The 163604-nt window shown below is 63.6% G+C and carries 151 protein-coding genes, 1 tRNA gene and 1 riboswitch; of the genes, 79 read left to right on the plus strand and 73 right to left on the minus strand.

Annotated features, from left to right (window positions below):
- Window positions 1-362: 362 nt before the first annotated feature.
- From trxC to ACN0YF_RS03010, 7 genes are all read right to left on the minus strand, one after another.
- Window positions 363-803 carry a thioredoxin TrxC gene (trxC, locus tag ACN0YF_RS02980; protein ID WP_417493290.1) on the minus strand — a complete coding sequence of 147 codons (441 nt, stop codon included), beginning with the start codon at window positions 801-803 and terminating at the stop codon, window positions 363-365.
- Between the two features lie 119 nt (window positions 804-922).
- Entirely contained in the window at window positions 923-1369 is a 447-nt protein-coding gene (locus ACN0YF_RS02985) for a hypothetical protein (RefSeq protein ID WP_417493291.1), read from the minus strand.
- 117 nt (window positions 1370-1486) lie between these two features.
- The gene (locus tag ACN0YF_RS02990) at window positions 1487-2212 is read right to left on the minus strand and encodes a M48 family metallopeptidase (protein ID WP_417493292.1); all 726 of its coding nucleotides are present in this window, start codon (window positions 2210-2212) and stop codon (window positions 1487-1489) included.
- A complete protein-coding gene (locus tag ACN0YF_RS02995; RefSeq protein ID WP_417483493.1) occupies window positions 2209-2856 on the minus strand; it encodes a TetR/AcrR family transcriptional regulator in 648 nt (215 codons plus the stop codon). Before ACN0YF_RS02995 ends, ACN0YF_RS02990 begins: the two co-directional genes overlap by 4 nt.
- Before the next feature lie 275 nt (window positions 2857-3131).
- On the minus strand, window positions 3132-3602 hold the full coding sequence (locus tag ACN0YF_RS03000) for a GAF domain-containing protein (RefSeq protein WP_417493293.1): 471 nt from the start codon (window positions 3600-3602) through the stop codon (window positions 3132-3134).
- A 79-nt stretch (window positions 3603-3681) separates the two neighbouring features.
- Window positions 3682-4662: an SDH family Clp fold serine proteinase gene (locus ACN0YF_RS03005; RefSeq protein ID WP_417483491.1), complete on the minus strand. Its 981-nt coding sequence runs from the start codon at window positions 4660-4662 to the stop codon at window positions 3682-3684.
- Window positions 4663-4828: 166 nt separating this feature from the next.
- A complete protein-coding gene (locus tag ACN0YF_RS03010; RefSeq protein WP_417483490.1) occupies window positions 4829-5728 on the minus strand; it encodes a S1/P1 nuclease in 900 nt (299 codons plus the stop codon).
- Between the two features lie 224 nt (window positions 5729-5952).
- Between ACN0YF_RS03010 and ACN0YF_RS03015 the strand changes: the two genes are divergently transcribed.
- Both ACN0YF_RS03015 and ACN0YF_RS03020 read left to right on the plus strand, forming a co-directional pair.
- Window positions 5953-7101: an alpha-hydroxy acid oxidase gene (locus tag ACN0YF_RS03015; protein ID WP_417493294.1), complete on the plus strand. Its 1149-nt coding sequence runs from the start codon at window positions 5953-5955 to the stop codon at window positions 7099-7101.
- 26 nt (window positions 7102-7127) lie between these two features.
- Window positions 7128-8678 (plus strand): acetolactate synthase large subunit, encoded by a 1551-nt coding sequence (locus ACN0YF_RS03020; protein ID WP_417493295.1) that lies wholly within the window; start codon window positions 7128-7130, stop codon window positions 8676-8678.
- 6 nt (window positions 8679-8684) lie between these two features.
- Here the strand turns inward: ACN0YF_RS03020 and ACN0YF_RS03025 are convergent, their stop codons facing one another.
- Complete coding sequence (locus ACN0YF_RS03025; protein ID WP_417493296.1) at window positions 8685-10469, minus strand: ATP-binding protein; 1785 nt, start codon at window positions 10467-10469, stop codon at window positions 8685-8687.
- 251 nt (window positions 10470-10720) lie between these two features.
- On the opposite strand from ACN0YF_RS03025, the gene ACN0YF_RS03030 reads away from it, so the two are divergent.
- From ACN0YF_RS03030 to ACN0YF_RS03050, 5 genes are all read left to right on the plus strand, one after another.
- Window positions 10721-12010: an MFS transporter gene (locus ACN0YF_RS03030; RefSeq protein ID WP_417493297.1), complete on the plus strand. Its 1290-nt coding sequence runs from the start codon at window positions 10721-10723 to the stop codon at window positions 12008-12010.
- Between the two features lie 302 nt (window positions 12011-12312).
- Window positions 12313-12834 carry a hypothetical protein gene (locus ACN0YF_RS03035; protein WP_417483485.1) on the plus strand — a complete coding sequence of 174 codons (522 nt, stop codon included), beginning with the start codon at window positions 12313-12315 and terminating at the stop codon, window positions 12832-12834.
- Window positions 12835-13089: 255 nt separating this feature from the next.
- Complete coding sequence (locus tag ACN0YF_RS03040) at window positions 13090-14241, plus strand: PepSY-associated TM helix domain-containing protein (protein WP_417493298.1); 1152 nt, start codon at window positions 13090-13092, stop codon at window positions 14239-14241.
- A 73-nt stretch (window positions 14242-14314) separates the two neighbouring features.
- Complete coding sequence (locus ACN0YF_RS03045; protein ID WP_417483483.1) at window positions 14315-14473, plus strand: YqaE/Pmp3 family membrane protein; 159 nt, start codon at window positions 14315-14317, stop codon at window positions 14471-14473.
- A gap of 15 nt (window positions 14474-14488) precedes the next feature.
- Entirely contained in the window at window positions 14489-14881 is a 393-nt protein-coding gene (locus ACN0YF_RS03050) for a DUF4112 domain-containing protein (RefSeq protein ID WP_417483482.1), read from the plus strand.
- Between the two features lie 500 nt (window positions 14882-15381).
- Here ACN0YF_RS03050 and ACN0YF_RS03055 read toward each other — a convergent pair.
- Window positions 15382-15458: transfer RNA gene (locus ACN0YF_RS03055), tRNA-Ile, on the minus strand.
- A 69-nt stretch (window positions 15459-15527) separates the two neighbouring features.
- Entirely contained in the window at window positions 15528-17285 is a 1758-nt protein-coding gene (locus ACN0YF_RS03060) for a DUF2334 domain-containing protein (RefSeq protein ID WP_417493299.1), read from the minus strand.
- 231 nt (window positions 17286-17516) lie between these two features.
- Here ACN0YF_RS03060 and ACN0YF_RS03065 point away from each other — a divergent pair, with 231 nt between their 5' ends.
- Complete coding sequence (locus ACN0YF_RS03065; protein ID WP_417493300.1) at window positions 17517-18206, plus strand: SIMPL domain-containing protein; 690 nt, start codon at window positions 17517-17519, stop codon at window positions 18204-18206.
- Here ACN0YF_RS03065 and panD read toward each other — a convergent pair whose 3' ends face one another.
- The gene (gene panD / locus ACN0YF_RS03070) at window positions 18207-18572 is read right to left on the minus strand and encodes an aspartate 1-decarboxylase (RefSeq protein WP_417493301.1); all 366 of its coding nucleotides are present in this window, start codon (window positions 18570-18572) and stop codon (window positions 18207-18209) included.
- A 198-nt stretch (window positions 18573-18770) separates the two neighbouring features.
- On the opposite strand from panD, the gene ACN0YF_RS03075 reads away from it, so the two are divergent.
- The 3 genes from ACN0YF_RS03075 to ACN0YF_RS03085 all read left to right on the plus strand — a co-directional run bounded on the left by ACN0YF_RS03075 (window position 18771) and on the right by ACN0YF_RS03085 (window position 21378).
- Entirely contained in the window at window positions 18771-19466 is a 696-nt protein-coding gene (locus ACN0YF_RS03075) for a hypothetical protein (protein WP_417493302.1), read from the plus strand.
- A gap of 2 nt (window positions 19467-19468) precedes the next feature.
- Window positions 19469-20362 (plus strand): M23 family metallopeptidase, encoded by an 894-nt coding sequence (locus ACN0YF_RS03080; RefSeq protein WP_417493303.1) that lies wholly within the window; start codon window positions 19469-19471, stop codon window positions 20360-20362.
- 86 nt (window positions 20363-20448) lie between these two features.
- Entirely contained in the window at window positions 20449-21378 is a 930-nt protein-coding gene (locus ACN0YF_RS03085; protein ID WP_417493304.1) for a DUF4349 domain-containing protein, read from the plus strand.
- Between the two features lie 36 nt (window positions 21379-21414).
- On the opposite strand, the gene ACN0YF_RS03090 is transcribed toward ACN0YF_RS03085, so the two are convergent.
- The 4 genes from ACN0YF_RS03090 to ACN0YF_RS03105 all read right to left on the minus strand — a co-directional run bounded on the left by ACN0YF_RS03090 (window position 21415) and on the right by ACN0YF_RS03105 (window position 26600).
- Window positions 21415-21837, minus strand: a complete 423-nt coding sequence (locus ACN0YF_RS03090; RefSeq protein WP_417493305.1) for a secondary thiamine-phosphate synthase enzyme YjbQ — start codon at window positions 21835-21837, stop codon at window positions 21415-21417.
- A 107-nt stretch (window positions 21838-21944) separates the two neighbouring features.
- Window positions 21945-24086: an RNA polymerase sigma factor RpoD gene (gene rpoD, locus ACN0YF_RS03095; RefSeq protein WP_417493306.1), complete on the minus strand. Its 2142-nt coding sequence runs from the start codon at window positions 24084-24086 to the stop codon at window positions 21945-21947.
- A gap of 51 nt (window positions 24087-24137) precedes the next feature.
- A complete protein-coding gene (gene dnaG / locus ACN0YF_RS03100; protein WP_417493307.1) occupies window positions 24138-25964 on the minus strand; it encodes a DNA primase in 1827 nt (608 codons plus the stop codon).
- 168 nt (window positions 25965-26132) lie between these two features.
- Window positions 26133-26600: a GatB/YqeY domain-containing protein gene (locus tag ACN0YF_RS03105; RefSeq protein ID WP_417482767.1), complete on the minus strand. Its 468-nt coding sequence runs from the start codon at window positions 26598-26600 to the stop codon at window positions 26133-26135.
- A gap of 331 nt (window positions 26601-26931) precedes the next feature.
- On the opposite strand from ACN0YF_RS03105, the gene carA reads away from it, so the two are divergent.
- From carA to greA, 4 genes are all read left to right on the plus strand, one after another.
- A complete protein-coding gene (gene carA, locus ACN0YF_RS03110; RefSeq protein WP_417493308.1) occupies window positions 26932-28104 on the plus strand; it encodes a glutamine-hydrolyzing carbamoyl-phosphate synthase small subunit in 1173 nt (390 codons plus the stop codon).
- A 39-nt stretch (window positions 28105-28143) separates the two neighbouring features.
- Window positions 28144-29673: a peptide ABC transporter substrate-binding protein gene (locus ACN0YF_RS03115; RefSeq protein WP_417493309.1), complete on the plus strand. Its 1530-nt coding sequence runs from the start codon at window positions 28144-28146 to the stop codon at window positions 29671-29673.
- Window positions 29674-29837: 164 nt separating this feature from the next.
- Window positions 29838-33095: a carbamoyl-phosphate synthase large subunit gene (gene carB / locus ACN0YF_RS03120; protein ID WP_417493310.1), complete on the plus strand. Its 3258-nt coding sequence runs from the start codon at window positions 29838-29840 to the stop codon at window positions 33093-33095.
- A gap of 54 nt (window positions 33096-33149) precedes the next feature.
- Window positions 33150-33623: a transcription elongation factor GreA gene (gene greA, locus ACN0YF_RS03125; RefSeq protein ID WP_417482771.1), complete on the plus strand. Its 474-nt coding sequence runs from the start codon at window positions 33150-33152 to the stop codon at window positions 33621-33623.
- 82 nt (window positions 33624-33705) lie between these two features.
- On the opposite strand, the gene ACN0YF_RS03130 is transcribed toward greA, so the two are convergent.
- From ACN0YF_RS03130 to ACN0YF_RS03140, 3 genes are all read right to left on the minus strand, one after another.
- Window positions 33706-34293 (minus strand): M23 family metallopeptidase, encoded by a 588-nt coding sequence (locus tag ACN0YF_RS03130; RefSeq protein WP_417482772.1) that lies wholly within the window; start codon window positions 34291-34293, stop codon window positions 33706-33708.
- A 63-nt stretch (window positions 34294-34356) separates the two neighbouring features.
- Window positions 34357-36204 (minus strand): peptidoglycan DD-metalloendopeptidase family protein, encoded by a 1848-nt coding sequence (locus ACN0YF_RS03135; protein ID WP_417493311.1) that lies wholly within the window; start codon window positions 36202-36204, stop codon window positions 34357-34359.
- The gene (locus ACN0YF_RS03140) at window positions 36201-36602 is read right to left on the minus strand and encodes a BlaI/MecI/CopY family transcriptional regulator (RefSeq protein ID WP_417482774.1); all 402 of its coding nucleotides are present in this window, start codon (window positions 36600-36602) and stop codon (window positions 36201-36203) included. Before ACN0YF_RS03140 ends, ACN0YF_RS03135 begins: the two co-directional genes overlap by 4 nt.
- Before the next feature lie 115 nt (window positions 36603-36717).
- Here ACN0YF_RS03140 and ACN0YF_RS03145 point away from each other — a divergent pair, with 115 nt between their 5' ends.
- The 6 genes from ACN0YF_RS03145 (at window position 36718) to ACN0YF_RS03170 (ending at window position 42554) form a co-directional block, all read left to right on the plus strand.
- On the plus strand, window positions 36718-37698 hold the full coding sequence (locus ACN0YF_RS03145; RefSeq protein ID WP_417493312.1) for a mitochondrial fission ELM1 family protein: 981 nt from the start codon (window positions 36718-36720) through the stop codon (window positions 37696-37698).
- Window positions 37695-38186: a beta-lactamase hydrolase domain-containing protein gene (locus tag ACN0YF_RS03150; RefSeq protein WP_417482776.1), complete on the plus strand. Its 492-nt coding sequence runs from the start codon at window positions 37695-37697 to the stop codon at window positions 38184-38186. Before ACN0YF_RS03145 ends, ACN0YF_RS03150 begins: the two co-directional genes overlap by 4 nt.
- 97 nt (window positions 38187-38283) lie before the next feature.
- Complete coding sequence (trxB, locus tag ACN0YF_RS03155) at window positions 38284-39228, plus strand: thioredoxin-disulfide reductase (RefSeq protein ID WP_417482777.1); 945 nt, start codon at window positions 38284-38286, stop codon at window positions 39226-39228.
- A 108-nt stretch (window positions 39229-39336) separates the two neighbouring features.
- Window positions 39337-40521 (plus strand): DUF547 domain-containing protein, encoded by a 1185-nt coding sequence (locus tag ACN0YF_RS03160; RefSeq protein WP_417493313.1) that lies wholly within the window; start codon window positions 39337-39339, stop codon window positions 40519-40521.
- A gap of 37 nt (window positions 40522-40558) precedes the next feature.
- Window positions 40559-41548: an aldo/keto reductase gene (locus ACN0YF_RS03165; protein ID WP_417493314.1), complete on the plus strand. Its 990-nt coding sequence runs from the start codon at window positions 40559-40561 to the stop codon at window positions 41546-41548.
- 112 nt (window positions 41549-41660) lie between these two features.
- Complete coding sequence (locus ACN0YF_RS03170; protein WP_417493315.1) at window positions 41661-42554, plus strand: LysR family transcriptional regulator; 894 nt, start codon at window positions 41661-41663, stop codon at window positions 42552-42554.
- A 320-nt stretch (window positions 42555-42874) separates the two neighbouring features.
- Here the strand turns inward: ACN0YF_RS03170 and ACN0YF_RS03175 are convergent, their stop codons facing one another.
- Together ACN0YF_RS03175 and ACN0YF_RS03180 are read right to left on the minus strand one after the other, a co-directional pair.
- Window positions 42875-43342, minus strand: coding sequence for a Dps family protein (locus ACN0YF_RS03175; RefSeq protein WP_417482781.1), 468 nt, complete (start codon window positions 43340-43342; stop codon window positions 42875-42877).
- Between the two features lie 111 nt (window positions 43343-43453).
- The gene (locus tag ACN0YF_RS03180) at window positions 43454-44665 is read right to left on the minus strand and encodes a pyridoxal phosphate-dependent aminotransferase (RefSeq protein ID WP_417493316.1); all 1212 of its coding nucleotides are present in this window, start codon (window positions 44663-44665) and stop codon (window positions 43454-43456) included.
- A gap of 306 nt (window positions 44666-44971) precedes the next feature.
- Between ACN0YF_RS03180 and ACN0YF_RS03185 the strand changes: the two genes are divergently transcribed.
- From ACN0YF_RS03185 to ACN0YF_RS03220, 8 genes are all read left to right on the plus strand, one after another.
- Complete coding sequence (locus tag ACN0YF_RS03185) at window positions 44972-47209, plus strand: marine proteobacterial sortase target protein (RefSeq protein ID WP_417493317.1); 2238 nt, start codon at window positions 44972-44974, stop codon at window positions 47207-47209.
- The gene (locus ACN0YF_RS03190; protein WP_417493318.1) at window positions 47206-47787 is read left to right on the plus strand and encodes a class GN sortase; all 582 of its coding nucleotides are present in this window, start codon (window positions 47206-47208) and stop codon (window positions 47785-47787) included. Before ACN0YF_RS03185 ends, ACN0YF_RS03190 begins: the two co-directional genes overlap by 4 nt.
- Window positions 47788-47968: 181 nt before the next feature.
- Complete coding sequence (locus ACN0YF_RS03195) at window positions 47969-48595, plus strand: MotA/TolQ/ExbB proton channel family protein (RefSeq protein WP_417493319.1); 627 nt, start codon at window positions 47969-47971, stop codon at window positions 48593-48595.
- Between the two features lie 10 nt (window positions 48596-48605).
- Window positions 48606-49004, plus strand: coding sequence for an ExbD/TolR family protein (locus ACN0YF_RS03200; RefSeq protein ID WP_417493321.1), 399 nt, complete (start codon window positions 48606-48608; stop codon window positions 49002-49004).
- Window positions 49001-49417, plus strand: coding sequence for an ExbD/TolR family protein (locus tag ACN0YF_RS03205; RefSeq protein ID WP_417493322.1), 417 nt, complete (start codon window positions 49001-49003; stop codon window positions 49415-49417). Before ACN0YF_RS03200 ends, ACN0YF_RS03205 begins: the two co-directional genes overlap by 4 nt.
- Window positions 49410-50255, plus strand: coding sequence for an energy transducer TonB (locus tag ACN0YF_RS03210; RefSeq protein WP_417493323.1), 846 nt, complete (start codon window positions 49410-49412; stop codon window positions 50253-50255). The genes ACN0YF_RS03205 and ACN0YF_RS03210 overlap by 8 nt, the downstream gene beginning before the upstream one ends.
- Before the next feature lie 15 nt (window positions 50256-50270).
- On the plus strand, window positions 50271-52598 hold the full coding sequence (locus ACN0YF_RS03215) for a TonB-dependent receptor (protein ID WP_417493324.1): 2328 nt from the start codon (window positions 50271-50273) through the stop codon (window positions 52596-52598).
- Between the two features lie 110 nt (window positions 52599-52708).
- Window positions 52709-53392, plus strand: a complete 684-nt coding sequence (locus tag ACN0YF_RS03220) for a Fe2+-dependent dioxygenase (protein ID WP_417493325.1) — start codon at window positions 52709-52711, stop codon at window positions 53390-53392.
- Between the two features lie 24 nt (window positions 53393-53416).
- On the opposite strand, the gene ACN0YF_RS03225 is transcribed toward ACN0YF_RS03220, so the two are convergent.
- Complete coding sequence (locus tag ACN0YF_RS03225; protein ID WP_417493326.1) at window positions 53417-53857, minus strand: hypothetical protein; 441 nt, start codon at window positions 53855-53857, stop codon at window positions 53417-53419.
- Window positions 53858-54075: 218 nt separating this feature from the next.
- On the opposite strand from ACN0YF_RS03225, the gene ACN0YF_RS03230 reads away from it, so the two are divergent.
- From ACN0YF_RS03230 to ACN0YF_RS03240, 3 genes are read left to right on the plus strand one after another with little or no spacing between them, the layout of a single operon-like run.
- Entirely contained in the window at window positions 54076-54822 is a 747-nt protein-coding gene (locus tag ACN0YF_RS03230) for a hypothetical protein (RefSeq protein WP_417493327.1), read from the plus strand.
- A 33-nt stretch (window positions 54823-54855) separates the two neighbouring features.
- Window positions 54856-55887 carry a threonine aldolase family protein gene (locus ACN0YF_RS03235; RefSeq protein WP_417493328.1) on the plus strand — a complete coding sequence of 344 codons (1032 nt, stop codon included), beginning with the start codon at window positions 54856-54858 and terminating at the stop codon, window positions 55885-55887.
- A 51-nt stretch (window positions 55888-55938) separates the two neighbouring features.
- Window positions 55939-56259, plus strand: a complete 321-nt coding sequence (locus tag ACN0YF_RS03240) for a hypothetical protein (protein ID WP_417482794.1) — start codon at window positions 55939-55941, stop codon at window positions 56257-56259.
- A gap of 27 nt (window positions 56260-56286) precedes the next feature.
- Here ACN0YF_RS03240 and ACN0YF_RS03245 read toward each other — a convergent pair whose 3' ends face one another.
- The gene (locus tag ACN0YF_RS03245; protein ID WP_417482795.1) at window positions 56287-56796 is read right to left on the minus strand and encodes a response regulator; all 510 of its coding nucleotides are present in this window, start codon (window positions 56794-56796) and stop codon (window positions 56287-56289) included.
- A gap of 50 nt (window positions 56797-56846) precedes the next feature.
- Between ACN0YF_RS03245 and ACN0YF_RS03250 the strand changes: the two genes are divergently transcribed.
- Window positions 56847-57440 carry a DUF3775 domain-containing protein gene (locus ACN0YF_RS03250; RefSeq protein ID WP_417493329.1) on the plus strand — a complete coding sequence of 198 codons (594 nt, stop codon included), beginning with the start codon at window positions 56847-56849 and terminating at the stop codon, window positions 57438-57440.
- Between the two features lie 23 nt (window positions 57441-57463).
- Here the strand turns inward: ACN0YF_RS03250 and ACN0YF_RS03255 are convergent, their stop codons facing one another.
- Together ACN0YF_RS03255 and ACN0YF_RS03260 are read right to left on the minus strand one after the other, a co-directional pair.
- Window positions 57464-57919, minus strand: coding sequence for a response regulator (locus tag ACN0YF_RS03255; protein ID WP_417482797.1), 456 nt, complete (start codon window positions 57917-57919; stop codon window positions 57464-57466).
- 55 nt (window positions 57920-57974) lie between these two features.
- Window positions 57975-58409, minus strand: a complete 435-nt coding sequence (locus ACN0YF_RS03260; protein WP_417493330.1) for a response regulator — start codon at window positions 58407-58409, stop codon at window positions 57975-57977.
- Between the two features lie 154 nt (window positions 58410-58563).
- Here ACN0YF_RS03260 and uvrB point away from each other — a divergent pair, with 154 nt between their 5' ends.
- The gene (uvrB, locus tag ACN0YF_RS03265) at window positions 58564-60732 is read left to right on the plus strand and encodes an excinuclease ABC subunit UvrB (RefSeq protein ID WP_417493331.1); all 2169 of its coding nucleotides are present in this window, start codon (window positions 58564-58566) and stop codon (window positions 60730-60732) included.
- Window positions 60733-61398: 666 nt separating this feature from the next.
- On the opposite strand, the gene ACN0YF_RS03270 is transcribed toward uvrB, so the two are convergent.
- Both ACN0YF_RS03270 and ACN0YF_RS03275 read right to left on the minus strand, forming a co-directional pair.
- The gene (locus tag ACN0YF_RS03270; protein WP_417493332.1) at window positions 61399-62526 is read right to left on the minus strand and encodes an ImmA/IrrE family metallo-endopeptidase; all 1128 of its coding nucleotides are present in this window, start codon (window positions 62524-62526) and stop codon (window positions 61399-61401) included.
- A complete protein-coding gene (locus ACN0YF_RS03275; protein ID WP_417493333.1) occupies window positions 62526-62996 on the minus strand; it encodes a hypothetical protein in 471 nt (156 codons plus the stop codon). The genes ACN0YF_RS03270 and ACN0YF_RS03275 overlap by 1 nt, the downstream gene beginning before the upstream one ends.
- Before the next feature lie 1723 nt (window positions 62997-64719).
- On the opposite strand from ACN0YF_RS03275, the gene ACN0YF_RS03280 reads away from it, so the two are divergent.
- The 4 genes from ACN0YF_RS03280 to ACN0YF_RS03295 all read left to right on the plus strand — a co-directional run bounded on the left by ACN0YF_RS03280 (window position 64720) and on the right by ACN0YF_RS03295 (window position 67543).
- Window positions 64720-65682, plus strand: a complete 963-nt coding sequence (locus ACN0YF_RS03280) for an MrcB family domain-containing protein (RefSeq protein ID WP_417493334.1) — start codon at window positions 64720-64722, stop codon at window positions 65680-65682.
- Between the two features lie 105 nt (window positions 65683-65787).
- Window positions 65788-66231 (plus strand): hypothetical protein, encoded by a 444-nt coding sequence (locus ACN0YF_RS03285; RefSeq protein ID WP_417493335.1) that lies wholly within the window; start codon window positions 65788-65790, stop codon window positions 66229-66231.
- Between the two features lie 146 nt (window positions 66232-66377).
- Complete coding sequence (locus ACN0YF_RS03290) at window positions 66378-66947, plus strand: terminase gpP N-terminus-related DNA-binding protein (RefSeq protein WP_417493336.1); 570 nt, start codon at window positions 66378-66380, stop codon at window positions 66945-66947.
- Between the two features lie 209 nt (window positions 66948-67156).
- The gene (locus ACN0YF_RS03295; RefSeq protein WP_417493337.1) at window positions 67157-67543 is read left to right on the plus strand and encodes a hypothetical protein; all 387 of its coding nucleotides are present in this window, start codon (window positions 67157-67159) and stop codon (window positions 67541-67543) included.
- Window positions 67544-67546: 3 nt separating this feature from the next.
- Here ACN0YF_RS03295 and ACN0YF_RS03300 read toward each other — a convergent pair whose 3' ends face one another.
- The 13 genes from ACN0YF_RS03300 to ACN0YF_RS03360 form a co-directional block, all read right to left on the minus strand.
- Complete coding sequence (locus ACN0YF_RS03300) at window positions 67547-68182, minus strand: LON peptidase substrate-binding domain-containing protein (RefSeq protein ID WP_417482804.1); 636 nt, start codon at window positions 68180-68182, stop codon at window positions 67547-67549.
- A 124-nt stretch (window positions 68183-68306) separates the two neighbouring features.
- Window positions 68307-68819: a DUF1993 family protein gene (locus ACN0YF_RS03305; RefSeq protein WP_417493339.1), complete on the minus strand. Its 513-nt coding sequence runs from the start codon at window positions 68817-68819 to the stop codon at window positions 68307-68309.
- A gap of 131 nt (window positions 68820-68950) precedes the next feature.
- On the minus strand, window positions 68951-69340 hold the full coding sequence (csgH, locus tag ACN0YF_RS03310; RefSeq protein WP_417482806.1) for a curli-like amyloid fiber formation chaperone CsgH: 390 nt from the start codon (window positions 69338-69340) through the stop codon (window positions 68951-68953).
- A 97-nt stretch (window positions 69341-69437) separates the two neighbouring features.
- Window positions 69438-69950 carry a curlin-associated protein gene (locus ACN0YF_RS03315; RefSeq protein ID WP_417482807.1) on the minus strand — a complete coding sequence of 171 codons (513 nt, stop codon included), beginning with the start codon at window positions 69948-69950 and terminating at the stop codon, window positions 69438-69440.
- Between the two features lie 365 nt (window positions 69951-70315).
- Window positions 70316-71197: a hypothetical protein gene (locus ACN0YF_RS03320; protein WP_417493340.1), complete on the minus strand. Its 882-nt coding sequence runs from the start codon at window positions 71195-71197 to the stop codon at window positions 70316-70318.
- 159 nt (window positions 71198-71356) lie between these two features.
- The gene (locus ACN0YF_RS03325; RefSeq protein ID WP_417482809.1) at window positions 71357-72124 is read right to left on the minus strand and encodes a cell wall hydrolase; all 768 of its coding nucleotides are present in this window, start codon (window positions 72122-72124) and stop codon (window positions 71357-71359) included.
- Between the two features lie 200 nt (window positions 72125-72324).
- Complete coding sequence (gene ppdK, locus ACN0YF_RS03330) at window positions 72325-75000, minus strand: pyruvate, phosphate dikinase (RefSeq protein ID WP_417482810.1); 2676 nt, start codon at window positions 74998-75000, stop codon at window positions 72325-72327.
- Window positions 75001-75028: 28 nt separating this feature from the next.
- On the minus strand, window positions 75029-77230 hold the full coding sequence (glyS, locus tag ACN0YF_RS03335; protein ID WP_417493341.1) for a glycine--tRNA ligase subunit beta: 2202 nt from the start codon (window positions 77228-77230) through the stop codon (window positions 75029-75031).
- Between the two features lie 21 nt (window positions 77231-77251).
- Window positions 77252-78484 carry a sodium/glutamate symporter gene (gene gltS, locus ACN0YF_RS03340; RefSeq protein ID WP_417493342.1) on the minus strand — a complete coding sequence of 411 codons (1233 nt, stop codon included), beginning with the start codon at window positions 78482-78484 and terminating at the stop codon, window positions 77252-77254.
- Entirely contained in the window at window positions 78484-78942 is a 459-nt protein-coding gene (locus ACN0YF_RS03345; protein ID WP_417482813.1) for a GFA family protein, read from the minus strand. The genes gltS and ACN0YF_RS03345 overlap by 1 nt, the downstream gene beginning before the upstream one ends.
- Window positions 78942-79829 (minus strand): glycine--tRNA ligase subunit alpha, encoded by an 888-nt coding sequence (locus tag ACN0YF_RS03350; protein WP_417493343.1) that lies wholly within the window; start codon window positions 79827-79829, stop codon window positions 78942-78944. Before ACN0YF_RS03350 ends, ACN0YF_RS03345 begins: the two co-directional genes overlap by 1 nt.
- Before the next feature lie 121 nt (window positions 79830-79950).
- Window positions 79951-80688 carry a tRNA1(Val) (adenine(37)-N6)-methyltransferase gene (locus ACN0YF_RS03355; protein WP_417493344.1) on the minus strand — a complete coding sequence of 246 codons (738 nt, stop codon included), beginning with the start codon at window positions 80686-80688 and terminating at the stop codon, window positions 79951-79953.
- On the minus strand, window positions 80685-80900 hold the full coding sequence (locus tag ACN0YF_RS03360; protein WP_417493345.1) for a DUF2007 domain-containing protein: 216 nt from the start codon (window positions 80898-80900) through the stop codon (window positions 80685-80687). The genes ACN0YF_RS03355 and ACN0YF_RS03360 overlap by 4 nt, the downstream gene beginning before the upstream one ends.
- A 145-nt stretch (window positions 80901-81045) precedes the next feature.
- On the opposite strand from ACN0YF_RS03360, the gene ACN0YF_RS03365 reads away from it, so the two are divergent.
- Window positions 81046-82041: a polyprenyl synthetase family protein gene (locus ACN0YF_RS03365; RefSeq protein ID WP_417482816.1), complete on the plus strand. Its 996-nt coding sequence runs from the start codon at window positions 81046-81048 to the stop codon at window positions 82039-82041.
- A gap of 18 nt (window positions 82042-82059) precedes the next feature.
- On the opposite strand, the gene ACN0YF_RS03370 is transcribed toward ACN0YF_RS03365, so the two are convergent.
- The 4 genes from ACN0YF_RS03370 to ACN0YF_RS03385 are packed head-to-tail and all read right to left on the minus strand — an operon-like array spanning window position 82060 to window position 87353.
- Window positions 82060-83070: a hypothetical protein gene (locus ACN0YF_RS03370; protein ID WP_417493346.1), complete on the minus strand. Its 1011-nt coding sequence runs from the start codon at window positions 83068-83070 to the stop codon at window positions 82060-82062.
- Window positions 83063-83935, minus strand: a complete 873-nt coding sequence (locus tag ACN0YF_RS03375) for a 4-(cytidine 5'-diphospho)-2-C-methyl-D-erythritol kinase (protein ID WP_417493347.1) — start codon at window positions 83933-83935, stop codon at window positions 83063-83065. The genes ACN0YF_RS03370 and ACN0YF_RS03375 overlap by 8 nt, the downstream gene beginning before the upstream one ends.
- Complete coding sequence (locus ACN0YF_RS03380; RefSeq protein WP_417493348.1) at window positions 83932-85626, minus strand: tetratricopeptide repeat protein; 1695 nt, start codon at window positions 85624-85626, stop codon at window positions 83932-83934. The genes ACN0YF_RS03375 and ACN0YF_RS03380 overlap by 4 nt, the downstream gene beginning before the upstream one ends.
- Before the next feature lie 53 nt (window positions 85627-85679).
- Window positions 85680-87353, minus strand: a complete 1674-nt coding sequence (locus ACN0YF_RS03385; protein ID WP_417493349.1) for an electron transfer flavoprotein-ubiquinone oxidoreductase — start codon at window positions 87351-87353, stop codon at window positions 85680-85682.
- A 192-nt stretch (window positions 87354-87545) separates the two neighbouring features.
- On the opposite strand from ACN0YF_RS03385, the gene ACN0YF_RS03390 reads away from it, so the two are divergent.
- The 4 genes from ACN0YF_RS03390 (at window position 87546) to ACN0YF_RS03405 (ending at window position 92087) form a co-directional block, all read left to right on the plus strand.
- Window positions 87546-88361 carry a uracil-DNA glycosylase gene (locus ACN0YF_RS03390; protein WP_417493350.1) on the plus strand — a complete coding sequence of 272 codons (816 nt, stop codon included), beginning with the start codon at window positions 87546-87548 and terminating at the stop codon, window positions 88359-88361.
- A gap of 364 nt (window positions 88362-88725) precedes the next feature.
- Window positions 88726-89304: a PAS domain-containing protein gene (locus tag ACN0YF_RS03395; RefSeq protein WP_417482822.1), complete on the plus strand. Its 579-nt coding sequence runs from the start codon at window positions 88726-88728 to the stop codon at window positions 89302-89304.
- A 47-nt stretch (window positions 89305-89351) separates the two neighbouring features.
- A complete protein-coding gene (locus tag ACN0YF_RS03400) occupies window positions 89352-90512 on the plus strand; it encodes a methyl-accepting chemotaxis protein (protein ID WP_417493351.1) in 1161 nt (386 codons plus the stop codon).
- Window positions 90513-90902: 390 nt separating this feature from the next.
- Window positions 90903-92087, plus strand: coding sequence for an NnrS family protein (locus ACN0YF_RS03405; RefSeq protein WP_417493352.1), 1185 nt, complete (start codon window positions 90903-90905; stop codon window positions 92085-92087).
- A gap of 46 nt (window positions 92088-92133) precedes the next feature.
- Here the strand turns inward: ACN0YF_RS03405 and mobA are convergent, their stop codons facing one another.
- Both mobA and ACN0YF_RS03415 read right to left on the minus strand, forming a co-directional pair.
- A complete protein-coding gene (mobA, locus tag ACN0YF_RS03410; protein ID WP_417493353.1) occupies window positions 92134-92685 on the minus strand; it encodes a molybdenum cofactor guanylyltransferase in 552 nt (183 codons plus the stop codon).
- The gene (locus ACN0YF_RS03415) at window positions 92669-93367 is read right to left on the minus strand and encodes a helix-turn-helix domain-containing protein (RefSeq protein ID WP_417493354.1); all 699 of its coding nucleotides are present in this window, start codon (window positions 93365-93367) and stop codon (window positions 92669-92671) included. The genes mobA and ACN0YF_RS03415 overlap by 17 nt, the downstream gene beginning before the upstream one ends.
- Window positions 93368-93612: 245 nt before the next feature.
- Between ACN0YF_RS03415 and ACN0YF_RS03420 the strand changes: the two genes are divergently transcribed.
- The 11 genes from ACN0YF_RS03420 to ACN0YF_RS03470 all read left to right on the plus strand — a co-directional run bounded on the left by ACN0YF_RS03420 (window position 93613) and on the right by ACN0YF_RS03470 (window position 108273).
- Window positions 93613-94938: an MFS transporter gene (locus ACN0YF_RS03420; protein ID WP_417493355.1), complete on the plus strand. Its 1326-nt coding sequence runs from the start codon at window positions 93613-93615 to the stop codon at window positions 94936-94938.
- Window positions 94939-95030: 92 nt separating this feature from the next.
- Complete coding sequence (locus tag ACN0YF_RS03425) at window positions 95031-96638, plus strand: antiporter (RefSeq protein ID WP_417493356.1); 1608 nt, start codon at window positions 95031-95033, stop codon at window positions 96636-96638.
- 9 nt (window positions 96639-96647) lie between these two features.
- Entirely contained in the window at window positions 96648-100385 is a 3738-nt protein-coding gene (locus ACN0YF_RS03430) for a nitrate reductase subunit alpha (protein ID WP_417493357.1), read from the plus strand.
- A complete protein-coding gene (gene narH, locus ACN0YF_RS03435) occupies window positions 100382-101908 on the plus strand; it encodes a nitrate reductase subunit beta (protein WP_417493358.1) in 1527 nt (508 codons plus the stop codon). The genes ACN0YF_RS03430 and narH overlap by 4 nt, the downstream gene beginning before the upstream one ends.
- Window positions 101908-102615: a nitrate reductase molybdenum cofactor assembly chaperone gene (gene narJ / locus ACN0YF_RS03440; RefSeq protein ID WP_417482831.1), complete on the plus strand. Its 708-nt coding sequence runs from the start codon at window positions 101908-101910 to the stop codon at window positions 102613-102615. Before narH ends, narJ begins: the two co-directional genes overlap by 1 nt.
- Entirely contained in the window at window positions 102612-103316 is a 705-nt protein-coding gene (narI, locus tag ACN0YF_RS03445) for a respiratory nitrate reductase subunit gamma (protein WP_417493359.1), read from the plus strand. The genes narJ and narI overlap by 4 nt, the downstream gene beginning before the upstream one ends.
- Complete coding sequence (locus tag ACN0YF_RS03450) at window positions 103313-104143, plus strand: peptidylprolyl isomerase (RefSeq protein WP_417493360.1); 831 nt, start codon at window positions 103313-103315, stop codon at window positions 104141-104143. Before narI ends, ACN0YF_RS03450 begins: the two co-directional genes overlap by 4 nt.
- 50 nt (window positions 104144-104193) lie before the next feature.
- Window positions 104194-105402 (plus strand): hypothetical protein, encoded by a 1209-nt coding sequence (locus tag ACN0YF_RS03455; RefSeq protein WP_417493361.1) that lies wholly within the window; start codon window positions 104194-104196, stop codon window positions 105400-105402.
- Window positions 105403-105527: 125 nt separating this feature from the next.
- On the plus strand, window positions 105528-106391 hold the full coding sequence (locus tag ACN0YF_RS03460) for a hypothetical protein (protein ID WP_417493362.1): 864 nt from the start codon (window positions 105528-105530) through the stop codon (window positions 106389-106391).
- A 93-nt stretch (window positions 106392-106484) separates the two neighbouring features.
- On the plus strand, window positions 106485-107069 hold the full coding sequence (locus ACN0YF_RS03465; protein WP_417482836.1) for a ribonuclease HII: 585 nt from the start codon (window positions 106485-106487) through the stop codon (window positions 107067-107069).
- Window positions 107070-107193: 124 nt separating this feature from the next.
- On the plus strand, window positions 107194-108273 hold the full coding sequence (locus ACN0YF_RS03470) for a site-specific DNA-methyltransferase (RefSeq protein WP_417482837.1): 1080 nt from the start codon (window positions 107194-107196) through the stop codon (window positions 108271-108273).
- On the opposite strand, the gene mutY is transcribed toward ACN0YF_RS03470, so the two are convergent.
- On the minus strand, window positions 108270-109334 hold the full coding sequence (mutY, locus tag ACN0YF_RS03475; protein ID WP_417493363.1) for an A/G-specific adenine glycosylase: 1065 nt from the start codon (window positions 109332-109334) through the stop codon (window positions 108270-108272). The genes ACN0YF_RS03470 and mutY overlap by 4 nt on opposite strands.
- A 47-nt stretch (window positions 109335-109381) precedes the next feature.
- Here mutY and ACN0YF_RS03480 point away from each other — a divergent pair, with 47 nt between their 5' ends.
- The 9 genes from ACN0YF_RS03480 (at window position 109382) to ACN0YF_RS03520 (ending at window position 117665) form a co-directional block, all read left to right on the plus strand.
- Window positions 109382-109915 carry a DUF721 domain-containing protein gene (locus tag ACN0YF_RS03480; protein ID WP_417482839.1) on the plus strand — a complete coding sequence of 178 codons (534 nt, stop codon included), beginning with the start codon at window positions 109382-109384 and terminating at the stop codon, window positions 109913-109915.
- Window positions 109916-109933: 18 nt separating this feature from the next.
- The gene (locus ACN0YF_RS03485) at window positions 109934-110695 is read left to right on the plus strand and encodes a thioredoxin domain-containing protein (RefSeq protein ID WP_417482840.1); all 762 of its coding nucleotides are present in this window, start codon (window positions 109934-109936) and stop codon (window positions 110693-110695) included.
- 4 nt (window positions 110696-110699) lie between these two features.
- A complete protein-coding gene (locus ACN0YF_RS03490) occupies window positions 110700-111449 on the plus strand; it encodes a thioredoxin domain-containing protein (protein ID WP_417493364.1) in 750 nt (249 codons plus the stop codon).
- A 68-nt stretch (window positions 111450-111517) separates the two neighbouring features.
- A complete protein-coding gene (gene smc / locus ACN0YF_RS03495; protein ID WP_417493365.1) occupies window positions 111518-114964 on the plus strand; it encodes a chromosome segregation protein SMC in 3447 nt (1148 codons plus the stop codon).
- A gap of 117 nt (window positions 114965-115081) precedes the next feature.
- On the plus strand, window positions 115082-115471 hold the full coding sequence (locus ACN0YF_RS03500) for an AtpZ/AtpI family protein (protein ID WP_417493366.1): 390 nt from the start codon (window positions 115082-115084) through the stop codon (window positions 115469-115471).
- Window positions 115472-116233, plus strand: a complete 762-nt coding sequence (locus tag ACN0YF_RS03505; RefSeq protein WP_417493367.1) for a F0F1 ATP synthase subunit A — start codon at window positions 115472-115474, stop codon at window positions 116231-116233.
- Between the two features lie 48 nt (window positions 116234-116281).
- Window positions 116282-116506 (plus strand): F0F1 ATP synthase subunit C, encoded by a 225-nt coding sequence (locus tag ACN0YF_RS03510; protein ID WP_339739028.1) that lies wholly within the window; start codon window positions 116282-116284, stop codon window positions 116504-116506.
- A 43-nt stretch (window positions 116507-116549) separates the two neighbouring features.
- Window positions 116550-117149, plus strand: a complete 600-nt coding sequence (locus ACN0YF_RS03515; protein ID WP_417493368.1) for a hypothetical protein — start codon at window positions 116550-116552, stop codon at window positions 117147-117149.
- Between the two features lie 12 nt (window positions 117150-117161).
- On the plus strand, window positions 117162-117665 hold the full coding sequence (locus ACN0YF_RS03520; protein WP_417483229.1) for a F0F1 ATP synthase subunit B: 504 nt from the start codon (window positions 117162-117164) through the stop codon (window positions 117663-117665).
- Window positions 117666-117752: 87 nt separating this feature from the next.
- Here ACN0YF_RS03520 and ACN0YF_RS03525 read toward each other — a convergent pair whose 3' ends face one another.
- The 9 genes from ACN0YF_RS03525 to ACN0YF_RS03565 form a co-directional block, all read right to left on the minus strand.
- Complete coding sequence (locus ACN0YF_RS03525) at window positions 117753-118058, minus strand: hypothetical protein (protein ID WP_417483230.1); 306 nt, start codon at window positions 118056-118058, stop codon at window positions 117753-117755.
- A gap of 415 nt (window positions 118059-118473) precedes the next feature.
- A complete protein-coding gene (locus ACN0YF_RS03530; RefSeq protein WP_417493369.1) occupies window positions 118474-119175 on the minus strand; it encodes an alpha/beta hydrolase in 702 nt (233 codons plus the stop codon).
- A gap of 311 nt (window positions 119176-119486) precedes the next feature.
- On the minus strand, window positions 119487-121076 hold the full coding sequence (gcvPB, locus tag ACN0YF_RS03535) for an aminomethyl-transferring glycine dehydrogenase subunit GcvPB (RefSeq protein ID WP_417493370.1): 1590 nt from the start codon (window positions 121074-121076) through the stop codon (window positions 119487-119489).
- Window positions 121076-122419, minus strand: coding sequence for an aminomethyl-transferring glycine dehydrogenase subunit GcvPA (gcvPA, locus tag ACN0YF_RS03540; RefSeq protein WP_417493371.1), 1344 nt, complete (start codon window positions 122417-122419; stop codon window positions 121076-121078). The genes gcvPB and gcvPA overlap by 1 nt, the downstream gene beginning before the upstream one ends.
- A gap of 10 nt (window positions 122420-122429) precedes the next feature.
- Entirely contained in the window at window positions 122430-122795 is a 366-nt protein-coding gene (gene gcvH / locus ACN0YF_RS03545) for a glycine cleavage system protein GcvH (protein WP_417483234.1), read from the minus strand.
- A gap of 38 nt (window positions 122796-122833) precedes the next feature.
- Window positions 122834-123931 (minus strand): glycine cleavage system aminomethyltransferase GcvT, encoded by a 1098-nt coding sequence (gcvT, locus tag ACN0YF_RS03550; RefSeq protein ID WP_417493372.1) that lies wholly within the window; start codon window positions 123929-123931, stop codon window positions 122834-122836.
- 168 nt (window positions 123932-124099) lie between these two features.
- Window positions 124100-124189, minus strand: a riboswitch (glycine riboswitch).
- A gap of 176 nt (window positions 124190-124365) precedes the next feature.
- Window positions 124366-124752, minus strand: coding sequence for a hypothetical protein (locus ACN0YF_RS03555; protein WP_417493373.1), 387 nt, complete (start codon window positions 124750-124752; stop codon window positions 124366-124368).
- Between the two features lie 75 nt (window positions 124753-124827).
- Entirely contained in the window at window positions 124828-126591 is a 1764-nt protein-coding gene (gene argS / locus ACN0YF_RS03560) for an arginine--tRNA ligase (RefSeq protein WP_417493374.1), read from the minus strand.
- A gap of 4 nt (window positions 126592-126595) precedes the next feature.
- On the minus strand, window positions 126596-127159 hold the full coding sequence (locus ACN0YF_RS03565) for a hypothetical protein (RefSeq protein ID WP_417483238.1): 564 nt from the start codon (window positions 127157-127159) through the stop codon (window positions 126596-126598).
- Window positions 127160-127281: 122 nt separating this feature from the next.
- Here ACN0YF_RS03565 and ispH point away from each other — a divergent pair, with 122 nt between their 5' ends.
- From ispH to rnhA, 3 genes are read left to right on the plus strand one after another with little or no spacing between them, the layout of a single operon-like run.
- Window positions 127282-128229, plus strand: coding sequence for a 4-hydroxy-3-methylbut-2-enyl diphosphate reductase (ispH, locus tag ACN0YF_RS03570; protein ID WP_417483239.1), 948 nt, complete (start codon window positions 127282-127284; stop codon window positions 128227-128229).
- 4 nt (window positions 128230-128233) lie between these two features.
- Window positions 128234-128659: a DUF1801 domain-containing protein gene (locus ACN0YF_RS03575; RefSeq protein ID WP_417493375.1), complete on the plus strand. Its 426-nt coding sequence runs from the start codon at window positions 128234-128236 to the stop codon at window positions 128657-128659.
- Window positions 128656-129105, plus strand: a complete 450-nt coding sequence (gene rnhA / locus ACN0YF_RS03580; protein ID WP_417483241.1) for a ribonuclease HI — start codon at window positions 128656-128658, stop codon at window positions 129103-129105. The genes ACN0YF_RS03575 and rnhA overlap by 4 nt, the downstream gene beginning before the upstream one ends.
- Before the next feature lie 12 nt (window positions 129106-129117).
- Here rnhA and ACN0YF_RS03585 read toward each other — a convergent pair whose 3' ends face one another.
- From ACN0YF_RS03585 to ACN0YF_RS03600, 4 genes are all read right to left on the minus strand, one after another.
- Window positions 129118-132420, minus strand: coding sequence for a PAS domain-containing protein (locus ACN0YF_RS03585; RefSeq protein WP_417493376.1), 3303 nt, complete (start codon window positions 132418-132420; stop codon window positions 129118-129120).
- 101 nt (window positions 132421-132521) lie between these two features.
- Window positions 132522-132992 carry an NfeD family protein gene (locus ACN0YF_RS03590; protein ID WP_417493377.1) on the minus strand — a complete coding sequence of 157 codons (471 nt, stop codon included), beginning with the start codon at window positions 132990-132992 and terminating at the stop codon, window positions 132522-132524.
- 30 nt (window positions 132993-133022) lie between these two features.
- Complete coding sequence (locus ACN0YF_RS03595; protein ID WP_417483244.1) at window positions 133023-133955, minus strand: SPFH domain-containing protein; 933 nt, start codon at window positions 133953-133955, stop codon at window positions 133023-133025.
- A 61-nt stretch (window positions 133956-134016) separates the two neighbouring features.
- The gene (locus ACN0YF_RS03600) at window positions 134017-134499 is read right to left on the minus strand and encodes a peroxiredoxin (protein ID WP_417493378.1); all 483 of its coding nucleotides are present in this window, start codon (window positions 134497-134499) and stop codon (window positions 134017-134019) included.
- Between the two features lie 99 nt (window positions 134500-134598).
- On the opposite strand from ACN0YF_RS03600, the gene ACN0YF_RS03605 reads away from it, so the two are divergent.
- On the plus strand, window positions 134599-135186 hold the full coding sequence (locus ACN0YF_RS03605) for a YqgE/AlgH family protein (RefSeq protein ID WP_417483246.1): 588 nt from the start codon (window positions 134599-134601) through the stop codon (window positions 135184-135186).
- A gap of 4 nt (window positions 135187-135190) precedes the next feature.
- Here ACN0YF_RS03605 and ACN0YF_RS03610 read toward each other — a convergent pair whose 3' ends face one another.
- The 10 genes from ACN0YF_RS03610 to coxB all read right to left on the minus strand — a co-directional run bounded on the left by ACN0YF_RS03610 (window position 135191) and on the right by coxB (window position 143211).
- A complete protein-coding gene (locus tag ACN0YF_RS03610; protein WP_417493379.1) occupies window positions 135191-136327 on the minus strand; it encodes an EAL domain-containing protein in 1137 nt (378 codons plus the stop codon).
- A complete protein-coding gene (locus ACN0YF_RS03615) occupies window positions 136324-136863 on the minus strand; it encodes a GNAT family N-acetyltransferase (protein ID WP_417493380.1) in 540 nt (179 codons plus the stop codon). The genes ACN0YF_RS03610 and ACN0YF_RS03615 overlap by 4 nt, the downstream gene beginning before the upstream one ends.
- Before the next feature lie 98 nt (window positions 136864-136961).
- Complete coding sequence (locus tag ACN0YF_RS03620) at window positions 136962-137636, minus strand: SURF1 family protein (RefSeq protein WP_417483249.1); 675 nt, start codon at window positions 137634-137636, stop codon at window positions 136962-136964.
- A gap of 32 nt (window positions 137637-137668) precedes the next feature.
- Window positions 137669-137965: a DUF983 domain-containing protein gene (locus ACN0YF_RS03625; RefSeq protein ID WP_417483250.1), complete on the minus strand. Its 297-nt coding sequence runs from the start codon at window positions 137963-137965 to the stop codon at window positions 137669-137671.
- Window positions 137966-138042: 77 nt separating this feature from the next.
- Window positions 138043-138882 (minus strand): cytochrome c oxidase subunit 3, encoded by an 840-nt coding sequence (locus ACN0YF_RS03630; RefSeq protein WP_417493381.1) that lies wholly within the window; start codon window positions 138880-138882, stop codon window positions 138043-138045.
- A gap of 70 nt (window positions 138883-138952) precedes the next feature.
- Window positions 138953-139516, minus strand: coding sequence for a cytochrome c oxidase assembly protein (locus ACN0YF_RS03635; protein ID WP_417483252.1), 564 nt, complete (start codon window positions 139514-139516; stop codon window positions 138953-138955).
- Entirely contained in the window at window positions 139513-139734 is a 222-nt protein-coding gene (locus ACN0YF_RS03640; protein ID WP_417493382.1) for a protoheme IX farnesyltransferase, read from the minus strand. Before ACN0YF_RS03640 ends, ACN0YF_RS03635 begins: the two co-directional genes overlap by 4 nt.
- The gene (locus ACN0YF_RS03645) at window positions 139731-140726 is read right to left on the minus strand and encodes a heme o synthase (protein WP_417483254.1); all 996 of its coding nucleotides are present in this window, start codon (window positions 140724-140726) and stop codon (window positions 139731-139733) included. Before ACN0YF_RS03645 ends, ACN0YF_RS03640 begins: the two co-directional genes overlap by 4 nt.
- 5 nt (window positions 140727-140731) lie before the next feature.
- Window positions 140732-142360 carry a cytochrome c oxidase subunit I gene (gene ctaD, locus ACN0YF_RS03650; protein ID WP_417483255.1) on the minus strand — a complete coding sequence of 543 codons (1629 nt, stop codon included), beginning with the start codon at window positions 142358-142360 and terminating at the stop codon, window positions 140732-140734.
- Window positions 142361-142374: 14 nt separating this feature from the next.
- On the minus strand, window positions 142375-143211 hold the full coding sequence (gene coxB / locus ACN0YF_RS03655) for a cytochrome c oxidase subunit II (protein WP_417493383.1): 837 nt from the start codon (window positions 143209-143211) through the stop codon (window positions 142375-142377).
- Between the two features lie 410 nt (window positions 143212-143621).
- On the opposite strand from coxB, the gene tldD reads away from it, so the two are divergent.
- The 3 genes from tldD to ACN0YF_RS03670 all read left to right on the plus strand — a co-directional run bounded on the left by tldD (window position 143622) and on the right by ACN0YF_RS03670 (window position 148476).
- The gene (tldD, locus tag ACN0YF_RS03660) at window positions 143622-145034 is read left to right on the plus strand and encodes a metalloprotease TldD (protein WP_417493384.1); all 1413 of its coding nucleotides are present in this window, start codon (window positions 143622-143624) and stop codon (window positions 145032-145034) included.
- A gap of 169 nt (window positions 145035-145203) precedes the next feature.
- Window positions 145204-147315 (plus strand): TonB-dependent receptor plug domain-containing protein, encoded by a 2112-nt coding sequence (locus ACN0YF_RS03665; RefSeq protein WP_417493385.1) that lies wholly within the window; start codon window positions 145204-145206, stop codon window positions 147313-147315.
- A 162-nt stretch (window positions 147316-147477) separates the two neighbouring features.
- Window positions 147478-148476, plus strand: coding sequence for an aspartyl protease family protein (locus tag ACN0YF_RS03670; RefSeq protein WP_417493386.1), 999 nt, complete (start codon window positions 147478-147480; stop codon window positions 148474-148476).
- A 75-nt stretch (window positions 148477-148551) separates the two neighbouring features.
- Here ACN0YF_RS03670 and ACN0YF_RS03675 read toward each other — a convergent pair whose 3' ends face one another.
- The 3 genes from ACN0YF_RS03675 to ACN0YF_RS03685 all read right to left on the minus strand — a co-directional run bounded on the left by ACN0YF_RS03675 (window position 148552) and on the right by ACN0YF_RS03685 (window position 152734).
- Window positions 148552-150267 carry a peptide MFS transporter gene (locus tag ACN0YF_RS03675; RefSeq protein WP_417493397.1) on the minus strand — a complete coding sequence of 572 codons (1716 nt, stop codon included), beginning with the start codon at window positions 150265-150267 and terminating at the stop codon, window positions 148552-148554.
- Window positions 150268-150496: 229 nt separating this feature from the next.
- Window positions 150497-151873: a glutamate--cysteine ligase gene (locus ACN0YF_RS03680; RefSeq protein WP_417493387.1), complete on the minus strand. Its 1377-nt coding sequence runs from the start codon at window positions 151871-151873 to the stop codon at window positions 150497-150499.
- 96 nt (window positions 151874-151969) lie between these two features.
- On the minus strand, window positions 151970-152734 hold the full coding sequence (locus ACN0YF_RS03685; protein WP_417493388.1) for a 16S rRNA (uracil(1498)-N(3))-methyltransferase: 765 nt from the start codon (window positions 152732-152734) through the stop codon (window positions 151970-151972).
- Between the two features lie 79 nt (window positions 152735-152813).
- On the opposite strand from ACN0YF_RS03685, the gene ubiA reads away from it, so the two are divergent.
- From ubiA to ACN0YF_RS03720, 7 genes are all read left to right on the plus strand, one after another.
- Window positions 152814-153740, plus strand: coding sequence for a 4-hydroxybenzoate octaprenyltransferase (gene ubiA / locus ACN0YF_RS03690; protein WP_417493389.1), 927 nt, complete (start codon window positions 152814-152816; stop codon window positions 153738-153740).
- 114 nt (window positions 153741-153854) lie between these two features.
- Window positions 153855-155279, plus strand: a complete 1425-nt coding sequence (locus ACN0YF_RS03695; protein WP_417493390.1) for a M16 family metallopeptidase — start codon at window positions 153855-153857, stop codon at window positions 155277-155279.
- Window positions 155280-155304: 25 nt separating this feature from the next.
- Entirely contained in the window at window positions 155305-156723 is a 1419-nt protein-coding gene (locus tag ACN0YF_RS03700; RefSeq protein ID WP_417493391.1) for a M16 family metallopeptidase, read from the plus strand.
- 65 nt (window positions 156724-156788) lie between these two features.
- Entirely contained in the window at window positions 156789-157439 is a 651-nt protein-coding gene (locus tag ACN0YF_RS03705; protein ID WP_417493392.1) for a class I SAM-dependent methyltransferase, read from the plus strand.
- Between the two features lie 42 nt (window positions 157440-157481).
- Window positions 157482-157913 (plus strand): MarR family winged helix-turn-helix transcriptional regulator, encoded by a 432-nt coding sequence (locus tag ACN0YF_RS03710; protein ID WP_417483266.1) that lies wholly within the window; start codon window positions 157482-157484, stop codon window positions 157911-157913.
- Window positions 157914-158021: 108 nt separating this feature from the next.
- Window positions 158022-158792 carry an enoyl-CoA hydratase gene (locus tag ACN0YF_RS03715; protein WP_417493393.1) on the plus strand — a complete coding sequence of 257 codons (771 nt, stop codon included), beginning with the start codon at window positions 158022-158024 and terminating at the stop codon, window positions 158790-158792.
- 27 nt (window positions 158793-158819) lie between these two features.
- Window positions 158820-160223, plus strand: coding sequence for a serine hydrolase domain-containing protein (locus ACN0YF_RS03720; protein WP_417493394.1), 1404 nt, complete (start codon window positions 158820-158822; stop codon window positions 160221-160223).
- Here ACN0YF_RS03720 and ACN0YF_RS03725 read toward each other — a convergent pair.
- Window positions 160220-160645, minus strand: a complete 426-nt coding sequence (locus tag ACN0YF_RS03725) for a BLUF domain-containing protein (protein WP_417493398.1) — start codon at window positions 160643-160645, stop codon at window positions 160220-160222. The two genes, ACN0YF_RS03720 and ACN0YF_RS03725, sit on opposite strands and share 4 nt — an antisense overlap.
- A gap of 280 nt (window positions 160646-160925) precedes the next feature.
- Between ACN0YF_RS03725 and ACN0YF_RS03730 the strand changes: the two genes are divergently transcribed.
- On the plus strand, window positions 160926-162425 hold the full coding sequence (locus ACN0YF_RS03730) for a UbiD family decarboxylase (RefSeq protein WP_417493395.1): 1500 nt from the start codon (window positions 160926-160928) through the stop codon (window positions 162423-162425).
- Window positions 162426-162428: 3 nt separating this feature from the next.
- Complete coding sequence (locus tag ACN0YF_RS03735) at window positions 162429-163091, plus strand: hypothetical protein (protein ID WP_417493396.1); 663 nt, start codon at window positions 162429-162431, stop codon at window positions 163089-163091.
- Window positions 163092-163604: the final 513 nt, after the last annotated feature.

Raw genomic sequence — 163604 nt, forward strand, 5'->3', positions numbered from 1 at the left:
GGGTGGATTTACCCGAACCATTGACGCCGACGACACCGATCTTGGCGTCGGGCAGGAAGTGGAGCGAGATATTCTCGAACACGGGCTTGGAGGCACCGGGATAGGTCTTGGACAGCTTGTCCATATGGAAGACGTATTGATAGGCGGACATGGGCGGACGGTCTCTTCGGCAAAGGGGGTAAAAGCTGGGCTCCCTTTAGCTGACCCGCAGGCATTGGGCAACGCGGCTGCAGCGCATGGGGCAGATGGGGGAGTATCCGGCGGATCGGGTGTTGGTCTGTAGGTGGGGACGGCCGCAGGCGATTGCCATGGGGGCGGGCCAATTATCCCGCGGATTTCAAACAGACCGCTCCGATGGCCCCCTAACCCTTCAGGTTCTGCCGCACCCAGCTGACGATCTGGTCGGCATTGATGGCGCCGGCATGGCGGGCGACTTCCTTGCCCTTGTTAAACAGGATGATCAGCGGAATGCCGCGGATCTGGAAGCGGCTGCCAACGCTTTGGTGCTGCTCGGTATCGAGCTTGGCAAAACGCACCTTTGGCGACATCTGGCGGGATGCCTCCGCGAACATCGGCCCCATCATCTTGCAGGGGCCGCACCAGGGCGCCCAGAAATCCACCAGCAGCGGCACTTCGTCATTGCGCAGATGCTTGTTGAGCCGGGCTTCATCGAGCTCGAATGGTGCATCGGGAAACAGCGACGCCTTGCACTTGCCGCAGCTGGGGCTGGCGGCAAGCTTTGCCGCCGGGATGCGGTTTGTGGCCTGGCAGGCCGGACAGGTGATGTGGAGGGTGTCGGTCATGGCAAGTTCACAGCAAATGGGCGGGCATCGAAGGGCGCAGCTGCCCGGGATGTTTTCTGCCCTCATATGGGCACGCCGCGGCGGAAATGCCATGGTCGCGGCCGGAAAATCCGCCCCGGCTAGCTGGCTGAACCCAGGCCGGCGCTCGACTGGCCCGCCCCGCCAGCGGGCGGCATGACGCGCGGAACAAGCTGGGCTTCAAGCCAGCTCATGGCCATATCCGCCGACTCGAAGGCGCGGCTCGGCCGGCTGGTCTCTTCAAGCCGCCGGGTCATGTAGATCGCCCGCCCGACCTGGTTTTCCCGATAGACAAAGGCAACGGGGAATTTTTCGGGAAATTCGGTGCAATACGCGTCGGCGAGCTTCGAGAACTCGTCCATTTCAAAGGTCAGCTCATACTTGCTGTAGTCCATCAACAGGCCTTCGATCGGATTTTTCGCCAGCGTGTCGGCAAGAGCCTGAAGCGAAACCAGGCTCGCCTCGATATCGCAGCCCCCATGCAGCTGGATCGACAAGGCCTTGTCGTCGAGAACCATGCTGAGTGTGTATGCAAAACTGTCCGGCATCGACTCCCCCTTTGTGCTCGTTGTAGTTTTGTCACCTAACCATTTGACCGGCCAAAACGCCAGTCTGTTCATGAACATGAACGCAGGCCGGCCTGCCAACCTGCATCGCCGCCTGCCCTATACCCATGTCCACAGATCCGCTTCGCTGCGCATCTGTGCCCGGTGCTGCTTCCAGTCGGGCATCAGCCGTTCAACCGTCTTCCAGAAGGCAGCGGAATGATTGGGTTCGACCAGATGCGCCGCCTCATGGGCACAGACATAATCGATCAGAACCTCAGGAAACCCCATCAGGCGCCAGTTGAGCCGGATGGTGCCGTCTGCGGCGCACGAGCCCCAGCGGCGCTTCTGGTCTCGGATCACGACCTTGCGCACCGGCCGGTCGAGCCGCGCGGCGAATTGTGCCACCCGCGGCGCCATGAACTGCTCGCCCTCACGCTTGTAGTGGCGCGCCAGGGCACCGGCGATGGCACGCCTGCGCAATTCGCCGCTGGCTTCGGGGTCGACGGTCACGAGAACCCGGTCACCCTCGCGGCGCAGCGTGGTGCGGACACCGCGCGGTTCGATCTGGAGCCTGAGTTCACCGCCCAGCCAGGGCAGGGTCTCGCCGGTTTCATAGGCCAGTTCGCGCTGCCGCGGACGCTCGGCCCAGGCCGCGAGCTTGCTCAATATCCAGTGGGATTTCTGCTGCAGCGCGCCCTCGATCTCCCGAAGGCTGACACGCTGCGGTGCCGTCACGGTCAACCCGTCGCGGCCAATGGTGAAACCGATCGTCCGGCGGCTGCTGCGCTGGAGCACATAGTCGATCTCATGCTGGTCCAGGCGGATTCGGGCGGGCTGCGTCATCGGGTCATGCTGCCTCTCGCGGTGGCGGGCGGCAAGTCGTCGCCGCCAGTCACCAGCGGCATCGCGCCCTCAATGCCAAGCCGCCGGACACTGCAGAGCTGGTCGACCAGCTGCGCCGGTGTGAACCGGTCCGGATTGTCGATCCACCAGTCGAGCAGATGGAAAACCGCGCCGACTTCACAACGCGCTGCCGCCTCGGGATCGAGATCGGCACGCGCCCAGCCCTCGGCCTGGCCCTCGATCAGCTCTGCGACGCGCATGGCGGTTATGGCATCGACCACATCGCGCTGGATCGGGTCGCCGGCACCACGGCTGAGCATCAGGCGGAACAGGGGGCCATAGACCTGGGCAAAGGCGACCACGCCTTCCATCGCCGCACGATCACGCCCCTCGCGGGTGTTTGATGACTCACGCGCGAGCTCCAGCCCCTCCAGCACGCTCTGCTTGCCGGCCTGCATGACCTCGAGGAACAGCGCCTCCTTGTCGGCGAAATGGGTATAGAGCGTGCCCATCGCGACACCGGCCTCGCGCGCGATGTCGGCGATTCGCGCGCCCTGCACGCCATCGGCGGCAAAGATGGCCGCGCCGGCGCTGACGAGGCGTTCGCGAGTCGCATCCTTCTGATCCTTGCGGCTTAGGGCCACCCGATTTCTCCGACTGGTTCAAACTGACAAACTGAAACTCTATTCATTGAATTATTTTTCAGTGAATATATTCTCGAACATGCCGCTGGCCCGACCCGAGGTCGGGCCGGGTGGCATGGATCCGGTGCGATTGTGGCCGGATCTACGGTTCGCGAACCCCGCCGCCCCAATGGCGGGGCGGGTGGCAGCGCCCTTGCCCCAAGCTCCAAGCGCTGCCACCCAACGCGTCTGCACCGGGGTCTCGCACGCGCCGCATGTAGTGCCGGCTGGAAAGGTCAGGCCGTCAGCAGGTCACGGCAAATCGCCTCGAGACCGGCCTGGTCTTCAAGGTCAAAGGCGCCGAATTCCGTTGAATCAATATCCAGCACCGCCGCCAACGCACTGTCCGGACCAAAGACCGGCACGACGATTTCCGAGTTTGTGCGGCTGTCGCAGGCGATATGGCCGGCAAAGGCGTGCACATCAGTCACCAGCTGGGTCTCGCCCGTCGCCGCGGCCGCACCGCAGACACCGCGCCCGAAGGGAATGCGCAGACAGCCCAGCGTGCCCTGGTAGGGGCCGACGACCAGTTCATCCGGCTTGAGCGGATCAACGACATAGAAGCCGGTCCAGAAGAAGCGCGACCCGAAGGCCTCGCGCAACAGGCAGGCGGCGCTGGCATAGCGCGCCGTCGCGCTGGTCTCGCCGGCAATCACCGAAGCGATCTGCTTGCGGACATCAGCGTAAAGCTCCGGTTTCTCACTCATGATGGCATCCTTCATTGTCAGCCCTGTAATTGGGGCTGACCGAAGCCGGTTCAAGCGGCGAGTGCAGCACCGCCCGCCCTCAGATCCGGATGCCGCCGCCCAGGCTCTCACGGATGACGCGTTGCATGGTCTTGTCGGCATCCTCGCCTTCGGGGCTGCCACCGTCCGGATTGGCGGCATGGCGCTCCTCATATTCCAGCCGCGTATGGATCATGCGGATGCGGGCATCGACAAGACCATAGATCTCGGGCGGGATCTTGGTCGTGACATTGACGCCCAGTTCCTTCGCGCCGGCCGGCGAGATGGCCTCGCTGTGCGAGAGTTTGCCGGAGGACAGATAGTCGGCCAGGAAATCGGGATCCTTGTCCTCGGCCTTGTGATTGTCATGAATGATCTCGCGCGCGATGCGGTCGGCATAGCGGTCGTATTTCTCCGCCTCATGGGCGAGCATCACCAGCACGTCCTGGGTTGCCAACGGCCCCTTCTGTTCGAGCAGATCGCGATAGGTCTCGGTCGGGAAGCCGCCATAGATCGTGTCGATCGGGCCGAGTGAAGCGGTGGCGTCCATCGCCACCTTCTCGGCAGCCAGCGCGATCATGGCGCCGCCGGACATGGCGACATAAGGCACATAGGCGACCACATGCGGATCGCGTTTCGAATTGTGCTTCGTCTTTCGCAGATGCTCCTTGATCGCCAGCGCGATCATGTGCGCCGGGCGGGCATAGCCGCCAAGCGTATGCAGCACGATGACGATCTTCGAGCGTGGATTGGCCTGCCGGATCAGTGCAATGGCCTCGAAGGCCTCGTCGAACACGATCTGTTGCGGGGCGCTGTCACGCCCGATGAAACCATCGCCGAGATCATGGATGAACTCGATCAGCAGCGTGTTGGATTTCTCGAATTTCGAGCGATAGCGGCGATAGGCGGCCTTCGCCTCCTGATAGGCGACGGCGCGCTGACGGCGCAGCTTGGCGACCTGCTCCTCGTCAGACGCGTGCTGGCGGCGCGAGGCCACCATCGCAAGGATGACTGCCAGCAGCACCAGGATAAGCGCTGCCATGGCGGCGCCAATCAGAACCGTCTGGTCCGCAAAATCCAACACATCTCCCCCCGGAGTCTGCAACGCCCCGTCAGGGGCTCGCTCGGGGGCATGTTAACCATTTGGAAGGCATTGCGACAAGCTCGAAACGGGCGGCCCGGTCGCCAGTTCGCGGCTTCGCCCTTGCCTAGTCGTCCAGCGCTGACAGCGGCGAGGCACCACCCAGCGCCGCGACGCGACGCTCCGCGACGAGCTCGTTGAGCAGGCCAGCAAGGCGGACCCCGCCCAGCTTCAATTCCTGGCGGGTGATACGCAGGCCGCGCTCATAATAGGCATCGCCGGGCGCGATCGGCTGGTCGGCCCGCGCCCAGTAATAGGCAAAATCGCGCGAGCGGACGATGTCATGGCTCTCCTGCGCCCAGGCAATCGGATCGAGCGGGGTAAAGACCTCGACGCCACCGAGGGGGATCTCCGAGGCCAGTTCGTCTGCGAAATACGACCAGCGTTCGGCTTCCGGCGCCCAGCCCCACTCTTCGCCCATATAGTCGAGAATGATCTCGCTATCCCAGACGCGGTGAAGATTGGTGTGACGTTCGCCGCGCCAGAGCACTTCGATATCATTGCCGCCGCGATCACCCTCGATCGAGACATGCATCGGCTGGTGAACATCGCCCATCCAGTGGGCGAGGAATTTCAGCGCCTCAAGGCGCTCGGCATCGGTGCGGGCGCGGTCGAGAAAGACCCCGGCATGCAGATCGATCGCTTCCGTGATGCAGCCGTCCTCGGCGCAGTCCTCGGCATCGATATGCGGGTCATCGCGACGCTGGTTGATATAGTGCCAGGTGCGCGTGAATTCATGCGTCGAGCGCGAGGCCGCATCGGCCCAGGAGCAAATATCGCGGAAATTCTCGAACTCCGCATCGAGCGCCACCAGCCGGTCGACCTCGGTGCGGGCCTCCTCACTGAGATAGCGATAGGCGAGATCGCAGACGATACGATGGCCGTCGCGGCCATAGGCAGAAGCCGGGGAAACGCTGAGCAGGGCTGCCGCAAGGCCAGCCACCACGAAAACACGCAGAAAAGACATCGGATACCGCCCTGAAAATAGCGCGGCCGCCCGCCGCCTGGATCGGGCAAGTGTCTAGGTCACACGCCCGCCCGGCTCTACTAGTTGCAACGGGCAATCAGCGCCAATAAAACCGGTGATTTCAGATGTGTTTTCGGGAGGCAGTGGTGAAACGCCGGATATCAGGCTGCGCTGCGTCACCCCGTCGCTTGACCGGACGCCCCGCGCGGGCAAGGCTCACCCCCATGTCCAAGCTCGACTCCGCCCACAATATCGATGACTTGCGCGCGCTCGCGAAGAAGCGCCTGCCGCGCATGGTGTTCGACTATATCGATGGCGGGGCCGATGACGAGGTGACGCTGCGGGCCAATTGCTCGCGCTATGATGCCTATGCGCTCAACTGGAAGGCGCTGGTCGATATCTCCAGGGTCGACATGAGCACAACGGTGATGGGCTCGCCCTGTGCCGCCCCGATCGTCGTGACGCCGACAGCGGCCCAGCGCCTCTTCCATCCGCGCGGCGGCGAGACAGCGGTAGCGCGCGCGACAGCAGCGCACGGTCTGATCTATTCCCTCTCCACCCTCGGCTCGACCTCGATCGAGGCTATCGCGGCGGAGACGACCGGGCCGAAATGGTTCCAGATGTATGTCTGGAAGGACCGCGCCATTGTCGAGGCTTCCCTCGAGCGCGCCAAGGCCGCCGGCTATACCGGCCTGATCCTCACCGTCGATGTGCCCGTCGCCGGCAATCGCGAGCGCGATCTGCGCAATGCCTTCACCGTCCCGCCGAAGATCAATCCGAAAACAATCGCCCAGGTGCTGGCCCGCCCCGGCTATCTGTTCGACATGCTGACCACACCGAAGATTACGCCGGCCAATTTCGCCGATGACAATCCGGAAGGCGACGGCATCATGGGTTATATCAATCGCCAGTTTGATCGCACCGTCACCTGGGAGGATGCCCGCTGGATGAAGCAGGTCTGGGGCGGCCCCTTCGCGATCAAGGGGATTGTCCGACCCGATGATGCGCGCCGCTGCGTTGATATCGGCGCCGATGCGGTCTGGATCTCCAATCATGGCGGCCGCCAGCTCGACGGATCGACGGCCACCATCGATGCCCTGCCCGACATCGTGCACGCCGTCGATGGCCAGGCCGAGATCATTCTCGATGGCGGCATCCGCCGCGGCACCGATATCATCAAGGCGCTGGCCCTCGGGGCGCGCGCCGTGGCGATCGGCCGTCCCTATCTCTACGGGCTTGGCGCCGCCGGCGAAGCGGGCGTGAACCGCGCCCTGGAATTTCTCACCACCAGCCTGAAACGTGATCTGGCCCTGACCGGCGTCACCCGCCTGCGGGATCTTGGCCCCGATTTCGTCCGCCGCCCGCCCCTCTGATTCTTCGTAAACGAAGGAATTACATCATGTTCGCAGCTGAAAGCCTGGTCCGGACCCTGATCAATCAGGGTGTCGAGCTCTGTTTCACCAATCCGGGCACCTCGGAAATGCACATGGTGGCCGCCCTCGACCGGGTCGAGGGCATGAAATCGGTGCTGTGCCTGTTTGAAGGCGTCGCGACCGGGGCCGCCGACGGCTATGCCCGCATGGCCGGCAAGCCGGCCTGCACCCTGCTTCATCTCGGCCCGGGCGTCGGCAATGGCCTTGCCAATCTGCACAATGCCAGGCGTGCCTTCGCGCCGGTGGTCAATATTGTCGGCGATCACGCCGTCGCCCATGCGGCGCTTGATGCGCCGCTGAACAGCGATGTCGCCGGCGTCTGCGCGCCGGTTTCGCGCTGGGTCGGCAAAGTAAAGCTCGCATCCGAAGTATCAACCATGGCCGTCGAGGCCGTGCGCCAGGCCTACGGGCCGGAACGCGGTGTTGCCAGCCTGATCCTGCCGGCCGACTGCGCCTGGTCGGACCAGGAACCCGATGTGATCGAGCCTGTGGCGGCACCGCCCCTGCGGCCCGTCGGCGATGCGGCCATTGATGCCGCCGCCGAAGCCCTGAAGGCTGCCAGCTCACCCATCCTCTTCCTCGGCAATGAGGCCTGCCTGGAAGCCGGCCTCGACGCGGCGGCACATATCGCGGCAGCCAGCGGCGCGCGCCTGTTCATGGACACGTTCGTGCCGCGCATCGCCCGCGGCCATGGCCGCATCGCGCCGAAACGGCTGAGCTATCTTGGCGAGGAAGCGATCAAGGAACTGGCCGATTGCGACCTGCTCCTGATTGCGGGCAGCAAGGCGCCTGTCGCCTTCTTCGCCTATCCCGGCGAGCCGGGTGAATTCGCCCCGGAGGGCGCACAGGTCCTGACCCTGGGCGGGCCGGCCGACGACATCATCACCGCCATGGAGGCCCTCGCCGACCGCCTTGGACCGGCCGAGCCGCTCCCGAAGCCGGCCCGATCCCAGATGCCGAAACTCTTCCCCGACGAGGCGCTCAATCCCGGTTATGCCGGCATCTCGCTGGCCCGGCACATGCCGGAGCATTCCATCCTGTGTGATGATGCGACGACCTCGGGCATGGGCGTCTTCCCCTGGACCGGCAGCGGTCCCAAGCATGACTGGCTCTGCCTCACCGGCGGGGCGATCGGATCAGGCATGCCGCAAGCGGTCGGCGCGGCCCTCGCCTGCCCGGACCGCCAGGTCTTCGCCCTGTGCGGCGACGGTGCCGCCGCCTACACCCTGCAGGCCCTGTGGACGCAGGCGCGCGAGAAGCTGAACATCATCAACATCGTCTTCGCCAACCATTCCTATCTGGTTCTGAATTTCGAACTGGCCCGCGTCGGTGCCGGCGAACCGGGCCCGGCGGCGCAGCAAATGCTCTCTCTCGACCACCCGAAGATGGACTGGGTCAAGCTGGCAGAAGGTTTTGGCGTTCCCGGACATCGCGCACGCACGGCCGGTGAGTTTGACACCGCACTGCAGGCCGCCATCAAGGCCGGCGGGCCGCAATTGATCGTCGCGGAAATCTGACAGGCATCAGCCGGCGCGGGCGATCCGCCGCGGCTGCTGGTCCTGCCGGTCGGCGACCAGCACCTGCGTCAGCAATTGGCGCAATTCGGAAATATTGACCGGCTTGTCGAGGCAGGCGAGGAAACCCGCTTCGGCGAGTTCCCGCCGCGCATGACCGGAGGCCAGCGCAGTGACCGCGACGACCGGGACAGCGGCGGTCGCCGGGTCTGCCTGCAGCAGGCGGTGGGCCATATAGCCGTCCATGCCCGGCATCTGGATATCCATCAGGATCAGGTCATAGGGCCTGGCGGCCGCGGCAGTGATCGCCTCGGCCCCGCTTGCCACGCAATCAATGCGGATCTGCTCGCCGACCAGGGATTGTCCCAGCATCGCCGCGATGACCAGCCGGTTGGTGGCCACATCGTCAACCGCGAGGATCGAAACCGGCTCATCGAGATGAAGCGGTGCCGGCACCGCCCTGTCCGCTGGCGCCTTCAGGCTGCCGGCGCGGCGCGTGCGGACCGAGAAGGAAAATTGCGAACCGATCCCGGCATGGCTCTCGACATCGATGCGGCCGCCCATGCGCTCGGCCAGCTTGCGGCAGATCGCCAGCCCCAGACCGGTCCCGCCATACTTGCGGGTCGTCGAACTGTCGGCCTGGCTGAAGGCGTCGAAGATTGTCTCCAGCTTCTCGCTGGCAATGCCCTCGCCGCTGTCGCTGACGCTGACCACCGTCTCGATCAGGCCCTCGGCATCGGCCGGCTCCTGATGCACATCGACGCAGATGCGGCCGCTATTGGTGAACTTCACCGCATTGCCCAGAAGGTTGTTGAGGACCTGACGGATACGCAGCGGATCGCCGCACAGATTGGGCTCCGCGACGTCATGGGTGCCAAAGACCAGCTCGACGCCCTTGCTCTCGGCCTGCAGGCGCCAGTGCGCCGTGGCGCTCCCGGCCAGCGCGACAATATCCAGATCGACCGTCTCGAGCGCCACGGCGCCCGCCTCGATCTTGGACAGGTCAAGAATGTCATTGAGCAATTCCAGCAGGTTCTCACCCGACTCATTGATCACCGCAAGCCGGTCCGCCTGCTGGGCCGTCAGGGATTCATCGTCGAGCAGGACCCGGCTCATCCCGAGCACACCGTTCAGGGGTGTGCGGATTTCATGGCTCATCATGGCCAGGAATTCCGATTTGGAACGATTGGCCGCCTCGGCCGCCGCCAGCGCGCGCTGCAGACGCTCATTGGCCTCGGCCAGCTCGACATTGGCGGCATGGGTGGCCGAACGGAAGGTGGACGCAAAAAAGCTCACCCACAGACAGGTAAATCCGGCCACGAGCGCAAGCACGGCGACAAGGCTCGAGGGCATCGTCGCCAGCTCGGTTCCGGCCAGGCGCTGGCTGACGAGAACAACGGTCGACAGCAGGCCGATGACGGCCACGCCGGCGGCCATGGCAGCGCGCGCGCCCCAGGCGATATAGACGCCCAGCGCAATGACCGGCAGGTAGATCATGGCCGGCGGGAAGCCGCCCCGATTGCCCCAGACCGCCCCGGCCAGGGTCGCAGAGGTCACCGCCAGCACCAGCACGATGGTCAGATTCGGACGGTGCAGCCGCAAGCCCACCAGGCCCGACAGCGCAATCGCCAGCATGGCCGCGAGACTGAGCGCAGCCATGCCGGGCCGCCCCTCGCCCGAGAGGGTCAGCACCAGCACATTGATCAAGGCCGTCGCGACCATGGTCACGGTGAAGGCGAGTGCGACGCGGTACTGGATTCTCCGGTCGAAGCCGGTATCGGCCTTGACCCTCATCAACCCGTCGAGGCGTTTCCAGAATATGGCTGAATCTCCCAAGTTACGGGTCGATACAGGCCTGTTACGCGTTAAATTTCCATGAGCTGAATTAATCATGACTCGCGCAGCTGTATTGCGCGCACGTCCGGGCCATGTTGCGGGGTGGATCGGCGCCCCCGATTGTGATTGGCACCCGTATCGTGCCAAACCGACGGGAACGGCCGGGAAGGTTTGGCAACAGCCCGCGACAGACGAAGGGAATATCGACAATGACGGCACCCGGCGACGACAGCAAGCTGATCGACGAATACCGCAATATCGCCGCCGTCGTGACCGCGCTGGCCCTGCTGCAGGCCGCCACCGGAGCCATCTCGGTCGTCGGGCCACTGACACTGATCGCCCAGGGCGCCTCGACGCTGACCATTGGTGCCATCGCCTCAAGCTATGCCCTCGGCTTCATGCTCGGTGCCCGGCTGGCACCGGCAGAAATCCGCCAGATCGGCCATATCCGCGCCTTCGCCGCCTTCGCCGCGATCGGCTCGCTGGCTGCGGGCGGACTCTATCTCAGCGCCCACACGGCCTGGTGGATGCTGATGCAGGCCCTGATCGGCCTGAGTGTCGCGGGCCTGTTTGCCTCGGGCGAAAGCTGGATCGCCGGCGCCGCACCGGCCGCGCGGCGCGGTGCCGTGCTCGGCTTCTACCTCGTGACCTCCAAGCTGGGCTTCATGATCGGCCCCTTCCTCGCCGCCTACACCACTCCGGGCGGTGCGGCCGGTTTCCTGCTCGTCAGCGCCCTGTTCACCGCTAGCCTGATCCCCGTCTCGGCGACACGCCGCGCCGAACCGCCGGCGCCCAGCGCTGAGCCCTTCGGCCCGATCCGGCTGTGGCAAACGGCGCCCTCGGCCGTGATCGCGGCCTTCATCGCCGGCGTCGTCAATGGCGCCGTCTTGCAGCTCTACGCCCTCTTCATCACCGACCTCTCTCCCGATTCCGTCGCCAGCATGGCGGCTGTATTCAATGCGGCGATGATGGCCGGCACGGTCCTGGCGCAATGGCCGGCGGGCATGATTTCCGACCATTTCGACCGCCGCATCGTCATCGCTGTGCTGGCCGTCATCAGCGGACTGGCGGCCGGGCTGCTGGCCCTGTTTGCGATGCAATTGCCCATGCCCATGGTCTTCGTCCTGGCGGCGCTCTGGGGGGCTGGATCGCTGTCCTTCTACGGTATTGCGGTCGCCCATGCGGCGGACCGGGCCGAACCGGGCCAGTCGGCCAACATGATGTCGGGGATACTGATCCTGTGGGCGACCGGCTCGATGCTTGGCCCGGCCATGGCCGGCGGCGTGATGAGCCTGACCGGCGGTGGCGGCCTGTTCCTGTTTGCGGCAGGGGGCCTGTTTGTCCTGGCAGCCGCCATGCTCTACCGGCGCGCCGGCGTGCGGCAGGTGGCCGAAAGCGACAAGGGCGAATTCGCCCCGAGTACCGCGACCAGTGTTTCGGCGGCGGACCTCAACCCGATGACCGACGGGGATGAGGAGGAGGCCGGGCCGGAGGGCTGAACCTGCCGGAAAGCCGGAAATGGCCGGCGGGTATGCTATGGCCTGTGCGCAGCAATCGCGAGTACACTCGCAAACTCGATTTATGGAGCCTTTAGTAGTTGCAAATTCAGACACCGGACTTCGGACTAATATATCGAAATAGTCGCTGATTTTCCCGGCAATATTTCCTGACGCCCGGACGAAGATTAATTTAATCGCACCTGCATCTCTTGCTTTTTCCTGCAATTTCTCTATTCCATCGCGCTCTATTCCCAATCAATCCACCCACCGGACTCAATCGTCACGAGGAGACGCCTCCCCCTATGAATCATGGCCAACGCCCCAACCGCATCGCCGCTTTCGCCGCCGAAAAAGTCAATATCCAGCAATTGCAGGACGCATCCGAAACCTTTGGCCGCCAGAACCGGCGCCTGACCCTGGTTTCCGATCAGCAGGCCGCATTGCGCGGCTATAACGGCCCGTCCGAACTCAATTTCGCGATCACCGAAACGACGGCTGAACTGGATGCAGGCGAGTATGAGGCCCTGGTTCTGCTTGAGGGCGCCCCGCTGCTCGACGCCAGTGCACACGCGCTGATCAAACTCTTCCTCGCCGCCGACAAGCCCGTGATTGCCCTCACGGGTAGCGCAGCCCTGCTCGCCGATCACACCACGACCGCGATCGACGCGCCGGAATCGGCCGCGGCCATCCTGGGCGGCAATCTCTACGTCAATACCGACGAGGATTGCGATCTCAAGATCGTCGAGGCCATTGCCAAGCATTTGCTGGCGACCAATGGCGGTGCCGCGCCCGAAACCAAGCGCCGCGCCGGCGGCCGCTACTAGGCTTCGCATAACGCCTGACCGAACCGGAAGACCCGCCTGCCCTGCTCCCGCAACCGGGAGGGGGCGGGCCGGCTCCCGGCTCATGCCTGCCGCCGGATGACCGGCGCGATACCAGCCGCCACAGCCGCCCGATGCGTCAAACCCCGGGCCCGTTTGACCGCCCGCTGCGAAATCACGGCCCTGCCCGGCAAACTTGCGACGGATTCACGCTTGCTGCACGTATAGATTCCTGCCGCGCCAACGCTGGAGTCCGCATTGTCCTTTCGCCGCATCATTTTCTGGTCCCATCTCAGCGTCGGCGTCACCGTCGGACTGATTGTCTTCCTGCTGTCGGCCACCGGCGTCTTGCTGACCTATGAGCGGCAGATGCTCGACAGCGCCGGGGTGCGGCTCAGCCAGGACACGATGGCGGGCGCCCCCCTGACCGCCGACGAGCTTGCCGTGATCGCCGCCCGTGATGGCAGCCAGGCCCAGCGCTCGCTGGTGTTTCACCGCGATGCCGACCGGCCTGTCGAGATCAGTGCCGGGCGCGGACGCACCAGCCTGGTCCATCCCTATACCGGCGAGCCGCTGGAAAGCGGAGCCGGGCCGATGCAGGATTTCTTCCGCTCCGTCACCAGCCTGCACCGCTATCTGGCGATGAGCGGCGAGGCGCGCGAAACCGGTGCGGCCATCACCGGCGCAGCCAATCTCGCCTTTCTCTTCATTCTGGTCAGCGGTTTTTACCTGTGGTGGCCCAAGGCCTGGCGCTGGTCCTTCATCAAGCTCAACCTGCTGTTCCGCAAAAACCTGCCCAGCGCGAAAGCCCGCGATTACAACTGGCACCACGTGTTCGGCATCTGGGCCCTGGTGCCCCTGCTTGCCGTGGTGATTTCCGGAGTGGTGATTTCCTATCCCTGGGCGGGCAATCTGCTGGCGCGCGCCTATGGCGAAGCGCCCTCGGCCCAGCGCGGACCGCCAGGCAGCGGCGGCGGCGACGCGGATGCCGGGCAGGAACTGGCACCGCTGCAACACAGCGCCGCCCTGCAGGACATGCTCGAGACCGCCCGCGCGTCCGACAGCCGCTGGCGCACCATCTCGATCGCCCTGCCGGCGAGCCCGTCGGCACCTTCAGTCGAACTGACCGTCGATACCGGCAATGGCGCCCAATATGACCGCAAACGCCTGCTGACCTTCGACCGCAGCGATGGCAGCCTGCTGACCGATGTTGTCGTGGCCCAGACCCAGTCACCCTATCGCCGGGCGCGCATCTATCTGCGTTTCCTGCATACCGGTGAAGTCTATGGCTGGTGGGGACAGACCCTGGCCGGGCTCGGATCCCTCGCCGCGCTCTTCCTGGTGTGGACCGGCCTGGCGCTGGCCTGGCGGCGCCTGATCCTGCCACTCTGGCGCAAACGCAGGGCCTAGCGGCCAGCGGCGAAGTTTCGCCCAATTTCGCGGGCAGTTTCGGCCCGAACACAAACCGGCCGGAGCTGCCCGCATGGACGTCCTACGCATCATTCTCTCTATCCTGCTGCCGCCGCTCGGCGTCTTCCTGAAAGAGGGATTCGGACTGCAATTCTGGATCAATATCCTTCTGACCCTGCTGGGCTATGTCCCGGGCGTGCTGCATGCCGTCTGGATTATCGCCAGACGATGACGCGGAGACGGTCCGATGCATGATGATGAACGCCCTGATGCGGCTGACGAGGATGCAGGCAATCGCGAACTGGCCCGGCTGGAGAGCCTGGCCGACTGGCTCGATACCCGGTTTCGCATCCCCGGCACCTCGATCCGTTTCGGGCTCGACGGCCTGATCGGCCTGGTTCCCGGCCTCGGCGATCTCGCCATGCTGGCGCCCGCCTTCTATCTCATCGCCCGCGCCGCCGCCCTCGGCGCCCCGCTGCATGTGCTGGCGCGGATGCTGGTCAATACCTCGCTCGATCTGGTGATCGGCGCCATTCCCGTCGTCGGCGATATTTTCGACGTCGCCTTCAAGGCCAATCGCCGCAACACCGCCCTGCTGGCCCGCTTTCTGGAGCGCAAGAAGGCAAAGCGGATCCGCTAGCGGAGTTATCCCCGCCCTCCTGCGATGATCCGACGTCATCCTGGCGCAAGTCAGGACCTAGACGTGACAAGCGCGGAGCCCGGTCTATCGAGGTCCCGTCTTGCGTCGGGATGACGATAAATTGGCGATGTTATCCCCGCCCCCTCCGCCAGCGCGTATGCTTCCAGCGTTCCGGTTGCACGGGAGGCGTGAGCTCAGTCACTTGCGGCGATCGGGAGCGTGGAGCCCATCCGCACAAAGGCGTGACAGCCCGAGTTCCGGTGGGGCCATGATCGGGGAAGTGAGGCATTAGGGCTCGACCAATCTTCCACGGTCATTTCGAGGCAGGACCCGTGAGGGGCCTGAGTAAATCTCCACGTGCGGGACGTCTCGGATGCCCCCAAAACTTACTCAAGAACCGGCATTCGCCGGCGTCCCGCACACCTCCCAATCCGGGGAGGAACCCTCAAACCTCCAGCGGCGAGCCGCGTGGAGATTTCGGTGCGTCGAAAATGAGAGAGTGGTAGGCCCGGAGGGACTCGAACCCCCAACCAAGCGGTTATGAGCCGCCGGCTCTAACCAGTTGAGCTACAGGCCCGCTCGACAAGCGAGGACGCCATCGATACTGCGTCTTGCCGCGCAGGCCAAGGCATTGCGGCAGACGATATCAGCCGGCCCGCGCGCGGCGGTGTTTCGGGCCGATGCTGAACACCATGAGATGCGCCAGCAGCACCAGCGCCAGAATGATGAGCTCGATCTGGTCCCGCAGCCAGAAGGCCGGACTGCCGACCTCGGTCCAATAGGCCCGCGACGCCTGCGTCGCATCGGAATAGGCGCCCGGTTGCGGTCGCGCCGGCACGACCGCGGCGGCAACTTGCGGCGAGACGAATTCATAGCCCATCGCCTGCAGAGCGGTGGTCAGTTCGGTCAGCCGGGCCGGGTCGAGATACCAGTGGAAGAAGAAACTGGCATAGCTGTCGCGAAGCACCAGATTGCGCCGCGCCGTTTCCAGCATCGCATCCATGGAACGTCCATGAACACTGCCCGCAGGGGCCCAGTTGCCGAGGGTCTCAGGCAGGATCAGATCGCCGCGGATATCGCGCACCGGATAGGGGAAGAATTGTTCGCTGAACAGGGACGGATCAACATCGGGATCACCCGAGGCCTCGCCGCCGAAATACAGGACCCGTTCGAGCCGGGCCGGAAAGCGCTGGCCCATGGAGCGATAGGCCGATGGCGATGCGGCATAATGCGGCGAGGTGAAGATCCAGGGCCGTGGCAGGCCGGCGGTTTCCCAGTTGGCGAAGGCCAGGTCGAGCCTGTCATCCCACATCGCGCTGTCATCATCAGCCAGGGGGCCGAGCAGGTCGAACCCGCCCTCGGCATCGAGGCCAACGCGGAAGAATTCATAATCACTGCCGCTGACACCGAAATTCGGATTGGGGATATCGCCATGCTGGTGCGTCTGCCCATGCATGATGAGCGTGCCGCCGGCGCGGGCCATGTCCCGCAGGGCACTGGCCAGATAGGGGCGCGCGTTCAGGCTGAAGCGGCGCTCGCGTCCGTTGGAATAGTGTCCGGCCGGATCGGCGAAGGTGTCATAGACGGTCGCGGAGAAGGGCACATCAAGCGCCTCGATCGCCGCCAGCAGGATCTGGATCTGCTCGGGATCGGCATTGGGGCCGATATCCTCGATCCGCATCAGGGCCTGGCGGACATCCGGGGCGTCCGGGGCCAGGGTGCGCGACAGGATGTCGGCAAACACCAGATAGCGGTCATCCTCGCTGGCATAGGCCATCGGGCTTTCGCTGATCCAGGTCAGGTCTCCGGAGCGCAGGGCCCAGGGGGCGAGTTCGCCATCGGCGGCCTGCATCTGTGCCAGGACCTCGACACGTTCGGGATCGGTAATGCGCACTTCGGCAACGCGGTCAGTGCTCAGCGGATTGCGCGTGAAATGTTCACCGCGATAGACGACATCGGGGAAGACCTTGGTGGTGGCCGCCTCGGCGAGCCAGCCGACCTGCGCGGCCAGACCCGGCGCTGCCGCCTGCAGGCTGGCCGGATCAGGCTGGATCCACATCGTGGTGCCTTCGCCATTCATGGCGTCGTCAAGCAGGGCTGCGGGCAGGCTCTGACCATAGGTCGAATTGACCACGATCAGGGCGTCATGGCCGTCACGGTCATGGGGTTGATACTCGGAGATCGCCGCCAGTGCTGCCTCGGCATGACGCCCGGCCAGATTGGCAATATTGACCGCATGCAGCTCGCCCAGGGCGTGATCCTCGCCCTCATCGGGATAGAGGACCAGAACGCTGGAGCGCTGCGGCACAGCTGTCGCTTCTGTTTCCGCATTGATCTCCCCGTGCAGCGGGTAGATCAGTGCGCCCCAGAGCGCGGTCAGCAATATGGTCAGGCGAATAATCATTCTCGGGCGTGCTCCCCAGCATCAGAAGCCCCCTTTCTCGCGTCAGGCTGCGTCCAAAGCTGGGTCCAAATGCGCCAAGATTGCGGCAGGCAGCGGTCATTCCGCGGCGGGTTCGTTCAGGTTTCAGACAGCTTGGCTATGTCTCACTCGACTCGAAATGCTTACCCAACGGGCGATATCGGCGTAACCTGCTGATGCTGCACGCCCACCCATCACCCAGGAGCTCTGCCCATGATCCGCGCCCTTCTTGCCTCCACTGCCCTGCTGGCCATCGCCGCACCGGCCATGGCCGAGGATGTCAATCCGACCCTGTCGCTTTCGGCCTCCGCCGACGTCCAGGTCGATCCGGATTTCGCCACGGTCCAGTCCGGCGTCGTCACCCGCGCCGCCACAGCGCAGCAGGCCGTCCAGGACAATGGCCGCGCCATGAACGCCGTGTTCGACGCACTGCGCCGTGCCGGTGTGACCGGCAATGATGTCCAGACCTCGCAATTGAGCGTCTCGCCGATCTATGCTGATCGTACCGAAGCCAACCAGAACCAGTATGAGATCATCGCCTATGAGACCCGCAACACGGTCTCGGCCAAGGTGCGCGACACGACCCGCGTCGGCAATGTAATCGATGCCATGGTCTCGGCCGGGGCCAATAATATCCAGAGCGTCAGCTTCGGCGCCGAGGACACATCCGCCGCGATGGACGAGGCCCGCCGCGACGCGATTGCCAGCCTGCTGGCCCGTGCCGAATTGTTTGCCGACGCCGCCGGATTTGAATTGTGCGGCATCACCCGCATGAGCGAGGATTTCGCGCGGCCGGCCGCACCGATGATGATGGCGCGGATGGACTCGGCTTCAACGCCGGTGGCCGCCGGTCAGCTCTCGCTCACCGCCACCGTCAACGCCGATTTCTGCATTGCCGATTGATCAGGCGGCGTCCGGCTTGGCCATGACCCGATTGTGTTCATCCAGCAGGATGACGACCGGGTCATAGGCTTCCGCCTCGGCGGCTTCCATTCCGGCATAGGCGACCACGATGATACGGTCACCGATCTGGGCCAGACGGGCCGCAGCACCATTGATGCCGAACATGCGGCTGCCGCGCGGGGCCTCGATGGCATAGGTGGTGAACCGCTCGCCATTATTGATGTTGAGCACATCGACCTGTTCGAATGGCAGGATCCCCGCCGCGTCGAGATAATCGCGATCGATCGAGATCGAGCCTTCATAATGCAGGTCTGCCTGGGTCACGGTGGCCCGGTGAAGTTTGCATTTCATCATGGTGAGGCGCATCGCACTCAACTCCGTACCGGCTAATGCTGCACTGCACATACGTGTCCCTGCATCCGATTTCAACGCCTGGGCACGGCAAATCTTCCGGGGTGGTCAGCGAGAAGATGAACACGGGCCAACTCCCGGTTTCAATCAAGGTTCATGCAGGCCGGCCAAAATAGTGTATCCTGAAGCTCTCGAAATTGCGGAGTGCCCGACATGCGCAAGTTTTTGACCCCTCTGGCCCTGGCCCTGCTCGCGAGCAGCGGTACGCAGGCACAGACCTCGGCTCCGCCGCGCAACATGACATTCCAGCCGGTCGCACAGCTCAGCCAGGCGAGCTTGCAGCGCCAGCCCACGGCCGAACCGGCCTCGCCCGGCTCGCCGCGCACCATGCCGATCGACTGGGACCAGGCCCGCGCCGATGCCCGGCGTCAGGCCAATATCGGTGCCGAGATCGCCGCCACCCGTCTGGCACCGGCATTGCCGCGGCCAAGCAATCGCCAAGCCGCCCAGGTCGCCAATACCCGCCTGCCGGTCCTGGTGCCCAATATGGCGAGCCTGAGCTCATCGCCCGAGCCGACCGTCCTGCTTTTCCCGCAATCGGATTTCTACACCCTTTCCATCATGGGCGACGGGCTGGTGATCGAGGTCTTTGGCACCCGCCTCGCCCACGCCGTTGCCCCTGATGCCCTCACCGCCCGGCAATTGCGCGCCACTGATCCCGATGCCCTGCGGATCTCGGCGACGGAATACGGCCAGGTGGCCGACTTCAATCGCTATGGCGCCGCCTATACCGTGACGCTGGAATGCGACAATCCGCAGAGCGATCCGCGCTGCGCCGATGACGTGCTGGTGCGCCGCCTGGCCCACTCACTGGTTATCGCTGCCGGATCGCCCGGCGAGGGAGGCTGACCATGTCGACCCGCGAGACTGAACGAGCCCTTGCCGCCGCCGTCGCCGCGGCCGGCATCGCCGCCATGATCTGGTGGCCCGCCACCGGCGAAGCCCCGGCCGAACCGGAGCCTGAGACAGAGGAAGTGGTCGTCGAAGAGGTGGCGGACCCGGATCCCGAACCGGTGGCCGAGGACGAGCCGATTGTCGAGGAAGAGCCCGAGCCGGAACCCGGGGAGGAGCCGGCCGGGGAACCGCCCGCCCCGCCCATCCTTGACGATGCCGGTATCGAATTCACCTGGATGCCGGCCGGCGATCTGATCGAGGAGTCCGGCACCGGCCAGATCCTGCAGATCAATTATGCCCCCGACATGCGCTTCCCGATCGAGGCCGGCCAGGCCTATGCCAATAGCCAGGTTTATGGTTATGGCGGCTATCTCGGCCCGGCCGGCGGCCAGTGCAACGCCGCCAATTACGCCTATTCCTGGCGCGACAATTTCTGCGAAACACGCGGCTATGGTACGCCGATGTGCCCGACCGGCCACGGCCACCAGGGCCAGGATATCCGCCCGGCGAGCTGCACCGACGGCGTTCACCAGGCCGTCGCCGCCGCCGACGGCACCATCACCTCGATCGGCAGTTATTCAGTGCGGCTGATGAGCGATGACGGTGTGCGCTACACCTATCTCCACCTCGACAAGCCAAGCCTGCTGGTCGCCCCCGGCGATCACGTCACGCGCGGCCAGGTGATCGGCATGGTCTCGAATGAATTCGGCGACACCTCGACCACCATCCACCTGCATTTCGAAATCCGCATGGCGGTCGATACCGGTGGCAGCATCGAGAACACCAATGTGCCGCCCTATCTGGCGCTGGTCGACAGCTATCAACGCCTGCTTGAAGGCGAGGACAGCTAATTTCGGGCTTGCAGGCAAGCCATTAAACCGCAACAGTTTTTCACGACGCGCCGGCTTGAGGCGCGCTGCCCGAGGGGATGACTGGCATGAGAATACGGATCTGGCTGACCGCGAGCCTGGCTGCGCTGGCCCTGAGCGCCTGCGAGGATGGCTCGCGCAATTCGAACGGCTATGTCGCCACCAATGACGCTGCCGCCGGCATGAGGGAAGATTATGCGCTTGGCCGCGCCATGGCCCCGTCGCCTTCACCGCCGCCCTCACCCTCCCTGGATGCACAGGCGCCCGAAAGCATCGAACGGCTGATCGCCTACCGCTATGATTACCGGTTCGAGACGCCCGCCGCAGCCACGGTTGGCCTGGTGGAGAGCCACCAGAGCGCCTGCACCGCTGCCGGTGCCGATCAGTGCCAGATCGTCGCCTCGAATATCTATGATGATGGCCGCGGCGCTGTCTCCGCCAATGTCCAATTGCGCGCCAGCCCGGCCTGGGTGGAAAGCTTCCAGGGCGGGCTCGAAGCCGATCTCGAAACAGCCGGCGGGCGGATCCAGAACCAGTCGCAATCGGCCGAGGATCTCACCTCGGCGATCTATGACATCGAAGCCCGTCTCGAGGCCAAGCGGGTCTTGCGCACGCGCCTGATTTCTCTGCTGGAGCGGGAGAATGCCAGCGTCGAGGAACTGGTCCAGGTCGAGCGCGAACTGGCCAATGTCCAGGGCGAGATCGAGGGATCGGAAGCCCAGATTCGTGTCATGCGCGGCCGCGTCTCTATGTCGGCCCTGGCCCTGAACTACGCCTCGCGCGTCGAACCCGTCAGCCCGGGCGCCTTCGATCCGCTGACCTCGGCCCTGACCAATGTCTTCCGCGAACTGGCCGCAGGCCTCGCCAATGTGATCACCTTTGCCGCCGGTTTCGCGCCCTGGCTGCTGATCATCATTCCGCTGTTCTGGGGGCTGTCCCGCTGGCTTAGCGGCCTGCTGCGGGCCCGCCGTGAGGCGAAGGCAGCAAAGACCGAATAGGTTGAGCCCTGGCCGGCACCCCGGTGCCGGCCAGCCTCACCCGCCCAGATGCAGCACCACCTCGCGCCGCTGTGGCCGGTCGCGGTGTTCAAACAGATAGAGCCCCTGCCAGGTGCCGAGCAGCATTTCGCCATGGGCGACAGGAATGCCGATCGAGGTCTGGGTCAGCGCCGCCTTGATATGCGCCGGCATGTCATCCGGCCCCTCCGCTGTATGCGCCAGCCACGCCATCGACGGATCATCACCATCGGGCACCAGCCGGCGGAAAAACGCGTTGAGGTCGCGCTGCACGTCGGGATCGGCATTTTCCTGGATGGTCAGTGAGCAGGAGGTGTGGCGCACGAAGACTGTAAGCAGGCCCTCGGCGGGATTTAGCTCGGAAACGAAGCTTTGCGCGGAGCGGGTGAAGTCGTAGAGGCCGGGGCCGGTGGTGGAGAGGGTGAGAGTCGTAAGTGGCATAGCCATCAACCTATTAGTCGTACACCAGAAATCAAATCCTGCCGACACAACGAAAAAGGCGCCCCGGTTTCCCGGAGCGCCCTTCGATTCTTGATCGCTCTCTGGACCTAGTTATCCAGGAAGCTCCGCAGCTTGCGAGACCGGCTCGGGTGCTTCAGCTTGCGCAGCGCCTTGGCTTCGATCTGACGAATACGTTCCCGGGTGACCGAGAATTGCTGGCCGACTTCTTCCAGGGTGTGGTCGGTATTCATGCCGATGCCGAAGCGCATGCGCAGGACGCGTTCTTCACGCGGCGTGAGCGATGCCAGCACCCGCGTGGTGGTCTCGCGCAGATTGGCCTGGATGGCGGCGTCGATCGGCAGGATGGCATTCTTGTCTTCGATGAAATCGCCGAGATGGCTGTCTTCCTCGTCGCCGATCGGCGTTTCCAGGGAGATGGGCTCCTTGGCGATCTTCATCACCTTGCGCACTTTTTCCAGCGGCATGGCGAGCTTTTCCGACAGCTCTTCCGGGGTCGGCTCGCGGCCGATCTCGTGCAGCATCTGGCGCGAGGTGCGGACGATCTTGTTGATGGTCTCGATCATGTGCACCGGAATACGGATGGTGCGCGCCTGGTCGGCGATCGAGCGGGTGATCGCCTGGCGGATCCACCAGGTGGCATAGGTCGAGAACTTGTAGCCGCGGCGATATTCGAACTTATCGACCGCCTTCATCAAGCCGATATTGCCTTCCTGGATCAGATCGAGGAATTGCAGGCCGCGATTGGTGTATTTCTTGGCGATGGAGATCACCAGGCGCAGATTGGCTTCGACCATTTCCTTCTTGGCGACCCGTGCTTCGCGCTCGCCCTTCTGGACGGTACGGACAATGCGGCGCAGGTCTTCGATCGGCACGCCGGCGCGCTGGGTCAGCTCGGCGAGATCATCGCGGATCTTGGAGGCATCTTCGCCTTCGCGCTCGATAAAGCGCGTCCAGGCCTTCGAGGTCTTCGCCATCGAACCCGGCCAGTCCGGATTCAGCTCATTGCCGAAATAGCTGTCCATGAACTGGGCCCGCGGCACGCCATGAGCGTCGGCCATGCGCAGCAGCTTGCCCTCGAGCGACATGCGCTCCTTGTTGATCGCGTAGAGCTGCTCGACCAGGGCCTCGATGCGGGCATTGTTCAGGTGCATCGTGTTGAGATTGGTGACGATCGAGTTCTGCAACGCCTCGTACTTCTCGCGGCTCTGCTTGGTCAGGTCCTTGCCTTCGATACGCGCGGCAACGAGCTTGTCCTGCAGTTTGCGGAAGGCGATGAAGTCGGTCGAGATCAGGTCCAGCGTCTCCATGACGCCTTCGCGCAATTCCGCTTCCATCGCCGAGAGCGAGAGCGAAACGCCTTCATCATCATCGTCATCATCGTCGTCGTCGGACTTGGACGTACCTTCGCCGTCCTCATCATCCTCGTCGTCATCCTTGGCCTTGGCGTCGTCATCGCCGGACTCGTCGTCCTCGTCCGCATCATCGGACTTGGCTTCGCCATCAGCCGTCTTGGCGGCACCGGGCCCTTGCGGGGTCGGCATCTCGCCATCTTCGGCCGGGGAGGTCTCGTCGTCCTCGTCCTGGTTGGCTTCAGCCTGCTGGCTGCCATAGGTGGCGTCGAGATCGATAATGTCGCGCAGGAGGACTTCGCCTTCGTGCAATTCCTCGCGCCAGACCATGATGGCCTCAAAGGTCAGCGGGCTTTCGCACAGACCGCGGATCATCGCGTTGCGGCCGGCCTCGATACGCTTGGCGATGGCGATTTCGCCTTCGCGGGAGAGAAGCTCGACCGAACCCATTTCGCGCAGATACATCCGCACCGGATCATCGGTACGGTCAGCGGAAGTCGGGGTGTTCAGACCGGTGATGGCGCTCTTGGAGGCACCGGCGACCGCACGGGTCTCGCCTTCTTCACCATCGTCATCATCATCGTCATCATCGGAATCGCCGTCGCTGCCCTTGGCGGCGCCGGTCGTTTCCTTGTCGTCATCAGCTTCACTGTCATTATCAACGACATTGATGCCCATTTCGGACAATTGACCCAACACGTCCTCGATCTGCTCGGACGAGAATTCCTCGCTCGGCAACACCGCATTCAACTCGTCATGAGTCACATAGCCGCGCTTTTTGGCGACCTTGATCATGTTCTTGACGGACTGATCCGTCAGGTCCAGGAGAGGGCCGTCATGGTTTTCTGATGCGTCACCGGCTTCGGCGGGTTTGGTCATGTATTCGTCCCTGGTCGCGCCGCTGACAGGCGCCAATCGACAATATCCGTATCAGGAAGGTTCCGAACGGCTGGTTTCGCGTCGATAGGCTTCCACCAGCCGACGCACACCCTCCGAATCATCCCTGCCAATCTCCTCGACCAGCCGCGCGCGAATTTCTTCACGGCGATCAGTCGCTTCATTTCTTTCCATATAGGCAGCCGCGAGCTTAATCCAAGCCTCACTGCGCTGTTCATCGGAAGCTTGTTCCCCGCCAATTGCCGCCCGCATCGGTCCCCGTTCAACGTCCAACCGCCTGAGCTCCGCCGCAAAGCCCGCTTCAACAAGCTTCGCGCGTAGCCAATCCGATTGCACAGACTGCCCAGAAGAGCAGGCGTCTAGAACGGTGTCGCGTAGAGAGTCAAGCGAACCGACGTTCAAATGCGCCAGGGTTTCGACCTGTTCCATCGCCAGTTCGGGCCATTCGATCACGGCCAGCAACAGCATTCGGGCATCGGCGGCGCCGGGAGAGCCCTTGGCTGCGCGACGCAGTTCAGCACTCGGCCCGAGCCGCGGCAGGCCCTTTGCCCCGCGCGGCACCCACGGCGTGCGCTTCGGCGCGCTGCCGAAAGCGGCCTCGATCCGGTTGTCGAATTCGCGCTTGTACTCGGCCCGGATGTCCGGCTCGGCGATCTGGGCCAGCAGGCCGCGGATCCGGCGGCGGAAACTGGCGCGGCGATCGGGATCGTCGAGCGGCTCGACTCCGATCTCGCGCTCCCACAACAGATCAGCGAGCGAACGCGTCTTCGAGAGCATTTCGCGCAGCGCCCCGGCACCCTGCTCGCGCAGGATATCGTCGGGGTCCTTGCCATCGGGCATGAAGGCAAAGCGCAGCGTGTGGCCGGCCTGAAGCAATGGCAGGGCGCGGTCGGCCGCCTTCAGGGCCGCAGCGCGTCCGGCGCTGTCGCCATCAAGACACATCACCGGCTCGCCTCCGGCGCGCCAGAGCAGTTGCAATTGCTCCTCGGTGATCGCCGTCCCCAGCGGGGCGACGCCATGCTCAAGCCCGGCCCGCGCCAGGGCGATGACATCGAGATAGCCTTCCGCGACGATCAGGCCACGAATATCGGCCTTGGGATCGGAGGCCGCCTTGCGCGCTTCGGGGAAGCGATAAAGCATCGAGCCCTTGTGGAAGATCGGCGTCTCCGGCGAGTTGAGATATTTCGCCTTGGCCTCGCTCGACAGGGCCCGGCCGCCAAAGGCGACCAGCCGGCCGCGCGGGTCCTGGATCGGAAACATGATGCGGTGGCGGAAGCGGTCATAGGGCGAACCGTTATCGGGCTCGATCAGCAGGCCGCACTCGATCAGGTCGCCGACCGGCGCGCCGGCGGTAACCAGCTCGTCCTTGAGGGCGGTGCGGCTCTCCGGGGCGTAGCCAATGCCGAAGCGGACGCAATCCTCGCCGGAAAGCCCACGCGATTTGAGATAACGGCGCGCATCCTCGGCCGCTGGCGTACGCAGGGCGCGCAAATAGAAGGCCTGGGCAGCCTCCATCCATTCGACGAGAGATTTGCGGTGGCGGGTGGTCTCTTGCGCCTGGGGGTCCGGTGCCGGCAGTGAGAGCCCGGCCTCCCCGGCCAGACGCTCGGCCGCCTCCATGAAGGAGAGGCCTTCCATCTCTTCGAGCCAGGTGAAGACATCGCCATGCTTGCCCGAGGCGAAGCAGTGATAGAAGCGCTTCTCGTCATTGACGAAGAAGGACGGGCTGCGCTCCTTCTTGAAGGGCGAGAGGCCGACGAATTCGCGGCCCTGACGCTTCAGGCTCACCGTGCGGCCGATGAGGTCCGACGGGCGCACGCGCGCCTTGATTTCGTCGATGAAGTCCTCGCCCAGACGCATGGTGGTTCGGCAATCCCTCAAAGGCGCGGACAGGATCGCGAACGCCCGCCCGGGCTGCCCGCATTCCCGGTCGGCATGATCATTACAGACAGGAGGGCATGTTGCGCCGGAAAACCGCGCGCGTCACGCTTCAATCGCAAGCCGGTATGAAGCCCGGCCCGGCCGGACTCAGACCGCGCCGGAGAGCAGGTCCTTCACCTTGGCGCCGGCCTTGCCGAAATCCATCCGTCCGGCATAGCGGGTTTTCAGCTCGCCCATGCAGCGGCCCATATCCTTCAGGCCGGCAGCATCGAGTTCGGTCACGACGTCAGCGGCGGCGTCGGCGATCTCGGCTTCGTCCATCGGCGTGGGCAGGTATTCGCGCACGATTTCCGCCTCGGCCCGTTCGGCCTCGGCCAGGTCGAGCCGGCCGGCCTTCTCATAGGTCTCGGCGCTTTCCTCGCGCTGCTTCAACAGCTTTTGCACGATGGTGAGGATTTCTGTTTCTTCGCAGCCGCAGCAACGATCTTCGGCGCGGGCCGCAATATCGCGGTCTTTCACGGCAGCAGAGATCAGCCGCAGCGTCGACAGGCGCAGCTTGTCCTGTGCTTTCAGGGCCGATTTCATATCGGTGGCGATTCGATCACGAAGGGACATGGTTCAGGTTACCGTTTCTGGCGCAGCAAAGCGCCCATTTCGTCAATGATTTGATTTTGAAGTGGATTTTCTCAACGCCGCCAGGCTCTCGCCTCGGCTCGGGTCCATTGTCTTCCAGGCTCATCCTCGGAGCCGATTCTTGCGGTGCGATTATACGCCCGTTTCAAGCTGGGCGGAGATATGCTGTCTTTGCGAAAGAATCAAGACCAAACAGATATCGGCGTTTCGGGATTGACCGGACCTGTCTGGCTGACTACCTACGCGACCGTTTGGCCGCCCGCGCGTCACGGCGCGATTTCCCGCACGGCAGACCGGCTTCAGGAGCACAGCCATGTCCCAGACCACGCAGCCCAACCCGACCGGAGCCCTCGCGCTCGCCGATGGCAGCGTCTTCGTCGGTCAGGGGTGTGGCGCCTCGGGGATCGCGATCGGCGAATTATGTTTTAATACCGCGATGACCGGACACCAGGAGATCCTCTCCGATCCCTCCTATTCCGGCCAGGTCGTGTGCTTCACCTTTCCGCATGTCGGCAATGTCGGCGCCAATAGCGAAGACGACGAAGCGGCAAGCGCGCCGGCCCGCCACGCCGCGGTCGGCATGGTCAGCCGCGCACCACTGACACCGCCGGCCAATTACCGCGCCACGGAAAGCTTCGGCGAATGGCTGCGGACGCGCGGCATTATCTCGCTGACCGGCGTCGATACCCGCGCCCTCACCCGCCGCATCCGCGATCATGGCATGCCGATGTGTGCGGTTGCCCATGACCCGGCCGGCAATATCGATATCGAAGCCCTCAAGGCCAGCGCCAAAGCCGCTGCCTCGATGGAGGGCCTCGAACTGGCCGCCGCCGTGACGCGGGAATCAGAAGGTGAATGGAGCGAGGGCGCCTGGGGCTGGGGAACCGGCTTCTCCGAAGCGCCCGCCGACGGCCCGCGCGTCGTGGTGCTCGATTATGGCGTGAAGGCCAATATCCTGCGTCTGCTGGTCTCGGCCGGTGCCCGCGTTGCGGTCCTGCCCGGAAATGCCTCGGCCGAGGATGTGCTCAAGCTCTCGCCCGATGGGATCGTCATCTCGAATGGCCCCGGCGACCCGGCTGCGACCGGCGAGTATGCCCTGCCGACCCTGCGCACGCTGATCGACAGCAATATCCCGATCCTCGGCATCTGCCTGGGACACCAGATGCTCGCCCTCGCCCTGGGTGGCCGCACCGTGAAAATGCCGCAAGGCCATCACGGCGCCAATCACCCGGTCAAGAATCACGAGACCGGCCAGGTCGAGATCGTGTCGATGAATCACGGCTTTGCCGTCGATGGCGCCAGCCTGCCCAAGGATGCGGTCGAGACCCATGTCTCGCTGTTTGACGGGTCCAATTGCGGCTTCCGCCTCACCGGTAAACCGGTCCAGGCCGTGCAGCACCACCCGGAAGCCTCCCCGGGTCCGCAGGACAGTTTCGGGGTGTTCGATCGTTTTGTCGGTTCACTCAAGGTCGGCGAGCCGGCCTGAGCCCCTTCCCTCGAGCCCAAATCACGGCAAGATGGCGCGATGTTGAACCGTCGCGCCCTTCTCGCTGCCTCTGCCGCTACCGGACTTGCTGCCTGTGCCCGCACTGAGGCGCCGGACGGCATGTTGCGCGTCGCGATCGAGACCCTGCCGGACAGTCTCGACCCGGCCCTGGGTGAATTTGCCTCCGCCGCCCTGGTCTACAAACAAATCCATGCCGGGCTGACCGACTATGCCGCCGATGGCTCGGTGGCGCCCGGAATTGCGACCCGCTGGCGTGTCGCACCGGACGGGCTGAGCTGGGTCTTCACCCTGCGCGAGGATGCGCGCTGGTCGGACGGCCACCCGCTGACGGCGGACGATGTGGTCTGGTCCGCCCGTCGCCTGGTCGACCCTGAGCAAAGCTTTGCCAATCTGGGCGACTTCTTCGCCGTCGCAAATGCCCGTGCCATCCTGGCCGGCGAAATGCCGCCCGAGGCGATGGGCTTCACCGCCCTTGACGACCACACCATCGAGGTCCGGCTCGACACGCCGCTCGGCCTGTTGCCGACGCTGATGCGCGAATTCTACCCCTTTCCGCGCCATGCCATCGAGGCGCATGGCCGCGACTGGATCCGTCCGGAGAACATCGTCACCGCCGGCGCCTATACCGTCACGGCGGCCAGCCAGATGAGCATGGATCTGGCGAAGAACCCGCATTATGCCGGCGCGGCTGGCGTGAACATCGAGCGCATCCGCATCAACGCCGTGCGCGATGCCGGCACCCGTACCCGCATGTTCCGGGCCGGTGAATGTGATCTCGCCGAGAAGCCGCCAGGCAATCAGATCGGATATTGGCGCGAGCGCCTGGGGGAGCGGTTCCGAAGCTTCGACGCGCCGATCCTGCGCTATCTCAAGGTCAATCACGCCCGATCCGGGCTCGACACACCGGCCGCGCGGCGGGCCCTTTCGGTGGCGATTGATCGCGGCTTCATCGCGACGAACTTCTTCGACGATACGGCGCGGATCACCCATCGCATCATCCCGGAGCCCAGCGAGGGACTTGATCCGGTCGATCTGCACGGCTCGCGCCTGCGCCCGACCATCGATCCGGATCTGCCCGAACGCATCGAGATCCGCACCGTGCCCGGTGTCAGCGAACAGATCGCCATTGCCATCGCCGATGACTGGCGGCGCGTTGGCGTCGAGGCCGAGCTGCTGGTCAGCTATCCGACCGATCTTTACCAGGCGATCGACAGCGGCGATTTCGATATCGCGGTGGCCAGCTTCAATCGCGGACTGAAGTCCGATCCCTTCTTCATGCTCGATCCGTTCGCGCCGGACGGGTTCGCGGCGAATTTCAACTGGGTCAATCCGGACTTCGCCGCCGAGATGAATCTGGCACGCCGCGAGACCGACCCCGTCGTCCGCGCCATCGCCTATCGCGAAGCCGAACGCCTGCTCCTCGCTGACCAGGCCGTCATCCCGCTATTGCACGAGCGCGCCCACTGGCTGGTCAGCGACCGCGTCACGGGCACACGATCCGATATTCAGCCCATGTTGTGGCGCGATTTGGGGCTGGCGAGCGCCTGACCACCATCCGCCGTGAACGGATTACATGCAAAGCTTCATATAAAGTCTCGCCATGGCGGCGATTCCCGGTTAGGAACCCGCTTCAGCACTAAATCATTCCGTTCGCCCGACGCTGCCCCTCGCAGCGGCAGGTCGAACGCGCGCGCACGTGAGACTGGAACCCCATGCCCAAACGCACCGACATCAAGTCCATCCTGATCATTGGCGCCGGTCCGATCGTGATCGGCCAGGCCTGCGAATTCGATTATTCCGGGGTGCAAGCGGTGAAGGCGCTCAAGGCCGAGGGCTACCGGGTGATCCTCGTCAATTCCAACCCGGCCACGATCATGACCGATCCAGAACTGGCCGACGCGACCTATATCGAACCGATCACGCCGGAAATGGTCGCCAAGGTGATCGAGATCGAACGCCCCGACGCCCTGCTGCCGACCATGGGTGGTCAGACGGCGCTCAATTGCGCCCTCGAACTCGACAAGCGCGGCGTGCTGAACCTGTTCAATGTCGAGATGATCGGTGCCAAGGCCGATGTCATCGACAAGGCGGAAAACCGCCAGCGCTTCCGCACCGCGATGGAAAAGATCGGCCTGGAAAGCCCGCGCTCGGCCGTCGTCCACTCGATGGAAGAAGCCGAAGCCGCGATGATCGAGATCGGCCTGCCGACCATTATCCGCCCCTCCTTCACGCTCGGCGGCACCGGCGGCGGCATTGCCTATAATGTCGAGGAATACCGCCTCATCTGCCAGAGCGGGCTCGACGCCTCGCCTGTCGATGAAATCCTGGTCGAGGAAAGCATTGTCGGCTGGAAGGAATACGAGATGGAGGTCGTCCGCGACAAGGCGGACAATTGCATCATCATCTGCTCGATCGAGAATATCGACCCGATGGGCGTGCATACCGGCGATTCGATCACCGTCGCCCCGGCGATGACGCTGACCGACAAGGAATACCAGATCATGCGCTCGGCCTCGATCGCCGTGCTGCGCGAGATCGGCGTCGAGACCGGCGGGTCCAACGTCCAGTTCGCGGTCAATCCGGCCGACGGACGCATGGTCGTCATCGAGATGAATCCGCGCGTCTCGCGCTCCTCGGCCCTGGCCTCGAAGGCAACCGGCTTCCCGATCGCCAAGGTCGCCGCCAAGCTGGCCGTCGGCTATACGCTCGACGAAATCGACAATGACATCACCAAGGGTGCGACGCCGGCCAGTTTCGAGCCGACGATCGATTATGTCGTCACCAAGATCCCGCGCTTTGCCTTCGAGAAATATCCCGGCGCCGAAGCGACGCTGTCGACCTCGATGAAATCGGTCGGCGAAGTGATGGCCATCGGCCGCACCTTCCAGGAAAGCATGCAAAAGGCGCTGCGTTCGCTGGAGACCGGCCTGTCCGGCTTCGACGACATGGATCTGCCCGGCGTCGAGGAAGCGGTTGACGAGACCGCCCGCAAGCAGGCCGTTCGCGCGGCGCTGGCCATCCCGAGCCCGGACCGCTTGCTGGTGATCGCCCAGGCCTTCCGTGAGGGGCTTTCGCTTGAGGAAGTGCGCGCGGCATCACTGTATGAACCCTGGTTCCTGCGTCAGATCGAGGAAATTGTGCTCACCGAGGGCGATGTCGCCACGCTCGGCCTGCCTACGGATGCAGCAGCGTTCCGTGCCCTCAAGGCGATGGGCTTTTCCGATGCGCGCCTTGCCTATCTGACCAAACAGGAAGAAAGCGCCGTCCGCCACGCCCGCCGGGCGCTGGGCGTGCGCCCCGTCTTCAAACGCGTCGACACCTGCGCCGCCGAGTTCGCCTCGCCGACGCCCTATATGTATTCCTGCTATGAAACGCCCGCCTTCGACGGCACGGCCGAGTGCGAATCCGAACCGACCAACCGCCGCAAGGCGATCATTCTCGGTGGCGGACCCAACCGGATCGGCCAGGGCATCGAGTTCGACTATTGCTGCTGCCACGCCGCCTTTGCCTTCGCCGACATGGATATCGAGTCCATCATGGTGAACTGCAATCCGGAAACCGTCTCGACCGATTACGACACCGCCGACCGTCTCTATTTCGAGCCGCTGACCATCGAGGACACGCTCGAACTGATCGAGACGGAACGCTCCAACGGCACCCTGCTCGGCGTGGTCGTCCAGTATGGCGGCCAGACCCCGCTCAAGCTGGCCAGCGAACTGGAAGCGGAAGGCGTGCCGATCCTCGGCACCGCGCCGGACGCGATCGACCTGGCCGAAGACCGCGAGCGCTTCAAGGAATTGCTCAACCGGCTCGATCTGCGCCAGCCGCCCAATGTGATCGTCCATTCCGAGGACGAGGCGCGTGCCGCGGCCGAGAAGCTCGGCTTCCCGCTCGTGCTGCGCCCCTCCTATGTGCTCGGCGGCCGCGCGATGGAAATCATCCGCGAGACCGACAGCCTGGAGCGCTATCTGCGCGATGCCGTCAATGTATCCGGCAAGTCGCCGCTCCTGCTCGACCGTTATCTCACCGATGCCGACGAAGTCGATGTCGATGCGATCTGCGATGGCGAGACGGTCTGGGTTGCCGGCGTGATGCAGCATATCGAAGAAGCCGGCGTCCATTCCGGCGACAGCGCCTGCTCGCTGCCGCCCTACTCCCTGTCGGCCGAGATGATCGCCGAACTCAAGCGCCAGACCGTCGCCATGGCGATGGCGATCGGCGTCAAGGGGCTGATGAACGTCCAGTTCGCGGTCAAGGACGGCGATATCTTCGTGCTGGAAGTCAATCCACGCGCCTCGCGCACCGTGCCCTTCGTCGCCAAGGCGATCGGCCAGCCCGTCGCCAAGCTCGCCGCCAAGGTGATGGCCGGCGCCCGCCTGGCCGATTTCAAGCTCAAGGATCCGGCGCCGAAACATGTCTCGGTCAAGGAAGCCGTGATGCCCTTCGCCCGCTTCCCCGGCGTTGATCCGGTGCTCGGGCCTGAAATGCGCTCGACCGGTGAGGTCATGGGCATCGACACCTCCTTCGAGGCCGCCTTTGCCAAGGCCGAACTCGGTGCCGGCATCCACCTGCCGCGCAAGGGCAGTGTCTTCATCTCGCTGCGCGAGGGTGACAAGGCCGCGATGATCGAACCGGCACGTGTGCTGGCCATGCTCGGCTTCACCATCCTGGCCACAGGCGGAACGGCGAAAACCTTTGCCGATGCGGGTGTTCCTGTGACGCGAGTCAACAAGGTGTTCGAAGGCCGGCCTCATATTGTCGACCTGATGAAGAATGGCGAAGTCCAGCTGATCTTCAACACCACCGAAGGCCGCCAATCGCATCTCGACAGCTATTCGATCCGCCGCAGCGCGCTGGAAGCAAAAATTCCTTGCTACACAACCGCTTCGGCGGCCCGGGCAGCCATCATGTCGATGCGGCGCATTGAAGAAGGCGCACTTGAACCGCGGGCTTTGCAGACCTACTCTTGATGGTATGCAGCTCTGGCGCTAGCCTATTTTTATTTCCCGTAGTTAAGTGGTCGCATGAACAAGATCCCTATGACCGTCGCTGGGCAAAAAGCCCTCGACGAAGAACTGAGACGTCTCAAAAGTGAAGAACGCCCGGCGGTGATCGCGGCGATTTCCGAGGCACGTGAGCATGGCGACCTCTCCGAGAACGCTGAATATCATGCGGCCAAGGAACGCCAGGGCTATATCGAAGGCCGGGTGCAGGAGCTTGAGGACAAGCTCGCGCGCGCCCAGGTGATCGATGTCACCAAGATGGGCGGCACCACGGTCAAATTCGGCGCCACCGTCACCGTGCTCGATGAGGACACGGAAGAAGAGGCGACCTACCAGATCGTCGGCGAGGACGAGGCCGATGTGCATGCGGGGAAGATCTCGATCTCCTCGCCGATCGCGCGCTCGATGATCAACAAGGAAGTCGGCGACGTCGCCGAGGTCAATGCGCCCGGCGGACTGAAATCCTATGAGATCATGAAAGTCGAGTGGGGCTGAGACCCGCTTCCGTTAAAACCAACTAAAACGGCCGGAGCGATGCTCCGGCCGTTTTGATATGTCTGCCTTGTCCTTGCTGGCCCTATTCAAGCCCCGGTACATGCCCGCGCGGATCCAGACGTTCGCCCGCATGGCGCAGCTCGAAGTGAACATGGGGACCGGTCGCATTGCCAGTCGTACCGATCTGGCCGAGCTCTGCGCCGGCATTGACCGGGTCCCCGGCGACGACGTCAATGTCGGAGAGATGGGCATAAAGCGTCACCCAACCCTCACCATGATCGATCGCGACAAGCAGGCCCCAATCCTGTGAACCCTCATAATTCCAGCCTGCATAGGTCACCATGCCAGGCCCTGCGGCATGAACAGGCGTTCCCTGCGGCGCTGCGAGATCAATGCCGGTGTGCCTGCCGGTACGCCCGCCGGAGCGGCGGCGCACCTCGCCGAACGGGCTGTAGATCGCGGCGTCCGCGACGGCCGCGGTAAACCGCGCATTCGAGGGGGACGAGGACATGAACTCCCCGGGCAGGCTCACGCAGGCGACCAGCGAACTCCCCAGCCCGAGCGTGACCAGCAGGGCGGCGAGCAGGACGCGGCCGGTTCGAACGCGAACCCGCGGGCCGTCCGGGCCGGGCTGAAGTTCGGAGAATGCAATGGCTAGGCGTTCAGGCATGGTCATTTTCCCAGCCTAGCATCGACTCCCCAACCCCGGGTGAACAAGGCGAAACAATCCTGCTCAGCGCAAGCCGGGAATGACTCCAGCCGGATCCACGCGCTCGCCATCATGGTGCAGCTCGACATGCACATGCGGTCCCGTCGAATTGCCGGTTGTCCCGACACGGCCGATCTGCTGGCCGGCAGCAACCTGGTCGCCGGCCACGACATCAAACCCGTCGAGATGGGCATAGATCGTCTCCCAGCCATCGCCATGATCGATGGCGATCGTATTGCCCCAGGCATCCGAGCCATTATAGCCCATCCCGGCCTGGGTCACGGTTCCGGAACCAGGCGCCACGACCACTGTTCCGCTCGGAGCGGCGATATCCGTGCCGCCATGAAAGACCGGTGCACCTGCTGGCCGTGCCGGGCGTGGGCCATAGGCACTGGTGATCCGCCCACTCAGGATCGAGTGCGGCAGCTCCGGTGCGGCGGCCGGCGTGCTCAGCTGGCGTTTCCCGCCATTGTGCGTGACAGCCTCCGGCGCCTCGACAGTGACGTTCAAGGTCGTGGGCATCTCCGGGTCTGCTTCAGCCGTGACGATGAATTCAAGCGCGCCCGACGGATCCGTACCGGTATTCGAGGCCGTCACCTCCACGCGCCGGTTGCCCTGGGGCTGCGTCGTAACGGAGCGTGCACCCACCGCACCGTTACGCCCCGCAGAATCCAGTTCTCCGGCGGGCGAGACAACGGTCACAATATATTGCCCATCCGCGTCAGGATCGGCCGCGACATGAACATCGAGATTACGCATCGCGCTTTCGCTCACCCCTTCGCTGGGTGTCACGTCGACAACCAGATTTCCCAGATCATCCCGACGAACATTGCTGTTCAGGACGAGCACACGGTCGGGCGCGGCCTGGAGCGGGACGGCGGGATTGGCTGCCGCCCGCTCGGTGACCGCAGTCTGTGCGCAGGCCACCGGAAGGAATGCGGCAACAAGGGCAAGCGTCAGAAGGCTTGCAGACGGGCGCGTGCCGGCCCCGCGCTTGAGTATGGCTTTGATACGCATTTCTCGATGCCTCCTGTCTTCGGTTCCGAAAGCGGAGACAGGCTGGGCCGTACTCCGCATCATATTGATCAAGGCCGCCGCATAGGACTTGCGGTCGGCGTCGCCGAGAGACTCCAGGCTCTCGGCATCGCACGCGATTTCACGGGCCTGGTTCAGCCCCTTCTCAATCCAGCGCAGGGGCAGGTTGAACCAGAACACGGATACCAGCCCCTCGCCGAGCAACCGGTCGCGCTCGTCGCCACGGCGCAGATGGGTCAGCTCGTGTGTCAGCGCAAAGCGGGTCGCATCCGGGTCGGCAAACAGGCTTTCCGGCGCCACGATGCGCGGCACCCAGCCCGTCAGGAAGGGTGATGTGGTACGAGGCGTGATCCGGAACTCGGGCGCCCGCACATTGAGGCGACGGACAAGCCGGTCGAAGATTCCGCGCTCGGATGGCGATGCGGGGCGCGTTTCCCGCAAATAGCGCTCCATCCACCGGCCCCGGGCGACCGCTCCGGAGAGGGCGACACCCAATCCGATGCAGTACGCGACTGCCGCGAAAAGCTTGAGATGGATTCCCTCCAGCAACCGGACTTCCAGAGGCGTGACCGCCTGCCGCTCCCCGGCAGGCTGGGCCGCATATTGAAGGTCGAAACCGGCATCCGTCCCTCCGGCGGCCGGGGCGATTTCAGGTAGAAAATAGATGGCTGGCGCAAGCAAGACCGGCAGGATGGCGACCAGCCGCGCGACCCGCCAGACACCGGCCGGAAGCGGCTGGTTGCGCAGTTCAAATCCTCGGCAAAGGGCATAGGCCACGCCTCCGGAGAACACCGAGAGGACCGCGCCCACCAAAAGAGCCGTCAGTAAACCGCTCATTGTTCGCCCTCCCCGTCCTTCGTCTCCGCCTCGAGCAGACGCGTCAGCGCCTCGGCCTCATCCTCGGAGAAGAGCCGGCTATTGACGAAAGCCGTCGCCGGCAGCGGGCCATCGAGATCGAGCACATTGGCGGCGAAATCACGGATCATCTGTCCCATCAGCGCGACCTTGCCGACCTTCGCCTTGAACACCGACAGCCCGTGGACATCGGCCCGTTCGACCAGGCCCTTCTCGGTCATCCGCGAAATCAGGGTGCGGGTGGTCGAATAGGACCAGCCCGTCTCGCTCTCGACCTGCGTATGAACCTCCCGCGCGCTCTGTGGCCCGGCAGCCCATAGATGCTTGAGAATGGCCAGTTCGGCCGGGGAAGGAGCAGATTGGGTCGCGGATCGGGTCATGATGTCTTCCGTCACAGTTGCGCTACACTTGTAACGCATGTGACATCTGTAGCGCGCGCCTGTCAAGGGGCTTGCGGCGCTTGACCCGGACCGGGCCGCACCGTTTAACTCCCGCATGGTTGAAACGCTGGCCCAATCCCCTGCCCCGATCTGCTGGGTCGTCTCCGATGGACGCCGCGGCATCGAAAACCAGGCCCTCGGCCTGGCCGAGGCTGTGCAGGCGCAACTGGCGGCACGCGGCAGCAAGCTGCGGATCGGCCGCGTCGTCGCGCACAAGGACAGCTCTGTCGCCCTGCCCGATTGCGGACCGCCGGACCTGTGGATCGGGTGCGGCCGCGCCGCGATCCCGCTGGCGGCCCGGCACCGGCGTACTTTCGCCAACGGCTTCTTCGCCTATGTGCAGGACCCGCGCGGCCACTACCGCAATTTCGACCTGATCCTCGCGCCCGCGCATGACCGGCTGGTCCGGCCCAATGCTGTGGCCATGATCGGCTCACCCAACCGGATTTCGCAAACGCTGCTGGATGAGGGGCGCGCGAGTTTTGCGGCGCAGGTCGACGCCCTGCCGGGCCCGCGCGCAGCGGTCCTGATCGGCGGCGATTCAAAGCGCTTCCGGCTGACCCCGCGTATCGCGGACTACCTCATTGCCCGCCTCAAGGACCTGCTGGCACAGGATCTGAGCCTGATGATCACGGTCTCGCGGCGAACACCGAAAGCACTGTGTGAGCGGCTGGCCGAAACATTCGGCACGCACGACCGGGTCTGGCTGTTCGATGGCGAGGGCGAAAATCCCTATTTCGCCTTCCTCGCCGCAGCTGACTGGATTTTCGTCACCGAGGAATCGACCAATATGCTGGTCGAGGCCAGCGCTACGGGCACACCCGTCTACGCCCTGCCGATGGACGGTTCGGCCGGCAAGTTCACCCGGCTGCATGCTGCGCTGGAAGGCCGGGGTGCGATGCGTCCCTGGCTCGGCAAGCTGGCGACATGGACCTATACTCCTCTGGCGGAAACGCAGCGGGCCGCCAGCGTGCTGATTGATCGCTGGCAGGCGGAGACAGCGTCCCCTGCCCTGAATGATGGAGAAGCCGCATGACCAATTTGCTCGTATCCTTCCTGTCCCTGTTCGGAGTCGCCATGTCGGAGCCCAATTCAGATTCAATCGTCAGCCGTCATGGCGATGTCGCCCTCGCCAGCCAGCCGAGCGAGGCTGATCTCGACGCCTGGGCGGCAGCCGGCACGGTACTCGTGGTCAATTCGCGCACGCCGGAAGAGACGGCCGGCCTGCCCTTCGACCTGCGCAGCGCTGTCGAGAGCCGCGGCATGCGCTATGCCGAACTGCCGATTGGCGGATCCTCGGGCGCCAGCCCGGCCCTGACCGGCGAGCTCACCGAGCTTCTGGCTGGCTCCGATGGTCCGGTGGTGATGCATTGCCGTTCGGGCACCCGCTCGGCCCACCTCTACGCCGCCTATCTGATCAGCCAGAACCCGGCCACCTCGGCCCCGTTCGATACCATGAACTGGCCCGGCGGCCGCGATATGGGCATGGTCCGCGCCATGACGCCGGCACCGCTCAACCGCTAGCGCTGCCAAACGCGGCGGCAAGCAGCAAAAGAATCCCTATATAGGGGCCGCGCCTGAAGCGGCGACTGCCCCCTGTCTGCAAGATTGAGGAATTCACATGTCCGAGACGCGCCATTCCCGCCTGATCATCATCGGTTCCGGTGCAGCCGGCTATACCGCCGCCATCTATGCCGCGCGCGCCATGCTCGAGCCGGTCCTGATCTCGGGCCTGCAGCCGGGTGGCCAGCTGACCATCACCTCGGATGTCGAGAACTATCCCGGCTTCGCCGATGTGGTCCAGGGCCCCTGGCTGATGGAACAGATGCGGGAACAGGCCGAGAAAATGGGCACGGAGATGGTGTCCGACCTTATTGTCGAGGCCGACCTGAAAACGCGCCCCTTCGTGCTCAAGGGCGATAGCGGCACCATCTACACCGCTGACGCCGTCATCATCGCCACCGGTGCCCAGGCCAAATGGCTGGGTCTGGAGAGCGAGCAAAAATTCCAGGGCTTCGGCGTCTCGGCCTGTGCGACCTGCGACGGCTTCTTCTATCGTGGCAAGGAAATCGTCGTGGTCGGCGGCGGCAATACCGCCGTCGAGGAAGCGCTCTTCCTGACCAATTTTGCCTCCAAGGTCACGCTGGTGCACCGCCGCGACAGCCTGCGGGCCGAGAAGATCATGCAGGACCGCCTGTTCAAGCACCCGAAAATCGAGGTGATCTGGGATTCTGAAGTCCAGGAAGTGCTTGGGGATATGGACCCGCCGGGCGTCACCGGGGTGCGCATCCGCAATCTCAAGACCGGAGATGTCAGTGACATCCCTGCGCACGGTTTCTTTGTCGCCATCGGGCATGCGCCCGCGACCGAGCTCTTCCTCGATCAGCTGGAAACCAAACAGGGCGGCTATCTCGTCACCGAGCCCGGCACCCCGAAAACCTCCATCCCCGGCGTGTTCGCCGCTGGCGACGTGACCGATGACATCTACCGTCAGGCGGTCACCGCTGCGGGAATGGGCTGCATGGCTGCGCTCGAAGCCGAGCGTTATCTCGCGAGCCAGGAATAGAAACCAGGCTCACAACCCGCAATATGTCCAATTAGACATTGGAGTTTGCGGTTGCTTGCTGCTAGGAGCCTTCCCTTGTCCAGACAACCGCTACGGGTCCGATCCATCATGTTGCGTTTCCTTTCCTGCCTTCTCGTCCCGGCCATGCTGGTCGGCACAGTGTCCGCCCAGGAGACACAATCCGCGGACGGTCTCGACCAGTTCCGCCAGTTCAATCCGGATTCGACCCAGACGATCGACTTCGAAGCCTGGTCCGAAATTCTCAATGACATTATCCTGCGGGTTCCACGCTCGCGCCGCGTACCGGCCATCGGGCGTCCCGAGACTACGGGTTCGCTGATCTATCGGGGCAATAGCACCCGCTACCGTTACGAAGCCAATCGGGTGATCTATCACCTGATCGACGATGATTATGAAACCGCTATCCGCGAGTTCCGCATCGCGATGGAAAGCCTGCCCGCACGGCTCGATTTCAGCAATCTCAACAGCGACGAACAGCTCGCCTACTGGCTCAATCTCTACAATGTCGCCGTGATCGAACACATCATGGGCCGTTACCCCGAGACCCGTATCAACCGCACCCGCGCTCTCGGAACGGGCGAGTCCCTGTTCGAAGCCAAGATCCTGACAGTCGCCGGCGTCCCCCTCAGCCTTGATGATATCCGTCTGCGCATCGTCTATCCGCAATGGGATGATCCACGCGTCATGTACGGATTTCACAATGGTTCGATCGGTGGTCCCAACATCCGCCGCGACGCCTATAGCGGTTCCGACGTCTGGAACCAGCTCGACAGCAATGCCCGCGACTTCATCAACTCCCTGCGCGGCGTCGAGAACAGCAGCAACCGGCTGCGCGTGTCGCACATTTATGAAGACGCGCAGATGCTCTTCCCTGATTTCGAAACGGACCTGCGGGCCCATCTGACGCATTATGCCAATGAGTCGACAGCGCTGCAGCTCGAGGGCGACCGCCCGCTCGCAACCGACGTGGTCGAATGGCATATCGCCGACATGACCAACGGTGTCATCGGTTGCACCGGAAGCGGCAGCCCGATGACGACGACGGGCACCAACAATCCCAATGTGTTCAACCTGTCGTCACTCAATTGCAACGTGATCCCCCAGACCGGTCTCTTCCTCATGCAATACCTGTTCGAGGAACGCATGCGCCTGATCCGCGAGAATCGCCTGGGCACCGTCGACACGATTGATATCGAGACCCCCTCCGAGGAGCCCGTCATCAACCTGACGCCAAGCTTTGGCGGCAACCGGCAGGACAATCCCGAAGGCTGACGGCCTGCTCTTCCATCCCGCCCGTGAAGGACGCCTCATGATCAGCCGCCAGATCGGTCAAACCGGAATTTTCGTCAACGCCATCGGCCTGGGCTGCATGGGATTGTCGGAATTCTACGGGCCGGCCACAGAGACGGCCGACGCCATTGCCCTGCTGCAGGGCGCGGTTGAAGCCGGGGTCAATCATTTCGACACGGCCCAGCTGTATGGCATGGGCGCCAATGAGCGCCTGCTCGGGGAGGCCTTCAAGGACCGGCGCGACAAGGTCGTTATCGCGACCAAGTTCGGTCCGACCCGTGATCGCACCACCGGGGCCTTCACCGGCGTCGATGCCTCCGAGGCGAACATGCGGGCCGCGATCGAGGAGTCCTTGCGCTTCCTGCAGACCGATCATGTCGATCTCTACTACCTGCACCGTATGGACCAGAGCCGGCCGATCGAGGATACGGTCGGCGCCATGGCCCGGCTGGTCGATGAGGGCAAGGTGCGCGCACTCGGCCTGTCCGAAGCATCAGCGGAAACGCTGAGGCGCGGCAACGCCGTCCACCCGATCAGCGCGCTGCAATCGGAGTATTCCCTGTTCAGCCGCGATATCGAGGACGGCCCGCTGCCGGCCGTTGAGGAGATCGGCGCGACCCTGGTCGCCTATTCCCCGCTCGGACGCGGTTTCCTGACCGGCCGTTTCACACGCAAGAACCGCCCGACAAACGACTATCGTTCCGGGGCCTATCAGCCGCGCTATGCTGATGATGCCTTCGAGGCCAATCTCGCGTTGGTCGAAGAGGTCAAGTCCGTCGCTGGCGCCATCAAGGCTGAGCCGTCCCAGGTCGCCCTGGCCTGGGTCCTGTCCCGCAGCGACCAGGTCGTCACCATTCCGGGCACAACCAGAATGGCCAATCTCAGACTCAATCTCGGGGCCGCAGACCTGACCCTGTCCGCCGAACAGACCGCCCGGCTCGACCGGCTGGCCGAACAGGTCAGTGGAGAGCGTTATCCCGAACAGGGCATGCGCAATATCAATGTCTGAACCAGGCCAAAGGCGCGTGCTCACACAGGCTCGTACAACACCGGCTTCTGCAATACCCACCCTGCCTGTAGAGTGGCTCCGGACCCGATAGCCAACTGGGAGGCTGCAGCGCATGGACTGGGACAAGCTGAAGACTTTTCATGCCGCGGCACAGGCCGGCTCGCTGACCCGGGCTGCCGAGATGCTGGGCATGTCACAATCGGCCGTCAGCCGCCAGATCGCAGCCCTTGAGGAGGATCTCGGCGCCTCGCTCTTCCACCGTCACGCGCGTGGACTGATCCGCACGGAGCCGGGCAATCTCCTGTTCGAGGCCGCCCGCGAGATTGCAGCCAAGGCCGCCATCGCCGAGGCCCGCGTACAGGATGCCCGCGACGAGCCTTGCGGCGAACTCAAGGTCACCGCACCGACAGCCCTGGGGGCCATCTGGCTCGCCCCCCGTCTGGCGGAATTCCACACTGAGTTCCCGCAGATCCGGATCCGCCTCATGCTCAACGACTTTGAGCTTGATCTGGCAGGACTGGAGGCCGAGGTCGGCATCCGTCCATGGCCCTCGACGCAGAACGACCTGGTCCAGCGCAAGCTGCTGAGCGTTCACCAGCATCTCTATGCCAGCCATGACTATGTCGAGCGCAAGGGCATGCCGGATACCGCGGCCGATCTCGACCATCACCCGATCATTCACTACGGGCCACCGCAACTGGCCCCCATTCCCGGCCTGGACTGGGCTGCCAAGGTCGGCCGCGAGGCCGGACAGGCGCCGCGACCGGCTGTGATCGAGGTCAACACGATCTACGGGGTGATGAAGGCGGTCGAGGCGGGCATGGGTATCGGCGCCCTGCCCGACTACGTCGCGCGGGAGAACAGCAAGCTCCAGCGAATCCTGCCCGAGCTTGATGGTCCGGATTTTGAGGTCTTCTTCGTTTACCCCAGCGAATTGCGGGGATCGCGGCGCATTGTGGCCTTCCGGGACTTCCTGATCGAGCAGGCCCGGCGTTGGGAAAGCTGAATCCGGCGGCCAACGTGCAAATGCATGGCTAAAATGTGGCGTCGTCCCGTTTCTGCATGGGAATTATGTAGAATCGTCTCTGGTGCTGCGCTGCAGCACGGCGCATATAGCTCCCACAGACGCGGTGGCGACACCGCCTCCTTCCCTTCGATGGGATTCGCATACCCCTCCTCCCCGTGAGGTATGCAAATTGCGCCGGGCCCTCCCCCTCCCCCTTGGGTCCGGCGCCCTCATTTCAGGCTTCCCCAAGCCCAGACACGAAACTGCCCCGGCCAACAGGCCGGGGCTTCTTCGTTTCAGGGCCAGATTTGCCAGCTAGATCAGCCAAGTGTCGAGCGCAGCATCCAGGCGTATTTCTCGTGCGCCGTCAGACGCGGGCTGAGGACGTCGGCGGTGGCATCATCGCCCGTGGAATTCGCCAGCTCCAGCGCCTTGCGGATCGTGGCGACCACAGCTTCATGGCCACGCAGGAGATCGGCGATCATCACGTCGGCCTTCTGGGCCTTGCCCTCGGCGGAAACGGTCGCGGCGGCAGCCATGGCCGCATAGGAGGCCGGCGCCTTGAAATCGAGAGCGCGGACGCGTTCGGCAATCTCGTCGGTGGCGAGCCACAATTCATTGTATTGCTGTTCGAACAGAAGATGCAGATCGTGGAACCGCGGGCCGGTGACGTTCCAGTGGTAGACATGTGTCTTGAAATACAATGCATAGGTATCCGCCAGCACGGCGGTCACGGCGTTGGCCATTGCGGTGCGTTGGTCGTCTGTCAGGCCCATATTGATGCTCATGATCAGTCTCCTCTTGCCAGATGCGGCGGGGGCCGCATCGCTCGATACCTATATGGGTGCGCCTGTCACATAATTCCAATCAGGATTTATTGGCGCATCCATAGATTTTTCTTATTTCGCCACCAGTGATGCGCAGAAGCGCTGGATGCGGACCCCGGCCTCCTTGAGCAGCTCATCCGAGGTCGCATAGGAAATGCGAAAACCCGGCTCGAGCCCGAAAGCGACCCCGGGCACGACAGCGACGGCTTCGGCATCCAGCAAGGCGGAGCAGAAATCATTATCGTTCTTGATCTCCGTCCCGTCCGGCGCGGTCTTGCCGATCGTCCCGGCGCAGTCGGCAAAGACGTAGAACGCGCCCTCGGGCGTCGGCGCCACAAGCCCCTGGGAATGATTGACCCAGTCGAGCACCATATCACGCCGGCGCAGGAAGGCGGCATTGCGCGCTTCCAGAAAAGAGTGATCGCCATTGAGTGCGGCGACCGAAGCCCATTGGCTGATCGAGCAGGCGTTGGAGGTGGTCTGCGAGATCACCTTGCGCATGCCGTTGATCAGCTCGACCGGACCGGCGGCATAGCCAATGCGCCATCCGGTCATGGAATAGGCCTTGGAGACGCCATTCATGGTCAGTGTGCGGTCCAGGAGTTTCGGCTCGACCTCGGCGATAGTGGCGAATTTGAAATCGCCATAGACGATGTGCTCATACATGTCGTCGGTCATGATCCAGACCTGCGGATGCTTGAGCAACACGTCAGCCAGCGCACGCAGATCGTCAGCGCTATAGCCCATGCCGGTCGGGTTGGACGGCGAGTTGAGGATCAGCCAGCGCGTTTTCGGCGTGATCGCGGCGGCGAGTTCGTCGGCCGTGATCTTGTAGCCATTGCCGATATCCGTCTTCACGCACACCGCTTCGCCGCCCAGCAGACGCACCACTTCCGGATAGGTCACCCAATAGGGGGCCGGAATGATGACTTCGTCACCCGGATTGAGGGACGCGGCAAATGCGTTGAAGATCACCGGCTTGCCGCCGGGCGCGACGTGAACCTGCGCCGCGGTGTATTCCAGCGAATTGTCGCGGCGGAATTTCTTGACGATCGCGTCCTTGAGTTCGGGGATGCCATCGACGGCCGTATAGCGCGTCTCATTGCGGCGGATCGCATCGATTGCCGCTTCCTTGATGTGATCGGGCGTGTCGAAATCCGGCTCGCCGGCTCCGAGCGAAATGACATCAATACCCTTGGCCTTCAGATCGCGCGCCTTCTGGGTCACGGCGAGGGTCGCAGACGGTTTGACGCGCTGAAGCGCGGCGGAAGGCACGAATGTCATCGGGAATGTCCTGAATCGGGCGGTTGATGTTGCGCAAACCTAATCCCCGCATTTGCACCCGCCAATCCCCGCAACCGAGGGAAATGCGCAAAACGCGACTTCTGCCGCAAAAACTTGCAGGAAATTGCTGCGATGCAACACCCGGTAGCACGCCCCGAGATCGCCCCAATTCTCCCCGCAATGGCCGCAAACCCGCCCCGTGACGCGCAAACTCGCGGCCCAGCCTGACCATGGACAGGGTGATCGGCCATCCGTTTCAAACACGCGCAGCGGGTGGCCGGTCAAAACACACAGGGGTAGACGCACATGACTTCCGGACACTCACGCAAACCCGCTGGCGGACAGGCCTGGCTGGGACTGGTCACCGCGATCGCCGTGCTGGGCGCCAGCATTTTCTTCTGCTCAGGAGCGCGTGCGGACACACCGCCCGCCGCGCAGCTGACCACCGAGGCCGGCCTGGTCCGTCTCAGCGAGATCAATGAGGGCGCGCTTCTGCTCAAGACCGTAGAAGGCGGGCTCTACGTCCCCGCACCTCTGGTTGCGACCGATATCGAGCTCGACATTGCCGGCCCAATCGTGCGTGCCACCATCACCCAGCGCTTCGAGAACCCGTCCGAGGCCTGGGTCGAGGGCACCTATGTCTTCCCGATGCCGGAGGATAGCGGTGTCGACCGGCTGCGCATGCAGATCGGCGACCGTTTTATCGAAGGCGAAATCCATGAGCGCCAGCAGGCCCGCCGGATCTACGAGACGGCGCGTGCCAATGGCCAGCGCGCCAGCCTGGTCGAACAGGAACGCCCCAACATGTTCACCACCTCGGTGGCGAATATCGGGCCCGGTGAGACCATCATCGTCCAGATCGAATACCAGGATGTCGCCCGCCTCGTCGACGGCACGTTCGAGCTTCGCGTGCCGCTGGCCATCACGCCGCGTTATATCCCGCAGCCCGAGGGCTTCGTCTTCGCCTCCGACGGTGGTGATCGCATGGCGACCCTCGCTGACGCGATGCGGGTCACCCCGCCACTCATGCATCCGTCTGCCGAACCGGGCGTTTTCCTGCGCCTTCCGGTTACCATCCATGCCGACCTCCAGCCCGGCTTCGCACTCGGCCCGGTCGCCAGCCGCTATCACGCGACCCTGGTCGACCGTTCCGAACCCGACCATGCCGTCATCTCGCTGGCAGACGGCCCCATCCCCGCCAGCCGCGATTTCGTGCTCACCTGGCGGCCCGCCGACGAGACCGCCCCCAGCGCCGCCCTCTTCACCGAGGAGCTGAATGGTCAGACCTATCTTCTCGCCCAGGTCCTGCCGCCGGCGACGCTTGGTGCCGACACGCCGCGGCGGCCGCGCGAGACGATTTTCGTAATCGACAATTCCGGCTCCATGGCCGGGGCCTCGATGCGCCAGGCACGGCAGGCTCTGGTCGCTGCCCTCGACCGGCTCGAGCCCGGCGACCGCTTCAACCTGATCCGCTTCGACAATACGATGGAGCGTGTCTTCCCCACCGCCGTCGACGCCACTCCGGCCAATATCGCCCGGGCCCGCAGCTTCGCCTCACGGCTGGAGGCGCAGGGCGGAACGGTGATGCTGCCGGCGCTGCGGGCGGCCCTCGCCGACGACACGCCGGAGGACACGACGCGGGTGCGCCAGGTGGTCTTCCTCACCGACGGAGCGATCGGCAATGAGGCCGAGCTCTTCACCGCGATTGATCAGGAGCTGGGCCGGTCGCGCCTCTTCCCGGTCGGGATCGGTTCGGCGCCCAACGCCTATTTCATGAGCCGCGCCGCCCGGCTTGGCCGCGGCACATTCACCCATATCGGTGATGTCAATGAAGTCGCCGGCGAGATGGAGCGCCTGTTCACGGCGCTGGAACGCCCGGTCATGACGCAGCTGGACGCCCTCTTCCCCGCCGGCGCCCTGAGCGAGATCTGGCCCGCACCGCTGCCCGATCTCTATTATGGCGAGCCCGTTCTGCTGACCGCCCGTCTCGCCGGGCCGGAGGGCATGATGCGGCTGGAGGGCCAGCTTGCCGGATCGGCCTGGCAGCAGGATATCGCCCTCGCCGAGGCGCGCGCCGCCCATGGCGTCGCCACCCTCTGGGCCCGCAATCGGATCCGTGCGCTGGAGGAAACGCGCTTCCAGGGCGCCACGCCCGCGTCCATCGACGCCTCGGTGCTGGAAACAGCCCTCGATTTCCACCTCGTCACCCGGCTGACCAGCCTTGTGGCGGTCGATGCGACCCCGGCCCGCCCGGTCGGTGATCAACTGGTGCAGCGCGACGTGCCACTGATGGCCCCGCAGGGCTGGGATTTCGAAGCGGTGATGGATGACCGCATCGAACCGGTGCAGCACGCCGCCCTTGATGCCGGGCTGCTCGCCCGCCTGCGTCCCGGCCAGGATCCGGACGCAGCACCGGTCGACGCCGATGGCATCCCGCTGCCGGCCACCGCAACTCCGCGCGAATTCATGATGGGGCTCGGAGGCCTGCTGATGCTGATCGCCCTGATCTGGCTCATCGCCAATCGCGAGCGGCGCCTGTGGTGAGGTTCAAAACCATCATCGCGGCGCTGGTCTTGATCACCGGTGCCGCGATCTTCGGCCAGGGGCTTTTCCTGACCGCGAAAGCAGAGTTCGCACAAATCCTGCTCGCAAGGGCCTGGACGCGTGCGATCGACGGAGAGATCGCGGCCACACCATGGCCCTGGGCCGATACCTGGCCCGTGGCCCGGCTCTCCGTCCCTTCCCTGGGCGAGCACGCCATCGTGCTCGCCGAGGCCGGCGGCGAGGCCCTCGCCTTCGGTCCCGCCCTGCTGACCGTCTCAGCCACGCCCGGCGAGCCCGGCACCACCATCATCGCCGCCCACCGCGACACCCATTTCGAATTCCTCAGGGAGCTCAGTGTCGGCGACTTGGTCATGCTGGAGACACCGAGCGGCGCGCTGATCGAGTACCGCGTCACCGGCATGCAGATCGTCGATGCCGCCCGCTCCGGCATCGAGCCGGAAAGCGGCCCCTCGCGGCTGGCGCTGGTGACATGCTGGCCGTTCGGTGCGCTCACGCCCGGACCCCAGCGCTATATGGTGTGGGCTGAGCCGGTCACCGGGCCCGCCTCGACTTCCTAGGCACCGGTTCGCGCTGCCGCCGCCCCCGCCGCGGCTGTCGGGCCCCTGTGTCGCCAGCACCCCGCCTGATGCATTCCCGTCTCCAATTGCCGTTCCAGGCTGAAGACGCCCCTTGACCTCAGTTTGGTAATGCGACTTATTCGCATTCACAAAGTTGGCTCGCTCTGGGGGAATATGTGTGATGATGGATCTGGTTCCGGTTTGGCTGGTGCAAGGTGGTTGGGTGATCTGGATTCTGGCCGTCGGGTCAGTCGTTTCCATCGCCGCCATCATCTATGTTTTTACGCGCCATGCAGCCGCGCGACTGGCCCTGTCGCCTCGCCGGACCGAGGCGCTGCTGGAGACCGTGCTCGGTCCCGAAGGCGGGATTGCCCGGACGCCCTATGAGATCCTCGCCGCAACGGCGGGCAAGCTTCGCCGCGCCGGAACTCCGCGCCAGGAAATTCTCGACGAACTGACCATCCTGGCCACCGAACAATTGAACGATCTTCGCACCGGGATGCGGCTGTTGGAAGTCATCGCCGGCGCCGCTCCGCTGATGGGGCTGCTCGGCACCGTGCTCGGCATGATCGAGGCCTTCAAACAGCTTGAGATGGGCGGCAGCCAGATTGATCCCTCGGTGCTCTCCGGCGGCATCTGGCAGGCCCTGCTGACCACGGCGGCCGGTCTGATCGTGGCCCTGCCGGCCCTGATCGCCTGGCACCATTTCGACCGCGGCCTGGAAAACGCCCGCATCGCCATGAACGCGCTTCTGGCCCGGATTTCCAACGCGCTGCGGGCGGCGGACCGTGCGGGTTCCGGCAGCTAGGGCTTGCGCGATGATTCCCGAACCCAGTTCCAGGCGCAAACCCGCCGCCGGCCTGACGCCGCTGATTGATGTCGTCTTCATCCTGCTGATCTTTTTCATGCTGGTGGTGCAGTTCAGCGAGTATCAGCAAGTGCCGCTGACCGTTGTGACCACGACCTCGGCGCCGGTCGCGGACAATCAGGACAACTGGATCGTGACCGTCAATGGCGGCGGCAATTGCCGGCTGCGCCAGGCCGAGATGAGCTGCGAAGCGGCCCTCGCCGCCCTGCCCGAAATCCTGGCGAATCCCGTCGTGATCCGCTTTGCCGACACCGCCACCCTGGGTGAGGCCATCGACCTGCAGACGCGGCTGATCGAGCGCGGCTATGCCGTCAGTTTCGGCCTCACCAGCGCGGAGGATGCGCCATGAGCGGACAGGCCGACCTTATCGCGCGCCAGGAAACCCGCCGCCCACCGGTCGAGGCGGCCTTGCCCCTTATCAATATCGTCTTCCTGCTTTTGACCTTCTTCCTGATGGCCGGCAGCCTGCAATCGCCGATCGAGAAATCCATCATGGCACCGACCCAGGCGGTCGAGTTCGACGATGTCGAATTCTCACCCGGCGACTGGCTCTATCTCGCCGCCGATGGCCGGCTGGTCTTTCGCGGCGAAGAGATCGCGCTCACCGATATCGCCGCCACACTGATCCAGGATCGCGGCGTGTTGTTCGCCGATGCGCAGACCCCCGGCGGCACCGTCAACGCCATGCTGCGCGCCTATGAGGACGCCGGTTCGCAGGGCATTTTGCTGATCACCGCGCGGGAGACCCCCGCCGATGGATAAGCTCTCCGCCCTGGTCGCGGCGGCCTTGCTGCATGTGGCCGGCCTGACCGCGGTCCTTCTCATGTCGGCCCCGCAAGGCCAGCCTGTGCCGGAAGGTGGCGCCGAGGTGGCAGCGCCCGCAGCAATGCGCCAGGTCAGCCTGGTGCGCTTCGCCCCGCCGCCTGCGCCCGCCCCGCCCGCGCCGCAACCGGTCGAGACGGAGACCATCCCGCTCGACGCTGTCTCCGACACGGTCCTGCCCGAAGCAGTCGAACCACGCCCCGAGCCCGTCCGGCCCGCCCCCATACCTCAGGAACCCGAGCTTCAACCCGAGCCGGAGGCCGAGCCCGAAATCGAGCCGGAACCCGCCCCCATGGATCCGGTCGAACCTGAAGCCCTGCCCGAAACCGACACCCCGCCCGATCCATCCGCCACGCCGGTCGACGGCACCACAGAGCCCGGCCCGCTGCAACAGACCGGTCCCGCCACCACCGAAGCGGCCACGGACCAGCCCGCCGCAACGCGTGGCGCCCGCTCCGGCCGCGAAGGCCGCCGCGCGGCGCGCGAGCAACGTGATTATGTCCGCGCCCTGATGGCAGCCCTGGTCGAGCATCGCGTCTATCCGCCCGAACTGATGCGCGCCCATGTCGAAGGTGTTGTGCGCGTCCGTTTCACGATCGATCGCAACGGCAATGTCCTCTCCGCCAGCCTGGCGGAAACCTCCGGCCATGACGGGCTCGACCAAGCGGCGCTGGCCGTGCTCGAGCGCGCCAGCCCGCTACCCCCCATTCCCGATTCCATGGGCCTGGAGCGGCTCACCATCACGCTTCCAATCGAATTTTCTCTCATCACCGACTGACACCAGGAGACTGAAATGACTCGCCAATCCCCCGCCATCCGCCGCCCGGCCAGCCTGCGCCCTGCAACCAGCCGCAAGACCGGCAGCCAGAAAGCCATGCTGGCGCTGGGTGCCTCGGCACTCCTGCTCGGCGGCCAGGCCATGGCCCAGGATGCGTCCGAAGAAGGCACGCTCGAACTTGATACATTGCGGATCGAGGAGCGCACGCTCGACACCAACCCCTATGCCGAGGACGGCGTGCCCTACAAGGCGCGCATCTCCGGTGACAGCCGCCGCACCGAGACCATCGCCGAGACCCCGGCGACAATCAGCGTTGTGACCCAGACGGCGATGCAGGAGGCGGGAACCACAGATCTGCGCGAAACCCTCGACCGGCAGCCGGGCATCACGCTGGGCACGGGCGAGAACGGCAATGCCTTCGGCGACCGCTATGTCATTCGCGGCCATGAGGCCCGGAGCGATGTCTTCGTCGACGGCCTGCGCGATCCGGGCATGACGATCCGCGAAAGCTTTGCGGTCGAGCAGATCGAGATCACCAAGGGCCCAAGCTCGACCTTCGCCGGGCGCGGCTCGACCGGCGGTGCGATCAACTCCATCACCAAACAAGCCGGCCTGGAATATGATTTCAACAATTTCGAGCTCGGCATCGGCACCGACGGCTATCGCCGCTTCACGCTCGATTCCAACATGCCACTCAGCGACACGGTCGCCCTGCGGGCCAATCTCCTGCACGCCTATGAGGAAGTGCCCGATCGCGGCCCGGCCGAGCGTGAGCGCAATGGTGCGGCCCTGTCACTGGCCATCGAGGCCAGCGATACGCTGAGCTTTGTTGCGGATTATTACTTCCTCGATGCTTCGGGCGATACCGATCTGGGAACCTATATCCTCCCCGGTGGCGGTGCGCCGGTCGATGATATCCCGGTCTATCTGCAAAGCGAGGACTTCCTCGAATCCACCGTCAATGTCTTCACCTTCCGCACAAGCTGGGAGCCGACCGCCAATCTGCGTATCGAAAACGCCCTGCGCTACGGCACCACGGACAATGGCTATGTCGTCACCGGCGCACGCGGCACCGATCGCGACGCCTCCGATCCCGATGCGCCTGGCGCACCGACCATCGGCCTGAGCACCCACCAGGGCTGGCAGGAAGTCGAGTATTTCGTCGACCAGGCCAATGCCTTCTGGGATACCGAGCTGGCCGGCCTCTCACACAGCTTCGTGTTCGGTCTGGAATATTCCGATCTCAGCGTCACCAATGGCGTCTATGATGTCACCAATACCGGCGCGACCAATTGCGTCACGTCAGGCCGTGGTGGCGCGGCGCCCAATTACTGCATCCTCGACGCCAATGGCGATACGGTCGCCAATCTCAACACGCTGATGGGCCGCGATATCAGCCGGGGCGCCCAGGATTCCGACTATAATGTCGATACGCTCTCGCTCTATGTGATGGACACGGTCGATCTGACCGATCAGCTCTCCCTTTTCGCCGGCGTGCGTCTCGACAGTTTCGATTACACCAATGGCGTGACCCGGGGCGGAACAACGACGCCCTATGATTACTCCGACGAGCTGTGGAATGGCCATATCGGCCTGGTCTATGACGTCACCGAGGCCGGCAATATCTATCTGAGCCTCTCGACGTCGAGCAATATCAATGGCGGCGAGTCCGATGTCGGCGGCAGCTGTGGTTATGGCGGGCTGTGCGGCACGCCGGACCAGGTTGTGCTCAGCGAACCGGAAGACACGCTCAATATCGAACTGGGCAGCAAGTGGGATCTCTTCGACGACCAGCTCCTCTTCTCGGTCGCCGTCTTCCAGATCACCAAAAGCAATGTGATGGAAAGCGTCGGCAGCGACTATGAAACCCTCGGCACGCTCAATACCGGCGAAAACCAGGTCACCGGGATTGAATTCGGCCTCGTCGGCAATGTCACCGACGAGCTCTCGGTCCAGTTCGGCGCGGCCTTCATGTCGTCGGAAGTGACAGAATCGGTCAACACCGCCCAGATCGGCGGCACGCTGAGCAATTTCGCCGACAACAGCGCCTATCTGCAGCTGCGCTACCAGGCGACACCGCAACTCTCCTTCGGCGGTGCCGTCACCTATTCCAGCGAAATGTATTCGGGTCAGCCCGACTCCGCTGGCGGCAGCTATGAAATTCCCGCCTATACGGTGCTCGACGCCTTCGCGACCTGGGAATTCAACGACCGCACGAGCCTGCGCCTGAATATCGGCAATCTCACCGACGAGGACTACTACACGGCGGCTTACCGCAGCGGCGCCTTCACCTATATCGGTGATGCCCGCAATACCCGCCTCACCCTCGTCTCCTCCTTCTAGCCCCAGTTCCAGCCCCTCGCGGGTGTCGGCCGGTGCCTTCGGCATTGGTTGACACCCGCGGCCGGCTTGCCGATGACAGCACTCATCGCAGGCCGCACCGGATTTTTGCCATGCTGATCATCATCGAAAACGTGCTCGACAAGGCCGGCGTCCAGGCCCTGCGCGAGCGGCTCGACCAGGCCGAGTGGATCGACGGCAAGGCCTCGGCCGGCTCCGTCTCCCATGCGGTGAAGCGCAATCGCCAGCTCGACCAGAACAGCGAGACCGCTATCGCGCTGGGCAATCACATCTTGGGAATTCTCGGCCGTAATCCGACCTTCATCTCTGCCGCCCTGCCGCAGAAAATCTACCCGCCCATGTTCAATAATTACGAAGGCGGCGGCAATTATGGCGCCCATATCGACAGCGCCATCATGCATGTCGATCGCGCCAATATGACCGTACGCACGGACCTGTCTGCCACCCTCTTCCTGACCGACCCGGAAGATTATGACGGCGGCGAACTGGTGATCGAAACCAGCTATGGCGCCCAGCCCGTCAAGCTCGCCGCCGGCGATCTCGTCCTCTACCCCGCGACCAGCCTGCACCAGGTCACCCCGGTCACCCGCGGCGCCCGCATCAGCGCATTCTTCTGGATCCAGAGCATGGTCCAGGACGGTGCCCAGCGCGAGATGCTCTACGATCTCGACCGCACCATCCAGGAACTCCGCCAGGACCATGACGACAATGATCCACGGCTCAACAGCCTGACCGGGATCTATCATAATCTGATGCGCCAATGGGCGGTGGTCTAGGCAGGAGTGAAAGCCGTTACCGGTTCAGCCACGCGCCAACAGTGCCTCAATCTTTCCCGTCAACGCCTCGCGCGCCTTCGCGGCCAGGAGGGCGTTCGGCAAGCGCATCAACCGCGTCGCGTAGGGGCTGTCCCGGCGCACGGCATCACGGTCTGCCCCGGCAGCAAGATAGGCGAGTATATCCACCATCATTGCCCGGTCGAAGGCCCACAGGATCTCGCCGCGATACCCGACCTGGTAGAAAGCCTCGCGCGGCCAGTCGACCTCATGGGTACGATTGACGCCACAGGCGAGGCAGCTCAGCCGCCCGGCCCAGGAGAGCCGGGTCCCCGTCTTGCCGTCCGCGAGCATGACCGGCAGCGGCAGATCACCGTATAGGCCCTCAAATCGGGCTGGCTGTCCGCATCGCGGGCAGGCGAGCACAAGCTTCGGGGCAATGCCCTTGCGATCATAGAGTCCGGTCATGGCAGGTCACACCTCGACCAAAGTCTGGACCGAGCGGCTGCGGTCCGCAAGCAGATCACGCCCTCACCGAGAGCTGCGAATTGCCGGGTGGCGGCAGAAACTTACGGGATTGTTAGAGTTGAAGACTCGCCTCTGCCAGCCGTCTCGGCTACCGAGGAGGGACGGCGGGGGCTGTTGGGAGTTTGTGATTGGGCCAGGCCGCCGTCCGACCCGAGTTTTTGACCGCACGCCGCGCCCTTGCATGGGCGCTGGCGCTGCTGGCCAATGGCGCACTGATCGGTCTTGTGCTTCTTGCGCCGCGTCCGCGAACCGCCCCCCCCACACTTCAGACCATCGACCTCGTTCTCGTCGCTGCCACCCTGCCCGAAACGGAGGCTGTGCCGGATGAACCGCCCGTCGCCCCCGATCCCGAACCCGTGCCCGACCCTGACCCTGACCCAGCGCCCGATCCACGCCCCGAGCCCGGGGAGCGGCCGGAATTCCAAACCTCAGACGCACCCGAGACGCCGGCCATATCCGGCGGCGAAGGGGAGACGGATGAAGGCGAAATCGACAGCAGCCAGCCGGGCCTTGGTGCCGACGGCCTGCCCGATTATGGCATCGCTGCCCTGCCGGAAACCGCCGCGCTGACCGGAACGCCCTTTGTCATCCGCGAGGTCTTTTGCCTGACCTCATCGGATGCGACGCGCGAGGCCGGGCATTGCCCTGATGGTCCCGACCCTGAGGGGCTGTCCATGTTGCGTTACGCCAGCGATGCCAATATCGAGGCCGGAATGCGGGCCGCGATCGCGAGCGGGCTGAGCGCCGCGGAAATCCGCGCGCTGTTCGAGGACGAAGGCCTGCCCCTGGCGGACCTTTCGGGCCAGCCGACCATGGCTGACCCAGGCGCGCGCGCGACCTCGTCAGCCGACCAGATGCGCGACAGCCTGCCGCCGCGGCATCCCGACCCGGCGTTTGGCAATTGACGAGCGGTCGCAAGCCGGTTTCTTCTGCACGCCATGAACTTCCTCTCCGACACCACCGCCCCCGCCCATCCGAAATTGATCGAGGCGATCGCGGCCGCCAATACCGGCTTCGAGCCGAGCTATGGCAGTGACGCCATCTCGGCCCGCGTCGAAGCCCGGTTGCGTGATATCTTCGAGTGCGAGCTCAAGGTCTTGTTCGCGGTGTCGGGAACGGCATCGAACGCGCTGGCGCTGTCGGTCCTGTGTCCGCCTGATGGTGCCATCCTGTGCCATGACGAAGCCCACATTCACCGCGACGAGCGCGGCGCTCCGGAATTCTATACCGGGGGCGGCAAGCTCATTCCCCTGCGCGGGGCCCATGCGAAAATCGAACTGTCCGAGCTCGACCGCACCCTGGCGGAAATTCCGGAGGGATTCGTGCATGCCAGCCCGGTGCGGGTGCTGTCCCTGTCCAACCTGACCGAGAGCGGCACCGCCTATTCCGCCGCCGAAGTGAGCGAGCGCACGGCCCGCCTCAAGGGTCGCCCGGCCTTCGTCCATATGGACGGGGCGCGTTTCGCCAATGCCCTGGTTTCGCTGGGCTGCACGCCGGCGGAGCTGACATGGAAGGCCGGCGTCGATGTGCTGTGTTTCGGGGCGACCAAGAATGGCGCTCTCGGCGCTGAGGCGGTGGTGTTGTTCCCGTCCGTCGCCGACCGGTTCGAAAGCCTGCAGGCTCGCCAGAAGCGCGGCGGACACATGGCCCCGAAAATGCGCTTCATGGCGGCCCAGTTCGAAGCTTGGCTGGCGGATGATCTCTGGCTCGACCTCGCCCGGACAGCCAATGCGCACGCCCAGGCACTGGCGAACGGGCTCGCCGCCCTGCCCGGCACCCGGATCCTGCATCCGGTAGATGGCAATGAGGTCTTCGCCCAACTGCCCGACGCGGTCGCGGCGCGCCTGCGCGCGGCCGGGGCCGTCTTCTATCAATGGCCCGACGGTTCGGCCCGCCTCGTCACAAGCTGGTGCACCCGGGCCGACGAGATCGAAACCCTGCTGGAAACGGCGCGCCAGATCGCGCCTTGAGATTGCAGAACAAAAGGCGTACAATTACACCCTGTCTGAAAGGAGGGTGTGATGGCGAATGGACGCGGAGTTTTGTTTCATCTGAATTCGGTCGGCTTCGACCCCTATGGCCGCGTTTTCATCGGCGACCGGGATGCATCGCGGGCCCTGGCCGATCTCCTCGGCAAGGCCGATGCGATCAGCTGCCGCTCCGGATGCGGGGCCCCACTCAGCTGCGACACGGCTCTGATCACACGTGAGGAGCTGGTGCGCATCGGGCCGGAACTGATTGTGAACAATGCGGATTTTGGCGCGATCATACGCAAGCGCAAAGCCGTTGGCGCCGAGGAGGCGGTGATCGTCTTCAATACCTATCGGGAAATGGCCGACTGAATTGGCTGATGCCCGCAGCGCCTGACCTCAGGAAGCTTCGGCGTCTTCATCATCGGTCGAACGGCGCCAGGGCCCGGCGAAGCGCGGATCCTGCCTGCGGCGGCGATCGGGTCCGAAATAGGTCGGAGCCTTTACGAAGCGGCGCGGTCTCTCGATCAGGGCCGAGATACGGCGGAACAGGTCGACCGGACGAACCGGCTTGGCGAGATATTCATTCACGCCGGCATTGATCGCTTCAATCACCTTGGAGCGGTCGGTATGGCCGGTGACCATGATGATCGGCAGGTATTTATTGGCGCTGTCCGAGGCTGTGCGGACCAGACGGGTAAATTCCAGCCCGTTCAGATCACCCAGCATGTAGTCGACCAGGGCAAAGTCCGGATTGACGTCGCGCATCGTCTCGAAAGCATCGGCGGCATCACGCACCTCGATAATCGTGCGGACACCAAACCCTTGCAGGATGGTACGCAAGATCGTCGACATATGCGCATTGTCCTCAACGATCAGGACACGGATGCGGTCGAAGCTGCCGGACATGGGCTCTCACTGAGCAAAGGGTGAACTCGGGGCCTCTCGATTCTGCCCGGTTGACCTTAACCAAGTCTTGCTCCGGCCTGTTCCAGCTTGCTCTGGACGGGCTTTTTCACAGCGCAACACCGCTTTCCAATGGCTTGGCGGGAGATGCGGCGCCGCGTCGCAGGGTCGATCTGCGCCTCACTTTGGGACGCGATTGTGTTAGCTTTTCCCCGCTTGGGGCCTGTCAACGCTGCCTTGAAAAGGGGCTGATCATGAATATGGCTGAAAAGTCGGTACGTAGCCTGATTTTGCGTGCGCGCGCCTATGACAGCAAGGAGCAAATTGACGACTTCCAGCCCGACCCGGACACGTCCGAGGTCGATTTCGTCGAATCGATGGTGACGGGCGACCACGATCCGATCCGCGACGAGATCAGGAACTGGATCGATTGCCTCGATGAAGAAGGCCAGGTGGAGCTGGTGGCGCTGTACTGGATCGGGCGGGGAGATTTCGAAGGCCGCGAATTCAGCGCGGCCGTGATCGAGGCCCGGGCGCGGCGCAGTTCGCCAACTTCCGGGTATCTGCTCGGCGCCCCGATGCTCGGCGACTATCTTGAGGCTGGACTGGACGCCGTGATCGAAGCCGGCGTACTTGACGACGCCTGAGTCCCGTCAGCGCGGCTGCACTCTCAGATCCACTGAACCTCGGTCTTCGGTCCCTGGCCGGCCGCCCGCACCACATCGCTCTTGCGGCTGGACAGGACGTCGAGGATCCGCCGGCCGAGCTTGTTTGGCATTACCGGTTTGACCAGGAAGCCATCAGCGCCGGCACAAATCGCATCCTCCACCACCGCAGCCTCGGAGTGCCCTGTCAGCATGATGGTCGGGACAGACTGATTGGGTGAAGCGGCGTTCGCGCGCAATTCGCGGATCAGCTTTACCCCGGTGCCATCCATGAGCTCATGATCGAGCAGCATCAGATCGATACGCTGGCGATTGAGATGCCCCCAGGCCGCTTCGACACCGTCAGCCTCAAGCAGCTCATGGCATCCCAGGCCGCCCAGCAAGCGGGCGATCAGGCGACGGGTTGCGGCAACGTCTTCGACGATCAGGATGCGACATCCCAGCAGGATTTGACTTGGCATGGCGGGCCTCAATGACTTCAATTTGGTTAGTAGCTTGGAAAAACTGAACTTCTGATTAAGCAGAACGGGAAACCGCCGGATCGGCGCAGCGCAAACCCGGCCGCATCAGCTGATCGATCCGTTGTCCGAGCGTCGCGGCATTGACCGGCTTCGGCAGGACTGCATCGGCACCGGCACCCTCGGCCGCGCGCCCCAGATGCGGCAAACATGGCGGCGCCAGGAATATGATTGGCAGGCCGGTATCAGGGCTGTGGGCCGGATCCCGGAACCGCCGGACGGCGTCGAGTCCGCTCGCCGACCCCAGATCATGATCCACCAGCACCAGGTCCGGCCGGCTGAGGCGGGCGGTGACGAGTGCTTCCTCGCTATCGCGACTCTCATAGATCCGGCTGACCCCCAGGCCACGCAACAACGTCTTGAGCACCACGCGAATGGAACGGCTGTCATCGAGCAGCAGAATATTGAGGCGGGACAGGTCGAGGGCGTGCATCTTCATCTCCGGACTGAGCTGCCCAGACTAGCCGATCCGGTTTAACACCCGGCTACCGGCCATTAATTTGATATGAGCGCCTGCTGACAGCCTTGCGTCAGCATCACACCCCCGCCCTCTGGCCGTGGCGCCGCGGGATGCGTATATCCAGAGCATGGCAAAATTGACCCTCGACGACGTGCTGGCAGCGCCGGAAGATTTCATCCTCGACACGGTGCCGGAAACCGCGCCGGCGCATCCGCTCGAGGACTGGGCCCCGCACCGCCCTGACCGCCCGGCAAAATCCGAAGGCGGGCAACGCTTTCGCTGTGTCGCCGAGTTCGAGCCGACCGGGGATCAGCCGCAGGCCATCGCCGAGCTGGTCGAAGCGATCAATGGCGGCGAGCGCGACCAGGTCCTGCTCGGTGCCACCGGTACCGGCAAGACCTTCACCATGGCCAAGGTAATCGAGGCAGTGCAGCGCCCGGCCCTTATACTTGCGCCAAACAAAACATTGGCCGCGCAATTATACGGTGAATTCAAGTCCTTCTTCCCGGATAATGCCGTTGAATACTTCGTCTCATACTACGATTACTACATGCCCGAGGCCTATGTGCCGCGCACCGACACCTATATCGAGAAGGAATCCTCGATCAACGAGGCTATCGACCGGATGCGCCATGCCGCGACGCGCTCCATCTTGGAGCGCGATGACGTGATCATCGTCGCCTCGGTGTCGTGTATCTATGGCATCGGCTCGGTGGAAACCTATACCGCCATGACCTTCGAGCTGAAGCCCGGCGACACCGCCGATCCGCGCGCCGTCATGCGCCAGCTCGTCGATCTGCAATACACAAGAAACGACGCCGCCTTCGGCCGCGGCACTTTCCGCGTGCGCGGGGATAGCCTCGAAGTCTTCCCGGCCCACTATGACGACCGCGCCTGGCGCCTCTCCTTCTTCGGCGACGAGCTGGAGACGGTGAACGAATTCGACCCGCTCACCGGCCGCGCCATCACCGACCTCAAGAGCGTCAAATTCTACGCCAATTCCCACTATGTGACCCCGAAACCGACCCTCAACCAGGCGATCCAGTCGATCAAGGCCGAGCTCAAGACCCGCCTCGCCTGGATGGAGAGCCAGGGGCAATTGCTCGAGGCCCAGCGCCTGTCCCAGCGCACCGAATTCGACCTGGAAATGCTGCAGGCGACCGGCTCCTGCGCCGGCATCGAGAATTACTCACGCTATCTCACCGGTCGTAAACCGGGCGAGCCGCCGCCGACCATGTTCGAATACATTCCGGAAAACGCCATCGTCTTCGCCGATGAAAGCCATGTCTCCATCCCCCAGCTCGGGGCGATGTTCAAGGGCGATTTCTCGCGCAAGAAGACGCTGGCCGATCACGGCTTCCGTCTGCCCTCCTGCCTCGATAACCGCCCGCTCAAATTCGAGGAATGGGACGCGATGCGCCCGCAGACCATCTCGGTCTCGGCGACGCCGGGCAATTGGGAACTTAACCAGACCGGCGGCGTCTTCGTCGAACAGGTCATCCGCCCGACCGGCCTGATCGACCCGCCGGTCGAAATCCGCCCGGTCTCCCTCGACGGCGCCAGCCAGGTCGATGATGTCATCGACGAGGCCAGAAAGACCGCCGAGGCCGGCCTGCGCACCCTCGTCACCGTCCTGACCAAGCGCATGGCCGAGGATCTGACAGAATACATGCACGAGCAGGGCCTCAAGGTCCGCTATATGCACTCCGACGTCGACACGGTGGAGCGGATCGAGCTGATCCGCGACTTACGCCTCGGCACCTATGACGTGCTCGTCGGCATCAACCTGCTCCGCGAAGGCCTCGACATCCCCGAATGCGGCCTCGTCGCCATTCTCGACGCCGACAAGGAAGGCTTCCTGCGAAGCGAAACCAGCCTGATCCAGACCATCGGCCGCGCCGCCCGGAACAGTGAATCCAAGGTCATCCTCTATGCCGACCGCCGCACCGGCTCCATGGACCGTGCCATCGGCGAAACCGACCGCCGCCGCGCCAAACAGGTCGCCTATAACGAGGAACACGGCATCACCCCAATCACCATCAAGCGCGGCGTCTCCGACATTCTCGAACAGGTCATGGAAAAACAGGCCGCCGGCCGCTCAGCCAGCGCCCGCGGCCGCGGCAACAAGGGCACCGGCAAACCCAAGGGCATGCGCGACCAGGACCAGGCCGGCTATGGCGGCAATGTCGTCGCGGTAATTGCGGACCTGGAGAAGCGGATGCGCGAGGCGGCGGCGGATTTGGAGTTTGAAACCGCTGCGGCACTCCGCGACGAAATCAAGAAACTCGAGGGTTAGAGCGGAGGGGTTCGGCTTTGAGGGCTGCGGAGCAGGCGGAAAAGCCGTGCCTCGCGGGAGCGAGGCTGGCGGTGTGGGTGGGGGATGAGATTAAGCTGTGTTGCCTCTCCATACCGTCGATTTCTAGGCGAAAGGCGTGCACACGAGGGACTACTCTTGCGGGCGCCCCGACGCTAACGCACGGTACAGCCAAAATAGTCGGGCGGCAAGTTGGGGAGAAACCCACCCGTTTGTCTCATAAGAGCGTATTTTGTGCTCGCCACCACACAACTGATTACCTCTTCCTCAACCGCATCGGATAATACACGAATAGAACCGATCACCCTGTCCTCGCCAAGGACCCCAGCAGCCACGATTCTTGCACGTCGATCATCCGAACAAAGCGACGAGTCCATGGTAGTCGCAGCAGCAATCGCCTCCGCCTCACCGATCCCAATCTTTTGACTGGATATTAGCCCAAAGCTGACGTCCTCTGCGGCGGGATCAAGCACAACTTCCTGGACGTTTCCTGCCTGAATATGACTCTCGAGATGGACGCTTGGTGGCCCGTCGCATTCCGCTCGGACGGCCGGGGCCACGTGCACCGAATATCCACGCAAACAGATCGCTTGATCAAAGAATTCGCCATTTACGAGATTTATAATCGAACAAGTGTCTATTGAAATACTAGGCATCGCGCCCATCGACATTCAGAAGGAACAGCTGCTGTAGGGGCAAGCCGAAGTGATCAAGGATCCAGCCTTGCGAAACCACGCCCTCGGAAACCGCCTTGATCAAAGCCTCTCGAAGATTTGCGGAAAAATGAGGAAAGTGAACTTCCGGCCGATCCGGAACTCCAAGAGCCTCCGCTCGCCTTTCGGCATTTCCCCACTCGGCCTTGACCGCCTGAGATAACGCCCTTGCCCCCCCCTCCGGCAACAAACCTAATGCCTCGAGACGAATTGCTGCAACGTCAAAGCCAACTCCAAAAAATCGGGACAAATAAATGATCTCGACATCACCGACCATGTGAGGATCGAGGTCAAATTGCGCCTTTATTACCCCTAGAAATTCATAGACTCCTGCCTGAGGAAGCAAAAGGCTTGACGCGAACGCATTCGCGAAGGCTTCTTGACGCGACGCGGCGTGTCCGCCGCCAATAGTCGACGCCATGTCAAAGATCGCCTCAGATCCCGGGCCATGATGCGCAAGCAAATGAGCAATCTCATGGGCAAGAGTAAACAGCATTCTACCCGAAAATCTGTGTGAGATTTGTATGAACCCATAATTACCCGCCAGAACAGACGCTCCCTCGAAGCGCACTTTTGATCCAAGAAAGACGACAACTCCTGGAATTCCGTCAATCCGCCTTGCCAAATCCAATAAAGGCTCATTCGGCGCGATTTTCAGAACGTGAGCACGAAAGGCGTTCGCCATTTCTTCAGCGGACTCGTAATTCTCTGCCGGCACTTCGAATACATCCACAATGTCTGGCAAATTGACTCGTGGAGGGAGCACTTCCAAAGCCGCCAAGACCATGCTTGCGAGACGCTCCCTCGAGGTATCCTCGGCATCAACATGGCCGACAGCACGGAATGCCACTCGCATGCTGTGCTTAGACTGTGAGGGCAGCTCCCCACGGGCAATATACTCCGCAGGAATTCTCAGAGCTTCAGAGATCAGTCGAACCTCTCGCAAATTTGCTCGCTCTCCTTGAAAGAGCGCCGTCAGCCGATCCACAGGCAATTTTGCCTTCTGGGCCAACCGTTCGGGCGATATTTCCGTCGCTTGCAAGAATTGCTCGATCTGTGGCATTACGGTTGCGCGTTCCAACGATCAATCCAAGCCAACATCTCGCCCACTTGGCGGTCATCCAACTTGGAATGTCTCCCGATCATATCGATTGCTCGGTTCGCAATTGGCTTCCTCATCACTTCAGAGAGCGCCTGAAGCGACTGTGCGCGCGCCCTCTCTACAGCCCGCGGCGCGGAAACGAAGGCCGGCCTGTCTCCAATAATGTAGTTTTGCGCTCTCCGGGCGAAACCGTCATTGGAATGAGTGTCCAAAGGATGCTTGTTGCCATTGGCGTCCACGGCGATGTTGCCCAACAAACGATCACCGTCCATTCGCAATCGATTTTCGGGGAAGCGATTGAATGCCAGCTGCGCAGAAATTTTCTCGGCAACTCGAAAACCACCAACAATATACTGCTGAACGATTGGCCGCTTGCCGCTAATCATAAAAATGTAATCACCAAGCTCAACTACACGCCGAATATTCGGCATGCATGCCCCCAGTGAGGGTCGCGGCCCAAATATGGGATCGTTTAAGTCATTTGCAGCGGCAGGGTCTGCGCCCTTGCCAGTGATGTATATGTAACCCTTCACATTAAGCCTCCGGAAAAACTTTTAGACGTTCCAATACTTTAACAATGGGGTTTGCGATCACTTTAGTTCGACCGTTAGGTTTCTGGCTGCAGCCACAAGCAACGCATACTATATCAGCCGCCGGAACGAAAGCGGAACTTTTGCGGGAGTCAAGCTCCGCTCCACACATTTGGCAATCATACGACCCCACGTATTGCCGAACCTCAGGCAGAACCTGTTGGATCATGTAGAGACGGACTAGGCCCTCATCCAAACTGACGCCATCAACCGTGACGGAATGATAAGTTTCGTCGATGCTGCGGTGGCCTTGCGCATCATAAGCATGAACATGAATGCCGTCCTGCTCAGCACGGGATGACGTCCAAAGCAGCGACGGATTCGACGCCCAAATCTGGACGCCTCCGCGATATTCTCTTTGGTCGATTTCGATACTTTCGGTCGCTCGAATTCGATTGGGACTGGGAAGAAAGATGGGGCAAGCCCGCCTTATGTAAATAATTGGGTTGGATACGGACCGAAAATCGGCCCTGAAATAGCGACCACACTTTTCACACAAATGCTTCTGGTGCTCAAAGGTGGCGAACGCCCCTTGATCCAAATGTACGTGGGAACAGTTAGGACAAATTTCCGAACTCATCCTCAACTCAAGATGCTTTGAGACGAGGTACGACAACGCCATCGCTCTATCGATTCGAACCTCACCCTCATCAAATAAATCAAGTGAATAGGGGATTATTAGCTCGTCAACGGTTCGGTCGATTGACTTCTCGTCAAGGTCCACAGCCCGGCGGGCATGCACGTGCACGCCCGGGGGCTCAACCGATGCGGCGCCAACAGACAACGGCCGGCTATCTAATACTGGCGGCACCGCACCCCATATGCCAATTCCCCCGGGAAAATCGCCTGGGTCTAGTCTGAGCGTCTCCTGGCTCTTGTCTGACCGGATGGCTTGGCCGCACTCTTCGAGCCGGACACCATATTTTCCGGTCGCGGAACAAAAGTGCGTGCGACACCACCAGCGTTCCGAGCCATTTCGGGCCTTGCCTGCGTAAGTTATCTCACAGCGAGATATTGCCAATCGATCCTCATTCGCCCGAGTTCGGCGTGCGTAATGAACAGGGACGCCGAACCATACATCTTTGGATAGAGCGCCAGGCTACACACACGCATTATATTGGCGATCTGGCAATAGAAAGGTCAAAATTTAGGGCACATGCGATTCCTTCCCCCAACCCCATGCCAGCGAGCGGGCCGTATCAAAGCCGCGCCGTCAAGGCCGCCTTCAGCACCGCGGAGCGGGCATGCGCCTTGACGGCGCGGGCTTGATACGGCGGAGTTCTCGGCAAGGGGTTTATGGGTGGGTCTGGGCGCGCGCCCTCCTCTATGTAATCTCAACCCGCTTCTTCATCGTCATCCCAGCGCAGGCTGGGATCCAGGCTCATCACACGCCGCGCTCTACGAACTGGGTCCCAGCCTTCGCTGGGATGACGATGTGTGGAAGGTTGTGCGTAGAGCCGAACTGCTCAACCCAGGCTGCCCCTAAGCGCCCCACTCAACCTTTTCCTCGCCAAAGCGCAATTTTCCGTTCAGGTTGAAAAACTTAAGCGTGGGGGGACGGGCTATGCGTGATGAGTTTGTGGAATGGGTCTCGACCTATCCGAGTGACCGGGCAGCGGGCTCGAAGACGAAGGTGGGGACGCGCTCTTATCAAGCGATCATGAAGGCGGTGCCGGCGGCGCTGACTGAGCACATCGTTCATCGCAGCCGGTTTAAGCCTGAGGGCTCTACCGGCTCGGGCAATTGGACGGATATTTCCTGGGTAGCGGTGGTGGATCATCTGATCAGCCCGACAACGCAGGAGGGCTTTTACATCACCTATTTGCTCAGCCGCGATGGGAAGCGCCTTGTCTTGTCGATGCAGCAAGGGTGCAAGACACTCAGCGAAGAGATCGGCAAAGGTGCGGCCATGGTAGAATTGCAGCGCCGCGCCGCTGTTATGCGCGCACGGGCGCCAAAAGATCTGAAACGCCTGTCCACCACGGCGCCAATCGATTTGGGCACCCCTAGAAGCCACCGTTTGGGGCCGCTCTATCAGGCTGGGCATGTTTTGGGGCGCAGCTATGATGTCGCCAACTTGCCACCCGAAGCCGAACTCGTTGCTGATTTTCGCGAGGCCATTCGGGCTCAAAAACACATCGCGGCCAATGGCGGCTCGGCGACGATTGAGAGCATGATCGGCGAGCTCATAGAAGACGGGCTGACTGAAACAAATCTGAGCTATGTGAAGCGCTATGCACTCCACCGGGTCGCCGAGCGGAGCGCCGCACACGCCAAGGCAGTGAAGGATTATTATCCTGATGTCTGCATGGGTTGCGACAAAGATATGCGCGCTGTCTATGGCGAGGATGCCGAACGCATGCTCGACGCGCATCACCTGATCTCTATAGGCAGCCTAGCCGAAAACGAGCACGCCGCCTTCACCGTCAACGATTTCGCCCTGCTCTGCCCGAATTGCCACCGCATGATCCACCGCTTGGTGGATTCGTCGGATGTGAAAGCGTTACGGGATTTGCTGGGGAGATAGGTCCTGGGCTATGGGCCAATCCAGCCTGTCCAGATTGCGCCTCGCCTCTCGCCAAGCTCCGGTTTTCCGTTCAAGCTGGCCATCTGGACGTGGCGGGGGTGAGCTATGAAGCGTTGGGGCATCAGGGCATGGGCGATCGGTCTCATGGCACTCACGGCGTTGGCGGCCAATAGTCCGGCCCGGGCCGGGAATCCAGGCCTGGAGGTCGGACAGGTCTGGACGGTGCACAATGCGCCCAATCCCGAATTGCGGGCCCTGATTGCCCGGATCGAGCCCTTCGGAAAATCGGATATTGTCGTCCACATCTCCCTGACCGGTGTTCAGATGCAAAACCCGGACGGGGAGAGCGTGCTCACAACGGCGTCGCATCTGCCCTTCGAACAGAGCGTGCTTGTCGCCTCGCTAGACACACTCGTGGAAACCGGACAGCCCCTCGACGCCCATTTTGCGACGGGCTACCAGATATGGCTCGATGACGAGGGCGGGATTTTCACCGTGCCGGTGGCTGAGGTCGTCAGCCTGCTCCTCAATCCTGTCCCGCCTGACTGAAGGCCGCCGGGCCAAGCTGGCCGGGCAAACGGCGCCACCACCCCCCAACTTATCCTCCCCCTCCGCGTCCAGCCTATAATCCCCGCATGGCTGGAATTCGCAGATCACCTGAACTTGTTGCACGCCTGGAAGCCCGGGCGCGGTCCATGCGCGCTGAGGGGTATCGGATGGCGGAGATTTCGCGGGCGGTCGGGGTGCCGACGCCGACACTGTATCAATGGGCAGCGCGGGGGCAGTGGCGGCAGGAGGATCTGATGCCGGCGGCGGCACCGGTGGGGCCGGTCCCGGCCGAACCGGAACCGGATGCTGTGCCGGACGACATCCCGGCCGATGAAGATGCCGAACAGCCGAGTGTGCTGGAAGCGGCGCAGGCGGTGCTGAGACGGGCGGCACTCGACGGCGCACGCGGGCAGATGGCGCGCTCGGAGCGGGCGGCGAGGCTGGCGCGGCAATTATTCCTGCTCGCCGAACAGGCCCAGCGGATTGAGGCGGCCGAGGCGGCGCTGCACCCGAAACCGGTCCGTCTGTCTCCGGAGGAAGTGGAGCTGTTGCGCAAGGAACTTCGCTCACGACTCTTCCGCGACGATGCCCCCGGGCGGCAGGCCTACACGCCGCCCACCGAGGCGGACGCGCAACGAGAGCCAGCCCCCGAACCGGAGCCGCCAGCGCCGCCACGCCGGCGCGAGGCGCCCCATGTCCGCATCCGGCGGCTCTAGTCCTGCCCCGCCCAGGCCGCCCGGCACGGCGCCTGCGACACCGGCCGCGGGCAGAGCAGGACGAATTTCGTCATATTTTTCAGCGATGAATAAAACTGAACCCAAATTAGGCTCAAGAAAGGCAAAAAATCGCCTTTTGGCCCCATTTTCTGCAAACTTTACCTGCATAGCAGCCCGATCTTGTAAACCAAGAATGGGGACATGCCGGCTTGCGCACATATTCGACCAGCGAGTTCGAGATACGTATCAAGGACGGTCTGCTGGAAATGCGGAGCGAAGGCACGCGTGTGTCCCAGACGGGCAGTGATGGCGAACGGGCCTTCAACAGCCTGTTGCGCAGCGAGTCCATCGAGATCGCGTCCTTCGATATTCGCTCCGCCGATTTTCGCTTCACATCCGTCGAGCTGGAATCCCGCATCCGCTATATCGGCCGCCAGTGCCGCGGCATTCCGCTCGCCTTTATCGGACGCTCGGACCAGCAGGACCAGGTCCGCGCCGCGGTGCGGGCGATCGAAAAGATGGACGGGGTGGCACGGGGTTTCCGATCCCGCGAGAAAGCGCTCGCCTGGCTGGACATGATGCGTCAGCCGGCCTGAGACCTATTGCAGTGTGCCGCCGGCGCTGCTGGCGATCAGCCCGGCGACCAGGCTTTCGATCAGGGCCAGCCGCGCCGCGCTGTCAGGCGCTTCCAGCAAGTCCTGCCGCGCCTGTGGCGGCAAGGGTGCCAGCATGGCCAGCCGGTCAACCAGGGCCTCGAAGGGCATGGTTTCCAGGGTCGGCCAGTCGGTCTGGATCTGCGCGTCGCCGAACCAGATCTGCAGCAGCCGCAACAAGCGTCCCCGGTCACCGTCCAGCGGTGGGCGCGGCGCCAGGTCCTGCAGGAAGGGCCTGTAATCGACCCGGCCGATCCGGTAGGGCGTCGCAACATCGGCTTCGGCCGCCAGCTCGAACCGGCTGACACCGTCCAGCGTCACCAGATAGCGGCCATCGCGGGTCTCCACAAAGGACTTGATGCGCCCGGCCGTGCCGATCCGGCGCAGCGAAGGCTCACCATCGGCAGGTTCGGTGACGGGCTGGATGATGCCGATATGGCCGCCCTCGCGGCGGGCATCATCGATCATGTTGAGATAGCGCGGCTCGAACACGTTCAGCGGCAGCAATTCTCCAGGCAGAAGAATACAGCCGGCGAGCGGGAAGAGCGGCAGTGAGGCGGGCAGTGTGCGTGTATCGGTCATGGATTCTAGATAGGTGCGCGCACGCGGGGTGCAAGGCCGGGCATGCCGTCTTCTGCGCCCGGCCGGTGCCATGGCCCCGCCATCCCTGCATCTGCTCTGATGAAGGGATGGCGGGCCGGGCCGGTCAGCCGGGAACGGCGAGGAAGTCGCGCTTGCCGACGGGAACCCCGATACTGCGCAGGATCGCGTAGACCATCGAGGCGTGGAACAGCACGTTGGCGAGCATGAAATTCTGCACATAGGCCTGGCGTGGCAGGGTCATTTCCTTGCCGGGGCCGGCGGGAAAGCTGATCTCGCCCATCGGATCCGCATCGATGGCCGCAACGGGCAAGGCCCAGATGGCGGCGCGGGCGGCCGCGAGGCGGGCGCGCAGGTCTGCAAAGGAGGTTTCCGTATCGGGGAGGGAGGCCGGTTCCTGACCGGCCAGGCGCGACAGACCACGGACGGAGAAATCGCTGACCAGCTGAACCTGGCGCTTGAGTGCGAACATGTCCGGCGTCAGGCGCCAGTCGAGATAGATCGCTTCATCGACCTTGTGCCCGGCCGCGTGTTCGGCGGCCTTGGCAAGGATGCCATCCAGGGCACGATAGGTCTGGTCGAGCTGGGTCCTGGCAATGGCAGACAGTGAAATGGACATCGGTATTCCCCTTGGTTGAAGGCCAAGAGATGGCGATGTTCGGGCCAAAGGGCCAGAGGGGTCAGGGTGAATACCTGTTATGGAAAACTGCAGGACGGCCACCACGGGTTCGCCGTGATGGCCGGACGGGGTCAAACCCGCTCATTCCAGTTGCACAATGGCTCGCCATTGGCGTCCCAGGTCGAGAGCCGGGCAGTGAAATCAGCCTCGGTGTCGAGCAGGATGTCGGAGAGCAGCGCATCGCCTGTTCCGTTGGCGGGCACATCGCCCTCCTGGACAATATCGAAACCGCCACCGCCCATGCGCTGGGTCACGACCATGCGGTAATTGCCTCCCGCCTCGCCCTGGCTCCAGGCCGTCACAAGCAGCCCGTCGGGCGTGTCGGCCAGTTCAATATGGCAGGCCGATCCGGCGGCGTTGTCAGCCGGCTGGACCAGGGCCTCCGGCTCACCGGGCTGGAGCGCCAGCAGGGTTGCGCCCGCGAGCGCCGCCAGATTTGCAGCTAGTATGTTCATGCTCATGACAGTCTCCTTCTCAACTGCGCGTGACTGGGAATACGAAAGCCCGCAAGGGCCGTGTGGGGAGGGCTAGAAGCCCTCCCCGAACCGGCACCGGGGGTTAGTGCTCGCCCTGGATGACCAGGGTCACATTGCCGCTTCCGGTCTGGTTGACGTGGGCGTTCTGGCCATTGCCGACCTGGATGATGCCCGCGGCGTTGTTGTAACCATACTGGTCCATCGTCGCGGTGTTGTTGCGACCGATCTGGGCGATGCCAGAGAGGTTGCGATTGCCGGTCTGAACGCTGGTGCCGTAGTTGTTGCGGCCTTGCTGACCGATCACCGCGTCATTGCTGCGGCCGAACTGGTCGACATGGGCTTCATTGTAGCGCCCCGTCTGGCCAACCGTGGTGCCGTTGCGGGCGCCGTCCTGGATGACCGTGACATACTGGCGGTCGCCGCGCTGATTGATCACCATCGACTGACGCGTACCGTTCTGGCGGCCAGCGATGTCGTTGTTATAGCCTTGCTGGCTGATGGCGACGCGATTACGCGACTGGGCTTCAGCAGCACCGACCGTGCCGAGAACAGAAACAGCGACGAGGGCGCTGGCGAGGAAAAGACGGATTTTCATGGCTTCACTCCATTTTGATTGCCCGACGCCCGATGCATCGAAGACTGATGCTGTTCTATGTGAAGCCGGATGAGCCGATCCTGAGGCCTGTATTCAGAAAGCCGACAGGTGGATGAACCGCAGCTGTCAAACGGCTGGATCGGGGCGTGAGCGCGCTATCCGTCGGCGACAAACTTCCTGCCAGGGCTCACAATTTCACGTTTCCGGGTACGGACTCGCCGCGCGCGCCGGGGTGTGATGAATGGCCTGGATGCCCGTTCTGGACGCGAAAAAAGTATCAGTTATGGCCTGCGGTCCGAGCAGAACACGCGCTTGCTGACCGGCTTGTATGAATAATCTCGGCGACTCGGGCCGCCTGAGCGTCCTCAGGAGACGGCGGGGGCCCGGGCTGCAGCGGGCTTGCCGGCCGGCTCAAGCACGATGCTGGCGGACAGCGTGCTGCCTCCGCCCAGCCAGGTCAGCTCGGCAAAGCCCAGCGCCTTGAGCACTTGCGTGCTGCGGGCCCGATAGTCTGAACGCAGCGTATCCCCCTGCCCTTCGGGGCCGGTCGTGATTCCATCACCGTCATCCTGGATCAGGATGGAGATCATGCGTTCGCCGCGCTGGAATTCGACCTGGGCCCGTCTCGAGGCATAGCTTGGTTCCGACAGTCGTTTCGCCAGCTTGCGATCCCACGTGCCTGTCGCAAGTCCCTGCGCCTTCTCGGCGACGGAGAACCCGAGATTGCCCAGTTCGATCGCGTTCGCCAGCAGGACGTAGAGGCCGACGGCCCTTTCGCAGGCGCGCGGCATGGCTGATCCAAGGAAGCCCGCGAGCTGGCGGGCCTGCCCCAGGGTCTGCACGCTGAAGGCGGCGTTCTGCAGCGTCTTCGCCGCTCCAAGCGCCGATCCTGGCGACAGTTCATGCTCCCGGAAGGCGAACAGGCCTTCGATGGCTGTGCCCAGGCTCCCGGTATCAATATCGTGAGGCAGGCGCAGATCGGCGGCGACCGCCTGGCTTGCACCGCCGGTCACCAGCACCACTTTCTGGTGCGGCGCTGCATGCTGCCGTGCTGTTTGCACCCGCGCAGCATTGGCGTCATCGGCCAGCATGACCGCAATCGGACCATCGGGCACGATCGTGGGGCCCAGATACACGGTCACTCCCATGCCTTCGGCCAGCGCGCGCGACAGATTGCGCATGCGCGGACTGTCGGCCATGCACAGCCAGAGCCGCCGCGGTGTCGTTGAAGTGTCTGTCGCGCCCATACCCACCCCGAAACCGGGAATCGGAAAGCGTTCCCGGACCCTTGCAGTCTTCCAGCTATTTCTTAATAACCAATGCCCGGCGCCCGGCCCGCGCCAGCCGGATACAAAAAGGCCCCGGAGGGAACCGGGGCCTTGCTTGCTTCAGGCAATGGCGTGCGATCAGGCGTCGCGACCGGCCACGACACCGGCCGAACGTTCACGGCTGGTCGGGAAACGGTAGAAGATATGGGTCCCGATCCGGCGGGTCCGCACCAGCGTATTGCTCCAGTGAGGATCAACAGCGACAGTGTGATAATGCGTGGCGCGGCGAGTGACGTCGCGACCAAAGCCCATGAAGGCGTGCTGGGCAACCAGTTCGGAGCGGCGCCAGGCGCGGCCCCGCGGCGTGCGCATGGTGGAGCCGTCACAGGTAAAGGAGAACTGGCAGCCCGTACTGCGCTCGGAACCCTGATAAACGACGCCGCAAATCGTGTCCGGGTAGGCTGGGTGGCGCACGCGGTTCATGATCACCTGGGCGACGGCAAGCTGGCCGACAAAAGCCTCGCTGCGTGATTCGTAATAGATCGCCTGCGACAGGCAGTTCAACTCAGCGGTGAAATCGGCCGCCATATTGAAGTGGGAGCTGTCGAAGGTCTGAAGGTCAGTGATCGGGCGCTCGGTCAGGACGGCGCCCTGCAGCGGATCAGCCTCAAGCGAAAGTGCGGCGATCTGCAGGGTGCGCGGAGCATCCCAGCTGGCTTCGACATCGCCCTCTTGCAGATAACGCATGGCCAGCGATTGCCAGATGACGGTCTCGTCCTGCTCGCGGGCCCGTCCGGATGCGGTGTTGAGCGCCAGCACGGTCAGCAGGCACAGCACCACGAACACCACCGTATAAAAGGCGGTCGCGACCTGCTCTTGCTGTCGGCGTGCTGCTTCGGAACTCATCCGCACTCCTGTTTTTGCCCCGTTCGAATCAAGGCGATGCAATCAATATACCACGCACAAACTAACGCGGCCCTGCTCGAAATCGAGCGCGCCTCTCTATGAGAACAGGCTCAACTGGTCAAGCACGCGCCACGATTACAAATAAGAAATGACTCTCCGCAAACAAGAGAAGAGCCATTTCAACGCCCAACTTCAATAGCTTATGCTCGACGCCGCAAATTCGCCTGCGCCGCCGCCAGACGCGCAATCGGCACGCGATAGGGCGAACAGGACACATAATCGAGCCCGACTTCTTCACAGAAATCGATCGATGCCGGATCACCGCCATGCTCGCCGCAAATGCCGAGTTTCAATTCGGGGCGGGTCGCGCGGCCGCGTTCCACGGCGATACGCACCAGATCGCCAACCCCGTCACGATCGAGCGTGATGAAGGGATCCTTCTCGAAAATCCCGGCCTCGAGATAGTCGCCGAGGAATTTGCCGGCGTCATCACGCGACAGGCCGAATGTGGTCTGCGTCAGATCATTGGTGCCGAAGGAGAAGAATTCGGCGTCCTTGGCGATATCGCCAGCCATCAGGCAGGCGCGCGGCAATTCGATCATCGTGCCGATCATGTATTTCGGCTTGGCACCGGTCTCCTCGGCCACGGCCTGGGCGACGCCGGCAACACGGGCTTTGAGGATGGAGAGTTCGGCGGCGGTGGCGACCAGCGGGATCATCACTTCGGCGAGCGGCTGGAAACCGGTCTCCTTCTCCACAGCCACCTGGGCCTCGAAGATGGCCCGTGCCTGCATTTCGTAGATTTCCGGGAAGGTGATGCCGAGGCGGCAACCACGATGGCCGAGCATCGGATTGCTCTCGGCCAGATCGCGGGCACGCGCCATCAACTGGTCCGCCGGCAGGCCGGTAGCCCGGGCGACGTCCATCACGTCCTCTTCCGTGTGCGGCAGGAATTCATGCAGCGGCGGATCGAGCAGGCGGATCGTGCAGGGCAGTTCGCCCATGATGCGGAATATCTTGGCGAAATCATCGCGCTGCATCGGCAGGATCTTGTCGAGCGCGGTGACCCGGCCATCCTGGTCGTTGGACAGGATCATTTCACGCACGGCGGCAATACGCTCGCCATCGAAGAACATATGCTCGGTGCGGCACAGGCCGATGCCCTCGGCACCAAACTCGACTGCGGTCTGGCAGTCCTGCGGCGTTTCCGCATTGGTGCGCACTTTCATGCGGCGGGTCTTGTCGGCCCAGGCCATCAGGATGGCGAATTCGCCGGTCAGTTCCGGCTTGATCATCTTGGCTTCGCCATAGAGGACCTGGCCGTTGGAGCCGTCGATCGTCACCATCTCGCCGTCCTGGATGACGCGGCGGCCCACCATGAACAGTTTCTTGGCGTAATCGATCTTCATCTGGCCGGCACCGGAGACGCAGGGACGCCCCATGCCGCGCGCCACCACGGCGGCGTGGCTGGTCATGCCACCGCGTGCGGTGATGATGCCCTCGGCGGCGTGCATGCCGTGAATATCTTCCGGCGAGGTCTCGATGCGCACGAGAATGACCTTCTCGCCCGATTTGGCGCGCTCTTCCGCCTCATCGGAGTCGAACACGACACGACCTGTCGCAGCGCCTGGCGAAGCCGGCAGGCCGGTGGTCAGCACATCGCGCTCGGCATCGGGATCAAGCGTCGGGTGCAGCAACTGGTCGAGATGGGATGGATCGATCCGCATCACCGCTTCTTCTTCGGTGATCAGGCCTTCCTGGGCCATATCTGTGGCGATGCGCAGGGCCGCCTTGGCGGTGCGCTTGCCGGTACGGGTCTGCAGCATCCAGAGCCGGCCGCGTTCGACCGTGAACTCGATATCCTGCATGTCGCGATAATGGCGCTCCAGCTTGTCGAAGGCCGCCGACAGCTCGGCATAGCTCTGTGGCATCGCCGCTTCCATCGAGGGCGAATGGTCGCCCATGCGTTCGCGCATCGCCTCGGTCAGGCATTGCGGCGTGCGGATGCCGGCAACGACATCCTCGCCCTGGGCATTGACGAGAAACTCGCCGTAATAGCCGCTATCGCCGGTCGAGGGGTCGCGCGTGAAGGCAACGCCGGTGGCCGAGGTCTCGCCCATATTGCCGAACACCATTGCCTGGATATTGACGGCGGTGCCCCAGCTGGCGGGAATGTCGTGCAGGCGGCGATAGGTTTTGGCGCGCTCGGTCATCCAGCTCATGAAGACGGCGCCGATGGCACCCCAGAGCTGTTCGCGCGGATCGGTCGGGAAAGGCCGGCCCAGCGCGTCGGCCGCAGCCTTCTTGTAGCGGGCAACGATTTCTTCCCAGTCATCGGCACTCAGATCGGTGTCGAGGGAATAGTCGTTCTCGTCCTTGAAGCCGTCGAGAATGTCTTCGAAGATCGCGTGATCGAGGCCCAGAACCACGTCGGAATACATCTGGATGAAGCGGCGATAGCTGTCATAGGCAAAGCGGCGATCACCCGACAATTCGGCCAGGCCGGCAGCGGTTTCGTCATTGAGGCCGAGATTGAGCACGGTATCCATCATGCCCGGCATCGAGGCGCGCGCGCCCGAGCGGACCGAGACCAGCAGTGGATTGGCCGGATCGCCCAGCACCTTGCCGGCGGTCGCCTCCAGCTTGGACAGGGCGGTTTCGACCTGTTCATTGAGATCGGCCGGATATTGGCGCTTGTTTTCGTAGAAGGCCGTGCAGACCTGGGTCGTCAGGGTGAAGCCCGGCGGCACCGGCAGGCCAAGCGTCGCCATTTCCGCCAGATTGGCGCCCTTCCCACCCAGGAGCTCCCGCATCCCTGCCTCGCCCTCCGAATAGCCGGCACCGAACGCGTAAACCCACTTATTGCCTGCAGTCATGACTTCAATCCCTGTTCAAGCATCGTCATCAACCATCGATCCGATTGAAATCGGCCACGGCACAAATCGCCGTGCGGATATCGGACAATAAAAGGAGTCTGTTGCGGCGCAACACGGGGTCATCCGCATTCACCGTCACAGTCTCGAAAAATGCGTCGATTGGCGCGCGAAGCATCGCCAGTGCCGCCATGGCGGCGGTGAAGTCCTCGCTGCGCAGGGCCGCACCGGCCGAAACCCGCGCGGCAGCCAGGGCGGCGATCAGATCGCGCTCCGGCGCTTCCGGCGGCGAGGCCAGATAGGCATCGGTCGGCGCGCCCTTGAAGGCTTCGCCATCCTTCTTTTCCTCAGCCTTGAGAATATTCGCGGCGCGATTGAAACCGGCCAGCAGGGCCGCGCCCTCATCGGTATCGAGGAAGGCCTGCAGCGCACGGGCGCGCCCGGTCACACGATAGAGATCGTCATCGCCCAGGGCGAAGACGGCATCGATGACATCATGGCGCACGCCTTCATCGCGCAAATGCACCTTGAGGCGATCAGCGAAGAAATCGAACAGGGAGAGCGTTCCGACCCGGATGCGCTCCTTGTATTCGGCCAGCGGATTGACATTGGACGTGCGGCGCAGCGCCACGAGCGGCTGGCCAAGTGTGGCCTGGGCCTCCATCACCGCGTCGCGCTTGGCCTGGATATCGGCATGGGTCAGCGCATTGTCGACGCGCTGATACTGGCGCGCGATGGCCTTGAGCGTGGAAAAGCGGAACCCGCCCTCGAGGACGATCCGGATCACCCCCAGCGCCGCACGGCGCAGGGCGAAGGGATCCTTCGAGCCGGTCGGCTTCTCGTTGATGGCCCAGAAACTCACCAGCGTATCGAGCTTGTCGGCCAGCGCGACAGCAGCGGAGACCGGTGCCAGCGGCAGGCTGTCGGCCGGGCCCTGCGGCTTGTAGTGATCCTTGATCGCATCGGCGACCGCGGCATCCTCACCCTGTTGCAGGGCGTAGTAACGACCCATCGCGCCCTGCAGTTCGGGGAATTCATAGACCATCTCCGAGACCAGATCGGCCTTGGCCAGACGGGCGGCGCGGTCGGCCAGCTTGGGGTCGGCGCTGACGATCGGCGCGATATCGCGCGCCAGGGCAGCAACACGTTCGACCTTGGCGGCAACCGAACCGAGCTTGTCGTGGAAGGTGATCTTGTTCAGCTCGGCGACGCGGCCGGACAGGGGTTGCTTGCGGTCATTGTCCCAGAAATGCCGCGCATCACTCAGCCGTGCCGAGAGCACCCGCGCATTGCCCGCGGCGATCGCCTTGCCGTCATCGGGGGCGGCCTGGTTGGCGACCACGACGAAATTGGCGGCCAGGCCCTCTTCGCCCGGCTTGCGTACGGCGAAGTATTTCTGGTGCGTCTTCATCGTCAGGGTGATGACTTCGGGCGGCAGATCGAGGAAATCCGGGTCCATCTGGCCCAGCAGCGGCACCGGCCATTCGGCCAGGCCGGCCACTTCATGCAGCAGGCCGGCATCCTCGACCAGTTCCAGACCCGCCTCGCGGCAGACCTTGCGCGCGCCCTCGAGAATGATCGCCTCGCGTTCCTCGCGCTGCTGCACGACATGGCCCTCTTCGCGCAGCACCTTGGTGTAGTGCGCGAAATCGCGGATCTCGAACGGGCCCGGCCCGTGACGGCGATGGCCTTCGGTGATGTTCGAGGCGGCAATGCCGAACACTTCAAATGGCACCACGGCACCATCGAACAGGCAGAGCAGGCGATGCACCGGGCGCACCCAGCGCTGCAGCTTCTCGCCCTCGCCGAACTTCATCGACTTGGGCCAGGGGAATTCCTTCATCACGGCCGGAATGGCCTCGGCGACCACATCCACCGTCGCGCGGCCCGGCTTCTCGATGATCGCGACCCAGAACTGGCCCTTCTTGTCGTCGCGCTTCTCGCAGCCGTCCAGGCTGTCCAGCCCGGCGCCGCGCAGGAAACCGGCCACGGCCTTTTCCGGCGCATCGGTGCGCGGGCCCTTGCGCTCCTCGCGCACATCCTCGGTCTTGACCGGAAGGCCGGTGATGGCGAGGCCGAGGCGGCGCGGACCGGCGAATGTGGTCAGCGTCTCCCAGCCCAGGCCGGCAGCCTTCAGACGGTCGCCCAGCAGGCGTGCCAGATCGGCCTCGGCACGCGCTTGCATGCGGGCGGGGATTTCTTCGCAGAAGATTTCAAACAGAAGCTCGGACATGGGCAGAGGATAAGGCCTTTGTCAGAATTGGGAGAAGACATGAATCAGGCCGACATTGGCCAGATCCACAAAGAAAGCAGCAACAATAGGAAGGATTATAAAGGGGAGCGGCGCGGGTCCATAGCGCTTGCGCACTGCGGTCATGTTCGCAATCGCCGTCGGCGTCGCCCCGAGGACGAATCCGGCGAAGCCTGCGGACAGCACCGCGGCGTTATAATCACGCCCCATCAGCGGGAAGAGAATGAAGATGATGAAGACCACCGCGACCAGTGCCTGCACCGCCAGTATCAGCAGCAGGGCAACCCCGAGCCCGGACAAGGTCCACAATTGCAGGCTCATCAGCGAGATGGTCAGGAAAATCGACAGCGAATAGTCCGACAGCAGCGCCAGGGCCCGCGTCCGCGCTGGCCAGCGCCAGCCGGGAAAGATGTGTGGCACGGTGTTCGACATCACGATCCCGACCATCAGGCAGGGCACGAAGAGCGGCAGGTTCACCCCCGCCTCCTGGATGCGGCCATGAATGACGAAGCCGATAATCACCGCGATATTGAGCACCAGAAGCGAGGCCATCATCGAGGTCTGGGACACTTCCTCGACCATGTTGGGATCGTGGGAGAGACCGACGATCGGGCCTTCGCGCCGGTCCTCATGGCTCGGTCCGAGATGGTCACGCGAGATCAGGAAGCGGGCGATCGGTCCGCCAAGAAAGGCTGCGACGATCAGCCCCAGCGTCGCATTGGCCACGCCCAGCTCCATCATGCCGGAGGTGGAATTGAGCCGCGCGATCTCCGGCGCCCAGGCGATCACTGTGCCATGCCCGCCGATCAGCGAGGCTGTGCCCACGAGAACGCCAGTCCCCGAAGGCAGACCAAACAGGCGCGCGCCGGCCACGCCGACCACGTCCTGCACGATCATGAAAAGCAGAGTCAGCCCGAGCAGCATCGCCAGCGGGCGGCCACCCGCGAGCAGATCCCTGAAGCGCGAATTGATGCCGATCGAGGTGAAGAAATAGACCAGAAGCAGATCGCGGGTCTCGGTGCCGAAGCTGATATCCATCCCGAAGCCGAGATGCAGGACCAGCAGGACCAGGGCGAGGCCAAGCCCGCCAACGACGGGTTCGGGAATATTGAATTCACGCAGGAGGCTGACACGCCGCGTGATGGCGACACCGCCAAAATAGACGATCATCGCCAGGGTGAACGTCTCGAATTCCGGGATATTCGTTATGTCCGCCAACAGGCCCGGACCAGGCATCAGGCGTGCTCTTGTGCGGCCCAGCGCTCCATCAGCGCGAAATAGCCGTCATCAGGCGCATCTTCATAGATCAGATCGTCATCGCGGAAGCTGACCCAGTCCTGGGCGCGGCGCACCCAGATGTGGCCGACCGGCTGCAAGCGGGCCCGGTCATCCAGCGTGCCGGCCTTCAGCGACAGGGCCGGCTTGCCCTTGCTGTCATGGGCAATCCGCGTACCACAGGCATCGCAGAACAGCCCCATCTTGGCAGCCTTGCTCTTGGTTTCGATCTCGAACGCCGCCGGCGCACCCTTGAGAAAACGAAATCCGTCGCGCTCGACCAGCATCGACATGCCAAAAGCGCTGGAGGATTGCTGCTGGCAGGCGATGCAATGGCAGCAATACAGCGTCATCGGCTGTTTGGTGATCTCAAAGCGGATGGCGCCGCACTGACAACCGCCGCGCAGAGGGAGCTTCATCAGGCTGGCTCCAGCACAGCGCGCTCGCTCGCCACCCAGGCATCGGCACAGCCCTTGGCCAGTTCGCGCACACGGGCGATCCAGCTGGCGCGCTCGGCGACCGAGATGGCGCCGCGCGCATCGACCAGGTTGAACAGGTGAGAGGCCTTGAGACAGAAATCATAGGCTGGCAGCGGCAGCGGCTTGTCCAGCGCCAGCAGCGCCTTGCACTGATTGGCTGCGTCCTCGAACCAGCGGGTGAGCATGTCAACATCGGCATGTTCGAAATTGAAGGCGGAGAATTGCCGTTCGGCTTCCTGGAAGATGTCGCCATAGCTCAGCCCGGCGCCGTTGAAGTCGAGGTCGTAGACATTGTCGACGCCCTGGACATACATCGCCAGGCGCTCCAGCCCGTAGGTCAGCTCGCCGGAAACGAGATCGACATCCTGTCCTCCGACCTGCTGGAAATAGGTAAACTGGCTGACTTCCATCCCGTCACACCAGACTTCCCAGCCCAGCCCCCAGGCACCAACGGTCGGGTTTTCCCAATCATCTTCGACAAAGCGGACATCATGCAGATCGCGATCAATCCCGATCGCATCGAGCGAGCCGAGATACAGTTCCTGCAGATTGTCCGGACAGGGCTTCAGAAGGACCTGGAACTGGTAATAATGCTGCAGCCGATTGGGGTTTTCACCATAGCGGCCATCGCCGGGACGGCGCGAAGGCTGGACATAGGCGGCCTTCCACGGACGCGGGCCCAGCGAGCGCAGCGTCGTGGCCGGGTGCAGCGTGCCGGCACCGACCTCGACATCATAGGGCTGGAGAATGGCGCAGCCATGGCTGGCCCAATAATGCTGCAGGCGCAGGATGAGGTCCTGGAAGGACGGCGCTTTGTCGGCGGCCATGGCAATTTTCCCGTCAGATCGAATGTCGGCTTGAATTGGCGCGGACACTAGGCAAGCGCGGCGCTGTAATCAAGCCGGTGACACCTGATCTTTTTGCGCTGCAACATCGGGCGCCCCGGGCTCACACATCCATCGCAATCAGGGCCTGCCCTCGCATGATCGCATCGGCCTCGGCGGTATGTGCCGCTTCGCCATCATCATGCAGCACCAGCGGTGGCAGGATCACCAGCGGAGCCTTGCCGCCGAGCCGAGCTGTCACCAGCACGCGCTTGGCCGGACGTTCGGCGCGCGGATGCACCGGCCGGATCATCACCGAGCCGAAGCGCGGGCCGAGAGCCGCCAGGATATCGCCCAACGCATCGGCGCGGTGGATCAGGGTCAGGCGCCCCTTCGGCTCCAGGACGCGGACAGCGGCTGCGATCCAGTCCGGCAGCGGGGCCTCGCCAGCCAGCCAGGCGCGTTGTTTCTCTGCCTTCGGCAAGCGCAGCGCGGCCGGGTCATCAAAATAGGGCGGATTGAAAAAAACCTGATGGGCCTTCAAGGGGCCGAGCGAGGCCGCGATATCACCCTCGCGCACCCTCACCCGTTCGCCGAGTCCGTTGGCGGCAATATTCTCCGCCGCCAGTTCGACCGCCTGCGGATCAATCTCTATGCCGAGAAAACTGCTGGAGGGCATGCGCTGAGCGGCGCACAGCAATGCGGCACCGGGGCCACACCCGAACTCCACCAGCAGCTCGCCCGGCCTGGCCGCCAGGCTGGCAGCGAGCAGGACGGCATCCATGCCGGCGCGATAGCCACGCGCCGACTGGCGCAATTGCACCTTGCCGTCGAGCAGATGGTCGAGCGTGGTGTCGCTCATTCTTCCTCCGGCAGGTCTTCCGCCAGCAGGCGCAGGGCCCTCGCCTCATCCTCATCGGCCACCATGAGGCGCCGCTTGATGAAAGGCAGCCCGCCGCCATAGAGCGTCGACATGCCTTCATCGAGCACCAGGCCCTCGATGCCGGCATCGTTCAACAGGCTCTGGGCGTAGGATAATCGGACCGGATCATTCGTTCTCAGGACCTCTTTCATGCGGGGCACCAACTCCTGTGCTGAATTGCCACCGTTATGGCCGCTTGCCGGACATGACGGGGATTTCTATTGTCACCACGTTTCTACAGGCTTCAAGGGAAACCCCCGCGTGGACAGCATAGTGAGAGTGAAAGCGACGGCTCCCATGCCCGAACCGGCAGAGCTCAACGCCGCCGAGCGCCTCGCCACGCTTGCCTTTGACGATATGAGGCGGGTCGATGCGTTGATCCTCGATCGGCTGCAGAGCCATGTGACATTGATCCCCGAGCTGGCGCGCTATCTGATCGAGGCTGGCGGCAAACGCGTGCGCCCGATGATCACGATTGCCGCGGCCAACATGATCGGCTGCCGCGACGAGGCCCCGGTCAAGCTCGCTGCCGCTGTTGAATTCATTCACACCGCGACCCTGCTGCACGACGATGTCGTCGATGAAAGCGGCATGCGGCGCGGCAAGGCCGCTGCCAATCTGGTCTGGGGCAACGCCTCCAGCGTACTGGTCGGCGACTTCCTGTTTGCGCGCTCATTCTCCCTGATGGTGGAGGCCGGTTCGATGAAGGCCCTCGGGGTGCTTTCTGCTGCAGCCTCGACGATTGCCGAGGGCGAAGTGCGCCAGCTGGCCGCCGTCAAGGATACCGGCGTTTCAGTCGAGACCTATCTCGAGATTATCGACGCCAAGACCGCCGCCCTCTTCTCTGCCGCAGCTCAGGTGGCCGGCATTGTCGCGGCGCGTCCGATTGTCGAGGAGAAGGCGCTTGAGGCCTATGGCCGCGAACTTGGCCTCGCCTTCCAGCTGGTCGATGACGCGCTGGATTATGACGGCGCCGCAGCCAAGCTGGGCAAATCGGTCGGTGATGATTTCCGCGAGGGCAAGGTCACCCTGCCGGTCGCCCTGTGCATCCTCTCCGCCGACGAGGAACAGCGCGCCTTCTGGGACCGGGTCATCGGCCAGCTTGATCAGCGCGATGGCGATTTCGAGACCGCACTGGGCTATATGCGCGAACACAAGGCCATCGAGGCCACCGTTGACGCTGCCCGTGCCCGTGCCGACAAGGCCCGCGAGGCCCTGTCGATCTTCCCGGCCAATGAATGGCGCCAGGCGCTCGAAGCCCTGGCCGGTTTCGTGGTCGAGCGCGTCCACTAGACCCGGCAAGACAGGACGCTATTGCGTGATGTCCTCGCCCGCCGCCGCCGCGCGTTTGCGGACGGTGCGATGGAACAGGGTGAAGCCGGCAACGCCGATCAGGAACACCGCAGATTTCAGCCCCGCCGGTCCGGCAGCGCCGATCAGCGCCAGCGTGCCACAGGCCAGGCTCAGCCCGGCCCAGACAAGGGCGACGCGGCGATGGCTCATCCCGAGCCGGATCAGCAATTGGTAGGCATGGGCCCGATGCGGCGCGAACAGGCGCCGGCCGGCCCTGGCACGTGCCGCCATCGTCAGCAGGACATCGCCCAGCAGGGGCAGGATCAGCAGCGCAGCCAGCCAGACTGTTCCGTCTGACCCGGTCGCCGCCCAGCGCAGGGCCAGACCCGCAAACAGGACCGAAGCCCCCAGCGCTCCGGCATCGCCGGCAAACAATGTCCCGCGGGCGCGCAACAAGGGGGCATTCCAGACGGCGAAACCGGCCAGCGCCGCCGCCAGGGCCAGGCTGGCCGGTGCGACATCACCGCCGCCGGTCAAGCCGAGAACCAGACAGGCAGGGATCAGGCAGGCAGCGATCAGCCCGTCAGACCCGTCCATGAAATTGACCGCATTGGCGGTGGTAAAGACCCACAGGCCAGACCCCAGCAGACCGATGATCCAGGGCAGCGCGACACCGAGATGGGTTACGGGTCCGGCCATCGCCGCCAGGGCAAGGCTGAGCGCCATCAGCAGGATGAATTTGAGCGTTTCCGACAGGGTGAAAAGGTCATCGAGCAAACCGGTGGCAGCGGCGATGCCGCCGCACACGGCCAGTCCGGCCAGCATCGCGGCGCTCGCCGGGGGCTGTTCGGGCAACAGCACCAGGGCGATGAAGAAGCCGGCGACAATCCCGAGCCCGCCGCCGCGCGGCGTCGGCTTGTCATGATTGGAACGCTGATTGGGACGGTCGATGATGGCGGCGCGCCGCATCACCCAGCCGATCAGCAAGGCGGTGACAAAGGCGGCGACCGGGGGCCAGAGATCAATCATCGCTGCCCGCTCCCAATTGCACCGGCACCACCGTCCAGTCCGGCAGGGCCGCGGCCAGCATCGCGGCGGCCTGCCGGGAAGCGTCGAGGCTGGTGTAGAGCGCAAAACAACTGGCGCCGGAGCCCGACATGCGCACCAGGCCCGGCTGGCCCGCCGCCGCCAGTACTTCCAGCGTCCGCGCGATCTCCGGCGCGACCGAAAGCGCCGCCGGCTCTAGGTCATTCGGTTCGGCCGCGAGCCAGGCCGGCAGGTTCTGCAGATCCGGCGCCGATTCTGTCAGCTTCGCAGGCGCGCCGGCATCAAATCGCCTGAACACTTCGGCGGTCGAGACAGGTATTCCGGCATTGACGATAACCCCGAAGAGCGGCGCAAACTCACCCAGCAATTCGATCCAGTCACCAATCCCGCGCATCCGCAGCGGGCGGGAATACAGGCAGGCCGGAATGTCGGCGCCGAGATCGCAGGCCAGATGCGCCAGCTCCTCGACCGGCAAGTCGAGCTGCCACAAGCGGTTCAGCGCGCGCAGCGTTGCCGCCGCATCGGCGGACCCGCCGCCCAGTCCGGCCGAGACCGGGATCCGCTTTTCCAGGTGGATGGCCGCGCCAGCCCTGATGCCGGCGGCATGCTGCAATGCCCGCGCAGCGCGGAGCACCAGATTATTGCCCTCACCGGCGAGTGCCCGCGACGCCTCCCCCGACAGGGTCAAGGTCAGTCCGGCGGCGGGTCGGACGGTGATCGTGTCGCCCCAGTCGGCAAAGACCACCAGGCTGTCGAGCGGATGATATCCGTCCTCGCGCGCGCGCCCGACCCGCAGGGTCAGGTTGACCTTGGCGCTGGCGCGTTCAACGATCTCGCTGCCCGTCACGGCGTATCGACCTCGATCGGAATGGACTCGGCGGCGGGAACACCCGATTCCAGGCGCAGCTCAATTCCGGCCCGCTCTGCATCGTCCGGGTCCAGATCGAGCGTCCGGCGCCACTGGAAACCGGCTTCGAGCCGGCGCCCGACCTGCCAATAGGCATCGCCGAGATGGTAGTTGATGGTGGCATTGCCCGGATCCAGGGCTGCGGCCCGCTCCAGCTCGGCGACGGCGGCGTCGTAATGGCCAAGGCGATAATGGGCCCAGCCGAGACTGTCGACGATATTGCCCTGCTCCGGTTCCAGCTCAGCCGCCTGGGAGACCATCTCGAAGGCGCGCGAGATATTGACCCCGTGATCGATCCACAAATACCCGAGGTCATTGAGGATTTGCGGCTCCCGCGGCGCCACTTCCAGCGCTTCCAGATAGGCTGCCTCGGCTTCGGTCCAGTCTGCGCCATCGTAGAGACAGGCGGCGCGGAAATAATAGTGGCGCCAGTCATCCGGCTGGCCGGCAGCGTGCCGGTCGATGATCACGCTGTGATAGAGGTCGACGGCTTCGTCACAGCGGCCCTGCACCCGCAACAGATCGGCCAGGATAAGCCGCGGCTCGGTATCGCCGGTACGGTTTGAAAGCTGCTGCGCGGCCAGGGTCGCCGGCTCGATATTGCCGAGCCGCGCCATCAGCCAGATCCGGTCGATTTCCGAGGAGGTTTTGAAGGGGCCTTCCGGTACGGCGGCATATTCCACCAGGGCCAGCTCGGGCAGGTTGATGCGCTGCAGGGTTTCACCCAGCATGATCCGTATCGATGCATCGGCCGGATCTAGGCGTTGCAGCATGCGCAGATAGATGACCGACATGTCCATATCGGCCTGGGCCGCGAGGCTGGCGGCCGGACCGAAGGCCGAACGGGCGGCGAATTGCGCAATGCTCGGACGTGCCGGTGGCCGGCGGCCGGCGGTGACCTGTTCGAGCGCCGCGCGCATGCTGGCATCCAGAGGATCACCTTCAAGATAGGCATTATACAGCGCCGCCGCATCGTCCCGGCGCCGCTGGCGCTCGAGGAAATTGCCATAGAGCTCGGTGGCCATACGCGGGAAGGGCGAGGAGAACACTGCCGCCTGATAGGCTCCGTCCGCCTCCTCGACCCGATTGGCAGCGTCGAACAGCATGGCGCGGTGAATGGGGATGAACGGCGAGAGGAAGCCGGGCGCGGTGAGGTCTTCGGCACCGGCCAGCGCCTCGTCGACAGCGCCGCCGCCGAGCAGGGCCCACTCCGACCAGATCTGGGCCAGGAAAGTATTGAACGGCCCGTAGTCCGGTGCGTTGTGCAGGGTATCGAGCGCCTGCGCATAGCGGCGCGCATGGATCTGGTCGGCTGCCAGATAGAGGCTGGCCAGACGGCTCGGATCACCCGAGGCGGTGCTGGCAGTGGCCAGCTGGACAGCGCGGTCCATCTCGCCGGCCAGGATCCCGGTGATGAAAGCACGATCGGTCAGGATCGCATCGCCGGGCATCAGGCGCAGCGCTTCGGCATAGAAATCGGCCGCCACCTGCGCATCGCGGTTCACGCCTGCATGGCGCGCAGCCAGGAAGGCGCCGTAGGCGGTCGCCTCATCCTCCGGCATGGTGGTCGCACAGGACGCCGTCATGAAAACGGCAAGGAAAAGGGGCAGGACGCGCAGGATCTTGATCATGGCGTCATGCTCGCTCTCCGGGGGCCTGCGTGCAAGGGCCCTGCACTCATGGCCTACATATTGGCATACATCGGACCGCCGCCGCCCTCGGGCGTCGTCCAGTTGATATTCTGGTTCGGGTCCTTGATATCGCAGGTCTTGCAGTGGACACAGTTCTGGGCGTTGATCTGGAAACGCTCCTGCCCTGTCGTCTCATCCTTGATCCACTCATAGACCCCGGCCGGGCAATAACGTGTCGACGGTCCGGCAAAGACCGCCAGTTCCGAGGTTTCCTGCAGGGACAGGTCGGCGACCTTGAGGTGGACCGGCTGGTCTTCCTCGTGATTGGTGTTGGAGATGAAGACCGAGGACAGGCGATCGAAGGTCAGCACACCATCAGGCTTGGGGTAGCTGATCGGCTTGTGCTGCGCCGCCGGCTCAAGGCTGGCCGCATCGGTCTTGCCGTGCTTCATCGTGCCGAAGGGCGACCAGCCGCCCAGCAACGTGTTGCACCACATATCGATGCCGCCAAACATGACGCCCAGCAGGGTGCCGAATTTCGACCAGAGCGGTTTGACATTGCGCACGCGCTTGAGGTCCTTGGCGACCCAGGAATTCTCGTAGGCCGTCTGGTATTCGCTCAGCTCGTCATGGGCGCGGCCCGACTGGATCGCGGCGAAGGCGGCTTCCGCGGCCAACATGCCGGTCTTCATGGCGTTATGGCTGCCCTTGATGCGCGGCACATTGACGAAGCCGGCCGAGCAGCCGATCAGCGCCCCGCCCGGGAAGGCGAGTTTCGGCACGGATTGATAGCCGCCCTCGGTGATGGCGCGGGCGCCGTAGGACAGGCGCTCGCCGCCTTCCAGAGTCGCGCTGATCGCCGGGTGCGTCTTCAGGCGCTGGAATTCCTCGAAGGGCGAGAGGTAGGGATTTTTGTAATTGAGGTGAACGACAAAACCGATCGAGACCAGGTTCTCGCCATAGTGATACATGAAGGAGCCGCCACCGGTCTTGCCGTCGAGCGGCCAGCCCATGGTGTGCTTGACCATGCCGGGCTTGTGGTTCTCCGGCTTCACGCGCCACAGCTCTTTCAGGCCGATACCGAATTTCTGCGGCTCCTTGCCGGCGGAGAGGTCGAAGCGTTCGATCAATTGCTTGGCCAGCGAACCGCGCACGCCCTCGCCGATCAGCGTGTACTTGCCGCGCAATTCCATGCCCGGCTGGTAGCCATCCTTGTGGGAACCATCCCTGGCGACGCCGAAATCACCGGTGACCACGCCCTTGATGGCGCCATCTTCCTCGACCAGCGCCGCGGCCGGGAAACCGGGATAGATCTCGACGCCCAGCGCTTCAGCCTGTTCGCCGAGCCAGCGGCAGACATTGCCAAGCGAGACGATATGGCAGCCATGATTGCTCATCAGCGGCGGGAAGAAGATGGTCGGCAGGCTGATCGAACCGTGATGGCCAAGCACTTCGAAGATATCGGTCTTCACAGGATCACTGATCGGCGCGCCCATATTCTTCCAGTCGGGCAAAAGCTCATTGAGCGCCTTGGGATCAACCACGGCGCCGGAGAGGATATGCGCACCGACTTCGGCGCCTTTTTCCAGCACGGCGATCGAGACCTCGGTCCCGGCTTCGGCAGCGAGCTGTTTCAGACGGATCGCGGCGGACAGGCCCGCAGGCCCGCCTCCAACGATGACAACGTCATAATCCATGGATTCGCGTTCGATGGGGGCGTCAGTCATGGGGCGGCGACCTCTTGTCTCTTCGGATTCGATACATATCCGGCTTGCGGGTATCCGGTCATAGCTTAGGATCGCGCCAGCTTCCAGCGCTTGCCGCGCAGGAGAGCAAGTTTTTTGACGTTGACGTTCACGTAAGGCCCAATCATTCCCGCTCCCGCCCTCACCTCGTCGGATGAAAAAGCCCTCAAGGCGTTGATCGCCTGGTGGGAGGATGCCGGTATTCCGCTCGACGAACCGGTCGTTCGGCCGCGCGCGCCTGCGGCAAGCCGGGCCCCGGCGGCACAGGCCGGAGCAGGACAGGCTGCAGGCTCACCGGCCCGCGCATCCGAAGGGCGCCCCGCCGCCGCGACGGCCGCCTCGGCCAAGGCTGCCGGTTTCGGCGATGCCGCCAGCGACGGGCCGAGCGCCCGCGAACTGGTGGCCGACACGCCGACGCTGGAAACCCTGCGCGCCGCGATCGAGAGCTTCCACGGCTGCCCGCTGCGCAACACCGCCCGCAATACGGTGTTTGCGCGCGGCAATCCGCAGGCGAAAATCATGATCATCGGCGAAGCCCCCGGCCGCGACGAAGACCTTGCCGGGGAGCCCTTTGTCGGCCCGGCCGGGCATCTGCTCGACCGGATTTTCGCCTCGATCGGCCTCGGCGGCGAGCAGATCTACATCACCAATATCCTCAACTGGCGGCCACCGGGCAATCGCAGCCCGACGCAGGAGGAGATTGCCTCCTGCCTGCCGCTGGTCGAACGTCATATTGCCCTGGTTGAGCCCGACATTCTCGTCCTCGCGGGCGGTATCGCCGCACAATCCCTGCTCGGCGCCAGCGAGAGCATCACCAAGCTGCGCGGCAAGTGGGCCGATTACGCCATCCGCGATGCAGCTGGCGAGCCAACCGGCAAGACCATCCCGGCCCTGCCAACCTTCCACCCGGCCTATCTGCTGCGCCGGCCAACGGAGAAACGCTTCGTCTGGCAGGACATGCTGACGCTCGCCAAGCGGCTCGAAGCCTGAGTGCGGCCGGTTCGCTGCCGGGCTAGTGCGGCATCCGGTCGCGGCTGACCGTCCCGACACAGTCTCCACCGCCATCGCCCTGCCTGCGCGTGGCGGCATGCTGCGGCGAACCACCCATGAGCGCCGAGCACTATCAACCTGAATTTCCCGGCTTTTTGGAATAATTACCTCGTCTTTCAACGAATTTTGACGTCGATATTCTCGGGCCGGACGGACCTCGCACAACCTTCAACTGTTTGCCCGGCTGGTACCGGATATTCCGGCCCGGCCACGGCGCTGACTCGCAAGCCCTGCGCTTCAGGATCGATTAACCTCCGGCACCGAGCTTGTCGGCCGAAACGCCCCCAACTCGCAGGCAAACGGCATGACAGGACTCAGAAATTCACAACTGCGGCAGGCGAGACGCGCACCGCAAATCGATCAGCTGACGGGCAAGGAGCGCACTTTCCCCGACGATCAGGTGATCGTCACCAAGACCGATCTCAAAGGCCATATCACCTATGCCAATGAGGTCTTCCAGTCGCTGTCCAGCCTGACAGAGCGCGAATGCCTGGGCGCGCCCCACAATCTGATCCGCCACCCGGACATGCCGCGCTGCGTCTTCGACCTGATGTGGAAGACGATCCAGGACGGGCGCGAGATCTTCGCCTATGTGCTGAACCGCGCAACGAATGGCGACCATTACTGGGTCCATGCCCATGTCACCCCCAGCTTCAATGATGCCGGTGAAATCGTCGGCTATCACTCAAACCGGCGCAAGCCGGAGCGCCGGGTCGTGCAGGAGCACATCATCCCGCTCTATGCGCAATTGCGCGCCGAAGAGCGCCGGCATGAACGCCCGAAACAGGCCCTCGCCGCTTCCACTGAAATGCTGAACAGCAAGCTCGCCGAACTCGGTCTCGAATACGACCAGTTCGTCTGCACCCTCGGGCAGGATCACTGACCGAGCGCACATCTGCCACGCGAAATGCCCTGCAAAGGAAGTCCCACATGTTCGAAAGCAATGACCGCAAAGCCATTCGCCGGGCCGGCCAAATCGTGCGCGCCGTCGCCAATGGCGATTTCGAGCAGCGCATCACCCACATCTCGTCCGATCCGGAAATTGCGGAGATGGAGCTGGCGATCAACCTGTTGATCGATCGGGCCGACGCCTATCTGCGCGAGTCACATGCCTGCTTCGACTATGTGCGCCAGAACAAGCATTTCCGCCTGATATCCGAGACGGGGATGGTCGGCGGCTTCCGCAATGCAGCGCAGTCGATCAATGCCACCATCCTGTCGATCAAGGCACGCCATGAGGGGGCCGTTGACCTTGCCACACGGCTTGAAGCGGAACTGGGCGATGTCGTGTCAGGCGTTTCCACCACGATCGAAAACCTCAATGATGCCACCGCAGGGCTGAACACCATCACCGACACGGCGAACCAGAAATGCATCAATGTCTCGGCCGGCGCCGAGCAGGCATCGACCAATATGCAAAGTGTCGCCGCTGCCGCCGAGGAATTGACGAGTTCGATCGGAGAAATCGACCGCCAGACCGCCAATTCAACCGATCTCGCTGCAGCCGCCGTCGAGAAATCGCACTCCATGAACGCCCAGATCGAGAATCTCAGCGCCGTATCGCGGAACATTGGCGAGGTGGTCAATCTGATCAATGCTATCGCCGAACAGACCAATCTTCTGGCGCTGAACGCCACCATCGAGGCTGCGCGCGCCGGCGATGCCGGCCGGGGCTTCGCCATTGTCGCCCAGGAGGTGAAGACGCTGGCGGGGCAGACCGCGCGGGCCACCGAGAATATCAGCGCCCAGATCAACGCCCTCCAGACGAGTACGGTCGAGGCTGTGTCCGCGAACGCGACAATCAGCTCCGCCATTGAGGACATCAACGCAGCCTGCAGCGCGATCGCGGCCTCGGTGACGCAGCAAAGCTCCGCCACCAACGAGATCGCAAGAAGCGTCGATGAAGCGGCCCAGGGGACGCGCAGCGTCTCGAGCGGTATCAGCGCGGTGCAGATGGCCACAGATCAGACCCGGGATACGGTCTCCACGGTCGTCCAGTCCTCAAACGTTCTGGCCGAGCAGGAAGGCAATCTGATCAATCTGCGGACCAATATCGTCGACTTCCTGGGCGAATTGCGCCGGGTCGGCTGAGGCCGTTGATCAACTGGTCGTGAAATTTTGTTCTTGATTTGTTCTGAGCGTTAAGCATAATCCTGCACCTGACCGGGCGCCCGGGAGGCTACGCCCTGAATGCCCCAATACTGACCCCGCCGCCCCGGGGTCGAGGCGCCCGGTCAAACCTTTCCGGACAGTCTGACGTGGCGATCCACGAAGCCCTTTTACAGGGCGGCGAAACCCTTCATGTCTGAGACCAGGAACGCCCGGGGGATGCCAGGTGGCCAGCGCGCCATGCAGAACCTTCCGCGCCAAGGGGCCTCGGTGCCGTAGCGATGGCTCCCGTGACAATGCGTCTCATCGGCGAAATCGCGCCACCCTGTAGACTTGATCAATATCAAGATCCGTCAGATCAAGGGCCCGAAAATGGACAGAGTCGCTGACAGGGGTGCGCTGCGTCGTGCCGCGCCGCCTTTCCTGCAAAATGCGTTTCGGCCCTTCTTCCTTGCCGGGGCCTTGTGGGCTTCGGCGCTCGTGCCGCTCTGGGTGTGGGAATATGCCGGGGGCGGGCTCGGGGCCCGGGCATCGCTCGGCCTCGCCGGACATGCCCATGAGATGCTTTACGGTTATCTCGCCGCGATCATTTGCGGGTTTTCCCTGACGGCGATCCCGAACTGGACCGGCCGCGCACCGGTTGCCGGCAAGGGGCTGGCCGCCCTGTTTGCGCTCTGGCTTGCCGGACGTATCGTGATGGTGAGCGCCGACGGCCTGATCGCGACGATCATCGATGTCGCCTTTCTGTTCGCGCTCGCCGCCGTGGCCTTGCGCGAAGTCCTGGCGGGCAAGAACTGGCGCAATGTGCCCGTCGCGGGTTTGCTCACCCTGTTCGCCCTCTCCCATCTCCTGTTTCATTTTCCGGCCGCTTACCTGGCGGCCATCCGCGGCACTTTCGCGGTTGCTGCCCTGTTGATCGCGGTGATCGGGGGCCGGATTGTTCCAAGCTTCACCCGGAACTGGCTGGCCTCGATCAACAGTCCGCACACAGCGACCATGCCGGGACCAATGAAAGCCTATGACAAGGCATCGATTGCCCTGTTGGCCCTCGCCCTTCTGTGCTGGATCGCTATTCCCTTCCAGCCGGTCACGGGGATGCTGCTCCTGCTGGCCGGGCTGACCCAGACCGTGCGGCTGGCGCGGTGGAAGGGGTTTGCGACCCTTTCCGAACCGCTCGTCTGGTCGCTGCACGCCGGTTATGCCTGGCTGGGGATTGCGGCCGCACTGATCGGTGCCGGCATTCTCTGGCCAGCCGCAATGCCGGCGTCTGCGGGCCTGCACGCGATGGCAGCGGGGCTTATCGGCTCCATGACACTGGCGGTGATGACGCGTGCCAGCCTCGGCCATACCGGCCGCCCCCGAACCGCCAACCGGGTGACGACGCTGATCTATGCACTGGCACATCTGGGCGCGATACTGCGGGTTTGCGCAGCGCTCAGGGACAATGACCCCGCCCTTCTGATGGCCGGTGCCACGCTGTGGAGCGGCGCATTCCTGCTTTTCTGTATTGGCTATGCGCCGATGCTGCTCGGAGCCCAACCGGCGGCGAGCCGCTAGCTCGCCCGTCGCATGTCCGGCGCGGGCATCAGGTGTGCAGGCGCTCTCAGTCTTCCGTATTCAAGCGGGCGAGTGCGTCCGGCGTATTGATATTGCTGAAGGCAGCGATCGGCCCCGTCAGCGGCAGCGCCTCGGCCCTCAGGCTCGCAAGCAGGCGTTTGATGGAATGGATATCCTCGTCCCGCAGCGCCCGGCATGGCGCAATCGGTACCAGCGCCGGCAGCGGCTGCCCGGCCCAGTGGAGAGCCTGTCCGGACGGGCCCGCAAGCAGGGGGGCGAGCTGGCGGGGCTCGAGCAGGGGCATGTCCACAGGTATCACCAGCAGGCTGTCATACCGTTCGTGCAGCAGACAGGCCGCGTCGATGATGGCGCGGGCCGGGCCGGCATGCGGCTGACTGTCAGGCAGGCCGTCGGCCTCCTGCGGCCGTCCGCCGACATGGATGGCTGTAATGCCTGTCGCGAGCAGGAGGGCACGGGCGCGGGCCAGCAGGGTCTGGCCACGCCAGGCGAGCTCCGCCTTGTCCTGCCCCATCCGCTCGGACCGGCCGCCGGCGAGGATCAGTCCGGCGAGCCGGCCGGATTCAACCGGCCGGGTCATCGATCAACCGTGTCGGTTTGGCGTAGCGGGCGAGCCGCTCGCCATCCTCGATCGTGATGCGGCGGCCCTCGACCGTCACACCGTGCGCCTGCAGCGCGCTGAAGGCGCGCGACAGGTTCTCCGGCGTCATGCCAAGCATCGAGGCCAGCGTCCGCTTGCCGATCTGCAATTCCAGCACATTGGCGCCGCCAGCGCGCACCTGCATGCGCAGGATATAGTTGGCCACGCGCTCCACAGAGGTGCGCAATTTAAGATTCTTCATCGATTTGACGACAGCGCGATAGCAATTGGCCAGCTCGACGACGATAGCCCGGGCGAAGGCCTCGTCGGTCGCAAAGGCATGGCGGACATCATCCGACGGGATCAGCAGGATCTTGCTCGGTTCGGTCGTCCGGCCCGACATCAGATAGGGGGCGTCCTTGATGCTGGCCGCCAGGATGAAGGTCGAGACTGGCCGCACCATCGCCATGGTCGATTCCCGGCCATTGGCCGAGGAGAACAACTCCACGCAGCCCTCGACCATGATGTAGAGAAAGTCGGCCGGGTCGCCTTCCTTGATCAATTCGATCTGCGCCGGGAAACGCTGCAGATAGGCCGCGGCAACCAAATCCTCGAACACGTCCGCATCCATCTCCTTGAACAGGGAGAGTGCGCGGACTGATTCGCAATCTTCTGGCCTCATTTCGCGCTCCGGCTCGGCTACCGTAAAACCTATAGGGCATCTTTGATAAAGATCAATCGGCGCCGTGAACAATCACAAGTTCTGAACCCACTTAAATTTAGTGGGTATGATACAAAATACATTTTATTCCAAATACTTGCGGCAATCGGACGCGCGGCGCGCTGACCGGTTGCCGGGGTGATCGCTTCCCCGTAACGCTAATCCCGGATCGCAACCACACCGGGACGGGACACAGGGGATGTTTCATGGATTCGCTTGAGAACGTGACGCGAGGGCAACAGGCCCGGGCCTTGGGGATGAGCACGCTCGCCTTCACCGCCTGCTTCGCCGTCTGGACTATTTTCTCGATCATCGGCGTGCGGATCAAACAGGAGCTCGGCCTGTCCGAGACCGAGTTTGGCCTGCTGGTCGCCACCCCGGTCCTGACGGGCTCGATCAGTCGTATCTTCCTCGGGGTCCTGGCCGAGCAATATGGCGGCCGGGTGATGTTCCCGATCCAGATGCTCACCACCGCACTGGCCACATTCCTGCTCTCGCACGCCAACAGCTATCCGCTCTTCCTGCTCGCCGCACTTGGTGTCGGGCTGGCCGGCGGCTCCTTCATCATCGGCATCGCCTATGTCTCGCGCTGGTATGACGCCAAGTCACAGGGCACGGCACTGGGGATTTTCGGCGCCGGCAATGTTGGCGCGGCGGTGACGAATTTCGGCGCACCTTTCCTTGTCGTGGCCTTCGGCTGGCAACAGACGGCGCAGATCTATGCCGCCGCCCTGACACTGATCGCCATCCTGTTCTGGGTCTTCACCAAGGACGACCCGGCCCTGGTGGCGCGCCGCAAGAGCGGTGAGAAACCCGTCTCGGCCCTGATGCAGCTGGAACCGCTGCGTGACCCGCGCGTCTGGCGTTTCGCGACCTATTATTTCTTCGTCTTCGGGGCCTTTGTGGCGCTCGCCTCCTGGCTGCCGCGCTATTATGTCGGCGCCTACGGGCTCGAGCTTCAGGTCGCCGGCATGCTGGCCGCAGCCTATTCGCTGCCGGGCTCGATTTTCCGGGCGCTGGGTGGTTGGCTGTCCGACAAGTTCGGCGCCCGCGCGGTGATGTATTTCACCTTCATCGTCTCGCTGATCTGCCTCTTCATCCTGAGCTACCCGCCCACCCATTATGTCGTCGATGGCATCAACGGCCCGATCGCCTTCAGCCTGGTGACCAGCGTGCCGGTCTTCGCGACCCTGACGATCGCGCTCGGCTTCGTCATGTCGCTCGGCAAGGCCGCCGTCTACAAGCACATCCCGGTCTATTACCCGCACCATGTTGGCGGGGTGGGCGGCCTGGTCGGCATGATCGGCGGGCTGGGCGGTTTCGTGCTGCCGATCTCCTTCGGCATCGTCAACGACCTGACCGGGATTTGGACCAGCTGCTTCATGCTGATGTTCGTCCTCGTCGCCGTCTCGCTGGTCTGGATGCACGTCGCCATCCGGCGCCAGGAACACCGCAAACATCCAGAACTCGCGACGGAGAAATACCTCTCCGACATGCCTGACAACCCGCTTCCCGCCCCAGTTACGAACTGAGACGGGCCCGGACCTCACCGCGCTCACTCTCCTCCCCGGAACAGCCGCCGGTGGGGTCCGGGAAGCCAACAAGACAGATCAAGGAGCCCCTGATGGGCAAGGACCTGAAGAACTGGAATCCGGACGATCCCGCACAATGGGAAGCCACCGGCAAAGCGATTGCGACGCGCAATCTGTGGGTTTCAATTCCCGCCCTGCTGTGCGGCTTCGCCGTCTGGCTCTACTGGGGCATCATCACGGTTCAGATGATCAATCTGAACTATGGCTTCACCCAGGCTGAACTCTTCACCCTGACCGCCATTGCCGGCCTGTCCGGCGCGACATTACGCATCCCCTCGACCTTCTTCATCAGGCTGGCCGGCGGGCGCAATACGATCTTCCTGACGACGGCCCTGCTGCTGATCCCCTCGGCCGGCACGGCGATCATTCTCCAGAACCCGGAAGCGCCGCTCTGGCAATTCCAGCTGATGGCGCTGTTGTCGGGCTTCGGTGGCGGCAATTTCGCCAGCTCGATGTCGAATATCAGCTTTTTCTTCCCGAAAAAGATCCAGGGCTATTCGCTCGGCATGAATGCCGGCCTCGGCAATTTCGGCGTCACCACAATGCAGATCCTGATCCCGCTGGTGATGACCGTGGGCATGTTTGGTGGCACTTCGATGGTGCTTCAGAACACGTCGGGCACGCTGATCGGCCGCATCCCGGCGGGCACGGCGACCTTCCTGCACAATGCCGGCTTCATCTGGGTCGCCATCCTGATCCCGGTCGTGATCGCGACCTGGGTCGGCATGAACAATATCCGCGACGAGCACGTCTCGCCGAATATCGGAACGCCCGTTGCGGCTTTCGGCAAAATCCTCGGCATGCTGGCGATCGGCCTGGTCACAGCCTCGGCCGGTCTGTGGCTGATGCTGCCAGCCGATGCCGGCGGCTCAGGCTGGAATGTGTCGAAATGGCTGGTCCTGCCGCTGGTGATCGCCGCGACGGTCTATGCGCTGAAACTCATCCCGGGGCCGATCCACAAGAGCCTCGAGCGCCAGTACAAGATCTTCAACAACAAGCACACCTGGTCGATGACCGTCATCTACACGATGACCTTTGGTTCCTTCATCGGCTACAGCGCCGCCTTCGGCCTGGCCATCAAGGTCATTTTCGGCTTCCAGCACCTGCTGGTCGATGGCGTGATGACCCACACGACAATCAATGCCGACGGCCCGAGCGCCCTGATGTTCGCGTGGACCGGTCCCTTCATCGGCGCCCTGATCCGGCCGGTTGGCGGCAAGATCGCCGACAAGTTCGGCGGCGCGCTGGTCACCCAGATCGTTTCGGTGGTGATGGTCTTCGCTGCGCTCGGCGTCGCCTGGTGCATGAAGCAGGCGTACGGGTCAGCCGCCCCGGAAGAGTTCTTCGTGCCCTTCCTGGTGCTCTTCCTGATCCTGTTTGCCGCGACCGGCATCGGCAATGGTTCGACCTTCCGCACCATCGCCGTCGTGTTTGACCGCGAACAGGCCGGGCCCGTGCTGGGCTGGACCTCGGCGGTTGCCGCCTATGGCGCCTTCATCATCCCGCAAGTGTTCGGCGAACAGATCCGCGCCACGACGCCGGAGATCGCGCTCTACGGCTTTGCCGCCTTCTACGTCGTCTGCATTGCCCTGAACTGGTGGTTCTATCTGCGCCCCGGCGCCTACGTGAAAAACCCATAGGAGACCCTGATGAGCCATTTTCTCGACCGTCTCACATTCTTTACCCGGCCTTCAGAGAGCTTCTCCGACGGACACGGCGTCACCACGACCGAGGGGCGCGGCTGGGAGGATGCCTATCGAAAGCGCTGGCAGCACGACAAGATCGTCCGCTCCACCCATGGCGTGAACTGTACCGGTTCGTGCAGCTGGAAGATTTACGTCAAGGGTGGCCTGGTGACCTGGGAAACCCAGCAGACCGACTATCCGCGCACGCGGCCAGACCTGCCCAATCACGAACCACGCGGCTGCTCCCGCGGCGCCAGCTATTCCTGGTACATGTACTCGGCCAACCGGGTGAAATATCCGCTGATCCGCGCACGCCTGCTCAAGGCCTGGCGTGCGGCGCGCAAGACCCTGTCGCCGATCGCCGCCTGGCGCTCCATCCAGCAGGATGATGCAGTGCGCCAGTCCTATGTCTCCAAGCGCGGCGCCGGCGGGCTGGTACGCGGCGACTGGGATGAAGTCTCCGAAATCATCGCCGCCGCCAATGCCTATACGGCCAAGACCTATGGACCGGACCGGGTGTTCGGCTTCTCGCCCATCCCGGCCATGTCGATGGTCTCCTATGCCGCCGGTTCACGCTATCTCTCTCTGCTGGGCGGCGTCTGCATGTCGTTTTACGACTGGTATTGCGACCTGCCGCCGGCCAGCCCGATGACCTGGGGCGAGCAGACAGACGTTCCTGAATCCGCAGACTGGTTCAATGCCGGCTATCTGCTGATCTGGGGCTCGAACGTGCCGCAGACGCGCACGCCCGACGCCCATTTCTACACCGAGGCCCGCTATCGCGGCACCAAGAGCGCGGTGATCTGTCCGGACTATTCGGAAGCCTCGAAATTCGGCGATGTCTGGCTCAACCCGAAACAGGGCACGGATGCCGCCCTTGCCATGGCCTTCGGTCATGTCGTGCTACGCGAATACCATCTCGATCGCCAGGCCGAATACTTTGACACCTATGTGCGCGAGAATTCCGACTTCCCCAATCTGGTCAGGCTGGAAAAACAGGGCGACCGCTATGTCGCCGGCCGCCTCCTTCGGGCCTCCGACTTCAGCGATGATCTCGGCGAGGACAATAATCCCGAGTGGAAGACGGTCGCCTGGGACCGCAAGAGCGGCAAGATCGTCACCCCGCTGGGCTCGATCGGCTTCCGCTGGGGCGAGTCAGGCAAGTGGAATATCGAGCAGAAGGACAGCCAGGGCGCGGAGATCGATCTGGAAACCACCTTCATCCTGGATGAAAATCAGGATGATGTCGTCGATGTCGGCTTCCCCTATTTTGCCAACAAGGGCCATGACGCCTTCACCGGCACCGACCATCCCGACGTGCTGGTGCACAAGATCCCGGTCAAGAAGCTGAAGCTCAAGGATGGCGAGACCCTGGTCGCCACCGTGTTCGACCTGTTCTGCGCCAATTACGGGCTGGATCGCGGCCTCGGCGGCGATTTCGTCGCCACCTCCTATGACGACATGATGCCCTACACGCCGGCCTGGGCCGAGGCCATCACCGGTGTGCCGCGTGACCGCATCATCGCCGTGGCGCGCGAGTTTGCCAGCAATGCCGAGCAGACCAAGGGCAAGTCGATGGTCATCCTCGGGGCCGGTCTGAACCACTGGTACAATATGGACATGAATTACCGGGGGATCATCAATCTCCTGGTGATGTGCGGCTGTATCGGCCAGTCCGGTGGCGGCTGGGCGCATTATGTCGGCCAGGAAAAACTGCGGCCGCAGACCGGCTGGCAGCCGCTGGCCTTCGGTCTCGACTGGAACCGTCCGCCGCGCCACCAGAACTCGACCTCCTGCTGGTATGCCCACACGGATCAGTGGCGCTACGAGACACTCAATGTCGACCAGATCCTCTCTCCCACCGCGCCGGAAGGTTCGTGGGACGGGACGATGATCGACTATAATGTCCGCGCCGAACGCATGGGCTGGTTGCCCTCGGCGCCGCAGCTCCAGACCAATCCGCTTTCCATCGCCGCCAGCGCCAAGGCGCAGGGGCTTGAGCCGGTCGATTATGTGATCAAATCGCTCAAGTCCGGCGAGCTGGAAATGTCCTGCCACGACCCGGACAATCCGGCGAACTGGCCGCGCAATCTCTTTGTCTGGCGCTCCAATCTTCTGGGATCATCCGGCAAGGGGCATGAGTATTTCATCAAACACCTGGTTGGCGGCAATAACGGCGTCATGGGCGAGGAAGCCCCGGAGGACATGCGGCCGAGCGAGGTCAAATGGGCCGCCGAGGCACCGCGCGGCAAGCTCGACCTGCTGGTGACGATCGACTTCCGCATGTCGACCACCTGTGTCTATTCCGACATCGTCCTGCCGACCGCGACCTGGTATGAGAAGGATGATCTCAACACCTCCGACATGCACCCCTTCATCCACCCGCTGACGGCGGCCGTCGATCCGGCCTGGGAAGCGCGCAGTGACTGGGAAATCTTCAAGGGCCTGGCGAAGAAATTCTCCGAGATCGCTCCGGAAGAACTTGGCGTTGAAACCGACGTGGTCCTGACCCCGATCCTGCACGACACCCCGGGCGAGATGGCCCAGGGGCTTGATGTGAAGGACTGGAGCAAGGGCGAGATCGAGGCGATCCCCGGCAAGACGATGCCGAATATCACCGTTGTGACGCGCGACTACGCCAATCTCTACAAGCAATACACCTCGCTGGGGCCCCTGCTGGAGAAGCTCGGCAATGGCGGCAAGGGGATCGGCTGGAATACCGAACACGAGGTCCATCTGCTCGGCGAACTCAATGGTGTTGTCCTCGAGGAGGGCATCAGCAAGGGCCAGCCAAGGATCGTCAGCGCGATCGATGCCTGCGAGACCCTGCTGATGCTGGCGCCGGAAACCAATGGCGAGGTTGCGGTCAAGGCGTGGAATGCCCTGTCCAAGGCCACCGGCCGCGAGCATGCGCACCTGGCCCTGCCCAAGGAAGACGAGAAGATCCGCTTCCGCGATGTCGTCGCCCAGCCGCGCAAGATCATCTCCTCGCCGACCTGGTCGGGGATCGAGAGCGATGAGGTCTGCTACAATGCGGGCTGGACCAATATCAATGAGCGCATTCCATGGCGCACGCTGAGTGGCCGCCAACAGCTCTACCAGGACCATAAATGGATGCTCGCCTTCGGCGAGGGCCTGTGCGTCTACCGGCCTCCGATCGATACCAAGGCCGTGGCGCCGGTGATCAATTCCAAGTCGAATGGTGAGCCGCAGATCGTGCTCAACTTCATCACGCCGCACCAGAAATGGGGCATTCACTCCACCTATACCGACAATCTGCTGATGCTGACCCTGTCACGCGGCGGCCCGATCGTCTGGATGTCCGAGACCGACGCCGCCAGGGCGGGGCTCGAGGATAATGACTGGGTGGAGGCCTACAACACCAATGGTGCCCTGGTGGCCCGGGTCGTGGTTTCCCAGCGGATCAAGGAGGGCACGCTCTTCATGTATCACGCCCAGGAAAAAACGGTGAATGTGCCCGGTTCGCAAATGACCGGCCAGCGTGGCGGCATCCATAACTCCGTCACCCGGACGACGCTGAAGCCGACCCACATGATCGGCGGCTATGCCCAGCAATCCTATGGATTCAACTATTACGGCACGGTCGGCTCCAATCGCGACGAGTTCGTTATCGTTCGCAAGATGACCAAGATCGACTGGCTTGAAGGCCCGGCGGCAGACGCCATGGAGGCAGCGGAATGAAGATTCGTGCGCAAATCGGCAAGGTCCTCAATCTGGACAAATGCATCGGCTGCCACACCTGCTCGGTGACGTGCAAGAATGTGTGGACCAATCGCGAAGGCGTTGAATACGCCTGGTTCAACAATGTCGAGACCAAGCCCGGCATCGGCTATCCCAAGGACTGGGAGAACCAGAAACGCTGGAATGGCGGCTGGACCCGCGCCAGCAATGGCTCGCTGCGGCCGAAGATGGGGTCAAAATGGCGGATCCTGGCGAAGATTTTCGCCAATCCGGACCTGCCGGAAATTGACGATTACTACGAGCCCTTCACCTTCGATTACACCCATCTCCAGCGTGCCGGCGAGAGCGAGGCCTTCCCGACGGCACGGCCGCGCTCGCTGATTTCCGGCGAGCGTATGGAGAAGATCGAATGGGGCCCCAACTGGGAGGAAATCCTCGGCGGTGAATTCTCCAAACGCTCCAAGGATGCCAATTTCGAAGGCATTCAAAAAGCCATGTATGGCGAGTTCGAAAACACCTTCATGATGTATCTGCCGCGCCTGTGTGAGCATTGCCTCAACCCGGCCTGTGCCGCGGCCTGCCCGTCGGGTGCGATCTACAAGCGCGAGGAAGACGGCATTGTCCTGATCGACCAGGAAAAATGCCGCGGCTGGCGCATGTGCGTTTCCGGCTGCCCCTACAAGAAGATCTATTTCAACTGGTCGAGCGGCAAGTCGGAGAAATGTACGTTCTGCTATCCGCGCATCGAGGCCGGTCAGCCGACTGTGTGTTCGGAAACCTGCGTCGGGCGCATCCGCTATCTCGGTGTCGTGCTCTATGACGCCGACAAGATCGAGGAAGCCGCCTCGGTCCCTGACGAGAAGGACCTCTACCAGGCCCAGCTCGACATGTTCCTTGATCCGCATGATCCCGAAGTGCAGGCCCAGGCTCGCCGCGATGGCGTGCCCGAAGCCTGGCTGGAGGCCGCCAAGCGCTCTCCGGTCTACAAGATGGCGATGGACTGGAAGATCGCATTCCCGCTTCACCCCGAATACCGCACCCTGCCCATGGTCTGGTATGTACCGCCGCTCTCGCCGATCAATTCGGCGGCCGAGGCCGGTGCAATCAATATCCAGAACGGCATGCCGGACGTGCGCTCCCTGCGCATCCCGCTGCGCTATCTGGCCAATCTGCTCACCGCCGGTGACGAGGCGCCGATCGCCTCGGGCCTGGAACGCATGCTCGCCATGCGCGCCTATATGCGGGCCAAGACGGTCGATGGCGTGATCGACGAGAGCATCCCCGAGCGCGTCGGCCTCACCAAGGATCTGATCGAGGACATGTATCAGATCATGGCGATCGCCAATTACGAGGATCGTTTCGTGATCCCGACCACCCACCGCGAATGGGCCGAGGACGCCTATGACCTGCGCGGCGAGTGTGGCTTCAGCTTCGGCAATGGCTGTTCCGATGGCTCCACGCCGGGCTCCCTGTTCGGCAAGGGCAAATCGAAGAAACCCATAACCCCGATGGAGAAGGCGTGATGGCCAGAACTTTCAAGGTGATGGCAGCTTTGCTGAGCTATCCGACCGCCGAGATCCAGGCCGCCGGCCCGGAACTCAAGGCAGCGCTGGCCGACGAGCGGTTATTGTCCTCAGGGCAACAGCTTCGCCTCGGGCATCTGATCGATCAGCTCGCCAGCCGGGACCTCTACGATCTGCAGGAACGCTATGTCAGCCTGTTCGACCGTTCCAGAACCCTGTCGCTGCACCTGTTCGAGCATGTGCACGGCGAAAGCCGGGCGCGCGGCCAGGCCATGGTGGATCTGCAGAAAGTCTATGGTGAGCAAGGATTGGAGATCAGTGCGAAAGAGCTGCCGGATTTCCTGCCGCTTTTCCTCGAATTCCTCTCGACCCAACCCCTGCCCGAGGCGCAGGCCCTGCTCGGAGAGACCTCGCATGTGCTTGAAGCGCTGCGGGACCGGCTGCGCAAACGCAAGAGCATCTATGCCGCGGTATTCCGCTCCTTGCTGACCCTGGCGACGATGGATGCCGAGGCCGCCCCGGTCGAGATCCAGACCGAGGATGAGGAGGCCGACGATCTGGAGGCCCTCGACAAGGCCTGGGCCGAGGAACCGGTCACCTTCGGACCCGGTGAGGCCGGCTGCAATGTCGCCGAGAAAATGCTCGAGAAAATGAACCTGCCGACCGCCGCGGCGGCCTCGGCGCGAAGCCAGGGAGAGCAAAGATGAGTGAATATCTCAATACGGCCCTGTTCGGCATCTATCCCTATATCGCCCTGTCCGTGCTCGCGATCGGGTCCGTCATCCGCTATGACCGCGAGCCCTATTCCTGGAAGGCCGGTTCCAGCCAGCTCCTGCGCCGGCGCCAGCTTGTGCTCGGTTCGGTCCTGTTCCATCTCGGCGTGCTCGTGGTCTTCTTCGGCCATCTCGTTGGCCTCCTGACTCCCATTGCCGTGTTCGACGCGCTGGGCATCCCCCACGGCGCCAAACAGGTTCTGGCGGTGGTCGCTGGCGGTGTGGCCGGCTTTCTCGCCCTGATCGGCGCGACCTTGCTGATGCATCGCCGCTTTGCCGATCCGCGGATCCGCAAGCATTCCAGCTTTGCCGACAATGCGATCCTGATCCTGCTCTACGCCCAGCTCCTGCTCGGCCTGGGCACGATTTTCATCTCGGCGCAGCATCTTGATGGCCACGAAATGGTGACCTTCATGAACTGGGCCCAGGGGATCTTCACCTTCGACTTCCGGGCCTCGAGCTACATCATCGACGCCCACTGGATCTTCAAGACCCACATCCTGCTCGGGCTGACGATCTTCCTCGTCTTCCCCTTCACCCGCCTGGTGCACATGTTCAGCGCGCCGGTGCGTTACATCTTCCGTCAGGGCTATCAGGTCGTACGCCGCAAGCCCGTTCCCGGAGCCGACAAATGACCGGACATTCCATCATCACCCCCAAGGCGCCGACCCCGGAGGTCTCGGTCAATGGCGTCGTCATCCCCGCCAAGGCCATCGCGGCGGAAACCCAGCACCATCCGGCCCGCCGGCCGGAAGCGGCCTGGCAGGCCGCCACCGAAGCGCTGGTCATCCGCGAGGCCCTGCTGCAGGCCGCCCGGGCACGCGGCGTGACGGTCCCCGCCCCGACCGATGAGACGCCAGTCAAGGAGGTCGAGGAAGATGCCCTGATCCAGGCCTTCGTCGATCGCGAAGTCACCACGCCGGACCCGGACGAGGACTCCTGCCGGCGCTATTTCACCAATAATGCCGACAAGCTGCGCGCGCCCGATCTCTATGAGCCGGTGCATATCCTGCTACAGGCCAGCAAGGAGGATGCCGATGGCTATGAGCGGGCGCGGCTGGAAGCCCAGACCCTGGTCGAGCACCTGCAAAAGCGTCCGGATGATTTCGAACGCATCGCCAGAGATCGCTCTGACTGCTCCTCCGCCACGGATGGCGGGCGGCTCGGACAGGTGACGCGCGGCCAGACGACACCGGCCTTCGAAGCGGCGATGATGAAGCTGCGCCCGGGCGAGATGACGCGCGAGGCGGTCGAGACGCCCTATGGCTTCCACATTATCCGGCTCGACCACCTTGTCCGCGGTGAGGTTCCGGAGTTTGAACTCGCCCGGCCGCTGGTCGAGGAATTCCTGCGCGATGCCAGCTGGCGGCGGGCCGTGGCCCAATTCGTCTCCCTGGTCGTCGGTGAAGCAAAGATATCTGGCGTTGAATTGCACGGGGCGACTTCGCCGCTCGTGCAGTAGTCCAGCGCGTTCAGGCAGGGCTCGACCGCCCTGCGGAAAAGGAAAAAGTCATGAGCTTGAGCAATACTGGCCGTTTCGGCCTGCTGGGACCGGCTGCCCTGATGGCTGTGCTGGGCGCGGCGCAACCGGCCAGCGCCGAGGGGCATTTCCTGGTCAATGCGCGCCTGCGCACCGAGCTGATCGACCAGGACGGCCTCGCCAATGCCGCCACCGCGATCACCCTGCGCACGCGCCTGGGTTACCAGACCGGCGAGATGTCGGGCTTCACATTTCTGGTCGAGGGCGAGAACGTCCTCCATCTGGTCGACGACTTCAACGACACCATCAATGCCCGGCCCGGCTATCCCGTGGTCGCCGATCCGGAAACGACAGAGCTCAACCGGCTGCAGCTGGCCTATACCGGCATTGAGAACACCAGCCTGACACTGGGGCGCCAGCGCATCATCCTGGGCGATGCCCGCTATATCGGCAATGTCGGCTTCCGCCAGAACGAGCAGACTTTCGATGCCGTTCTCGCCTCAACCACGGCGATCGAGCACGTCACCCTGACCTATGCCTATCTCGATCGCGTCCACCGCATTTTCGGCGATGATCACCCGGCCGGCGAGTTCGATCTCGACGCGCACGCGCTGACGGCGGCGCTAGCGGCTCCTGTGGGTACGGTCACCGCCTTCGCCATCCTCGCCGAGGTCGAGGATGCGGCGGCCCTCTCGAGCGCGACCTATGGCGTCAACTGGAGCGGCTCCATTGAACGGTACGGCCAGCCGACCTTCGGCTACCGGCTCGAATACGCCGTCCAGTCCGATTACGGCAATGCACCAACCGCCTTCGATCTCGACATGTTCCGGGCCGAGGCCAGCCTCAGCCAGAACGGGCTCAGCGGCGCCCTCGGCATCGAATCGCTCTCGGGAAATGGCTCACGCGGCTTCGGCACACCGCTGGCCACCCTGCATGGCTATCAGGGCTGGGCCGATGTGTTCCTGACGACGCCGGCGAATGGAATTCGCGATATCTATGGCCGCGCGGCCTATGCCTTGCCGCACCCGCCTTTCGGGTCCGCGATGCGGGCGACCATCGTCTTCCATGATTTCGAGACGGAAAATGGCAGCGCCGATCTCGGTTCGGAATTCGACGCCTTGCTCACCTCGCAGCTGAGCGAGCATGTCGCCCTGGAGTTCAAGGCCGCCGTCTATGATGGAGGCGACAGCGCCCTGGCCGACCGCACCAAACTCTGGTTCGCGATCACCTATAGCCGCTAGACGCCGGCCTGGCCGCCTGCCCGGATGCTTCGTGGGGCAGCCGGGCCGGCTCCCGGGCTACGCCTGGATTTTCAATTGCTGCAGGAACGAGTGTTCGCTAGGCTTTCAACCTGGGGGATTTGATCATGCGATTTCTGCGCGCCTTGTGTATTGCCGCCTGTGCCCTGACTTTGGGGGGCTGCAATTTCAGTGAGTATCTGGATCGGCTCGTGCCGGACGACGCCAGAGTGACACTCGACAGTGTGCTCGAGGCCGTCTCCAGTCATGACACCGACACCCTGGCCGCACTGGTCAATCCGGAGTTTGACGCGACCGAGGTCGCCACCAACCTCGACGCGATGCTCGAACTCCTGCCCGCAGGGCCGGCGAACGAGATTCTCTTGACCACGATCAACAGCAGCAGCCACACGGCAACCAATTCATCCGGCACCCGCACGCTCACCACCCTGCACACCATGAACTGGGCGGATGAAAGGTTTGCGGTCCGCACCGAACTTGTCTCGGTCGGCGGCGGTGACTGGTACATCGAGGCTTTGCGCTTGCAGGACATCACGGCCGCAGCGTCTCCACCTCTCTCCCTGGCCGAACTGGGGTTGAGCCAGAAGGTCATGGGCGGTCTGGCCATTCTGGTGCCGCTTTTCGTTCTGTTCACGCTGGTCGCCATGTTCCGCACACCCCGGATCAAACGCCGCATTCTCTGGACCCTTTTCATCCTGCTTGGCTGCTATCCGCAATTCGCGGTCAACTGGAGCACCGGCGTCTGGAGACTGGTCTCACCGGCCATCCAGACGACCGATGCCGGGATACATTTCAAGTTTTTCAACATCCTGCTTCTGGGCGCCTCGGTCATGCGTGAAGGCTTTGTCGGCCCCTGGATTGTCTCGGTCTGTGTTCCCGCCGGAGCGCTCTTCTTCTGGTACCGGCGCTCACGCGGCGGTCCCACGCGAAAGACCCCGTCTGAAGACCGGCTTGAGGGCGGGTCTGCCTGATGACGGCTGGCCCGCAATGCACCGCAGGTGCCGCGCAGGCATGATTTCCAGCGCCGGCTCGGCTAGCGTCGCGCGGCTGATACGGAAGATCTCATGTCTGTCATGGACCACCCCCTGATTGCCGGCGTTGATGAAGCCGGGCGCGGACCGCTTGCCGGCCCCGTCGTCGCGGCCGCCGTGATCCTCGACCCCGCCCGCCCCATCGCAGGGTTGGGTGATTCAAAGGTGATTTCGGAAAAGCGGCGAACGGCGCTGGCACTGCAGATCCGGCAATTGGCCTGGGTCGGGGTCGGCATTGCCGAGCCGGAAGAGATCGACCGGATCAATATCCTGCAGGCCACCATGACCGCGATGGCACGGGCCGTTTCCAATCTGCCGCACGTGCCGGATCACATATTGATCGACGGCAATCGCGTCCCCGATGGCCTGCCCTGCCCGGCCGAGGCGATCATCAAGGGTGACGCTTCGGAAGCATCAATCGGCGCCGCCTCGATCATCGCCAAGACGATACGGGATGAATTGATGAAGCGCGCGGCGCTGCGTTTTCCCGGCTATGGCTTTGAGGCGCACAAGGGCTATCCCAGCGCTGTCCATCGCAACGCCCTGATCGCGCTCGGCCCTTGCCCGATTCACCGTTTCAGCTATGCGCCGGTCCGCGCGGTGCTCGAAAAGCGCTAACCGCAGAATCGGACTCACTGCGCAAATCCGGACTCCATGTGGATAACTTGATTCGTGCTTAACGACCCGTTAGGCCTGAAGGGCTGAGAACTGCCCCTCATGCAGACGAGTGGAGTGGTGCGTTATGGTCAAGACCCCGATCGATCAGATTCTCGAGGGCGAGTGCGTCGAAGTGATGAAATCGCTTCCCGATGCCAGCGTCGATCTCGTCTTCGCCGACCCGCCCTATAATCTCCAGCTCGGCGGCGATCTTCACCGTCCCGACAATTCCAAGGTCGACGCCGTCGACAATGACTGGGACCAGATCGGCGGCTTTGACGATTATGATCTCTTCACCTGGCAGTGGATGGAGCAGGCGCGCCGCGTGCTCAAGCCGAATGGCGCCATCTGGGTGATCGGCAGCTATCACAATATCTTCCGCGTCGGCGGCATTCTTCAGGACGCCGGCTTCTGGGTCCTCAATGACATCATCTGGCGCAAGACCAATCCGATGCCGAATTTCAAGGGCACGCGCTTCACCAATGCGCACGAAACCCTGATCTGGGCTGCCAAGACCAAGGAAGGCCGCCCGACCTTCAATTATGCGGCGATGAAAGCCCTCAATGACGGCATCCAGATGCGCTCCGACTGGTCGCTACCGATCTGCTCCGGTGGCGAACGCCTCAAGGGTGACGACGGCAAGAAGGCGCACCCGACGCAAAAGCCGGAATCCCTGCTGCATCGCGTCCTGCTCTCGACCACCAATCCGGGCGATCTCGTGCTTGACCCATTCTTCGGTACCGGCACCACCGGTGCCGCCGCCAAACGCCTTGGCCGCAACTATATCGGCATCGAGCGCGACCCGGAGTATCTCAAGGTCGCCCGCGCCCGCCTCGCCGACATCCAGCCGGCCAGCCGCGATGCCATGACAGTGACCCAATCGCCACGCGCGCAGCCGCGCATTCCGTTCGGCACGCTGGTCGAACGCGGCATGGTGAAGCCGGGCGATACGCTCTATTGCCCCAAGGGCCGCTTCACCGCCCGCGTCCGCGCCGACGGCTCGATCATTGCCGGCGATCGCGCCGGCTCGATCCATCAGGTCGGCGCCCAGATCCAGAGCGCCCCCTCGTGCAATGGCTGGACCTATTGGCACATCCGCACCAAGCAGGGCCTTGCCCCCATTGATGTGATGCGCGCCGAAGTTCGCGCCACCCTGGAAAACTAGCCCTCGCCGGCGCCCCGGCGCCTTGAGACGACCTTGTGCATCACGCTCGGCAGGGCGTGGTCGCCCAATTGCGCGTCATCGGCCCAGATACCCTCCTGCGGTTCCCAGCCGGGCGCCGCCTCGGCTTCGTGCACTGCAAGCCGCAGTTCGAAATGGGTGAAGACATGGCGAATCTCCCCGCGATCCTCCCACGGGGCATCGAAAGGCGGCAGGCTTGATGCGCGCGCCTCGCCCCATTCACTGGATGGCACTTCCATCATGCCGCCGAGCAGCCCCTTGTCGGCGCGCTGACGCAACCAGATCCGCCCCTGCCGCCGGACCAGCCAGGCGGTACCGTGACGGATCGGGCGCGCGATTTTCTTCAACTTGCGCGGATAGGTGAGCATGTCGCCCTGCGCCCGCCCCTGACAGGCAAAGCTCCAGGGACAGGCCCCGCAATCGGGGCTGCGCGGCGTACAGATCGTCGCCCCGAGGTCCATGATTGCCTGGGCGTAATCACCGGGCCGGTCCGGGTCGGCCAGTTCGCCGGCGAGGCGGCGGATTTCCGGCTTGGCCTTCGGCATCGGCGTTTCGATACGATAAAAACGGGTCAGGACGCGCTCGACATTGCCGTCGACGACGCTGGCCGGTTTGTCGAAGGCGGCTGCGAGAATTGCGTTGGCTGTGTAATCGCCGATCCCGGGAAGCGCCCTCAGACCCTCCATCGTGTCGGGGAAGCGGCCACCCAGCTCGCTCGCCACCACAATGGCGCAGGCGTGCAGATTGCGGGCGCGGGCGTAATAGCCCAGTCCGGCCCATTCGCGCATCACATCCTCTCGCGGTGCGGCGGCGAGGTCCTCAATGCGCGGCCACAACTCCAGAAAACGGAACCAGTAGGGCGTCGCATGCGGCACCGTGGTCTGTTGCAGCATGATTTCCGACAGCCAGACGGCATAGGGATCGGCGATCTGGCCGGCGCTCCGGTCCGCCGGGCGTATCCGCCAGGGCAGGCGCCGGCCCTCACGGTCATACCAGTCGAGCAGGGCCCGGCGCAGGGCGGCGATGTTCTGCGGCTCGTCCATATGTTCCGTAACTTGCGGCGGCGCCCTATCGAGGCGAGAATGCCAGCATGGTCCCGAAACCCCCTTCGTCAACTCTCGAACGGCAGGCGCGCCGCTTCCTCGAATCGCATCGCGGACGGCGTGCGATCCGCGCGGCGCCGCCGGCGGGCCGGGCTGCGGAGCGCATTCTAAAGCCGCTGGCGCGGCGCTTCGGCGTCGGGGTCGAGCGGCTGGTCGAGCACTGGCCGGAGATTGTCGGCGCGCGGCTGGCCGAATGGTGCCTGCCCGAGGCGATCAGCAATTCCGGCGGAAACCGGGTGCTTGTAATCCGCGCCCGCGGTCCGGCTGCCGCTGTATTGCAGGCGGAAAGCCGCCGGATTCTCGAGCGTGTGCGACTGTTTGCCGGCGAGAGATCGCCAACCCGGCTGCGGGTTTTGCAGGGGGTGACACGTGCACCGCTGCCCGCCGCATCGAAGACGACACCGCCTCCGTCCGCATCACAAGTGAGCGAGAGGGTGGAGGAAAGCCTTGAGGCCCGGCTATTGTCCGCGCTTGATCGCTTCGGCAATAGTGTAAAAAGCCGTAATGGCACCGATTTGTGACCCAGGGGGACACCCGCAATGCAACTGACACGACGCGTATTTTCTGCCATCGCTCTCACCGCGGCCCTGGCCCTTGGGGCCTGTGGTGGCAATTCCGACCCGGCCGGCGCCGGCCAGTCCACCTATGAACGTGGCAGCGATCGCGGGATCGGCAACCCCGATGCGCCGATCACCATGATCGAATATGCTTCGGTCGCCTGTGCTCACTGCGCCAGCTTCCATCAGGACGTCTGGCCGACGATCAAGACCAATTATGTCGAGACCGGCCAGGTGCGGTATGTCTTCCGCGAAATGATCACCGGCTCGCCGCAATTCGCAATCGCCGGATTCGCCCTCGCACATTGCGTCGCTCCGGAACGCTATTTCGACATGATCGACGTGTTGTTCCAGCAGCAGCGTGCCATCTTCCAGGCCGCCAGCCAGCCCGGCGGCGCGCGGGGCCAGTATCTCAACATCGCCCGTTCGATGGGGATGAGCGAAGCGGACTTTGATGCCTGCCTCAACAACCAGGAAATCAATGCCGAGATCGTCGCCTCGCACGACCGCGCGCTCGCCGACGGCATCGACAGCACACCGCGTTTCCTTTTCAACGGCGAACCGCTTGAAGCCCGCCGTGCCCCTGGCGCGACCGAGTACACCTATTTCCTCGGCAACAGCCAAGTGATGATCGATGGCGAACCTGTGCCAGGCATCGTCGATGCCGACACATTCAGCCGCCTGATCGACCATCTCGTCGCGCGGCTCGACACGGATGCCGGCGCATCGGGCTCGGAGGACTGAGATCGTGCAAACCGTAACCCGCCTTCTTTGCGGCCTGGCCATGGTCACCCTCACATTGGGCGGGTTCACGGCCTCGGCCAGGGCTGAACATCCAGCCCAGGCAGAGCGCCCCGGCGACCACGCCATCGGATCCGTGGATGCTCCACTGCTGATGGTGGAGTATGCCTCCTATGCCTGCCCGCATTGCGCCCACTTCCAGACAGATGCCTGGCCGACAATCCGGTCGGAATTCGTCGAGACCGGCGAGGTGCGTTATATCTTCAGGCCAATGCTGACCGCACCGCCGCAACTGGCCGCCATCGGCATCGTCCTGGCGGAATGCGCGGACGAGGACCGGTATTTCAGCGCTGCCGACCTTCTGTTCGCCGAACAATCCACAATCTTTGAAACGGCGCAGGCGCAGGGCGATGTCGCTGCGGTCTACCACCGGATCGCCGCGGCCGTCGGGCTCTCCGAGGAGGCGCTGGACGCCTGTCTCGCCGACCCGGCAATGTCCGAATTGGTCAATAATGGCGCGAGACAAGCCTATGAGGACGGGATTGCCGGGACGCCGAGTTTTGTGATCGGCGGCAAGATCCTGAATCTGGAAACGACCGCCCAGGGCGCCTTCTTCAATTGGGGCGGCGTGCCGCTTCTGATCAATGGAGACAGGGTCCCCGGTCAATTGGACGGAGACACGTTCCGCCGAATCATCCTTCACTTCCTCGATGATCGCGCTCACGGTATCGATCATGGGTCAGAAACCGCGCATTAAGGGCGGACTGACCGGCAGTGCAGGACCGGATTGCCGATGAACGGCAGTCCCAACGCGATGGAGGTCGGGTGAAATTCACGCAGCTCCGGCTGACCGGTTTCAAATCATTCGTTGATCCGACCGACTTGCGGATCGACCCCGGACTGACTGGCGTGATCGGACCCAATGGTTGCGGCAAATCCAACCTGCTTGAAGCCCTGCGCTGGGTGATGGGCGCCACATCCGCCAAATCCCTGCGCGGCGGCGGCATGGAAGACGTGATCTTCTCCGGCACCGACAACCGCCCCGCCCGCAATCATGCCGAGGTCATGCTGACCGTCGACAACACCGCAAAGCTTGCCCCGGCGCGCTTCAATGATGCCGCCAGTCTCGACGTGACCCGCCGGATCACGCGCGGCGCCGGCTCGGCCTACAAGATCAATGGCGAGGAAGTGCGGGCCAAGGATGTCCAGCTTCTGTTCGCCGATGCCGGCACCGGTGCCAATTCCGCCGCCCTGGTGCGCCAGGGCCAGATCAGCGAGCTGATCGCTGCCAAACCGGAAAATCGCCGCCGTATCCTGGAAGAAGCCGCCGGTGTCGCCGGTCTGCGCGCCCGCCGGCACGAGGCCGAATTGCGGCTGCGCGGCGCCGAGGCCAATCTTGACCGCCTGCAAGAAGTCATCGACGAGATCGGTGCCCGCCATGGCTCCTTGCAGAAACAGGCTCGCCAGGCGGCGCGCTATCGCAAGCTCTCCGCCAGCATCCGCACCCTGGAAGCCGCTGTCTGGCTCAACCGCTGGCGCGCGGCTGCCAGCCTGGTTGAGGAGAGCGACGCGGCGCTGGCCGAGAAACGCGAACACGCCGAGACAGCGACCGCCGCTGCGTCCGAGGCGCGCATCCAGGCGGAAATTCTCGCCGCCATGCGTGAACCGGCGCGGCTGAAGGAGGCCGAGGCTGCGGCAGCCCTGCGCAATCTGGAACGCGAACGCGACCGGATCGAGCGCGACGCGGCCGATATCCAGCGCAATATCGCCAATCTGGAAGCCCGCCTCGACGAGCTCGCCTCGGCCACCGGCCGCGAACAGCATATCGTCGAGGATGCGACCGCCAGCCGCGACCAGGCCGCGCTTGAGGTCGACCGGCTTGAAGCCGAAATGGCGCGGGAAAAGACCAGCCTGGCCGGTGCGGAAGCTGCCGCCCTTGATGCCGACACCCAGCGCCGCGAGCGCGAAGCCTTGCTCGATGCCAAGGCCGGCGACGCAGCGGCGCGCCAGGCGGCACTGCAGAGCGCCCGCCGCGAGGCCGAACGGCTCTCAGCGCGCCTGACCCAGATCGAACGCGAGATCTCTGCGGCGCGACAGGAGCGCGAAACCCTGCTCGGTTCTTCCGCCCTGGCCGAGCTGGATACCGCCCAAGCGGACCTCGTCGCCAGCGAGGCCGCGCACGAGGCCGCCAAATCCGCCTTCAATACCGCCGAACTGGCACGGCAGGCTGCCGAGACCGAGCAACAGGCCGCGACCGAGGCCTGGCGCGAGCTCGCCGCCGAACGCGACAGCCTGGCCCGTGAAGCCAGCACGATCGAGCGCCTGCTCGCCAGCACGCTGCAGGACAATGTCGCGCCCGCCCTTGATGCCGTTCGCGCCCGGCCCGGATACGAGCACGCACTCGCGGCCGCACTTGGCGATGATCTCGACGCCTCGCTGGATGAGAGCGCCGCCCGGCATTGGCACAAGACCAATTGCCATGCCGACGCCCTGCCCGGCGGTTGCGTACCGCTTTCCGACCATGTCGAGGCGCCCGCCGCCCTGAAGGCACGCCTCGACGCCGTTGGCGTCATCAAACCGGAAAAGGCCGAGGCCGCCGCCGCCAAACTCAAGCCCGGCCAGCGCCTGGTCACCCGAGAGGGCGATCTGTGGCGGTGGGACGGCCTGGTCGCTCGCGCCGATGCGCCCTCCGCGGCGGTCGCTCGCCTGGAGCAGCGCAACCGGCTCGACGCCATTCGCGAGACCCTTGCCGGGGGCGAAGCGGCATTCAATGAAGCGACCGCGCGCCGCGACCGGGCGCAATCAGACCTGGCCGCACGCCGCCAGGCCGAGCAGGCTGCCCGTGCCGCGATCCCTCCGGCCGAACGTGCCATCCGCATCGCCCAGGACCGGATTGCCGGACTGCGGGAAACCGCCGCCAAGGCCTCGGCCCGCGCCGACGCGCTTGGCGAACGGCTTGAACGGCTGGCCAGCGAAGCCGCAGATGGCAAGGCCGCACTGGAAGCCGCCAATGGAGTCGTGGAAACCGCCGCGCAGGCCGGTGATGACAATGCGGCCCTCGAAAAGGCCCGCCAGAATGCGGACAGCGCCCGGCGCGCCGCCGCCGATGCACGCGCAGCGCTGGAAAGCGTCCGCCGCGAATCGGAATTGCGCCGCCAGCGCCATGCCGCGGCACGCCGGGACCGCGACGCATGGGCCGAGCGCTGCCAGGCGGCATCCGACCGAATCGCCGAGATCGCGAAGCAGAATGACGAGACCCGCGCCGCGCTCGAACAGGCCATCAGCCGTCCAGAGGCCTTGCAACAGAGCCTGCATGCCCTCACCGACCGGCTCGAGGCCGCCGAGCGCACGGCCCAAGAGGCCCGCGCCGCCGCCGCAGACACCGAAGACCAGCTCAAGGCCGCGGAGAGTGCGGCCCGTTCGGCCGAGAATGCCGCATCCGCCGCGCGCGAGGGCCGCGCGGCCGCCGAAGCCCGCCTCGGTTCGGCCCGCGACCGGCTGACCGAGACGACCGAACGCTTGCAGGACGCGACCGGCGATGCCCCCGAGGCGCTGTCGAGACGGGTCAGCGATGACGAGATCGATTCGCTCAGCGCCGACGACATTGAACGCCGACTGGATGAAGCCCGCCTGTCGCGCGATCGTCTCGGCGCCGTCAATCTGCGCGCCGATGAGGAGGCCGAGGAACTCGCCGTCCGCGTCGAGGAAATGAGCCGCGAGCGCGACGACCTGCACGCCGCGATCGACCGGCTGCGCAAGGCCGTCGACCAGTTGTCGCGCGAGGGCCGCGCCCGCCTGCTCGAGGCCTTCGACGTTGTTGACGGGCATTTCCGGACCCTGTTCGCGACCCTGTTCGAGGGCGGGCATGCCGAATTGCGCCTGACCGAAAATGACGATCCGCTTGAGGCCGGGCTGGAAATCTTCGCCTGCCCGCCGGGCAAGAAGCTCGAAACGATGTCGCTGATGTCCGGTGGCGAACAGGCCCTGACCGCATCGGCGCTGATTTTCGCGGTCTTCCTGTCGAACCCGGCGCCCGTCTGCGTGCTCGACGAGGTCGATGCGCCCCTTGATGACGCCAATGTCGACCGCTATTGCCGCATGCTCAACGAGATGCGGCGGATGACGGAAACCCGCTTTCTCGTCATCACCCACAATCCGCTCACCATGTCGCGCATGGACCGGCTGTATGGCGTGACCATGTCGGAGAGAGGTGTTTCCCAGCTGGTATCGGTCGACCTGGTCGGCGCGGAACAGCTCGTTGCCGCGGAATGAGTATTTTTCGCAAGCTTTTCAAATATTTATTGACCCAGCTCCATTGCTTGACACTCCAGGGGGCCGAGTCTAGTTTGCGCGCGCCTGCCGGGAGGCTCGGCTGGCGGACCGATTTCCATGTCTGAACGAGACGATAGAGCGAAAACACCTGATCGTAGCGATGATCTGAAGGACTTTGACCGGCGTTTGAGCGAGAAGATCGCCCAGCACCGTGGAAAGACCGGACCGGACACCGAGACGAACAATGCCTGGAGTGTCAGCGTCAGATACGGTAGCGGCTTTGCCGGTGGCGTATTGGTCGGGACAGGCCTCGGATGGGCGGCAGACAAGGTTTTCGAAATCGCGCCGTGGGGCATGCTGGTCGGGATGATACTGGGTTTTGCCGCCGGCGTGCGCAATATCATGCGCGAGGCGGCAGCGGCGAATGCCGAGAATGCGGCCAAGGCCGAAGAGACTGAACTTAAGGCCGGCACCATGCCGGGTTCTGACGGGACGAAAGAAGACTAGATGGCCTTGCTCGAAACAGATCCGATGCACCAATTCGTCGTGCAGCCCGTCCTGGAGCTGCCGACCCTGTTCGGAATCGACCTGACGATCACCAATTCGGCGCTCTTCATGATCGCGACGACCCTGGTGACCAGCTTCGGCCTGATCCTTCTGACCGGGCGCGGTTCCATGGTCCCGACCCGGTCGCAGTCGATCGCCGAGCTGCTCTACGGCTTTGTCGCCGACATGGTGCGCTCGATCATGGGCGAGGAAGGCCGTTCGGTCTTCCCTTATGTCTTCACGCTTTTCATCTTCATTCTGGTCGCCAACCTGCTCGGCATGCTGCCTGGCAGCTATACGGTCACGAGCCAGCTGGTCGTCACCCTGGCCCTCGGCATGACCTCGATTACCCTCGTGGTGATCACCGGCTTCATCAAGAATGGCTTTGGCTTCCTCAAGCTCTTCGCACCGGCCGGCCTGCCGCCGGTGATGTATCTCCTGATCGTCCCGATCGAGTTCATCTCCTTCCTGAGCCGCCCCTTCTCACTGGCGATCCGGCTTTTCGCCAACATGATGGCGGGCCACACCCTGCTCAAACTGTTCGGCGGTTTCGTCCTTTCCCTGTCCAGCCTGGGCGCGATCGGCATTGCCGGTGCCGTGCTGCCGCTGGCCGTCGCCACTGCCGTCACCGCGCTCGAGCTGGTGATTGCTTTCCTCCAGGCCTACGTCTTCGCGGTTCTGACCTGCATCTATCTCAATGATGCACTGCACCCGTCGCACTAGAGTTTTTCACCCTTCCAGCCACACACCTTATTCAACAGGAGCCATCCCATGGAAATCGAAGCAGCCAAGCAAATCGGTGCAGGCATTGCAGCTCTCGCCCTCGCAGGCGCCGGCGTCGGTATCGGTACCATCTTCGCCAGCTATCTTGCCGGCGCACTGCGCAACCCATCTGCCGCAGCAGGTCAGTTCACCACCCTTCTGATCGGCTTCGCCCTGACCGAGTTCACCGGTCTTCTGGGCTTCGTCGTGGCGATGATCATCCTCTTCGGTTGATCCTTCTCCACCTGCGCCCATTGCCGTTCAAAGAGCATCGAAGATGATCAATTTCTCCGAATCCACATGGCTGATCGGCCAGGCCCAGCCGCATGGCGAAGCCGCGGCCGATCCGGCACATGCGGCGGTCGAACATGCCGCCGAGGCACATGCCAGCGGCGGCCTGCCGCAGCTGGACGTCTCGACCTGGCCAGGACAATTGTTCTGGCTGGCGGTCACCTTCACCGTGCTCTTCATGATGATGTGGAAGGTCGTCCTCCCACGCATCCGCAATGCCATTGAAGAACGGCGCGACCGCATCGCCGACGACCTCGATGCGGCCGCCGATCTCAAGCAGAAGGCAGACGACTCCGCTGCCGAATACGAACGCCTGCTCTCGGAAGCCCGCGCCAAGGCTCACGTCATGGCCCAGGAAAACCGTAGTGCAGTCGAGAAGGCCATGGCCGACGAGGCCGCCGAGGCTGATCTCGAAATCGCCAAGCGTCAGGATGCCGCCGAGGCGCGCATCGCCGACATGCGGACCAAGGCGCTGACAAAGGTCAATACGATCGCTGTCGACGCCACACGGGCCATCATCGTTCAATTGACGGGTGCCGAACTCGACGACAAGTCGATCGAAGCTGCCGTCAATGACGCCCGCTAGAGGACCCAAATCATGAGTTTCGACTGGATCCATCCAAACGAGGCTGCCTTCTGGGTCGCTCTGTCATTCGTCATCGTCATTGGCGTGCTGATCTATGTCCGCGTTCCGGGCCTCGTCGCCAAGCAACTGGACGCTCGCGCCCAGGGTATTGCCGACGAGATCTCCGAGGCACGCCGCCTGCGCGAAGAAGCCCAGGAGCTGCTTGCCAGCTTCCAGCGCCGTCAGCAGGAAGCCGCCGAAGAAGCCGCGGCAATCATCGCCCAGGCGAAGAATGAAGCGAAAATGCTCAAGAAGCAGGCTCGTGAGGAAATGGCGGAACGCCTTGAGCGCCGCACCGCCCTCGCCGAGCAACGCATCGCCCAGGCCGAGGCATCTGCCGCCGCCGATGTCCGGGCCGCCGCTGCGGACCTGGCCACGGCTGCAGCCGAGACCCTGCTGAAGTCCTCGATGAAAAAAGCGGATCTCAACAAACTGCTCGACGCCGACATCAAACTGGCCGGCAGCCAGTTCAACTAGACCGGCAACGCATCACAGACAGCAAAAGGCCCGCAGCGATCTCGCAGCGGGCCTTTTCTTTGCCATCTGATTGTCTGGTGGAACCGCCTATTCGGCAGGATCCTTTTCACCGAAGGCGAAGCGAACGCGCTTCCAGACCCAGGGGAAGCGGCGCAAACCATCGGTGATGAAGGTGTGGGCGGTCTTGGAGGCGGCAGCGACCAGGACAAGGCCAAACAGGCCCATCGGCAGGCCAACCGGGATAAGCGGCGTCACGAAGGCGACGGGGACCGCGAGCACCATGAGGATCACGCCAACCGAGATCACAACCGTGCGGATAATAAACACCAGTGCCGCACCCAGCGGGTTCGACCGTGCCAATCCGTTCAGCGTCTCATTCATCGCCGTGGTCATCCTCTAACCCATCCTGTCCCGAAAGCGGCCGGCAGCGGTGCCGGGGTGCGGGAGAATATGGGTAACACCTAATTCCTAATCATGACCCCTATGCGAGGCAAAAGAGCCGAAATTCAGGCATCTTGTGCGAGTCGCAGAGCAGCTGTTGCATCTGCGCACCGGAATTGGCTCGAGGCCTCAACCAGGGCAGGCGGTTTTCAGAAACACCGGGAAGGTCCACGCTCACGCCCGAGCAGAGCCGGTACGCTGCGTGCATAATTTACCCGGTCCAAAGTGAACCGCTTCCAATCAAATGAGGCCTCGCGTCCCCGAACGCAAGATGACGATCCCGCAATCAGCATGAAAGTTTGGCAACACGCGCCAAATGCCCGCTTGCGGGCAGGCGTGCCCGCGAATGCGGCAGTACCGGCCCGCTCTAGCGCGCGCCGAACGCAAGCCCGCTGCAGGTCGGGAGCGCACCCTCCTCGCCCCACCCGGCATCCAGGAAGGGCCAGACATGGTCGTAGAGGCCGTCACGCGCCAATGTGGCATGATCCGAGCCTGGCATGACAATACGCGTCCTCGCTGCCCCTGCGGCGAGCTCGAACAGACGTTCGGATTGCGTTGGCGGGATGAGGCGGTCGCCATCGCCGTGCACGATCAGCACCGGCGCCTCGACCTGCCCGATCCACACGTCGGAGCGAAAGCGGTTCCGCAAGAGCAGGCCGACCGGCAGGAGTGGCAGCTTCTGCTGCATCAGGTCGAGCAGGGAGAAATACGGCGCTTCAAGAATCAGGGCGCCCGTCTCGCGTTCGGCGGCCAGACGCGTCGCCGGGCCGGAACCAAGCGAGAAGCCGTGCACCACGATATCCCCGGCCGCGATATTGCGGGCGCGCAGCCAGTCATAGCCCGCGCGTGCATCCTGATGGAGGCCGGCCTCATCCGGCTGGCCGGACGAGCCCGCATATCCACGCCAGGCGAGGCCGAGAAAGCCGACGCCATGCGCGTGCAACCGGCGCCAGCGGCCGCTCTGGATCGCCGGCCCTCCGGCATTGCCATCAAGGAAGAGCAAGGTCGGACAACCGGGCGCGGCCTGCGAATACCAGCCGATAAGGCTCTCGCCATCGCTGGTCGGCACCGGGACTTCAGAAATCCAGGCCTCGCCGGGGGCGCTACGCTGTGCCGGCGGAAAATAGATCAACCGGTCCTGAAAAAGGGCAAACAGGAGAAGCGCCGCCAGATAGAGCCCGGCCGGGACAAGGCCTATCCAGGCCAGCAGAGGCCACCGCCGCCGGCGGCGAAAACTGAGTCGTGAGTGCCTGGATACTGTCCGCATGACACCAGTTTCGTCCCGCAAGACGACCGTGATGGGGCAGTTTGGTGACGTGTCCGGGGCAAGGCCGCTTGCGGCCCCTCCAGGACGTTCCCGGAGGAGCCGCAACAGGGCGACTATTCCGCAGCGTCGGCGGCTGGAGTCCAGCGCAGGACCGGCTGGCGTGCGGCGCGGGTTTCGTCGAGGCGTTTGATCGGGGCGTGGACCGGGGCCGCCTGGAAGCGGGCGGTCTCGCCAGCCTTGGCCGCTGCCGCGAGGGCCTCCATCACATCGATGAAGCGATCGAGCCCGCCCTTGGATTCGGTCTCGGTCGGCTCGATCAGCATGGCACCGTGGACGACGAGCGGGAAATACATCGTCATCGGATGATAGCCCTCATCGATCATCGCCTTGGCGAAATCGAGTGTCGTCACGCCGGTATCCTTGAGGAAGCGGTCATCGAACAAGGCTTCGTGCATGCACGTTCCGTCGAAGGCCGGTGTCATCACGGTTTTGAGCCGCGCGAGAATGTAGTTGGCGTTGAGCACCGCATCATCGGCAACCTGCTTCAAGCCGTCGGCACCGTGGCTCATCATGTAGGTGAGCGCGCGGGTGAACATGCCCATCTGGCCGTGGAAAGCCGCCATGCGGCCGAAGGGATGCAGATCCATCCCGTCCAGATCGCCCTCATGTTCGGCCATGCGCATGATCGCCATGCCCTTGGGATTGTCCCGGTCAACCATCAGCAACGGCAATGGCGCAAACGGGGCCAGCGCCTCGGAGAGTACGGTTGGTCCGGCACCGGGGCCACCGCCGCCATGCGGCGTCGAAAAGGTCTTGTGCAGGTTGATATGCATGGCATCGACGCCGAGGTCGCCGGGACGGACACGCCCGACAATGGCGTTGAAATTGGCGCCGTCGCAGTAGAAATAGCCCCCGGCCTCGTGGATCAGGTCGGCGATTTCCTTGATGTCACGCTCGAACAGGCCGCAGGTATTGGGATTGGTCAGCATGATGCCGGCGACATCATCGCCCAGCTTGGCCTTGAGCGCTTCCATATCGACGCGGCCACCGGCATTCGCCGGGATCTGGTCGACGGTGAAGCCGCACTGCACGGCGGTCGCCGGATTGGTGCCATGGGCCGATTCGGGGACGAGGACGCGGCGGCGGCCGGTCTCGCCACGCGCATCGAGCGCGGCGCGGATCGCCATCATGCCGCAGAACTCGCCATGGGCACCGGCTTTCGGCGACAGGGCCACGGCCGGCATGCCGGTCAGGGTCAGCAGCCAATGGGCTAGAACGTCCATGACTTCATAGGCGCCCTGCACCGTCGAAGCCGGCTGCAGCGGATGCACATCGGCAAAGCCGGGCATGCGCGCGACCTTCTCGTTGAGCCGCGGATTATGCTTCATCGTGCATGAGCCGAGCGGATAGAGGCCGAGATCGATGGCGTAATTCTTCCGGCTCAGGCGCACATAATGGCGCATGGCTTCCGGCTCGGACAGACCGGGCAGACCGATCGGAGCCGTGCGCTCAAGGCCACCGAGGCGCGTCTTCATCCCCTTGGGTGCCGGAAAATCGACGCCGGTGTTTTCAAGACCACCGCGCTCGAAGATCAGCGGTTCGGCCTGGTCCAGCCCCTTGGAGCCGGAGACGGTGTCACCATAACCACCCGTGGCGACATTCTCGGCCATGCGGGTGGGACGTCCTTGTGTATTCATCGCCATCAGAGGACACCCCGCAATGCTTTTTCGAACACGATCATATCGTTCTCGGTATTGGTTTCCGTCGCCGTGACGAGGAGGAGGTCCTCGAACTGGCCGGGATAGAGCCGGCTGGCCGGCACGCCGCACAGCACGCCCATGCGGGCCAGCTCGTCGACGACCTCGGCTGCCGGTTTCGGCAAACGTACGGTGAATTCATTGAAGAAGCTGGAATTGAGCACCTCGACACCCTCGATGGCATCGAGACGGTCGGCGAGCTCACAGGCGGTCTCGTGATTGAGACGCGCCAGTGTGCGCAGGCCGGCTTCGCCGAGCAGCGTCATGTGGATGGTGAAAGCCAGCGAGCACAGGCCGGCATTGGTGCAGATATTCGACGTCGCCTTCTCGCGGCGGATATGTTGCTCGCGGGTCGACAGAGTCAGCACATAGCCGCGGCGGCCATCGGCATCGACGGTCTCGCCAGCCAGGCGGCCGGGCATTTGCCGGATGAAATTGCGATCATTCTTGCAGGCAAAGAGGCCGACATAGGGTCCGCCGAAATTGAGGCCGACGCCGATCGACTGGCCCTCGCCGACCGCGATGTCCGCGCCCATATCGCCCGGCGCTTCGACCAGGCCGAGCGCAACGGTTTCGGTGAAGACGGCGATCACCAGCGCGCCCTTGGCATGGGCGGCCTCGGAGATGGCGCGCAGGTCATGCAGCTGGCCGAAAATGTCCGGCGTCTGCACCACGACACAGGCGGTGGTCTCGTCGATGGCTGCGATCAACTCGTCCAGACCGCCCAGGCCCGGCTCGGTGACGGCAATCTCGACGACGGAGTGTTTCGACAGCGTCTTAGTCGCCTCGACATAATGCGGGTGCACGGTGCCGGCCATCACGGCCTTGTTCCGCTTGGTCACCCGCGCCGCCATCATCACCGCTTCGGCGCAGGCCGTGGAGCCGTCATACATGGAGGCATTGGCGACATCCATGCCGGTCAGGAGTGCGACCTGGGTCTGGAATTCGAACAGGGTCTGCAAGGTGCCCTGGCTGATTTCCGGCTGGTAGGGCGTGTAGGCCGTGAGGAATTCGGAGCGCTGGATCAGATGATCCACCGTCGACGGGATATGGTGGCGATAGGCCCCCGCCCCCACAAAGAACGGCACCGAGCCGGCCGAGACATTCTTCGACGCCATCGCCGACATGGCGCGCTCGACAGCGAGCTCACCCTGCTGCAGCGGCAGGTCGACCAGCCCCTTCAGGCGGGCCGCTTCCGGCACATCGGTGAAGAGCTCGTCCATCGAGGCAACGCCGATCGCCTCGAGCATGGCCTTGCGGTCGGAATCCAGGTGGGGGAGGTAGCGCATGGGATGTGCCTTATGCGATGTGAGCGTTATAGGCGGCTTCGTCCATCAGACCGTCGAGCTGGGACTTGTCCGACAGCTTGATCTTGACGAACCAGCCGGCACCGGCGGCGTCTTCATTGACCTTGGCGGGCTCATCGTCGAGCACCGTGTTGACGGCGGTGATCTCACCGGCGACCGGGGCATAGACTTCCGAGGCAGCCTTGACCGACTCGACGACGGCGAACTCATCGCCCTTGGCGACGGTCTTGCCGACATCCGGCAGCTCGACAAACACGACATCGCCCAGTTGTTCGGCGGCGTGAGCGGTGATGCCGACGGTGGCGGTGTCGCCATCGACGGTGATCCATTCATGGTCTTCGGTGTAACGCGTGGTCATAGATATCTCCTGCCCCGATTGATCTGGATTGATGAGGCTTAGCCCCGGAAGAAATTATTCGGCACGAAGGGAAGCTTCGTCACCGTCGCCGGACGCGGCTTGCCGCGCACGATCAGGTCGAGTTCCGTGCCCTCGCCCATGTACTCACGATCGACATAGCCCATCGCCACCGGTCCGTTGACCGTCGGGCCAAAACCGCCAGACGTCACAATACCGATCACCTTGCCGTCCTTGGTCGCGATCTCGGCGCCTTCACGCGCCGGCGCGCCGGTCAGCGTCAGGCCGATACGCTTCTGGCAGGACTTGTCCTCGATCTGTTTCTGGATCACGGCCGCACCGGGAAAATCGCCGCGCTCGCGGCGGGTCTTGGCGAGGGCCCAGATCAAGGACGCCTCGACCGGCGTGCGGCTGGTGTCCATGTCATGGCCATAGAGACAGAGACCGGCTTCCAGGCGCAGCGAGTCGCGCGCGCCCAGGCCGATCGCCTCGACTTCATCCTGGGCCAGCAGAAGCTTTGCGATGCGCACCGCATCGGCCTGCGGAATGGAAATCTCGAACCCGTCCTCGCCGGTATAGCCCGAGCGCGACATCATCACCTCGACACCGTCGAGCTTGAAGACACCGCACTGCATGAAGACCAGCTTGCAGGCATCCGGACAGAGCCGCGCCATCACATCTTTCGCGGCCGGACCCTGCAGCGCGAGAAGCGCGCGGTCCTCAAGCCGGACCAGCTTGCCCTTGCCGGCCGTGCCGGCTTCGAGATGAGCGAAGTCCTGGTCCTTCATCGCCGCATTGACGACGAGGAAAATGCCATCGCCGTCCGGGCGCGAGACCATCAGGTCGTCGCGGATACCGCCCTGTTCGTTGAGCAGGAGCGTGTATTTCTGTTCGCCGGCACCGAGCAAAGCGAGATCGCAGGTCAGCAAGGCCTCGAGTGCGGCTTCATCGCCGGTATAGCGGGCCTGGCCCATATGGGAGACATCGAACAGGCCGGCCTTTTCGCGGGTCTGCTTGTGCTCGCCCATGATCCCGAGCGGATACTGGACCGGCATGTCATAGCCCGCGAAGGGGACCATCTTGCCGCCGAGTTCGACGTGCAGGGCGTGGAGTGGTGTTTTATGGAGAATTTCGGTCATTGACGGGTCCTGACAAGAGCGCTGATCCTGCAGACGGTGTTCCGCCGGCAAGTCGTCGCCCCCGCTGTCCCGTGACCTGAGAGATTCCGCGCGAACCCGCAATTGCGAGACACGCTTGCTCCGTCGGTGGAGTCAAAGCCTGACGGCTCCACTCACTTTCCAGCGTTTGTCTCTCTCGCGGTCCGTCTGCCTGAGCGTTTCCGGGGCGGTTGCGCCTTCGGCGCCGGCCTATTCGCCGGTCTCTCCCGCGAGGAGATATAGCCCGCCAGGCGCGTCTCGCGACGGGTCTGGAAGTTGGTGCGCACTCTTAGTATCCCGGACGCCGGAGTCAATGCGCGAAGACGGGTTACGCCTCGCTTTTCCGGCGGAAAAGGCGGCAGCCTTACCGTGAATGCCAAGCCGCAGGCTTGATGACCGGCACGCCGGTCAGGCCTTTACTCGCCCTGATAGGACAGGTGCACGCAAGCCAGGAGCGAGTTCTGGAGAATCTGCGGGTAGCCGGCCTGGGTTTCCAGACTCATGGCACCGGCCTCGGCTGCAGCGGTATCGCGTGCCAACTCCCAGTCCTCGATCAAGGATTGCTCGCGCAACGCGCCCTGGATGCCCAGCGCGAACATCCGATAGATCTCTGCGCCCGCCGCCTCACTCACTTCGGCGTCGAAACAGGCACAGAATTCCGTGTGATCCACCGGCTCGCCGCCGCTATGCCCGACCTGCTGAATGCGGCAGGCATGTTGCAACCAGTCAGAATACAGCGCCGGGTCATCAGAAAAAGCGGGCTGGGCCAGTGCGGCAAGCGATACGATCAGGCTGGCAAACATCTTGATTCATCCTCAAGGCTGAAGCGCCAGAATAGTGGCTTGCGCGTCTCTCACCCTCCCCCATTCAGGGGAGCGCTACATGCGCTCGGGGGCTTCCAGTCCGAGCAGATGCAGGCTGAGCTCGAGCTGTTTCAATGTCGCCTCGGCCAAAGCCAGCCGGGAGGATTTCGTCGCCTCATCGGGGGCCGAGAGGATCGGACAGGCGGAGTAAAATTTCGAGAAGGACTGGGCCAGCGTGAAGGCATGGTCGCACAGCGCATTGGGTGCGCGATTATCGATCGCCTGATCGATGGCGGAGCCGAACGCATCGAGCGCCAGCACCAGATCGCGTTCCTCATCGGCCTCAACCGAAATCGGTCCGGGCGTGACGCCCGCCTCGGCTGCCTTGCGCATCAGCGATTTCACCCGCACGGCGGCATAGAGCAGATAGGGCCCGGTCTTGCCTTCGAAACTGGTGAAACGGTCGAGATCGAACACGTAATTCGTGGTGCGGTAATTCTGCAGGTCGGCGAACTTGATCGCCGCCAGCCCGACCATACGCGCCACGCGGGCATGCTCTTCAGCGCCGACATCGGCGGCCAGACCCGCTTCCTTGAGACGCTGGTCCGCGCGTTCAATGGCGCCCGAGATCAGATCGGCCAGACGGAATGTGCCGCCATCGCGGGTGCGCAGACGCTTGCCGTCAGTGCCGTTGACCGAACCGAAATTGACATGCTCAAGCGCGCCTTCCTTGACCAGGCCAGCCTTTTCGGCGGCGCGGAAGACTTGCTGGAAATGATTGCCCTGGGCGCTGTCGACGACATAGAGCGTCAGGTCTGGTGCGAAGCTCGCCTTGCGATCAAGGATCGTCGCCAGATCGGTGGTGCCATAGAGCGACGCCCCGCCGGAGGTGACGAGGATCAGCGGCGGCAATTCCTTCTTGTCGTCCTCGCGGGCGACATGGACCACCCAGGCACCATCGCTGAGTTCGGCAATGCCGCGCCGTTTGAAATCCTCGACCATGGCCGGGATCAGCGGATCGACATCGCTTTCGCCCTTCCAGAGGTCGAAATGCACGCCGAGCGCATCGAAATCCTGTTTCAGCGCCTTGATCGAAACCGAGATGAAATGGTCCAGCAACGCCCGGTAACCGGCACGTCCGGCCTGCAGCTCGGCCGTTGCCGTGCGGGAGAGTTCAAGGCGGTCAGCATCGGCCTTGGCCTTTTGCGAGGCCTGTGGGTAGAGCCGCGCCAGATCATCGATATTGACCGGTGGCTCGTCCGGATAGGGACCGGTGAAATCCGCATCAAAATAGGGCAGATCGGGCTGTTCTTCGCGCAGCTCGGTGATGAGATGGCCCATCTGCAGACCCCAGTCACCGAGATGGATGTCGGAGACCACATCATCGCCGCGAAAGCGCAACAGACGCTGCAGGCTGTCGCCCAGCACCGAGGAGCGTAGATGGCCGACATGCATCGGCTTGGCGACATTGGGACCGCCGAAATCAATCATCACCTTGCGTGGCGCATCCGTCAGCGGCGCTCCGGCGCGCTCATCGGCGACAATCTCGGCAGCGCGCGCATCATAGGCGCTCTGGGCCGGGGTCAGATTGATGAAGCCCGGGCCAGCGATCTCGGCGGACGCGATCAGTGGATCGCCGGCAATCGCATCAACGATTTTCTGGGCCAGCTCGCGCGGATTCGTCTTCGCCTGCTTGGCCGCCGGCATTGCGCCATTGCACTGGAAAGGCGCCGTGCCCGATTTGGTCGCAGGCGTGACACGGCCCAGCTCGCGCGGCAGCTGGAGGGAAGCGAACGCGTCGCCCAGTTTTTCGCTGAGCTGATCGGCAATAGAGGGCATGAAATCAGTCCTGGCCGGCACTCACGCGGAAGCGTTGTCCACTGCGGTTGAACGCAAGCTGTTCCGGGGTCAGCTCGAAACCAGTGAGGATCTCGAAATTGACGCCCGACGTCTCGGCAGTCGCCCGCGGAATCGAGATCGCATCAATGGTCTCGGTGAGGTAAACGCGGTCCTCGCCAGGCTGAAAGCGGATGGAGATCGGGAAGACCTGCTTTTCGATCACCGCGATATCACGGCGCGTCACCGCGACGAAATACTCATAAACGTGCGAATCGCCCTGGGCAGCCGGGCCCCGGCCGAAGGCCATGTCGAGCTCGAGATTGGCGATGATCGGACGCTCGCCATAATAGCTGCACAAGGAGCGCACGCCAAGGATCTCGCCCGTGAAGCCGACATTGTCATAGGCGACGATGCCGTCCTCGAACTCGACGATCCGGTGCGCGTCATAGAGTGACAGAGCCGTCGGGCACGGGCCGATATTCGGCTCCGGCTCGCTGAACACGTCGCTGACGGTCTGACAGCCATTGAGTAACAGGGCGGCCGCGGCGAGAATGGCAAAAGAACGCATGATGCATTACCTGACTTGAATACCCGCCCGGCCTCTGGATAGCGCCAAGCCTCTTTGTTAGGACGGTCATACGATGCGCACGTGGCGTGTGCAACGGTATCGCTGATGGAGAACTGAACCCGATGAGCGGCAAGCGCCCACCCCTGACTGTCCTGCTGGCCGCGCCGCGGGGATTTTGTGCCGGTGTCGACCGCGCCATCCAGATCGTCGAACGGGCGCTGGACCGCTTCGGCGCTCCCGTCTATGTCCGTCACGAAATCGTCCACAATCGCCATGTCGTCGAACGGCTCGAAGCCCTCGGCGCTGTATTTGTGGAAGAACTCGACCAGTGCCCGGACGACCGCCCGGTGGTGTTCTCCGCCCATGGCGTGCCCAAACAGGTGCCCGAAGAGGCGGCCCGCCGCAATCTGATCTATGTCGATGCGACCTGCCCGCTGGTGTCAAAAGTGCATGTGGAGGCCCAGCGCCTCCACGCCAATGGCCGCGAAATCGTCCTGATCGGGCATGCCGGCCACCCCGAAGTGGTTGGCACGATGGGACAACTCCCCGACGGGGCGATCGCGCTGATCGAGACCGTCGAGGACGCGATGCAGTTCGCACCGCAAGACGCATCGCGCCTCGCCTTCGTGACCCAGACAACCCTGTCAGTGGATGACACCTCGGCCATCGTCGCCGCCCTGCAGGCGCGCTTTCCGCAGATCGAAGCCCCTCACAAGGAGGATATCTGCTATGCGACCACCAATCGCCAATCCGCCGTCAAGGCACTGGCCCCACGGTCCGACATCGTCTTCGTGATCGGGGCGCCCAACTCGTCCAATTCGGTCCGGCTGGTCGAGGTTGCCAAACGGGCGGGAGCTGCGCGTTCATTCCTGATCTCCAGTGCAGAGGATGTTGACTGGGCATCGATCGGCACGATCGGAACGGTGGGCATCACCGCCGGTGCCTCGGCGCCGGAAGACCTCGTCGAGGGACTGATTGCTGCCTTTCGCGAACGCTATGACGTCAATCAGGAGGATATCCGCGTGACCGATGAAGACGTGATTTTCAAACTTCCGCGCGTGGTGGCCTGAACCGATGACAGACTCTGAAAACAAGACTCAGCCGACCGGCATCAGCCCGGAAGCCTTCATCGCGGAGATTGCCCACCCGGTCCGCCGCGCCGATGCGCTGATCCTGCTCGAGATGATGCGCCGCCTCTCCGGCGAGGAGCCGCGCATGTGGGGCCCCTCCATCATCGGCTTCGGGCAATACCACTACAAATACGAGAGCGGCCGCGAAGGCGATTCAATGCGCACCGGCTTCTCGCCGCGCAAGTCCGGACAGGTGGTCTACATCATGCCCGGCTATACCAATTTCAGCCTCATCCTCGACCGGCTTGGCAAGTTCAAGGAGGGCAAGTCCTGCCTCTACATCACCAAGCTGGCGGATGTGGATCTGGATGTGCTCGAGGAACTCATCCAGGCCGGTCTCGACGACATGTCACGGAAATACCCCCAATGAGCACAGTGACGATTCATACCGACGGTGCCTGTTCCGGCAATCCGGGACCGGGCGGCTGGGGCGCCATTCTCGAGTGGAATGGCCACCGCAAGGAAATCTGCGGCGGCGAGGCCGACACCACCAATAACCGCATGGAGATGATGGCCGCCATCCAGGCGCTCGAGGCGATGAAGGCCAATCATCACGACATCATCCTGATCACCGACAGCAGCTATCTGCGCGACGGGATCATGAAATGGATCCATGGCTGGAAGAAGCGTGGCTGGAAAACCGCTGACCGCAAGCCGGTCAAGAATGTCGATCTGTGGCAACGGCTCGACCTGCTGGCGCAGAGCCACAAGATCGAATGGCGCTGGGTGCGCGGCCATACCGGCGATCCGGGTAATGAGCGTGCCGACGAACTGGCGCGCCAGGGCCTGGCCGAGGCGCGATCCGCAGGACGTTGAACCCGGACAGGCTCAGTGAACGGCGCCCCGCAGGGCTTCGTCGAGCGCCGCAGACACTTCCTTGATATCGAGCGGCTTTGACAGATAACCCGTGGCACCGAGCCCGAGATAGCGCTCGCGGGCGCCCTTGGTGGCATCAGCGGTGACCGCATAGATCGGGATGCCCGAATAGGCCTTGCCACTGCCACGAATTCTCTGGATCGCCTCATCGCCGGACATGACCGGCATCTGGATATCCATCAGAATGGCATCGAACCGGTCACAATCGAGCGCCTCGAGCGCTTCAAGCCCGTTGCCCGCAAGTTTGACCATATGACCGGCATTCTCGACCAGGGCCGAGGCCACGAGCCGGTTTGTGATCACATCGTCGACGACCAGAATCCGGGCCGGGCCGGCCGGTGATTCCTCAAGCATTGGCCGTTCTTCGCTTCCGGTCTCTGCCACGGCGGTCAAAGCCAGTGGGAGCTCAAACCAGAACCGGGATCCTGTCCCCGGCGTACTGGTCACGCCAATCTCGCCGCCGCCCAGCCGGACAAGGTCGCGGCAAATGGCGAGGCCGAGCCCGCTGCCGCCATGCTCGCGCGTCTGCGAGGTATCGACCTGGGCGAAACGGTCGAAAATCCGTTCCAGCTGGTCAGCCTCGATGCCCGGCCCGGTATCGGTGATGCAGAACCGCAGGCAGGAATCAGCCAGCGGTGTCACCTGGAGATGGACCGAACCGGTGCTGGTGAACTTCACGGCATTGCCGACGATGTTCGTGAGAATCTGGCGCAGGTGCTTCTGGTCGCCCAGAACGCTGGCCGGCACACCCTCGTCGACCTGCAGCCGCACGTCGATGCCCTTGTGTGACGCCGTCGGCCCGACCATGTCGAGGACGGAATCGACCACAGGACGAAGGTCGAATGCTTCTTTCGCCGGTTTGACACTGCCGGACTCGATCCTGGAAATGTCGAGGATGTCCTCGACCAGTTCCAGCAAGGCCTTGCCGGAGGATTGCAGCGTCTGGACATATTTGCCCTGCACTTCGGACAATGGCGTCAGGTTCAGCAATTGCGACATGCCGAGCACGCCATTGAGCGGCGTACGGATTTCATGGCTCATATTGGCCAGGAATTGCGTCTTGGCCCGGTTGGCGCTTTCGGCCCGCTCGCGCTCGACTTCCAGTTCCCGGGCGCGTTCGACCTCATCTGTGATATCGGCGATCACTCCGGTCACCGTCAGCCCGCCATCCATCCGTTCACGAAACAGGCCGCGCGAGCGCACATGCCGGGTCGAGCCATCGGCATGCACGATGCGGTAGGCGTGGGAATAGTCTTCGCGGCGACGCAGGGCATCGCGCGAGCGTGCGAGAACCACATCATGATCATCGGGGTGGATCGTCGCCGCCCACTCGTCAAATGTCGGCGTCGGCAGGCCGGTCCGTCCGAAAATTTCCTTGAGCCGGGCGTCCCAGGCGATTTTACCGGTCCCGACCTCATACTCCCAGAATCCCAGACCGGAGGCATCGAGCGCCACGGCGAGACGCGTGGAAAGCGATTTGTACTCGTCCTCGCGGTTCCGCCGCTCGGTAATGTCCTGGAAGGAGCCGATCAGTCTCGAAACCCGGCCATCGACGCAAACCGCGCGCCCGACAGCCCTGACCCAGACATGATTTCCCTTGGCGGTAATGAAGGGCAGTTCGAGATCCCAGGCCACGCCCTGCGCGATCGCCTCCTCTATCGCCTGTTGCACGACTTCACGGGCTTCAGGTGCATAGAATTCGACCGCAGACTCCAGCTCCGGAACATAGTCATCATCGACTTCATGAATACGCCGGGTCATCGAGTCCCAGAGGATCGTGCCGGCATTCAGATCAACTTCCCAGCTGCCGATACCGCCCAGTTCGGTCACTGCGGCGAGGCGCGCGCTGGTGCTTTCCCGTTCGGCCAGCATTTGCGAGCGCTGGGTAATGTCCTCGATCGAGCCGGCCATGCGGATGGCGCGGCCGGCCCCGTCCCATTCAGCCTGCCCGAAGGCCGAGAGCATCAGGTAATGCCCGTCACCGTGCCGGAAAGAGTAGTCGAGCGCATAGGGGGTGCGGCGCCTGAGATGGTTGGTCAGGGCTTTTTGCACGCGCTCCCGGTCCGCCGGGTGTACGCGATCGAAGAAGGCCGCCATGCCACCGGATCCGGCCGTGACCGAAAGTCCTCCGACCAGATCGGTCAATCTCTGCGACGCGAACATGCGGCCGGCGGCGAAATCGATTTCCCAGATGCCGGCGGCACTGCCGGCGATGGCGAGCTCGTGACGCGCCTTGCTCACAGCCAGGTCCGAGAGCGCGCCGTCACGGGCCAACTCCGTCTGGTGGGCGTGGATCAGGGTCTCGGCGGCGCTGATCAGGGGCTGGCACTCGGCCAGCAGACCCGTCGAATATCCTCGGGCCCGGTCGGTCAGCCCGATGACCGCGACCAGCTGGCCCGCCTTCATCAGCGGCACGCCGACATAAGTCCGGGCGTCGGGGAAGGCTTCCATGGCATGGCTGCCACGCGGGTCACCGTCCGGATCATTGGCGATCACCGTCTCACCGGTGCGAATCGTGTGCCCGATCAGCGTATCGGGGTCGGAAAACTCCCGCGCCGTCCAACCTTCAGCGCCCATGATCGCGAGCGTCCGCAGGCTGCGCCCGTCCGGACCGTCGACCACATCACCAATGAAACCGCCCTGACTGCCGGTGAACTCCAGCATCGCCTCCAGCAGGCGCTCGAAAGCCCGGTCGATTGCGGTGGCGTCGGAGATAAATTCTCTCTGGATGTCGGAAATCAGCGCCAAGAGGCGATTGGTCCGCTCGGCTTCGGCGCTCTGGGTGCGGGTCCTGATCTGTTCTTCCACGACCCGCGCGAGAACGTCGAGGCGCTCCAGCGTCGGTTTGTCCAGGTCGAGCGGATGGTCATGGAAGACGCAAAGCGTGCCGACCCGGTGGCCACCGGCCACTTGCAGCGGAACGCCGGCATAGCCACGGATATGCGGTGCCTCCAGGACAATCGGGTTGTCCTTGAACCGTTCGTCCAGACGGGCATCGGGAACGTAGAGTGTGCGATCTTCGCGGATCGCATGATCGCAGAAGGCGATTTCCCGCGGCGACTCGGTGACGTCCAGGCCGATGATCGACTTGAACCATTGCCGATCCTCGTCGATCAGCGAAATCGCCGACATCGATGCGCCGGTCAGCGTGACTGCGAGACGAGTGATCGTGTCGAACCCGTCCTCGGGATCCGTGTCCAGCAGGTTGAGCGCGCGCAATGCTGCGAGGCGCTGTTCTTCCTTGATCGGATCCATACCTGCTCCGCGCCCTGCGCCCGTCGCACCGAAACAGGGTCGGGCGACCTCAACATAGCAATATGGATGGTTGCAGGTTTACACCAGATGAACCGCCACTGTCATTTCCCGGCAGAATGCACGATCAGGACGACGCCCCGGATCCCCTCAACCACAACCTGGCTGCCGGCCAGCGGGTCCGAGCCGTCCTGCGTCTCGGCGGCCCATTCCGTGTCGTCGAAATGCACCCGGCCCCGGCCGGTCACGAAATCGCTCACGACCCGCACCCTCTGCCCGATCATGCGGGCGGAGCGGTCATTGAGCCCGCTTTCGCCGCCACGATTGATCGCCGGGCGCACCCAGCGATCACCGATCCAGACCAGCACCAGGGTGAGAATGGCGAAGACGCTCAGCTGCACCGGCCAGCTGGTGCCCAGAATTTCGAGCGCCAGAAAGCCGGTCAGGAAGGCAGCGGCCGCCGGCCAGAGCAGAAATGTGGTCCCGGTCAGCACTTCGCCGATCAGGAACAGGCCGGCCAGGGCCCACCAGGCCCACAGGCTCATGCGTTCCAGCAGGGATACCAAGAAATCCATCACTGACCTCCGTCTTCAAATCGCCGCAGCTCAGGGCTTGCGGGTCGTCTCCCGGATCGCCTCGTGCGCGGCCTTGCCGAGCTCGCCGACACCGGTGATCGTGCTGAGAATATTCGAGAATTCGGCCGGAATGATGACGGTGCGTTGTTGCTCGCTCGTCGCCAGCTTGCCGAAGGCCTCGATATATTTCTGGCCGAGGAAGTAATTGATCGCCGAAACATCACCGGCGGCGATGGCGTTTGAGACCAGTTCGGTCGCCTTGGCTTCGGCTTCGGCTTCGCGTTCGCGGGCCTCGGCGTCGAGGAAAGCACTCTCGCGGCGGCCCTCGGCCTCGCGGATCGCGGCTTCCTTCTCACCCTCGGCGCGCAGGATGGCCGACTGCTTGGCCCCTTCCGCCTCGAGGATCTCGGCACGTTTCAGGCGTTCCGCCTTCATCTGACGGGCCATCGCCTCGGTGATGTCATGCGGTGGGGACAGGTCGCGGATTTCGATCCGGGTCGCCTTGACGCCCCAGGGATTGGTCGCCGCATCAATCACCGTCAGGAGCCGCGCATTGATCTCGTCGCGCTTGGACAGGGTCTCGTCGAGATCCATCGAGCCGATCACCGTCCGCACATTGGTCAGGCAGAGATTGAGAATCGCGAAATCAAGATTGTCGACCTCATAGGCCGCCCGCGGCGCATCAAGCACCTGGATAAAAATCACCGCATCGACCGAAACGGTCGCATTGTCCTTGGTGATGACATCCTGGTTGGGCACGTCGAGCACGCGCTCGCGCATGTTCATCTTGTACCCGATGCCATCGATGAAGGGCATGATGAAGTGGAGCCCCGGCTTGAGGGTCCGCGTGAAGCGCCCGAAACGCTCGACAGTGAATTCCTTGCCCTGTGGCACGGTCTTGATGACCGAGGCGATGATCGCCAATGCCAGCAGAAGCAATACACCCGTGACGATGAGATCCATGCGAACCCTCCCTTAGCCGTTTGAGACCGGGCCAGTGCCCAGTCCCCAGTTTTCGTCCAGCCTAGAGCTGGCCGAGAATATGATCCGCCGACGACACCTTGAATTCACCCGGAGCCTCGACATTCAGTTCCGTGACAACGCCGTCCTTGGCGATCAGCGAGAAACGCTGGGCGCGCGTGCCCATGCCAAAGCCGGTGCCGTCCATTTCCAGGCCAAGTGCCTTGGCGAAATCGCCATTGCCGTCGGCGAGCATCATCACGTCCTCGCCAACGCCCTGGTCCTTGCCCCAGGCATTCATGACGAAGACATCATTGACCGACATGCAGGCGATGGTGTCGACGCCCTTGCCCTTGATCTCGGCCGCGTGCTGCACGAAGCCGGGCAGGTGTTTGGCCGAACAGGTCGGCGTATAGGCGCCGGGCACGGAAAACAGCGCGACAGTCTTGCCGCCGAACACGTCGTCGGTGCTGACGCGGTTTGGGCCGCTCGCCGTCATGGTCATGAAGCTGGCGTCCGGAATGCGATCTCCCACCGAAATGGTCATGGCTGTTTCTCCTGCTGAAAAGACTACTCGTGAATGTGCACGGCAAGATAGCGGGAACGCCGCTGGACGCATCCCCCTTTTTGGCCGCATCATGGAGTTATGAACAGTGACGACTCAAACCGGCTGCCCGACGGCTTCCTCAACGGCAAGCTGCTGATCGCTTCGCCCGGCATTGGCGACCCGCGCTTCGACCGCTCGGTGATCCTGATGTGTGACCATTCCTCCGAACACGCGATGGGGATTGTCCTCAACAAGCGCGTTGAGGGTCTGCGCCTGCCGGAGGTGTTCGAACAGCTCGGCGTCGACACCACCGAGGACACGATCGACCGGCCGGTCCTGCTCGGCGGGCCGGTGGAACGCCAGCGCGGTTTCGTGCTGCACACCAATGATTTCCAGACCACCGACTCCACCCTCGCCGTCACCGGCGACATCGCCCTGTCCTCGACCAAGGACGCCCTTGATGCGATGGCCTCCAGCACGCCGCCACGGCTTTCCCTGCTGGCGCTGGGTTATGCGGGTTGGGGTTCGGGCCAGCTGGAAGACGAGTTGGCGGCCAATGCCTGGCTGGTGGCCGATGCCGATGAGGCGCTGGTCTTCAGCACGGATATCGAAGCCAAATGGCAAAACGCGCTGAGCATTCTCGGCGTCAGCCCGGAGCATCTCTCCGGCGCCTCCGGCACGGCCTGATCGTTCAGGCCGGCGGCAGGAAACGCCCGGCAATCCCCTCGCGAACGGCGAGCAGGGCCTGGTCGGGTGCCAGGGCGCCGGCATAGCGATAGCCCTGGCCGAAATCGCAGCCCATCGTCTTGAGACCGGCTTCGGCCTCAACACTCTCGATGCCTTCGGCGACGATCTTCATGCCGAAATGGCGGGCGATCTGGATCACCGACTGCACCACCGTCCCGGCGCTTTCATTGGCGGCCATGGCGCGGACGAAGTAGCGATCGATCTTGACCACGTTGAAGGGCAGCATTTCCAGCCGGGCCAGCGAGGAGTAGCCGGTGCCGAAATCATCCAGCGCCAGGGCGATGCCGCCTTCAGCCAGCCGCGCCATGACGCTCGCGGCGAGATCGGGGTCGCGCATGATCTCCGTCTCGGCGATCTCGAGCTTGAAGGCTCCGGCCGGCAGTTCTGCCTGCCGCACCGCATCAAGCAGCGCATCGGCAAAGGTTGAGGATACCAGCTCGCTCACCGTTGCATTGGCCGCGACGAACAGGCCTTCGCCTCCGGCGCACATGGTCCGCCACAGCGACAGGTCGGCGATGGCCGAGGCGCGGACTTCGGTGCTGATACGGTCGAGTAGATCGAGATCATCGGCCATGGCGAGGAAATCCTGCGGCGCCAGCACGCCGACACCGGGACGCTCCCAGCGCGCCAGCGCCTCGAAACCGGCCAGTCGGCCGGTCTCCAGCGCTATGATCGGCTGGTACCAGGCCCGCACTTCACCCGCCGCCACGGCATTGGCCAGGGCGTGCTCCTCGCGAATGCGCAGCGCGCCCTCACCGCTCAGACCGGCCGGGGTCATCAGACCTTCAAAGCGTTGCTCGCCAACCCGGCGCCCCAGCAGGCGCACATAGGCGACACTGCCCGCTTCACCGATCAGGCGCACACGCAGATCAAGCACATCACCGCGCAGGGCCGTATCGAGACTGGCATGGTCGGCAGGTCCGAGCCGGGCGCAGAACGCGGCCCAGTCGAAAATGTCCTGCCCGAGCCCGAAGCTTTCCAGCGCGCCGGTAAAGCGGATGCGTCCGCCACCGTCGAGGACAATGGCGAAGGCGACTGCACCGGCAGCGCGTGCGCCCGCCTCGAAATCCACGGCCGTCATGGGCGCGGATCTGTGTGCAGAATCGCAAAGCGATCATGATCGCGCCATTCGCCGGCAATATTGAGAAAGGCGCGCGAACGGCCTTCATGCTGGAAGCCGACACCCTCGAGCAGGCGCCGCGAGGCCTTGTTCTCCGGGCGGCAGGCCGCCTCGACCCGGTGCAGGCCCAGCTTGTCGAAGGCGAAGGCCAGGATACGCCGCACCGCAGCGCGGGTATGGCCCTGGCGGACATAGGGCGTGCCGATCCAGTAGCCAATATCGGCGCTTTGCTGCACGCCGCGCCGGACATTGTTGAGATTGCAGGCTCCGAGCAGGACATTGTCACGGCTGCGGAACACGAAGAACGGGTATCCGGACCCCGCCTGACGATCCAGCTGATAGCGCTCGAGCCGGCGCTTGTAGGCGCTGCGGCTCAACTCATCGACGGTCCAGGCGGGCTCCCAGGGCTCGGTATGGGCGCGGCTCGCGCCACGCAGCTTGGCCCAGCTCTCGTAATCGTCCGGTGTTGGCGCACACAAACGAATACCCTGAGCCATCAGGGGTTCTTCCATTTCCGCATCCCGCCAAAGTGCCACTCGCCTGCTCCCGTCTTGCCGGTTCTTCGCCGGCTGTCTGTCCTGTGGCCGCGCCGGTATCAGCCCCGGCCCAATCGCCCGCGGGCGATGTGGAGGGCCAGATATACGCCGATCAGCGCAAGTGCCAGTCCGAACCAGGTGACCGCATAGCCCAAATGCTTGGCCGGCGGTGTCTGGGTCAGGCTGGCCGGCAGGCCCAAATCGGCCCGCGCCCACACATCAAGCACCTGCCCCGGATCGCTTCCCAGTGCCCGCGCCATCATATCCCGGTCAAAGACATACCATTGATTGGTATCCGGATCGTTTCCACTGGCGAAGCTCCCCGGTCTGGGCAGCAGCTCGATGCGCCAGGCCTCGGGCCGGGCGATGAGATTGCCCTCAAGGTCCTCGAAGCCGGATTCCACGAACAGGAAGCGTTGCGGGTCGTCGGGCGCGCAGCGCGGTGCCGGCATCAGCCCGACGCGCACCCAGCCTGGCTGCTGCCGCAGCGAATAATAGCGCAGCTGCGGCCCGGCCAGCGGTGCCGGCGCGGTAATTCTCGGCCCGAAGGCCCCGTCGTGATCACCGCAAAGGGCCTGTTGGAAGGATGTGACAGCCCCGCGTTCGCCATAGGCCGCGATCAGGTCGGCTTTCCACTCCATGCGCCGCAATTGCCACGTGCCCAGCGACAGGAGCAAAACGAGACTGAGCAGGGTGAAGACTGTGAGGACGGGAAGCGGTCTGAAACGTGGCATGGGGTCATCCTCCCGGGCAGGCCCCGACCAGCCTAATCGTCAAGCTCGCCCTGCTGGGCATCGTGCTGGAACTGGAGCGCGAAGAGCAGCCCCTTCAGCGGACGCAGGCACAGTATCGAGGCACCGAAAATGAAGGGCACCTGGATGATCATATGGCCCCACCAGGGCATGCCCCGGAAGGCGACCGCCGTCAGCAGGAACAAAACCACGGCCAGAAAACCGACGATGAAGAGTGCGAAAACCGCCGCACCATCGCCGACATCGGCACCCTCGAAATCTGCACCACAGACATCACAACGCGGCGCGATTTCGAGCAGGCCCTTGAACATGGCCCCCTCCCCGCACTTTGGACATCGGCCCTTGAGGCCGGCAGCGAGGGGGGAGGGTTTTTCCATATCGGTTCCGGTTATTGGTAGACGACGTACACGAAGGTGAACAGGAACAGCCAGACCACATCGACGAAGTGCCAGTACCAGGCAGCCGCCTCGAGGCCGAAATGCTTCTGCGGTGTCATCTGGCCAGCCATCAAGCGGAACAGGCAGACCGCGAGGAAGATGGTGCCGATGATGACGTGTGCGCCATGGAAGCCCGTCGCCATGAAGAAGGCGGAGCCATAGAGATTGCCCGAGATCGAGAAGCCGGCTTCGGCATACTCGACAGCCTGCAGCGCGGTGAAGCACAGGCCGAGAATGACGGTGAGCAGGAGGCCGAGCTTGGCGCCCTTGCGGTCGCCATGCTGCAGCGCGTGGTGCGCCCAGGTCACGGTCGTGCCCGAGAGCAGCAGCACCAGCGTGTTCATCAGCGGGATGTGCCAGGGATTGAAGGTCTCGACACCGGCAGGCGGCCAGGAGGCGAGCGCCGGATCCAGACGGACATCGTGGAAGATGGCGTATTCAAAGAAGACCCAGAACCAGGCGACGAAGAACATCACTTCCGAGGCGATGAACATGATCATGCCATAGCGCAGGCCGAGATCGACCACCGGTGTGTGATCACCCCGGTTGGCTTCCTTGATGACATCGCCCCACCAGCCGATCATCGTGTAGATGACCACGGCAAAGCCGAGGATCAGACCGCCCCATTGGCCATCGGCATAGAGGATGGCCAGCGGACTGTCAGGGCTGACAAGCCCCTTCATATTGCCGACGGCACCAACGGCCAGAAGGAATGCACCCAAGGAGCCGACGAACGGCCACGGGCTTGGATCGACCAAGTGGTAATCGTGTTTTACGGCATGCCCAGCCATCGCGAATCTCCTGCGACTTCAAATCAGCCCTGTTGCGTCGTGATAACCGCCGCAGGGCAAAGGTTCAATGCTAAGGCGCGGCATCGCTTGGCGAAGACGCAGCCTCATCGGTTTCAAAAAAGGTATAGGACAGGGTGATGGCGTGAACATCATCCAGATAGGGCTCTTCCGCGATCAGCGGATCGACGAAGAACAGCACCGGCATATCGATGCTTTCGCCGGGTTCAAGCGTTTGTTCCGTGAAGCAGAAACACTCGATCTTCGAAAAATATGACGCCGCCTTGTAGGGCGCGACATTATAGGTCGCCACACCGGTGACCCGCCGCGAGGAGGTATTGGTGGCGCGGTAATAGGCCAGGCCACTCTCACCGACATTCAGCGTCAGCGAACGCTGGACAGGCTGGAATTCCCACGGGATATCGCGGCTGGTATTGGCGTCAAACAGTATGGTGACTTCGCGATCGAGCACGGCGCCCGCCTCGCCGACCGCGACGCGCGTGGTACCGCCATAGCCGGTGACCTGGCAGAACAGGCTGTAGAGCGGCACCGACGCAAAGGCGGCGCCCACCATGGTCACGGCGGCGATGCCGGCAAACAGCGCGGTGCGCGCATTCTTGTCCTGGAGCCGCTTCATGCCGCACCCGCCTGGACAAGGTTCTGGCCGATCCGGATCACAGTCACGACGAAGACGAGCACGCAAAATCCGAGGAGGCTGAAGCCGATGGCCAGGTTGCGGCGCTTCCGTGCGGCCTGCTGTTCAGGCGTCAGGACCACCGTTTCGCCGGGCACGACACGGCCTTCACGGCCGCCGAACGGCGTGTCGTCAGCGGGTTTGTCGTCTTGCGATGTCATCCTGCAACTCCCGGCACCGCGATATAGGCACCAAATCCGTGCTCAATGATCAATGCGGCAAATAGCACCGTCAGATAACCGATCGAATAGGCGAACAGGTCACGCGCGGCCTTGTCGCCGGCGCGCACGGCATAGAGCGCACCCTCTTCGGCGGAACCGGCCTCACCGGCGCGCGAATTGAACACGCGCACGGCCAGGAGCAGGAAGAGCGCACCGCCGCCCAGCGAGGTCAGCGCATAGGCAACACCGCCCAGACCGGTCAGCACGGGGGCGCCGGCGAAGAGCACCAGCACGATGGAGTAAAGCAGGATCTGGAGCCGTGTCGATTTCGGGCCCTTGGCGACCGGCATCATCGGAATGCCGGCGGCCGCATAATCACCGCACTTGTAGAGCGCCAGCGCCCAGGAGTGCGGCGGCGTCCACAGGAAGATGATCATGAACAGGATGATGGCGTCGATCGAGATATGGCCCGTGGCCGCGACCCAGCCGATCATCGGCGGGAAGGCGCCGGCGGCGCCACCAATCACGATATTCTGCGGCGTCGAGCGCTTGAGAAACATCGAGTAGATGACGGAATAGAAGACGATCGAGAAGGCCAGCAGGCCGGCGGCGAGATAATTGCTCGCCAGCGCCATCATCAGCACCGACAGGATCGAGGCAATAATGCCCAGGCCGTAGGCATCGGCCTTGCTGACGGCCCCGCGCGGGATCGGCCGTTTGCGGGTGCGCTGCATGATGGCGTCGATATCGGCGTCATAGGCCATGTTGAGCGCGCCGGCAGCACCGGCACCCACAGCAAGGCTGAGAATGGCAATCGCCGCCAGCACCGGGTCCATATCGACCGGAGCCGCCACCAGACCGGCACAGGCGGTGAAAACGACAAGCGTCATCACCCGCGGCTTCATCAGGTCGAAAAAGTCGCGGGGCGAGGCCGTTGAAACGGCCCCGCCCTCAGTGCGCTGAACGCCGGGATTGGTGATGGTGTCCGCCATGGAGCCTATTTGATCCGTGGCAGCTCATTGAACTGGTGGAAAGGCGGTGGCGAGGACAGCGTCCACTCCAGCGTGGTCGCGCCTTCACCCCATGGATTGGCCTCGGCCTTGCGGCGGCGGATCGCAGCTTCGATCAGCACGGCGAAGAAGAACGCCAGACCGACCAGCATGATCAGATAACCGTAAGAGGAGACCTTGTTCCAGAGCTCGAACCCGTCGGCATAATCGACATAGCGGCGCGGCATGCCCTGCAGACCCAGGAAGTGCTGCGGGAAGAAGATCACGTTGGCGCCGATGAAGAAGAAGGCGAACTGGAGACGGGCCAGAACGGAGTTGTATTTCACACCCCAGATCTTCTCGAACCAGTAGTACCAGCCGGCAAAGATCGCGAACACGGCGCCGAGCGACAGGACGTAGTGGAAGTGAGCCACGACGTAATAGGTGTCATGCAGCGAGGCATCGACGCCGGCATTGGCCAGCACCACGCCGGTCACGCCACCGACGGTGAACAGGAAGATGAAACCGATCGCCCACAGCATCGGCGTGCGCAATTCCATCGAGCCGCCCCACATCGTGGCGATCCAGGAGAAGATCTTGATGCCGGTCGGCACCGCGATGACCATGGTCGCAGCAACGAAATAGGCCTTCAGATCGACCGGCATGCCCACGGTGTACATGTGGTGAGCCCAGACGATGAAGCCGATCGCACCGATCGAGACCATGGCGTAGGCCATGCCGAGATAACCGAAGACCGGCTTGCGCGAGAAGGTCGAGACGATGTGCGAGATCATGCCGAAACCGGGCAGGATCAGGATGTAGACTTCCGGGTGACCGAAGAACCAGAACAGGTGCTGGAACATCACCGGATCGCCGCCGCCGGCAGGATCGAAGAAGGCGGTGCCGAAATTGCGGTCGGTCAGCAGCATGGTCAGTGCGCCGGCGAGAACCGGCAGGGAGAGCAGCAGCAGGAAGACCGTCACCAGGATCGACCACACGAACAAGGGCATCTTGTGCATGGTCATGCCCGGAGCGCGCATGTTGAAAATCGTGGTGATGAAGTTGATGGCACCGAGGATCGAGCTGATACCCGCAATATGCAGCGACAGGATCAGCAGATCCATGGCCGGCCCGGGGTGACCCGAGGTCGAGAGCGGCGGATAGAGCACCCAGCCACCGCCGAAACCATTGGCGGCACCGGCGCCGGGCACGAACATCGACATGATGGCGAGCGCCAGTGCGAAGGGCAGCAGCCAGAAGGAGATGTTGTTCATACGCGGGAAGGCCATGTCGGGCGCGCCGATCATCAGCGGCACGAACCAGTTGCCGAAGCCGCCGATCATGGCCGGCATGACCATGAAGAAGATCATGATCAGTCCGTGCATCGTCGTGATGACGTTGTAGTTCTGGGCATCGCCGAAGAAACCGCCGAAGGCCGTGCCATTGAAGACCTGCAGGCCTGGCTCGGCCAGTTCCCAGCGGATCAGGCCGGACATGCCGCCACCGATGATCCCCGCGATAATCGCGAAGATCAGGTACATCGTGCCGATGTCCTTGTGGTTGGTGGAGAAGACCCAGCGCTTCCAGTCCCAGAGGCTTGGGGTGTGAGCGTCGTGATTTGCGGCGTCAGCAGACATGGTTCAGCCCATTCCTAATCGAGTTGCGCCAAGCGCGTATCCCGCGCGGCTTCGTATGCGGCAATTACGGCATTCGATTCATCGGTGCCCGGCTCGGCCGCGATCCAGGCGTCGAACGTGTCCTGGGACACGACGCGGATCTCGATCGGCATGAAGGCATGCCCCTGGCCGCACAATTCCGAGCACTGACCGTAATAGGCCCCTTCCTCGGTGACCTGGAACCAGGCCTCATTGATGCGCCCCGGAATGGCGTCGATCTTGGTGCCAAAAGCCGGCATGGCGAAATTGTGGATCACGTCGGTCGCGGTGACCTGCAGCCGGACGGTCGCATTCACAGGGACCACCAGCGGGTAATCGACCGAGAGATTGCGGTACTGACCCGGCTGGATCTCGTCTTCCGGGACCATGATGGACATGTATTCCATCGCGCCCTGGTCGGGATACTCATAGGTCCAGTTCCACTGATTGCCGGTCGCCTTGATGGTGAAATCGGCGTCGGGAATCTCTTCTTGATAATAGAGAAGCGGGAAGGAGAAGACCGAGATCGCAATCAGGATCACGACAGGCAGAGCCGTCCAGACCACTTCGAGCAGCGTGTTATGGCTGTTCTTGCTTGGAACCGGATTGGATTTCGAATTGTAACGGACCATGACCCAGATCAGCAGGGCCATGACGAAGAGCGTGATCGGAATGATGATCCACAGCAACAAGGTGTGGAACTCGGTGATCCGCTCCATGATCGGCGTAACGGCAGGCTGGAGCCCCCACGCTCCGTCCACCGGCACGTCAAACGCGAAAGCGGAGGTGGATGCGCAGATCCAAGTGAGCACGATTGCGGTCAAGAAACGCATGGCTTCCCCATACAAGTCAGGCGTGAAGGCGAGGAAACCCTCACCGATGGCGGCGGAATATAGAGCTGGTCACCTGCGCTGTCAGGTCACCAAGCACACTTTTTGTAGTGCGTTGCGCAGGGCATGATCCGTTTTGAGGGAAAATTCAAGCTGATCAGACGTTTATGGTTCAGGCCCGACACTGCAATAAAGCCGCTTTCCGCATGAAAACGCTGCCTGATTGCCCGTCCTGCGGCAATTTTACGCGCGCTGTGCGTCCAATCGTCTCACCGGGCCGCGCGGCGCTCCCATGGCGAGTCGCACAGCCCTCCCGCCGGCCGCGCTGCGATTGCCCCCGCCCGCGCTTATTCCCTCCGGGCTCGGGCTGAACTATGTCTAGCTCATCCGAAAAGCGAGAAACGAGGCCCATCATGTCCGACGAACCGATCAGCCAGTTCGAATTCGACGTGGACGATGTCCGGCCTGTGCTGGCCGAGGCGCTCGACGGCGCCGATGATGGCGAGCTCTTCCTGGAAACAGCGGCCTCCGAATCACTCGTCTTTGATGATGGCCGCATGAAGGCCTCCAGCTTCGACACCAGCCGCGGCTTCGGCCTGCGCTGCGTCTCCGGCGAGGCCTTCGGCTTTGCCCATTCCTCGGATCCGACGCTGGCAGCGGTCAAGCGCGCCGCCGAAACCGCCTCGGCGGTGAAGCGCGGCCCGGCGGCCGTCCTTGCACCACCACCGGCTGGCACCAATCGCAAGCTCTATGACGCCATCGATCCCGTCGCCAATCCGGCCTTCGAGGTCAAGTCGGCCCTGTTGCAGGAAATCGACGCCTATTGCCGCGCCAAGGACCCGTCCGTGGTCCAGGTCAGCGCCTCGATCGCCGGCTCCCTGCGCTCGATCTCGGTGCTGCGTGCCGATGGCGACATGAAAACCGATATCCGCCCGCTGGTCCGGCTCAATGTCTCGGTCACCGTCGAACGGGATGGCCGCCGCGAAACCGGCTCGGCCGGCGCCGGCGGACGCGCCGAATTTGACCAGTGGATCGCACCGGACGCCTGGAAAGGTCTCGCCAACGAGGCGATGCGGATTGCCCGCGTCAATCTCGATGCGGTCGATATTCCCGCCGGCGTCATGGATGTCGTGCTCGGGCCGGGCTGGCCGGCCGTGCTGTTGCACGAAGCCGTCGGCCACGGGCTGGAAGGCGATTTCAACCGCAAGGGCTCTTCGGCCTTCGCCGGGCGCATGGGCGAACGCGTCGCCGCCTCCGGCGTGACCATTGTTGATGACGGCACGATGGAGAAGCGCCGCGGCTCCCTGACCATTGATGATGAGGGCACACCGACCGAACGTACCGTGCTGATCGAGGACGGCATACTGGTCGGCTATATGCAGGACCGGATGAATGCGCGCCTGATGGGCCAGAAGCCGACCGGCAATGGCCGCCGGCAATCCTATGCCTACCCGCCACTGCCACGCATGACCAATACCTACATGCTCGCCGGCCAGCACAAGCCGGACGAGATGGTCGCCAGCCTCACCGACGGTATCTATGCGGTCAATTTCGGCGGCGGCCAGGTCGACATCACCTCCGGCAAGTTCGTCTTCCAGTGCACCGAGGCCTATCGGGTCCGCAACGGCAAGATCGAGGCCCCCGTCAAGGGCGCCACACTGATCGGCGACGGTCCGACCGCGCTGACACAGATTTCCATGATCGGCGATGATTTCGAGATGGATCCAGGCGTCGGCATGTGCGGCAAGGGCGGTCAGGGCGTGCCGGTCGGGGTCGGTCAGCCGAGCCTGAAAATCACTGGTCTGACCGTCGGCGGCGCCGCCTGACGGAAAAGCAATGTTCGCAGAATAACCCTGCAATAGCTGGCCTTGGCGGTCGCCTCCACCGCCGGGATCACGCCGATGCGAGCTACGTTACCAATCGTTACATGGTGCGTGCCACAGTGAGTTGCTATCCCCGGATCAGCCTGGGGGCAGGCGCATCTTGTGGGGACATATGCGAGGACTACTTACATCCGCGATCGCGGGCACAGCGTGCTTTGCGGCGATCGACGCTCCGGCCTGGTCACAGGCCGGGCCGGCCGCCGAGGCGGCGAGCGAAGCCGAGACCCGGAACGGGCTCTCTGTTTTCAGCAAGGCCTATTTCGATCAGTTTTCACCCGTAACGGCGCTGGACATGGTCCAGCGCATTCCCGGGTTTTCGGTTTCCAACGGTGATACCAGCCGGCGGGGGCTGGGCGACAGTTTCGGCAATGTGCTGATCAATGGCAGCCGCCCGTCCAACAAGTCGCTGAGCCTGGACACGCTGCTGCAGCGGATTCCGACCGGCGATGTCGAGCGGCTGGAACTGATCCAGGAAGCCCAGCCCGAGTACAATATGCGCGGTCATGCACGGCTGGTGAATATCATCCTGGCGCCCGGAGCGGGCAATTCCGGCTCCTGGGATGCGCGCCTGCTGCACTCGGCCGCCGGCCGGCTGGGGCCGCGCGCCATTCTCGCCTACGCCACGGTGCAGGGACCGGTCGAGCTTACCTTCGGCCTCGACGCCAGCAGCTCGGGAAACCGGGTTCGCCGCCGGCGCTCCCTGCGTGATGCCGGTGGCGCGCTGCTGGAAATCCAGCGCGACAATGACCAGCGCCAGTATCGCGAAGCCATCCCGACCGTCTCGCTCAACTGGAGGATCGATGATCGCTCGAGCCTGCGTGTCGACCTGCAGGGCAATGTCTGGGACTGGCACCGCAGCCAGACCTCCTTCATCGACGAGCCCGCGGGCACCGGCGTCGCGCCACTGCGCTATGAACAGAACGAGACCAGCAATCACGGCCATTCCTACCAGGGCATGGTGACCTATGGCCGCGATCTCAACGACGCCGTCTCGATCCAGACCATGGGGCTGGTGAATCGCGAGATGTGGGATGACGGGCCGGAAGCCTACGAGACCTATGATCCTGTGGCCGGCTATCTCGGCGCGATCATCGTCTCGGCAACCGGCGAGACCGAGGAAACGGCCTTCCGCCAGACACTCGCCTGGACAGCCAATGCGCGGCACACATTCGAGTTCGGCGGCGAGATGGCCCTTAATGCGCGCGATACCGGCCTGGAGCTGTTCGAGGATGATGGCACCCTTGTCACCGAAATCATCCTTCCCGTCGCCAACACCCGCGTCGAGGAGACGCGCGGCGAGATCTTCGCAAACCATACCTGGACGGTTAGCGACCGGTTGAGCATAGAAAGCGGCCTGCGCTACGAGTTCTCGGAAATCGTCCAGAGCGGCGATTTCGAACAATCGCGCTCCTTCGCCTACCCCAAACCCAGCGTGACGATGAACTGGCGCCAGGACGACCAGAACCGCGTGCGGGTCACGGCCAGCCGCGATGTCGACCAGCTTGATTTCGGAAAGTTCGCCAGCGCCATCGACATCGCCGACAATAACGCCACCATCGGCAATCCCGACTATGTGCCCCAGCGCACCTGGACACTCGAGGCCGAGTGGGAGCGCCGCTTCGGCGAGGACGGCTCGGTCTCGCTGCAAGTCGGCCATGACTGGATCGAGGATCTCGATGGCTGGGTTCCGGTCGTCACAACCGACGGCGTGTTCGACGCACCGGGCAATATCGGTGACGGGACCAATCTGCGCGTTACCGCCAATCTGACCACACCGCTCGACGGCATCGGCCTGTCCAATGCCGTGATCGACGTGTTTGCCGAATGGTATAATACCCGCGTCGAGGACCCGCTCACCGGCGAGGACACCCCCTTTTCCGGCACCCGGGAATGGGAGCTGGGGCTGGATTTCCGCCAGACCTTCCCCGCGCACCAGCTCGCCTGGGGCTGGGACTATCACTGGGTCACCGATGGCGAGGTCTTCCGGGCCCAGGAAAGGCGTCTCCATGGCAATACCGATGGCGATCTCGATCTCTATGTCGAGACGACGCGGTGGGGCGGTGTGACGACACGGCTGGGCGTTGATGGCGTGCTCAACAATGGCGATGACCGCGAGCGCGTTTTCTTCGCCGGCTCTCGGGCAGCCGGCGTGGTGGATGCCATCGAGCACCGCAATGAAAACACGGGTGCGACCTGGTATCTGCGGGTGCGCGGCACGTTCTGAACCGGGCCCGGCCTCGCGGAGCGTTCACGTCTTCGCGAGGCCGGGGCCTTGTTTCTGGCGAAGGAGGTTGAAGGCCGTTAGCCTTTCCGCGCGGCCAGGAGACGGGCTCCGGCACGCATTCGGCCTGAGCATAGCGAAGGGCCTGATCGCAGGAGAGAGACGATGGCCAGGCAGAACCGCGCCGCTTCCACCACCCCGTTCCAGCAACCGCAAAGGCTGACCCGGCGCTCGCGCCAGATGTTGATGGCGGGCCTTGCCGCCCTTGCCTTCGGCGCGGCAAGCCAGGCCCAGACCATCACGCTGGAGCGCGCGCCCAGCGGCCACCTGACCCTGCCGGTCGAAATCGGCACCAGCGGCCCCCACACCTTCCTGCTCGACACCGGCGCCAGCAATACCGCAATCGCGCAGCCGATCGCCGAAACCCTGGGCTTCCATTCGGCGTGGGAGGATTATGGTGATGTCCAGTCGCTGACCGCGCGCTTCTCGGCCGAACATTTCAGGCTGGAAGACGTGCGCTTTGGCGGCCTCCCCCCCGTATCGCTGGACAGTATCGTCGTGCCCGTCGATGGCACGCAGGAGCGGCCGGTGGCTGGCCTGCTGGGCGCCGATGCGATTCCGGTGGCGCGCTATGTGCTCGACTTCGCAAACGCGACGCTGACGCTCGACTCCGGCCGCCCGCAACACGCTGACGGCTACGTCAATGAGCAGAACCTGCTGCTCGGCCAGGCCGATCTCGGCCAGGGCATGCATGGCGTGCGCGTGATGATCGATTCCGGCAGCGCCCGCACCCTCGTCAATTCGGGGCTTCGCTCCCAGGTGCAGCAGCGCGCCCGCCGGGTCAGCTATTCGATCGACGGTATCGGCAGCCGCCTGATCGACGACACCAGCACCGAGGCGCAGCCGGTCCTGCTGCGCCAGCTCGAGCTGGGCGGACTGTGTCTCAACTCGGTCCTCGCGCTGCAGGCCGATCTCGAGATTTTCCAGGCCCTCGACTGGGGCCGGATGCCAGCCATGGTGATCGGCATGGACGTGCTGCAACACGCCACCGTCACCGTCGACCGCGAGGCCGGCACATTCGAGATCAGTGCCTCGGATGATGAGGATGCCTGCCAGGGAGAGCGGGTCATGCCCCTCACCCGCGAGCGCGACAGCAGCCGCTGACCCCGGCCCCGGCGCAGAAAAAAGGCCGCGGAGCGATGTGCTCCGCGGCCTCCTTTATTGGTACCGGTCCTGTGCCTAAGGGGCACCGGACGAGCGATCCATTGAAGGACCACCGGCTTCAGTATCCCTTGGATGCGGCGTCATCGTGCCATCCGCATCGCCCATCATTTTCTTGATGATCGGCGAGATCAGAAGCATCACCACAGCGACCCCCATCGCGATCATCCCGACCTGGGAATAGATCTCGATATAGGTCGCCTTGGCAGCCGCCACGTCGGTCAATTGACCGCCAATGGTTTCCGCGCCCGTTGATGCGGCGATCACGCCGGCGAGGAAGTTGGACAGGCCCGAATACAGGAACCAGGCCCCCATCGTCATGCCGACGACAGCTGGCGGTGCCAGCTTGGTGACTGCCGACAATCCGACCGGGGAGAGCATCAACTCACCCATGGTATGGATCCAGTAGATCAGAAAGACGAAGTACACGGCCGTCAGGCCCGTCTCGCCGCTGACACCCATGCCGCCAACCAGGGCGTAGAAACCCAGGCCTGCCATGAACACACCCAGTGCGAACTTGACCGGTGTCGACGGATTGCGGCCGCGCTTGGCAAGCCAGATCCACAGCCAGGCAATCAGCGGTGCGAAGATGAAGATGAAGGCCGCATTGAGCCCCTGGAAGACCGGTGACGGCACCGAAATGCCGAACATGGTGCGATCCACCAGGCGGTCGGTGAACAGGGTCAGCGAGGAACCGGCCTGCTCGAACAGGGCCCAGAACGGGATCTGTGCGAGGACGAAATAGATCGCCGCAAACATCTTGCCCTGTTCGGCGCCCTTGGTTTTCAGCAGCGCATAACCGACCAGCACGACGAACATGATCACGCCCAGCGGGCCGAGAATACCGCCCATATATTCCGGGTTCATCACGGCGAGCATGGCGACGGCAATAATGCCGAGACCGGCGAGATAGCAGGCCATTTCGACATTGATCGGGCCAAACACCTTTTCCTTGAGCTTCTCAGGATTCGGCGGCTCTGCACGGCCACCCAGCCAGCCCTGGAAGAAGAGGAAGGTGAACAGGCCAAGCAACATGCCGATACCGGCAAGACCGAAGCCCCAGGCCCAGCCATAGACAATCCCGATAATGCCGACGGTCACCGACGACAGGAAGGCGCCCATATTGATCCCCATATAGAACAGGGTGAAGCCGGAATCGCGCCGTGTATCGCCGAGCCCGTAGAGCGCGCCGACAATGGTGGAGATATTGGCTTTCAGGAAGCCGACGCCAGCGATGATCAAGGCCAGGGCGAAGTAGAGAATATTGACGTAGAGCGGATCCTGCTCGATGCGCGTCATGTCGCTGGAGAACGGAATTTCAGCCGGGAGACCAACCGCATCGGGGTCGGCGACGACAAGGCGGGTGCCTTCATCTTCGAACGTGATCAGTGACTGCCCCGTCTCCGAGACGATGATCTGGTTGGCATCGCCGCCCCGGCCATCGAGCGTGACCTCGTAGGCGCTGCCCTCATAGGTGAGGATCTCGCGCGAGCCCTCCCCCTCGAAAGCCATCATCCCGTGACCGAAGACCAGAAGAATGGCGCCGAACGTGACCGCCTTTCGCTGCCCGAGATAGCGGTCAGCAAGTGTGCCGCCGATAATCGTCATGACATAGACCAGGGCCGTATAGGCACCATAGATCAGGGTCGAGCGTTCGTCCGAGAACAGGAAATGCTGAGTCAGGTAGATAACCAGCAGGCCGCGCATCCCGTAATAGGAAAAGCGCTCCCACATCTCGGTCAAAAACAGAATCGCCAGCCCTTTCGGGTGACCAAAGAATGACGTGTCCGCAGACCCCGTCGACGGCGTGGCATTGGTATCAGTCACGCAAACCTCCCCTTTTCCCGCTTGATGCGGGTCAAAATATTGCCGCAATTGACCACGGCAACGGGGAAGGCTCAAGTCTCACTTGCCGCTTACGTCATTCATCCAGGTTACAAATCTGCGTGAGGCCGGCAAAAACCTAGTAGGCACACTCGGTAAAGACCGGCTCGATCGAGCCGTTCCACTCGCCCTTGAAACGCTCGATGAGGCGGTCGGCGCGGGTCAGGCCGGTGGCGGCGATCTCGTCGAGCTCGTCGAGGAAGTGGGCTTCGTTCTCGCCATAATTATTGAGGCGTGCCCGGGCATTGAGGCCGGCGCGGGAAATGGCGAGCACCTCCTTGGCCAGGTCCTGCATCGAGCGGTCGCCGTCATAGCCGGCGCGCATGCCGTGGACGGCGGCGGCAAGGCGCATGCCGTCACGCTGGTCGGCGCTCCAGCCCTTGACCAGGTCCCAGGCCGCATCGAGCGCGGTGTCGTCATACAAGAGGCCGACCCAGAAGCCCGGTAGGGCGCAGAGCGTGTTCCACGGACCGCTGTCGGCGCCGCGCATTTCCAGGAATGTTTTCAGACGCACTTCCGGGAACATGGTGCCGATATGGTCTTCCCAATCGCTGATCACGGGTTTTTCGCCCGGCAGGGCCGGCAGGCGCCCGTCGAGGAAATCGCGAAAACTCTGGCCGGTGGCGTCGAGATATTTGCCGCCGCGCTTGACGAAATACATCGGCACATCGAGCACCCAGTCGACATAGCGCTGGAAACTCATGCCCTCCTCGAACACGAAGGGCAGCATGCCGGTGCGATGATTGTCGGTGTCGGTCCAGACATGGCCTCGATAGGAGAGATAGCCGTTGAGCTGGCCGTCCTTGAAGGGGGAATTGGCAAACAGGGCCGTTGCCAGCGGCTGCAGCGCCAGCGAGACGCGGAATTTCTTGACCATGTCGGCTTCGCTGGAGAAGTCGAGATTGGTCTGGACGGTGCAGGAGCGGAACATCATCTGATGCCCCATCGTGCCGACCTTGGGCATATAGGCCTTCATCAGCCCGTAGCGGGCCTTGGGCATCATCGGCGTTTCTTCCAGTGACCATTTCGGCGAGAAGCCGAGGCCCAGGAAGCCGGCACCGATTTCGTCGGCGATTTCGCGCACTTCGGACAGGTGGCGGTTCACCTCGTCACAGGTCTGGTGGACCGTTTCCAGGGGGGCACCGGAGAGCTCGAACTGGCCGCCCGGCTCCAGGGTGATCGAAGCGGCATTGCGCTTGAGCGCGACCAGCTTGCCATCTTCCTCGACGCGCTCCCAGCCGAAACGGGCCAGGCCTTCGAGCATTTTCTTCACGCTCGGGCCATCGCCCTCATAGGGGATGGGCGTGTGGTCTTTCAGCGCGAAACCGAATTTCTCGTGCTCGGTACCGATGCGGAAGGCATCGCGCGGCTTGCAGCCGGAAGCGAGATAGGCGGCCAGCTGGCCGGGATCTTCGATGGGAGCGCCTTCGCCGCCCTGATTATACGTGCCGCTCATGCCAAGGCCCCCGGTCGCAACTGATATCCGTCTCAAATATGGAGGTGAGGCGCATTGAACAAGAGCCAGCCTCTGTGTTTCACGCTGACGTGAGGATCAGGCCCAGTCGCCACGGCCCGCCTGCCAGAGCGCGAGCGCGGCAATAACCGCTGTCTCCGCACGCAGAATGCGCGGCCCCAGCGAAACGGCGCGAACGAAATCGAGCTGACGCAGCCGGGTGCGTTCCTCCGGCGAAAACCCGCCCTCCGGGCCGATCAGGAGTGCGGCAGGACCGGCAGGATCAGCACGCAGCACGTCAAGCATCGGCGCGGCACGGCCCGCCTGCCCGCCCCAGGCGGCATCGGCCTCGTCACCGGCCTCATCGCAATAATACAGGAGCCGGGCCGGGTCCCAGCCATCGAGAACGCGCTCCAGCCGCTCGATCGGCGCGATTGCCGGCAGGTCGAGACGCTCGGTCTGCTCGGCGGCTTCCTTGGCGAGAATGTGGAAACGTTCCGGCTTGATGCGGTCAGACTGGGTGCGCCGGGTGGTGACGGGATGAATCTCGCGCACACCCAGTTCGGTTGCCTTCTCGACAATCAGATCCGTCTTCTGCCGCTTGACCGGCGCAAACAGCAACCAAAGATCGGGCACGCCCGATTGCGGCCGCGTCTGTGCCACCAGTTCAAGGATGGCGCCCTTGCGGTGGGCATCGGCGATGCGGGCCGACCATTCGCCATCACGGCCATTGAAGACCCGCACGCCATCGCCCTCACCGCGCCGCATCACATTGAGCACATAATGCGTATCCTCCCGGCTCAGCGGGAGACGGGCCGCAGGGGCGAAGGGGCAATCGAGGAAAAGGCGCGGGTCGGTCGACATGCCCATGGCTTTGGCGTCACTGCGTCTTGCCGTCAAGCCTGCCTTGAATTGGCCTCCCGGCTTTGTCACACCTTTGCGGATGCAATTGAATTTCGATCGGCGAGTCGCAGACTCCCTGCCAAGCAGTTGGGTAGATAAAGCGCCGGTGGCGCTGCGCCCTTACCTGCGCCTGGGGCGCTTCGACCGTCCGATCGGCTTCTGGCTGCTCGGCCTGCCTTGCCTGCACGGATTGATGCTGGCGCGTATCGGCCAGGGGATCGGCTGGATCGACCTCTGGTACACGGTGCTCTTCGCAATCGGTGCCGTGGCGATGCGCGGTGCCGGCTGCACCTATAACGACATTGTCGACCGCGATCTCGACGCCCGCGTCGCGCGCACCGCCAACCGGCCTCTGCCGGCCGGGACGGTGACGCTGAAACAGGCCTGGGTCTTCGTGGTGGCACAATGCCTCGTCGGTCTGCTCGTGCTGGTGCAATTCCCGCTGCCGGCCATCGGAGTCGGGCTCGCCTCGCTGCTGCTGGTCGCTGCCTATCCCTTCATGAAGCGCATCACCTGGTGGCCCCAGGCCTGGCTCGGCCTGACCTTCAACTGGGGCATTCCGGTCGCCTATGTCGCGGCCACCGGCCGGTTCGACCTCGAACTCTTCGTGCTCTACGCCGCCGCGATCTGCTGGACGCTGGGCTATGACACGATTTACGCCCACCAGGACGGCGAGGACGACGCCCTCGTCGGGGTCAAATCCACCGCCCGCCTGTTCGGCGAAAGCTCACAGCTCTGGGTCGCCGGCTTCTACGGCCTCAATGCCGTGCTGGTCGGGGTTGCCATCTGGCTCAGCGCCGCATCGCCCTGGGTCGTGATCCCCTACACGCTCTATACGGCGCACCTGTTCAACCAGGTCCGCAAGCTCGACATCGAGGATGGCGCGCAGTGCCTGGCGATCTTCAAGTCCAACCGCACGACCGGCCTGCTGCTGGTCGCAACGCTCGGCCTGGCCGCCCTGCTCTGACGGCCCCTGCGGCCTGTCGGCGGGATTAAACTTTCGTCATGACCATTTGACCGACCGCCCCGCTTGGGTCTTTGATGACGGCTAGCCAGACTTTAGCCGACCCATGGGGAAAACATGACATTCTATCGAGGCTTGGCAGCCGGTTTCGGCGCCCTTCTCCTCACCGCTTGCCAGCCGGCAGACCCGGTCGATGCACCGGACACCGCCAGCGATGCAGCGGCCGTCACTCACGACACCAGCTTCCAGGTCGATGTCAGCTATTACCAGCTCGACAACGGTCTGCGCGTCGTCCTGTCGGAAGACCACACCGTGCCGACCGCCACCGTCGGCGTCTATTACGGTGTCGGCTTCCGCAATGAACCGCAGGGCCGCACCGGCTTCGCGCACCTGTTCGAACACCTCATGTTCCAGGGCTCGGCCAACCTGCCCCACGGCGCCTTCGACAGCCTGATCTACGGATCGGGCGGCGTGAACAATGGCTCGACCCGCTATGATTTCACCAATTACTACGAGGTCGTGCCCTCGAACGCGCTGCAGGCCATCCTGTGGGCGGAAGCCGACCGCATGGCCTCGCCCAATCTCGACGAGACCCAGCTCGACAATCAGCGCGAGGTCGTGCGCAACGAGGTCTTCGTCAATGTCATCAACCAGCCCTATGGCGGCTGGATCTGGATCGACCTGCCGATGGCGGCGAACGAGAACTGGCACAATGCCCATAATTTCTACGGCGATCTGAGCGATCTTGACGCCGCCAGCCTCGAGGACGCCCAGGCCTTCTTCGACACCTTCTACGCGCCCAATAATGCTGTCCTCGTCGTCGCCGGCGATATCGACAAGGGCGAGACGCTGGCCTGGATCGAGGACATGTTCGCGCCGATCGAAGCCGGGGCCCCGTTGCCGGAGATCGACACCAGCGAACCGCGTCAGAATGCCGAGAAATTCGCGTCCATCGAAGACGAGCTGGCCAACCAGCCCGCCCTCGCCGTCGGCTATCACATGCCGGATCGCGGCACGCCGGAATATTATGCCATGGCGATGCTGGACCAGCTTCTGCTGCAGGGCGATGACAGCCTTTTGACCGCCTCCATGGTCAATGAGCACGGCTATGCCTCCGGCGTGTTCGGCGGCATCAATCTGCTCGGCAATGCCTTCAATTATGACGGCCCCATGCTGTGGACGGTCGGACTGATCCACGACAGCGAATTCACCGTCAGCGAAGTGATGGGCACGCTCGACACCACGATCGAGGCCGTGCGTACAGACCTGTTCAGCGATGCCGATGTCGAACGCGCGCGCACCAAACTGCTCGCCGATTTCTACGCCACTGCCGATACCGGCACCCGGTTCGGCCTGGTCGACCTGCTCGCCTCCTTCGCCCTGTTTGATGATGACCCGTCACGGATCAACCGCATCACCGAGGGTTTCGAACAGGTGACGCCGGAACTGATCCGCGCCACCGCCGAGGAATATCTTCGCCCGACCAATCGCACCGTGCTCGAGGTCCGGCTCGCACCGGACGATACCGGTGCGGCGGAATAACCAGGCCATGATGGGAGCGAAAACCATGATCAACACACTTCTCCGCGCGACGCTTGCCGCCGCCAGCCTGGCCCTCCTGCCCGCCACCGCACTGGCCCAGGGCGATCAGCAACCGCCAATCGGCACGCCGCGCGCCTTTGAACTGCCCGAGACCCGCAGTTTCACGCTCGACAATGGCCTCGAGGTCACCTTCATCCCCTTCGGCCTGGCGCCGACCACGCGGATTTCGGTCCAGATCCGGGCCGGGAATGTCGATGATGGCGACCAGACCTGGCTCGCCGACCTGACCGGCGCGATGATGGAAGAAGGCTCGGCCGGCCAGTCCAAGGAAGAACTCGCCACCGCAATGGCCGCAATGGGCGGGTCGATCAATGTCGGGATCGGCTGGAACTCGTCGGGCGTGAGCACCAATGTCCTGTCGCAATACAGCGCCGATGCGACCGCCCTGCTCGCCGATGTCGTGCGCCGACCCGACTTTGCCGAAAGCGAATTCGACCGCGTGCGGCAGAACCTGATCCGCAATGTCGATATCCAGCGCGCCCAGCCGGGCTCCATCGCGACGGAAGCCTATTACCGCATCCTGTTTGGTGACGAACATCCCTATGGCCGCTACCTGCCGACCGAGGAACAGTTGCGCAGCTACACGCTCGACGACGTCCGGGCCTTCTACGCCGCCAATTTCGGCGCCGGGCGCACACGCATCTATGTCGCCGGGCGTTTCGATGACGCGGAAATGGAAGCTGCCATCCGCGATGCCTTTGGTGACTGGGCCCGCGGTGAGCCTGACACGGCCGAAGGCACGCCGGCCCGGCATGGCCCGATCGTGCAATTGATCGACCGCCCCGGTGCGCCGCAAACGACGCTCCGGCTCGGCTTCCCGGTGATGGCGATCAATGATCCCGATGTGCCGGCGATGACGGTGATGAATGCCCTGCTGGGCGGCTCCTTCACTTCGCGCCTGACCCGCAATCTGCGCGAGGACAAGGGCTATACCTATTCGCCCGGCTCCGGCACGACCTGGATGATGGGAGGCGGTATATGGACCTTCAACGCCGACGTCACCGCCGCCGATACCGCAGCCGCCCTGGGCGAGACCTTCATGGAGATCCGCCGGTTGCAGGATGAGGCCCCGACACCGACGGAAGCCGACAATATCCGCTCCTGGCTGTCCGGCGTCTTCGTCCTGCAGAACGCATCCACCGCCGGGCTGATCGGCCAACTCGCGAGCCGGGACTTCTGGGACTTGCCGGAGGATTATCTCGACACCTATGTGCCCAATATCCTCGCCGTCAGCGATGAGGACATCTCGCGCATGGCCAGCCAGTATCTGCCGCTCGACCAGATGGTTCTGGTGCTGGTCGGTGATCTCTCGCTGATCGGCGACGATGTACGGGCCATGCCCGAATTGCAGGGCGCGCATTTCATCACGGCGTCAGAAGACTGACACCGGCGCCCCATGGCATGACGGCCGGGCCTTTGCGTCCGGCCGTTTTGCGTTATACGGCGGCCATGACCGAACCCCTCGACCCGATCGCCTTCGTCCGCGCCCACACGGCCCTGATGGCACCTCCGCTGGTGCCCGAGGTGAAATTGCATCTCGCCGTCGAGACGGTGGCAATCTGGGAACAGACCGAGGAGGCGCTCGGCGCCATGGGCCTGCCGCCGCCCTTCTGGGCCTTTGCCTGGGCCGGTGGCCAGGCGCTGGCGCGCTATTGCCTCGACAATCCCGACATCGTGGCCGGCCGCCGCGTGCTCGATTTCGCCGCCGGCGGCGCCGTCTCGGGCATCGCTGCCAGGAAGGCCGGTGCCGCCTCGGTACTGGCCTGCGAACTCGATAGCTTCGCCATCGCCGCGATCGAGGCCAATGCCGATGCCAATGGGGTCATGCTGGACACCCGGCTCGGCGATCTGGTCGGCACGGATGAGGGCTGGGATGTCGTGCTCGCCGGCGATGTCTTCTACGAGGATGGTCCGGCGCGGCTGATCGGCGGCTGGCTGCAGGGCCTGGCGCAGCGCGGCGCCACCGTGCTGATCGGCGATCCCGGGCGCTCCTTCCTGCCGCAGGACCGGCTGGACAAGCTGGCCGAATACACCGTGCCGGTGACCCGCGACCTGGAAGACCGGGAAGTGCGCTATGCCAAGGTCTGGAAATTCCGCTAGCGCCACTCCCCTGCCCGCCAGAATCACACCAGTTTCAGCCCCATGGCCCGCATCCGCGCCGTTGACCGGCGATTATTCCTTCTGATCGAAATCGCCGCCCGGCGTCTCAACCGGGATGCCGATGCACGCCTGAAGGCCGAGGCCGGTGTCACATCAGCCCAGGCGGCGGTACTCTTCCTGCTGGCGCGGCGCGGTGAGCGCCGCATGGGCGAGATCGGCGACACGCTCTCGCTCAACCCGCCGGCCGTCACTGGACTGGTCAGCCGTATGGAAGCGCTCGGCCTGGTGCAGAAGACCGCCTCGAAGACCGATGGACGTTCCGCCGTCGTCTCGCTGACCGAGAAGGGTCGCGCGCTCGGTGATGCCGCGGACATCAGCCTGCGCGGGCTCAATACCGAACTGGAAGCGCAGCTCGGCGAGGCCGACAGCAATATGCTGCACCGCGTCCTCACCCGGCTCGCCACGGAAAGCTGATCTCCGGCCTGATCGCCTGCCCTGCTTGACGCATACGTAAGGGTAAAAGGGTTGGCCAAGCCCGCCTCCGATGCTCTAGTCTGCCGCAAAATCACAAGGGAGACTGCGATGAGCGAGCTGGTTCTGGTCGAGGATGCTGACGGTGTCCGCACCATATATTTCAACCGCCCCGACAAGAAAAACGCCCTGACGCGGCCGATGTATTCCGCCGCGGCCGAAGCGCTGGAAAGCGGCGATGCCGACCCGGCCATTCGCGTCTTCATCATCGCCGGTGCCGGTGGCATCTTTACCGCCGGCAATGACCTGGTCGATTTCATGCAGGCCCCGCCGCATATCGGTGGCGGCGAAGTGCCACCGGTCGAGCATTTCATGCGTGCCCTGCTGCACGCGAAAAAACCGGTTATCGCCGCCGTCGACGGGCTCGCCATTGGGATCGGCGTGACGATGCTGATGCATTGCGATCTGGTCTATGCCTCACCGCGCGCCAGCTTCAAGACTCCCTTTGTCGATCTCGCCCTCGCCCCGGAATACGGTTCCAGCCAGGTGATGCCGCGGATGTTCGGTCATGTCATCGCCGCCGATCTCTTGCTGCTCGGCTCGACCTGGGATGCGGAAAAGGCTGCCCGCTACGGGCTGATCAATGATGTCGCCGATGATGTCGAGGCGCTGGCGCGTGCCAGTGCCGCCAATCTCGCCGCCAAGGCACCCGGCTCGCTGCGGGCCGCCAAGGAATTGATGCGGCGCCCGCCCGAGGGCATCCAGGACCGCATCACCCTGGAAGGTGGCATGTTTGCCGAATTGCTGCGCTCGGAAGAATTCACCGAAGCGGCCACGGCCTTCATGGAACGCCGCAAGCCGGATTTCTCGAAATTCGGCTAGAGTGAAGGGATCAGGGGGAGACAACACATGTTGCGTATCATTCTCGGTGCCAGTGGCGCCGCTCTGGCCGCCGGCCTGGCCGCACTGAACCTTTCACCGGTCGGCCAGATCTACCTGCCCTCGGCGACCGGCATCGTTGCCAAGCAGATGTGTTCCCTCACCTGGGTCTCCGGCCTGGATCCAGACCAGGCCCGGGAAATGTATCTCGACCCGCTGCTCGGTGATGCCGGCAGTGTCATCGGCTACACTATGGACGAGGATAACCGCGAGGTCAGTGCCTCCCTGCTTGGCATGTTCTGGACCCAGCGCGCCGTCTGGCGCGACGGGCTGGGCTGTACGCTGGTCCATGGCGGACATGGCTTCGACCCGGATCTGACCGTTCCCGTCGCGCATGATTTCATGCCGATGGAGCTGGATACCGCCCACCGCGACACCTGGTTTGATCGCGAGGCGCTGGATGCCGCCGTGCTCGGTGCCTTTGACGATGCGTCCCAGGACAGCCGCAATACGCTTGGCGTCGCCATCCTGCATCAGGGCCGGCTCGTCGCCGAGCATTATGCGCCCGGCGCCAGCCGCGAAACCCGCTTCCATGGCTGGTCGATGACCAAGAGCGTCATCACGACCCTGGCCGGAACCATGGTGCAGGACGGGCTGCTCGATATCCGCGCGCAAGGCGATATCCCGGCCCTGGCCGCCGTGGGCGATCCGCAACTCGCCGACATCACCATCGAGAGCCTGCTGCGCATGACCGGCGGGCTGGCCATCGCCGAGCTCAATAACGGCATGGATCCCAATTCGCAGATGCTGTTCACCCAGTGGGACATGCCGCATTTCGCCGCCACCCGTGAGCGCCTGCATGCGCCGGGCGAGCACTGGCAATATATGAGCGGCAACACGATCCTCGCCTCCGACACCATGCAGCGCCGGCTTGGCGACACCCTGCCTGAACAGATCGCCGCCCTGCGGGCGCGCATCTATGAACCGCTCGGCATCTATTCCGCCATCATGGAACCGGGCGAGAACGGCACCTTCCAGGGCTCGTCCTACATGTATGCCACCGCCCAGGACTGGGCGCGGCTGGGCCAGCTCTATCTGGATGACGGCGTTGTCAATGGAGAACGCCTGCTGCCGGAAGACTGGTACGATATCGTCGCCGAGCCGACACCGGGTTCGGGCGGCGGCTATGGCATGGGTTTCTGGCTGCCGACCGAGGCGACCGGCCTGCCAGAGGAAACCATCATGATGAGCGGTTTCCAGGGCCAATGGGGCTATGTCATGCCCGAGCAGGACCTTGTGATCGTGCGTTTTGGGGCCACGATCGGTGTCAGCTCACGCTCCGGACGCCTGGCGCGCGAAGTCGTCGAGGCGCTGCGGCCGCCGGCACCGGCAGAGGCGCCGGCCACCGCGACTGGCGGGGACGAGCCCCTCTAGGCCCGTGCCGCGCACACCAGCGGCGGGGATTCCGCGACCAGACCTGAGGCGATGACGGTGCGGACGTGAGTCCGCACCTCACCGGCGGTCGGGACATTACGGCGGAGGTTCTTGAGCAGGGCATGATTGGCGGGTCCGCGACGCGGAGTGCCCACCGACCAGGTCTGATAGCGGCGCTTCAGCAGCGGCACGAATTCGAGGCGTTGCGGATCGGCATGGCGCCGGTCGCCGGCAATGCTTTGCCAGAAGTCTTCCAGCGCGTCGCGATCGCCTTCGACCTCTTCCATGAACCAGCCGCAATCCCAGATCAGGGCGCCGGTCATTTGCCGGTCGGTACTCGCCTTCATGCAACAGGCGAGGATGCTGCCCAGCTCGCCATTGAGCGCGCCCACGCCCATGTCGACCCGTGCTTTCGACACCATCACCGCCCTGTGCAACATCGTATGGGTTACCCGTTCAAAATCTGTCCGTTGCTGAGTAGCGTGAAGGCTTGAATTCTTTGTCTCGAAGACGACGATAATTTCATTCAAACACGTGTAAAAACAGAGACAATCGCGACGCCCGACCGGCCGGCTGACGGGCAAATGCCTTGCCACGCTCAGGTTTTTCCAGACAACCAGACTTCAGGCGCGACGCATCGCGCACTGGCATTTTCTGCAGCGAAGTTGCAGTTTCTCCAGCCGGTACAAGCGAGATCCTGACATGGCCTGTAAATCCCTGCGCGACTTCATCGACCAGCTCGAAGCGGACGGCGATCTGGTCCGCATCACGACGCAGGTCTCCACCGATCTGGAAATCACCGAGATCCACAAGCGCACCCTCCATGCCGGCGGCCCGGCCCTGCTGTTCGAGAATGTCGTCAATGAGCAGGGCGTCAAAAGCGAGATGCCGGTGCTGGTCAATCTGTTCGGCACGGTGCGCCGTGTTGCCCAGGCGGTGACGCTCGGCGGCAAGCCGCGCTCGACGGCGGGCGAGCTGCGCGAGGTCGGCGAATTGCTCGCCTTCCTGCGCCAGCCGGAACCGCCGCGCGATTTCAAGGGCGCGATCGAGCTGCTGCCGCTGGCCAAGACAGTGATGTCGATGCGGCCAAGAACGGTGAAGCGCGCGCCCTGCCAGGATGTGGTCCTCACCGGCGATGAGATCGATCTCGACCGCCTGCCGATCCAGACCTGCTGGCCGGGCGAGCCCGCCCCGCTGATCACCTGGCCGCTGGTCGTCACCAAGGGCCCCTCAACCGACAAGCAGGACGACTATAATCTCGGCATTTACCGCATGCAGAAGCTGGGCAAGGACCGCACTTTGATGCGCTGGCTCAAGCATCGCGGCGGGGCACAGCATTTCGCCCGCTGGAAAGACAAGAAGCCCGATCCCCTGCCCTGCGCCGTCGTGCTCGGTGCCGATCCCGGCACCATTCTCGCCGCCGTCACCCCGATCCCCGACACGCTCTCGGAATACCAGTTCGCCGGAATCCTGCGCGGGCAAAAGGTCGAGCTGGTCGACTGCAAGACCGTGCCGCTCAAAGTGCCCGCCGAGGCCGAGATCGTGCTCGAGGGCCATGTCATGCTCGACGAATATGGTCCGGAAGGCCCCTATGGCGACCACACCGGCTATTACAATTCCGTCGAGCATTTCCCGGTGTTCCGGATCAGCGCCATCACCATGCGCCAGGATCCGATCTATCTGTCGACCTATACCGGCCGGCCGCCGGACGAGCCCTCCGTGCTCGGCGAAGCCCTCAACGAGGTCTTCATCCCGCTGCTGCAGCAGCAATATCCGGAAATCCTCGATTTCTGGCTGCCGCCCGAAGGCTGTTCCTACCGCATCGCCGTCATCTCGATGAAGAAGGCCTATGCCGGCCATGCCAAGCGCGTGATGATGGGCGCCTGGTCCTTCCTGCGCCAGTTCATGTACACCAAATGGATCATCGTCGTGGATGAGGATATCGATCCGCGCGACTGGAAAGACGTGATGTGGGCCGTGAGCACACGCATGGACCCGGCCCGCGACATCGTCACCGTCGAAAACACCCCGATCGACTATCTGGATTTCGCCTCGCCGGTATCAGGGCTGGGCAGCAAGATCGGGCTGGATGCGACCAACAAGATGGGCAATGAGACGAGCCGCGAGTGGGGCGAGAAGCTGGATATGGATGAGGCGACGAAGGCACGCGTGGATGCGATGTGGGCGGAGTTGGGGTTGTGAGCCATGAGCGCCGATAGTCTCGCCCCGCTGCTTGCCGAGATTCGGGGACGCGTTGAATTGATCAGCGCGTCCCTCCCGTCGGAAGTTGACCCGGCCGCCTATATCGAAGTCGGCAAGTTACCCCTAAAGGTTCATCACTTGCGCGAGTGCCTAATTTGGCGAATGGAGGAGTTGAGCCGGACCGCGCTGTCGGCGTTCGAAGCGGACGATAAAGCCGCAGGAATAATTCTGACTCGCGCCGCGTTGGAATGCGTTGCGATGACTTGGTACACTGACAAGAATGTCGCCTTAGCTATTGAGACAGGCGACCGTCACACCCTGAATGAGACTGCGACGAGGTTGCTGCTGGGCTGGAAGACGGAGGCTGACCTCCCAGCCGCAATCAACGTACAAACAATGATCAACCAAGCCGCCAAGTCGGTACCGGAAATCAAAACTGCGTACGATATACTCAGTGAGGTAGCGCATCCGAACTATCGAGGCATGGCCTTCCTCTACTCGAAAATTGATCAGGAGAAAATACTCGTCAATTTTGGAAAATCTGTCCGAAAAACCAATATCAAGAAGCATGGCGCGGAGTCTCTGAATGCATCCCTTATTGTCTTCGAAAGCGCCTACGACCGACTGGGCGACCGGATACAGCTCCTAGTCGACCGCACCCGCTAGTCCGCGCGCACCGCACCTCGACGAAGCCGGCACTTCCCCCTTTCAGTCACCCTAGGATCGCCCGCGATTCCCCCGGACTTGTTCCGGGGCCTGCCGGAGGGGATTCCAGCCAGGCTGTCAACGCGTGGCAGGCCCCGGAATTCGCTGCGCTCCTCCGGGGGAAGCTTGTTTTGAATGTTGGGTGCGAGATTTCGGGTCCCTATCCCCGCCCTCAGCCCGCAAACTCCGTCACCCTGACGAAGGTCAGGGCCCAGTTCACAGAGCGGTAAGGCTCGGAAATGTGGCGCTTATTCTATTTGCGTTGAGTATGAAACTGGGTCCTGACCTTCGTCAGGATGACGTTTTTTGGGCGATGTTATCCCCACCCCCTCTGCCTGCACTTATGCTCACAACGTTCCGGTTGCACGGGAGGCGTGAGCTCAGTCACTTGCGGCGATCGGGAGCGTGGAGCCCATCCGCACGACGGCGTGACAGCCCGAGTTCCGGTGGGGCCATGATCGGGGAAGTGAGGCA

The organism is Maricaulis sp., from assembly GCF_048270265.1.
Taxonomy (GTDB): Bacteria; Pseudomonadota; Alphaproteobacteria; order Caulobacterales; family Maricaulaceae; genus Maricaulis.

Bases quoted from the DNA above. Each gene is read 5' to 3' on its own strand.
- trxC (WP_417493290.1), bottom strand. From the start codon at position 803: ATGACCGACACCCTCCACATCACCTGTCCGGCCTGCCAGGCCACAAAC.
- ACN0YF_RS02985 (WP_417493291.1), bottom strand. From the start codon at position 1,369: ATGCCGGACAGTTTTGCATACACACTCAGCATGGTTCTCGACGACAAG.
- ACN0YF_RS02990 (WP_417493292.1), bottom strand. From the start codon at position 2,212: ATGACGCAGCCCGCCCGAATCCGCCTGGACCAGCATGAGATCGACTAT.
- ACN0YF_RS03000 (WP_417493293.1), bottom strand. From the start codon at position 3,602: ATGAGTGAGAAACCGGAGCTTTACGCTGATGTCCGCAAGCAGATCGCT.
- ACN0YF_RS03005 (WP_417483491.1), bottom strand. From the start codon at position 4,662: ATGGCAGCGCTTATCCTGGTGCTGCTGGCAGTCATCCTTGCGATGGTG.
- ACN0YF_RS03010 (WP_417483490.1), bottom strand. From the start codon at position 5,728: ATGTCTTTTCTGCGTGTTTTCGTGGTGGCTGGCCTTGCGGCAGCCCTG.
- ACN0YF_RS03015 (WP_417493294.1), top strand. From the start codon at position 5,953: ATGTCCAAGCTCGACTCCGCCCACAATATCGATGACTTGCGCGCGCTC.
- ACN0YF_RS03020 (WP_417493295.1), top strand. From the start codon at position 7,128: ATGTTCGCAGCTGAAAGCCTGGTCCGGACCCTGATCAATCAGGGTGTC.
- ACN0YF_RS03025 (WP_417493296.1), bottom strand. From the start codon at position 10,469: ATGAGGGTCAAGGCCGATACCGGCTTCGACCGGAGAATCCAGTACCGC.
- ACN0YF_RS03030 (WP_417493297.1), top strand. From the start codon at position 10,721: ATGACGGCACCCGGCGACGACAGCAAGCTGATCGACGAATACCGCAAT.
- ACN0YF_RS03035 (WP_417483485.1), top strand. From the start codon at position 12,313: ATGAATCATGGCCAACGCCCCAACCGCATCGCCGCTTTCGCCGCCGAA.
- ACN0YF_RS03045 (WP_417483483.1), top strand. From the start codon at position 14,315: ATGGACGTCCTACGCATCATTCTCTCTATCCTGCTGCCGCCGCTCGGC.
- ACN0YF_RS03050 (WP_417483482.1), top strand. From the start codon at position 14,489: ATGCATGATGATGAACGCCCTGATGCGGCTGACGAGGATGCAGGCAAT.
- ACN0YF_RS03060 (WP_417493299.1), bottom strand. From the start codon at position 17,285: ATGATTATTCGCCTGACCATATTGCTGACCGCGCTCTGGGGCGCACTG.
- ACN0YF_RS03065 (WP_417493300.1), top strand. From the start codon at position 17,517: ATGATCCGCGCCCTTCTTGCCTCCACTGCCCTGCTGGCCATCGCCGCA.
- panD (WP_417493301.1), bottom strand. From the start codon at position 18,572: ATGCGCCTCACCATGATGAAATGCAAACTTCACCGGGCCACCGTGACC.
- ACN0YF_RS03075 (WP_417493302.1), top strand. From the start codon at position 18,771: ATGCGCAAGTTTTTGACCCCTCTGGCCCTGGCCCTGCTCGCGAGCAGC.
- ACN0YF_RS03080 (WP_417493303.1), top strand. From the start codon at position 19,469: ATGTCGACCCGCGAGACTGAACGAGCCCTTGCCGCCGCCGTCGCCGCG.
- ACN0YF_RS03085 (WP_417493304.1), top strand. From the start codon at position 20,449: ATGAGAATACGGATCTGGCTGACCGCGAGCCTGGCTGCGCTGGCCCTG.
- ACN0YF_RS03090 (WP_417493305.1), bottom strand. From the start codon at position 21,837: ATGCCACTTACGACTCTCACCCTCTCCACCACCGGCCCCGGCCTCTAC.
- rpoD (WP_417493306.1), bottom strand. From the start codon at position 24,086: ATGACCAAACCCGCCGAAGCCGGTGACGCATCAGAAAACCATGACGGC.
- dnaG (WP_417493307.1), bottom strand. From the start codon at position 25,964: ATGCGTCTGGGCGAGGACTTCATCGACGAAATCAAGGCGCGCGTGCGC.
- ACN0YF_RS03105 (WP_417482767.1), bottom strand. From the start codon at position 26,600: ATGTCCCTTCGTGATCGAATCGCCACCGATATGAAATCGGCCCTGAAA.
- carA (WP_417493308.1), top strand. From the start codon at position 26,932: ATGTCCCAGACCACGCAGCCCAACCCGACCGGAGCCCTCGCGCTCGCC.
- ACN0YF_RS03115 (WP_417493309.1), top strand. From the start codon at position 28,144: ATGTTGAACCGTCGCGCCCTTCTCGCTGCCTCTGCCGCTACCGGACTT.
- carB (WP_417493310.1), top strand. From the start codon at position 29,838: ATGCCCAAACGCACCGACATCAAGTCCATCCTGATCATTGGCGCCGGT.
- greA (WP_417482771.1), top strand. From the start codon at position 33,150: ATGAACAAGATCCCTATGACCGTCGCTGGGCAAAAAGCCCTCGACGAA.
- ACN0YF_RS03130 (WP_417482772.1), bottom strand. From the start codon at position 34,293: ATGCCTGAACGCCTAGCCATTGCATTCTCCGAACTTCAGCCCGGCCCG.
- ACN0YF_RS03135 (WP_417493311.1), bottom strand. From the start codon at position 36,204: ATGAGCGGTTTACTGACGGCTCTTTTGGTGGGCGCGGTCCTCTCGGTG.
- ACN0YF_RS03140 (WP_417482774.1), bottom strand. From the start codon at position 36,602: ATGACCCGATCCGCGACCCAATCTGCTCCTTCCCCGGCCGAACTGGCC.
- ACN0YF_RS03145 (WP_417493312.1), top strand. From the start codon at position 36,718: ATGGTTGAAACGCTGGCCCAATCCCCTGCCCCGATCTGCTGGGTCGTC.
- ACN0YF_RS03150 (WP_417482776.1), top strand. From the start codon at position 37,695: ATGACCAATTTGCTCGTATCCTTCCTGTCCCTGTTCGGAGTCGCCATG.
- trxB (WP_417482777.1), top strand. From the start codon at position 38,284: ATGTCCGAGACGCGCCATTCCCGCCTGATCATCATCGGTTCCGGTGCA.
- ACN0YF_RS03160 (WP_417493313.1), top strand. From the start codon at position 39,337: ATGTTGCGTTTCCTTTCCTGCCTTCTCGTCCCGGCCATGCTGGTCGGC.
- ACN0YF_RS03165 (WP_417493314.1), top strand. From the start codon at position 40,559: ATGATCAGCCGCCAGATCGGTCAAACCGGAATTTTCGTCAACGCCATC.
- ACN0YF_RS03170 (WP_417493315.1), top strand. From the start codon at position 41,661: ATGGACTGGGACAAGCTGAAGACTTTTCATGCCGCGGCACAGGCCGGC.
- ACN0YF_RS03175 (WP_417482781.1), bottom strand. From the start codon at position 43,342: ATGAGCATCAATATGGGCCTGACAGACGACCAACGCACCGCAATGGCC.
- ACN0YF_RS03180 (WP_417493316.1), bottom strand. From the start codon at position 44,665: ATGACATTCGTGCCTTCCGCCGCGCTTCAGCGCGTCAAACCGTCTGCG.
- ACN0YF_RS03185 (WP_417493317.1), top strand. From the start codon at position 44,972: ATGACTTCCGGACACTCACGCAAACCCGCTGGCGGACAGGCCTGGCTG.
- ACN0YF_RS03195 (WP_417493319.1), top strand. From the start codon at position 47,969: ATGATGGATCTGGTTCCGGTTTGGCTGGTGCAAGGTGGTTGGGTGATC.
- ACN0YF_RS03200 (WP_417493321.1), top strand. From the start codon at position 48,606: ATGATTCCCGAACCCAGTTCCAGGCGCAAACCCGCCGCCGGCCTGACG.
- ACN0YF_RS03205 (WP_417493322.1), top strand. From the start codon at position 49,001: ATGAGCGGACAGGCCGACCTTATCGCGCGCCAGGAAACCCGCCGCCCA.
- ACN0YF_RS03210 (WP_417493323.1), top strand. From the start codon at position 49,410: ATGGATAAGCTCTCCGCCCTGGTCGCGGCGGCCTTGCTGCATGTGGCC.
- ACN0YF_RS03215 (WP_417493324.1), top strand. From the start codon at position 50,271: ATGACTCGCCAATCCCCCGCCATCCGCCGCCCGGCCAGCCTGCGCCCT.
- ACN0YF_RS03220 (WP_417493325.1), top strand. From the start codon at position 52,709: ATGCTGATCATCATCGAAAACGTGCTCGACAAGGCCGGCGTCCAGGCC.
- ACN0YF_RS03225 (WP_417493326.1), bottom strand. From the start codon at position 53,857: ATGACCGGACTCTATGATCGCAAGGGCATTGCCCCGAAGCTTGTGCTC.
- ACN0YF_RS03235 (WP_417493328.1), top strand. From the start codon at position 54,856: ATGAACTTCCTCTCCGACACCACCGCCCCCGCCCATCCGAAATTGATC.
- ACN0YF_RS03240 (WP_417482794.1), top strand. From the start codon at position 55,939: ATGGCGAATGGACGCGGAGTTTTGTTTCATCTGAATTCGGTCGGCTTC.
- ACN0YF_RS03245 (WP_417482795.1), bottom strand. From the start codon at position 56,796: ATGTCCGGCAGCTTCGACCGCATCCGTGTCCTGATCGTTGAGGACAAT.
- ACN0YF_RS03255 (WP_417482797.1), bottom strand. From the start codon at position 57,919: ATGCCAAGTCAAATCCTGCTGGGATGTCGCATCCTGATCGTCGAAGAC.
- ACN0YF_RS03260 (WP_417493330.1), bottom strand. From the start codon at position 58,409: ATGCACGCCCTCGACCTGTCCCGCCTCAATATTCTGCTGCTCGATGAC.
- uvrB (WP_417493331.1), top strand. From the start codon at position 58,564: ATGGCAAAATTGACCCTCGACGACGTGCTGGCAGCGCCGGAAGATTTC.
- ACN0YF_RS03270 (WP_417493332.1), bottom strand. From the start codon at position 62,526: ATGCCACAGATCGAGCAATTCTTGCAAGCGACGGAAATATCGCCCGAA.
- ACN0YF_RS03275 (WP_417493333.1), bottom strand. From the start codon at position 62,996: ATGCCGAATATTCGGCGTGTAGTTGAGCTTGGTGATTACATTTTTATG.
- ACN0YF_RS03280 (WP_417493334.1), top strand. From the start codon at position 64,720: ATGCGTGATGAGTTTGTGGAATGGGTCTCGACCTATCCGAGTGACCGG.
- ACN0YF_RS03285 (WP_417493335.1), top strand. From the start codon at position 65,788: ATGAAGCGTTGGGGCATCAGGGCATGGGCGATCGGTCTCATGGCACTC.
- ACN0YF_RS03290 (WP_417493336.1), top strand. From the start codon at position 66,378: ATGCGCGCTGAGGGGTATCGGATGGCGGAGATTTCGCGGGCGGTCGGG.
- ACN0YF_RS03300 (WP_417482804.1), bottom strand. From the start codon at position 68,182: ATGACCGATACACGCACACTGCCCGCCTCACTGCCGCTCTTCCCGCTC.
- ACN0YF_RS03305 (WP_417493339.1), bottom strand. From the start codon at position 68,819: ATGTCCATTTCACTGTCTGCCATTGCCAGGACCCAGCTCGACCAGACC.
- csgH (WP_417482806.1), bottom strand. From the start codon at position 69,340: ATGAGCATGAACATACTAGCTGCAAATCTGGCGGCGCTCGCGGGCGCA.
- ACN0YF_RS03315 (WP_417482807.1), bottom strand. From the start codon at position 69,950: ATGAAAATCCGTCTTTTCCTCGCCAGCGCCCTCGTCGCTGTTTCTGTT.
- ACN0YF_RS03320 (WP_417493340.1), bottom strand. From the start codon at position 71,197: ATGGGCGCGACAGACACTTCAACGACACCGCGGCGGCTCTGGCTGTGC.
- ACN0YF_RS03325 (WP_417482809.1), bottom strand. From the start codon at position 72,124: ATGAGTTCCGAAGCAGCACGCCGACAGCAAGAGCAGGTCGCGACCGCC.
- ppdK (WP_417482810.1), bottom strand. From the start codon at position 75,000: ATGACTGCAGGCAATAAGTGGGTTTACGCGTTCGGTGCCGGCTATTCG.
- glyS (WP_417493341.1), bottom strand. From the start codon at position 77,230: ATGTCCGAGCTTCTGTTTGAAATCTTCTGCGAAGAAATCCCCGCCCGC.
- gltS (WP_417493342.1), bottom strand. From the start codon at position 78,484: ATGCCTGGTCCGGGCCTGTTGGCGGACATAACGAATATCCCGGAATTC.
- ACN0YF_RS03345 (WP_417482813.1), bottom strand. From the start codon at position 78,942: ATGAAGCTCCCTCTGCGCGGCGGTTGTCAGTGCGGCGCCATCCGCTTT.
- ACN0YF_RS03350 (WP_417493343.1), bottom strand. From the start codon at position 79,829: ATGGCCGCCGACAAAGCGCCGTCCTTCCAGGACCTCATCCTGCGCCTG.
- ACN0YF_RS03355 (WP_417493344.1), bottom strand. From the start codon at position 80,688: ATGAGCGACACCACGCTCGACCATCTGCTCGACGGCAAGGTGCAATTG.
- ACN0YF_RS03360 (WP_417493345.1), bottom strand. From the start codon at position 80,900: ATGAAAGAGGTCCTGAGAACGAATGATCCGGTCCGATTATCCTACGCC.
- ACN0YF_RS03365 (WP_417482816.1), top strand. From the start codon at position 81,046: ATGCCCGAACCGGCAGAGCTCAACGCCGCCGAGCGCCTCGCCACGCTT.
- ACN0YF_RS03370 (WP_417493346.1), bottom strand. From the start codon at position 83,070: ATGATTGATCTCTGGCCCCCGGTCGCCGCCTTTGTCACCGCCTTGCTG.
- ACN0YF_RS03380 (WP_417493348.1), bottom strand. From the start codon at position 85,626: ATGATCAAGATCCTGCGCGTCCTGCCCCTTTTCCTTGCCGTTTTCATG.
- ACN0YF_RS03385 (WP_417493349.1), bottom strand. From the start codon at position 87,353: ATGACTGACGCCCCCATCGAACGCGAATCCATGGATTATGACGTTGTC.
- ACN0YF_RS03395 (WP_417482822.1), top strand. From the start codon at position 88,726: ATGACAGGACTCAGAAATTCACAACTGCGGCAGGCGAGACGCGCACCG.
- ACN0YF_RS03400 (WP_417493351.1), top strand. From the start codon at position 89,352: ATGTTCGAAAGCAATGACCGCAAAGCCATTCGCCGGGCCGGCCAAATC.
- ACN0YF_RS03405 (WP_417493352.1), top strand. From the start codon at position 90,903: ATGGACAGAGTCGCTGACAGGGGTGCGCTGCGTCGTGCCGCGCCGCCT.
- mobA (WP_417493353.1), bottom strand. From the start codon at position 92,685: ATGACCCGGCCGGTTGAATCCGGCCGGCTCGCCGGACTGATCCTCGCC.
- ACN0YF_RS03415 (WP_417493354.1), bottom strand. From the start codon at position 93,367: ATGAGGCCAGAAGATTGCGAATCAGTCCGCGCACTCTCCCTGTTCAAG.
- ACN0YF_RS03420 (WP_417493355.1), top strand. From the start codon at position 93,613: ATGGATTCGCTTGAGAACGTGACGCGAGGGCAACAGGCCCGGGCCTTG.
- ACN0YF_RS03425 (WP_417493356.1), top strand. From the start codon at position 95,031: ATGGGCAAGGACCTGAAGAACTGGAATCCGGACGATCCCGCACAATGG.
- ACN0YF_RS03430 (WP_417493357.1), top strand. From the start codon at position 96,648: ATGAGCCATTTTCTCGACCGTCTCACATTCTTTACCCGGCCTTCAGAG.
- narH (WP_417493358.1), top strand. From the start codon at position 100,382: ATGAAGATTCGTGCGCAAATCGGCAAGGTCCTCAATCTGGACAAATGC.
- narJ (WP_417482831.1), top strand. From the start codon at position 101,908: ATGGCCAGAACTTTCAAGGTGATGGCAGCTTTGCTGAGCTATCCGACC.
- narI (WP_417493359.1), top strand. From the start codon at position 102,612: ATGAGTGAATATCTCAATACGGCCCTGTTCGGCATCTATCCCTATATC.
- ACN0YF_RS03450 (WP_417493360.1), top strand. From the start codon at position 103,313: ATGACCGGACATTCCATCATCACCCCCAAGGCGCCGACCCCGGAGGTC.
- ACN0YF_RS03455 (WP_417493361.1), top strand. From the start codon at position 104,194: ATGAGCTTGAGCAATACTGGCCGTTTCGGCCTGCTGGGACCGGCTGCC.
- ACN0YF_RS03460 (WP_417493362.1), top strand. From the start codon at position 105,528: ATGCGATTTCTGCGCGCCTTGTGTATTGCCGCCTGTGCCCTGACTTTG.
- ACN0YF_RS03465 (WP_417482836.1), top strand. From the start codon at position 106,485: ATGTCTGTCATGGACCACCCCCTGATTGCCGGCGTTGATGAAGCCGGG.
- ACN0YF_RS03470 (WP_417482837.1), top strand. From the start codon at position 107,194: ATGGTCAAGACCCCGATCGATCAGATTCTCGAGGGCGAGTGCGTCGAA.
- mutY (WP_417493363.1), bottom strand. From the start codon at position 109,334: ATGGACGAGCCGCAGAACATCGCCGCCCTGCGCCGGGCCCTGCTCGAC.
- ACN0YF_RS03480 (WP_417482839.1), top strand. From the start codon at position 109,382: ATGGTCCCGAAACCCCCTTCGTCAACTCTCGAACGGCAGGCGCGCCGC.
- ACN0YF_RS03485 (WP_417482840.1), top strand. From the start codon at position 109,934: ATGCAACTGACACGACGCGTATTTTCTGCCATCGCTCTCACCGCGGCC.
- ACN0YF_RS03500 (WP_417493366.1), top strand. From the start codon at position 115,082: ATGTCTGAACGAGACGATAGAGCGAAAACACCTGATCGTAGCGATGAT.
- ACN0YF_RS03505 (WP_417493367.1), top strand. From the start codon at position 115,472: ATGGCCTTGCTCGAAACAGATCCGATGCACCAATTCGTCGTGCAGCCC.
- ACN0YF_RS03510 (WP_339739028.1), top strand. From the start codon at position 116,282: ATGGAAATCGAAGCAGCCAAGCAAATCGGTGCAGGCATTGCAGCTCTC.
- ACN0YF_RS03515 (WP_417493368.1), top strand. From the start codon at position 116,550: ATGATCAATTTCTCCGAATCCACATGGCTGATCGGCCAGGCCCAGCCG.
- ACN0YF_RS03520 (WP_417483229.1), top strand. From the start codon at position 117,162: ATGAGTTTCGACTGGATCCATCCAAACGAGGCTGCCTTCTGGGTCGCT.
- ACN0YF_RS03525 (WP_417483230.1), bottom strand. From the start codon at position 118,058: ATGACCACGGCGATGAATGAGACGCTGAACGGATTGGCACGGTCGAAC.
- gcvPB (WP_417493370.1), bottom strand. From the start codon at position 121,076: ATGGCGATGAATACACAAGGACGTCCCACCCGCATGGCCGAGAATGTC.
- gcvPA (WP_417493371.1), bottom strand. From the start codon at position 122,419: ATGCGCTACCTCCCCCACCTGGATTCCGACCGCAAGGCCATGCTCGAG.
- gcvH (WP_417483234.1), bottom strand. From the start codon at position 122,795: ATGACCACGCGTTACACCGAAGACCATGAATGGATCACCGTCGATGGC.
- gcvT (WP_417493372.1), bottom strand. From the start codon at position 123,931: ATGACCGAAATTCTCCATAAAACACCACTCCACGCCCTGCACGTCGAA.
- ACN0YF_RS03555 (WP_417493373.1), bottom strand. From the start codon at position 124,752: ATGTTTGCCAGCCTGATCGTATCGCTTGCCGCACTGGCCCAGCCCGCT.
- argS (WP_417493374.1), bottom strand. From the start codon at position 126,591: ATGCCCTCTATTGCCGATCAGCTCAGCGAAAAACTGGGCGACGCGTTC.
- ACN0YF_RS03565 (WP_417483238.1), bottom strand. From the start codon at position 127,159: ATGCGTTCTTTTGCCATTCTCGCCGCGGCCGCCCTGTTACTCAATGGC.
- ispH (WP_417483239.1), top strand. From the start codon at position 127,282: ATGAGCGGCAAGCGCCCACCCCTGACTGTCCTGCTGGCCGCGCCGCGG.
- ACN0YF_RS03575 (WP_417493375.1), top strand. From the start codon at position 128,234: ATGACAGACTCTGAAAACAAGACTCAGCCGACCGGCATCAGCCCGGAA.
- rnhA (WP_417483241.1), top strand. From the start codon at position 128,656: ATGAGCACAGTGACGATTCATACCGACGGTGCCTGTTCCGGCAATCCG.
- ACN0YF_RS03585 (WP_417493376.1), bottom strand. From the start codon at position 132,420: ATGGATCCGATCAAGGAAGAACAGCGCCTCGCAGCATTGCGCGCGCTC.
- ACN0YF_RS03590 (WP_417493377.1), bottom strand. From the start codon at position 132,992: ATGGATTTCTTGGTATCCCTGCTGGAACGCATGAGCCTGTGGGCCTGG.
- ACN0YF_RS03595 (WP_417483244.1), bottom strand. From the start codon at position 133,955: ATGGATCTCATCGTCACGGGTGTATTGCTTCTGCTGGCATTGGCGATC.
- ACN0YF_RS03600 (WP_417493378.1), bottom strand. From the start codon at position 134,499: ATGACCATTTCGGTGGGAGATCGCATTCCGGACGCCAGCTTCATGACC.
- ACN0YF_RS03605 (WP_417483246.1), top strand. From the start codon at position 134,599: ATGAACAGTGACGACTCAAACCGGCTGCCCGACGGCTTCCTCAACGGC.
- ACN0YF_RS03610 (WP_417493379.1), bottom strand. From the start codon at position 136,327: ATGACGGCCGTGGATTTCGAGGCGGGCGCACGCGCTGCCGGTGCAGTC.
- ACN0YF_RS03615 (WP_417493380.1), bottom strand. From the start codon at position 136,863: ATGGCTCAGGGTATTCGTTTGTGTGCGCCAACACCGGACGATTACGAG.
- ACN0YF_RS03620 (WP_417483249.1), bottom strand. From the start codon at position 137,636: ATGCCACGTTTCAGACCGCTTCCCGTCCTCACAGTCTTCACCCTGCTC.
- ACN0YF_RS03625 (WP_417483250.1), bottom strand. From the start codon at position 137,965: ATGTTCAAGGGCCTGCTCGAAATCGCGCCGCGTTGTGATGTCTGTGGT.
- ACN0YF_RS03630 (WP_417493381.1), bottom strand. From the start codon at position 138,882: ATGGCTGGGCATGCCGTAAAACACGATTACCACTTGGTCGATCCAAGC.
- ACN0YF_RS03635 (WP_417483252.1), bottom strand. From the start codon at position 139,516: ATGAAGCGGCTCCAGGACAAGAATGCGCGCACCGCGCTGTTTGCCGGC.
- ACN0YF_RS03640 (WP_417493382.1), bottom strand. From the start codon at position 139,734: ATGACATCGCAAGACGACAAACCCGCTGACGACACGCCGTTCGGCGGC.
- ACN0YF_RS03645 (WP_417483254.1), bottom strand. From the start codon at position 140,726: ATGGCGGACACCATCACCAATCCCGGCGTTCAGCGCACTGAGGGCGGG.
- ctaD (WP_417483255.1), bottom strand. From the start codon at position 142,360: ATGTCTGCTGACGCCGCAAATCACGACGCTCACACCCCAAGCCTCTGG.
- coxB (WP_417493383.1), bottom strand. From the start codon at position 143,211: ATGCGTTTCTTGACCGCAATCGTGCTCACTTGGATCTGCGCATCCACC.
- tldD (WP_417493384.1), top strand. From the start codon at position 143,622: ATGTCCGACGAACCGATCAGCCAGTTCGAATTCGACGTGGACGATGTC.
- ACN0YF_RS03665 (WP_417493385.1), top strand. From the start codon at position 145,204: ATGCGAGGACTACTTACATCCGCGATCGCGGGCACAGCGTGCTTTGCG.
- ACN0YF_RS03670 (WP_417493386.1), top strand. From the start codon at position 147,478: ATGGCCAGGCAGAACCGCGCCGCTTCCACCACCCCGTTCCAGCAACCG.
- ACN0YF_RS03675 (WP_417493397.1), bottom strand. From the start codon at position 150,267: ATGTGGGAGCGCTTTTCCTATTACGGGATGCGCGGCCTGCTGGTTATC.
- ACN0YF_RS03680 (WP_417493387.1), bottom strand. From the start codon at position 151,873: ATGAGCGGCACGTATAATCAGGGCGGCGAAGGCGCTCCCATCGAAGAT.
- ACN0YF_RS03685 (WP_417493388.1), bottom strand. From the start codon at position 152,734: ATGTCGACCGACCCGCGCCTTTTCCTCGATTGCCCCTTCGCCCCTGCG.
- ubiA (WP_417493389.1), top strand. From the start codon at position 152,814: ATGCAATTGAATTTCGATCGGCGAGTCGCAGACTCCCTGCCAAGCAGT.
- ACN0YF_RS03695 (WP_417493390.1), top strand. From the start codon at position 153,855: ATGACATTCTATCGAGGCTTGGCAGCCGGTTTCGGCGCCCTTCTCCTC.
- ACN0YF_RS03700 (WP_417493391.1), top strand. From the start codon at position 155,305: ATGATCAACACACTTCTCCGCGCGACGCTTGCCGCCGCCAGCCTGGCC.
- ACN0YF_RS03705 (WP_417493392.1), top strand. From the start codon at position 156,789: ATGACCGAACCCCTCGACCCGATCGCCTTCGTCCGCGCCCACACGGCC.
- ACN0YF_RS03710 (WP_417483266.1), top strand. From the start codon at position 157,482: ATGGCCCGCATCCGCGCCGTTGACCGGCGATTATTCCTTCTGATCGAA.
- ACN0YF_RS03715 (WP_417493393.1), top strand. From the start codon at position 158,022: ATGAGCGAGCTGGTTCTGGTCGAGGATGCTGACGGTGTCCGCACCATA.
- ACN0YF_RS03720 (WP_417493394.1), top strand. From the start codon at position 158,820: ATGTTGCGTATCATTCTCGGTGCCAGTGGCGCCGCTCTGGCCGCCGGC.
- ACN0YF_RS03725 (WP_417493398.1), bottom strand. From the start codon at position 160,645: ATGGTGTCGAAAGCACGGGTCGACATGGGCGTGGGCGCGCTCAATGGC.
- ACN0YF_RS03730 (WP_417493395.1), top strand. From the start codon at position 160,926: ATGGCCTGTAAATCCCTGCGCGACTTCATCGACCAGCTCGAAGCGGAC.
- ACN0YF_RS03735 (WP_417493396.1), top strand. From the start codon at position 162,429: ATGAGCGCCGATAGTCTCGCCCCGCTGCTTGCCGAGATTCGGGGACGC.